The sequence below is a fragment of the Paraburkholderia sp. BCC1886 genome (assembly GCF_900996245.1).
Classification (GTDB): Bacteria; Pseudomonadota; Gammaproteobacteria; order Burkholderiales; family Burkholderiaceae; genus Paraburkholderia.
Map to the genome: position 1 here is coordinate 284,326 of NZ_CAAJGK010000052.1, position 230,686 is coordinate 515,011.

Annotated in this window: 186 protein-coding genes, 2 tRNA genes, 1 pseudogene and 3 riboswitches (2 of these 192 running past the window's edge); of the genes and pseudogenes, 97 read left to right on the plus strand and 92 right to left on the minus strand. The window is 62.7% G+C overall.

Annotated elements, in window-relative coordinates; genetic code table 11:
- Positions 1–226, minus strand: the 5' end (the start) of a protein-coding gene (locus FQ746_RS19460; protein WP_144111263.1) for a patatin-like phospholipase family protein. It extends 656 nt beyond the left edge of the window; the window shows 226 of its 882 coding nt (coding positions 1–226); its start codon is at positions 224–226; the stop codon falls past the left edge of the window.
- 38 nt (positions 227–264) lie between these two features.
- Complete coding sequence (locus FQ746_RS19465) at positions 265–669, minus strand: PaaI family thioesterase (RefSeq protein WP_144111264.1); 405 nt, start codon at positions 667–669, stop codon at positions 265–267.
- Between the two features lie 201 nt (positions 670–870).
- Between FQ746_RS19465 and FQ746_RS19470 the strand changes: the two genes are divergently transcribed.
- Positions 871–946: transfer RNA gene (locus FQ746_RS19470), tRNA-Lys, on the plus strand.
- Positions 947–1,038: 92 nt separating this feature from the next.
- Here the strand turns inward: FQ746_RS19470 and FQ746_RS19475 are convergent.
- The 13 genes from FQ746_RS19475 to FQ746_RS19535 form a co-directional block, all read right to left on the minus strand.
- Positions 1,039–2,685: a glycoside hydrolase family 44 protein gene (locus FQ746_RS19475; RefSeq protein WP_144111265.1), complete on the minus strand. Its 1,647-nt coding sequence runs from the start codon at positions 2,683–2,685 to the stop codon at positions 1,039–1,041.
- Entirely contained in the window at positions 2,669–3,844 is a 1,176-nt protein-coding gene (locus tag FQ746_RS19480) for an alginate O-acetyltransferase AlgX-related protein (protein ID WP_144111266.1), read from the minus strand. The genes FQ746_RS19475 and FQ746_RS19480 overlap by 17 nt, the downstream gene beginning before the upstream one ends.
- A 4-nt stretch (positions 3,845–3,848) precedes the next feature.
- Entirely contained in the window at positions 3,849–5,258 is a 1,410-nt protein-coding gene (locus tag FQ746_RS19485; RefSeq protein WP_144111267.1) for an MBOAT family O-acyltransferase, read from the minus strand.
- Between the two features lie 68 nt (positions 5,259–5,326).
- Entirely contained in the window at positions 5,327–6,025 is a 699-nt protein-coding gene (locus FQ746_RS19490) for an alginate O-acetyltransferase AlgF (protein WP_144111268.1), read from the minus strand.
- A gap of 19 nt (positions 6,026–6,044) precedes the next feature.
- Positions 6,045–6,695 carry an SGNH/GDSL hydrolase family protein gene (locus FQ746_RS19495; protein WP_144111269.1) on the minus strand — a complete coding sequence of 217 codons (651 nt, stop codon included), beginning with the start codon at positions 6,693–6,695 and terminating at the stop codon, positions 6,045–6,047.
- Positions 6,696–6,746: 51 nt separating this feature from the next.
- Positions 6,747–10,769 carry a cellulose biosynthesis protein BcsC gene (locus FQ746_RS19500; RefSeq protein WP_144111270.1) on the minus strand — a complete coding sequence of 1,341 codons (4,023 nt, stop codon included), beginning with the start codon at positions 10,767–10,769 and terminating at the stop codon, positions 6,747–6,749.
- A 13-nt stretch (positions 10,770–10,782) separates the two neighbouring features.
- On the minus strand, positions 10,783–13,182 hold the full coding sequence (bcsB, locus tag FQ746_RS19505) for a cellulose biosynthesis cyclic di-GMP-binding regulatory protein BcsB (RefSeq protein WP_144111271.1): 2,400 nt from the start codon (positions 13,180–13,182) through the stop codon (positions 10,783–10,785).
- A 40-nt stretch (positions 13,183–13,222) separates the two neighbouring features.
- Positions 13,223–15,706: a cellulose biosynthesis cyclic di-GMP-binding regulatory protein BcsB gene (bcsB, locus tag FQ746_RS19510; RefSeq protein WP_144111272.1), complete on the minus strand. Its 2,484-nt coding sequence runs from the start codon at positions 15,704–15,706 to the stop codon at positions 13,223–13,225.
- Positions 15,703–17,955: a UDP-forming cellulose synthase catalytic subunit gene (gene bcsA, locus FQ746_RS19515; protein ID WP_144111273.1), complete on the minus strand. Its 2,253-nt coding sequence runs from the start codon at positions 17,953–17,955 to the stop codon at positions 15,703–15,705. Before bcsA ends, bcsB (FQ746_RS19510) begins: the two co-directional genes overlap by 4 nt.
- Positions 17,956–18,011: 56 nt before the next feature.
- The gene (gene bcsR, locus FQ746_RS19520; protein WP_144111274.1) at positions 18,012–18,614 is read right to left on the minus strand and encodes a BcsR/BcsP family cellulose biosynthesis protein; all 603 of its coding nucleotides are present in this window, start codon (positions 18,612–18,614) and stop codon (positions 18,012–18,014) included.
- Between the two features lie 71 nt (positions 18,615–18,685).
- Complete coding sequence (gene bcsD / locus FQ746_RS19525) at positions 18,686–19,123, minus strand: cellulose biosynthesis protein BcsD (RefSeq protein ID WP_144111275.1); 438 nt, start codon at positions 19,121–19,123, stop codon at positions 18,686–18,688.
- 477 nt (positions 19,124–19,600) lie between these two features.
- The gene (locus FQ746_RS19530) at positions 19,601–20,530 is read right to left on the minus strand and encodes a 3-hydroxyacyl-CoA dehydrogenase (protein ID WP_144111276.1); all 930 of its coding nucleotides are present in this window, start codon (positions 20,528–20,530) and stop codon (positions 19,601–19,603) included.
- Positions 20,531–20,569: 39 nt separating this feature from the next.
- The gene (locus tag FQ746_RS19535) at positions 20,570–21,694 is read right to left on the minus strand and encodes an ATP-NAD kinase family protein (protein WP_144111277.1); all 1,125 of its coding nucleotides are present in this window, start codon (positions 21,692–21,694) and stop codon (positions 20,570–20,572) included.
- A 102-nt stretch (positions 21,695–21,796) separates the two neighbouring features.
- Between FQ746_RS19535 and gcvPA the strand changes: the two genes are divergently transcribed.
- A complete protein-coding gene (gcvPA, locus tag FQ746_RS19540) occupies positions 21,797–23,206 on the plus strand; it encodes an aminomethyl-transferring glycine dehydrogenase subunit GcvPA (RefSeq protein ID WP_144111278.1) in 1,410 nt (469 codons plus the stop codon).
- The gene (gcvPB, locus tag FQ746_RS19545) at positions 23,196–24,764 is read left to right on the plus strand and encodes an aminomethyl-transferring glycine dehydrogenase subunit GcvPB (protein ID WP_144111279.1); all 1,569 of its coding nucleotides are present in this window, start codon (positions 23,196–23,198) and stop codon (positions 24,762–24,764) included. The genes gcvPA and gcvPB overlap by 11 nt, the downstream gene beginning before the upstream one ends.
- Positions 24,765–24,824: 60 nt before the next feature.
- Here the strand turns inward: gcvPB and FQ746_RS19550 are convergent, their stop codons facing one another.
- Complete coding sequence (locus FQ746_RS19550) at positions 24,825–26,234, minus strand: aminotransferase (RefSeq protein WP_144111280.1); 1,410 nt, start codon at positions 26,232–26,234, stop codon at positions 24,825–24,827.
- A gap of 160 nt (positions 26,235–26,394) precedes the next feature.
- Here FQ746_RS19550 and FQ746_RS19555 point away from each other — a divergent pair, with 160 nt between their 5' ends.
- The 8 genes from FQ746_RS19555 to FQ746_RS19590 all read left to right on the plus strand — a co-directional run bounded on the left by FQ746_RS19555 (position 26,395) and on the right by FQ746_RS19590 (position 33,659).
- Positions 26,395–27,852 carry an NAD-dependent succinate-semialdehyde dehydrogenase gene (locus FQ746_RS19555; protein WP_144111281.1) on the plus strand — a complete coding sequence of 486 codons (1,458 nt, stop codon included), beginning with the start codon at positions 26,395–26,397 and terminating at the stop codon, positions 27,850–27,852.
- Between the two features lie 66 nt (positions 27,853–27,918).
- On the plus strand, positions 27,919–28,716 hold the full coding sequence (locus FQ746_RS19560) for an IclR family transcriptional regulator C-terminal domain-containing protein (protein WP_144111282.1): 798 nt from the start codon (positions 27,919–27,921) through the stop codon (positions 28,714–28,716).
- Between the two features lie 172 nt (positions 28,717–28,888).
- Entirely contained in the window at positions 28,889–29,644 is a 756-nt protein-coding gene (locus FQ746_RS19565; protein WP_144111283.1) for an SDR family NAD(P)-dependent oxidoreductase, read from the plus strand.
- Between the two features lie 47 nt (positions 29,645–29,691).
- Complete coding sequence (locus FQ746_RS19570; protein ID WP_144111284.1) at positions 29,692–30,459, plus strand: SDR family NAD(P)-dependent oxidoreductase; 768 nt, start codon at positions 29,692–29,694, stop codon at positions 30,457–30,459.
- Positions 30,460–30,671: 212 nt separating this feature from the next.
- Positions 30,672–31,475 (plus strand): transporter substrate-binding domain-containing protein, encoded by an 804-nt coding sequence (locus tag FQ746_RS19575; protein WP_144111285.1) that lies wholly within the window; start codon positions 30,672–30,674, stop codon positions 31,473–31,475.
- Positions 31,476–31,577: 102 nt separating this feature from the next.
- Positions 31,578–32,252 (plus strand): amino acid ABC transporter permease, encoded by a 675-nt coding sequence (locus FQ746_RS19580; RefSeq protein WP_144111286.1) that lies wholly within the window; start codon positions 31,578–31,580, stop codon positions 32,250–32,252.
- The gene (locus FQ746_RS19585) at positions 32,252–32,998 is read left to right on the plus strand and encodes an amino acid ABC transporter permease (RefSeq protein WP_144111287.1); all 747 of its coding nucleotides are present in this window, start codon (positions 32,252–32,254) and stop codon (positions 32,996–32,998) included. The genes FQ746_RS19580 and FQ746_RS19585 overlap by 1 nt, the downstream gene beginning before the upstream one ends.
- Positions 32,919–33,659: an amino acid ABC transporter ATP-binding protein gene (locus FQ746_RS19590; RefSeq protein WP_144111288.1), complete on the plus strand. Its 741-nt coding sequence runs from the start codon at positions 32,919–32,921 to the stop codon at positions 33,657–33,659. The genes FQ746_RS19585 and FQ746_RS19590 overlap by 80 nt, the downstream gene beginning before the upstream one ends.
- 57 nt (positions 33,660–33,716) lie before the next feature.
- Here the strand turns inward: FQ746_RS19590 and FQ746_RS19595 are convergent, their stop codons facing one another.
- The 3 genes from FQ746_RS19595 to FQ746_RS19605 are packed head-to-tail and all read right to left on the minus strand — an operon-like array spanning position 33,717 to position 36,994.
- Positions 33,717–34,853 carry an NAD(P)/FAD-dependent oxidoreductase gene (locus FQ746_RS19595; RefSeq protein WP_186310775.1) on the minus strand — a complete coding sequence of 379 codons (1,137 nt, stop codon included), beginning with the start codon at positions 34,851–34,853 and terminating at the stop codon, positions 33,717–33,719.
- Positions 34,854–34,890: 37 nt separating this feature from the next.
- Positions 34,891–36,045, minus strand: coding sequence for an NADH:flavin oxidoreductase/NADH oxidase (locus FQ746_RS19600; protein WP_144111290.1), 1,155 nt, complete (start codon positions 36,043–36,045; stop codon positions 34,891–34,893).
- A 7-nt stretch (positions 36,046–36,052) separates the two neighbouring features.
- Complete coding sequence (locus FQ746_RS19605) at positions 36,053–36,994, minus strand: dihydrodipicolinate synthase family protein (protein WP_186310776.1); 942 nt, start codon at positions 36,992–36,994, stop codon at positions 36,053–36,055.
- 419 nt (positions 36,995–37,413) lie between these two features.
- Between FQ746_RS19605 and FQ746_RS19610 the strand changes: the two genes are divergently transcribed.
- The gene (locus FQ746_RS19610; RefSeq protein ID WP_144111292.1) at positions 37,414–38,544 is read left to right on the plus strand and encodes a porin; all 1,131 of its coding nucleotides are present in this window, start codon (positions 37,414–37,416) and stop codon (positions 38,542–38,544) included.
- An 85-nt stretch (positions 38,545–38,629) separates the two neighbouring features.
- Here FQ746_RS19610 and FQ746_RS19615 read toward each other — a convergent pair whose 3' ends face one another.
- The 10 genes from FQ746_RS19615 to FQ746_RS19660 form a co-directional block, all read right to left on the minus strand.
- Positions 38,630–39,823, minus strand: coding sequence for an NAD(P)/FAD-dependent oxidoreductase (locus FQ746_RS19615; RefSeq protein WP_144111293.1), 1,194 nt, complete (start codon positions 39,821–39,823; stop codon positions 38,630–38,632).
- The gene (locus FQ746_RS19620) at positions 39,820–41,538 is read right to left on the minus strand and encodes an FAD-dependent oxidoreductase (protein ID WP_144111294.1); all 1,719 of its coding nucleotides are present in this window, start codon (positions 41,536–41,538) and stop codon (positions 39,820–39,822) included. Before FQ746_RS19620 ends, FQ746_RS19615 begins: the two co-directional genes overlap by 4 nt.
- Positions 41,539–41,590: 52 nt before the next feature.
- Positions 41,591–42,334, minus strand: coding sequence for an SDR family NAD(P)-dependent oxidoreductase (locus FQ746_RS19625; protein WP_144111295.1), 744 nt, complete (start codon positions 42,332–42,334; stop codon positions 41,591–41,593).
- Positions 42,334–43,116, minus strand: coding sequence for an SDR family oxidoreductase (locus tag FQ746_RS19630; RefSeq protein ID WP_144111296.1), 783 nt, complete (start codon positions 43,114–43,116; stop codon positions 42,334–42,336). The genes FQ746_RS19625 and FQ746_RS19630 overlap by 1 nt, the downstream gene beginning before the upstream one ends.
- Before the next feature lie 88 nt (positions 43,117–43,204).
- Complete coding sequence (locus tag FQ746_RS19635) at positions 43,205–44,641, minus strand: diaminopimelate decarboxylase family protein (RefSeq protein WP_144111297.1); 1,437 nt, start codon at positions 44,639–44,641, stop codon at positions 43,205–43,207.
- A gap of 38 nt (positions 44,642–44,679) precedes the next feature.
- Positions 44,680–45,585, minus strand: a complete 906-nt coding sequence (locus tag FQ746_RS19640; RefSeq protein ID WP_144111298.1) for a dihydrodipicolinate synthase family protein — start codon at positions 45,583–45,585, stop codon at positions 44,680–44,682.
- 41 nt (positions 45,586–45,626) lie between these two features.
- On the minus strand, positions 45,627–46,754 hold the full coding sequence (locus tag FQ746_RS19645) for an ABC transporter ATP-binding protein (protein WP_144111299.1): 1,128 nt from the start codon (positions 46,752–46,754) through the stop codon (positions 45,627–45,629).
- 52 nt (positions 46,755–46,806) lie between these two features.
- Positions 46,807–47,637 (minus strand): carbohydrate ABC transporter permease, encoded by an 831-nt coding sequence (locus tag FQ746_RS19650; protein ID WP_144111300.1) that lies wholly within the window; start codon positions 47,635–47,637, stop codon positions 46,807–46,809.
- Positions 47,624–48,550: a carbohydrate ABC transporter permease gene (locus FQ746_RS19655; protein ID WP_144111301.1), complete on the minus strand. Its 927-nt coding sequence runs from the start codon at positions 48,548–48,550 to the stop codon at positions 47,624–47,626. The genes FQ746_RS19650 and FQ746_RS19655 overlap by 14 nt, the downstream gene beginning before the upstream one ends.
- A gap of 116 nt (positions 48,551–48,666) precedes the next feature.
- Entirely contained in the window at positions 48,667–50,031 is a 1,365-nt protein-coding gene (locus FQ746_RS19660) for an ABC transporter substrate-binding protein (RefSeq protein ID WP_144111302.1), read from the minus strand.
- A gap of 295 nt (positions 50,032–50,326) precedes the next feature.
- Here FQ746_RS19660 and FQ746_RS19665 point away from each other — a divergent pair, with 295 nt between their 5' ends.
- Entirely contained in the window at positions 50,327–51,070 is a 744-nt protein-coding gene (locus tag FQ746_RS19665) for a UPF0149 family protein (protein WP_144111303.1), read from the plus strand.
- A 46-nt stretch (positions 51,071–51,116) separates the two neighbouring features.
- On the opposite strand, the gene FQ746_RS19670 is transcribed toward FQ746_RS19665, so the two are convergent.
- From FQ746_RS19670 to cadR, 4 genes are all read right to left on the minus strand, one after another.
- Positions 51,117–52,271: a pyridoxal phosphate-dependent aminotransferase gene (locus FQ746_RS19670; RefSeq protein WP_144111304.1), complete on the minus strand. Its 1,155-nt coding sequence runs from the start codon at positions 52,269–52,271 to the stop codon at positions 51,117–51,119.
- Positions 52,272–52,460: 189 nt separating this feature from the next.
- Positions 52,461–53,873, minus strand: coding sequence for an ATP-dependent RNA helicase DbpA (gene dbpA, locus FQ746_RS19675; protein WP_144111305.1), 1,413 nt, complete (start codon positions 53,871–53,873; stop codon positions 52,461–52,463).
- A 53-nt stretch (positions 53,874–53,926) separates the two neighbouring features.
- Positions 53,927–54,127, minus strand: coding sequence for a hypothetical protein (locus tag FQ746_RS19680; protein WP_095417798.1), 201 nt, complete (start codon positions 54,125–54,127; stop codon positions 53,927–53,929).
- Positions 54,128–54,181: 54 nt separating this feature from the next.
- Positions 54,182–54,613 (minus strand): Cd(II)/Pb(II)-responsive transcriptional regulator, encoded by a 432-nt coding sequence (cadR, locus tag FQ746_RS19685; protein WP_144111306.1) that lies wholly within the window; start codon positions 54,611–54,613, stop codon positions 54,182–54,184.
- Positions 54,614–54,692: 79 nt separating this feature from the next.
- Between cadR and FQ746_RS19690 the strand changes: the two genes are divergently transcribed.
- Positions 54,693–56,993, plus strand: a complete 2,301-nt coding sequence (locus FQ746_RS19690) for a heavy metal translocating P-type ATPase (RefSeq protein ID WP_144111307.1) — start codon at positions 54,693–54,695, stop codon at positions 56,991–56,993.
- Between the two features lie 24 nt (positions 56,994–57,017).
- On the opposite strand, the gene FQ746_RS19695 is transcribed toward FQ746_RS19690, so the two are convergent.
- Positions 57,018–58,082, minus strand: coding sequence for a helix-turn-helix domain-containing protein (locus FQ746_RS19695; protein WP_144111308.1), 1,065 nt, complete (start codon positions 58,080–58,082; stop codon positions 57,018–57,020).
- A gap of 330 nt (positions 58,083–58,412) precedes the next feature.
- Between FQ746_RS19695 and adh the strand changes: the two genes are divergently transcribed.
- Both adh and FQ746_RS19705 read left to right on the plus strand, forming a co-directional pair.
- Complete coding sequence (adh, locus tag FQ746_RS19700; protein WP_144111309.1) at positions 58,413–59,933, plus strand: aldehyde dehydrogenase; 1,521 nt, start codon at positions 58,413–58,415, stop codon at positions 59,931–59,933.
- 72 nt (positions 59,934–60,005) lie between these two features.
- Positions 60,006–60,413, plus strand: a complete 408-nt coding sequence (locus FQ746_RS19705) for a DUF779 domain-containing protein (protein WP_144111310.1) — start codon at positions 60,006–60,008, stop codon at positions 60,411–60,413.
- Here the strand turns inward: FQ746_RS19705 and eutC are convergent.
- The 3 genes from eutC to eat are packed head-to-tail and all read right to left on the minus strand — an operon-like array spanning position 60,410 to position 64,051.
- Entirely contained in the window at positions 60,410–61,213 is an 804-nt protein-coding gene (gene eutC, locus FQ746_RS19710; RefSeq protein ID WP_144111311.1) for an ethanolamine ammonia-lyase subunit EutC, read from the minus strand. The genes FQ746_RS19705 and eutC overlap by 4 nt on opposite strands.
- Complete coding sequence (locus FQ746_RS19715) at positions 61,210–62,604, minus strand: ethanolamine ammonia-lyase subunit EutB (RefSeq protein ID WP_144111312.1); 1,395 nt, start codon at positions 62,602–62,604, stop codon at positions 61,210–61,212. Before FQ746_RS19715 ends, eutC begins: the two co-directional genes overlap by 4 nt.
- 43 nt (positions 62,605–62,647) lie before the next feature.
- Positions 62,648–64,051: an ethanolamine permease gene (eat, locus tag FQ746_RS19720; protein ID WP_144111313.1), complete on the minus strand. Its 1,404-nt coding sequence runs from the start codon at positions 64,049–64,051 to the stop codon at positions 62,648–62,650.
- A gap of 182 nt (positions 64,052–64,233) precedes the next feature.
- On the opposite strand from eat, the gene FQ746_RS19725 reads away from it, so the two are divergent.
- The 5 genes from FQ746_RS19725 to FQ746_RS19745 all read left to right on the plus strand — a co-directional run bounded on the left by FQ746_RS19725 (position 64,234) and on the right by FQ746_RS19745 (position 71,793).
- Positions 64,234–64,716, plus strand: a complete 483-nt coding sequence (locus FQ746_RS19725) for a GyrI-like domain-containing protein (protein ID WP_144111314.1) — start codon at positions 64,234–64,236, stop codon at positions 64,714–64,716.
- Between the two features lie 439 nt (positions 64,717–65,155).
- Positions 65,156–66,610, plus strand: a complete 1,455-nt coding sequence (locus FQ746_RS19730; RefSeq protein ID WP_144111315.1) for a DUF3375 domain-containing protein — start codon at positions 65,156–65,158, stop codon at positions 66,608–66,610.
- 2 nt (positions 66,611–66,612) lie between these two features.
- Positions 66,613–67,254 (plus strand): DUF4194 domain-containing protein, encoded by a 642-nt coding sequence (locus FQ746_RS19735; RefSeq protein WP_409932410.1) that lies wholly within the window; start codon positions 66,613–66,615, stop codon positions 67,252–67,254.
- Entirely contained in the window at positions 67,247–70,621 is a 3,375-nt protein-coding gene (locus FQ746_RS19740; protein ID WP_144111317.1) for an ATP-binding protein, read from the plus strand. Before FQ746_RS19735 ends, FQ746_RS19740 begins: the two co-directional genes overlap by 8 nt.
- Complete coding sequence (locus FQ746_RS19745) at positions 70,618–71,793, plus strand: Wadjet anti-phage system protein JetD domain-containing protein (RefSeq protein ID WP_144111318.1); 1,176 nt, start codon at positions 70,618–70,620, stop codon at positions 71,791–71,793. Before FQ746_RS19740 ends, FQ746_RS19745 begins: the two co-directional genes overlap by 4 nt.
- A 19-nt stretch (positions 71,794–71,812) precedes the next feature.
- Here the strand turns inward: FQ746_RS19745 and FQ746_RS19750 are convergent, their stop codons facing one another.
- The 8 genes and pseudogenes from FQ746_RS19750 to FQ746_RS19785 form a co-directional block, all read right to left on the minus strand.
- Positions 71,813–72,502 carry a hypothetical protein gene (locus FQ746_RS19750; RefSeq protein WP_260854105.1) on the minus strand — a complete coding sequence of 230 codons (690 nt, stop codon included), beginning with the start codon at positions 72,500–72,502 and terminating at the stop codon, positions 71,813–71,815.
- 351 nt (positions 72,503–72,853) lie between these two features.
- Positions 72,854–73,591: a putative type VI secretion system effector gene (locus FQ746_RS19755; RefSeq protein WP_144111319.1), complete on the minus strand. Its 738-nt coding sequence runs from the start codon at positions 73,589–73,591 to the stop codon at positions 72,854–72,856.
- An 18-nt stretch (positions 73,592–73,609) separates the two neighbouring features.
- Positions 73,610–73,932, minus strand: a pseudogene (locus FQ746_RS35605) (IS30 family transposase); the annotation flags it as partial.
- Positions 73,933–74,320: 388 nt separating this feature from the next.
- On the minus strand, positions 74,321–75,058 hold the full coding sequence (locus FQ746_RS19765) for a putative type VI secretion system effector (protein ID WP_144111320.1): 738 nt from the start codon (positions 75,056–75,058) through the stop codon (positions 74,321–74,323).
- On the minus strand, positions 75,055–77,892 hold the full coding sequence (locus FQ746_RS19770; protein ID WP_144111321.1) for a T6SS effector BTH_I2691 family protein: 2,838 nt from the start codon (positions 77,890–77,892) through the stop codon (positions 75,055–75,057). The genes FQ746_RS19765 and FQ746_RS19770 overlap by 4 nt, the downstream gene beginning before the upstream one ends.
- 87 nt (positions 77,893–77,979) lie before the next feature.
- Positions 77,980–78,231, minus strand: a complete 252-nt coding sequence (locus tag FQ746_RS19775) for a PAAR domain-containing protein (RefSeq protein WP_144111322.1) — start codon at positions 78,229–78,231, stop codon at positions 77,980–77,982.
- A gap of 98 nt (positions 78,232–78,329) precedes the next feature.
- Entirely contained in the window at positions 78,330–79,337 is a 1,008-nt protein-coding gene (locus tag FQ746_RS19780; RefSeq protein WP_144111323.1) for a DUF4123 domain-containing protein, read from the minus strand.
- 7 nt (positions 79,338–79,344) lie between these two features.
- Positions 79,345–81,903 (minus strand): type VI secretion system Vgr family protein, encoded by a 2,559-nt coding sequence (locus FQ746_RS19785; RefSeq protein ID WP_144111324.1) that lies wholly within the window; start codon positions 81,901–81,903, stop codon positions 79,345–79,347.
- Positions 81,904–82,583: 680 nt separating this feature from the next.
- Between FQ746_RS19785 and FQ746_RS19790 the strand changes: the two genes are divergently transcribed.
- The gene (locus tag FQ746_RS19790) at positions 82,584–88,520 is read left to right on the plus strand and encodes a DUF3320 domain-containing protein (RefSeq protein WP_144111325.1); all 5,937 of its coding nucleotides are present in this window, start codon (positions 82,584–82,586) and stop codon (positions 88,518–88,520) included.
- A gap of 11 nt (positions 88,521–88,531) precedes the next feature.
- On the opposite strand, the gene FQ746_RS19795 is transcribed toward FQ746_RS19790, so the two are convergent.
- The 4 genes from FQ746_RS19795 to dnaA form a co-directional block, all read right to left on the minus strand.
- A complete protein-coding gene (locus FQ746_RS19795) occupies positions 88,532–89,365 on the minus strand; it encodes a hypothetical protein (RefSeq protein WP_260854107.1) in 834 nt (277 codons plus the stop codon).
- 46 nt (positions 89,366–89,411) lie between these two features.
- Complete coding sequence (gyrB, locus tag FQ746_RS19800) at positions 89,412–91,886, minus strand: DNA topoisomerase (ATP-hydrolyzing) subunit B (RefSeq protein WP_144111326.1); 2,475 nt, start codon at positions 91,884–91,886, stop codon at positions 89,412–89,414.
- 114 nt (positions 91,887–92,000) lie between these two features.
- Complete coding sequence (gene dnaN / locus FQ746_RS19805) at positions 92,001–93,104, minus strand: DNA polymerase III subunit beta (protein ID WP_144111327.1); 1,104 nt, start codon at positions 93,102–93,104, stop codon at positions 92,001–92,003.
- Positions 93,105–93,380: 276 nt separating this feature from the next.
- Complete coding sequence (gene dnaA, locus FQ746_RS19810; protein ID WP_222105890.1) at positions 93,381–94,997, minus strand: chromosomal replication initiator protein DnaA; 1,617 nt, start codon at positions 94,995–94,997, stop codon at positions 93,381–93,383.
- Between the two features lie 384 nt (positions 94,998–95,381).
- Here dnaA and rpmH point away from each other — a divergent pair, with 384 nt between their 5' ends.
- The 4 genes from rpmH (at position 95,382) to yidC (ending at position 98,059) form a co-directional block, all read left to right on the plus strand.
- The gene (gene rpmH, locus FQ746_RS19820) at positions 95,382–95,516 is read left to right on the plus strand and encodes a 50S ribosomal protein L34 (RefSeq protein WP_004198824.1); all 135 of its coding nucleotides are present in this window, start codon (positions 95,382–95,384) and stop codon (positions 95,514–95,516) included.
- 22 nt (positions 95,517–95,538) lie between these two features.
- A complete protein-coding gene (gene rnpA, locus FQ746_RS19825) occupies positions 95,539–96,030 on the plus strand; it encodes a ribonuclease P protein component (protein WP_144111329.1) in 492 nt (163 codons plus the stop codon).
- Positions 96,031–96,127: 97 nt separating this feature from the next.
- On the plus strand, positions 96,128–96,367 hold the full coding sequence (yidD, locus tag FQ746_RS19830; protein WP_144111507.1) for a membrane protein insertion efficiency factor YidD: 240 nt from the start codon (positions 96,128–96,130) through the stop codon (positions 96,365–96,367).
- Between the two features lie 30 nt (positions 96,368–96,397).
- On the plus strand, positions 96,398–98,059 hold the full coding sequence (gene yidC, locus FQ746_RS19835) for a membrane protein insertase YidC (RefSeq protein WP_144111330.1): 1,662 nt from the start codon (positions 96,398–96,400) through the stop codon (positions 98,057–98,059).
- 118 nt (positions 98,060–98,177) lie between these two features.
- Here the strand turns inward: yidC and FQ746_RS19840 are convergent, their stop codons facing one another.
- On the minus strand, positions 98,178–98,588 hold the full coding sequence (locus FQ746_RS19840; protein ID WP_144111331.1) for an XRE family transcriptional regulator: 411 nt from the start codon (positions 98,586–98,588) through the stop codon (positions 98,178–98,180).
- A 345-nt stretch (positions 98,589–98,933) separates the two neighbouring features.
- Here FQ746_RS19840 and mnmE point away from each other — a divergent pair, with 345 nt between their 5' ends.
- The 3 genes from mnmE (at position 98,934) to FQ746_RS19855 (ending at position 101,908) form a co-directional block, all read left to right on the plus strand.
- A complete protein-coding gene (gene mnmE / locus FQ746_RS19845; protein ID WP_144111332.1) occupies positions 98,934–100,328 on the plus strand; it encodes a tRNA uridine-5-carboxymethylaminomethyl(34) synthesis GTPase MnmE in 1,395 nt (464 codons plus the stop codon).
- Positions 100,329–100,467: 139 nt separating this feature from the next.
- Positions 100,468–101,604 carry a tyrosine-type recombinase/integrase gene (locus tag FQ746_RS19850; RefSeq protein WP_144111333.1) on the plus strand — a complete coding sequence of 379 codons (1,137 nt, stop codon included), beginning with the start codon at positions 100,468–100,470 and terminating at the stop codon, positions 101,602–101,604.
- A gap of 124 nt (positions 101,605–101,728) precedes the next feature.
- Positions 101,729–101,908: a hypothetical protein gene (locus tag FQ746_RS19855; protein ID WP_144111334.1), complete on the plus strand. Its 180-nt coding sequence runs from the start codon at positions 101,729–101,731 to the stop codon at positions 101,906–101,908.
- An 85-nt stretch (positions 101,909–101,993) separates the two neighbouring features.
- Here the strand turns inward: FQ746_RS19855 and FQ746_RS19860 are convergent, their stop codons facing one another.
- Positions 101,994–102,365: an ecotin precursor gene (locus FQ746_RS19860; RefSeq protein WP_144111335.1), complete on the minus strand. Its 372-nt coding sequence runs from the start codon at positions 102,363–102,365 to the stop codon at positions 101,994–101,996.
- A 215-nt stretch (positions 102,366–102,580) separates the two neighbouring features.
- On the opposite strand from FQ746_RS19860, the gene FQ746_RS19865 reads away from it, so the two are divergent.
- From FQ746_RS19865 to FQ746_RS19900, 8 genes are all read left to right on the plus strand, one after another.
- Positions 102,581–104,206, plus strand: coding sequence for a methyl-accepting chemotaxis protein (locus FQ746_RS19865; RefSeq protein ID WP_144111336.1), 1,626 nt, complete (start codon positions 102,581–102,583; stop codon positions 104,204–104,206).
- Positions 104,207–104,263: 57 nt separating this feature from the next.
- Entirely contained in the window at positions 104,264–104,776 is a 513-nt protein-coding gene (locus FQ746_RS19870) for a chemotaxis protein CheW (RefSeq protein WP_144111337.1), read from the plus strand.
- Entirely contained in the window at positions 104,773–106,221 is a 1,449-nt protein-coding gene (locus FQ746_RS19875) for a CheR family methyltransferase (protein WP_144111338.1), read from the plus strand. Before FQ746_RS19870 ends, FQ746_RS19875 begins: the two co-directional genes overlap by 4 nt.
- Positions 106,214–106,915, plus strand: a complete 702-nt coding sequence (locus tag FQ746_RS19880; RefSeq protein ID WP_260854108.1) for a chemotaxis protein CheW — start codon at positions 106,214–106,216, stop codon at positions 106,913–106,915. The genes FQ746_RS19875 and FQ746_RS19880 overlap by 8 nt, the downstream gene beginning before the upstream one ends.
- Entirely contained in the window at positions 106,912–109,299 is a 2,388-nt protein-coding gene (locus FQ746_RS19885; RefSeq protein WP_144111340.1) for a hybrid sensor histidine kinase/response regulator, read from the plus strand. The genes FQ746_RS19880 and FQ746_RS19885 overlap by 4 nt, the downstream gene beginning before the upstream one ends.
- A gap of 5 nt (positions 109,300–109,304) precedes the next feature.
- Positions 109,305–110,354, plus strand: coding sequence for a chemotaxis response regulator protein-glutamate methylesterase (locus FQ746_RS19890; RefSeq protein ID WP_144111341.1), 1,050 nt, complete (start codon positions 109,305–109,307; stop codon positions 110,352–110,354).
- 95 nt (positions 110,355–110,449) lie between these two features.
- A complete protein-coding gene (locus FQ746_RS19895) occupies positions 110,450–111,544 on the plus strand; it encodes a diguanylate cyclase (protein ID WP_144111342.1) in 1,095 nt (364 codons plus the stop codon).
- A gap of 131 nt (positions 111,545–111,675) precedes the next feature.
- Positions 111,676–112,101 (plus strand): HIT family protein, encoded by a 426-nt coding sequence (locus tag FQ746_RS19900; RefSeq protein ID WP_144111343.1) that lies wholly within the window; start codon positions 111,676–111,678, stop codon positions 112,099–112,101.
- 178 nt (positions 112,102–112,279) lie between these two features.
- On the opposite strand, the gene FQ746_RS19905 is transcribed toward FQ746_RS19900, so the two are convergent.
- Entirely contained in the window at positions 112,280–112,465 is a 186-nt protein-coding gene (locus FQ746_RS19905) for a hypothetical protein (RefSeq protein WP_144111508.1), read from the minus strand.
- 501 nt (positions 112,466–112,966) lie between these two features.
- On the opposite strand from FQ746_RS19905, the gene sap1 reads away from it, so the two are divergent.
- Complete coding sequence (gene sap1 / locus FQ746_RS19910) at positions 112,967–113,302, plus strand: surface attachment protein Sap1 (protein WP_144111344.1); 336 nt, start codon at positions 112,967–112,969, stop codon at positions 113,300–113,302.
- Positions 113,303–113,512: 210 nt separating this feature from the next.
- Here the strand turns inward: sap1 and FQ746_RS19915 are convergent, their stop codons facing one another.
- From FQ746_RS19915 to FQ746_RS19935, 5 genes are all read right to left on the minus strand, one after another.
- On the minus strand, positions 113,513–115,246 hold the full coding sequence (locus FQ746_RS19915; RefSeq protein WP_144111345.1) for an IlvD/Edd family dehydratase: 1,734 nt from the start codon (positions 115,244–115,246) through the stop codon (positions 113,513–113,515).
- 45 nt (positions 115,247–115,291) lie between these two features.
- Positions 115,292–116,296, minus strand: a complete 1,005-nt coding sequence (araH, locus tag FQ746_RS19920; protein WP_144111346.1) for an L-arabinose ABC transporter permease AraH — start codon at positions 116,294–116,296, stop codon at positions 115,292–115,294.
- 31 nt (positions 116,297–116,327) lie between these two features.
- Entirely contained in the window at positions 116,328–117,863 is a 1,536-nt protein-coding gene (gene araG / locus FQ746_RS19925) for an L-arabinose ABC transporter ATP-binding protein AraG (protein ID WP_144111347.1), read from the minus strand.
- 71 nt (positions 117,864–117,934) lie between these two features.
- A complete protein-coding gene (locus tag FQ746_RS19930) occupies positions 117,935–118,939 on the minus strand; it encodes an arabinose ABC transporter substrate-binding protein (RefSeq protein WP_144111348.1) in 1,005 nt (334 codons plus the stop codon).
- A gap of 124 nt (positions 118,940–119,063) precedes the next feature.
- The gene (locus tag FQ746_RS19935; RefSeq protein ID WP_144111349.1) at positions 119,064–120,521 is read right to left on the minus strand and encodes an aldehyde dehydrogenase family protein; all 1,458 of its coding nucleotides are present in this window, start codon (positions 120,519–120,521) and stop codon (positions 119,064–119,066) included.
- A gap of 206 nt (positions 120,522–120,727) precedes the next feature.
- On the opposite strand from FQ746_RS19935, the gene FQ746_RS19940 reads away from it, so the two are divergent.
- The 6 genes from FQ746_RS19940 to FQ746_RS19965 all read left to right on the plus strand — a co-directional run bounded on the left by FQ746_RS19940 (position 120,728) and on the right by FQ746_RS19965 (position 127,281).
- Positions 120,728–121,705, plus strand: a complete 978-nt coding sequence (locus FQ746_RS19940) for a LysR family transcriptional regulator (RefSeq protein WP_144111350.1) — start codon at positions 120,728–120,730, stop codon at positions 121,703–121,705.
- A 140-nt stretch (positions 121,706–121,845) separates the two neighbouring features.
- A complete protein-coding gene (locus FQ746_RS19945) occupies positions 121,846–122,400 on the plus strand; it encodes a YaeQ family protein (protein WP_144111351.1) in 555 nt (184 codons plus the stop codon).
- 303 nt (positions 122,401–122,703) lie between these two features.
- Complete coding sequence (ada, locus tag FQ746_RS19950; protein WP_144111352.1) at positions 122,704–123,831, plus strand: bifunctional DNA-binding transcriptional regulator/O6-methylguanine-DNA methyltransferase Ada; 1,128 nt, start codon at positions 122,704–122,706, stop codon at positions 123,829–123,831.
- Positions 123,828–124,745 (plus strand): DNA-3-methyladenine glycosylase family protein, encoded by a 918-nt coding sequence (locus FQ746_RS19955; RefSeq protein ID WP_144111353.1) that lies wholly within the window; start codon positions 123,828–123,830, stop codon positions 124,743–124,745. The genes ada and FQ746_RS19955 overlap by 4 nt, the downstream gene beginning before the upstream one ends.
- Before the next feature lie 254 nt (positions 124,746–124,999).
- Positions 125,000–126,616: a glutamate--cysteine ligase gene (gene gshA, locus FQ746_RS19960; RefSeq protein WP_144111354.1), complete on the plus strand. Its 1,617-nt coding sequence runs from the start codon at positions 125,000–125,002 to the stop codon at positions 126,614–126,616.
- Positions 126,617–126,714: 98 nt separating this feature from the next.
- Entirely contained in the window at positions 126,715–127,281 is a 567-nt protein-coding gene (locus FQ746_RS19965) for a hypothetical protein (RefSeq protein WP_144111355.1), read from the plus strand.
- Between the two features lie 27 nt (positions 127,282–127,308).
- Here FQ746_RS19965 and FQ746_RS19970 read toward each other — a convergent pair whose 3' ends face one another.
- The 3 genes from FQ746_RS19970 to FQ746_RS19980 all read right to left on the minus strand — a co-directional run bounded on the left by FQ746_RS19970 (position 127,309) and on the right by FQ746_RS19980 (position 129,815).
- On the minus strand, positions 127,309–128,892 hold the full coding sequence (locus tag FQ746_RS19970; RefSeq protein ID WP_144111356.1) for a DHA2 family efflux MFS transporter permease subunit: 1,584 nt from the start codon (positions 128,890–128,892) through the stop codon (positions 127,309–127,311).
- A gap of 192 nt (positions 128,893–129,084) precedes the next feature.
- Entirely contained in the window at positions 129,085–129,552 is a 468-nt protein-coding gene (locus FQ746_RS19975; RefSeq protein ID WP_144111357.1) for a MarR family winged helix-turn-helix transcriptional regulator, read from the minus strand.
- Entirely contained in the window at positions 129,549–129,815 is a 267-nt protein-coding gene (locus FQ746_RS19980; RefSeq protein ID WP_144111358.1) for a hypothetical protein, read from the minus strand. The genes FQ746_RS19975 and FQ746_RS19980 overlap by 4 nt, the downstream gene beginning before the upstream one ends.
- On the opposite strand from FQ746_RS19980, the gene FQ746_RS19985 reads away from it, so the two are divergent.
- Both FQ746_RS19985 and FQ746_RS19990 read left to right on the plus strand, forming a co-directional pair.
- Complete coding sequence (locus FQ746_RS19985) at positions 129,814–130,188, plus strand: hypothetical protein (RefSeq protein WP_144111359.1); 375 nt, start codon at positions 129,814–129,816, stop codon at positions 130,186–130,188. The genes FQ746_RS19980 and FQ746_RS19985 overlap by 2 nt on opposite strands.
- A 240-nt stretch (positions 130,189–130,428) precedes the next feature.
- Positions 130,429–131,988 carry an efflux transporter outer membrane subunit gene (locus tag FQ746_RS19990; RefSeq protein WP_144111360.1) on the plus strand — a complete coding sequence of 520 codons (1,560 nt, stop codon included), beginning with the start codon at positions 130,429–130,431 and terminating at the stop codon, positions 131,986–131,988.
- A 58-nt stretch (positions 131,989–132,046) separates the two neighbouring features.
- Here the strand turns inward: FQ746_RS19990 and FQ746_RS19995 are convergent, their stop codons facing one another.
- The 8 genes from FQ746_RS19995 to gspG form a co-directional block, all read right to left on the minus strand.
- A complete protein-coding gene (locus FQ746_RS19995) occupies positions 132,047–132,826 on the minus strand; it encodes a type II secretion system protein N (RefSeq protein ID WP_144111361.1) in 780 nt (259 codons plus the stop codon).
- Between the two features lie 22 nt (positions 132,827–132,848).
- Positions 132,849–133,352 (minus strand): type II secretion system protein M, encoded by a 504-nt coding sequence (locus tag FQ746_RS20000; protein ID WP_144111362.1) that lies wholly within the window; start codon positions 133,350–133,352, stop codon positions 132,849–132,851.
- The gene (gene gspL, locus FQ746_RS20005; RefSeq protein ID WP_144111363.1) at positions 133,349–134,788 is read right to left on the minus strand and encodes a type II secretion system protein GspL; all 1,440 of its coding nucleotides are present in this window, start codon (positions 134,786–134,788) and stop codon (positions 133,349–133,351) included. The genes FQ746_RS20000 and gspL overlap by 4 nt, the downstream gene beginning before the upstream one ends.
- Positions 134,789–134,816: 28 nt before the next feature.
- Positions 134,817–135,881, minus strand: a complete 1,065-nt coding sequence (gene gspK / locus FQ746_RS20010; RefSeq protein WP_260854119.1) for a type II secretion system minor pseudopilin GspK — start codon at positions 135,879–135,881, stop codon at positions 134,817–134,819.
- A gap of 624 nt (positions 135,882–136,505) precedes the next feature.
- Complete coding sequence (locus FQ746_RS20015) at positions 136,506–137,183, minus strand: type II secretion system protein J (protein ID WP_144111364.1); 678 nt, start codon at positions 137,181–137,183, stop codon at positions 136,506–136,508.
- Positions 137,161–137,586: a type II secretion system minor pseudopilin GspI gene (gene gspI, locus FQ746_RS20020; protein WP_144111365.1), complete on the minus strand. Its 426-nt coding sequence runs from the start codon at positions 137,584–137,586 to the stop codon at positions 137,161–137,163. The genes FQ746_RS20015 and gspI overlap by 23 nt, the downstream gene beginning before the upstream one ends.
- Position 137,587: 1 nt before the next feature.
- Positions 137,588–138,010 (minus strand): GspH/FimT family pseudopilin, encoded by a 423-nt coding sequence (locus FQ746_RS20025; protein WP_144111510.1) that lies wholly within the window; start codon positions 138,008–138,010, stop codon positions 137,588–137,590.
- A 60-nt stretch (positions 138,011–138,070) separates the two neighbouring features.
- Positions 138,071–138,535, minus strand: a complete 465-nt coding sequence (gene gspG / locus FQ746_RS20030) for a type II secretion system major pseudopilin GspG (protein WP_144111366.1) — start codon at positions 138,533–138,535, stop codon at positions 138,071–138,073.
- 158 nt (positions 138,536–138,693) lie between these two features.
- On the opposite strand from gspG, the gene FQ746_RS20035 reads away from it, so the two are divergent.
- Entirely contained in the window at positions 138,694–139,107 is a 414-nt protein-coding gene (locus FQ746_RS20035) for a type II secretion system protein N (protein ID WP_144111367.1), read from the plus strand.
- 75 nt (positions 139,108–139,182) lie between these two features.
- On the opposite strand, the gene gspF is transcribed toward FQ746_RS20035, so the two are convergent.
- From gspF to gspD, 3 genes are read right to left on the minus strand one after another with little or no spacing between them, the layout of a single operon-like run.
- Positions 139,183–140,400, minus strand: coding sequence for a type II secretion system inner membrane protein GspF (gspF, locus tag FQ746_RS20040; RefSeq protein WP_144111368.1), 1,218 nt, complete (start codon positions 140,398–140,400; stop codon positions 139,183–139,185).
- 4 nt (positions 140,401–140,404) lie between these two features.
- Complete coding sequence (gene gspE / locus FQ746_RS20045) at positions 140,405–141,976, minus strand: type II secretion system ATPase GspE (protein ID WP_144111369.1); 1,572 nt, start codon at positions 141,974–141,976, stop codon at positions 140,405–140,407.
- Positions 141,973–144,303 (minus strand): type II secretion system secretin GspD, encoded by a 2,331-nt coding sequence (gspD, locus tag FQ746_RS20050; protein WP_144111370.1) that lies wholly within the window; start codon positions 144,301–144,303, stop codon positions 141,973–141,975. The genes gspE and gspD overlap by 4 nt, the downstream gene beginning before the upstream one ends.
- Before the next feature lie 523 nt (positions 144,304–144,826).
- Between gspD and FQ746_RS20055 the strand changes: the two genes are divergently transcribed.
- Positions 144,827–145,276 (plus strand): lytic transglycosylase domain-containing protein, encoded by a 450-nt coding sequence (locus FQ746_RS20055; RefSeq protein ID WP_144111371.1) that lies wholly within the window; start codon positions 144,827–144,829, stop codon positions 145,274–145,276.
- A gap of 178 nt (positions 145,277–145,454) precedes the next feature.
- Entirely contained in the window at positions 145,455–146,774 is a 1,320-nt protein-coding gene (locus FQ746_RS20060; RefSeq protein ID WP_144111372.1) for a GTP-binding protein, read from the plus strand.
- A gap of 188 nt (positions 146,775–146,962) precedes the next feature.
- Here the strand turns inward: FQ746_RS20060 and FQ746_RS20065 are convergent, their stop codons facing one another.
- Positions 146,963–147,241 (minus strand): HU family DNA-binding protein, encoded by a 279-nt coding sequence (locus FQ746_RS20065; RefSeq protein WP_144111373.1) that lies wholly within the window; start codon positions 147,239–147,241, stop codon positions 146,963–146,965.
- A gap of 412 nt (positions 147,242–147,653) precedes the next feature.
- On the opposite strand from FQ746_RS20065, the gene mnmC reads away from it, so the two are divergent.
- From mnmC to FQ746_RS20100, 7 genes are all read left to right on the plus strand, one after another.
- Positions 147,654–149,624 carry a bifunctional tRNA (5-methylaminomethyl-2-thiouridine)(34)-methyltransferase MnmD/FAD-dependent 5-carboxymethylaminomethyl-2-thiouridine(34) oxidoreductase MnmC gene (gene mnmC / locus FQ746_RS20070; RefSeq protein ID WP_144111374.1) on the plus strand — a complete coding sequence of 657 codons (1,971 nt, stop codon included), beginning with the start codon at positions 147,654–147,656 and terminating at the stop codon, positions 149,622–149,624.
- Positions 149,625–150,424: 800 nt separating this feature from the next.
- Positions 150,425–151,630 carry a cation:proton antiporter gene (locus FQ746_RS20075; RefSeq protein ID WP_144111375.1) on the plus strand — a complete coding sequence of 402 codons (1,206 nt, stop codon included), beginning with the start codon at positions 150,425–150,427 and terminating at the stop codon, positions 151,628–151,630.
- A gap of 70 nt (positions 151,631–151,700) precedes the next feature.
- Complete coding sequence (locus FQ746_RS20080; RefSeq protein ID WP_144111376.1) at positions 151,701–152,816, plus strand: YbdK family carboxylate-amine ligase; 1,116 nt, start codon at positions 151,701–151,703, stop codon at positions 152,814–152,816.
- Positions 152,817–153,386: 570 nt separating this feature from the next.
- Complete coding sequence (locus FQ746_RS20085) at positions 153,387–154,025, plus strand: MarR family winged helix-turn-helix transcriptional regulator (RefSeq protein ID WP_144111377.1); 639 nt, start codon at positions 153,387–153,389, stop codon at positions 154,023–154,025.
- Between the two features lie 149 nt (positions 154,026–154,174).
- Complete coding sequence (locus tag FQ746_RS20090) at positions 154,175–154,888, plus strand: glutamine amidotransferase (RefSeq protein WP_144111378.1); 714 nt, start codon at positions 154,175–154,177, stop codon at positions 154,886–154,888.
- 100 nt (positions 154,889–154,988) lie between these two features.
- Entirely contained in the window at positions 154,989–156,101 is a 1,113-nt protein-coding gene (locus tag FQ746_RS20095; protein ID WP_144111379.1) for an NADH:flavin oxidoreductase/NADH oxidase, read from the plus strand.
- 248 nt (positions 156,102–156,349) lie between these two features.
- On the plus strand, positions 156,350–156,907 hold the full coding sequence (locus tag FQ746_RS20100) for an SET domain-containing protein (RefSeq protein WP_144111380.1): 558 nt from the start codon (positions 156,350–156,352) through the stop codon (positions 156,905–156,907).
- 69 nt (positions 156,908–156,976) lie between these two features.
- Here the strand turns inward: FQ746_RS20100 and FQ746_RS20105 are convergent, their stop codons facing one another.
- From FQ746_RS20105 to phhA, 4 genes are all read right to left on the minus strand, one after another.
- Positions 156,977–158,479, minus strand: coding sequence for a sensor histidine kinase (locus FQ746_RS20105; RefSeq protein WP_144111381.1), 1,503 nt, complete (start codon positions 158,477–158,479; stop codon positions 156,977–156,979).
- A gap of 136 nt (positions 158,480–158,615) precedes the next feature.
- Positions 158,616–159,302, minus strand: coding sequence for a response regulator transcription factor (locus FQ746_RS20110; RefSeq protein WP_144111382.1), 687 nt, complete (start codon positions 159,300–159,302; stop codon positions 158,616–158,618).
- 318 nt (positions 159,303–159,620) lie between these two features.
- Positions 159,621–159,911 carry a 4a-hydroxytetrahydrobiopterin dehydratase gene (locus tag FQ746_RS20120; RefSeq protein WP_144111383.1) on the minus strand — a complete coding sequence of 97 codons (291 nt, stop codon included), beginning with the start codon at positions 159,909–159,911 and terminating at the stop codon, positions 159,621–159,623.
- An 80-nt stretch (positions 159,912–159,991) separates the two neighbouring features.
- Positions 159,992–160,882 carry a phenylalanine 4-monooxygenase gene (gene phhA, locus FQ746_RS20125; RefSeq protein WP_186310777.1) on the minus strand — a complete coding sequence of 297 codons (891 nt, stop codon included), beginning with the start codon at positions 160,880–160,882 and terminating at the stop codon, positions 159,992–159,994.
- Between the two features lie 146 nt (positions 160,883–161,028).
- Between phhA and FQ746_RS20130 the strand changes: the two genes are divergently transcribed.
- Entirely contained in the window at positions 161,029–161,520 is a 492-nt protein-coding gene (locus FQ746_RS20130; protein ID WP_144111385.1) for an Lrp/AsnC family transcriptional regulator, read from the plus strand.
- Positions 161,521–161,543: 23 nt separating this feature from the next.
- On the opposite strand, the gene FQ746_RS20135 is transcribed toward FQ746_RS20130, so the two are convergent.
- Positions 161,544–162,080, minus strand: a complete 537-nt coding sequence (locus FQ746_RS20135) for a class IV adenylate cyclase (protein ID WP_144111386.1) — start codon at positions 162,078–162,080, stop codon at positions 161,544–161,546.
- 265 nt (positions 162,081–162,345) lie between these two features.
- Positions 162,346–163,245, minus strand: coding sequence for a LysR family transcriptional regulator (locus FQ746_RS20140; protein WP_144111387.1), 900 nt, complete (start codon positions 163,243–163,245; stop codon positions 162,346–162,348).
- A gap of 745 nt (positions 163,246–163,990) precedes the next feature.
- Between FQ746_RS20140 and FQ746_RS20145 the strand changes: the two genes are divergently transcribed.
- The 25 genes from FQ746_RS20145 (at position 163,991) to FQ746_RS20265 (ending at position 192,718) form a co-directional block, all read left to right on the plus strand.
- A complete protein-coding gene (locus tag FQ746_RS20145) occupies positions 163,991–165,697 on the plus strand; it encodes a GMC family oxidoreductase (RefSeq protein ID WP_260854120.1) in 1,707 nt (568 codons plus the stop codon).
- Between the two features lie 249 nt (positions 165,698–165,946).
- On the plus strand, positions 165,947–166,726 hold the full coding sequence (locus FQ746_RS20150) for an ABC transporter ATP-binding protein (RefSeq protein ID WP_144111388.1): 780 nt from the start codon (positions 165,947–165,949) through the stop codon (positions 166,724–166,726).
- Positions 166,723–167,481, plus strand: coding sequence for an ABC transporter ATP-binding protein (locus tag FQ746_RS20155; protein WP_144111389.1), 759 nt, complete (start codon positions 166,723–166,725; stop codon positions 167,479–167,481). Before FQ746_RS20150 ends, FQ746_RS20155 begins: the two co-directional genes overlap by 4 nt.
- Positions 167,482–167,549: 68 nt before the next feature.
- The gene (locus FQ746_RS20160) at positions 167,550–168,764 is read left to right on the plus strand and encodes an ABC transporter substrate-binding protein (RefSeq protein ID WP_144111390.1); all 1,215 of its coding nucleotides are present in this window, start codon (positions 167,550–167,552) and stop codon (positions 168,762–168,764) included.
- 133 nt (positions 168,765–168,897) lie between these two features.
- Positions 168,898–169,782 (plus strand): branched-chain amino acid ABC transporter permease, encoded by an 885-nt coding sequence (locus FQ746_RS20165; RefSeq protein WP_144111391.1) that lies wholly within the window; start codon positions 168,898–168,900, stop codon positions 169,780–169,782.
- Entirely contained in the window at positions 169,782–170,753 is a 972-nt protein-coding gene (locus tag FQ746_RS20170; protein WP_186310778.1) for a branched-chain amino acid ABC transporter permease, read from the plus strand. Before FQ746_RS20165 ends, FQ746_RS20170 begins: the two co-directional genes overlap by 1 nt.
- 458 nt (positions 170,754–171,211) lie before the next feature.
- Positions 171,212–172,378 carry an ABC transporter substrate-binding protein gene (locus FQ746_RS20175; RefSeq protein WP_144111393.1) on the plus strand — a complete coding sequence of 389 codons (1,167 nt, stop codon included), beginning with the start codon at positions 171,212–171,214 and terminating at the stop codon, positions 172,376–172,378.
- A gap of 405 nt (positions 172,379–172,783) precedes the next feature.
- A complete protein-coding gene (locus tag FQ746_RS20180; protein ID WP_144111394.1) occupies positions 172,784–173,944 on the plus strand; it encodes an ABC transporter substrate-binding protein in 1,161 nt (386 codons plus the stop codon).
- Between the two features lie 220 nt (positions 173,945–174,164).
- On the plus strand, positions 174,165–175,220 hold the full coding sequence (locus tag FQ746_RS20185) for a branched-chain amino acid ABC transporter permease (RefSeq protein ID WP_144111395.1): 1,056 nt from the start codon (positions 174,165–174,167) through the stop codon (positions 175,218–175,220).
- A gap of 4 nt (positions 175,221–175,224) precedes the next feature.
- Positions 175,225–177,009 carry an ATP-binding cassette domain-containing protein gene (locus tag FQ746_RS20190; protein ID WP_144111396.1) on the plus strand — a complete coding sequence of 595 codons (1,785 nt, stop codon included), beginning with the start codon at positions 175,225–175,227 and terminating at the stop codon, positions 177,007–177,009.
- Positions 177,009–177,773: an ABC transporter ATP-binding protein gene (locus FQ746_RS20195; protein ID WP_144111397.1), complete on the plus strand. Its 765-nt coding sequence runs from the start codon at positions 177,009–177,011 to the stop codon at positions 177,771–177,773. The genes FQ746_RS20190 and FQ746_RS20195 overlap by 1 nt, the downstream gene beginning before the upstream one ends.
- Before the next feature lie 175 nt (positions 177,774–177,948).
- Entirely contained in the window at positions 177,949–179,907 is a 1,959-nt protein-coding gene (gene mnmG, locus FQ746_RS20200) for a tRNA uridine-5-carboxymethylaminomethyl(34) synthesis enzyme MnmG (RefSeq protein WP_144111398.1), read from the plus strand.
- On the plus strand, positions 179,904–180,587 hold the full coding sequence (gene rsmG / locus FQ746_RS20205) for a 16S rRNA (guanine(527)-N(7))-methyltransferase RsmG (RefSeq protein WP_144111399.1): 684 nt from the start codon (positions 179,904–179,906) through the stop codon (positions 180,585–180,587). Before mnmG ends, rsmG begins: the two co-directional genes overlap by 4 nt.
- A gap of 82 nt (positions 180,588–180,669) precedes the next feature.
- On the plus strand, positions 180,670–181,461 hold the full coding sequence (locus tag FQ746_RS20210; protein WP_144111400.1) for a ParA family protein: 792 nt from the start codon (positions 180,670–180,672) through the stop codon (positions 181,459–181,461).
- Positions 181,462–181,479: 18 nt separating this feature from the next.
- Positions 181,480–182,367 carry a ParB/RepB/Spo0J family partition protein gene (locus FQ746_RS20215; protein WP_144111401.1) on the plus strand — a complete coding sequence of 296 codons (888 nt, stop codon included), beginning with the start codon at positions 181,480–181,482 and terminating at the stop codon, positions 182,365–182,367.
- Between the two features lie 699 nt (positions 182,368–183,066).
- Positions 183,067–183,612 carry an ATP synthase subunit I gene (locus tag FQ746_RS20220; RefSeq protein ID WP_144111402.1) on the plus strand — a complete coding sequence of 182 codons (546 nt, stop codon included), beginning with the start codon at positions 183,067–183,069 and terminating at the stop codon, positions 183,610–183,612.
- Positions 183,613–183,881: 269 nt separating this feature from the next.
- Entirely contained in the window at positions 183,882–184,733 is an 852-nt protein-coding gene (atpB, locus tag FQ746_RS20225; RefSeq protein WP_144111403.1) for a F0F1 ATP synthase subunit A, read from the plus strand.
- Positions 184,734–184,814: 81 nt separating this feature from the next.
- Positions 184,815–185,084, plus strand: coding sequence for a F0F1 ATP synthase subunit C (atpE, locus tag FQ746_RS20230; RefSeq protein WP_007180033.1), 270 nt, complete (start codon positions 184,815–184,817; stop codon positions 185,082–185,084).
- A gap of 138 nt (positions 185,085–185,222) precedes the next feature.
- Complete coding sequence (locus tag FQ746_RS20235) at positions 185,223–185,693, plus strand: F0F1 ATP synthase subunit B (RefSeq protein WP_144111404.1); 471 nt, start codon at positions 185,223–185,225, stop codon at positions 185,691–185,693.
- Positions 185,694–185,695: 2 nt separating this feature from the next.
- The gene (locus tag FQ746_RS20240; RefSeq protein WP_144111405.1) at positions 185,696–186,235 is read left to right on the plus strand and encodes a F0F1 ATP synthase subunit delta; all 540 of its coding nucleotides are present in this window, start codon (positions 185,696–185,698) and stop codon (positions 186,233–186,235) included.
- Positions 186,236–186,295: 60 nt separating this feature from the next.
- A complete protein-coding gene (gene atpA, locus FQ746_RS20245) occupies positions 186,296–187,837 on the plus strand; it encodes a F0F1 ATP synthase subunit alpha (RefSeq protein ID WP_144111406.1) in 1,542 nt (513 codons plus the stop codon).
- Positions 187,838–187,908: 71 nt separating this feature from the next.
- The gene (gene atpG / locus FQ746_RS20250; RefSeq protein WP_144111407.1) at positions 187,909–188,793 is read left to right on the plus strand and encodes a F0F1 ATP synthase subunit gamma; all 885 of its coding nucleotides are present in this window, start codon (positions 187,909–187,911) and stop codon (positions 188,791–188,793) included.
- A gap of 115 nt (positions 188,794–188,908) precedes the next feature.
- On the plus strand, positions 188,909–190,303 hold the full coding sequence (gene atpD / locus FQ746_RS20255; RefSeq protein ID WP_144111408.1) for a F0F1 ATP synthase subunit beta: 1,395 nt from the start codon (positions 188,909–188,911) through the stop codon (positions 190,301–190,303).
- A gap of 71 nt (positions 190,304–190,374) precedes the next feature.
- A complete protein-coding gene (locus tag FQ746_RS20260) occupies positions 190,375–190,794 on the plus strand; it encodes a F0F1 ATP synthase subunit epsilon (protein WP_144111409.1) in 420 nt (139 codons plus the stop codon).
- A 193-nt stretch (positions 190,795–190,987) separates the two neighbouring features.
- Positions 190,988–192,718 (plus strand): AMP-binding protein, encoded by a 1,731-nt coding sequence (locus FQ746_RS20265; protein WP_144111410.1) that lies wholly within the window; start codon positions 190,988–190,990, stop codon positions 192,716–192,718.
- Positions 192,719–193,520: 802 nt separating this feature from the next.
- On the opposite strand, the gene FQ746_RS20270 is transcribed toward FQ746_RS20265, so the two are convergent.
- Positions 193,521–194,324: a transporter substrate-binding domain-containing protein gene (locus FQ746_RS20270; protein WP_144111411.1), complete on the minus strand. Its 804-nt coding sequence runs from the start codon at positions 194,322–194,324 to the stop codon at positions 193,521–193,523.
- 215 nt (positions 194,325–194,539) lie between these two features.
- Here FQ746_RS20270 and hemE point away from each other — a divergent pair, with 215 nt between their 5' ends.
- The 3 genes from hemE (at position 194,540) to FQ746_RS20285 (ending at position 199,923) form a co-directional block, all read left to right on the plus strand.
- Positions 194,540–195,640: a uroporphyrinogen decarboxylase gene (hemE, locus tag FQ746_RS20275; RefSeq protein WP_144111412.1), complete on the plus strand. Its 1,101-nt coding sequence runs from the start codon at positions 194,540–194,542 to the stop codon at positions 195,638–195,640.
- Between the two features lie 419 nt (positions 195,641–196,059).
- Positions 196,060–198,315 carry a primosomal protein N' gene (locus FQ746_RS20280; protein ID WP_186310779.1) on the plus strand — a complete coding sequence of 752 codons (2,256 nt, stop codon included), beginning with the start codon at positions 196,060–196,062 and terminating at the stop codon, positions 198,313–198,315.
- Positions 198,316–198,501: 186 nt separating this feature from the next.
- On the plus strand, positions 198,502–199,923 hold the full coding sequence (locus FQ746_RS20285) for a YeiH family protein (protein WP_144111413.1): 1,422 nt from the start codon (positions 198,502–198,504) through the stop codon (positions 199,921–199,923).
- A gap of 368 nt (positions 199,924–200,291) precedes the next feature.
- On the opposite strand, the gene FQ746_RS34840 is transcribed toward FQ746_RS20285, so the two are convergent.
- On the minus strand, positions 200,292–200,462 hold the full coding sequence (locus tag FQ746_RS34840) for a hypothetical protein (protein ID WP_186310780.1): 171 nt from the start codon (positions 200,460–200,462) through the stop codon (positions 200,292–200,294).
- Between the two features lie 310 nt (positions 200,463–200,772).
- On the opposite strand from FQ746_RS34840, the gene putA reads away from it, so the two are divergent.
- The 4 genes from putA to FQ746_RS20310 all read left to right on the plus strand — a co-directional run bounded on the left by putA (position 200,773) and on the right by FQ746_RS20310 (position 207,067).
- Complete coding sequence (gene putA / locus FQ746_RS20295) at positions 200,773–204,702, plus strand: trifunctional transcriptional regulator/proline dehydrogenase/L-glutamate gamma-semialdehyde dehydrogenase (RefSeq protein WP_144111415.1); 3,930 nt, start codon at positions 200,773–200,775, stop codon at positions 204,700–204,702.
- Positions 204,703–204,787: 85 nt separating this feature from the next.
- Positions 204,788–205,936 (plus strand): branched-chain amino acid ABC transporter substrate-binding protein, encoded by a 1,149-nt coding sequence (locus FQ746_RS20300; RefSeq protein WP_144111416.1) that lies wholly within the window; start codon positions 204,788–204,790, stop codon positions 205,934–205,936.
- A 202-nt stretch (positions 205,937–206,138) separates the two neighbouring features.
- A complete protein-coding gene (locus FQ746_RS20305) occupies positions 206,139–206,438 on the plus strand; it encodes a hypothetical protein (RefSeq protein ID WP_144111417.1) in 300 nt (99 codons plus the stop codon).
- A gap of 8 nt (positions 206,439–206,446) precedes the next feature.
- Positions 206,447–207,067: a hypothetical protein gene (locus tag FQ746_RS20310; RefSeq protein ID WP_144111418.1), complete on the plus strand. Its 621-nt coding sequence runs from the start codon at positions 206,447–206,449 to the stop codon at positions 207,065–207,067.
- Between the two features lie 21 nt (positions 207,068–207,088).
- Here the strand turns inward: FQ746_RS20310 and FQ746_RS20315 are convergent, their stop codons facing one another.
- From FQ746_RS20315 to FQ746_RS20345, 7 genes are all read right to left on the minus strand, one after another.
- Positions 207,089–208,477: an L-serine ammonia-lyase gene (locus FQ746_RS20315; RefSeq protein ID WP_144111419.1), complete on the minus strand. Its 1,389-nt coding sequence runs from the start codon at positions 208,475–208,477 to the stop codon at positions 207,089–207,091.
- A gap of 26 nt (positions 208,478–208,503) precedes the next feature.
- Positions 208,504–209,634 (minus strand): alginate lyase family protein, encoded by a 1,131-nt coding sequence (locus FQ746_RS20320; RefSeq protein ID WP_144111420.1) that lies wholly within the window; start codon positions 209,632–209,634, stop codon positions 208,504–208,506.
- A gap of 114 nt (positions 209,635–209,748) precedes the next feature.
- A complete protein-coding gene (gene gcvP / locus FQ746_RS20325) occupies positions 209,749–212,694 on the minus strand; it encodes an aminomethyl-transferring glycine dehydrogenase (protein ID WP_144111421.1) in 2,946 nt (981 codons plus the stop codon).
- Positions 212,695–212,767: 73 nt separating this feature from the next.
- Positions 212,768–213,148: a glycine cleavage system protein GcvH gene (gcvH, locus tag FQ746_RS20330; protein ID WP_144111422.1), complete on the minus strand. Its 381-nt coding sequence runs from the start codon at positions 213,146–213,148 to the stop codon at positions 212,768–212,770.
- A gap of 109 nt (positions 213,149–213,257) precedes the next feature.
- A complete protein-coding gene (gcvT, locus tag FQ746_RS20335; protein WP_144111423.1) occupies positions 213,258–214,376 on the minus strand; it encodes a glycine cleavage system aminomethyltransferase GcvT in 1,119 nt (372 codons plus the stop codon).
- 79 nt (positions 214,377–214,455) lie between these two features.
- A riboswitch (glycine riboswitch) is annotated at positions 214,456–214,610 on the minus strand.
- 22 nt (positions 214,611–214,632) lie between these two features.
- A riboswitch (glycine riboswitch) is annotated at positions 214,633–214,745 on the minus strand.
- Positions 214,746–214,885: 140 nt separating this feature from the next.
- Positions 214,886–215,236, minus strand: coding sequence for a hypothetical protein (locus FQ746_RS20340; RefSeq protein ID WP_144111424.1), 351 nt, complete (start codon positions 215,234–215,236; stop codon positions 214,886–214,888).
- A 123-nt stretch (positions 215,237–215,359) separates the two neighbouring features.
- On the minus strand, positions 215,360–216,409 hold the full coding sequence (locus FQ746_RS20345; RefSeq protein ID WP_144111425.1) for an oxidoreductase: 1,050 nt from the start codon (positions 216,407–216,409) through the stop codon (positions 215,360–215,362).
- 265 nt (positions 216,410–216,674) lie between these two features.
- Between FQ746_RS20345 and FQ746_RS20350 the strand changes: the two genes are divergently transcribed.
- Entirely contained in the window at positions 216,675–218,786 is a 2,112-nt protein-coding gene (locus tag FQ746_RS20350) for a UvrD-helicase domain-containing protein (protein WP_144111426.1), read from the plus strand.
- Positions 218,787–218,822: 36 nt separating this feature from the next.
- Here the strand turns inward: FQ746_RS20350 and FQ746_RS20355 are convergent, their stop codons facing one another.
- A complete protein-coding gene (locus tag FQ746_RS20355) occupies positions 218,823–219,740 on the minus strand; it encodes a c-type cytochrome (protein WP_144111427.1) in 918 nt (305 codons plus the stop codon).
- Positions 219,741–220,014: 274 nt separating this feature from the next.
- Here FQ746_RS20355 and FQ746_RS20360 point away from each other — a divergent pair.
- The 5 genes from FQ746_RS20360 (at position 220,015) to FQ746_RS20380 (ending at position 224,467) form a co-directional block, all read left to right on the plus strand.
- Positions 220,015–220,090: transfer RNA gene (locus FQ746_RS20360), tRNA-Arg, on the plus strand.
- A 286-nt stretch (positions 220,091–220,376) separates the two neighbouring features.
- Entirely contained in the window at positions 220,377–220,898 is a 522-nt protein-coding gene (locus tag FQ746_RS20365; protein ID WP_144111428.1) for an outer membrane protein, read from the plus strand.
- 45 nt (positions 220,899–220,943) lie between these two features.
- Positions 220,944–221,118, plus strand: a riboswitch (yybP-ykoY riboswitch).
- Between the two features lie 99 nt (positions 221,119–221,217).
- A complete protein-coding gene (locus FQ746_RS20370) occupies positions 221,218–222,228 on the plus strand; it encodes a sodium:calcium antiporter (RefSeq protein WP_144111429.1) in 1,011 nt (336 codons plus the stop codon).
- Positions 222,229–222,528: 300 nt separating this feature from the next.
- Positions 222,529–223,305, plus strand: coding sequence for a hypothetical protein (locus FQ746_RS20375; protein ID WP_144111430.1), 777 nt, complete (start codon positions 222,529–222,531; stop codon positions 223,303–223,305).
- A gap of 178 nt (positions 223,306–223,483) precedes the next feature.
- A complete protein-coding gene (locus FQ746_RS20380; protein ID WP_144111431.1) occupies positions 223,484–224,467 on the plus strand; it encodes a transporter in 984 nt (327 codons plus the stop codon).
- A gap of 6 nt (positions 224,468–224,473) precedes the next feature.
- Here FQ746_RS20380 and FQ746_RS20385 read toward each other — a convergent pair whose 3' ends face one another.
- The 4 genes from FQ746_RS20385 to FQ746_RS20400 form a co-directional block, all read right to left on the minus strand.
- The gene (locus tag FQ746_RS20385; RefSeq protein ID WP_144111432.1) at positions 224,474–224,893 is read right to left on the minus strand and encodes a tetratricopeptide repeat protein; all 420 of its coding nucleotides are present in this window, start codon (positions 224,891–224,893) and stop codon (positions 224,474–224,476) included.
- Positions 224,894–225,131: 238 nt separating this feature from the next.
- Positions 225,132–225,431 carry a flagellar protein FliT gene (locus tag FQ746_RS20390; RefSeq protein ID WP_144111433.1) on the minus strand — a complete coding sequence of 100 codons (300 nt, stop codon included), beginning with the start codon at positions 225,429–225,431 and terminating at the stop codon, positions 225,132–225,134.
- A 27-nt stretch (positions 225,432–225,458) separates the two neighbouring features.
- Positions 225,459–227,282: a flagellar filament capping protein FliD gene (gene fliD / locus FQ746_RS20395; protein ID WP_144111434.1), complete on the minus strand. Its 1,824-nt coding sequence runs from the start codon at positions 227,280–227,282 to the stop codon at positions 225,459–225,461.
- Between the two features lie 186 nt (positions 227,283–227,468).
- Positions 227,469–228,893 carry a flagellin gene (locus FQ746_RS20400; RefSeq protein WP_144111435.1) on the minus strand — a complete coding sequence of 475 codons (1,425 nt, stop codon included), beginning with the start codon at positions 228,891–228,893 and terminating at the stop codon, positions 227,469–227,471.
- A gap of 269 nt (positions 228,894–229,162) precedes the next feature.
- Between FQ746_RS20400 and FQ746_RS20405 the strand changes: the two genes are divergently transcribed.
- Positions 229,163–230,104 carry an aldo/keto reductase gene (locus FQ746_RS20405; RefSeq protein WP_144111436.1) on the plus strand — a complete coding sequence of 314 codons (942 nt, stop codon included), beginning with the start codon at positions 229,163–229,165 and terminating at the stop codon, positions 230,102–230,104.
- A gap of 381 nt (positions 230,105–230,485) precedes the next feature.
- Positions 230,486–230,686, plus strand: the 5' portion of a protein-coding gene (gene rpsU, locus FQ746_RS20410; protein WP_006050883.1) for a 30S ribosomal protein S21. It continues 12 nt past the right edge of the window; 201 of the gene's 213 nt are visible here — the first part of the coding sequence; its start codon is at positions 230,486–230,488; its stop codon lies off the right edge, out of view.

Here is a 230,686-nt window from a genome sequence, read left to right on the forward strand (position 1 = left end):
GGTTGCCCCAATAGGCGTTGCGGGTGTTATGGCGCAGCGCCTCTTCGTAATAGCGCATCACCCATTCGGAATTGCTCGTGTAGAGCATGCACGCGGTGGCCGCGCCCGCCGAAATTCCGGTGATGACGCGCGGACGAATATGCAGCGCCGGTTGCACGACGTCCCAAAACCCCGCCTGCCACCAGCAGCGGTTGCCGCCGCCGGCGAATACGACCTGATCGAACATCCTGTTTTGTTTCCTCTTGGAGCGCTGCCGCCGGCCAGTCAGTTGAGCAGCGCGTAGGTCGTGGTGGCGTGGACGGCCATGTTGCCGGCATCGTCGAATAACTCGACTTCGCCGAATACCAGATTGCGCCCCATGCGCAGCACGCGCGCGGTAATAACCACGTCGCCATTGCGGACGGCGCGCATGAAGCTGATGTTCAGCGAGACGGTGCTCATGGGTTTGAAGCCGCCGAGTGCGGCGGAAATGGCCACGACCATCGCGGTGTCGGCCGCGGCCATGAAAACCTGCCCGCAGATCACGCCGCCGGAATGACGGAGGCCGCCGGCGAACGGCAGGCGCAGTGTCGCGCTCTCTTCGTCGACGCTGACGGGCGTCAGCGCCAGCGAGCGAACCCACGGCGCGAGAATGCGGTCGAGCAATTCGGTGATCTCTTTCTCATCCATGGCGGTTCCCGGTGGAAAGCCGCGACGCTGCGCGCGGCAAAAGTCTCGCGACATGATACCGGGACGTCGGGCGCTATAGCGGGTTCGGTTGACGCGGTAGGCAACTGAAAGCCACCTGACTGAGGACGAGGATATTTTTAAGAAATCTGTTAAAGGGTCTTGGCAAGGTCCCGAATTTCCGTCATAATCTTGCTTCTGTTTGGGGCGTTAGCTCAGCTGGTAGAGCAGCGGACTCTTAATCCGTAGGTCGACAGTTCGAATCTGTCACGCCCCACCAAAGAATGAAAGCAAAAAGCCCGGTCCTTGCGACCGGGCTTTTTGCTTTGCGGCTACGGCGGCGGCCGGTGAAATCCACCATCAACCGCAACTTCAAGGCCTCCCCGCCCCTCGCAAAACAAACATCGTCACGCTCTCCCGCGGCAAGCTAGCCCGCACTCGCCCGCCTGCGTAGTCCACATCCGGCAAGCGCGAAATCGCATTCCCAGCCAGTTGCCAAACCTCCGCCTTACCCCGACCCGCAAAATTCTCGACGACGATCGTCGCATCCGCCGCCTGATCCAGCTGCTTGTTGATCACCACGACCGTCATCGCCCCATCGCGATTACGCAGCGCAGCGAACGACGAAACCCGATCCGGATCACCCTGCGAATCCGCAATACTGGTATCGCCAAACCCCGCCCCCTGCCCGTCGTAATTCCGATAAAGCCTGAACGCCTTATAAACCGGCATCTCCGGACTCAACGCACCCCAGCGCGTCGCAATATCCAGCCCTTCTCGGCCGAAAATTCCCAGTACGTCGGCTTGAGCGGTCGCGCCGTTCATCGTCGTGTCGCCGCCCCAGCTGTATTCCGTTAGCGCGATCGGCGTGCCCGGGTAGTAATACGTATCGACCCACCGCCGCATCATCGGAATCAGGTTCACCACGCTGTTGATCCACGTCGGGTCCCGATACCCGGCGTCCCACAAGTCGCGTGTCGACCGGTTCCGGGCCAGCTCGATAGCCGGGGAATCCGCCGCGGCTGCACCGTTAGACTCGCGAAACTCGCCACCCTGCGGATAGAAATGCAGGCCGAAAACATCGACGGGATGCCCCGCCTGTTTCCATTGCGCGAGCAGCCACGGGACGTAATCCATCCCCCGCGTTTCGCCGCTCCTGTCCGGCGTCCCGCCCTGCCCGCGGGCCGCCATGTACTGCTGATCGAAGCCGCTATACAGATACCCCGTCCAGCCCCACTCTTCCGGCGCGACGACTCGCGCGCCAGGATCGGCCGCTTTCACCGCGCGCGAATACGCGACCACCTTGTTCGCCACTTCGCTCGCATGCGCACCCGCCGGATGAATATCGCGATGGTTGACGTGCCACAGGCTCGGCTCGTTATCCATCATGTAATACCGCACGCCGTCCGTTCCGGTGTCGCGCAACAACTGCCCGACGCGCTCCTGCTGACTCTGCGAATCGTCAGTAATCGACGCATCGTCCGGATCGTTCCTGATGGGCGCACCATCGGGTCCAATCCCGTTGCCGGCGTCGCCCAGATGACTCCCGTCGACGCCCTGCTGCTTCCCATACTTCGCCACCGAAAAACTAACCAGCGGCTTGCGGTCCTTATCGAGCTTCGCGACCCGGCCGATCATCGGAATGGTCAGCATCGACGTCACCTGCGCCTGCGCATTGAGCCGCACGAAACGCTCGCCGTATTGATAAACATCTTTTGAATCGACCGGCACGCTTTCGAAGAACCAGTCCTGCCCGGTGTTGCGCGCATCGATCCGCCAGTTGTAGGCGGACGCACCGTTGCCGCCGGACCGATTGAGCGGCACGCGCAGATCACGCAAGACCTCGGCGGTGGCGAAATTCAGGCCGTAAATCAGCGGGTTGACCGGATGACGGCGAGCGTTGGCATCGACGGTGATGGTCGTCACCAGTGGCGCGCCTGAAGCCACGGCGACGCAACTCATCGCGCCCGCTCCGAGCATTGCCGCCAGCACCGCGTGTCGACTAATTGACCTGAACATGAGCATGTGAAGTTCGTGAGTCCGGCGTGCCGGCGTTCGGCACGACAAGGGTATCGTCCGCCTCGAGCGGCGCCTGCAAATCCCGCTCGTCCAGTTCCCACACGATCAGTTTGGGAGGCGTCTGCGCAAAAGCCGCGCTCGCAAAATACGCGCGCGCCGAGCCGCCGAACTTGCCGCCGTCGCGTGCGAAATTGCCGATGCCCGTGCCGAGCGCCAACGCAAGCTGCGGCACGAAGTCGGACGTCGTCGAATACGACGTGCCGATCGCCGCGATATCGGGCAGGTCGGCATCGCCGAACAGGTCGTCGGCCGATGCCGCGGCTTGAGCCTCGTGAACGTAGTCGCGACGCGTCACGACTTCGGGCGTGGGTTGCCAGGACGGCGGCAATTCTTCGAGTCCGGCAAGACGCACCAGGTCGCCGGGCCGGCGCGCGGCCGGCAGGTCGACCACGCGATAGCCGGGCTTGCTCGACCCGAACGCAATACCCATCGTGCGGATGCGTTGTGCCACGGCCCGCGCCGCCGCACCCGCGCCGTCCTCGGACCAGTGCGTGTCGGTGCGAAAAAACGGGTCGCCCGCGACACCACGCAGCGCTGCACTCACATCCACGACCGGCACGCCCCCGGCGGTGAGGCGTGCGGTCCACTGCCCAAGACGCGCATTGAGCGAAGCCGGACGCTGCAGGCCGCACAGACGTTGCGATTCGATACGCGATTTGTCGGGCACCACGACGACCAGCAACGCAATGCCTCGACGCGCCAGTTCGCGCTGCACGGTTTCAACGGTGACGGCGCGCATCGCAAGATGGCGATCGGCGTCGGCATACACGTTCAGTTCATCGTGCAGGAACAGCCAACCGGGACAGCCCTGCCGCACGCGTGGCCCCAGATCGTGCAACGTGACCCAGCCGAGCGCACGTTGCACCCGCGCGGCATCGGCGGCGATCGGCGTATCGCCCATGCGTTCTGCAAGCGCGCTCGATACGGTGCCGTCCAGAACGCCGGCGCGCGTCACGGCGTGAGGTAACAGCGACTCAGCCGTCGTCGCAAAGCGCACATTGGACACGAAGCCCGCGATCAGAAAAACCATCAGGACGACGGCCGCGATTTTGCCGGCGCGCGTGGCGGGACGTTGAGGCAGCGGTTTGGGATCTTCCATGGCGTCAGAACTGGAAGTAAAGAAAAGGCACCGCACCGCGCGCCGCGATCAACCCGAACGACAGCAGAAAACCCGCCAACGGCCACAGCGCGTCCCATATTCGACGCAGCGTCGTATCGGGCAAGCGCTCCCAGCGCCGCTGCCCGATCGGCAGCAACACGCAGACGACACCGAGCAACGCCGCCAGCGCATGAACCGGACGCAACGACACGGCCACCGCATCGCTCAGGCCGATGCCGTTCAACCCGAACTGGCCACGATACATCGCGAGCGCAGCATGAAAGCCGACTGCGCGAAACAGCGTCCACGCCAGCATCACGAAGACGAGCGTCAACGCGTGCGACAACCACCCAGGCACGCGAGGCAGATCGAATCGCCGCCATAAACGCGCGACCATCAGCGCGAGACCATGCGCGACGCCCCACAACAGAAAATTCCAGCTATCGCCGCCGTGCCACAACCCCGCAATGGCCATCGTCAGCAACAGGTTGCGTGCGGCCTTCCACTCGCCGTGCCGATTGCCGCCCAGCGGAATGTACAGATAGTCGCGTATCCAGCTGGAAAGCGACAGATGCCAGCGACGCCAGAAGTCCTGAATGCTGCTCGCCAGATACGGATGGTTGAAGTTCTCGGGAAAGCGGAAGCCCAGCATCTGCCCGAGACCGATGGCCATCGCGCTATATCCGGCGAAATCGAAGAACAGTTGCAGCGTATAAAACCCGCATCCCAGCCAGGCGTCCGCGAGCGACGGCGTGTGCAACGAGAAGATTGCATCGACCATTGGCGAGAGCGTGTCGGCGACCAGCACCTTCATGCTCATGCCGACCATCAGACGCCGCGCGCCGGCGCTGACACCGTCCCAGTCGACCGTGCGCGACACGAGCTCGCGCTTCACCCACGCATAGCGGATGATCGGCCCGGCGATCAGATGCACGAACATCCCCTGATAGGCGCCATAGCGGATGACGCTGCGATCGGCCGTCACCGTGCCGCGCTGCACGTCGATCAGATAGGAAATGGACTGCAGCACGATGAACGACAGCCCGATCGGCAACGCGACGTGCCGCCACGGAATCGGTCCGGCGTGGCCGAGCGCGAGCGCGTTGTCGAGACTGTCGACGACGATGTTGGCGTACTTGAACCAGCACAGGATCAGCACGTTGACCGCGATGAACACGCCGAGCCACGCCCCGCGCGCGCGCCGGCCCGAGGCGGCGTCGATCACGATGCCGCCGAGCCAGCCCCACACCGTCAGCCCGATGAACAGCAGCAGGAAAACCGGACTCCACCAGCCATAGAAGAACCAGCTGCAAACCAGCAGCGTGCCGTTACGCCAGCGCGCGGGCGACGCCACGTAGAGCGCGAGGAAAGCCGGCAGAAACAGCGTCAGGAATTCGAGGGACGCAAAGACCATGCATCGTTCTCAGTCGAAGGAGAAATCCGGCGCGCCGCGTTCCAGAAGTAGAAGCGGCGCGCAGGCGATCAATGGCTCACCGCGTCGTTCGCCGAGAAAATGCGCGAGTGTCCCGCGCCCGCCGGCACGAGAAACACCGTGTAGCGCTGCCCGGCCACGAGCGTTCCCAGACTCAGCGGCTGGCCGACCGGCTGACCGCCGCAGACCAGTTGCACCGACAACGCCACCGGATTCACCTGCCGCCGTTTGGCCGCCTTCACCGCGACGCCGTCGAGCAGCACGATGTCGCGGCCCGGCACTTTCAGCGTGGGCGTCGCACAACCGGCGTCGAGGTTATAGAACGCCACCGACGCCTTGAGCGCGTTGAAGTCGTCCGGCTTTTCGCGCACGGTCACGGTGGGCAGACCGCCGGCTTTATCCGCGCCATCCAGTGCAACGATGCTGACGAACTCGCCCGGCTGCACCGTCGCGGCAACGTCCTGATGCGCGCCGCCCGCCGTCAGCGTGCCGGCCACCGGCTTGCCCGCGGCAATCGGGAAAAAGCGGCTGGCCGGGTTCGCAGCGTCGAGCGACAGATGCGCTTTCGAGCCCGCCGACGTCACGTCGACCGGGTGCGATGCGCCATTCACGAAACGCACGAACGACGAATCCTCGGCCGGGCCGGTGGGATACAGCGGGATATCGGCAGCCGCGGCCGGTTGCAGGAACACGCCGAAAGCCGCGAGGCCGAGGCACGACAGGAACAGCCGGGAAAGCAGAGGTTTCATTCTGGTAGGTCCGGTCGCGTCACTTCTGCTGGAGGGCGGGCAGCTTCACGAGCGCCTTCATGATGTCCGCGCCCCAGTACTTGTAGCCGGTCGTCGTCAAATGCTGACCGTCGACGGTCGCCCATTCGCCCGGCTTCGAAAACGTCAGCGAGTCGATATACGAGCACGGCGCGACGTTGGTCGCGAGGAACGACGACAGCTGCTTCACGCGCGCAAAGCTCTTCTGATATTTGCCGCCTTCCGTGCCCCAGACCGGTCCGACCCAGACGCAGGTCGTCTTGTTCGCGGCGAGGTCTTGCGTCAGCGCGGTGACCTGCTGCCACGCCCAGGCCTTCGGAAAGTCTTCCTTGCCGTATCCGCCGATGGTGTCGCCTTCGACGATGATCACGAGCTTCGCCTTGTTCGCAGCAATCAGCTGATCGACCGGCTGGGTCTTCGCATTGTGGTCGATGACGATGGGCGACTTGCCGTTACGCTCGGCGCCGCCGCACGTGCCCGGCACGGACTTCACCCAGTCGCCCGGGATGCTGCCGCACACGCTGTAGGTGTGGACCTGCGCACCGGCGGCGATCAACTGGTCCTGCAGGGTGTCGACGAGATAACCGGGTTCGCTCAGATGGCTATCGCCGATCATGAGGATGCTGAGACCAGCAAGAACGGAAACAAGCATGAATCTTCGACTCCTGAAAAAAGATCGATATCCGACCGGCCGCGTGGCGGGTTACTGGTCGCTGTAATGAGACTGATACGGCACGACCGGCAGGGCCAAAGCCTTCGTCTGCGGCGCAAGCGTATAGCGCAGATACAGGCCCGCCGCCCACTGCCGGTAACTCGACGAATTGTTGGCGCCGATCGACGCGCCCCCGGTCATGTGATTCGTAAAACGGTATTCGGCGGTGGCCAGCAGGTTGTATCCGAAGCCGGTCGAAGACTGGCCCGGATGGTTCGCGCCGTCGGCGAGGCCGATGGCCGACGCCGCTGCGACTGCCGCGGACTGTAACCCGGCGCTGGTCGGAAAGTACGGTTCACCCGCCTGGTGAAAATACTGGATACCCGCCGAGCCTTGCAGCTTGTAGGTCCAGCGCTCCGAGCGCTGCGCCCACGTCACCGGCACGCTGAACGCGTAGAAGCGCTGCGGGCTGAAATAGCCGCCGTTGCCGTAGGTGAAGTTGTTCTCGTTGTGCTGATAGAACATGCCGGTCAGGTTCAGGCCCGCAGTGAGCATGCTGTCGCTCGTGCGATGCAGATACCAGTACGTGCCGCCGCCCGCTTCGCCGCCGACGTTAGCCTGCACGTCGTGCCCATCGAGATATTTGCCGGAACCGTAGACATAGGCGCCGTAATCCTGATTGTCGATACCGATCGCGCCATGCACGCCGGTCGAAGTCACGCCGCCCCACGTCAAACCGGTACGCGGATCGCGCGACCCGGCGAACGACGTGACGCTGTCGGTTACCGCGCGACGCGACACGCCGACGTTGAACCAGCTGCCCGGTTGCGCGTCGATGCTGTTCCGGTAGCTCGCGCCGCCGACCACGTTGGTGAATTTGAAGCCGAGCGGCGTCGTGCCGATGTCGGTGCTCCAGTTGCCGATCTCGTAGCCGAGTCCGAGGCCCACGCCGAACGCCGACTGCTTGTCCGGCGCAGCGACGGTGCCCGCCTTCTGCGATGCGGCTGCGATCGGTCCGCCGCCGAACTGGCTCGCGCTATAGACGTCCGAACCGAGCGTCCCGCCCTCGAGTTCGACCGGCGTCGCACGAATGGAGAGCTTGCCGTTACCGACCGGGATCGAGCCTTCGACCGGTTGCTGCACGGTCGTCAACTGGCTCGTGCCGGGTGCGGCGTTGTTCGACGTGACGAACAGGCCGCCCGTGATTTCCGGCGACCGCTGTGCACGCAGATCGCTCAGCTCGCTGCGCATTTCGTCGAGCGTCAGTGAGCCGTCCCGAGGCTCGCTCATCGCAACCGTGTCCTGCTGGGTGGCAAGGCCGCCGACCGGCGTGCCGGCCACGGTCGGCAGCGCGGCGGGAGAGGCGGACGTCGACGAAGCGCGCTCGCGCGCATCGGCAGCCGTCGCGCGGGACGTCGATGCAACCGCCAAGGTCGTTGAGGAACCGGCTGCAAAACCCGGCGCTGCGGACGCGCCCGCAAGCGTCTCGCCAACCGCCTGCCGATTGCGTCGCGCGGCACGCCGCGACCCATCGTCGTCGTGAACGAACGGATTGCCCGCCACGTGAATGTCCTGCGCCTGCACGCCGAGCCGCTTTTCCTTCGCGGCAATCGCGGATTCCAGCAGCGTCTGCGCCTCGCGCGTCTTGCCCTGCATCACGTAGATGCGTGACGCGCCGGCCAGCACGTCGGGATCGTTCGGCGCCTTCGCCACTGCCTGCTTCAACGCGGCGTCGGCGACGCTGCCCTTGCCCGCCTGCACGGCCGCCATCGCGACGCCCAGTTGCAGGCCCGGATTGCCCGGGTCGTTCGCCGCGGCCTTCTGGTAGAGCGACAGCGCCTTGTCGTACTTGCCGTCCGCCGCATACATGCGAGCGAGTGCGGCCAGCGCGAGACTGTCGTTGGGCCGTTTGGCGAGGACCGGCGCGAGCGTGTCGTAAGCTGCGGCGAGATCGCCTTGCTGGCGTTGCTGATCGGCGAGCCGCACGCTGTACAGGTAGTCCAGATTGTCCAGTTGTTCGCGCTGATCCGCGGTCAGCGTCTCGCCGTGCAACTCGCGCATCGCATCCGCGGCCTCGACGTTCTGGCCGGTCTTGAGCAGCACGCCCAGATACGCCAGTTGCACGTCGGGACCGCTGCCCTTCAGACCGTTGGGCATCAGCGCGTGCATCAGACTCATCGCGCGCGGCAGGTTGCCCGCGTCGACATAAGCCTGAGCCAGCGCGCCCACCTTCGACGGGTCCTGACCCGCCGCCGGCTCGAGTCGCGCCAGCATGTTGCGGGCGTCGTCGAGATTGCCTTCCAGCGCCAGATGCGAGGCCTGCGTGACGATCACCTGGAAATCGATCTGCTGCGCGGTCGCCACCATGTTCGGCGTGCGCGACGCGGCCGGGATGCGCGCCATCGTGTCCTGTGCGCGCGTCCAGTCGCCCATCTGCATGGCGAGCAGCGCGCTCGCGTAGAGCGCTTCGGCGTTGTCCGGATTCGCGGCGACGAGCTCGTCGACGAGTTGTCGCGCGTCGTCCGCGCGACCCTGCTTCAGCTCGTAGCGGGCCAGTTCCAGACGAATCCACGCGTTATCGGGATCGACACGATGCGCGTCTTCGAGAATTTTCCGGGCCGCGTCGAGATCGCCGCGCTGCTCGGCGGCATCGGCGCGTCCGGCGGCAACCGTCGCTCTTAACCGGTCCAGCCCGCCGATGCCGGCCTGCTGCTCCGCCGACATCCCGTCGATCCACTTCTGCGCTTCTTCGGCGCGCCCGGTTTGCGCCAGGATGTCGACGAGCCCGCTGACCGCCTCGCGATTGTTCGGGCTCGTGGCCAGCACGTCGCGATACAGCTTTTCGGCGCGCTTCAGGTCGCCTTGCGCCGCATACAGTCGCGCCGATGCATCGCGACCGCCCGGCTCGAGCGGATCGAGCCGCAACGCCTGATCGATCTCGCGTCGCGCCGCCGCAAAGTCGCCCACGTTCTGCGCACCTTCAGCCTGGTTCACCAGCAGCCAGTAGCGTGCGGAATTCAGCGCGGTGCTCCAGTTGGTCCCCGCGCCCGGGCGCGACACCGCGCGCGACAACAGCGTCTGCGCCTGCGCCAGATCGCCCTGCTGCATCCGCACGAGACCCAGTCCGCCCAGCGCATCCGTGTTGTTGGGCTTGTCGCGCAGCACGTCCGTGAAAGACTGCTCGGCCGTGGCGATGTCACCCGCCTTGAACGCGGCGAAGCCGCGCGTCAAACGCGGATCCATCACGGGACCGGTCGCGACGGCCGGACGCGGCGCCGTCATCTGATGGCGGATTTCCTCGTCGGGATGCAGCTTCAGATAGTCCTCGAACCACGCGCGGTTCTTCGGCGTCGGCGTAACCCACGTCAGAACGGAGCGCCAGACTTCGGTCGCTTCGCCGCCGATGTCGGGGCGCGTCGCGAGCTTTTCCAGCAGCGCGATGCCGGCCGCGCGCTGCTGTTCGTCACGCACCATGTGCTCGGCGAGCGGCAGCATGATGTTCGGATCGTTCGGTGTCTCGGCGTTCAGGCGCTCCAGGCCCCGAATCGCCGGATCGACCTGACCGTTCGCATAGCCCAGATAGCTGTAGTACTCGCGCGCCACGTTGCCCTGCGGCGGCTTCCCGCCTAATGCCTTGTCGTACTGCGCCATCGCTGCCGACAGCGCGGCCTGATCGTTCTGGTTGACGGCGTCCTGCGCCATCTGCCGCGCCTTCGCGAAGGTCGACTTGCCCGGCTCGACCGCGAGCCGCAAGTTCTGTTCGAGCAACGGCACGAAGCGGCTGCCGGGCGCGACCGCGCGCAGTTTCGTCAGATACCGGTTCGCCTCGCCGAACTGCTGCTTGCCCACGGCGATCGTGCCCATGCCGTACAACGCTTCGGGCTGGTTCGGGTCGGTCAGCAACAGCTTCGCCCACGACTGCGCAGCCAGATCGGGCTTGTCGTGCGCCTGCCAGTAGCGGCCCTGTTCCAGCAGCATGTTCGACGTCGCATCCTGCGCCCATCCCGGATGGCTCGCCGAGGCGAGCAGCAGTCCGAGAATCCAGACCCGGTTGCGGTTGCGTCTGACTGACATGAACGTTTCCTGATTAAAACGGTTGGGTCGGCTGCGAAGCCCGCAGCCGCGCGAGCGCTTCGGCGTCGCGGCGTGCGCGGCGGCGGCGCAGCACCGCCACGAGGCCCGAAGCGATCAGCACGAGCGCGACGACGGCGAGCGCCTTGACGAGCCACGCGAGCGACACGCCGAACGAAGCCAGCCACCAGTCGAGGCCGCGCCACATGCCGAGATGCCCGACGTAGTAGGTGTGCTCGCTCACGAGCGAATCGACTTCCTTGCCGCGAATTGACACGAGGCTGCCCTGAATCGGCTGCTTGTCGTAGTTCGGCACATCGAGCAGCGCGGCGACGGCGTCCTTCAGTCCGTCGGCCTGATTGCTGGCGACCATCACGACGCTGCGGCCCGCCTGTTTCGGCGATTCGAAGCCGGCCAGCACGGCGCTCACGCCCGGTCCGCTCCACGCGAGCGACAGGCGTGCCGGTTCGGCGTCCAGCCGCGGATTGGCGTGGAACCAGCCCAGCACGCGGCCCGGCAGATCCGACACGGAGAACTGTGCGCTGCGCTCGTACACCGCGGGCAGGTACTGCGCCCAATCCTTGAGCCAGCTCTGGTCGGCGCCCGAGGCGATCACGAGCAGATCCTTGTCGGTAGGCATCGCATCGATGCGCTGACCGCGCAGCACCGTGACGCCACACGCCGGATAGCCGGTCGAATCGCCCATGCGACCCATCACGGCCAGGTAAGCGCTGTATTCCGGCGCGCCCGCATTGGCGCCGAGCACGACGTCCGTGCCGGACAGATCGGCCATGCGCGTGAACGGGAAACCCGCCTGCGCGAAAGCCGCCAGGTTAGGCATCGCCAGATAGTGCGGATACCGCGACAGGTCGATCGTCGATTCGGGATCGATCGCGCCGCGCACGTTGTCGATGATGATGTCGCGGCACTCGCCCTGCTTGATGTAGTCGTACATGTAGCGGAACTGCAGCTGCGTGTTCGGCTGCAGCAGCGCTTCCAGCGGCGCTTCCAGTTTCGCGTCGCGCGGCAGGCTGCTGTCGGGCAGCACTTCCGGCTTCAGCCTGGCGCCGCCTTCGAGGCGTTCGAGCGCGAGCAGCGGGATCGACTTCATGAACTGGTCGTCGACGCTGAACAGCAGCGACGAATTGACCATATACGGCTGCGGCGTGTAGCGGTAATGCAGGTCGATCGGCACGTTCGGTTCGTGCCAGCCGAACAGGTCGGGCGGCACGCGCGTCTTGATACGGATCAGGTCGGGGCTATAGCCGGTCACGTTCAACTGGCGCGCGTCCAGCAGTTCGCCGAACGACTCCGGACGGTCGCTGCGCAGCCAGCGCGGTGCGTCGTAAGGCTGACGCGGCGACAGGTCGGAGAACTTCGTGATCAGCGCGTTCGCACCGGACAGCGTCTGGCTGCCCGTGACGAGCGCATCGGCGGCCTGCTTGAGTTCGCGGCCGTTGCGGCCCATCACCAGCAGCAGCTTGCCGTTCGGATCGTTCGGATTGGCGACGACAGCGAGCGTCGGTCCTTGCAGCGGCGCGCCGGCGAGGTTCGCCTGATCCGCGCTTTCGACGATCACGACCGCATTGCCCTGGGCCGGCACGGTGGCGAGCGACACCGGGAAGTCCGCGCTGCGGTAGCTCGCCAGCGCACCGAACCACGACGACACGGCACCGGCGGCTTCGAGCGCAGCGGCATCGGGATTGCCGGCGAACACGACCGGCAGGTTCAGGCGGCGGATGTCGTGCTCGTCGAAGAACGGTCGCGGCAGACGCGCCAGATCGTCGGCCTGCGTCAGCGGCCGGGTGTCGATGGTCAGCGTGCTGTCGTTGCTGATGTTGGCCCACAGACTCGAATGCAGCGGGTCTTCGCACTGCGTCGTGTAATGGCCGATCAGTTGCAGACGCAGTTTGCTGTTGGACGTGAAGAGGTACGGCGGCAGTTCGATCGTGCGTTGCAGGTTGGTGCCGGACGTGTCTTTCGGCACGGCGATCGAAGCGGCCACCTGATCGTTGATCAGCACGTTGATATGCGACAGGTCGGGCAACAGCGAGGGCGAATACGCATAGCGCAGATTCAGCCGCGCGCCGCTCACCACCTGGTCGTCACGCACGCCGACCGGCAGCGTGTTGCTGCCGTCCACACCACGCAGATTGAGCGCGTATTGCGCGCCCAGTTGCTGCAGCGAATAGGTCACCGTCGAAGTCGCTGCTGACGACGATGCACCCGCGGGCGCGGCGGCGGATGCACTCGCGGGCGCAGCGGCGGCCACGGCGGTCGAAGCCGGCGCCGCTTGTGCCGCTTGCGCCGGTTTTGCCGCGTGGGCCGGTTGCGCCGCATGCGCCGCGGTGGCCGCGAGACAGGTCGCGAGAGCCCCGCCCAGCAGGAGTGCCGGCCAGACCGGCCGCAGAGTCATGCAACGCGCGAGGTGTGCCCGGAGCGGGTCGATCCTTCTTCTAAACATGGGAATTTCTTCTTCCTTCTTCACGTTGCAATGTCTGGGGAACGTCCAGGTCCAGGCGGCGGAGCGCGAGCCGATGCAGGAATACGCCGCCGATCAGCCCGATCAGCAGGATGCTGAGGACCGTCGCGACGAGCAGCAACACGATGTGGCTCGCGAAGAACCACTGGAGCCCGATCCACAGCGGCAAGGAGCCGATGAAATAGCTTTGATCCCGGCTCAGCGTGGTGAGCGCGCCGTCATGCACGATCACGAGGTTGCCGCCGCTGGTGTCGTTGCGGCGCTGGCCGGTCAGGTAGCGGTTGGCCTGCAGCAGGTTCACCACCTCGTCCAGACCGTGCGGCGAGTTACCCGATACGACGACGACGCTGCGACCATGCGCAAGCGGCGACTCGAGGCCTGCGACCATGCCGTCCTGATCGCTGCTGCCGTACAGCGCGGCCGTGTCGACCTCGCGCCGGGCGCTCGTATTGCCGCGCGTCAGGCGTTGCCACCAGCCCGGAATCGCGCCGCTCGACTGCGCTTGCGGGCCGAAGAAACCGCGTGGCATTTCATCGCGCCAGGTTTTCAACAACGGCTGGTTGTCGCCGGACGCCAGCACCAGCAGGTCCTTGTCGCGAAGCGCGTCGGCTTGCGCCGGTTCGCCGACCGTCACGCCGAGCACCGGATAACCGGTCGCCTGGCCCATCGCGCCCATCAGCGTCAGATACGCGGAATAGTCGGCGGCGGACGGCTGCACCGGCAGGATCACCGCCGTGCCCGACAGATCGGCGAGACGGGTGAACGGGAAGCCGGCGTCGCCGAACGCGCGCAGATCCGGCATGGCCGCGTAGCGCGGCAGATGGGAGATGTCGATCGTCGAAGCCGGATCGATCGCGCTCTCGAGCGGGCCGCCCGGCGTGTCCTGCCAGTTGTCCTTCGTCTTGACGGCTTCGTAGCGATAGTCGAAGTGAAGGGTCGTCAACGGCGGCAGCAGGTAGGTCGGGATAGACATCACGGCAGCGCCTTCCGATGCGTCGCCCGGCAGCGGCAAGGTCTGCAGCGGGGTGTTGCCCGCCAGTACCTGAAGCGCCGAATGCGTGGATTCCGGTCGCGCCGTATAGCGGTAACGCAGATTCAACTGCGCCCCGTCGTTGTCGAAACCGAACAGACCCGGCGGCAGATGCAGACCGACATCGATCGCGCCGGGCTGGAAGCCTTGCACCGTGAGCCGCTCGGCCGGCAGCAATTCGCCCAACTGCACCGGGCGGTCGGACGGCAGCCAGTTGGGCGCGTCGTAAGGCTTGCGCGGCGGCGCGGAAACCGGCTTGTCGATGCTGACGAACGGGCCCGACAGCGTCCGCGAACCCAGCACCAGCGTGCGAGCCGCCGCACGCAGTTCTGTCTCGTTGCGGCCGGTGATCAGCAGCAGCTTGCCGTTGGGATCGTGCGGGTTCGGCACGATGGCGAGCGCCGGTCCGGCCGCGCCCGGCACGAAGAGCGCGGACGAGTCCGGCAACTCGCCGCGCAGCGCGAGCACCACCGCGTGACCGTGCGCGGGGATCGCATCGAGTATCGAGCCGGAAATCGCACGGGAAATCGCGGTGAAATGCGCGCCGCGATAACCCGCCTGCGCGCCCAGCCAGGACGTCACGATACCGGCGGATTCGAGACGCTCGGCCCCGGGCACACGCGGCAGCACGACGGGCAGGTCGAGCCGGCGCACGTCGCGCTCGTCGAAGAACGGCGCGGGCAGCGCCGCCAGATCGCCAGCCAGGCCGGCGGGCACGACGGTCAGTTCCAGCGCACTGTTCGGACCGGCCTTGAGCCACAGGTCGGCGCTCTGCGGATCGTTGCCCTGATCGCTCGCCTTGCTGTGCGCGATCAACTCGAGGTTCAGATGGTTGAAGGCCGACAGCGGCGCAAGCGGCAGATCGACTATCAGATGGCGGGCGGTGCGCGAGGCCGGCTGCGGCAACGGAATGGTCGCCGAGACGATGCTGTTGATCAGCACGTTCAGATGCGAGATGGCCGGCAGCAGGGTCGGCGAATAGCTGAAGTCCAGATCGAGCCGCGCGCCGATCACACGCTCGTCGCGGCGCAATCCGAAGTTCATGCCCGCGTAGGCGTCCTGGCCGAGCAAGGTGACGCCCTGCTCGGGATATTGGCGCAGCAGCGGGATGCGGTAGGTGTAGGCGTCGGCATTCGACGCGGCATCGGATGCTGGCGGTGCTGCGGATGCTGCGGATGCTGCGGATGCTGCGGATGCTGCGGACAATGAAGATGCCGCGGATGTTGCGGTGCGTGCTTCGGACGCCGCGGACGCAGTGGACGCAGTGGACGCAGTGGACGTCGCGGACGCCGCGGACGCCGCGGACGCCGCTTCAGGCGCAGCGGCCAGCGCCGTCCCCGCGCCGAGCAACAGACCCGCGCACGCCAGCACGGCGAGCCGACGCCTGCCCGCGAAACGATGCAAAGACAATAGATAGCCGAGACTCACGATTGCCGGTTTCCCAAATCGCCGGCCGGCGCAACCGCCGTACGGCCAAGGCGCCGGCGGCCGCCCTGGAACAGGTGCCGGAACAATTCGATCAGGCCGCGCCAGCCGACCCCTAGCACTTCGGCCAGACTGCGCAGCGGCCGGTCGGTCCGATAGCGGCCCCATTGCGCCATCCAGGTGTCGGCGCGCGAGAACGTCACGCGCATCAGGTCGCGCTCCTGATCGATCGTCAGGGCCGGGAAACTGACGCCTAGCGTGCGTCCGCGGCACACCTGGACTTCAGCGGGAAAAATGCCCTCGTAGTCGTCACGGAACACCGACACCACCACGTGCTCGCCACGCTGCGGCAGCGGCGCATCGTCGGGCAGCGTAAGGCCCAGACCACCCTGCGAATAGTCGCTGGTCCGGCACGGCACATGCCGGCCGTCGGCGAAACGCACGGCGGCGGGTAACTCGATACGCACGCGCGGCGTCAGGCGCAACTGCCGCGATTCGCTCGCTACGCCTGCCGCCGCGCTCAGATTCATGACGTTGTAGATCACCCAGCCGAGGTTGAAGAGAATACTCATCGCCTCGGGCCAGCCGGGGCCGCGAACCAGGGCCACCACGCCGACCGCGAGACCGGCCAGGTTCAGACTCAGCAAGCCGATGTACGGACGCGCCATTGCCCAGTCGAGAAAGGACGTGCGGATCACGCCGCCCTTGGACGTCACGTTGAAGCTTTTGCGGCCGGGGAAAAACACCGCCTGCAGCGCGGGCAGAATCACGTACCAGGCCAGCACGGTTTCGTAGACTTCGCTCCAGAACGAATGGCGGAACGGTCCATGAATGCGCGATGCGCCGATGCTCGAAATCACCAGATGCGGCACCGCATACGCCAGCACCATCAACGCCGATGCGTGAAAGACGTGCGCGCCGAAGAAGAGATAGGTCATCGGCGTGACCAGAAACACGATGCGCGGCACGCCGAAGAAGAAGTGCATGATCGCGCTCAGATAGCACAGGCGCTGCGGCAACGTGAGCCCCGTGACCAGCAGCGGATTGAAGCGGCGGAAAATCTCCGCCATGCCGCGCGCCCAGCGAATACGCTGACCGACGTGCCGTCCCAGACTTTCGGTGGCGAGGCCGGCGGCCTGCGGGATCGCGAGATAGGCCGTGTTGTAGCCTTTCATGCTCATCTTGAGCGCGGTCAACGCATCTTCCGTGACGCTTTCGGTCGCCACCCCGCCCACGTCCTCCAGCGCGGAACGGCGCAGCACCGCGCACGATCCGCAGAAAAACGCGGCGTTCCACAGGTCGTTGCCGTTTTGCAGCACGCCGTAGAACAGGTCGCCTTCGTTAGGCACCTTCCTGAACGTTTCCAGGTTGCGCTCGAATGGATCGGGCGAGTAGAAGACGTGAGGCGTCTGCACCATCGCCATCTTCGGGTCCTTGAGGAACCAGCCCATGCAGATCGACAGGAACGAGCGCGTGGTGACGTGATCGCAATCGAACACGGCGATGTACTCGCCGTGCGTCTTCGCCAGCGCCGCGTTCAGATTGCCCGCCTTCGCAAACGTGTTGTCGGGACGGGTCAGATAATCGACGCCGGCCTCGGCACAGAACGCGCGGAACTCGTCGCGGCGGCCATCGTCGAGCACGTAGACGCGCAGCTTGTCCGCCGGCCAGTCGAGCAGCGTGGCGGCCAGCACCGACTGCCGCACGACGTCGAGCGGCTCGTTGAAGGTGGGAATGTACACATCGACCGTGGGCCAGGTGGACGTGTCGGCGGGTAACTGCACCGGCCGGCGATGCAGCGGCCACAGCGTCTGGAAATAGCTGCACAGCAGCATCACGACCGCATAGCCTTCGGCCAGCAGCAGAAAATAGCCGAAGGTCATGTCGAGCGGGCTCGAAAACGCCAGCGTCTGCGTCACGCGCCAGTACAGGTAGCGCAACGAGACGAAGATCGACAACGCCACCAGCGACACGGTGAGAATCCTGCCGCGCAGACGGCTCAGCAGATAAGCGACCGCCATGCACAGCACGCCGAACATCCATTGCCTCGACAACGCGAGGTTGACGGTCATGGCCGACATGAACAGCAGCGCGGCGAGCAGCGTGACCAGAACGCGCGACCAGCGCGAGAACAATAGCGAGGCGCCGGCTTTGAGCAGCTTGTCGTCCCAGCCGCCTTCGTCGTCACTCTGGCCGGTACCGGGGTGACGTTGCGGATCCAGTCGAACCCGCTTCTGTTTGATCTGTGCCATATAAATTCTCTGCTAACTGGTCCTGAGGCCAGGCCGGACCAGCGGGGCGAAGCCGGTCATGACGGACGACGTGGCGAAGCATCCTGCGTCGGTTGATCCCGCTCGAGAAGGCGTGCGAATACGCTAGTCAAGGCGGCCGGCTGCGGCGCGGCGGACTGCGGTTCGGCGGACTGCGGTTCGGCGGACTGTGAAGCGGCGGACTGCGACGGGGCAGGCTGCGGTTCGGCAGGCTCTGGCGCGGCGGGTGCAACGGGCTGTTCGGGGGTGGTCTGCGCTGCCGGGGAAAGTTCGAGTGGCATCGAGGGTGTGCTCGCGACGCCGGGCACCGGCGCCTGCCCGGCATCGACAGGCGCTGCTTCGGCTATGGCGGCTGCGGGTGTGGATACCTGCGCGGCGTCGGCGGCCTCGGCTGCGTCCGCTACATCGGGTATTTCGGCTACTTCGGGCTCTACAGCGGCCGAGGCTTCTTCATCGGCCACCTCGACCACCCGCGCCCTGTTGGCCTCGGCGAGATATTGCGCAATATCCACGGGCGCGGCGGTGCGGGTCCACCGTCCGCGCAAGCCCTGCACCTGTTCGGTCTGCTCCACTTCCTGGTATTGCGCCGGGTCGCCGCCCACTACCTTGAAGAGATTCGAAATGTCCGATGCACTGCTCATGCGCCAATCCCGCCATATTTGTCTTGTAGTGACGGCGCCGTCCCTGCGCCGGTACGAACTGCTGGTCGTCGTTATTTGCCGAAGAGGAAAACCATCGTTTCCGACGCATCCGCGGCAGCTGCCGAGGTGATCCGTAGTTGCGGATCGGCGCCCAGCCCGTGCATCCATTCTTCGTAGGCCGCTTCGAGAAAAGCACCGGCCCACTGCTGGTTTTCCGCGCCGAACGCCGCGCGAAGCGGCGCGTGGTAATGCGTGAGAACCAGCCAGTCCTGAGCTTCGCGTATCTCGACCCGGCCCCAGGCCAGCTCACTCCAGACCCGGTTCATCACGACCTGCATATCGGCGACCGTAGCCGCGGCAGCGAGACCATGCCGGCGCGCGAACTGGGTACCGGCTCCGCGCACGATCTGCGCGAGCAGCCTGGGTGTCAGATGCTGCGTCAACTCTTGCGCGAACAGCGAGAGGAACTCGCACCACTGCGGTGCCGGCGAAACGGTGCGTTCAGTCATGACTTATCCATGCGCCCGAAACGGCGGCACGTAACTTATCGGCAGAGTTGACGGAATTCTTTAGGAGGTCGACCGGCAGTCCTCGTGGGACGCGGTCTGGCAATCTGCTCGTACAGCGCCTGGGCAAATCGTTATCGCCGGGCGCCGACTTCGCGTTTTCAGGTATTAATCCTGTTAAGGCTCGGCAGTATACGCGAGATAGGCGGGTTCAAAAAACCGGTCGTTGTTTTTCACCACATATCCCGGTGTTTGATTGACCGTTGATTCTTCAGCTTTAAGTTCTGTAATCTGGCTTGCCGGTGGCTGTATTCGCATAATGCGGCAGGATAGTGTTCCAGATTAATGTCTGTTTGAATCCTTATTTTGTCCGATACCACGAAAGAGCGAATTCGCCTTTATCGAAGCTGGCAAACCGATTGGAGCCACAGGATTCGCAGCTTATTAAAGCCGCGATTTAGAGCGAACGAAAGCGAACGATTACGCGCCTTTCCTCCGGTCCCTGATGAGCCCCATCAAGCGTCGATCCCGCCACTGCACTCGCGCGTCCCACTCCTCCAGCGGCAAGTCGGCGCGCCGCGCCGCTTCGACCCGCTCGACCAGTTCCGGCGTCCACGGATCGAACTGCCCGCGCGATGCGCCCATCCGTTCATAGGCTGGCCCCATCTTCTGCGCGTGCGACGCGATTCCACCGCGCGTGTTCAGGTCGACGGTCTCGAAAGGCCCGGTCACCGACCAGCGCAAGCCGACGCCGTCGCGTATCACCCGGTCGATATCCGCTACCGACGCCACGCCGTCCCGCACGAGGCAATACGCTTCGCGCAACACCGCGCCCTGCAACCGGTTGAACACAAAGCCTTCGATCTCACCACCCACGTGCACCGCGCTCATCCCTGCCGCTTCGTATAGCGCCGTCGCGCGAGCCACGGCGGCGGCGTCGGTGAACGGCGCCGGCACGATCTCGATGACCGGAATCAGATACGGCGGATTACCGGGATGCGCGACCAGACAGCGCGCGCGGCCGGGCAACGCGTCGGCGAAGGAAGATGTCGTCAATGCCGACGACGCACTCGCCAGCACCGCAGTAACCGGCGCGTACGCATCGATCTGCGCGAACAGTTCGCGCTTCAGGTCGACGCGCTCGGGTGCGCATTCCTGCACGAGCACGGCATCGCGAACCGTCCCGGCGATTTCATCGAACACCTCGATGCGGGCCAGCAGGCTTTGCGCAGGTTCGTCGAGCAGACCGAACTCGGCCAGATCGGCAAGCCGCGCTGCCACTTCCGGCTTGACAGCCAGCCGGCGCTCCTGCGCCGGGTCATAGAGACGGACTGCGAAACCCGCGCGCGCAAACACGATGCAAAACGCCACGCCAATACTGCCGCCACCGACTATCGCCACCTTTTCCATGAATCCTCCCGATTTCACCATTTCGATTACCACGACTCGTCACGACGTCAGGCGCATCACCATGCTGCGGTTCGCGCCTGTCCGTATGCGCAGCGGCCCGGCGAGCGCACGGTCCATGTCGCCATTGCCGGTATCCACGAACAGCCGGCCGTCGACCAGCGACAGCAGCTTGTGAACGCTCGCCACCACTTCGATACGTTGCCGCGGCACACGCTGCAGTACCCGCGCGCTGATCGGCTGGTTGCCGCGGCCGAACAGGCATCCCTGACGCCCGATCACGCCCACCATGATCGACGCCGACGGCCATTCATCGAGCAAGGCCAACAGCGTGGCCTCGGAGGCATCGGCGGCCGCGAGGCGTCCGTTGACGACCGCATCGACACCGAGCATCGTCCCGCGCACGCCCATGTGTTCGCATAGCGTCGCCATCGTGGTGCCAGGGCCAACGATGTACAGCGTGTCGCGCTGGCATTGCGCCGCCAGTTGACGGCAAGCGGCGTCGATATCGGCTCGACCGCTCCCTGGCATCTGCGCCTTGCTCGATTGCATCCGCGTCCGGTCGACCGGCGCGAGGACGTGGCCGTGCAGTCGGGACGACGACCGATCGGCACGCAATTCCGCCTCGTCGATGTCGAGCAGCTCGACGGGCTGCACGTCGAACGGGCCTTGCATGCATTGCGCGGCGACCTCGCCCGCACGCGCCGCCGTCAGCGCAAATACGCCGGAGTACATCTTGACCCCGCAGGGAATGCCGATCACCGGGAACGCCGTGCCCACGGCGGCGGCGACATCGCGAGCCGTGCCGTCGCCGCCCGCGAACAGGATCAACGTCGCGCCGTGCGCGACGAATGCCCGGCAAGCGGCCGCGGTATCTGCCGGCGCGCTCGGCGAACCTGCCGGCGACGCGACCACGCGGGCCGGCAAGCCAGCCGCCCGGCAGGCGTCCTCACCCATCGCGCCCGCCGCCGTGACCACCTCGAAATCCGCCCGACCGGCCGCCGCGCGCAGTCGCAGCAACGCCGGCAGCGCGCGCTCGCCGGCATTGAACGAGGCTTGGCGGGCGCGCGCCTGCGCGACCGTTTGCGCCCCGTCGCTTCCCTTGAGACCCACAGCGCCGCCCACGCCCGCCAGCGGGTTGATCACTACTCCAATACAGATCGGCACGTCCGTTTCCGGCCTTGCGGCAACAAATTTATGTGGCTATATTGTGCGCCATACAAACAAATGTGCGCAACAGTAAAACTGTGTGCATCACCGGAGTACTGCATGCGTAATCAGCCGCATCCTTTCATGGCGAATTCCGTGGATGCGATCCAGCAGGAGATGCTGGATGCGATCGGCGCGAAGACCATCGCCGAACTGTTCGAACAGATTCCCGCGGACCATCGCACCCGAACGCCAATCGATCTGCCGCCGGCGCTCGCGTCGGAAGCCGCGCTCAGGCGTCATCTGCTCGACACGCTGGGCCAGAACCGTCATTGCGAAGGCGAGTTGAGCTTTCTCGGCGGCGGTTGCTGGCGTCATCACGTGCCCGCCATCTGCGACGAGATCGCGCGGCGCAGCGAATTCCTGACCTCGGTGTGGGGCACGCCCTCATCGGATCAGGGCCGCTATCAGGCATGGTTCGAGTTCTGCAGCCAGTTGGGCGAACTGGTGGATTGCGATCTGGTCGGACTGCCTGTCTACACCTGGGGCTGCGCGGTTGGTCACGCGCTGCGGATGGCTTCGCGGCTGAACGGCCGGCGCCAGGTACTGGTGCCGGAAGCACTCGACCCCGAACGTCTGCAGGTGATTCGCAACTATTGCGAGCCGTCGGAGATGGCGAGTCATCTGAGCATCGTGCCGATGCGTCTCGACCCGGCCACCGGCCGCATCGACTTCGCCGACGCCGCCGCGAAAATCGGCGTAGAGACGGCGGCCGTGTACCTCGAAATGCCGAATTACTTCGGCATCCTCGAAGAGGACGCCGAGCGTCTCGCCGAACTCGCGCATGCGGCGGGCGCGGAGATGATCGTCGGCGTCGACCCGATCTCGCTCGGTCTGCTCGCGCCGCCGCCGGCGTATGGCGCGGACATCGTCGTCGGGACCACGCAGCCGCTCGGCGTGCACATGTATGGCGGCGGCGGCCTCGGCGGCTTCATCGCCACGCGCGACGAAGAGCGCTACGCGCGCGAATATCCGACGCTGCTCGTCAGCATGACCGGCACGACACGCGCGGGAGAAATCGGCTTCGGTCTTTCACTTGCCGAGCAGTCGTCTTATGGCTCACGGGAAGACGGCAAGGACTGGACCGGCAACTCGGTCTATCTCTGGGCGATCGCCAATGCGGTGTATCTGTCCTTGATGGGCCCGCAAGGTTTCGAGGACGTGGGCCAGCTCGTGACCGCGCAGGCGCACTACGCGGCACAACGTCTCGCGACGCTGCCGGGCGTCTCGGTACCGCTGTCGGGCGACTTCTTCAAGGAATTCGTGGTCGACTTCACCGCCAGCGGACGCAGCGTTGCGTCGATCAACGCGGCGTTGCGCGAGCGCGGCATTTTCGGCGGCCACGATCTGTCCGCGGAATTTCCCGCACTCGGCCAGCGCGCACTGTATTGCGTGACCGAACTCCACGAGCAGCGCGATATCGACCGCCTGTACGACACCCTCAGCGAGATTCTCGACCATGACGACTAAGCCGACCAGGCCGGCATTGCGCCGCTATCACGCTGCGGTATGGGACGAACCGGTCGTGATGGAGATGTCGCGCGAAGGACGCCGCGGCGTGCTCTTTCCCACACCGGAGGCAGCCGTGAGCGCCGCCGTCGGCTCGACGGAGCGGCTGATTCCGGCCGCGCTGCGCCGCGCGAAACGTCCCGCGCTGCCGGAGATGTCGGAACCCGACGTGCTGCGTCACTACCTGCATCTATCGCAACAGACGCTCGGCATGATGGGCATTTCGCTGTTCGGTACCTGCACGATGAAGTACAACGCACGAGTGAACGAAGCCATCACGTCGCGCGATGAAGTCGCGGAATTGCATCCGCGTCAGCATCCCGATACGTTGCAAGGCGCGTTGCAGATCATTCATTCGCTCGACCTCGCGCTGCGCGAGTTGTCCGGCATGGACCGGTTCGTGTTTCAACCGGCCGGCGGTGCGGACGCGGCGTACACGCATGCATGCGTGACTCGCGCCTATCACGCGGCGCGCGGCGAGCTCGACACACGCGACGAAATCATCACGACGATCCAGTCGCATCCGTGCAATCCGGCAACGGCCGCGACTGCGGGTTTCAAGGTAATCACGCTCGCGCTCGAAGAAAACGGCTACCCGTCGCTGGAGGCCTTGAAGTCGGCGGTGTCCAGCCGGACCGCCGCGCTGATGGTCAACAATCCCGACGACATGGGCATCTACAACCCGCACATCAAGGAGTGGGTCCGCATCGTTCACGAAGCGGGCGGCCTGTGTTTCTACGATCACGCCAACTTCAACGGCGTGATGAGCCGCATCCGCGCGCGCGAACTCGGTTTCGACGCGTGCATGTTCATGCTGCACAAAACCTTCGGCGGCCCGAAGGGCGGCGGCGGTCCCGCGGTCGGCGCTTACGGCTGCAGCGCGGAGCTGGCGCCGTATCTGCCGGGACCGCTCGTCGTGGACCGCGATGGCGCGTATTCGCTCGACGCCGGGCCGGAAACCAGCATTGGGCGGGTGCGCGAATTCTTCGGCAATCTGCAAACGGTGATCAAGGCGTACGCATGGGTCCGTGCAATGGGCGCAAACGGCATTGCGGCGGCAGCGGATATTTCCGTGCTCGCCAACAACTACATGACGCAGGAACTCCTGAAGATTCGCGGCGTGACCTGCTCGCATCCGCAAGTCGACGCGTGGCGGATGGAAATGACGCGATTCAGTCTCGAGACGCTCGAGCGTGAAACCGGCGTGACCGTGTTCGACGTGCAGAACCGCATGGTCGACTTCGGCGTCGACGCATTCTGGCTCGCGCACGAACCGTGGATCGTGCCGCAACCGTTCACGCCGGAAGCGGGCGAGATGTGGTCGAAGGAAGACATCGACACGTGGATCGCCGTGCTCGCGCAGGTTTGCCACGAGGCTTACACGACACCGGAAATCGTTCGCACCGCGCCGCACAATCATCCGGCGGGCCGGGTGGAGGGCGCGCCGCTGGAAGATCCGTCGCGCTGGGCGATGACGTGGCGCTCGCATCTGAAAAAGCGCGCAAATGCCGCCGGGTGACGCCGGGCGAATACCGGGTCGCCGCACCTTCTCTGCGGTGCGGCGGACCCGGTTACTTCATCAGCCCTTCCAGTGCCCTTCGGCCTTCAACTCGCCGAATACCTGATCGACCGCCTTGCGCGCGCGCTTGACCATCTCGACGATCTCTTCTTCGGAGATGACGAACGGCGGCGAGAATGCAATCGAATCGCCATCGGGCAAGCCGCGCGTGATCAGGCCATTCGCGAGCGCGGCCTTGGCCACCCGCACGCCGACTTTCAACGCAGGATCGAAACGTTGCGCCGGGTTGCGCGCGGCGACGAATTCGACCGCGCCGATCAGACCGAAGCCGCGCACGTCGCCCACCGCCGGATGATCGGCAAAGGCTTCGCGCAAATGCCTGTGCATGATCGCGCCATGCGAGCCGGCTCGCGCGACCAGTTGCTCGTCTTCGATCACTTTCAGATTGGCGAGCGCCGCGGCCGCTGCAATCGGGTGACCGCTATACGTGAAGCCGTGACCGAACACGCCGAGCTTGTCGCTGCCCGCGACGATCGCGCGCCACACCTTCTCCGACACCAGACTCGCCGACAGCGGCACATAAGCCGACGTCACCCCCTTGGCCACCGTGATCAGATCCGGCTTCATGCCCATCGCCTCGGTGCCGAACATCGTGCCGAGCCGTCCGAAACCGCAGATCACCTCATCGGCGATCAGCAGCACGTCGTACTTGTCGAGCACCTTCTGGATGGCCGGGTAGTAGCCTTCGGGCGGCACGATCACACCACCCGCGCCCATTACCGGTTCCATGATCATCGCGCCGACCGTCTCCGGCCCTTCGGCGAGAATCAGTTGCTCGAGGTCGTTGGCGAGTTTCGCAACGAACTCGGCGTCGCTCTGACCCGGTTCGGCTTCCCACAAGCGATGCGGCGCAGTGGTGTGTTTGATGAACGACAGCGGCAGATCGAAGCCGCTATGCAAACCGGGCAAGCCGGTCATGCCGGCGGTCACCACGGTCACGCCGTGATAGCCGCGCCGGCGCGCGATGATCTTCTTCTTCAGCGGCAGACCGCGCGCGTTGTTGTAATACCAGACGAGCTTGACCTGCGTGTCGTTCGCGTCCGAGCCGGAATTGCCGAAGAACACTTTCGACATCGGCACCGGCGACATCTCGATCAGTTTCTGCGCGAGCAGGATAGGCGCGTCCGTCGACATCGACGCGAACGTGTGATAGTAGGGCAGCTTCAACGCCTGCGCGTGAATCGCGTCCGCAATCTCACGGCGGCCATAGCCGATGTTCACGCACCACAAGCCGGCCATCGAATCGATATAGCGCTTGCCCTGATTGTCCTGCAACCACACACCCTCGCCCGACACCATCACGAGCGGTCCATTTCGCTCGTGATCGCCCAGCGCCGTAAACGGATGAAAAAAGAACTGCCGGTCCAGGTTGTTGAGGTCGGGCGCGTGGTCGGCCGCGGGAAAACTCATGACTATCTCCAGGTGGGTAAGCCGATTAACAGCAAGGGAGGGACGGAAAGCGCAAATCCGCGACGCACAATTTGTGCGCATTGCGTCATTTTGGGCGATATGAGAACATAAATCAACGAAACGAAAACCTGTTCGACGCCCAACCAAGGAAATTTCAACGATGCTGACACTCAACGACCCGACCCTGCTCAAACAGGCTCTCTATCTGAATGGCGAATGGATCGACCGGACAGAGGCGGGTTTTATCGAAGTCGTCAATCCGTCGAGCGGTGCCGTCATCGGCAAAGTGCCGAAAGCAAGCCGCGCGATGACCGCCGATGCGATCACCAAAGCGAATAAAGTGCTGCGCGCATGGAGCGCACGCCCTGCGGCAGAACGTTCGCAGATTATCCGTCGCTGGTTCGATCTGATCGTGGCGCATGTCGACGATCTCGCTCGCATCCTGACTGCCGAGCAAGGCAAGCCGCTCGCGGAAGCGCGCGGCGAGATCCTGTATGGCGCCGCTTTCTTCGAGTGGTATGCGGAAGACGCGAAGCGTCTCTACGGTGAGGTGCTGCAAGCGCCGAGCGCCGGCAAACGCATGCTGGTGCTGCGTCAGCCGATCGGCGTGTGCGCAGCCATCACGCCGTGGAATTTTCCGATGGCGATGATCCCGCGCAAGGCCGCGCCCGCGCTCGCCGCCGGTTGCACGATGGTGCTCAAGCCCGCAAGCGCGACGCCTTTTTCGGCGCTTGCGCTGGCCGAACTGGCGCATCGCGCCGGCCTGCCCGCAGGCGTCTTCAGCGTGTTGACGGGCGCCGCATCCGAGGTTGGCGACGAACTCGCGACCCATCCGCTGGTGCGCAAGCTCACCTTCACGGGGTCGACCGAAGTCGGCCGCTCTTTGATGCAGAAAGCGTCGGGCACCATCAAGAAGGTCGCGATGGAACTGGGCGGCAACGCGCCGTTGATCGTGTTCGACGATGCGGATGTCGAGGTCGCCGTGGCCGGCACGATCGCCTCGAAGTTCCGCAATATGGGTCAGACCTGTGTATGCGCGAATCGCATCTACGTGCAGGCGGGCATTCACGACCGCTACGTGGAAGCGTTGACGCGCGCCGTGAATGCACTGAAGGTCGGCGACGGTTTCGGCGCGGACGTGACGCAAGGTCCGCTAATCGACGACGACGCGGTGGCGAAGGTCGAAGAACACGTCGCCGATGCGCTCGCTCAAGGCGCCAAGATCGCGGCAGGCGGCAAGCGCCACGCGCTCGGCCGCTCGTTCTACGAACCGACGGTGCTCACCGGCGTCACCCGCTCGATGAAAGTGGCGATCGAAGAAACCTTCGGACCGGTTGCGCCGATTTTCCGCTTCGATACCGAAGAAGAAGCCGTCACAGCCGCGAATGACACCGAATTCGGTCTGGCCGCCTATTTCTTCACGCGCGACAACGCGCGCGTCTGGCGCGTGAGCGAAGCGCTCGAATGCGGGATCGTCGGGGTGAATACCGGCGCGACCTCCTTCGAAGGCGCACCGTTCGGCGGCGTCAAGGCGTCGGGCGTCGGCCGCGAGGGATCGAAGCACGGCATCGAGGAATTCACCGAACTCAAATATGTGTGCATCGCGGAAGTCTGCTGATAAGATTCGCGTGATGCAGGTTTTTGTGCGCCATGCGCCCACTGCAACTACTTAAAGGGGAAGCATATGGCCGCAATTGAGACGGCTCTGGAGGACGACGACGAGGTACGCGATCGCGACTACGTCGGCTCGTTTGCTCGAGGTCTGGAAGTCATCAAGGTATTCAACCGGCACACGCCACGCCGCACGCTGTCCGAAGTCGCCGAGGCGAGCGGCATGACGCGCGCCACGGTGCGACGCTTTCTGCTCACGCTCGTGCGCGAAGGGTATGCGGAAACCGACGGCAAGTACTTCAACCTGAAACCGAAGATTCTCGAAATCGGTTTTTCGGCGTTGTCGTCCATGAACATCTGGGACATTGCCCAGCCGATCATGAACGCGCTGTCGGCGAACGTGCAGGAGTCGTGTTTCGCCGCCGTGCTCGACGGCGATTCGGTCATCTATGTGGCGCGCGCCACGTCGAACCGCATCATGAACGTTGGCATTTCCATCGGCAGCCGGACGGCCGCGCACTGCGTATCGACGGGGCGCGTGCTGCTCGCCGCGCTGCCGGACGCGGAGTTTCATCAGTATCTGGAAAAGGCCAAGCTGCATAAGTTCACCCCGAACACGGTGACCTCGAAGGTGAAGCTGCGCGAGCTGGTCGAAGAGACCCGTTTGCGCGGCTGGTCCATCGTCGATCAGGAACTCGAAATCAGCCTGCGCTCCATTTCGGTTCCGATCCGCGACCGCGACGGCAAGGTGGTCGCGGCCCTGAATGTCTGCTGTCCGGCCGAACGCGTCACTCCCCAGGACATCAGCACCCGGATTCTTTCGGCCATGCTGGAAGCGTCGAAAGACATCACCCGCGCGCTGCAGGCCTGAGCCCGTAAAACGACTTTGCAGCATCCCAACGGCACGCATTTGCGTGCCGTTTTTTTATGGCTTTTCGGTTCAGCTTATGCCCTTTTTTAATGTCGAGATGTTTACATGGCGAACTTTTGTGCGCTAGTATCGATGGCCATCTCAAAAGAAACCGTCACGGGAGCGATCGTTCATGCAGTCGTCATTGAAGGGTAAGGTCGTACTGGTTACGGGAGGCGGGCGCGGCCTGGGCCACGCTATCGCGACCGCCTTTGCCGAGATTGGCGCGCTCGGCACGGTAGCGGATTTGCCGTCGCCTGCGCGGCTTTCGCCGCCTCCCGGCATGATGGCGCTCGATTGCGACGTCACCTCCGAAGCGAGTGTCGCGGCCTGCGTGGCGGCGACTCTCGAACGCTTCGGCCGGCTCGACGTGGTGATCGCGAACGCCGGCTTGGTGCCCGGATGGCGCACGACAGAGAATCTCGACTTCGACGAATGGGACCGCGTGATGGCCGTCAACGCGCGCGGCGTCGCCATCACACTGGCGAAGGCCGCGCCGGCGCTTGCCGCGACGCAAGGCGCCGTCGTGGTAATGGCATCGATCAACGCTTATGCGGCGCATGGCCAGCAGATGCTGTACACGGCGTCGAAGCACGCGGTACTCGGCATCGTCCGCTCGGCCGCGCGCGATCTCGGCGCGCAAGGCGTGCGCGTCAACGCGCTCGCCCCCGGCCCGATCGCGACCGAAGCGCTGCTCGAACGCGTGCGGCACCGCGCCGCCGCCGGCGGCACGCAAGCCGACGTCGCGCTGCAGGAACTCGCACGCGGCAACGCATTGAACCGCCTCGCCACCGAAGCCGAAGTGGCCAAGGCCGCCCTCTTCCTCGCCTCGGATGCCGCGAGCGGCATCACCGGCGTACTGCTTCCCGTCGACGCCGGCCTGCGCTAAACACGCCGCCGTCCGCTTTCCTCGCTTGACCACTCAGGTTCTCTCTCATGTTCAGTCTGGAAAACAAAACCGTGCTCGTAACGGGCGCGTCCAAAGGGATCGGTGCGGCCATCGCCACCGCGCTCGGCGCCGCGGGCGCCAACGTCGTCGCCCACTACGGCGGCGACCGCGCGGGCGCCGAACAGGCACTCGCCGACGTGCCGTCCGCGCGCAAGCATTTCGTGCAGGCGGACCTGCACGATCTGAGCGCGACCGAAGCCATGTGGGACGCAGCCGTCGCATGGCGCGGCAAGATCGACGTCTACGTGAACAACGCCGCCATCATGTTGTGGCACGGCGGTTTCGAATCGGACGACGCCACCTGGGACTCGGTTTGGGAAGAAACGCTCGCGGTCAACGTGCTCGCGCCGGCCCGCCTGATCCGCCGCGCCGTGCGGCATTTCCTCGAACAACGCGGCGGTGTGCTGGTGACCATTTCGAGTTGGGCCGCGCAACGCGGCGTGACCAATCCCGACACGATTGCCTACGCGGCGTCGAAAGCCGCGGTGCGCTCGATGACGCAAACCGTGGCCCGCGCGCACGCGCGCGACGGTTTGCTCGCCTATATCGTGGCGCCCGGTGTCGTTCGCACGCAAATGTCGGAGGCGTTCGCCGCGACGCAAGGCGGCGAAGACAAAATCACCGCGACGCTTGCCATGGGCGAATGGGTGCCCCCCGACGACATCGGCAATCTGGTCGCTTTCCTTGCGAGCGGAACGGCTCGCCATCTCAGCGGCGCGACGCTCGACGTGAATGGCGCGAGCTACGTGCGCTGATCGAAAGCCAACCGACGATCATTCGTCCGCCAAACGAAAAATTTGAGAACATAAGTGCGCTGCGCGCACATTTTCTTTGACAGCGTATTTTGATGAGAAGACAATTTTTTACGCGGACGGCTCCGGAACGCCTACCGGCCGACTGAAGCACACTGCCGCGTAACCCGGCGACCGCCACCCGATTTCCCACTTGTCCTTCTGGAGAGTTCGCAATGTTTAGAGCAGTATTCCTCGTGCTGGCTGCGGTCGTCGCGACGATGAGCGCACACGTGGCTGAAGCCCGCACGCTCGATCAGATCATTAAAAGCGGCACCATCCGCATCGGCGTGAATCCGAATTTCCCGCCGATGAGCGCGTACAACGCGACCAATCAACTGGCCGGTTTCGACATCGACGTCGGCAACAAGATTGCCAGCACGCTGAACATCAAAGCTGAATTCGTCCCGACCGAAGCGGCGCAGCGCGTACCGTTTCTCGTCTCGGACCGCATCGATATTTCGCTAGGCGCACTGACGCGCTCTGCCGAACGCGCGCAACTGATCGACTTCACGGTGCCGCTGCATACCGAATCGATGTCGGTGCTGACCACCGGCAAGATCAAGGCGACCAAGTGGACGGAGCTGAATTCGCCGACCGTTACGCTCGTCAACATGCGCGGCAACTGGTCGGTCGATTACCTGAAGGACAAGCTGCCGAAGGCGAAGATGCTGCTGGTCGACTCGAATGCGGACACCGTGCGCGCTATCGCACAGGGGCGGGCCGACGCGCTGGTCGAAAATATCGACTTCTTCCAGAGTTTCACGAAGAACTACCCGAACGTGAAATGGCGCACGCTGAACGACCCGATCTTCGTCAACTACGACAGCATTGGCGTCGCGAAGGGCAATGAATCGTTGAAGGACTATCTGAACGTCGTGCTGTACGACCTGCACTCGTCGGGCTTCGTCAACGATAGCTGGCTGAAGGCGTACGGCACGCCGATGCAGAAGCCGATCGTACCCAACCCGTATTTCTGATTGTCGCGAGCCATGGCCGCCCGCGCGCGGTTACGCGAGCGGCCACGTCCTGCATGACCGTGCGTGCCTGCGAAGGCGCGTCGTCGTTTGTACTGGATTGCCATGACCTACACGCTTCAATACGCCGATGTATTGCGTCAGTTGCCGTACCTGGCGACCGGCGCGCTGCTGACGCTCGAGATCGCCTTCGTCTCGTTCGGACTCGGTTGCCTGATCGGTCTCGCCGGCGCGCTCGGCAAACTGCATGGCGGCGCCCTGATTCGCCGCGTGATCGGACTCTACGTGGTCATACTGACGAACACGCCAGCCCTCGTGCAGATCTTCTTTCTCTTCTACGCACTGCCCGACGTCGGCATCACCCTTTCGCCGATGACCGCCGTGCTGATCGGTCTCACGCTGAATTCCGGCGCGTATCTCACGGATATCCTGCGTTCCGGCGTCATCTCGGTACGCACCTCGGAACTCGAGACCGCCGAGACGCTCGGCATGTCGCGTCTGCAAACGGTGCGTTACGTGATCCTGCCGCACGTCGCCAAGACCATCTACGCGCCGCTGTGCAACTTCTTCGTGTGGCTCGTGCTGGGCAGTTCGATCGGTTCGATCTTCGGCGTCGAGGAACTGACCGGTCGCGCGATCAACATCTCCAGCGCCAACATGCGCACCATTGAAACCTTCTCGGTAGTCGCCGCCATGTACGTGGCGCTGACCTTCGTGGCATCGATCGCGCTTGCGCTGACCGGCCGCTACGCCTTCCGTGTCAAAGCGAGGATCTTCTGATGCTCGACCAGATCGTTGCGCAAATCCCGACCTTCTTCACCCGCTTCACATTCGAGTTCCTGCTGGAAGCGATGGGTCGAACGCTTGCCATGACCGTGCTCGGTTGCGGCGTGGGTATCGTGCTCGGCACGCTGATTGCCGTCATCCGCTTTACGAAGAGCCGTTGGCTCGCGCCGCTGCGCGTGCTGCTGACCTTGCTGGTGGAAATATTCCGCCGTATTCCGTTCCTCGTAAACCTGTTCATCGTGATGTTCGCACTGCAGGGTTTCGGGTCGGACGTGTCGCTGTTCACGATCGCCGCGGTCTCCATCTGCATCGTCGCAACGGCGTTTCTGTCCGAGGTGATTCGCGCCGGACTGGAGTCGGTGCCGCGCCAGCAGATCGAAGCGGCCGAAGTGATGAACCTCGGTTTCATGCGCACGCTGTTCCTCGTGCTGTTGCCGCAATCGTGGAAAGTGATCCTGCCGCCCGCCTTCGCGTTCATGGTGATGTTCATCAAGGACACGTCGCTGGCTTCGCAAATGGGCGTGGTCGAACTGACGTTCACCGGCAAGGTACTGATGAACCGCGGCTTCTCGCCCTTTCTCGTGTATGGCGCGGTGCTTGCCGCGTATTTCATTCTGTCCTACCCGTTAAGCCGTCTGGGTGCCTATCTGGAGAATCGCCTTGCCTCACCTCGCAGTCGAAAAGCTCTCAAGCGCGTACGCTCAGCAACAGGTTCTCCGCGACATCACACTCTCGGTTGAACGCGGCGAAGTCATCAGCCTGATCGGGCCGTCGGGGTCGGGCAAGAGCACGTTGTTGCGCACGCTGGTCGGTCTGATGCCGCCCACCGCCGGCCGCGTCGTGCTCGACGACGAACCGCTCGACTACTCGTCGCGTAAAAGCGTGCGGGCCGCGCGCGACAAGATGGCTATCGTGTTCCAGCAATACAACCTGTTCCAGAACATGGACGTGATGCGCAACGTCACGCTGTCGCCGCTGAAGATCAAGAAACGCGCGCGCGATCAGGTGGAAAGCGAAGCCAAAGAGTTGCTACGCCGCGTCGGTCTTGCGGATAAACACCGCAGCTATCCCGACGAACTCTCGGGCGGTCAGCAACAGCGGGTGGCGATTGCGCGCGCTCTGGCGCTCAAGCCGGAGTTGCTGCTGCTCGATGAAATCACCGCCGCGCTCGATCCGGAACTCGTGAACGAAGTGCTCGATACGGTGCGTACGCTGGCGAGCGAAGGCATCACGATGCTGCTCGTGTCGCACGAAATGTCGTTCGTGCGCGAAGTGTCGACGCGAGTGGTGATGATGGACAAAGGCCAGATCGTCGAGATCGGCACGCCGGAGAAGATTTTCGGCAATGCGAGCGAAGCGCGTACGCGCGACTTCGTGGGCAAGATCTTGCGGCATCACTGAAACGGTTGGTTTCGGGCGCCACGGCGTGGCGCCTACGAACCTCGTTCCTGCCTTCCGTCAGGCGCTCGCCAGCAAAAACGGCGAGAGGTCCACGTCGAACGGTGCGGGTTTGCCTTGCACGAGGCTCGCGATAATCTGCGCGATCGCGGGCCCGGCGGTGAAACCCATCCACGGAAAGAAGTTGATGAAGAAGCCGGGCGTGCCCGGCACTTCGCCGAGTATCGGCTTCCAGTCGTCGGTGCCGTTCACGACCGCCGCCCACGTGCGGATCACGGAGAGCGAACCAAGCGCCGGCACTGCGGCGAGCGCGACCGCCATATTCCGTTCGAGCGAGTCCGGGTCGGTAGCCGGATGACCGCGGCCATGCCAGCGCGCGGGCCAGCCACCGCCGATCAGGATCGAGCCGGCCTGGTTCTGCTTGAGTGTGAGCTTGTCGCCGGCCGAGTAGACCAGATGCGGAATCAGCGGCGCGACGCGCTCGGTCACGGCCACCTGAATCGCGAAACCCTGCACGTCGATGCTGATACCGAGTAACGCGGCGATCTTGCCGGCGTCGGCACCGGCCGCGTCGACCACACGCTTCGCGCGAAACACGCGGCCGCCTGCATGCACGTCGAAGCCTTGCGCTGTCCGTTCGATTCGCGTCACGTCAGTATGCCGCTCGAAGGTGACACCCAGCGCGCGGGCCGCGCGTGCATATGCCAGCGTCGCGGCCAGCGGACTCGCCTTGCCTTCGTCGGGACAGAATGCGCCGCCCACGATCGTGTCCGATAGATACGGCGCCAGCGTCCTGACTTCGGCGCGGTCGAGCAAACGGATCTCGAGGCCTTGCGAGCGCTCGACTTCCGCCTTGGCCGCAATCGACGCCATCTGCGAAGCGTCGGTCGCGACCAGCAGGCCGCCTTTCAACGACACTTCGAGATCGGCGTCGAGTTCGCTCGACAAGCCGCGCCATACGCCGATCGAGCGATGCAGCAGACCGATGGTCGGCGCGAACGTCGCGGCCCACTGCGGGCCGCGATTCACGAAGGGGTCGTGCGGAATCTGCGCATGCAGGCTGCCGGCGTTCGAACCGGACGCCTGCGTATTCAACTCGCTGCGCTCGAGCACAAGAACAGCCACGCCGTCGCGAGCGAGATAGTAGGCAGTCGCGCAGCCGGCGAGACCGCCGCCGATCACAATCACATCGTTCATCGGGTCAACAGGTGAGGTGAGAGAGAGATGCCATGCGTTATTTTGCTGCGGCGCCGGCAGGATGGGTCGGGGTTTGCATCGGGGTTTCAATATTACGCCGCGCCAGAAAGAAGGCGATATTCCTCGGCAGCACCTCATGCGCCGCCGGATGCCCCAGCTCACGCGCCGCCCGATACACGAAGTTGGGATCGGCCAGCAACTCCCGCCCCATCGCAATCAGGTCCGCCGAACCTTCGCCGATAATCCGCTCGGCCTGGGCGGCTCCGGTGATCAACCCGACCGCCATCGTAGCAATACCGCTTTCGCGCCGGATTCGCCCGGCAAACGGCACCTGATGCCCCGGCGTTTCCGCTCGGGTAGACCGCGCGACCGGACCACGAATACCGCCCGACGAACAGTCGACCAGATCGATACCGACCGCCTTCAGCCGACCCGCCAGCTCGACTGTTTCATCGAGCGTGACACCGCCGGCGCTTTCATCCACGCAGGACGCGCGGTACCAGACCGGCACCGTATCCGGCACGGCCGCGCGGATCGCCTGCGCCGCCTCCAGCGCAAACCGCGCGCGGTTATCGAAACTGCCACCGTAATGGTCGGTCCGCCGATTCGCGAGCGGCGACAAAAATTCATGCAGCAGGTAGCCATGCGCGCCGTGCAGCTCGATGAAATCGAGCCCCGCCTCGACCGCCCGACGCGCGGCCGCCGCGAACGAAGCGACGATGCGTGCGATACCGGCTGCGTCGAGCGCAGCCGGTATCGGCCAACCCTCCGCATGCGCCAACGCGGACGGTGCGAGCGTCGGCCAGCCGCGCGGCGGAGTCTCGTTCGCGAGCGCTCCGGCGCCATCCCATGGGCTTGCCGAACTGGCTTTGCGCCCGGCATGACCGATCTGCACGCCGAGCGGAATCGCGTGTTCGTGATACAGATCGGCCAGTTGCCGGAACCCGCCGATCTGCGCATCGTTCCACAGCCCGAGACAGCCCTCGCTGATCCGGCCGTCGCGTTCCACGGCGGTCGCCTCGATCACCGCGCCGCCCACGCCGCCGAGCGCAAAGCGCGCGTGATGGGCGAGGTGCCAAGCATTCACGTGACCGTCGAGCGCGCGGTACTGACACATCGGCGACACGACGATCCGGTTGGCGAACGTCGCGCCGCGTGAACTGAACGGCGTAAAAAGGCTGATCTCGCGCATCGTGGACTCAGGCCTTTTTCGCCGCGCACTGCGCGACATACGCGTTGATGTCGTCGAGAATCGCCACGATCTTCGCGCGCCGCTCGACGCCTTCCGCGCCGAGCGCCGAGAACGGCGTCAGCGGCGGGCGCACGTCGCCGACCGGATAACCTTGCGACGCGGCCAACGCTTTCGAATAGCACTGATGCCCGTAAGTCGGGTGACCTTCGGCGATGATGCGGTCGAAGCTGCCGATCATCTTCTGGATGGTTTTCGCCTCTTCCAGTTCGCCTTCGACGAGGGCGTCCCACAGGCGCGTGGACGCTTCCGGAATGTAGTTCGCGTACGGATTCACATAGCCGACCGCGCCGAGCAGGAAGCTTTCCACCGGCCGCTCGCCGGCGAACACGTTCATCACGCCGTCGGTGGCTTCGATCACGTCGTAGACGCGACCCACGTCCATGCTGGCTTCCTTGATGTAGCGAACGTTGTCGAATGCGCGCGTGAGGCGAGCCACCAGTTTCGCCGACATGTCGACGTTGGTCGTGACCGGATTGTTGTACAGCATGATCGGCAGCGACGTCGCTTCGGAAATCGCGCGGTAGTACTCGAAGATTTCGTCTTCGGTCGGGGTGTAGTAGTACGGCGGCACGATCATGTAGCCGTCCACGCCGAGCGCTTCCGCTTCGCGCGTGTAACGCACCGCGTTCGGCGTCGATGCGTTCATCGTCCCGACCAGCACGTCCATGCGTCCCGCCACGTGCTTGACCGTAGTTTCGACGTAACGGGTACGCTCCTCGTCGCTGATCGTCAGGAACTCGCCGGTGGTGCCGAGGATGATCACGCCGGGCGAGCCCGCCTCGATCTGCCAGTCGAGAAAGCGCTTGAGCGCCGCTTCGTCGATCGACTTGCCGTCGGCCGTGAAGGGCGTGACGGTCACGCCATAGCTACCTCGAAAAACTTTACTCACGTATCTCTCCAGATTTTCCATTAAATGTCATGCCGCTATGCGCACAAATGTTGCGCCTTATGCGACGCGATCATGCCGCTTTAGTTAGGCCGCTGTACGCAACAGACTAGCGTCTCTCTGCTTACATCGGTAATAAATGTCGCCCCCACCGCACGTCTCGCTCAAAATCCAGCAAAAAATCGTCAAACCTCAACAATCATTTTTGTTCACATGGCGTCTGAATGTTAGCATGGCGCACGTTTTGTCACAAAGCGCTGACACCGAAAATGTCAACCCGTTTGCGCACCGTGGCGACAGCAGAACGTGCAAAACCACGTGGGCAGGTAGCGCGATCCCGACGATGACTTCGCATCCCTATGTGAAGTAACTGGTTCGTACTACCGATTTCAAGCAGTATCAATTCAGGGGAGTTGTGCGGCATGAGGACGATTAAACGGATCGCAGCGCTGGTGGGCGTTGCAGCAACGGGTTTGGCACACGCGCAAAGCAGCGTGACGCTGTACGGCGTGATCGACGTGGGCCCCACCTATGTCAGCAACGAAGGCGGCGCTCATAACGTCAAGATGGACGACTCGATCGCCTCGGGTAATCGCTGGGGAATGAAAGGCACGGAAGACCTCGGCGGCGGATTGAGCGCGATCTTCGACCTCGAAAACGGCTTCGACGCGCTGAACGGTCAACTCCGTCAGGGTGGCCGCGAATTCGGCCGTCAGGCATGGGTCGGTCTGCAAAATCAGTACGGCTCGATCACGATGGGCCGTCAATACGATCTGATTTACGACTACACCGCCAATTACGCCATGAGCGCCTGGGCGAGCGGCTATGCGACCCACCAGGGCGATCTGGACCGGATGGGCTGGGAGCGGCTCGACAACGTCGTCAAGATCAAGAGCGCGGACTTCAACGGCTTCCAGGGCGGCGCACTGTATTCGTTCGGCAACGTCGCCGGCAGTCTGCATGAAGACAGTTCGTGGTCGTTCGGTGCTCAGTACAACCATGGTTCGTTCTCCACTGGCGCCGTGTATTTGCGGATGAACAACCCGAACGGCTCCAACGCGATCGACCCGTATGCGTCGATGGGTGTCTCCAGCTTCCTCGGCCAGGCCACCGCGACGCGCAACCCGGCCACCGGGCAGGTCACGGATCTGTTTTCCAGCACGCCGATGGCGATCGACAGCCAGAGCGTCCTGACCGTGGGCGCGAGTTACGTGCTGTCGCACGTGACTTACGGACTTGCATATTCGGACGTCTGGTTCAAGGGGTTCGGCCAGACTTCGGTGCTGCGGACATACGACGCTGGCGCGTCATGGCAGGTCACGCCGTCGTTCAGCGCATCGGCGGGCTATTTCTACTCGACTCTCGAAGGGCATCACTACAACGAAGCGAGCCTCGGTTTCGATTACAACTTCTCGAAGAGCACCGACGTCTATCTGCAAGGCTCGTATCTACGCGCTTCGTCCGGCGTCGATGCGGTTCAGGGCTACCTGTTCACGCCGTCGACCACCAGCACGCAAACCAGCGTGCGGCTAGGGCTGCGTCACCGCTTCTGATCTCCTGATGTGACAACGCCGCGCGACTTTGGCGTCGCGCGGCGGGTGGGCTTCGGCAAGTCGAAAAATCAGCGCGCGGCAAAGCTCAACTTGCCGCGAGCGCAGCCTGCCAGTCTTCCTGCAGCAAGCGCATCGGCGAATAAGGTTGCATGTCGACGCCCGGATCGCGACCGCTCATCACGTCCGCCACCAGACGCGCGGTCAACGGCCCGAGCGTATAGCCGGCATCGCCGGGAATCGCCGCGTACAAACCGGGCACGCCGGGCATCTCGCCCAGCACGCCGCGCCCGTCCACTTTCGAATTCAGCCCGGCCCAAGTGCGGATGATCTGCAACGGCGCCAGCGCCGGCACCATGAACTGCGCGAGCGATACATTGCCGATCAGGCTCGCCGGATCCACGACGGGATACTCCGCGCCGGGCGCGAGTTTCGCCGGCCAGCCGCCGCCGATCACGACCTGGCCCGTCGACAACTGCTTGAGCGTGATCGAGCGCTCCGCATGTTGAACCAGATGCAGGATCAACGGCGGCGCCGCCTCGGTGATATTCATATGCAGCGGCTCGGCTTCGACCGGCAGAAACGCGGCGGCGCTCGCCATCAAGGCACGCGCGCCGGGACCGGCCGCCACGACGACTTCACGCGCATCGAGTGGGCCTTGCGAGGTCGCGAGCGAAAAGCCCGGCGTGTTCGCCTGCAAGCGTTCGACCTTGCAGCGGTCCACGATCGTCACGCCCTGGCTCGCCGCCCACGCCCGTATCTGCGCATTGCATTTGAGCGGATTGAGCTTGCCTTCGTTGGCGCACAACTCCGCGCCGAACGCGGCGGGACCGAGATACGGCGCGACGCGCTCGAGATCGGCGCGTTCGAGCAATTCGACCGAGAGCCCGAGCTCACGCTCACGACGGCTCTTGGTGACGAGAAACTCGAACTGCTCCGGCGTCTCGGCGACCATCAGGCCACCGGAGACTTTCATTTCGAAGTCGGCGCCGATCGCGCGCTCGAATTCGCGCCAGTAATCGACCGCTTGGGGATACAGCGGCAACTGCTGTTCGAAGCCGGCGACGCGCTCGGGAAAAAGCCGCATGAAGCGGCTTTGCATCTGCACATGCAGGCTGCCGGCATTGGCGGTCGATGCCGCCGATCCGCCGGCGTCGAGCAACATGACTTCGCGGCCGCGTTGCGCCAGAAAGCCGGCCAGGCAGAGGCCGACGATGCCCGCGCCGATCACCGCAACATCGGTTTTCCGCCGCGCCAGTCCGTCCATAGCGAGGGGGCTCATGAATCGCTACCGTGCCCGCTCAGTTCCGCAATAGTGACCGGCTTGACCGGCACCCGCGGCGCGAAACCCGACATTTCGTCACGCGAGCGGCCGAAGCGTTCGCAGACGATCTCGTCGAGCACCGGCGCGCAATAGCGTCCCTGGCAGCGGCCCATGCCGATGCGCGTGCGGCGCTTGATCGCGCCCGGCGTGCTGAGGCCTTCGTCGAGCGCCGATTCGAGCTGGGCGAAACTCACCTCCTCGCAGCGGCAGATGAGGGTGTCGCCGCAACGTTCGCGCGGCGCGTTCAACGGGCTCGCGTAGATGTTCCATAGCGCACGCTGGAAGCGGCGCTGCTTGCCGAGTTCCTTGACGGCGGCTGTCCTTTCCTCGAGCAGCCCGGCGGAGGGCGGATGGCCGAGCGCGCCAGCTACCGCGGCGCCCACCACCACGCCTTCTGCGAGCGCCGCCTTCGCACCGCCAAGACCCGTGCAATCGCCGAGCGCATACACGCCCGCGATGCTCGTGAGACCCGCGTCGTCGCGACGCGTCACGAGTTGCCGGCGACGCCCGTCGAAGTCGTGCACGCAACCGAGCGCACGCAGGAGTTCGTTGGCCGGCTCGAAGCCGTAGCCGAGGCACACCACATCGACCTCGATCCGTTGCGGCAGCGTCTCGCCCGACACCCTCGCGAGCGTCACGGATAAGCCACCGGCAGTCTTGTCGATCGACTCGATCACGGTGTCGTTGACGATGCGCACGCCATGCCGCTTCACCGTGCGTTGATAACCGAGCCCTTCGGCCACGAGTGACGGCGCGGCCAGTCCCATCGTCAGCAGCGAATCGAGCGAGGCCACACCCGGCGCGGGCGCGGCTTCCACGACCGCCGCGACAGTCGCGCCGCCGCTCAGCAGTTCAGCGGCCAGTTGCAGATTCAGCGGCCCGTTGCCCGCGATCAGCACACGCCGGCCAGGCAAGCGGCGCGACGTGCGCCACAAGGTTTGCGCGGCGCCGGTGGTCATCACGCCGGGCAGCGTCCAGCCAGGCACCTGCCAGCCCCGCTCGTAAGCACCCGTCGCGACGATGCAGGCGCCCGGACGAAAGCGCACGGATTGTCCGCGCACCGTCGCAATGAATTCCTTCGGTTCGAACGCGCCCCACACCAGCGCGTCCTGCACGATCTCGACGCCGGCTTCGCGCGCGGCTGCAATCAGCGCCGCGCCACGGCGATGCTGCGCATCGGCCGGTAACACGCCTTGCTCCGATACGCCGAGCTGCTTGTAATACTGGCCGCCGGCCTGACTACGTTCGTCGAGCACGGTCACGTCGACGCCCGCGCGGCGCGCGAACAGCGCCGCCGACAATCCTCCCGGCCCCGCGCCGATCACGAGTAAGCCGGGCTCGCGCAGTTCGGGTTCGCGCACGCCGGGAAAAGTCCCCGCGCCGCCCGCACCGGCAGTGGCAGACGGCATCTGCAAAGGCCGCGCATGCGCGCCGCGCCGCACGGTAACCGGCTTGACGATTTTCGTCATGCAGGCGCGCCGGTTGGCGACGCCATCCACTTCGACCAGACAGTCCTGGCAAACGCCCATGCCGCAGAAAACGCCGCGCGGCTGGCCGCCCGCCGTGGTCCGGAAATCCTGCACGCCGTGAGCGATCAGCGTCGCCGCCAGCGTCTCGCCGGGTCGTGCCTGAAGCGTGGCGCCTTCGAATTCGACGGGAATGGTTTGGGTCATGATCGATCGGTATGTACGTCGTCGGAAGGCATCGAACTGGCTGGCGCCTGCATCACAGCGACGGCTCCAGGCGGGTGTTCAGCACGAGCTCCGCAACGGTCGCATTGTTGGGCAGCGTCAGCAGGAAGGCGATCGTATCAGCAACTGTTTCCGGACTCAGCCGGTCGGCCACCGGACTCGCGCTGGCAAAGTGAGCGATCAGTTCGGTGTTCACCGCGCCGGGACAGACCGCGGTCGCGCGCACGCCGCTGTCCCAGCCCTCGAAGCGCGCCGCGTGCGTCAGCGCCATCACCGCGTGCTTGGTCATCGAATAGCCGATCGAGTCGGTCGGCCGGTAGCGCTTTCCGTCGGTCGACGCCACGTTGATGACCCGGCCGCGCCCGCTCTTCTTCAACGCGGGCATGGCCGCGCGAATGGTCCGGAACGGGCCTTTCACGTTGACCGCCCACATCTGGTCGAGCGCGATTTCGTCGCCGCGCTCGAAGGTGATTTCGAGCAGGATGCCGGCGTTGTTGACCAGCACGTCGATCTGCCCGAAGCGTTCGAGCGTGGCCGCGACCCAGGTACCCGGCGAGTCGACCTCGAGCGCATCGTAATGCGTGACCAGCACGCGCTGCGAGTCCGCTGCGAGCGCCGGGTCGATCTTCGTGATATCGCGCACACCGAGCGACAACGAATAACCCTCGGCGTAAAGACGCGCCGCGATGGCCGCGCCGATGCCGCGCGTCGCACCCGACAGCATGACGACGCGGCCGGCTCCTGCCGGCGCTTGCGCTTCCCGTTGCGCCTGATTCATCAGAACAGCCCCTGATAGACGCCGCCGTCGTTGACGATGTTCTGCGCCGTCATGAAACCGTTCTGCGCGCTGCACAGAAACGCGATCAGGTCGCCGCATTCCGAAGGATCGGCAAAGCGTCCGGCGGGACAATGACTCAAACGGTTCTCGACGATCGCCTCGAAGGTCGTATTGCCGCGCGCAGCATGACCATGCAGATTGGTGATCAGCGCATCGGTTTCGAACAGACCCGGACACACGCTATTGATCACCACGTTGCGCGAGATCAGCTCGCGCGCCATCGCGGCAATCGCACCGGCGAGCGCCAGACGCGCCGCATGACTCGGCGCGAAGCCGACCTGCGGAAACTTGATGAAGCTCACCGACATGTTGACGATGCGCCCGAAGCCGCGTTCGCTCATACCCGGCACGAGCGCGCGGATCAGCTCCAGCGACGAGTAGAAATGCGCTTCCATCCAGCCGTCCCACGCCTCGCGCGTGAGTGTGCGAAAGTCGTCGGGCACCTGACGGATGCCCGGGTTCGCCACCAGGATATCGACGACGCCCGCCTTCGCCAGCACCTCCGCGCGCCCTTCGGCGCTCCCCAGATCGGCGCTGACGGTCTGCACCTTCACCCCCGTCTCGTCGATGAGTTGCCGCGCCGCCGCCTCGAGCGTGTCCTGCGAGCGCGCAACCAGCGTCAGGTCCACGCCTTCCCGTGCGAGAGAACGCGCCGCCGCCAGTCCCAACCCCTTGCTGCCGCCGCAGATCACTGCGCGGCGCCCTCTGATACCTAAATCCATAGTGTCTCCGCTGACCGGCGCGCGACGCGCCGGCCGAATTGCTGTCGAGCCGCGAATCGGCCCGGCTGTTGCATGTGTCGGTGCAGCCTTACTGCGCTGGCCTTGCGAACGAAGCCGCCAGCAAGCGCGGCGGCACCTTGAAGCGGCCCGCCACGTCGCGCCATTGCTCGCGCACGGTCGTGACCTCGGCGGTGTCGCCCGCGACCAGCACGGTGGCCGGCAGCAGTTGCGCGTTGTAACGCGCTGCGCCCGACTCGGTGTAGCCACCGGCGTCGAGAAACGCCACGAAGTCGCCGCGTTCGAGCGGCGGCATCATCCGGTCCGCGCCGACCTCGTCGGAATTGCACAGCGGGCCGACCAGATCGACGTGATCGATCGCGTCGCGCGCCGTGTCCCTGACCGCCACCGCGTGGTAGTACCAGTCGAGCGCGGACGCCCACGACAGGTGATTCGTCGACAGGTCCAGATTCACCCACTTCTTCGTCGCGCCCTGCTTGATTGCGCCGACCGTGCCGACCGCCACACCCGACGGCCCCGAGATCGCGCGGCCCGGTTCGATGCGCAGTTTCGGCAGCGGCAGATTCAGGCGTTCCGCTTCCTCGCGGATCGCCGCGCCGCACAGACGTCCATAGATGTCCGGCGTCGGCGCGGCGTTGTCGTCGATCTGCGAGCGCGGACCCGTGCCATACCATTTGCCGAAAGTCCAGCCGCCGCCGATATCGATGCAAGGCGGCGTCCAGCCGGTTTGATCGCGCAGGAAACCGGACCAGACGATCATCTCGCGCGCCATGATCGCGAAGTTCTCGGGATCGTTCGACATGCGGCTCAGGTGGAAATGGGTTTCCTTCAACTCGATGTTCGGCATGGCCTGCGCGCGCTTGACGATCTCGACCGTCTGTTCGCGCGTCATGCCCCACTTGGTCGAATCGCTCTGCTCCTTGAGCGTGCCCGGGCCGTGCATCGCGACACCGGTGCGTCCGGCGAGCGGCAGCAGGTCGAGTTTGAGCCGGATCCCGATCGCCACTTTTTTGCCGAGCCGTTTCGATATGACGTCGATGCGGTCGAGTTCGTCCATTGCGTCGATGTTCACGCAGATGCCGTTGGCAATCGCCATCTCGAGCTCTTCGTCCTGCTTGTTCGAGCCGTTCAGCACGAGCTTCTGCGGATCGGTGCCGGCCAGCAGCGCGATATACATTTCGTTCACGCCGAAGCAGTCGCCGCCCGCACCTTCCTGATTGAGAATGTGGCGAATCGCGAGACCGTTGTTCGACTTGTTGGCAAACAGGATTTCGACTTGCGGATAGTGCGCGAGAAAACCGTCGCGAAACGCCCGATAGCGCTCGCGCAATTCATTTTCCGAAATGATGTAGAGCGGCGCGCCGTAGGTTTCGGCGAGCGCCTGCACGTCGCAGCCGTCGACCCACAGATTGCCGTTCGCGCCGATGCCGATGTACTTGCCGTATTGCACGGAGAAACCACAGGGGTTCGCGTCCGTGCCAGGTGCTGCAGTCTGGTGTTGCGTCATGATTCTCTCCTTCGTGATGTCGCTACGCGTGTCCCGCTTTACAGCAGACCTTCCGCCTGCAAGCCCGCGGCGATCGCATCGCACTGGCTCGCCGACAACGCGCGCAGCGGCGCGCGCGGCTTACCGCCACCGGGAATGCCGAGCAGATCCATCGCCGCCTTGGTCGACGGATACAGGGTGCGGCCGTCGCTCGTGAACAGATCGGTAAGACGGCGGCCCGTCGCCTGGAGTCGCGCCGCGAGCAGACGGTCGCCGTCGCGCGCCGCTTCGAAGAGGGTCTGCCCGCCCTCGTCCCACACGTTCGGGAAGCAGTCGATCACGCCATCGGCGCCCAGCTCCACGGCCGGCACGCCGAACACCGACGAAGGCCCGCAGAAGACCCGCAAGGTTTCATTGACGGCGAGAAAGGTGCCGTAGAAGTTATTCCAGTCGCCCGAGCTTTCCTTCACGGCCACCACGCGTTCCAGTTGCGCGAGACGGGCGACCAGTTTTGGCGTGAGGTAATTCACCGCGTTGCCGGGAATGTTGTAGAGCATCACCGGCAAGCCACTGCCTGCGGTCACATCGGCGTAGTGCGCAAAAATCTCGTCGTCGGTCAGCTTGACGAAGTACGGCGGCAGGATCAGCGCGCCATCGCAACCGGCCTGCTCGGCTTGCCGGGTGAGCGCGATCGTGTCTTCCACACCGATCATGCCGGTGCCCGCGATCAGCGTGCCGCGCGAGCCGACCACCGCTTTCGACGCGGCAAAGAGGCGCGCGCGTTCCGCCGCGCTCATCGCCCAGAATTCGCCGGTGCAGCCGCCCACCACCACGCCGGTGGCGCCGAGCGCGAGGTGCCGCTCGATGACGTCGCCCAACTCGCGTTCGTCGATCTTGCCGCTGTCGTCGAACGGGGTCGTGATTGCCGGCATCGCGCCGGTCCAGTTCACACTATCTCGGTTCATTCAGAATCCCGTGGTCATTGCGTGGTCATTGATAACGAATTTCATGCTGCGTCGCGAGTGCGTTTGATCGCGGTGACGTTGAGGTCGTCGCGGTTCAGACGCAGGCCGCTTTGTCGGGAGAACACGTGCACGCGCGAGAGCGTCACGTCGAACGGCACGTCCTGGCCGGCGCGTAGTTCGGCGGCCAGCGGCACGTCGCTCGCAATACGCGTGCAGAGGGTCGCGCCGCCGCAGTCCATCAGCACGATGGATTCGTGGCCGGTCGGCTCGACGACCTTGATGCGCGCGCTCTGGGCGCCACGGCCGAGGACGATGTCTTCGGGACGCAAGCCGATGGCGACCTCGCCCACTGCCTCTGCGCGCAAGGCGGAATGCGGCAGCCGTAGCGACAGGCCGCCGGCGCGCACTGCGAAACCGCTGTCGTCGCGCTGCAGGTCGCCGTCGATCAGCGACATCGCCGGTGTGCCGATGAAGCCCGCGACGAACTGGTTCGCCGGCCGGTAGTAGATTTCGTCGGGCGTGCCGAACTGCTGCAGCACGCCGCCGCTCATCACCGCGATGCGGGTCGACATGGTCATGGCTTCGAGCTGGTCGTGCGTGACGTACACCGTCGTCGTACCGATGCGCCGATGCAACTCGATCAGCTCCGCCCGCATGTGCGCGCGCAGCTTGGCGTCGAGGTTCGACAGCGGTTCGTCGAGCAGAAACACCTTCGGCTTGCGGATCAGCGCGCGGCCGAGCGCCACGCGCTGTTGCTGGCCGCCCGAGAGTTGCTTGGGCTTTCTCGCCAGCAGCGGTTCGAGCTGCAGCAACTGCGCGACGTTGGCCAGCATCCCGGGCCAGTCGCGCTTCGGCACGCCGCGTTTTTTCAGCGGATAAACGATGTTCTCCGCCACGGTCAGATGCGGATACAGCGCATACGACTGGAACACCATCGCGATATCGCGTTTGGCCGGCGGCAATTCGTGCACCTCGTGTCCGCCGATATGAATTGCGCCGCTCGTCGGCTGCTCGAGCCCGGCCAGCATGCGCAGGGTGGTCGTCTTGCCGCAACCCGAAGGCCCGAGCAGGCTGACGAACTCGCCGTCGCGAATATCGAGGTCGAGCGACGGAATGGACACCGTTTCGCCGAAAACCTTGCGTACGTTCTTGAAACTCACTGCTGCCATGGATCTACTCCGGAATGCATGTGTCTTGTGTTGCCGGTCATCGACATTCGACTCAGCCCTTCACGCCGCCCGCACCGAAGCCGCTGGTCAGATAGCGCTGCAGGAAGGCGAAAAAGAACAGCAGTGGCACGCTCATCATCACCGAGGCCGCCATCAGCAACGACCATTCGATGTTGAACGACGACACGAGCATGTTCATGACGCCGGTGGTGAGCGGGCGGGTCTCGTCGGTGTTGACCATGACGAGCGCGTACAGATACTCGTTCCACGCCAGGATGAAGGTGAACAGCGCGGTGGAAATGATGCCGGGCAGCGCTTGCGGCAGGATCACGTCCTTGAACGCTTCGAGCCGGCTCGCGCCGTCGACGAGAGCGGCGGCTTCGAGGTCTTCCGGAATGCCGGCCATGAACGAGCGCAGCAACCACAGCGCGTACGGCAGCGCGAACGTGGTGTACGAAATGACGAGGCTGGTCAGCGTGTTCTCGAGACCGAGCTTCACCATCATCAGATACAGCGGGATGATGAGCACGACCGAGGGCATCAGATACGTGCACAGCACGGCCACGGCGATGGTTTCGCGGCCGCGATACCGGAAGCGCGCGAGGCTGTAGCCGCCGAGGGTCGCCACCGCCATGACGACGATCGTGGTCGCCACGGACAGCACCACCGAGTTCCAGAAGTAGCTCAGAAACGGCGTGTCTTCCAGCAGGCGGCGGTAATGCTCGAAGGTCACGTGTTCGGGCAGCAGCCTGATCGGAAACACGAACAGCTCGCTCTGCGGCTTGATGGACGTGAGCACCATCCAGATGAGCGGGAACACCATCAGGATGACGATGACCCAGGTGACCAGCGACGCCAGCGGGTTGATCTTATCGGCTCGCATCTTGACTCCTCGTGCGTTGCGAACGGTAGAGGTAAGCAGCCATCAGCACAGCCATGACGACCATCATGCCCACCGCCGAGGTGGATGCGGTGCCCATCTGGTTCAACCCGAATGCCTGCTGGTACACCAGCAGCGGCACCGAGCGCGTCTGATTGACCGGACCGCCGCCGGTCATCAGATACAGCAGGTCGAATTCCTTGAAGTCCCAGATGATGCGCAGCAGGATCACCACGCCCAGCACCTCGCGCAGTTGCGGCAAAGTCACGTCGAAGAACCGGCCGATAGGTCCCGCACCGTCCATTCGCGCGGCTTCGTAAAGCGACAGCGGGATGGTCTGCAAGCGCGCCAATACCGCGATCACCACGAACGGGAAGTACTTCCATGTGCCCACCAGCACGATGCTGATCATCGCGTTAGGCATCTGGCCAAGCCAGTTCACGGGCGCGTCGACGATATGCATTTCGAGCAGCACCTGATTCAGCAGACCGTAAAGGTCGTTGAACAGCCAGCGCCACACCAGCACCGCGACGACGGTCGAGACGAAGTAGGGAAACAGCACGAGACTGCGCGCGGCGGAGCGGAACAGGATTTTTTCGTTCAGCAGCAAAGCCATGCCGACGCCGCAGAGAATCTGCAGGATCAGCGTGGCGGTCGTCCAGACGATCGTCACCCAGAGCGAGAACCAGAACGTCGACGAGCCGAGCATGTCGCGGTAGTTCGCGAGACCGACGAAGCTCGATTGCTGGGTCGGCGTGTACACCGAATTCAACGAGAGCCACAGCGCGTAAAGCAGCGGGTACACGATCGTCGCGATCAGCAGCAGCATGGCCGGCGCGACCAGCAGAATGCCGAGCCGGCTATAGGTCGACTCGAGCGAACGGACGCCCATGCTGGGCAAAGAGGCGGTGGCCATGCGTATTTCCGTAACAGGTCCGTGCCTGCCTGAGCGCGGGCAGTGCTGGACAGTGACTGGCTTGGACAAGCGTCCGATGCCGCGCGCTGGTTGCACGCAGCATCGCAGACGCGTTATCAGGCTTTCATCAATGCTTCGAGCTTCTTCGCGGTCGCGCTGACGACCGGCTTCGGCGCCTCGTTGTTGAGCACCACGCGTTGCACCATCTCGGCCAGCACGTTGCTCGCGACGATTTCGTTGGCGCGCCGGTTCGGCTTGTGCGACGGCGATTCGTAGCCGAGGTTGTGTCCGGACGCGGCGGCGGCGGACATCAGCGCCACTTCCTTCGGATATTTCCTGATGATCGGATTGCCCGAGTAGCGCGGGTCCGCGGCGATCGTCTTCAGCACCGGCAGCAGATGCGCCGGGGCGCCGAGCAGTTCGGAGATGTAACCGGCCGGATCGAACAGATATTCCGCGAACAGTTTGGAAGCCGAAATATTTTTGGCCTTCTTTGGAATGAAGATGCAAGGGAAGTCGTTGTAGGTCCAGGGCTGCACCGACTTCGACTGGGTCGGGTACGTTGCACAGGTGACGAAATCGGCGATGGCCGGATTCTGCGTCGCGATGTTGTCGAGCACGCGGCCACCGTAAATGCCGGTTGCCGTCGAACCGGAAACGAAGGCCGTCAGGCTTTCACCCCAGCTATATCCGGTCGCGCCCGGCGGACAGAACTCGCGCATCGACTTGTAGAAGTCGAGGGCGTCGAGGGTCGCCTGGCTGTCGATGCCGACCTGCAGGTCCGGCGTGAACACCTGGCCGCCGGCGCGATGAATGAAGCCCAGCATGATCAGCGAGGTCATGCTGTTCAGGCCGTATGGCAGCGGCGCGCCGTAGATGCGGCCGCCCTGCATTTTCTTGCAGGCGCTGCGCAGTTCGTCCCAGGTTTCAGGCACTTTGTCGACGCCGGCTTTCTGCATCAGGTCGCGGCGGATCCACAGCACGTCCGCGGCGGTATTGGCAAGTCCCGTCGCGCACAGTTTGCCGTCGGCAGTTCTGAAGACGTCGTTGGCGTTCGGGTAGTACTTGTCCACGCCGACTTTTGCGACGACGTCGTCGATCGGTTCAACGAGGCCATCGGCGTAATACGTCTGCGCGGCATAAGACGGCAGGTGCGTGATGATGTCCGGCACCTGATTCGCGGCAAAGGCCGCGGCGAGTTGCGCCGGATAGCCTTCGTCGGACGTGGCTTCGAAGACCACCTTGACGCCCGGATGCGCCGTCATGAAACCGGCGATCTGCGCCTTGTAGGCCTTCAGCTGATCCGGCGCGGCTTGCGTCGACCACCAGCGCAAGGTGATCGGTTCCGCGCCGAACGCGCGGCCGAAAGGCACTCCCGCCACCGTCGCCGTCAGACCCGCCGATGCCGCTAATTTGAGCAGGCGACGCCGTTTTTCCGATTGGACTGCTGTTTCCTGCTTCCGATATCTGTCGACCGCCATACTCGATGATCCCCCGAATTAGTGCGCCTGTCGCACCGATGTTCGTATTTATACATGACTAAAAATCGGGAAACAACGGTTTTCTGGGTTGGAAGCGGCTGCCAAGCTATGCTCTGCAGACTTATACCTATTTATGTTCGCCATGCGCACTTTTATATAATCGATTTCCGGACTCGTGATACAGCCAAATACGCGCAGCGAAGTGCCCAAACATTTCTTGCAAACCAATTTGCCTGGGTCGCACGCGCTATGATCGGAACCCGCAATCCCCGTCCCGAAACACACGACACCCACGATGTCCCGAGCCAAACTCAAACCTGCCGACCTCGACCGCCCGCTCTCCGACGCGGAATTCGAAGAACTCGATACCTTTCTGGTCTCCGACGTGACGTCGGAAGAGACGCTGACCATCGAAGCGCTCGACGGTTATCTGACCGCGCTGGCCATCGGACCAACTACGCTGGCGCCCAATTACTGGCTGCCGCGCGTGTGGGGACCGAGCGAGGCGGACACGCCGGCATTCGATTCCGTCGAAGAGGCGCAGCACATCCTCGGGCTGATCCTGCGGCAGATGAACGGCATCATCGCGAGCATCGAAAGCGATCCGGACGGCTTCGAGCCGGTCTTCGGCTTCGTCGTCACCGACGAACAGGATCGCGAATACATAGATGGCGGCGCATGGGCGATGGGCTTCATGCAAGGGCTCGAGCTGGTGCGGGCCGACTGGCAGCCGCTATTCGACAGCGAGGAGGGGCAGGCGTGGTTGCGACCGCTGCATCTGCTGGGCGCACTGGAACTCACGCCGGAAGAAGAGGCGCTGGTCGAAGCCCCGGAACAGGAGGACGCGCTGACCCGGCAGATTCCGGCCAGCATCGCGGCAATTTTCCGCTACTGGCTGCCGCATCGCGAAGAGGTCGACGAGCAAATGCCGGGCACGATCGAACGCGCCGACCCGAAGGTCGGTCGTAACGATCCGTGTCCGTGTGGAAGCGGCAAGAAATTCAAGAAGTGTTGCGGCGCGGCGGCCACGCTGCACTGAGGTGGCGGCGCCTGTACGGCCCTACGGCCCTATGGCCCGTTGCGCGTCAGATCGCGCACAAACGCCGCGCGCCTTCGATCAGGGTCGCGTCGTCCTTGGAAAAACTCAGGCGGATCAAACCGGAATCCGTGCCGTCGGTATAGAACGCCGACAGCGGAATCGTCGCCACGCGCGCGTCGCGAATCAGGCGCAGCACGAAGTCGCTATCGCTTTCATCGGAGAAGCCGCGAAAGCGCGCGAGCATGAAAAAGCTGCCTTCGCTCGGCAGCAATTCGAAGCGCGAACCGGCCAATGCTTCGGCCAGCAGATCGCGCTTTCTCTGATAGAACGCGGAGAGGCCGAGATAACTGTCGCGATTCGCCAAGGCATCGACGAACGCGTATTGCATCGGCGTATCGGCGGAAAACACCATGAACTGGTGGACCTTGCGAATCTCGTTCATCAATTCGGCCGGCGCGAGACAGTAGCCGATGCGCCATCCGGTCACGTGATACGACTTGCCGAACGACGAGACGATCACGCTGCGCTCCGCGAGTTCGGCGTCGCACGCCATGCTTTGATGTTTTGCGCCGTCGAACACCACGTGTTCGTAGACTTCATCCGCGAGAATCACGATGTCCGTGTTGCGCGTCAGCGCTTTGAGGCGCGCGACGTCGGTTTCGCTGAAAACGGTGGCGGTGGGATTGTGCGGCGTGTTGACGATGATCATGCGGGTCTTCGGCGTGATGGCCGCGGCCACCTCGTCCCAGTTCACCCGAAAATCCGTCAGCGACAGTTTGATGGCGACCGGCGTCGCGCCCTGCAGCCGGACGATCGGCCCATAACTATCGAACGACGGCTCGAAGTAGATCACTTCGTCGCCGGGATGCACGAGCGCGCTGATCGTCGAATACAGCCCTTCGCTTGCGCTGGCAATGACGGTCACTTCGGTAACCGGATCGTAATGCACGCCGTACAGTGTCGCGACCTTGTCGGCGAGCGCTTCGCGCAGTGTGGCGATGCCCGCCATCGGCGCGTACTGGTTGTGGCCGGCGCGCATCGCATCGGCGACACCGTCGACCAGCTTCGGGTCCGGCGCGAAATTCGGTGCGCCTTGCGACAGATTCAACGCGTCGTGCTGTGCCGCCAGTTGGCCGATCACGGTAAAAATCGTCGTGCCCACGTCGGGCAATTTCGAGCGGGCTTGCATGGCGCTCTGCATGAGGCTTCTCCTGACTCCATCCGGTTGGGGGAGATTAGGCATTAGCCAATGAACCGTCACAATCGAATCTTTGTCATGCGCGGCATGCGTTTACGTCATGACGGGTTTCCACGAAGCTCGTGGAAACCCGTCCAGGTATGACGTAATGTGATGCTCGCCTGCTTACGCGGCGAGCCAGACATGCAAGGCTCAGTGCCCGATCAGATCGTCCATCAAGCGGACTTTGACCTTCTTGCCCTTCACCTTGCCGGCGCTGAGCTTGCGCACGGCTTCACGCGCGATGCTGCGCTCCACTGCCACGTAGGTCGACATCTCGGTCACGTTGATCTTGCCGATCTGCGAGCCGGCGAAGCCCGCGTCGCCGGTCAGCGCACCGAGCACGTCGCCCGGCCGGATCTTTTCCTTGCGGCCGCCGAGAATCTGCAGCGTTTCCATCGGCGGCAACAGCGGCTCGTTGCTTTCGGTTTTCAGCTCCGACAGCTTGTGCCATTCGACATCGCGCTTCTGCGCCTGCTCGAGACTGCCGACGCGGCCCATCTCGTTCATGCTGGCGAGGCTCAGCGCCCAGCCTTCCTGATCGGCGCGACCGGTCCGGCCGATGCGGTGCACGTGCACTTCCGGATCCGGCGTCACGTCGACGTTGATCACGGCTTCCAGTTGCGCGATGTCGAGGCCGCGCGCGGCGACGTCGGTGGCCACCAGCACCGAGCAGCTGCGGTTCGCGAACTGGATCAGCACCTGATCGCGTTCGCGCTGATCGAGTTCGCCGTGCAGCGCGAGCGCATGAAATCCTTGCGCGCGCAACACGTCGAGCAGATCGCGGCATTGCTGTTTGGTATTGCAGAACGCCAGCGTGCTCACTGGGCGGTAGTGGTTCAACAATTGGCCGACCGCGTGCAGACGCTCGTTTTCGGTCACTTCATAAAAGCGCTGACGGATTTTCGTGTTGTCGTGCCGCTCGGCGAGCTTCACTTCCTTGGGATTGCGCAGGAACTGCTGGCTCAGCTTGACGATGCCTTCGGGGTACGTCGCCGAGAACAGCAACGTCTGGCGCTCTTTCGGGCATTGACGGACGACGGTTGCGATGTCGTCGAAGAAACCCATGTCGAGCATGCGGTCGGCTTCGTCGAGCACCAGCGTGTTGAGCGACTGCAGCGGCAGGCTGCCGCGCTCGAGGTGATCCATGATGCGCCCGGGCGTGCCGACCACGATATGCGCGCCGTGTTCGAGGCTGGCGGTTTGCGGACGCATCGGCGCGCCGCCGCATAAGGTCAGGACCTTCACGTTTTCTTCGGCGCGCGCGAGGCGGCGGATTTCCTGCGTGACCTGATCGGCGAGTTCGCGCGTCGGGCACAGCACCATCGCCTGCACGGCGAAGTTGCGCACGTCGAGGCGGTTGAGCAGCGCCAGCGAAAACGCGGCGGTTTTGCCGCTGCCGGTTTTCGCCTGGGCGATCAGGTCGTTGCCGGCCAGCGCGATCGGCAGGCTGGCGGCCTGGATCGGCGTCATCTCGAGATAACCGAGCTGCGTCAGATTGGCGAGCGTGGCGGGCGGCAGCGGAAGCTGGCTGAACGACGCGCCGGCTGAGGTGGGTGTGTTCATGTGGGGTGACTCGGTGTCGGCAAATGCGTACTAAGAGCGGGCGGAAAGCCGGATTATTCGGCCATGGGACCGGCGGCAGGCCGGCCTTCGATCTGCTCGTACAGCACCGAGCCGTCGTCGCCGTCGAAACGTTCGACGTAATTGCGCGCACCGCACATCGGGCAACGGAACAGGAGCCCTTGGCCCTCGTTCTTGATGACGACGTCCGACTGTTCCCACTGCGCTTCGCAGGACTGGTTTCTACAGGTAAACACGTTGATTCTCCAACTGGATTCGATGTCGCTCTCGGTCACGACGGATGCGGCGCGTCAGCCCAGATGCGTATGCCGCGCGCGCGTGATGCCGACGTCCATTTCATTGAGGCCCTGCACGATGCCGCAATCTTCCACGGCCTGTTCGCCGTGGCATTGCTCACGCAAAGTCGTGAGTTGCGCTTTCAACTGCATCAGTTCTTCGATACGCGTGTCGACGTGGGCGATGTGCTCGTCGATCAGGGTATTGATGCCGCCGCAGCCTTCCGCCGGCGCGTCCGTCAGACGCAGCAACGCGCGGATTTCGTCGTGCGTCATGTCGAGCGCGCGGCAGTTCCGGATGAAACGCAGGCGTTCGACGTGCTTCGCGGTGTAACTGCGGTAATTGGCTTCGGTGCGCTCCGCTTCGGGCAGAAGACCTTCTTTTTCGTAGAAGCGGATGGTTTCGGTCGTGCAATGGGCGATTTTCGCGAGTTCGCCGATTTTCATGGACCCTCCGGATAGCGGCCTTGACCTTGTAGTGGCTTCAAGGTGTCTACTAGACCACAAATCGTCCCAGGAAGCCACCATGCGTTATCGACAGTCAGCCGCAAGCGCTCGTACGGAATCCGCGAAAGTCTTTACCCGCGGGCATGACGAGGCGAAGTCGGGGTGTTGCGGACATGCGCACGACCATGAGCATCATGGGCACGGCCACGATCACGGTGCAGCAGTTCCGCCCGCGACGCCGTTGCCGCGCTCCGAAGCCGTCGGCGACGACGTGCGCACCGCCATCCGCATCATGCAAATGGATTGTCCGACCGAAGAAGCCTTGATCCGCAAGGCGTTCAGCCGCATGCCGGCCGTGCGCAGCATGGAATTCAACCTGATGCAGCGCGTGCTGACCGTGGTGCACGCGCCCGATGCGCTCGATGCCGTGCTGGCCGCGTTGCGCTCGCTCGATTTCACGCCCGAAGTGGCCAGCGCGGGTGCGCCTACGGTTCCTGAGACGCCCGCCAAACCCTGGTGGCCGGTAGCGCTCGCCGGGATCGTCGCGGCGGGCTCAGAGGCCGCCAGCTGGCTCGGCGCGCCCGGCTGGCTATCCGCGGCACTCGCGCTTCTCGCCATCGCCTCCTGCGGCCTTGGCACCTACCGCAAAGGCTGGCTGGCGATCCGCCATCTCAACCTGAACATCAATGCGTTGATGAGCATTGCCGTCACCGGCGCCCTGCTGCTCGGCCAGTGGCCAGAAGCGGCGATGGTCATGGTGCTGTTCACGGTGGCGGAGCTGATCGAGGCGAAGTCGCTCGACCGGGCGCGCAATGCGATTCAGGCGCTGATGCGTCTCACCCCCGACGAAGCGAGCGTTCAGCAGGCGGATGGCAGATGGCAGCAGGTCGCGCTCGACAGCATTGCGCCCGGCGCGCTGGTGCGGGTCAAGCCGGGCGAGCGGATCGCGCTCGACGGCGAAGTCGCCGCGGGCCGCTCCAGCGTGGATCAGGCGCCGATTACCGGGGAAAGTCTGCCGGTCGAGAAGCAGGCGGGCGACGCGGTGTTCGCCGGCACGATCAACCAGGCCGGCTCGCTGGACTATCGCGTCACCGCCGCGGCCGGCGACACGACACTGGCGCGCATCGTTCGCGCGGTCGAACAGGCGCAGGGCGCGAAAGCGCCAACCCAACGTTTCGTCGATCGCTTCGCCCGGGTTTATACGCCGGTAGTGTTCGTCGTCGCGCTGCTGGTGGCGGTGTTGCCACCGTTGCTGCTGGGCGGCGCCTGGCACGAGTGGGTGTACAAGGCGCTCGTCATGCTGGTGATCGCGTGCCCTTGCGCGCTGGTGATCTCGACGCCGGTCACGATCGTCAGCGGGCTGGCGGCGGCGGCCCGCAAGGGGATTCTGGTCAAGGGCGGCGTCTATCTGGAGCAAGGCCGCAAGCTGACGCGGCTCGCCGTCGATAAAACCGGCACCGTGACGCACGGCAAGCCGGTGCAGACCGGTTTCGATGTGTTTGCCGATGCGGCCGGCGATGCCGACGCCAACATCGCCCAGCGTTACAGGGCACTTGCCGCCGGTCTTGCCGGGCGTTCGGATCATCCGGTTTCGATGGCGATTGCAGACGCGGCGAAGACCGATCGCATCGCCGAACTCCACGTGGATGCGTTCGAAGCACTGGCGGGACGCGGTGTGCGCGGCGACATCGACGGGATCGGGTATTGGCTCGGCAATCAACGGCTCATCGAGGAACGCGGGCTCGGTTCGCCAGCGCTCGAAGCGCGGCTCGACAAGCTGGAGCGCGAGGGCCGCAGCATCGTGATGCTCGCAAACGCCGAACGTGTGCTGGCGCTTTTCGCGGTCGCCGATACGGTGAAGGAGACGAGCCGCGCCGCCATCGCCGAATTGCGGCGCCTCGGCGTGCAGACCACGATGCTGTCCGGCGACAACCCGCACACCGCCGCGGCGATCGCACAGCAGGTCGGGATCGACGACGCACGCGGCAATCAGTTGCCCGAGGACAAACTCGATGCCGTCGCGCAGTGGGCCGAAAGCGGCGTGACGGTCGGCATGGTGGGCGACGGCATCAACGACGCACCCGCTCTCGCGCGCGCCGATATCGGCTTCGCGATGGGCGCAATGGGCACCGACACCGCAATCGAAACCGCCGATGTCGCGCTAATGGACGACGACTTGCGCAAGATCGCGCATTTCATCCGGCTCTCGAAAGCGACGCATGCCGTGCTGGTGCAGAACATCGCGCTCGCGCTGGGGATCAAGAGCGTGTTTCTGGTGCTTACGGTGCTGGGGCTCGGCACGATGTGGATGGCGGTGTTCGCCGATGTCGGGGCAAGCTTGCTGGTCGTCGGTAATGGATTGCGGCTGTTGCGTAAATAGGCGGCGATTCGCGCGGCGGTAGCGCTAATGCTTCAACGACGCTTGCACCGTCAACCGCTCACCGCCAGACGCTGACTTCAACGTATCGGAAGGCCGCACGCCGAACAGCTTGCGGTAATCCGTCGCGAACTGGCTGAGATGCCAGAAACCCCAGGCGGCCGCGACGTCCTGCACGGACCGCGCCGAGGCTGCCGAAGCCGCCGAAGCCGCAATCAGATCGCGCCGCGCGCCGTTCAGCCGGATGGCGCGCAGATAAGTCGCCGGCGCCATCTCCAGCACGTCCTGAAAGCAGTATTGCAACGTGCGGCGGCTGACGTGCAAGCGTTCGCACAACTCCGGCACGCCGACCGCGCGATCGCGGTGGACCAGCACATAGTCGCGTGCGTCCGACACGATCGATTGCCGACGCGCTCGCGCCGGCAACGCCGCAGGCTGCTCCGCCGACAGCGCGCCGACGTCGAACAGCGCCGCGAGCACCGACGCCTGCATATGGTTGCGCGCGACCGAAGACAGCGGCGTGCTACGCGCCGCGCCATCGTCGAGCAACCGGCGCAGCGACGTGCACAGCCGCTGCTTGCGCGCCGCGCCGATCGGCACCACCTGGGCATTCGGCAGGCGCCCGGCCAGTCCGACACGTTCCACGTCCGCCGCGTACCGGCGTAGCACCTCGCCTTTCACCACCACCCCGAAAATCTCGAAACCCGCCGGCGTCAGCAGTTCGAACTCGATGCCGCCGGGCCGGAACGCGAGCGCGTCGCCCGGGATGACCTGCGCATCGATCCGGCCGATACCGCTCGCCGGGGTCGAAAAGGTCGGAATGCCGAACCAGTAAGCGTCTTTCTGAACCTCGCAGGTTTGCCGCAAAGTGTGACTCGTGGTCTCGACGAACAACTGCATGTGATCGAGGCTAAGCTCCGTCAGGCCGCCGACAAAGCGCCCAGCCGTGAGCTGGTCGTAGGTCTGATGCCAGCCGTCGAGGTTACGCGCCTGCTCGTCGGCGTCGTGCGCGACGAGCGTCTGCACGCGGAAACTGGGCCGCGTCGTGAGCGTGGCGCCTGTCGAAGTGCCGCTGGACGTGTCGATCGTCATACGGGTTCTGTGCAAACGGAATAGAACGGAACGGAAGGCAATTCCCATGCCGATTACTTTCAATGCGTAATCGATCCCCTATTCCGTCTACCAATGTCAAGGCCGCCGCGCCCGCTGTTCAGAGGATGAACACCATGCCGCGCACTGTTCACAATCACTACGCTGTACCGAACGCAGGCTGAACACGGCAACGCGGACGACCGGACGCAAGTGCCTGTCGCGTGGTGCACTGCTCACCAGCCCGGTGCATTGGCACACTTCTGGCTCAAGGGACACGCGGCCAGGCAGCCTATTGAGCCGGATATAACCCACCATGTGAGGAGCACACAGATGAATCACGCAGAAATGCAGTTTCTGACCACCGAATTTCCGTACAAAAAACAGTACGCGAACTATATCGGCGGCCAATGGGTGGCGCCCGTAGGCGGCGAGTATTTCGACAACGTCTCGCCGATCACCGGCGAAGCCTTCACCTCCATCCCCCGTTCACGCGAAGCCGATATCGAACTCGCGCTGGACGCCGCCCACAAGGCCAAAGCCGCCTGGGGCAAAACGTCCACCACCGACCGCGCCAACATCCTCAATCGCATTGCCGACCGGATGGAAGCCAACCTGCAACGCATTGCGATTGCCGAAACCATCGACAACGGCAAGCCGCTACGCGAAACAATGGCCGCCGACATCCCGCTCGCAATCGACCATTTCCGCTATTTCGCCGGCGCCGTGCGTGCCCAGGAAGGCGCGCTATCGCAGATCGACGACGACACCGTCGCCTATCACTTCCATGAACCCCTCGGCGTGGTCGGTCAGATCATCCCGTGGAATTTCCCGATTCTGATGGCGGTCTGGAAGCTCGCCCCCGCGCTCGCCGCCGGCAATTGCGTCGTGCTGAAACCCGCCGAGCAAACGCCCGCCTCCATTCTCGTTCTGCTCGAACTGATTCACGATCTGTTGCCGCCCGGCGTGCTGAACGTCGTGAACGGCTTCGGTCTCGAAGCCGGCAAGCCGCTGGCCTCCAACAAACGCATCGCCAAGATCGCCTTCACCGGCGAAACCACCACCGGCCGTCTGATCATGCAGTACGCGAGTCAGAATCTGATTCCCGTGACGCTGGAACTCGGCGGCAAGAGCCCGAACATCTTCTTCGCCGACGTGATGAACGAAGACGACAGTTTCTTCGACAAGGCGCTCGAAGGCTTCACGATGTTCGCGCTGAATCAGGGCGAAGTGTGTACCTGCCCGTCGCGTGTGCTGATCGACGAGAAGATTTACGACCGTTTCATGGAGCGCGCGCTGAAGCGTGTCGCCGCCATCACGCAAGGCCACCCGCTCGACACCAAGACGATGATCGGCGCGCAGGCCTCGCAGGAACAACTGGAAAAGATTCTCTCGTACGTGGATCTCGGCAAACAGGAAGGCGCCGAATGCCTGATCGGCGGTGAACGCAATGCGCTCGACGGCGAACTGAGCAAGGGCTATTACGTGAAGCCGACCGTGTTCCGCGGTCACAACAAGATGCGCATCTTCCAGGAGGAAATCTTCGGACCGGTGGTGTCGGTCACGACGTTCAAGAACGAGGACGAAGCGCTCGAAATCGCCAACGACACGCTCTACGGTCTGGGCGCCGGCGTGTGGACGCGCGACGGCACGCGTGCCTATCGCTTCGGCCGGCAGATTCAGGCGGGCCGCGTGTGGACGAACTGCTACCACGCGTATCCGGCGCATGCGGCTTTCGGCGGCTACAAGCAATCGGGTATCGGCCGGGAAAATCACAAGATGATGCTCGACCATTATCAGCAGACCAAGAACCTGCTGGTCAGCTATAGCGACAAGCCGCTCGGGTTCTTCTAAGCCGGATAGCGCTGTCATTTCCGTTCAAGCGGGCCGCCTCGAGCGGCTCGCTTTTTTTCAGAGAGAACATCGATGGCCGATGAGAAGGAAGTCACCCAGGCCGTACAGCGAGTGATCGCGACGCCTGCCGCGGTCGATCTGATCGACAAGTTGAAGGCCGAACACGGCGAGGTGCTGTTTCACCAGTCCGGCGGTTGCTGCGACGGCAGCGCGCCCATGATGTTTCCACAGTCGGAATTCATGGTCGGTTCGTCGGATGTCAAACTCGGCGAGATTGCCGGCGTGCCGTTTTACATGAGCGAATCGCAGTTCGAATACTGGCAGCACACGCAGCTGATTATCGACGCGGTGCCCGGCAATGGCGGGATGTTTTCGCTGGAACGCCCGAGCGGTTTGCGGTTCCTGACGCGCTCGCGGTTATTCGAGGACCAGGAGAATGCGTGGCTGGATACGCATCCTGTCGAGCGTGTGACGGCTTAGGCGGCCGGTTTCGAATCGTCGCTCACGGCGGGCGGACCGGGTTCATTGGGCGAGCCCGCCAGCAACGCATCGCTGTCGTCTTTCAGGCTGACACCGGTGAGTCCCAGACGTCTCGCATGCGTCAGCAGGTAGTGCAGTTTGTGCGCCGCGTGCGGGTAATCCAGGCCCTCCGGGCGCACGTTGGAAATGCAGTTGCGTTGCGCGTCGCTGCAGCCGAGTTTCGGCGCGTAGGTGAGGTAAATGCCGAGGCTGTCCGGCGAGCTCAAACCCGGTCGCTCGCCGATCAGCATCACCACCAGTTTCGCGCCGAGCAATTCGCCGATTTCATCGCCTAGCGCGACTCGCGCCTGGCGCGCGACCACCACGGGCCCAATGGTCCAGTCCGTGAGTTTCGCGCACACCGCCTGCAGGAGCGGAATGGATTGCTTCGCCGCGGCAAAGGCCGACAGACCATCCGCGATCACGAAGACGATGTCGGGCGATGCGGCCGGGAGTTGCTTCAACGCTGCCCGGCTCTCATCGCTCAGACGCCGGCCCAGATCCGGTCGCCGCAAGTAATGCTCGCGATCAGGCGCGGCGCTCTGTACATCCAGCGTAGCGAAATTCAACGCGTGCAATTGCTCGTGCAACACCGCCGTATCGAGCGGATGATGCACGGCGTCGCGTGCCTGCGCATGCGACAGATTGAACGCAAGTAAAGGCGCGGTAGGCAAGCTGTTGCCCGTGCGGCCCAAAGCAATGCGCGCATTGGTGAACTGCCGCAACGCCTGCCACGGATTTTTTTCCAGGAAGTCCGTCATGCGATGCCCATCCAGTCGTTCGCGCCTTCCAGCAGCGGTTGCTGCAGCGAAGCGCTCAGCAACGTGCCGCGCGAGTCGGTAATCTGCATCGACTCCAGCCACTCTTCGAACTCCGGCGCGCGGCGCAAGCCGAGTACATTGCGCACATACAGCGCGTCGTGGAACGACGTGCTTTGATAATTGAGCATCACGTCGTCCGCGCCCGGAATGCCCATGATGAAATTGATGCCTGCCACACCGAGCAGCGTGAGCAGGTTGTCCATATCATCCTGATCCGCTTCCGCGTGGTTCGTGTAGCAGATATCGCAACCCATCGGCACGCCCAGCAGTTTGCCGCTGAAGTGGTCTTCCAGACCTGCGCGCGTAATCTGCTTGCCGTCGTACAGATACTCCGGCCCGATAAAACCGACCACCGTGTTCACCAGGAACGGATTGAACTGGCGCGCCACCGCATACGCGCGCACTTCGCAGGTTTGCTGATCGACGCCGAAATTCGCATCGGCCGACAATGCGCTGCCCTGACCGGTTTCGAAGTACATCAGATTGTTGCCCACGGTGCCGCGTTTGAGCGACAAGCCCGCTTCATACGCTTCCTGCAGCAACGCGAGCGAAATGCCGAAGCTCGCGTTGGCTTTTTCCGTTCCCGCGATGGATTGGAACACCAGGTCGACCGGCGCGCCTTTCTCGATAGCACTAATCGTATTGGTCACATGCGTCAGCACGCACGATTGCGTCGGTACCTGATAACGCTGGCGGAAGTCGTCGATCATCAGCAGCAAACGCGTGATCGCGGCGAGATTGTCGCCGGCCGGATTGATGCCGATCATCGCGTCGCCGCAACCGTACATCAGTCCGTCGAGCATCGAGGCGGCGATGCCCTGCGCGTCGTCGGTCGGATGATTCGGTTGCAAACGCACCGACATGTGGCCCGGCAAGCCCACCGTATTGCGAAAGCGCGTGACGACCGGCCGTTTGCGCGCCGCCGCGATCAGATCCTGATTGCGCATCAGCTTCGAGACCGCCGCGACCATCTCCGGTGTGAGACCGGGTCCGATACGCGTGAGCGCCTCGGTGTCCGTCGTGCTGCTCAGCAACCAGTTACGAAAGTCGCCGATCGTGAGATGCGCAATCTCCGCGAACGCCTGCGGCGAATGCGTATCGATGACGAGCCGCGTGACTTCGTCGCTCTCGTAGGGAATCACCGCTTCGTTCAGAAACGTGCGCAACGGCACCTGCGCGAGGGCCATCTTGGCCGCGACGCGTTCCTCTTCGCTGGCGGCCGCGATACCGGCTAGCTGATCGCCGGAGCGTTGATTGCTCGCTTTCGCCAGCAAGGTTTTCAGATCGGCGAAGCGATACGTGCGGCTGCCGATGGTTTCGGTGTAACTCATCTTTGCAACTCCATCGCCGCTGCTTACGCAGCGGCTCGAACCGTCATTCTTCGAGCAGGGTATCGGCAGGCGCTGCTTCCCGTTGATGACGCGTCAGCAGGAAGTAGACGTAACCCAGCGCGAGGAAGATCGCAAATACGACGGCCACCAGAAAATTGAAGTACACCATGGTCGCGAGGCAGATGACCGCGGCCACCAGCGCGAACGCCGGAAACACCGGAAACAGCGGCGCGCGAAACGGCCGCTCCATGTTCGGGTCGGAGCGGCGCAGTTTGAACAGCGACAGCATGCTGATGATGTACATCACGATAGCGCCAAAGACCGACATCGTCACGATATTCGCCGTGAGCGTCTGGCCACCGAACTGGATCAGCTCGTCGCTATAGATGGCCGCGATGCCGATTACGCCGCCCGCAATGATCGCCCGATGCGGGGTCTTGAAACGCGGATGCACTTTCGAGAGAAACTCCGGCAGATAGCCCGCGCGAGCCAATGCGAAGATCTGCCGCGAATAACCGAGGATGATGCCGTGAAACGACGCCACCAGTCCGAACAGCCCGAGCCACACCAGCATATGCATCCAGCCGCTATGTTCGCCGACGATGAACTTCATCGCTTGCGGCAACGGGTCGTTGATGTTCGACAGCTTGGTCCAGTCGCCGGCCGCGCCCGCAAACACCATCACGCCGATGGCCAGCACGACTAGCGTGAGAATGCCCGTGACGTAGGCAATCGGAATGGAGCGCTTCGGGTTTTTGGCTTCTTCGGCGGCCATTGCGACGCCTTCGATCGCGAGGAAGAACCAGATGGCGAACGGGATGGCCGCGAACATGCCGTGAAACGAGCCCATGCTGAACGTATCCGCGCCCGACCAGCCGCCTTTGGTGAAATTCGACCACTGGAAGCCGGGTGAGACGACGCCCATGAACACCAGCAACTCGAAGATCGCGAGCAACGTCACGCAGAGCTCGAACGCCGCGGCAATCTGCACGCCGACGATATTCAGCGCCATGAAGATGAGATACGCGCCCATGGCTGCGTGTTTCGGCTCGAGGCCGGGAAACTGCACGTGCAGATACGCGCCGATCGCGAGCGCAATGGCCGGCGGTGCGAACACGAATTCCACCAGCGTGGCCGCGCCCGCCAGATAGCCGCCGGTCGGACCGAACGCGTGGCGGGCGTAGGCGAACGGACCACCCGCATGGGGAATCGACGTGGTGAGTTCCGTGAAGCTGAAAATGAAGGTGGTATACATCGCCGCGATGAAAATCGCCGTGATGACGAAACCGAGCGTGCCCGCGCTGGCCCAGCCGTAGCTCCAGCCGAAATACTCGCCGGATATGACGAGTCCGACTGCGATACCCCATAGCTGCCATGTGCCGAGCGTCTGCTTCAACTCGTGATGGCTGACCTTGCCGACGTGCTGACTGGTGGACTCTGATTTCATCGGACGCTCCTGAAGTAACTGCCGGCATTGCCCCGCGTGGCTTTGCGGCGCACGGACGGGCAGGCTTCAGGCGATGGTAGTGAGCCATAAATCGAAGCGTTATCGAAATTCGGCAATTTTGCGCGTCGGTCGTGATAGTTTCGTTGGCGTTCTTTGACCGTCCCGAAACCAGGAGAGAGGAAATGACCGAGCGTGAAGTCGTGATCCGGCAAGTCGAGCCGATGGCGTTGTTGTCGGTCGAGCATGCCGGCGCGTATTGGCAGATCAATCGCGCCTTTGAAACGTTGACGCACTGGCTCGAGCAACATCGTTTGCTGGCTGCAGAGTTGCGTTTGATCGGGATTTACTACGACGACCCGAGTGTCGTGGAAGAGCGCGCGTTGCGCTCCAGGGCTTGTGTGTTGTTGCCGCATCCCGTGCAGATGTCGGTTACGGTAAGCCCGCCGGTTGCCGTCACGCACGTCGATGGCGGTGAGTATGCGGTTCTGCTTCACCAAGGCCCGTACAGCGATTTGCCGGCGACTTATGAGTGGTTGTATCGAACCTGGTTGCCCGCGTCGGGCCGACAGGGCGCGCAGGCTCCCTCGTTCGAAGAGTATTTGAACAGCCCGATGGATACCGCGCCGGCCGATTTGAAGACCGAGATTTTCTTGCCTCTGGTTTGATGCCTGTTCGTTTGTGCAGCGAGCTTCGGCATTGCTTCTCTGGTTTTTAAAGTCTTCGTATATGTATACGTAGTAATAGTTAACAAGCATCGCGCCTTGCTGTGGATAACCGGAAACTTCACTGGCGGATCAATGCGTTGCGGAATCGATAACCCTGCGCGGCCGACGCTGACAGATGCAGGGAGCCAGGGACAACTTCCGGCGACCTGGTTGATGACCGACATTTATCAAGGTTTCGCCCACAGCGTGTCCGATGATTTGTACAACGGTTGTCCAGAGGAGGGTGTGGATAAGTTGCTTGAGGCGGGCAGGTCCCGCCGTGCTTTCGCACTGCTCCAAGATGTAGCCCGTCCGCGGTTCGACATGCCGCGCGCGGGTGCTGTCACGCGAGAATTGTGGACTATCATTTCCCTCCCGGCCGTCAACATCCTTTCTCGCAATGATTTTCGACTACGCCACGCTCGAGCTATTGCGTCAGAACCACCCTGCCTGGCGCTTGCTGCGTGCGGAACACGCGCCGCTCGTCGCGAGCTTCCTGCACCGCATCTTCACCGCGCCCAACGTACGGGTGATGGGAGGAGCCGATCTCGCCGAAGCGCTCGAAGACGATTTGTACGCCTTACGTGAGCAACTCGGCCCGAATGCCTTCCCCAAAGCCGCATCCGATTATCTGAACGACTGGGCTGCCAACGATAAAAGCTGGCTGCGCAAATTCTATGGCGCCGATTCGGACGAGCCGCAATTCGACCTGACGCCTGCGACCGAAAAAGCCATCGCGTGGCTCGGCACGTTGACCGAACGCAGTTTCATCGGTACGGAATCGCGTTTGCTCACGCTTTTCGAACTGCTCAAGCAGATGAGCGAAGGCAGTGAACGTGACCCCGAAGCGCGTCTCGTCGAACTGCATAAACGCCGTGCCGACATCGATGCGGAAATCGCGCGCGTCGAATCCGGCGACATCTCGATTCTCGACGACACCGCGCTGAAAGACCGCTTCCAGCAATTCACCGCCATTGCGCGCGAACTGCTGACCGACTTTCGCGAGGTCGAACACAACTTCCGCAATCTCGACCGCCGGGTGCGGGAGCGCATTGCGCTGTGGGACGGCGCCAAGGGCGCCCTGCTGGAAGAGATCATCGGCGAGCGCGACACGATTGCCGATTCGGATCAAGGGCGCAGCTTCCGTGCCTTCTGGGACTTTTTGATGTCGAGCAGCCGCCAGGAGGAACTGACGACCCTGCTCGACCGGGTGTTGGCGCTCTCGCCGATCGCCGAGCTGGAACCCGACGTTCGCACACGGCGCGTGCATTACGACTGGCTCGAAGCGGGCGAGCACACGCAGCGCACCGTCGCGTTTCTCTCGCAACAACTCCGACGCTTTCTCGACGATCAGGCGTGGCTCGAGAATCGTCGCATCATGGACATCCTGCGCGGCGTCGAAGCCAAGGCACTCGCCGTGCGAGACGTCCCGCCGCCAGGCGAAATGATGACGATCGACGACACGGCGGCCGAAATCGAATTGCCGATGGAGCGGCCGCTTTACGTGCCAGGCGTCAAACCGCGCATCGTGTCGAGCGCACTCGAGGCCGGTGACGTCGACATCGACGCGGCCGCGCTTTATTCGCAAGTCGTAGTCGACAAAGCCAGGCTCGCCTGGCATATCGACCGCGTTCTGCAGGACCGTTCGCAAGTCACACTGCGCGAACTCTGCGACATCCAACCACTGGAACAGGGCCTGGCCGAACTGGTAGCCTACCTTCAGCTAGCAAGTGAAGCGTTCACCACCGTCGTAGACGAGCAGGCCAGCGAAACAATCTCGTGGCACAGCGCTGAAGCAAACGGCGAATCCCCTACCCGGCAGGCCACACTGCCGCGCGTCATTTTCGTGAGATGAGAATGCTGGAAACAGAACAGGACGCCACGCCGTCCACGCACGATTTGTCGAGTCTGCTCATCCCCTTGCTCAAAGGCGTGATCTACAGGGAGTCGGATACGGCGCTTTGGGGCGCGCTGCTCGATCTGCAAGCCCGCGTCCGCGACTACGTCATCGTACTGAATCTCGAGCTGGTGCTGGACGAAGCCGAAGGCTACGCGTTCCTGCGTTCCCGCACGGCGCACGACGAGGAAACGCCCGCGTTACCAAGACTGATGGCGAGACGCCCACTGTCGTTCCCGGTCAGCCTGCTACTGGCCTTGCTGCGCAAGAAGCTTGCGGAGTCCGATGCCAGCGGCGCCGATACCCGCCTCATTCTTTCGCGCGAGCAGATCGTCGACGCGATCCGGGTCTTCATGCCAGCGGGCAGCAACGAAGCGAAGCTGGCCGATCAGATCGACACGCATATCAACAAGATTGTCGATCTCGGCTTCATGCGCAAACTCAAACCTGCTGCGGGACAACGCGACGGAAAAGCCGGCGTATTCGAAGTGCAGCGTATTCTGAAGGCGTTTGTCGACGCACAATGGCTCGCGGATTTCGACGCGCGGCTCGGCGCTTATCGCCAGCAGCTCGGCGGCGCAGCGGAGGGCGGCAATGACTGACATGCACATCCCCGCACTCGACTTCGTCGGTGACGACACGCTGTCCGGTTTCCGTCTGCATCAACTCGAAGTCTTCAACTGGGGCACGTTCGACGGCCGCATCTGGACGCTCAAGCCCGATGGAAAAAATGCGTTGCTGACCGGCGACATCGGCTCCGGCAAGTCGACGCTCGTGGACGCCGTCACGACCCTGCTAGTGCCCGCGCATCGTATCGCTTACAACAAAGCGGCCGGCGCCGAGAACAAGGAGCGCTCGTTGCGCTCTTACGTGCTCGGCCATTACAAGTCCGAACGCAACGAAACCAGCGGCGCGGCGAAGGCCGTTGCCTTGCGCGATCACAACAGCTATTCAGTGATTCTGGGTCGCTTCCACAATGCCGGCTACGACCAGACCATTACGCTCGCCCAGGTGTTCTGGATGAAAGAACCGCATGGGCAACCCGCGCGACTGTTCGTCGGTGCGGAACGCGCGTTGTCGATCGCGGAGGATTTCGCCGGCTTCGGCCCGGACATCGCCAACCTTCGGAAAAAACTTCGGTCAGGCGGGGCCGAGCTGTTCGATAGCTTTGCGCATTACGGCGCGTGGTTCAGGCGCCGGTTCGGGATCGAGAACGATCAGGCTCTGGAGTTATTCCATCAGACCGTGTCGATGAAATCGGTCGGCAACCTGACTGATTTCGTCCGCAGCCACATGCTCGAACCGTTCGACGTCGGGCCACGTGTCACCGCGCTGATCGGGCACTTCGACGACCTGAACCGTGCGCATGAAGCCGTGCTGAAGGCCAAGCGTCAGATGGCGCGGCTCGGCCCGCTCGTCGAAGATTGCGAGCGGCATGCGCTGCTCGTTTCGCAAGTCGACGATTTCCGCGCTAGCCGTGATGCGCTCCGATCGTATGCCGCCGAGTTGAAACTGGGCTTACTCGATAAGCGTATCGAGAATCTTGCCGCCGAGTGGGAGCGGCAAAACGCGCATGTTGGACGGCTCGAGACTGCTCGTACGGCTCAAAGAGTCCAGGAAGCCGAGTTGCGGCGCAATATCGCCGATAACGGTGGAGACCGGCTCGAGCGGCTCGGAGCGGAGATCGAGTCGAAAGACCGCGAGTGCATCGAGCGTAAGCAGAAAGCACAGCGCTATGAGGGGCTCGCGAAGATTGTCGGCGAAACGCTGGCACAGGACGAAAACGGTTTTCTGGCACTCCGCCGACGTTTGCCCGAACTGACCGAGCAGGCTCAGTCGGACGACGCGGGATTGCAGAACGAGCTAACCGAACAGAGTGTCGACTTTCACACCGGCAAAAAAGAGCATGAAGCGCTGCTGGCCGAGATCGAGAGCCTGAAGAGCCGGCGCAGCAATATTCCGGCGGAACAGATCGCGATGCGCACCGCGCTGTGCACTGCGCTCGGTCTGCCCGAAGCCAGCCTGAGCTTTGCAGGCGAGTTGCTGCAAGTGCGGGAAAGCGAGCAGGATTGGGAAGGCGCCGCCGAACGTCTGCTGCGAACCTTCGGCCTGTCGTTACTCGTCGCCGATGAGCACTATGCCGCTGTCACCGAGTGGGTCGATCGAACGCATCTCAAGGGGCGGCTGGTTTATTTTCGGGTCCGTCCGTCGGCAAGACGCGATCGGACCGAATTGCACCGCGATTCGCTGGCTCGCAAGATTTCCGTCAAACCGGATTCGCCGTTTTACGAGTGGCTGGAGCAGGAGGTGGCGCATCGCTTCGACGTGGCGTGCTGCGACACTCGCGAACAATTCCGGCGCGAGATGCGCGCCATCACGCGAACCGGACAGATCAAGGCGCCGGGCGAGCGTCATGAAAAGGACGATCGTCACCGGCTGGATGATCGCCGACGCTATGTGCTCGGTTGGACCAACACCGCAAAGATCGAAGCGCTGGAAGCGCAGTCAACGCAGCTTGCCGCGCATCTGGGCAATCTCGGCGCACGGATAGGCGGGATTCACGCGCAGCAGCTTGCACTGAAGGAACGTCTCAACGCGCTTTCGTTGCTGACCGAACAGGGTGATTATCGTGCGCTCGACTGGCGCTCGCTCGCCGCGGAGGTCGCCGGGTTACGAGACGAGAAAGCAGGTCTCGAATCCGCTTCCGATTTGCTCCAGCAATTGACCGGGCGGCTGAATCAGATGAGTGCCGCGCTCGCCGAAACGGAAAAGAAGCTCGACGAACATAAGGCCGATCGCACTCGTACCGAAGAGCGACAAAGTATCACCGGCGATCTGCATGCCCAGACTCGCACGATCCTCGACGACGCGACCTACAGTATTCACGCAGCCTGTTTTCCGCGTCTCCAGACGCTTTGGCCCGAGGTGCTCGGCAAACATCAGTTAACCGTCGAATCGTGTGACAACCGTGAAAGCGATCTGCGCAGGTGGCTGCAGGAGAATATCGACGCTGAAGAGAAGAAAGTCGCGCGCCAACGCGACAAGATCATCGATGCGATGCGTGGATATCGCGAGGCGTTCCCGCTCGAGACTCAAGAGGTCGATGTCGCCATTGATGCCGCCGACGAGTATCGCGCGATGCTTGCCACGCTGGAAGCCGACGATCTGCCGCGTTTCGAAGCGCGCTTCAAGGACCTCCTTAACGAGAACACCATTCGCGAGGTCGCTAATTTTCAGTCCCAACTGGCTCGGGAACGCGAGACGATACGTGAGCGTATCGACGTGATCAACCAGTCGTTGACGAAGATCGACTACAACTCGGGGCGCTATATCGTGCTCGAAGCCCAGTTGAGTCAGGACGCCGAGATTCGTGACTTCCAGAGCGACCTGCGGTCGTGTACCGAAGGCACGCTCACAGGCTCCGACGATGTGCAGTACTCGGAGGCCAAGTTTCTTCAGGTCAAACTGATCATCGAGCGGTTTCGCGGACGCGAAGGGCTGACCGAGCAGGATCGACGCTGGTCGGTCAAGGTCACGGACGTCCGTAACTGGTTCACCTTCGCGGCGAGCGAGCGGTGGCGTCACGACGACAGCGAACACGAGCACTATTCGGATTCGGGCGGTAAGTCCGGCGGTCAAAAAGAGAAACTTGCCTATACGATTCTGGCCGCGAGCCTTGCGTACCAGTTCGGTCTCGAATGGGGGGCCGTGCGTTCGCGTTCGTTCCGTTTCGTGGTGATCGACGAGGCGTTCGGGCGAGGCTCCGATGAATCGGCGCGCTATGGCTTGCAGTTGTTTGCGCAACTGAATCTGCAATTGCTGATTGTCACGCCATTGCAGAAGATTTATATCATCGAGCCGTTTGTCAGCAGCGTGGGTTTTGTCGATAACAAGGAAGGGCGGCATTCGCGCTTGCGCAATCTTTCGATCGAAGCGTATCGGGAAGAGAAAGGCAGGAGTGAGTCGTGAGCTGGACGACACCGGATGAACTGCGCGCACAGGTGAACCGGCTTTGGGAACGTGGCGAATTGCTCGGTAATCTCGCATTGGAATCGAGTTCGTTTCCAAAGCGGCTTGTGCTGAAAGGACCGACCTCCATGGAAATCGCGGAACGTTTCGACGAAGTACGCGAGTGGAGCGGCTCGCTGCGGGGCATGCCCCATTGCCGGGTGGAAATGCGCGAGTTCCGGCATCGGGTTTTTGGTGCGAATGCGCTTCCCAATGAGGCGTGGGTGGATAGCTTCGATGAGGCGGTCGCGCTAATCGGGAAGCAACGCGATGCGGCGAGATTCGCCGCGCTGCTGAGCATGACGAATGCGCGCGAGCCACGGCTGGTTCCATGGCTCGCGAGAAAACCGCTGCGAGCGCTCGAATTGGCGGGGATATGGGAACGTATGCTCGATGTTTGCGCGTGGATAGAGCGGCATCCACGTCCTAACGTTTATTTACGGCAGATCGATATTGCCGATGTGCATACCAAGTTCATCGAAAGCCAGCGGAGCGTACTGGCGGAATTGTTCGAGTTGATTTTGCCCGGCGAAGCGGTCGATGCCGAGCGCTCTGGTTCAAGCCAGTTCTCGCTGCGGTATGGGTTCAGGGATAAACCGCTGCGAATACGGTTTCGCATGCTGGACGCCAGCAAGGCGCTATTTCAGCCGGGGACGACGGAACAGGATATTACGTTGGATGCCGTGAGTTTTGCGCGACTCGATCCTGATGTTAGTCGCGTGTTCATCACGGAAAATGAGGTCAACTTCCTGGCGTTTCCCGCGGTCGCAGACAGCATGGTCGTATTCGGTGCCGGTTATGGGTTCGAGATGCTGGCTGGGGCATCGTGGCTTGTCGAGCGGCGGGTTTTTTACTGGGGAGATATCGATACGCATGGGTTCGCGATTCTCGATCAGTTGCGTGGCCTGCTCGGGCATGTCGAGTCGTTTCTGATGGATCGGGAAACGCTGATGGCGTTTGCTTCTTTATGGGATCGCGAGGAGAAGCAGACGGTGCGGGATTTGCCCCGGCTTACGCAGGCCGAACGGGCGCTTTACGACGATTTGAGGGATAACCGGTTGCGCGCGAATATAAGGTTGGAGCAGGAACGGGTTGGGTTTGGGTGGGTGGAGCGGGCGTTGGGAAGGGGGTGAGAGGGTGTTTCGCTTCTGCTCACTCGGCGACCACTACCGGCTTGTCGCGGTCTTTTTCAAGCGTTTTTGGCAAGACTATATACATGAGGAATACACGGGCAAGCAGGCCGGCGGACCACAAGGACATGGGCATGCCCAACACCGCGAGGAAAAACAGCAGTCCGTTCGTCCCGAAGCTCGATGAAAGCAGGCGGGCGCCTATCAGGCTGAATGGCGCAACGCCATAAGCGAAATAAACATAGATTTTCGGAAATGGCGAACGCTCTTTCAACAGGCGCTCGCAGAGTGCCGTCCCGGCTTGCATCCTGTAGGTAAAGTGCGTTTCCTCTTCGTCGAATGCCTTTTTTACGAACGGTGTCCGGTTGATCAGGTGCTTGACTGTCCCCGTGGATATAACTCCCCAATAGAGCGTCAGTAAGGTGCCTCCCAGCAGTGCTATGGACTGCACCATTAGTGGAAGCGGCGCAAATATGAAATAGCAGAAGTAAGCAAAAATGCCGAAGAAATAATAAAGGGAGAACATCGAGGTTGTCAGAATCACACCGCATACCCACATCAAGTTCGATCGGCGGTAGAGCAGTGCGACGATGAATGGAATGGAAAAGCAGACCAAGGTCACGAATACGCCGATTTTCCATGGCCATCCGGATACCGCGAGGTCCTCGGTATAGGCTGCATAAGAAACGCCAGCACCCAGTCCGGGAAGCAACAGGTTCAGGGGGGGCGGTTCTTTTTGCCATTGCCCATACTGCGTCGTTCTGGCGCTTCATTGATGTGGCTTGTGGCTGGTCGCTTGGGACGGCGATCAGTATAAAACCAGACTGGGCCACGATTTATGTGGCGTCGATATTTGAATAGGGCTAGGACACGAATATTGCACTTGATTAGAAGCAATTGTTGGTACGTGTTTCATCGCGACCCTGACTACGTTGTTGTTTCGTCATGCGCGAATCGAGGTCGAGCGACGATGAGGGTAAGAGCGATCCTGGCTGCAGCGAGAAACGAAGAAGGCGCGCCCGAACAGGTATACGGATTGACCAGGAATCACTCCATGGCTTCCTCAGTATCGGAAGTAAAGAACGCCTAAGGCGCCGGGGTCATTCGCCGTTTTGCTTTTCCTGGTGATGGCCGGCAGATCGATGTTCCTGACGTCGCTCCAGCCGAAGCCGCGAAAGATACCCTCGGCGAGTTCGACAAAACCCATGAATTTGCGTGACATCCGGAAAGCAATCAGGCCCGATATCACCATCACGCAAGAGCCGCCTATAAGCCACACTATGACCAGATTTGCCCAGTTATGCAGCGGGTCGAAGAAAGCTATCGAACCGGTCAGAATGTACATAAACAGAAGAAGGGGCAAACAGCTTTTCAACCATAGCTTCAACGACATTTTGTAGTGCGCGGATCTGCCGCGACTGCAATGCGGATGCAGTGCGACAATTTGATCGCTGATCCGTCGTATGCCATATCCCTGCCAATGGTCACCCCACTGCTCGGCAACGACTTCCACTTCGTCATCTTCGTTGAAAACGGACTGCCAGACCCATGCCTTGATGGGCTTACCATCGAGATCGAATTCGAGTAAGTCAGCTTCCTCGGTCGTATCCATTGCCATGCCACCCAGGCCGACAGAAATGCCGCCCAACCCGGCTAGCCCCGCAGCAATGGCGGTTGCTTCCATTTTCTTTCGATCGGCATCGGTAAAGAAAAAGTCCTGGCTGCGTCTCGAGCGACGAAGATGGGTTATGCGTCCCCGCAGCAAATTTGTAGATGCTTTCGATTCTGTTTCGGTAAGCATTGCGTCATCCGGTTATCGGAACAGGCGCAGCAGCCCGTTGATGTTCTCGCACATACCGCGTTGCCAGGGGCTATGCGGGTCACAGAAATACACCTTGATACCAGTTGTCTCGGCCAGCTTCCTGTGTAGCGCCATTTCCTTGCCCTGATCGTAGGTCAGCGTCTTCAGCAACTGCGGACCAGCGGTGCAAACGCCGCGCTGTAAGCCTTCAGCGCAGCCTCAGCAGTGCTATCTTCCATCTTCACCAGCATCACGAACAGCGTGCTGCGATTGATCAGTGTGCCCACTGCTGAACGGTTGCCCGCCCCCTTGATCAGATCGCCCTCCCAATGTCCGGCTATAGCAGCGGAAATGCTCGAATCATCCTCGAAGCGGATCAAAAGTGTATGGTGGGTATTGTCAGATACGAGATCGGAGGTGCCGGTCCTATCAGACACATGGACGAAAAGATCGACACCTTTACAACGATCAATCCGACACGACATGGCCAGCGGAAACTGTTGGTTTTTTCGCTCGTTAAGGACAAGAAGTGGTCCGATGAATTTACGGAAGAGATAACTTCACACGTGGGCGCGAGTGCCGAATGACGATACAGCTAGCCTGTCGTACGCGATCACTGGCAGCAGAAGGACTAGCAGTGACAGGACGACTTGCAGGGCGACGAACCTGGCCCTCCGTGGGCTTGAATTATGCAATTTTGTTTGTCCATCCCCGACAGTCCATTGCCTTTTAGTATCGAAAGTAAAGAACGCCTAACACCCCAGGATCACTCGATGTCTTGTTTTTCTTGGTGATGGCCGGTAGATCGATGTTCTTGACGTCACTCCAGCCGAAGCCTTGGAAAATGCCCTCTGCGAGGCTCACAAAGCCCATAAACTTGCGGGACATCCGGAAGCCGATGACACCCAAAATTGCCAGGAGTCCAGCCCCTCCCAAAACCCACATCTGAAAGATACCCATCCAGTTGTGCAGCGATTCAAAAAAAGCGATGCCGCCGGTTAAGACATACATAAACAACAGGAGAGGCAAGCAGACTTTTAACCATATTCTCAGACTGACTTTGTAGTGGGCATATCGACCTCTGCAACAGTGGGGATGTAAAGCGACAATTTTGTCGTCAATTCGCCGTATGCCGTATCCCTGCCAATGGTCGCCCCACTGCTCGGCGACGACTTGCACTTCGTCGTTTTCGTTGAAGACAGACTCCCACACCCAAGCCTTGACCGGCTTTCCCTCCAGATCGAATTCAAGTAAGTCGGCTTCCTCAGTGGTATCCATTGCCATTCCGCTGAGACCAACAGCAATACCACCTAGCCCAGCTAGTCCTGCAGCAATTGCCGTTGCGCCCATTTTATTCCGGTCTGTCTCCGTGAAGAAAAAATCCTGATTACGGCGTGCTTTGCGTAAATTGGTGATCCGTCCGCGCAGTAACTGCGTAGGCGATGCTGCTGTTATTTCGTTTTTCATTCCGAACCCTCAGTTGCCTCTAGCCCTACGCCTTTAAGCGCCTTCTCGAACTCTTCGTGCTGTTTACCGGCCTCCCATGGAGGACTATTTGGAGACTTGCCAAACGTACACTTCTCAAACCAAGTCTGCAAATCGTTATCGGAGAAGTACCAGATCAGAACCTGGATCAGTGTTATTACCACAGCTACTTCCCACCCGGCCATGAAGAGAGCAACCCGTCCTAGCATTAGCAACGCGCCGCGTTCACCGACTGTGACGACTACTTCGCCAGCCGCAACGCCGACTGCTTCCCTACCTGCAGCGTTAGCCGCGGCCGCTCGAGCCGCTGCAGTCGTACCTTCCTCCGCGGCAGTAGCGAGACTGCCAGATCTTGCTGCTGCCCCCGCTAGTCCTGCGTTAGTCTTGCCTAACCACGCGACTCCACGCCCCCCGGTCAATCGGGCAATCATGGGCGCACTCGATGATAGAGCGGTCAGAAGGTTGGCGGCGGAGCCGGCAAATCCTAAAGCGCTCTTGACGAAGTACAGCGCGGCCATGCCGCCTTTGCCGTTTCCAGCCTGTTCTGCACCTTTCCTCGCATCAAAAAACGCACCAATCGCAGCAGATGCGCCGCCAAAATAACCCGTAATAGCCTTTAGATTAGCGACCGTCTGAGCCGCATCCTTTGCCATTGCTGCCATCGCTTTGCTCGATGCCTGGAGACAGGCGGACGAAGCTGAAAAGCCGCTCGCAACAAGCATTGCGTAGTCTTCTCCGTTTTTATCGACCTTGGCCAGGCTCGCACCGAAGCAGAACAGTTCGATGATCGCCAGCGTGCCGCCGATACGGATACCTGTGGCCGCCTCCGCCCCTTCGCTTGTTAGCCTGACTGCATTCCACTTCGCGCGAAGCACCAGACCTTTCTCGTCCGATGCGAGAGTCTCGAGTGTCTGCGCGTAAGCGTCGGCGGCTTTAACGCCTTTGGCGCGCAGCGCTTTATAGCCACTCTCCAACTTCGCGCGTAGTTTTGGCTCAACGTTCGCCGACTCTTTAATCAGGCCCAGCGTATCCGTCCTGCTTATACCGATTCGCAGCATCAACGCACCCCGAATCAGGTACGCCCCCGCGCAGTCGCTGACTTTGCCCATCCCTGTCCACTTAAAAAGTGCATTGGCGATCGTAATGCTAAGCCGGTCGACATGAAGGTTTTTTGCCGCTCGCTCCGTAGCAGAGACCGCATACTCATGCTCCTTGACTTCTCCCATCTTCTCGCGAAATTCGACAAACGTTTTGAGCTTTTCAAGAGGCTTTGCGATCTTCTCGAGAATTTCAGCAACCTCTTCCGCGTGGGTCGCTTTATAGGTCGTCGCGCTAGCGAGCAATTCCTTGATCTCTATCTTCGGCTGTTTCTGGTTGAACGCGAAAGCGCGCCACACAAGACTGGTCGGCTGGGTCGGGTCCATATTGTTGACGAGGTCGACCACGACCTGCGCTCCCTTGTCTTCCGAGGGCAAGCCGTTGATGGCCTCGTTGACCACCCCTTCAAATGCTTTGCCATTAGCGACGTCGTCTTCGTGATAATCATGCAGGGTCGCAAGCAACAGTGGGGCTTTTAGCCATGCGGCGACATCCGCAGTGCGGCTCGCCTGCACCTGGTCGACAGTGGTCTGCATCGAACTGAACGATGACTGGAATTTCTTGAATTTCGATGGATTGAGTTTTTCATAATATTTCGGCCACTCTTCCTCGCCGATTTTTTTGGCCTCTGTGGGGCTAATCTTGCCAGCCTCTTCGATTCGCTTTTGCGACGCCGCTTCCTGCTCATCGGTTGGAATAGTAACGATGCCGTCCATCGCACCTGGGGAGTTAATCATGCCTTCCCAGCCAGCCTGTAGCGCCGAACGCCACCGGCTCTTCGATGAGACGGCGCCGTTTTTAACCGCGATTTCCGCCGCGTCGATCGACCGCAAGGCATCAATTTCCTTCGGAAGCTCTTGCACGTAGCGCATCATCATGACAGCGGCGTCATTCCGATAGCCGTTAAGTTCGTGTACGTTTCCGATCCCATCCCATAACGCCAGCAACATAGGAGGATGGTGTTTGCCGCCGCTTTTCTCGCCCACGTCGCCCATCAGTTTCACAAGCGCAGCACTCGCTGAGGATGGAGTCGCCTGACGTACATGCAGTGGATAACGCGTCGCTTCATGCTTCAATATCTGCGCATTGAAGCTTCCATCCGGATTGCTGACTCGCTGTTTCGGTAGTTGGAGCAGCTTCGGATCAAAGCCGGGCATGTATTCAATGACATCATCGATACTTTGCTCCGTTGCGACGGAAGCGTGCTCGTCTGCTGCACCCGTAATCCACTTCGCGGGTTCGATGCGTTGCATCCGTTTCTTGCGAAGTGCGGCGTCACCTGCATACAGTTTGAAGATGTCTTTGTGCCATCCGTATTCGGAGAAAGCGATATAAACATCGCCGCATTTCTCCGGGTGTTCAATTGCGATGATGTCCATCGCTACTGCGATACTTTTTTGCGCGCACGCCGGATGAGTCACGGGCGCAGTCGGCAGAGGCAGCGTCTGCTTCCAGAGCCGTCCGTCCTCGGTCACCTTGTAGGCTTCCCAATAGTTACCGCCGCGCGCGCCCTTTACGTAGAACAGATATAGCCAGCCCTCACGTAAGGTACGCAAACCGTAATGATGCGAAGATAGTGCAACATCCGTCACACTTTTACCGCTGATGCCACCCGGTAGCTTGGCGTTGACTGTCTGCGGCAATACGGCGTACCTCACCGGCAGAATCGGCAAACCTGTCTTTTCGCAGTTACCGCATTTTTGTTCGGTTGTCGCCATGATAATTTTTTGTATTCGATTGTTGAACGCGTTGCCGATCAATATCTCGCGTAAGCTGTCCTATCCCATGACGCTTCGCTTCGATATCTATACGAGACTAGTTATCAGCTTGCATCCGCATGTGGCCGTATCACCGTGTCGCGCAACGGGTGTGCCGTTGTCGGTCATGGACGAATCGCCGTCGACAATGACATTGGGTTTAACGTCAGCGTGCTTTGGACAAGACACTTCATCGCCCTTTCGAGCAACGAAGCGGCCGCCAAAAGACATAGTTTTCGATGCGGTAATGACTTTGCCACCGTGATCGGTATCGTCATCCAGGCGAATGAGATTCATCATGAACCGAATTCCTTGTCTGCCGTAAGCTGCGCTGCGACGGGATTCAATCGCGCTTAAAAAATCAAGTCTGCAATGACGCTTAAATGGATGCTCGTCGCTCATCTTGTGGTAACGGCAAGCGACTTTTCATTCGCCCAGTCTCCGCGACGAATCTCTTCGATCTCGTCCTTGCCTAACTCGCCGACTGCCGCAGTATAGAAATCATCCGGATTCATCTGACGGAGCGCCCGCTGCACTTTGGGATGGCGGTCGAATTGCGGGTGCCATGCTAAAGAATGACCGATGAAAGCAACTTTGTCGTCGCGGTCAACCAACCCATACTGATCCGCGCGCGCCGCGCTCGCCACCGCAGCTTCGACGTCATGCGGTTCGGGTTGTCTTCCTGTGTTCAGCATGTGTATCCCAAGTGCGCGATTGATCAGTCCGTGGCGGTGAATCGATCTCCATTGCTCCCCCGTCAACCCAAGGCTCGATGCTGCTCGGGTCTTGTTCGTGTAAATGCAGGGTCTGGCGCACGCATCAATTGCGTGCCACGCGCTCACCGGTCCCAACAACGCCTGCCGCTGCTCCGATAACAACATTGGCCACAAAAGACCGAGTGCGCGCGAGTCATAGAACCGCAATGCGCATTGCCGACCCCGATCGTCCGTCTGCAAAACATGTTGCGACCAGTGCGCGGCGACGGCGTCGGCCGGACTCGAAGTCGCCAGCCATCCGCCGATACGCTGTCCCAGTCCTTGGGCGACGGATTCCGGGTGCCGGTCTTCAAATGCAAGTCGTACACTTTCTGCCAGCCATTCCATGCCAACTGACGTACCGAGATCAAGTTGAACCAGATATGGACGATGCTCGTCGGGGTACGCCTCGTGTGCAACGGTAACGACGGCGTGCGGCAAATCCGCTACCGCTGTCGTTTCTTCGAGACTTTCTGGTAAGCCAGCCCGGCTTGGGTCGATGACGACTAGACAATTCAGTTCAGGACGTTGACGGAAGTAAGCCTTCAGGTTGCTCATCATCCGATCGACGCCGGACTCTTCGGCCGCGGAATCTGTCCGAACCGGTTCCTCGCGTGGAGCGCTTGCGTTGCGATAGTTCAACGATTCCATGTTTACCTCAATCCAGAACAACACTCGACGCGCTGTCTGCCGACGCCGCCGCGGTCTTCCAGGAACAGCCTTTCACCGCGCTGGTAAGCGGCGACGGAATGCGCATCGATGCCGGACCTGGCTTATCCCACGCAGCACATTTTTCAAGGATTTTCCCGGGCGTGCCGTTCTCAATACCGTCTGCGGTAATCCTGATGTACGAGCCGGCTGCGCCTATCCAGATTTCCTTGTCGGCCGATAGAACCAGCTTGCCCTCCGTGCTGGTAATCGTGAGGTCCTTGAGCGCCGCCAGTGTCATCTCGTCGCTCTGCGCCTTGATCTCGATTTTTCCTTTCGCCGCGAATAGCTTCATGCCTGCGTTCTGCACGAACAGACTGATCTTCTCCGACACACTCGCGATCAGCGACTTGCCTGTCGCGATGTGCGTACTTTGTCCGCTGACCATGTTGACATGCTGATTCGCGGTAATCTGCATCGAATCCTGGGTCGACAAGCCAAGCCCCGCGGGACTTGCCACCAGCATGATCGGCGTAGAAAAGCCATTTGCATTGCCGGTGCCCCCGCCTGCGGTATGTCCGCCTGATCCGCTGCTACCGGAGGTGGTGTACTGCGTTGCATCGGTGAACTTCTTCAAGGCGTTCTGGCCGTCTTCGAGGCTTTCGGCCTGGTTCGCAGCGCTCGCCTCCGACAACATCTCGACCACGCTTTCCGCGCTGACGAGTTGTTTGTTGGCCTGACTCACGTCGAGCGGTTGATTGACCGCCGCAGAATAGGTCGACACATAGAGGCCTTGACCAGCCCGAATCGCACCGTATGCATCTGACTTGAGGTCGAAGCCGCTGCCGAGGAATGCGCCCCGATCGTTGCTGGTGTGCTGGACGAGATAGCCAAGGTGCAATTGAGAGTTCGCGCTACTGCTGTACAACTGCACGCGGTTCTGGCCGGTCGCGTCGTCCATGACCATCTGGTTGTAGCCAGTCCCGCCATATTCCTTCGAACGATATCCGGACAGTAGACCATTGGAGTGCCACTGCGGCTTCGCAGTGCCGTTATAGAGCCTCGAGATGACTACTGGCCGGTCGCAATCGCCACCTATATGGTCGACCAGGACCTCTTCGCCGACGCGCGGCATATGCACGCCCCCGTAACCACTGCCTGTGTCCGCCTGCGCAGTGCGCACCCAGCACGATGCCTGTTCATCGCCGCTATTCAAACGGTCCCAGATGAACTGAACCTTGATGCGATTGAGCTCATCGGTGTAGACCTCCTCGCCGCTCGGGCCGACGACCATGGCCGATTCGAGGTGTGTCTCCGGTTTCCTGTGCTCGAACGGACTGCGATAGGGAACCGTGGTTCGCTGAGCCTCGACCTGGACTCGATAAAATCCGTCCGATCCGTCTGCATGCGACACGTTGAACGTAGTCGCGCCCGTGTGACTCGTACGTACCTGAGCGAGGGTCGCTTGCAAGCTGTGCGGAAAGCCGGAGACAGGTCCGCCGATAGGCACGTTGTTTTCGATTACCCAAGCGGTTTCGATCGCGACAAATTCCTTTTCAGCGGCCGGGTCGCGGTCGTGGTCGGGATGACCGCTTAGCGTGAAGCGCAGTCCGGCGTCGATGCCACGCAAACCTCCCTCTCCGTGAAACCGCTTCGCGCGCGATTCCCATTCTTCCATTCGAAATTTGGACAACTGGTCGCCCCGATCCTGTTTCGGATAGGTATAAGCCCCCGTGTACTCATAAACCTCCGCTTGGTCCGGTAAGTCGCCCTGATTCGGCATTGTTGGCACGTTCGTGCCTTTGGGATTGAACTGGGTAGACGGACTTTTGTAATCGAATGTGCGGGTAGTGAGAGTGGTGCTTTGTAGCGTGCGTGTGCCTGACCACTGCGTCAGCGCATCGGTCTCGCTGCTCGTCCCGGCGCGGTAAAACGTGACCGTTTCCGGGGACATGGTTTTGGCTGTTTCCAGCCGATCGGTGATGACCAGCGTATGGGACTTTCCGTCCTGGGCCTGATGCCATAAGCCAAATAGACCTTCCGACTCCAGGAGCCGATGGACGAAATTCCAATCGTCTTCATCTTGACGACAATAAGATCGCGAAGGAAGCGGCTGGGACAACGCGAACTGAAACATTCCCTGCGCCTGAGGGTGCGTATTGAATACGTCAGTAACGATTTCGTCGGCGCTTTTGTCCTGCCAGATACGCTGATCGCGACGAAATTTCAGGAAGTACATCCATGACGCGAAGCCCAGTTGGTAACTCGTCATGCCGCTATCTGAACCCAGACGTCGCGCGGTATGCACATAGCCGTTGTGCGGCAGATACGTTTTGTCCGCTTGCTGGATCCACAGCGTGATCGGTTGGGCAATGAGTTTTTTTAGTTCAATGCTGCCCGACATCGATGCTACGTCGAGTGTGAATTCAAAATGCCTGCCGATGCGCGAACGGCCAAGTACACGCTGAGGTACCAGCGTGTTTTCCCCTAGCGGCGTATCAAGTTTAAGCAAGCGGTCCTGCTGCATTAATCCGCTTGCGAGGCCGCTTACCCCTTCTTGCGTGCTCATCGCGAGTCCTCTGGTTTTCCGCTTTCTTTTTTCGTTTGCGTCAAAACGATGGCAAATTCTGTCGGGTCCATTGACAGCACACTGCGGTTGGCCGTCCCTGGCGATCTGGTTCTAATCCAGTGCGTGAGGTGCATGATTTGATTAGCTTGGACAACCCGTCGGCGATGCCCCGCAATATCGACTTAGACGCGCATAAACGATCGTTGGTTATGCCCTGGCGCTTCCGATTCTACCTTCTCGGATAATACAAAAAGTAAGACGATTGTCGCAATCAAATCGAAAAAATGAATTGTTAAACCGGTATATTTTTCAGTTTTTGAATTGCCGATCGATTTTCGGTAATATTTCTATCTGCGATATGCAGTATATCTATTGTCCGCTGCTCGCATCACCGGCTGTATGCGTTACGCATTAACGGCACTTTTGGGCGATTCGTCGTAATTGCCAGAATTGAGTCGTGAGAATTCGCGACGTGTATCGGGAGATTGTTCACATCCCATTGTCAGGAATTAATTTGAGAAATTTCCGGCAACCGCTAGGGGCGGAGACAGAATAAACTGCCTGCGAAAAGGTCGGCAGTAAGAGCGAAGCGCAATCAATAGCGTGGTTCAGCTTGGTTGATATCACCAACAATGAAGGCGACTGGGTCGAACCCAGCACGAATAATAAGGACCGGGGCGATGACACAAGAACTAACAGACGACGTTCAGAATCGGGTGGCAGAAGCTGATTTTAAACTTTCCGTTCAGGTCATTGCCGACCTGACCATCGGTTACGCAGCGATCCAGAACAACGTTCCTCTCATCCGGGAAATCCTGTTCTCCAACGAGGGTGACACGACGCTCCTCGATGTCGAACTGGTCGTCAAATGTATCCCGGATTTTGCCGAGAGCGCCCGCTTCCGTTTCGAAGAATTGGCGCCCGGGGAAATCCGGCGGCTTGCGCCTGTCGACCTCCGGCCGGATCACCATTATCTAAGCCAACTCGATGAGTCGGTGCGTTCCGTCATCACGGCGAACCTGCGGGCCGAGGAAGTCGAACTCGTCACCGCAACCCACAACATCGATGTACTCGCCTACGACCAGTGGGCGGGCACGCGGTCTTTGCCCGAGCTTTTAGCAGCGTTTTGCATGCCCAATTCCCGGGTCGTGGACAGGCTACTTGCTCGCGCCTCTGGACTGCTGCGCCAGACGTCGGCCGACCTGTCCATGGATGGTTATCAGTCCAGGAATCGCGAGAAGGTGTGGAAACAGGTTTCCGCCATCTACAGCACGATCGTCGCCGAAGACATTCAGTATTCGAACCCGCCGGCATCTTTCGGAAATGACGGTCAAAAAATCCGGACGCCGGAGCGCATTCTGGATGGCAAGCTCGCGACCTGTCTGGACCTCGCTATGTTGTTTGCGTCGTGCCTCGAACAGGCCGGCCTGCATCCCGTCGTGCTGTTCAAGGAGGGCCATGCGTGGATTGGCGTCTGGCTGATCGATGCCAGTTTCCCGACTGCATTGGTGGACGACGTTCAGGCGGTGCGTAAGCGGGTCAAGTCCGGCGAGTTCATGGTCTTCGAGACCACCGGCGTAGCGGGCGGTCAGAAGCCCTCGCTTCGCTGGGCCTGCACTCGTGGCGAGGAACATCTCAACGACGAGGCGACGTTCGCGTATGTTGTCGATATCCGGCGCGCCCGCGAAGTGCAGATTCGCCCGCTCCCATCGCGTTCATCGCATGTCGATGAGCAGACCGTTGCGATCGCCAAAGCCGGGACATCTGTCGTCGAGGACGTGCCGCAGTTGCCGCCGTTGGACCCGGTCGTCATACCGCTACGCGACGACGCAACACCCGACACACCGGAGGGACGGCTCGCGAAGTGGAAGAGCAAGTTGCTCGACTTGACGCTTCGGAACAAGCTGCTGAACTTCAAGCCGACTAAAACCACGCTGCGCGTCATTTGCCCTGACCCGGGCGCACTGGAAGACCGGCTTGCGGACGGCAACGAATTCCGGGTCCGTGCAAAGCCGAAGATGATGTCCGGCCTGGACGGTCGCGACGCCAATGTCTACGCGGTCCGAAACGGAACGCAGGCTACCGATGACCTGGCGGCCACCGCACTTGTGCGGAATGAAATCGTCACGGACATCGAAGACGAGGCGCTCGAAGGTCGACTCCTCGAAATATTCCGTGCGGCGAGTACGGGAATGGAAGAAGGTGGCGCCAATACGTTGTTTCTGGCGTTCGGGATGCTGGAATGGCAGGAGAGCAAGGACGCCGAATCCAGCCATCTAGCGCCAATTCTGCTGATCCCCGTGACGTTGTCCCGGCAGTCGGTGCGCAACGGCTTCCGTCTGACTCGCCACGACGACGACGCACTTGTTAACCCGACCTTGCTGCAAAAGCTTCAGCAGGATTTCAGCCTGAAGCTACCGTCGTTCGATGTCTTGCCCACCGACGACCGCGGTATCGACGTCGATCAGATTTTTCAGACCTTCCGTCTGCATGTTGGCGAGTTGAAGGGCTGGGAAGTCAAGGAGCAGGTTCATCTGGGTATTTTCTCGTTCACGAAGTACCTGATGTGGAAGGACCTCCGCGACCGCCAGAAGCAGCTTCAGGAAAACAGTGTCGTTGCTCATCTGGTCAACCATCCGGGCAAGGCTTTCGCCGACAGCGCTACAAGTTTCGAACCCAGCACCCTGGATGAGAAGTTCCGGCCTCAAGATCTGTTCACGCCGATGTTGTCGGACTCGTCACAGTTGCGTGCGGTTTGCGTCGCTGCCGAAGGGCAGAATCTCGTCATCGAAGGGCCACCGGGAACGGGTAAGAGTCAGACGATCTCGAACCTGATTGCTCATCTTCTCGCCACCGGGAAGACCGTGCTGTTCGTCTCGGAGAAAATGGCGGCGCTCGAAGTCGTGCATCGCAGGCTTAGCCGTCTCGGACTCGGACCGTTCTGTCTCGAACTACATTCGTCCAAGGCAAAAAAGGCCGATGTTCTGAAACAACTGGGGGTTGCACTGGATGCCGCAGGCGACCGCACAGTGAAGGACTGGGAGCGGGAATCCGAACGTCTGCTGGCACTTCGCGGGGACCTGAATGGAGTCGCACGTGCGTTGCATCGCGTCTATGCGAACGACCTGACCGTTTACGAGGCGATCGGAACCAGTTTGCAACACGCGGATATGCGGCCCGCTACCATGTCGTGGGCCGATGCCGATGCACACGACCGCGCCCAGCTCGAGGCACTGCGTGAGACCTGCCGTCAAATGGGTGCGCTGGCCGGTCAGTTGAGCGGATTACAGAACCATCCTTTGGCTGGCATCCAGAAGACCGAATGGACGCCGTCGTGGCAGCAACAGTTTCTCGACGCAGTCGCAGCGCTCGAAAGCCACATCAGAAAACTGGCCGAGTCCGCCTCGAGCCTGCTGAGCCAGCTAGGACTTCCCAGCGTTTCATTTTCGCTGAATGGACTTGGCAAATTCGATGTTCTGGCCGACGTGCTTTCTGCCGCGCCGACTATCCCTGTCGAGGTGGCCCGGTCAGCGCACGACGAGTCCACGCGAAACCGGCTCGCGAATCTCCGGCAGCATGGCGTGGCGCGCAATCTGGCGTGGGAGCCGTTGCGCGAACACTATGTGGACGAAATCGCCACACTGAACGCTTCCGAGCTGAAGTTGCAATGGACCGCCGCGACCAGTACCTGGTGGCCGAAGAGCCTGATTGAGAAACGCGCAGTAACGGCACGATTGCGTCCGTATAGGCAGGACCAGCGCCGGCCACACAACGAGGACGTGCCAGGCGTTCTTGGCGCATTGACGACGGTGAATGCCGAGGACAAGGTGATCGAGTCCATGTCGCACGATGCGTCGCATCTGCTGCAGGAAGGCTTCACCGCGTCGAAGACGGACTGGAACTCCGTAGAGTCCGTCGAGCGGTGGGCGACGTCGTTCGCAGACGCAGTTACGTCGATCGCAGGTCACGACCTCGACTTGCTCCAGACGCTGCGTGGGAAGCTGCAGCTATTCGTTGCCGACAACCGGAGCATGCTGAAGGCAGATATGCCGCTTGGCGCGAGTGTGTTGTCATACCGTGATCGCTATCGGGATGTTGTTACGCAACTCCGCCTGGTCATCGAGCTGGGTCATTGTCAAGCCGACCTCGGACTCGACCCCACCGCCGCCGGCGTGATTCCCCGGCTATCGAGCCTGCTTCAAGGATGGCAAGCCACTTCCCGACAGTTGCAACCGTGGTGCCTGTGGAGGAAATCTCGCGCCCTTGCAATCGATAGCGGTTTGCAGGGGATCGTGGATGCACTGGAGGCCGGTGAGGCGCCATTGTCGAATGTCGCGACATTCTTTGAATACAGCTACCAAAGTTGGTGGCTTCGCAAAGCGATCGACCGGGAGCCCGTGCTCTGCAACTTCTCGAGCGCCGAGCATGATCGCAAGATTGCCGAGTTCAAGGAGGCTGACGAACGGTTCCAGAAGCTGACGCAGCAATATATCGCTGCGAAGCTTGCGGGACAGGTTCCGGCGAGCGGTGAGGTCATGCCCGGTGCCGACTCCGAGCTTGGAAAGCTACGCCGTGAATTGCAGAAGCAGCGAAAGCACATGCCGATCAGGCAACTGGTTCAAAACCTGCCGAGTCTAATGACCCGGCTGAAACCCTGTCTGCTGATGTCACCGCTGTCGGTCGCCCAGTATCTGGATGCATCGCATGCGCAGTTCGACGTGGTCATATTCGACGAGGCCTCACAGATTCCGGTGTGGGATGCCGTCGGCGCCATTGCTCGTGGCAAACAGCTGGTTTGCGTCGGCGATCCGAAGCAGTTGCCGCCAACCAGTTTCTTTGCCCGATCGGATGACTCCGCGGATGGAGTGGACAGTGACGATGTTCAGGATCTGGAGAGCATCCTGGATGAATGCCTTAGTATCGGGCTGCCTGAACTGCGCTTGAACTGGCACTACCGGAGCAAGCATGAAGGGCTGATTACGTTTAGCAATGTCACGTACTACGACAACGAGCTGGTTACGTTCCCGTCGCCCGTGACAAACGACCAGAGTGTGCATTTCGAGCGTGTGCAGGGCGTCTACGACCGAGGCGGCTCCCGAACCAATCGGGCGGAAGCCGATGCGATCGTCAAGGCAATCGAACGGCATTATCTCGATTCAGCGAAGCGACATCTGACGCTTGGTGTGGTCACTTTCAACCAGGCGCAGCAAAGCCTGATTGAGCGAATGCTGGACGAGCGCCGGCGCGTGTCGCAGCAGCTGGATCAGGCGATTGCGCAGACCGCACAGGAGCCGCTGTTCATCAAGAACCTGGAAAACGTGCAGGGGGATGAACGCGACATCATCTTCTTCTCAGTGACCTATGGTCCGGATGCGTCGGGGAAGGTCAGTCTTAATTTCGGGCCATTGAATCTGGAAGGGGGCCATCGGCGTCTCAACGTGGCCGTATCGCGTGCGCGTGTCGGTGTAGTAATTTTCAGCACGCTGCTGCCCGAGCAGATTGATCTGTCGCGTGTGCGGGCCGCCGGCGTGCGCGACCTGAAGAACTATCTGGAGTTTGCGATTCGAGGTCCGCGTGCGCTGGTCGAGCAAAGTATGCCGACCGGACGTGAACCCGATAGTCCGTTCGAACGGCAAGTGATTTCCGTCCTTCGGGAGAAAGGGTGGACGGTTCATCCACAGGTGGGCGTCTCCGGATACCGGATCGACATTGGCGTCGTCGATCCGCGTGCGCCCGGACGGTATCTGCTGGGCGTCGAATGCGATGGCGCGATGTACCACTCGGGCGCAACGGCTCGCGACCGTGACAGGCTCCGTCAGCATGTGCTGGAAGGGCTCGGCTGGAAGCTGCATCGGATCTGGTCCACGGACTGGTGGCTTAATCCGGAAGAACCGATGCGGAAACTTTTGGCACGGCTTGAGGATTTAATGGCGGTCGTGCCTGAGGTGGAGACAGCGGTTTCCGAAGTAGCTGAGGAAGAGTCGCATACTATGTATGCGGCATCTGAGCCGGTCGGGGAATCGGTTGTTGAGGCGGATGTTGAGGCGACCGCGCCTACTACACAGTTGCGGGAATATAGACTTGTCAGCCTGGATAAAGGCAGTCCGGATCTCTTCTACGAAAGCCGGTCGATATCGACTCTGGTCGGTCAATTACTCGAGGTCATCGAAACCGAAGGACCGGTTTCGCAGGCAATCTTGTTCAGGCGGGTAACGCAAGCTTGGGGGTTGTCGAGAGTGGGTAGTCGTATCGAGGCTCATTTGTGTGGATTGGTGCCGAAAGACGTGACGCGTACGATGGATGGCAACATGACTTTTTATTGGCCGGAGCGGATAAAACCGGATGCGTGGGATGGATTTCGCGTTCCGGCGAGTAGCCCGGAAACGCGTCGTGCTATCAACGAGATTAGTCTTGAAGAACTCGGGAATACGGCCGTGTTTGTTCTGGTCCAGCAAGGGGGAACGTCGCTGGATGGAATTTCAAAAGCGGTTTGCCGGTTGCAGGGGCTTACGCGGACGAGCGCTGAAGCCGGAGCGCGAGTGTCGCGGGCACTAGGACATGGGCGGGTGCAACAGGTGGTGAAGTTGGAGAATGGGGCAGCTTACTTGCGGAAATGAGGTGCTGAGTTTCAGCCACTGACTCCCAAAATCCATCCTTCGAAGCGAGCCAAATCAAATTCCATCCGCATTAACTCCGGATGCAATGCGCCTTTTAGCCGCCCTTCCTCATCCGCGATTCTCAGCCAATCCGCAATAGTGTACGCATCATACTGATCGTCAGTCATCCCATCGGGCCGCACACGCCCGACTCTCAACAAGGACGGATAAGCCTCTAAGATGGCAGAGCGGCCCGGCTCGATCTCCCAGCCATCGAATGGCCAGAAGTGAATCTTCTCCCCGAGCTGACGATGCAGATAAAGCAGCCAAGGTAATCCCGAATGGGTCGACTTCGCGACTGCGCCTTGAACATCGAAATGGAATACGGACTTGGCTCTGCATCGTTCTTCAGCAATGCGCCGCCACTTCGAATTGCCTTGCCGTTCACTGCCATTTCCGACTAAGCCATCCCGAATGAAATCGACATACACGCTGTCTTCATCCGTAGGCCAGTGCTGTTGGAAATCTTCAAGAAACGCGTACCAGTCCGGAGCTAACCGATGAGCCTCGAAGTACTGACGCGGGAAAGAAAAGCTGTGGTCGATGCCGACAATTGTCGGGATATCTTCGCTAAGTAGCTCGGCAAGCCATAACGCTATACCGCGCCGACTCCAGTATTTGCGCGCACCAGGCGGTGGGGGAACTTCAACTGGCGGCTCGCCTGCGGTTCCTGCGAGATAGACCCGCAGTCCCTTCAGACTGTCATTGGGCGTCTGTGCGCCCGAATAGTCGATACCAACGTATCGACTGAAAGCAGCAGGCATGGGTATGAATTTAAAACCGGAAGTCTCGACTCGAGCCTGCATGGAAACAGGCTCGGGTGGGCGAATCACTTGAGAGCCTCAACCCCCCTCAAACATCAATATTCCCCGCCCGCAGTGCATTCGACTCGATAAACGCTCTCCGCGGCTCCACATCATCCCCCATGAGGGTCGTGAAAATCCCATCTGCCGCAATCGCATCCTCGATCTGCACACGCAGCAACCGGCGCACGGTCGGATCCATGGTCGTTTCCCAAAGCTGCTCGGGATTCATCTCTCCAAGCCCCTTATACCGTTGCTTGGAAACATTGCGCTCGGCATCGGCCAGCAACCATTTCATTGCGCTCTTGAAGTCGGTAACCGCCATACTCCGTTCACCGCGCTTGATCACGGCCGCAGCGCCAATCAATCCCTTAAACGTATTAGCCGTATTGATCAGCTGTTGATAATCGGCAGTCAACTGGAAATCCTGATCCAGCACCGAGATCTTCTGATTCCCGTGATGCGTCCGTGCAACCCGCAACGAGCGCAATTCACGAACAGGGTCATACATCGTCGTCACTCGAACTTCGGGCTTCAACGGATCGTCCCGAAGCTTCGCTTCCAGCGCGCGGGCCGACGCGTCAGCCGTTTCCTCGGTCGAAAGATCGACGACGATCCCATCCATCACGGCCTCGAGCGCGCCCGCGTCATACAACCGGCTCAACCGGTTCACGACACCTTGCGCCAACAAATAAGCCCGAGCCAATTCGCCGAGCGCGTCGCCAGTAATCGGCGTAGCCCCTTCCGACGGCACCAGTTCAGAACCTTGCAGCGCCAGCTTCAGAATATGAGCATTAACTTCGGCCTCATCCTTCAGATACCGCTCGTCCTTCCCGGCCTTGATCTTGAACAACGGCGGCTGCGCGATATAGATATACCCACGCTCGATCATGTCCGGCATCTGACGATAGAAGAACGTCAACAGCAGTGTCCGGATATGCGCGCCGTCCACGTCGGCATCGGTCATGATGATAATGCGGTGATAACGCAGCTTATCGAGGTTGTAATCCTCTTTGCCAATGCCGCAACCCAAAGCCGTAATCAGCGTAACGATCTGCTCCGAAGAAAGCAGCTTGTCGTAACGCGCCTTCTCCACATTCAGCACCTTGCCGCGCAGCGGCAAAATGGCCTGAAACTTCCGATCGCGTCCCTGCTTGGCCGAGCCACCTGCCGAGTCGCCCTCGACGATATAAATCTCGGACTTCGCCGGATCTTTTTCCTGGCAATCCGCCAGTTTCCCAGGCAGACCGACGCCATCCAGTACGCCCTTGCGGCGCGTCATTTCCCGCGCCTTGCGTGCCGCATCGCGCGCACGCGCTGCATCGACAATCTTGCTGCAGATAATCTTCGCGTCGTTCGGCGTTTCCAGCAGAAACTCTTCGAGTGCCTTGGCGACCACGTCTTCCACCGGCGCGCGCACTTCCGACGACACCAGCTTGTCCTTGGTCTGCGCGCTGAACTTCGGCTCCGGCACCTTCACCGACAACACGCATGAAAGCCCTTCGCGCATATCGTCGCCGGCCGTCTCGACCTTCGCCTTCTTCGCGACATCGTGATCGGTAATGTACTTGTTCAACACGCGCGTCATGGCCGCCCGCAAGCCGGTCAAATGCGAACCGCCATCGCGCTGCGGAATGTTATTCGTGAAGCACAATACGTTTTCGTTGTAACTGTCGTTCCACTGCATCGCGACTTCGACGGCAATGCCGTCCTTCTCGCCGCTCACGTGGAAAATGTTCGGGTGCAATACCGCCTTGTTCTTGTTGATGTACTCGACAAAGCCCTTCACACCGCCAACGAACGCAAAATCTTCTTCTTTCCCGCTGCGCAAATCGTGCAAACGAATGCGCACGCCGTTATTCAAAAACGACAGCTCGCGAATGCGCTTGGCCAGAATGTCGTAGTGATATTCGACATTGCCGAAAATCGTCTCGTCGGCCATGAAGTGCACTTCGGTGCCGCGATTTTCGGTGTCACCCACGACCGGAATCGGCGAGACGGCCACGCCGTCGATCTCTTCGATCACACGGTTCTGCGGCACGCCACGATGGAACTCCATGAAGTGCTTCTTGCCGTCACGGCGCACCACGAGACGCAGCCACGACGACAGCGCGTTCACGCACGACACGCCCACGCCGTGCAAACCGCCGGACACCTTATAGCTGTTCTGGTCGAACTTGCCGCCGGCGTGCAGTTCGGTCATCACGATTTCAGCGGCGCTGCGCTTCGGATCGTGTTTGTCGTCCATCTTCAGGCCGGTTGGCACGCCGCGGCCGTTGTCGGTGATGGAGATGGAGTTGTCGGCGTGAATGGTGACCTGGATGTCGTTACAGTACCCGGCCAACGCTTCGTCGATCGAGTTGTCGAGCACTTCGAACACGAGGTGATGCAGGCCGGTGCCGTCCGATGTATCGCCGATATACATCCCGGGACGCTTGCGCACTGCCTCCAGACCCTCGAGGATCTGGATGGACGAGGCGCCGTAGCCGCTATTGTCGGGTTGCGAATTGTTCGTTTCAGTCATGGATTTTTTCCGGTTCTGCGTTGCTGCAAGGTTGCTGCTCGGGACTTTTCAAAACACCATAAAAACGCCAAAGGGGCGCTGCGCCCCTTGGTGTGTTCTTCAGTGTTGAACGCGTTAGATGCGCATCGGCATCACGACGTATTTGAATTCGTCGTTCTCGGGAATCGTGATCAACGCGCTGGAGCTGGCGTCGCCCAGGCTCACTTGCAACGTGTCGACCTTCAGGTTCGCGAGCACGTCGAGCAGATACGTGACGTTGAACCCGATATCGACGCTGTCGCCGCTGTACGCGATTTCCAGTTCTTCCTGCGCTTCTTCCTGGTCGGCGTTGGTCGACATGATCTTCAACTGACCCGGCTCGATAATGCAGCGCACGCCCTTGAATTTGTCCGACGTCAGAATGGCGGCACGTTGCAGCGAGCGCTGCAGTTCTTCACGGCCGATCAGGAATTGATTCTTGTGCGACTTCGGAATCACGCGCTGGAAGTCGGGGAATTTGCCTTCCACCAGCTTCGACACCAGTTCGACCTGGCCGAACGTGAACTTGACCTGCGTGGGTGCGATGTCGATTTTCAGCGTGTCGTCGATGTCTTCCAGCAAACGCTGCAATTCGAGAATCGTCTTACGCGGAATGATGACTTCCTGACGTGCAAACGAGCCTTCGATTTTCATCGACGAAAACGCCAGACGGTGACCGTCGGTGGCGACGGCCATCAGCTGGTCGCCGTCCACCACCAGCAGCATGCCGTTCAGGTAATAACGGATGTCCTGCTGCGCCATGGAGAAGTGCACCATGCCGAGCAACTGGCGGAACGTTTTTTGGGGAACCACGAGGTTCGCGCCGAAGTCTTTAGCTTGGGCGACGGTCGGGAACTCGTCTGCCGCCAGCGTTTGCAACGCAAAACGGCTCTTGCCGGACTGTACCGTCAGGCGCTTGTCGTTCAGGGTGAGCGTGACCTGCCCGTCGGGCATGGCGCGCAGAATGTCGAGGAGCTTTCTTGCCGCCACCGTGGTGGCCACCGAGTCGCCACCCACGCCGAAATCGGCACGCGTGGTGATCTGCAACTCCAGGTCGGTCGACAGGAACGACACGTCCGGGCCGTTCTTGGTAATCAGCAAATTGGCGAGGATCGGCAACGTATGGCGGCGTTCGACGATGCCGCTCACGGTTTGCAGCGGCCTGAGGAGGTTATCGCGTTCGGTCTTGACCAGTTGCATAGAGTTCCTTCGTTGATATGACGGCCTGCGCGCCTTGCTTGCCCGTTGATTTGCCAGCTTGCCGGTCAGTTTGCCGGCCGCTTCGAGGCCAACTTGCCGCCCGACCTTCCCGCGCGCAGCCGCGACTCCCCGTCGGCGCCACGCAGCGCTCGTCACGGCGTGAATCCGCCCCGACCGCCGGGCGGTTAAACCTGTATTGTGCCTGAAAACAGAAGCGCTCCCCTAAATTGGGGGCGTGTTCCGAAATAAACAGGTCGATTTTTCCTTTCCGGCCGTCTAGCCCTTCAGGGTTTGCTCCAACACGTGCAATTCGTGGTTCAGTTGCGCGTCGGTGCTGCGCTCGGCGGCAATTTTGCGCACGGCGTGCAGCACCGTGGTGTGATCGCGTCCGCCGAACAATTCGCCGATCTCCGGCAAGCTTTTTTGCGTGAGCTCTTTGGCCAGATACATCGCAATCTGCCGCGGCCGCGCGATGTTTGCCGGACGCTTCTTCGAATACATGTCCGCAACCTTGATGCTGTAAAAATCAGCGACGGTCTTCTGGATGTTTTCCACCGAAATCTGCCGGTTCTGCACCGTCAGCAGGTCTTTCAGCGCTTCTTTCGTCACTTCGATCGAAATCTCGCGGCCGTGAAACTTGGAATACGCGAGGATCTTGCGCAGCGCGCCTTCCAGTTCACGCACGTTCGAGCGCAGATGCTTGGCCACGAAAAACGCGACGTCTTCGTTCAGGCTGACGAATTCCGACTGCGCCTTGCGCATCAGAATGGCCACGCGCATCTCCAGCTCGGGCGGCTCGATCGCCACGGTCAGGCCGGAGTCGAAGCGCGAGATCAGGCGATCGTCGATACCGGAAATTTCCTTCGGATACGTGTCGCTGGTAATGATCACCTGCGCCTTGTTCGCGACCAGCGCCTCGAACGCGTAGAAGAACTCTTCCTGCGTACGCGACTTGCCGGAGAAAAACTGAATATCGTCGATCAGCAGCAGGTCGAGCGAGTGGTAATACCGCTTGAAGTCGTCGAACGCCTTGCGCTGATAGGCCTTCACCACGTCGGACACATATTGTTCCGCGTGAATGTAGCGGATCCGCGCGCCGGCTTTGTCCATCAGAAGCTGATTGCCGATGGCGTGAATCAGGTGGGTCTTGCCCAGGCCCACGCCGCCATACAGAAACAGCGGGTTGTACGAGATGCCGGGGTTGTCCGCGACCTGGATGGCCGCGGCGCGCGCCAGCTGGTTGGCCTTACCGGTCACGAAATTGTCGAAGGTCAGCACCGGGTTGAGCTTCGAACGTTCGTACATGGAGTCGTTCTCGCCGTTGCCGTTCGAGCTCGCGCTCTGGCCCGGACGCCACGTGCGGCGGGCCGCGGCGGCTTCGTTCGCGTCGAGGCTCGGCAGATCGAGATCGGCCGAGTCTTCGGCGGCGGCCGCCGCGGCGCGGGCGTTCGCGTTGGCCTGCTGCGCCGCGCTCACGCCGTTGGCGCGCGCAGCGTGCGCCGCCTGCACGGCGCCGACCGCTGCATCCACGGCGGCGCCCCCGTTGTTCGAACCGCCATGGCCGCCATTCGCCCCCATCGCCGAGCCCGGACCCGCCACTGGACGAGACGGCGCCGGCGACGATGCGGCCGGCGCGCGCATCCCCGCTTTTGGGTCGAGCACGAACTGCACGTCGACCGGGGCTTGCCAGAAATCGCGAGCCATGTCGGCGATGCGGCCGGAAAACTGGCTCTTCACCCAGTCGAGCTTGAAGCGGTTCGGCGCGGCGATGCTCAGCGTGTTCGCCGCGGCGTCGAAGGCAACCGGAGCCAACGGTTTGATCCACGTCACGTACTGCTGAGGCGTCAGCTCGCGCTCCAGCAAGGCGGAACAGTGTTGCCAGAAATCGTTCATCAAATTGCTGTGGTTATGGTGTGCACGGCGGGTCGCCGCTGCCCTTGTCGCGTGTATGCAACAAGGCCCTGAGCAGCCAGGCGCAATGGCTCCAGGCGCTTGTGCCACAAGGGTTTGCGGGGCAAGCGAGCCGGAGCGGCGTGCAGGGTTTTCGGGAAGTAAGGCGAGATTCTAACGCCAAATTCACGACGAGCGGGAGTTATCCACAGGGACCGATCAACCCTCGCGGCGAAGCCGGCGCGTCGCCCGGACCGGCTAAAGTATTGACGCCCAACAGAAAACCGGTTTAAATAGCGGGTTCCGCGAAAACCAATTCAGTAGACCTCCGGCCATTGCGCTTTCAGCGATGATCGCGCGGTTATTTTTCGATCAAGTGAGAGCAACATGAAACGTACTTATCAACCTTCCGTTACCCGTCGCAAGCGCACCCACGGCTTTCGCGTTCGCATGAAGACCGCCGGTGGCCGCAAGGTCATCAACGCACGTCGCGCGAAGGGTCGCAAGCGTCTGGCCATCTAAGGCTGGCAGCGGATTGCGCGCTATGACCGGCGCCCGCGGCGAAGCGGGAACGGCTCCGTTGCCAACGCGCTTGCAAACCCAGTTGCAAACCCAGTCCCGAGCGCCCGCCGCCTTCCCCAAAGCCGCAAGGCTACTGAAAACGGATGAATTTTCATCCGTTTTTCGTTTGCGCCCGTGGCGCCGCACCGCACACTTCGTGGTGTACGGCCGGCCCACCGGCAACGAGGCGCGCCTTGGGCTGGTGATCGGCAAGAAGTATGCGCCGCGCGCCGCGACGCGAAATCTGGTCCGGCGTATCGCGCGTGAAGCCTTCCGGCTGCGTCGCGCGGAATTCGGCGGATGGGACGTGTTGCTGCGCCTGCATACGCGCATCGACAAGAAGGCGTTTCCCAGCGCGTCTTCGCCGCCGTTGCGCACGTTGTTCCGCAGTGAGATAGAAGCGCTGCTCGACAAGGCCGCGCGCGAAGTCATCCGTCGCGAGGCGCCGCCCGCGGACGCGCCCAAGACGGAATGACGCTCCCGTGACCGCTCTGACCGCCCGCCTTGCAGCCCTGCTGCGCGGGCGTCGCCCGGTACTCCACGATGCGCGGCGCCGTCCGGCCGCCACTGCCATGCAAACGGTACAAACGGTCCTCATCGGTCTATTGCGTTTCTACAAGCTAGCCGTCAGCCCGCTGCTCGGCGACCGGTGCCGTTTTTACCCTTCCTGTTCTGATTACGCGCGCGAAGCAATCCAGTATCATGGCGCCGCGCGCGGGACTTATCTCGCCGCCAGGCGTATTTGCCGCTGTCACCCGTTTTCCGCGGGCGGCATCGATCTCGTCCCGCCTCCCACTTCTGATAAGCGCTGACGCGCCGGTTCATCGACACTGAGACAACGCATGGATATCAAACGCACCGTCCTATGGGTCATCTTCTTCATGTCAGCGGTCATGCTGTTCGACAACTGGCAACGCGACCATGGACGCCCGTCGATGTTCTTCCCGGGCACCACGCCGACCAGCACGGTCGGTAGCGCCGCCCCCGGAACCACGACGCCGGGAACCCAACCCGCCGATCTGCCCGCCACCAACGCAGCCGCTCCGGGCAATGCACCGGCCGCCGCGCAGGCGCAACTCATCAAATTCAGCACGGACGTCTACAGCGGCGAAATCGACACGCGCGGCGGCACGCTGTCGAAGCTGTCGCTCGTCAAGCAAGGCGACGGCAAGCAGCCCGATCTGGTCATCACGCTGTTCGATCACACCGCGACGCATACGTATCTGGCGCGCACGGGTCTGCTCGGTGGCGATTTCCCGAATCACAACGATATCTACACGCCGGTGGCGGACCAGCCGCGTGACCTGCCGGCGGACGCCAAGTCGTTCCAGCTCAGCTTCGAGTCGCCGGTCAAGGGTGGCGTGAAGGTCGTCAAGACCTACACGTTCACGCGCGGCAGCTATGTGATCGGCGTGGATACCAAGATTCAGAACGTCGGCACCGCGCCGGTGACGCCGTCCGTCTATATGGAACTGGTACGAGACGACCAGCCGGTGGAAACGCCGCGCTTCTCGCACACGTTCATCGGACCGGCTGTTTATACGGACCAGCATCACTTCCAGAAGATGACGTTCGGCGACATCGACAAGAACAAGGAAGACTTCGCGAATTCGGCCAACAACGGCTGGATTGCGATGGTGCAGCATTACTTCGCGTCCGCCTGGATTCCGCAGCAAGGCGCGAAGCGTGACATTTACGTCGAGAAGATCGATCCGGCGCTGTACCGCGTCGGCGTGAAGCAACCGGTGCCGACCATCGCGCCGGGACAGTCGGCCGACGTGTCGGCGCGCCTGTTCGCCGGTCCTGAAGAAGAGCGCATGCTCGAAGGCATCGCGCCGGGTCTGGAACTGGTGAAGGACTACGGCTGGGTGACGATCATCGCGAAGCCGCTGTTCTGGGTGCTCGAGAAGATTCACAGCTATGTCGGTAACTGGGGCTGGTCGATCGTGCTGGTCACGCTGCTCATCAAAGCCGTGTTCTTCCCGCTGTCGGCCGCCAGCTACAAGTCGATGGCGCGCATGAAGGCCATCACGCCGCGCATGCAGGCGCTGCGCGAACGCTTCAAGGGCGATCCGCAGAAGATGAACTCGGCGCTGATGGAGTTGTACAAGACCGAGAAGGTCAATCCGTTCGGCGGCTGTCTGCCGGTCGTGATCCAGATTCCGGTGTTCATCTCGCTGTACTGGGTGCTGCTGTCGTCGGTGGAAATGCGCGGCGCGCCGTGGATTCTCTGGATTCACGATCTGTCGCAACAGGACCCGTTCTTCATTCTGCCGGTGCTGATGGCCGTGTCGATGTTCCTGCAAACGCGCCTGAACCCGACGCCGCCGGACCCGGTGCAAGCCAAGATGATGATGTTCATGCCGATCGCGTTCTCGGTCATGTTCTTCTTCTTCCCGGCCGGTCTGGTGCTGTACTACGTGGTCAACAACGTGTTGTCGATCGCCCAGCAGTACTACATCACGCGGATGATGGGTCAGTCGAAGAAAGCCAAGGCTGTCTGACCTGAGCCTGAACCGCCGGCCTTCATGCGGCCGGTCGTAAAAAAGCCGCCCGGTGGGAAACCACCGGGCGGCTTTGTTTTATGGGTAATACGCCGCAGCCGGAGGCGCGGCGCGCCGGTTATTCTTCGTCGGGATGCTCTTCGCCCCAGAACCGGTCGATCATTTCCTCGACCAGATAGCGGTCTTTCGGCATGAGCGATCCGATTTTGGACGCGAGGTGAATGAGTTCGGGTGTCGGCGGATACAGTTCGCCGCGCGCCATGGGCTTCGCATTCGAGCCCGGCGGCGGTCCGTAGTGCAGCCAATGCTCCTTCACGTTCAACCACTCCGCCAACGTGCGCAGTTTGTCGGGCTTCGGAATCGTCGTGCCCGTCAGCCACTTGTGCGCCGTTTGCGGCGTGACCGGGCGTTCGCCGTGGTAACGGAGATTGAATTGTTCGGCAAGCTTGGTCCCGCCGCGAATTCTCAGCGGCTCGAGCAGGTCCTTCAACCGTTTGGCGAAGGCGGCTTTTTCTTTGTCGGTCGGCATGGGGTGGATTGTGCAATTCACATTCCACCCAGTTGACAACTGGTCAGGCTATGGTTTAGCGCGTTGAAGATTTGTTTAGCTTGTAATTCCCGCCACGCCAAGCATTTCGCGGAATTTGATTTTTATCATGATTTCCTTATCTAGCGTGGCTTTTGGGAAATTTCCGATCCTAGTCAGTCTTAATTGTTCTTAGGAAAGACAGTTCCAATCCTAGCTTGAGTAGGATAAATCCTACCGGCCGGGTTTTCGGTGTTACAAGCCGGCCGTCGATAGCGCCCGCGTTACAATCCTTCGCGCCGCATCGACCTGGCGGCGCCCTTCCCTTCTCCGATTCTCTACGCGTCCATGCTCACCACCGATTCCGATCCGATCGTCGCCATTGCCACCGCGCCCGGTCGAGGCGGCATCGGCGTCGTGCGGATTTCGTTCGGGCGAGCGGGCGCGGCGGCGGCCGAACCGTTGATGCAGGCGCTCACCGGCCAGACACTCGCGGCACGCCACGCCAGCTACGTGCCGTTTCAGGACGCGGCGGGCAGCGCGCTCGACCGCGGCATCGCCCTGTATTTCCCCGCGCCGCACTCCTATACCGGTGAGCACGTGCTCGAACTCCAAGGCCACGGCGGACCGGTCGTGCTGCAGCTGGTACTTCAGCGTTGCATCGAAGCGGGCCGCGCGATCGGCTTGCGGCTCGCAGAGCCTGGCGAATTCACGCGCCGTGCGTTTCTGAACGACAAGCTCGATCTGGCTCAGGCCGAAGCCGTCGCCGATCTGATCGAAGCCAGCACCGAGGCGGCTGCCCGCTCGGCAGGCCGCTCGCTCGACGGCGCGTTTTCGCGCGACATCCATGCGCTCGTCGAGGACGTGATTACGCTGCGCATGCTGGTCGAGGCGACGCTCGACTTCCCCGAAGAGGAAATCGACTTCCTCGAAGCCGCCGACGCGCACGGCAAGCTCGCGCGAATCCGCGAACGCCTCGCTCATGTGCTGGGCGAAGCGCGGCAGGGCGCGTTGCTGCGCGAAGGTTTGTCCGTGGTGCTAGCCGGACAGCCGAACGTGGGCAAATCGTCGTTGCTGAATGCGCTGGCCGGCGCCGAACTGGCCATCGTCACGCCGATCGCCGGCACGACGCGCGACAAGGTCGCGCAAACCATCCAGATCGAAGGTATTCCGCTGCATATCATCGACACCGCCGGACTGCGCGATACCGACGACGAAGTCGAGAAGATCGGCATCGCCCGTACGTGGAGCGAAATCGAGCGCGCCGACGTCGTGCTGCATCTGCTCGACGCCCGCACAGGCATGACGGCCGAAGACGAAACGATTGCCGGGCGTTTTCCCCTTGGCGTGCCGGTGGTGCGAGTGGTCAACAAGACGGACCTGACCGCGCTCGCGCCAGCAGTGCAGCAACTGGACGCTGCGGCCGATCTCAGCGAAGTGCGCCTCTCGGCGAAGCAGGGCGATGGGGTTGCGTTGCTACGCGGCGAGTTGCTGCGCATCGCCGGCTGGCAGGCGGGCGCGGAAAGCGTTTATCTGGCTCGCGAGCGGCATCTGATCGCGTTGCGTGCAGCCGAAGAGCATCTGGCGACCGCGGCCGCGCATGCCGATCAGAATTCGCAGGCGCTCGATCTGTTTGCCGAAGAACTGCGGCTTGCACAGGACCAACTCAATTCGATCACTGGAGAATTCAGTTCGGACGATCTTCTAGGAGTGATTTTCAGCAGGTTTTGTATCGGGAAGTGACGCCGGGCTACGAGGCAAGCTAGTAGGGATTACGGCTCGGAGTATCGCGCTACTGACTACCGAAAAAGCACTAAAGGTTTGGTACACAGCCACCCGGCAGAGTAGAATCCGGCGACACCGCTTCCCCCACCGCCGCAGCATGCCTAAACTCGCTACGCCCCTCACCGAATCGCAAGTCCGCGCGCTCACCCCACGCGGCACGCGCTATTCCGTTGCCGATGGCCAAGGCCTGATCATCGAAGTGATGACCACCGGCACCAAGGTCTGGCGGTTCCGCTATTCGTTGAACGGCAAGCGGCAGCCGCTCGCCACGATCGGCGACTACCGGATGATCTCGCTGCGCGTCGCGCGGGCCAAAGCGCAAAAGTACGCGGCGCTGGTGGCGCAAGGTATCTCACCGGTCGCCACCGCGCGTCGCGACCGCGGCGCCGACAGCAACGCGGATGTTTTGCGCGAAGCCGCCGAGCTTTATCTCTCGACAGAAATGGCGGGCAAGTCGGATGAGTATCGCCGCACCACCCGACGCGCGCTCGACAAGGACGTGCTGCCGGCAATCGGCAACAAGCCGGTCAGGTCGGTGACGGCGCAGGACATCGTCGGAATATGCGAGCGCATCAACAACCGCGGCGCGCCAAAAATGGCGCTGCACACACGCAACGTGGTCAAGCGTCTCTACGAGTATCTGATTGCCCGGCAACTCGCGACCGACAATCCCGCTGAAGTCGTCCCGGCGCGCTCCCTCGCGACCGTTCACAGCCGCACGCGCGTTATGTCGGGCAACGAGATCGGCACGATGCTGCGCGCTATCGACGTATCGAGCATTCGCCGGCCGCTCAAGCTTGCCTTGCATCTGCGCGTGCTGACGATGGCGCGCAAGTCGGACCTGGTCGAAGCGACCTGGTCGGAGTTCGACTTGAACGAAGCGCAATGGACGATTCCTGCAACGCGGCTGAACGCGGAGCACGACCAGATCGTTTCGCTATCGCGTCAGGCCATCGCGATACTGCAGGAGCTGTTCGATGCCAAAGCCGACGGCCAGCGCTATGTCTTTCCAAGCGTACGGGGCGACGATCGGCCGATAGCCAGAAGCACGTTGAATCAGGCCGTGAAAGCGCTAGGCGTCGATGTCGAGCACTTCGTGCTGCACGATTTCCGGCGTACGGCAGCAGCCCATCTGCCACAAAAACCGGCTGGCTCGAGCGATGCGAACACGCAACGCGAGTTCCAGCAATGCTGGGCAGACTTCATAGAAACTCAGACGAATAGCGCGCGTTAGTCAACGCGAACGACGCACCAATCGGCAGACCAATACATCGATTTGTCGCTGAATAAAACCCGCCCTTGGAGCGTCATCCTTCGCCTACACTGAGGCATGGCTCTAACTCCACGCGGAGGCTCCCATGTCCGAACCATTGTTGGCCTATCTGCTTGGACCCGCCGTCATGCTGGTGGTGGGTGCAACGATCTGGGCGGCCGCCCGCTATCACCAGAAGCACCATCCCCATCCCGATTCCAAACCGCCCCGACTCGAGCGCTGGCTCGATACGCATTACGCGGAGTGGCTGCATCACCGGCACTGACCGGCCGCGTTCTCACCCTTGCTCCGCACAGCACGAATAAAAAGGCCGTCGCACTTTGCGACGGCCTTCGTTCGACTGGCGGAAATCAGTAACCCTGCTGCGGCTCGGGCTCCGAGTAACCCGAGTAGCCATATTGTCCTTGCGGCGGAGGCGGCGGCGCACCGCAAGCGACGTACGCGCGCTGGTACTGGTCATAGCAGGCGCCCGGCGGCGGCCCGCCATACCCCGGTTGCTGCTGATACGCCGGCTGCGCGTAGACAGGTTGCGCATAAACCGGCTGGGCATACACCGGTTGTGCGTACACGGGGGCCGGCGCCAGCGCCGAACTTACCACTGCACCCAGCACCGCGCCGCCGATCAACGCGCCGACCACATCGCCGCCATTGCCATGCGCGGACGCTTGCCCCGCCACGCTCAAGCTCCCCACCATCACCAATGCCACTGCAATCTTTTTCACGTTTCTCTCCGGCCTGTTAGGCATGCAACGGATTGTGGAGGTCGCCGACAGAAATAGATGCTGCAAGTGGTAACCGCCCATTACGGTTGTAACCTCGCGCAAGCTGGCACTCCCACGTTTTTCGTTCGACTCAAAGATTGCCCTGATCAATGTAAAATTCGCCGCACAACCCGTCAGATCAATCCGACAGCGTCAAAAAAGTAAGGGGTGTGCGAGTGAAACAATGGACCATCCGCCAACGGATCCTGTGCAGCTTCGGGATCGTGCTCATCGTGATGCTGTCGTCTGCGGTCGTCACCTTCGAGCAACTCGGCGGCATCGATCACAACGCGAAGAGCCAGCAGCAGGACTCCATGCCGGGCCTTTACTACGCCACCGCAATGCGCGCCGCGTGGTTCGAGAACTACTCGGTCACGCAGCGGCTCATCTACGTGGACGCGGATCCCGCCTCCATCAAACGCGACACGACCCGACTGCAGGAAACCCAGGACACGCTGCAAAAGCTCGTCAACGACTACGGCGCGACGCTCTTTCGCGACGTCGACCGTGAGCTGTTCACCAATTTCCGCCAGCAGCAGACCCAATACCTGCCGATCCAGACCTCGCTGCTGAACACGCTGCCGAGCTCGAAGGAAGACGCCGCGCGCGTGTTCAACACGCAGCTCACGCCGGTTTGGGAAACCGGCCGGCTGTCCATCCGCAAGCTGGTCGACAACAACAAGGCCTACGCCGACGAGGCCGCGCAAAACATCCGCAGTTCGGTCGAGACCACGCGCGTCGCGCTGCTCGTCATGCTGCTGATCGCCGCGATCGTCGCCGTGGCCGCCGGCTACTGGTTGCTGCGCGCCGTCACCACGCCGATGGCCAAGGTGCTGCAGGTCGTCGACGTGATGCGCACGGGCGACCTGACGCAGCGCCTGCAACTGAATCGCGCGGATGAGATCGGCGCGCTCGAGTCGGGCTTCAACCGCATGACCGATGAAATCACCGCGCTGGTCGGCCAGGCGCAAAAATCGGCGGTGCAGGTCACCACGTCGGTGACGGAAATCGCTGCGACTTCGCGCGAGCAGCAAGCCACCGCGAACGAAACCGCCGCGACCACCACCGAGATCGGCGCGACTTCGCGGGAGATTTTCGCGACCTCGCGCGACCTGCTGCGCACCATGAACGAAGTGTCGGAAGTTGCAGGCCAGTCGGCGGCGCTCGCCGGCACCGGCCACGCGGGACTCGCGCGCATGGAAGAAACGATGCGCCTCGTCATGGAAGCCGCCGGCTCGGTCAATGCCAAGCTGGCGATCCTCAACGAGAAGGCCAGCAACATCAATCAGGTCGTCGCCACGATCACGAAAGTGGCCGATCAGACTAACCTGCTGTCGCTGAATGCCGCGATCGAAGCGGAGAAAGCCGGCGAATACGGCCGCGGTTTCGCGGTGGTGGCCACCGAAATCCGCCGTCTCGCCGATCAGACCGCCGTCGCCACCTACGACATCGAGCAGATGGTGAAGGAAATCCAGTCGGCGGTCGCCGCCGGCGTGATGGGGATGGACAAGTTCTCCGAGGAAGTGCGCCGCGGCATGCTCGACGTGCAGAACGTCGGCGGCCATCTCACGCAGATCATCCAGCAGGTGCAGCAACTCGCGCCGCGCTTCTCGATGGTCAACGAAGGCATGCAGACGCAGGCCACCGGCGCCGAGCAGATCACCCAGGCGCTCACGCAGCTTTCCGAGGCCGCGCAGCAGACGGCGGAATCGCTGCGCCAGTCGACGCAGGCCATCGACGATCTGACGCATGTGGCGAACAGTTTGCGCACCGGCGTGTCGCGCTTCAAGGTGCTGGCCTGACGCGCCGCGCCAGGTTCGCCCGCGCCCTCCGCCCAGCCCAAGCTCAAGCTCCCGCCGATGCTCTTCATCCTGTTCACCCTCGATAGCGAACGCTACGTGATCGACGCGACGCAGGTGGAGCGTCTGATGCCGCTTTCGCCCGAGTCGCCGCCCAAGGCGATCCCCGGCGCGCCGGCATGGGTCGCGGGCGTGCTCGAACACGAAGGCGCGCCGGTGCCGGTCATCGACCTGCCCGCGCTCGCGCTCGGCCGTCCCGCTGCCCAGTTGATGTCCACGCGCGTGGCACTGGTGCGCTATCCGCTCGCGAGCGATGGGGGCAATGGCGGCCGCGATGGCATGGGCAATGGCATGCGCAGCGGCGTGCGCCTGCTCGCGCTGCTGCTGGAAGGCGCGACGCGCACCATCCGTCTGAATGCGGATTCGTTCCACGACGCCGGCATCGATCTGCCCGCGACCCGCTATCTCGGCCCGGTCGCGAGCGACGCCGGCACCCTCGTCCAGTGGATTCGCGTCGAGCATCTGCTGCCCGACGACGTCAAGGCGTTGCTGTTCGCCGAGGCGGGCGCATGAACGCGCATCACGACAACGCGCCTTTGTACCGGCGCTTCGCCGACCTGCTGCATCGGACCATGGGACTCGACGCGGCGTCGCTGGGCCATAGCGCGATCGAACGCGCGGTCGATCAGCGCGCCGCGGCCTGGCGCGCCGACGGTCACGACGATGCGCCGCTCGCCGCATACTGGGAAGCGACTCAGGCGTCGCCCGCGATGGTGCAGGCGCTGGTCGAGACGGTGGTGGTGCCGGAAACCTGGTTCTTCCGCGATGCCGATGCGTTCAAGGCGCTGGCGCGGCTTGCACGGGTCACGGCTGCGCGGCGCGGCGGTTCGCTGCCGCTGCGCATTCTCAGCTTGCCCTGCTCGAGCGGCGAAGAGCCGTACACGATCGCGATGACTCTGTTCGACGCGGGTTTCGCGGCGACGGAGTTCCGCATCGACGCGATGGATATCAGCGAGCGCTCGCTGGCGCTCGCCCGCCGGGCGATTTATGGCCGTAACTCGTTTCGCGGCAACGCGCTGGCGTTTCGCGACGCGCACTTCGCCCGCGTAGAAGCAGGCTGGCGACTCGCGCCGCGTATCGTCGATGCGGTGCGCTTCTCGCGTGCGAACCTGATGCAACTCGATGCGTCCGCGCTCGGCGTGTACGACTTCGTGTTCTGCCGCAACGTGCTGATCTACTTCGACCGCGAGGCGCAGCATGCTGCGTTGCAGGCGCTCGAAAGCGTGCTGGCCGAAGACGGCACGCTGTTCGTCGGGCCATCCGAAACCGGGCTGCTGGTGCGCCACGGCCTGCAATCCGCGAAGATTCCGCTGGCGTTCGCGTTTTATCGCGCGGCGTCAGTCGATGCGAATCGGGAGACGCCGCCTCACCTTTCGCCTACCGCGCCGCTGGCGAACGCGGCGGCGTCGGCCATGACACGCTGGCCCCAATCAACGCTGGCGCCCGTGCAGGTGTTTTCCGCGCAGCCTTTCGCGTGGCCGGATGCGGTTGCGCGCGCACCGCTCGACCGCGCAACGGCCGCGGCCGAGCCGATGATCGCCGATACAGCGCGGCCTGCCTCCCGCACGGCACCGACCGCACCAACGCCCGGAGCGTCGTCCGCCACACCGACGGACGCACCAACCGCCGCACCGACCAACGCCGCGCGCGACACGCTACAAGCTGCGCAAGCGCTCGCCGATGCCGGCCGTCTCGCGGAAGCCGCAACCGCACTCACCGCCTACCTCGAACGCCACGCACCGCACGCCGACGCGTTCTATCTGCTCGGCGTGCTCGCCGATGCTCACGGCGAGACGAACCTCGCGCGCGGTCACTACCGCAAGGCGCTTTACCTCGATCCGCAGCATGGCGAAGCGCTCGCGCATCTGGCGACGCTGCTCGAACTCGAAGGCGACCGCGCCGGTGCGCGCCTGTTGCTGCAACGCGCGTCGCGCGCGCAGGGAGCGTCCCGTGGTTGAAGAACGCGCGCCGGACTTCGACGATTGCTGGAACCGCATCGGCGTGCGCGGCGACTCGTCGTGCGAGCGTCTGACCGAGTATGTCCGCTGCCTGAACTGCCCGGTGTTCGAAACGGCGGCGGCCCGCCTGCTGGACCGCCCGGTGTCGCAGATCGATCTCACGCACCCTGAACTGCGCGCGCCCGCACTCGTTCCCACACGTCGCAGCGACGCGCAAGGCGAGAGCGAATCGTTCCTTGTATTCCGGATCGGCGATGCGTGGCTCGCGCTGCCTACACCGATCTTCAAACGCATCGTGCAGACGCGGCCGGTTCATAGCCTGCCGCACCGCCAGCATCGCGCGGTACTGGGCGTGGTGAACGTGCAGGGCGATCTGCTGGTGTGCGTGTCGCTCGCGCTGCTGCTCGGCTTCGAACCCGGCGCTAGCGCGGCGCGGGACAAGCAGGACGAGCGGGCGCGTCACGAGCTGCCGCGTTTGCTGGTGGTGTCGCGCGCCGACGAACACGCGGCCTTTCCCGTCGATCAGGTCGACGGCGTGCATCGCATCGCGCTGGACACGTTCCAGCCGCCGCCCGCCACGCTGTCGCAAGCGGCCGCCGCGCATACCCGCGCGGTCGCGTCGTGGCGCGACATGAGTCTCGGCCTGCTCGACGCCGACGCGCTCTTCGACACCTTGAACCGGAGTCTCGGATGACGGACGACCCGCGCCGCCCGTCGCTGATCGACCTGTTCCGCGAGGAAGCCCGCACCCAGGCGCGCGTGCTGAACGACGGCCTGCTCACGCTCGACCGCTCGCCGCGCGACGCCGCCGCGCTCGAAGCGTGCATGCGCGCCGCGCATTCGCTGAAGGGCGCGGCGCGAATCGTCGGCGTGCCGGTCGGCGTCGAACTCGCGCATGCGATGGAGGATTGTTTCGTCGCCGCGCAGGAAGGCCGTGCGCTGCTCGACGGCGTGTGGATCGACGCGTTGCTGCGCGGCGTGGACATCGTGGAGCGCATCGGCAACGAGGAAGATGCCGAGGCGAGCGAAGCGGTGAGTGCTTGCGTCGCGTCGTTGCAGGCGCATATGGCGGGCGTGGCGCCGCATGGGGCGGTGTCGCGGCGCGATGCGGGGGCCATGCCGATGGAGATCGCCGTCCCGCAGCGCACGGTCGACGTGGCGGAGACGGCCCCGGAAGCGCCAGGCGGCGTGGCGGACGAAGCGGTCCGCATGCTTGTAGAGCCGGTCGTGAACAGCGCCGTACCGGTGCCGATGCTCGATGCCGCCGCACAAACTCCTGCACCAGCCGCCCAGCAAGCCCCCCACACCGCCACCGACCCCGCCCGCATGCTGCGCGTGCGCGCGGACAACCTCGACCGGCTACTGTCCTTGTCCGGCGAATCGCTGGTCGAGTCGCGCTGGCTCAAACCCTTCGCGCAGTCGATGCTGCGGGTCAAACGCGTGCAACGCGACAGCACCCGCGCGCTCGACCAGTTGCACGAAAGCCTCGCCGACCTGAAACTCGATCCGCGCGCGCAAGCCGCACTCGAAGAACTACGCCGGCTCGCCGGCGAATCGCAGCATCTGCTCGCCGAGCGTCTCGCCGATCTGGAAAGCTTCGATCGCCGCTCGACGCATCTGTCGCAACAACTGTACGACGCGGCGCTGCAATGCCGGATGCGCCCGTTCGGCGACGGCACCGGCGGCCTCGCGCGGATGGTGCGCGACGTCGCGCGCTCGCTCGGCAAGACGGTGCACTGGCACCTGGTCGGCGAATCGACGCAGGTGGACCGCGATATTCTCGATCTGCTCGAAGCGCCGCTCGGCCACCTGCTACGCAACGCGCTCGATCACGGTATCGAAGCGCCGGCCGTGCGGCTCGCGCGCGGCAAGCCGGCCGACGGCACGCTCACGCTCGACGCGCGCCACACCGCCGGCTCCCTGCTGATCACCGTCACCGACGACGGCGCGGGCATCGATCTGGATGCCCTACGCGGGTCGATCGTGCGCAAGAAGCTCGCGAGCCCGGAAACGGCCGCGCGTCTGTCCGAAGCCGAACTGCTCGAATTCCTGTTTCTGCCCGGCTTCTCGCTGCGCGACCAGGTGACCGACGTGTCCGGCCGCGGCGTCGGGCTCGACGCGGTTCACGACGTCGTCAAGCGCGTGCGCGGTACCGTGCGCATCACGCACGAGCCGGGCTTCGGCACGCGCGTGCAACTGCAGTTGCCGCTGACGCTGTCGGTCATCCGCAGCCTGCTGGTGGAAGTCGCCGGCGAACCGTACGCGGTGCCGCTCGCGCACGTGAACCGCACGCTGCACGTGAGCCGCGCGGAGATCGAACTGCTCGAAGGCCATCAGCACATCGGCTTCGACGGGCGCCGCATCGGCATCGTTACCGCGCATCAGATTCTCGACACCGCGGCGTCCGCGAACGAGGCCGAACTGGTCAGCCTGATCGTGATCGGCGAAGGCGAAGGGACTTACGGCGTGGTGGTCGACCGTTTTCTCGGCGAGCGGATGCTGGTGGTGCAGCCGCTCGATCCGCGGCTGGGCAAGATCCGCAATATCTCCGCCGGCGCGTTGATGGAGAACGGCGACCCCGTGCTGATCGCCGATGTCGACGACTGGTTGCGCTCGGTCGAACGGCTGGTGGCCGGCGGCGATCTGCAACACGCGCAACCGGGCGCCGCGCTCGCCAGCCGTCGCAGCACGCGGCGCGTGCTGGTGGTCGACGACTCGCTCACGGTCCGCGAACTCGAGCGCAAACTGCTGGCCACGCGAGGTTACGACGTGACCATCGCGGTCGACGGCATGGATGGCTGGAATGCGGTGCGCGGCGAGCGCTTCGACCTCGTCATCACCGATATCGACATGCCGCGCATGGACGGCATCGAACTCGTCACGCTCATCAAGCGCGACCCGCAGTTGCACTCGCTGCCGGTGATGATCGTCTCGTACAAGGATCGCGAAGAAGACCGCCGCGCGGGTCTCGACGCGGGCGCGGATTACTATCTGGCAAAAGGCAGTTTCCATGACGAAGCGCTGCTCGACGCCGTGCGCGATCTGATCGGCGAAGCTTACGGCGCAACCCACGGGTGACACGAATGAAGATCGGAATCGTCAACGACATGCCGCTCGCCGTCGAAGCGCTGCGCCGCGCGCTCGCGGCGCGCCACGATTACGACGTGCTGTGGGTCGCGCAGGACGGCGTGCAGGCGGTGGATTTCTGCGCCGCGCAGCGACCCGACATCGTGCTGATGGACCTCGTGATGCCGAACGTCGACGGCATCGAGGCGACCCGCCGCATCATGGCGCGCGCGCCGTGCGCGATCCTGATCGTCACCGTCGACGTGGGCGCCAACGCCTGGCGCGTGTACGAAGCGATGGGCGCGGGCGCGCTCGACGCCGTCGACACGCCGTCGCTGAGCGGCCCCGACGCGCACCGGAGCATCGCCACGTTGCTCGCGAAAATCGACCGGATTGCCGCGCTGGTCAAGGAGCGCAATGCGCCCACGCCGGCGGCCGCGCCTCAGCCCGGCGCGACGAACCGCGACACGCCGCTGGTAGCGATCGGCGCATCCGCCGGCGGACCGGCGGCGCTGGCCACCCTGCTCGCCGCGTTGCCCAAGGATTTCGCGGCGGCAGTCGTAATCGTGCAACACGTCGATGCCGCATTTGCCGCCGGCATGGCCGACTGGCTGAACCAGCAGTCGGCGTTGCCGGTGCGGATCGCGAAGGAAAACGACCGGCCGCAGGCGGGACTCGTGCTGCTGGCGGCCACCGACGACCACCTGCATCTGAAGTTGCCCAACGTGCTCGGCTACACACCCGTGCCGACGGAAACGCCCTACCGGCCTTCTGTCGATGTGTTCTTTCATAGTGTCGTGGCACGCTGGCCGGGCCGCGCGATCGGCGTGCTGCTGACCGGCATGGGACGCGACGGCGCGATCGGGTTGAAGGCGATGCGCACCAAGGGCTATCGCACGATCGCGCAGGACGAGGCGACGAGCGCCGTGTACGGCATGCCGAAGGCGGCTGCCGCGCTCGATGCGGCGGTATCGATCCTGCCGCTACCGGCGATTGCTCCGGCATTAGTGACGGCATTAGTGACGGCATTAGTGACGGCGGTAGGCACGGCAGTAAGCACGCGTTAGCGACGCTGCTCCAACCGGTCTGCCTGCTTGCCTGCCGCCTGCGCCTCACCTGAGCCTGCTTCACTTTTTCGACTGCTTTTCATCTGACGAACACCATGGACACTCGCAACCCGCCTCAGACCGCCGCCGCGCCCAATCTCGCCGATGCCGACGCGAACCGGCAGGCGCCCACGCTGCCGGTGGACGACGCGCTGGTGCGCATCCTCGGCAATCCGCCGGCCGCCCAGTGTCCGATCATGGTGTTGCTGGTCGACGATCAGGCGATCATCGCCGAAGCCGTGCGGCAGGCGCTGGAAGGCGAACCGGGCATCGACTTCCACTATTGCGCGTCTCCGGAAGACGCGGTGCGCTGCGCCGAAGAAACCCGTCCCACGGTCATCCTGCAAGACCTCGTGCTGCCCGGTACGGACGGCCTCACACTGGTGCGGCAATACCGGGAGCATCCGCTCACCCGCGATATTCCGATCATCGTGCTGTCGACCAAGGAAGAGCCGCTCGTCAAAAGCGCGGCGTTCGCGGCGGGCGCCAACGACTATCTGGTCAAACTGCCGGACCGTATCGAGCTGATCGCGCGAATCCGCTACCACTCGCGTTCGTATCTGAACCTGCTGCAACGCGACGAGGCGTATCAGGCGCTGCGTCATTCGCAGCAGCAACTGCTCGCGACCAATCTGGAATTGCAGCGGCTCACGCATTCGGACGGGCTCACGGGTCTGTCGAACCGCCGTTATCTCGATCAGTATCTGGCAGCCGAATGGCGCCGCGGCGTACGCGACAAGACCGGCTTGGGCTTCCTGATGATCGACGTCGATAACTTCAAGGCCTACAACGATACCTACGGCCACGTGGCCGGCGACGAAGTGCTCAAACGCGTCGGCCACACCGTCGAGTCCTGTCTCGGACGCTCGCCCGACCTCGCGGCGCGCTTCGGCGGCGAGGAATTCGCGGTGGTGCTGCCGGGCGCCTCCAGCGGCGGCTTGCGCTTGATCGCCGAGAAGATCCGCCTCGCCATCGAAGACCTGGGCATTACGCACACCGGCTCGGCGAGCGGCGTCGTGACGGTCAGCATCGGCGCGGCGATGCAGGTGCCGACGCTTGCGGAAGCGGTGACCACGCTGGTGGAAGCCGCCGACGTCGGTTTGTATCGCGCCAAACGCGACGGCAGAAATCAGGTGGCGATGAGCGCTTGAACATCGGCGCGGCCACGTCCAAGCATCCTCAGCGCGCCGATGCGTTCGCTGTAACAGATGTGCGAGACAATGGCGCCACCTGACCGGCACGACAGTCTCCCATTCGTGTTCGCAAACTGAGAGGAAGCGCGATGAACTACGACGACAGCAATCCCTTCGCGAGGATTCTGCGTGGTGAACTCCCCTGCATCAAAGTGGCGGAAACCAGCTCCGCGCTGGCTTTCATGGATCTGATGCCGCAGGCCGACGGGCATCTGCTCGTCATCCCGAAAGAAAAGGCGGCGCAGATCTTCGAGTTGTCGGATGCGTCGACGGTGGCCTGCATGCGGATGACGCAGAAGCTGGCGATTGCAGTGCGCGCGGCGTTGCGCCCGGATGGCGTGTTCATCGGTCAGTTCAACGGCAGTGCGGCAGGGCAGACCGTGCCGCATGTGCACTTTCACGTGATTCCGCGCTGGCAGGGGCAGGACCTGCGAATGCATGCGCGCGACGTCGCCGACGCCGCCACGCTCGAAGCGCTGGCCAAGCGGATTCGCGATCATTGGCGCGCGGATTAACGGCTGGCGGGCTCGTGATGCTTTGACGGTCACGCGCCGTAACATCTGTAAAAGCCTTCGAAACCAGCGCAGCGCGCAATGTGGCTAGACTGGCGCTGCCTTGTCCCAACAAGGCATTGAGTGTGGATCTCTTTTCAGCCTGCCGAACCGGCAGGCTTTTTTCTTTCCGTTCGTCTTTCTATTCCCGATCCCGCGGGCGGCGCAGCGGATGCCGCCAGTCGATGCCGTGCCGGCGTGCTTTGAGATGCGCCGGCCGCAAGCCATGAAGATGACGATGTTCCTGCCACAATTCATCGGAGAAAAGAAAGGCGACGATTAACAGCGGAATCGCCAGAAACAGGCCCAGGATTATCTGTTCGATCACGGCAGCCTCCTCGCGCAAGCAGTGATTTTCATTGTAGTCGCCAGCGGTTATCACGTTCTCTCGAATCACCCCGAGTGAAACCGCTTGCGCCATCCTCAAACAAGCCTGGCATCGTTTCTCTTCTGCATTTACACCGTTATTTCGCCCTTCCTCTCAGGTCAGTTGAATGACTTTGTGTGCAACGCACCAAGTGGCTGAATTAATTGTATTAAGTCGCTTAATTGGCACCTGGCGTTTACGTGAATATCGACCGCAAAGCTTTACCGGTTAGAGCGCTGTACCCTGCCCCTTTGATTTCTAATAGTTTTAATGTGATCCGTTCAAACTACTGCTCAAGGTTTAAGCAGGTCGACATTAACATGCGGCAATTCGTCACTGTTGCGACCGCACACAAGATGTGCTTGTTGTTCTACCGCATTCTCCTAAAGTGCAAGTTGCGGGTTGAATCTTAATCTTAAATAGATAGCTAACCTGAGTAATCGACCCGCACCGGAGGATCACATGAAAACGCGAATCGCACTGGTTTTTGCCCTTGTGGGTCTGGCCGCTGTCACTGCTCAGGCTCAAGACGTCGTCAAGCCGCAGCAAACCATCCAGTTCAAGGCCAACAGCTACGGCTGTCTATCGAAAGATAAGCTCGATGCCGCCGATCAACACGCTCAAGCCGGCGAGCAGCAGAAAATGCAGGAATTTTTCTCCGGTTATCAATGCGTGTCGACTCCCGAAAATTCGAGTTTCCGCGTGGTGCGCGTAGTCGGCCACGACGTCGAATTCGTGAATTCGGGCAATAGCGATACCCAAGGCCTTTGGGCAAACGACCGTTTTATCAAGCAGTAATCCGATAAATCGCTCGTTGGTCGAGTCAATCAGATTGACGGCGCGGCGGATTAATCCGCCGCGCCGCTTCTGTGTGATCGCTGTGTGATCGCTGCGTGGACCTGAGAGACATCGATAATTAAAAAAGCCGATGCGGCCATGTGGTCGCATCGGCAATACGCCTTCTCGCGGCGCAGGAACCCGGTTAAAGCTTAAACTGCGCGCCGCCCGTCAGTGCGAATCGCGCGGCACTGCTGCGCCGCTCGATCCGACCAGAAAGTCCAGATCCGCACCCTGATCCGCCTGCAACACGTGTTCGACATACAGCTTGTAGTAACCGCGCGTGGGCGGTGCCGGCGGTTGCCACGCGGAGCGACGGCGCGCGAGTTCTTCGTCGCTGACATCCAGATGCAGACGGCGCGCTTCGACATCGAGTTCGATCATGTCGCCGGTCTGCACGAAGGCGAGCGGGCCGCCCGCCGCCGCCTCGGGCGACACATGCAACACCACCGCGCCATAGGCCGTGCCGCTCATGCGGCCGTCGGAAATGCGCACCATGTCCGTAATGCCTTTTTGCAGGACCTTTTTGGGCAGCGGCATGTTGCCCACCTCAGCGAAGCCCGGATAACCTTTCGGCCCCGCACCCTTGAGCACCATCACGCAATGCTCGTCGATATCGAGCGACTCGTCGTCGACCTTCGCGTGCAATTCTTCGATCGTCTCGAACACCACCGCGCGTCCGCGATGCTTGAGCAAACTCGCGGTCGCGGCCGACGGTTTGATGACCGCGCCATTCGGCGCGAGATTGCCCTTGAGGACCGCAATGCCCGCCTTCGGTTTGAACGGCTCGGCAAACGTCGTGATGACCTTCTCGTCGTGATTCGGCGCGTTGCGCACGTTGTCCCACAGGGTCCGGCCGTTCACGGTGAGCGCTTCCTTATGCAACAACCCCTGTTCGCCGAGTTGCTTCAGCACCGCCGGCAAACCGCCCGCGTAGTAAAAATCTTCCATCAGATATTCGCCGGACGGCTGCAGATTGACGAGGCAGGGCACGTTGGAGCCAAGCTCCCAGTCTTCCAGCGTCAACTCCACGCCAATGCGCTTGGCCAGCGCAATCAGATGCACCACCGCGTTGGTCGAGCCGCCAATCGCCGCATTCGTGCGGATCGCGTTTTCGAACGCCTGGCGCGTGAGAATCTTGTCCATCGTCAGGTCCTCGCGAACCATGTCGACGATGCGCCGTCCCGCCAGATGCGCGAGCACCTGACGCCGGGCATCCACCGCGGGAATCGCCGCGTTGTGCGGCAGACCCATGCCGAGCGATTCGACCATCGACGCCATCGTGGAAGCCGTGCCCATCGTCATGCAATGGCCGCGCGAGCGGTTCATGCACGACTCGGCTTCGGTGAATTCCTCCTGAGTCATCGTGCCGGCGCGCACTTCCTCCGACATCTGCCAGACGCCGGTACCCGAGCCGATATGCTTGCCGCGAAACCGGCCGTTCAGCATCGGTCCGCCAGAGACCGCCAGCGCTGGCAGATTGCACGACGCCGCGCCCATCAGCAGCGCCGGCGTGGTCTTGTCGCAACCCACCAGCAGAATTACGCCGTCCATCGGATTGCCGCGGATCGATTCCTCCACGTCCATCGACGCGAGGTTGCGAAACAGCATGGCGGTCGGCCGCAAATTCGTCTCGCCGAGCGACATCACCGGAAACTCGAGCGGCAAGCCGCCGGCCTCGTGCACGCCTTTCTTCACGTACTCGGCCAACTCGCGAAAATGCGCATTGCACGGCGTCAGTTCCGACCACGTATTGCAGATGCCGATGACCGGGCGGCCGTCGAATTCGTCGTGCGGAATGCCCTGGTTTTTCATCCACGAGCGATGCAGAAAACCGTCGCGGTCCTTGAGGCCGAACCACGCCTGGCTGCGCAGCGGCTTTTTAGTCTGGTTGGAATCAGCCATTGAATCTCCTGTTGGCAAGCTTAGAGAGTGCGGGGCGCTTACGAGTCAATGCACGCGCTTGCTGCGGCGGAACTGGTCGAACAGCACCGCGAGCAACAGAATCCCGCCACGAATCAGATATTGATAGAAAGTCGGCACGTTCATCAGGCTCATGGCGTCCTGCACCGAGCCCATGATCAGCACGCCGACCAGCACGCCGGAAATCGTCGCGACGCCGCCCGTCAGCGAGACGCCGCCGAGCACGCACGCGGAGATCACGCCGAGTTCGAGTCCAACCGAGGTCTTCGGGTCGCCCAGACTCATCCGCGACGCAAGCATCACGCCCGCGAAACCGGTGACGAGCCCTTGCAGCACGAAGACGGTGATCTTGATGCGCGTGACCGGCAGGCCGGCGAGCAGGGCCGCTTCGCTATTGCCGCCCACGGCCAGCACGTTCTTGCCGAACACGGTTTTCTTCAGCAGGAAACCGAACAGCACGAAGCCGACGATGTTGCTCCAGATGGGATACGAAATGCCGAGGAACGCGCCGCCGCCCAGATCGAAAAAGCGCTCTTCGGAGATCATCACCGCGTCGCCGCTCGACGTGATGTAGGCGAGACCGCGCACGACTTCCATCATTGCGAGCGTGACGATCAGCGAGTTGATCTTGTAGCGCGCCACCAGCACGCCGTTGACGAGTCCGACCGCGCCGCCGGCCAGCACGCCCGCCGCGATGCCGAGCGTCACGCTATGGGTCGCGGTGATCAGCGTGGATGCCACGACGCCCGCGAACGCGACGATCGACGCGACCGACAGATCCACTTCGCCGAGCGCCAGCACGAACATCATGGTCACGGAAATCGAGCCGATCAACGTGACCGAGAGCAGCAAACCCTGGATGTTTCGCGAGCTCAGAAAATCCGGCACGGTGAACGACAGTGCCACGAACAGAATCACGAACACCATCACGATGCCGGACTTGTTGATCAGATCCCACGTACGCGCGGCCCGCGCGCTCAGGCCCGCGGAAGCGACGGCGGGCGTCGAGGATTCGGTTGAAGGTGTTTGCATGGTGTTAGTCCGTTCTCAAAGCCATGGTTTTTCAGCGGGGCAGCGCGAGCTTGATCAGCGCGTCGGGCGTCGCCTGCGCCTTGGGCAGGTTGCCGACGATGCGGCCTTCTTTCATCACGATCACGCGATCCGCGACGCCGATCACTTCGGCCAGGTCGCTCGATACGACGACGACCGTGCGGCCCGCTTCGGCAAGTCCATACAGCAGGCCGTAGATTTCGCTGCGCGCACCGACGTCGATGCCGCGCGTGGGCTCGTCCATCAGGAACACGTCGATCTCCTCGGCGAGCCAGCGCGACAGAATCACCTTCTGCTGGTTGCCGCCGGACAGCGTGCCGATTGGCGTGTCGCCGTTGCGCGTCTTGATGGCGAGCTTGCCGATGAACTCTTTCGCGGTCTGCGCTTCCTTGCGGCGGTCGAGCACGTTGAAGCGGCTAAAATGCCGCCGGCAACTGATGTTCAGGTTGTCCGACACCGACGCGATGGAGACGATGCCTTCCTGTTTGCGGTCTTCTGGACACAGCGCGAGACCCGCGCGCACCGCATCGCGCGGTGTCGCGAAGCGCACCCGCTTGCCCTTCAGCGTGATCTCGCCGGATACGGGTTTGACGGCGCCGTAAATGAGCTTCATCAACTCGGAACGCCCTGCGCCCACCAGCCCGAAAAAGCCGACGATCTCGCCTTGGCGCGCCGCAAACGACGCCGGTTCGCGCAGTCCCAAACCCATCAGATCCTTCACCTCGAGTTGCACGTCGCCGAGTGCGCGCGAGCGATAGCCGTACACATCGGCGATCGAGCGGCCCACCATGCAACTGATCAGCCGGTCGCGATCGAGTCCGGTGCCGGCCTCGAAGGTGTCGATATGGCGGCCGTCGCGAAACACCGTAACGCGATCGCACAGCTCGTAGACTTCGTCCATCCGGTGCGTGACATAGACGATCGCGCGACCCTCGGCCTTCAGCGCGCGAATGATGCGAAAGAGCTGGGTGGTTTCGCGCGAGGACAGCGAACTCGTCGGCTCGTCGAACGCGATCACGCGCGCGTCGCGCATCAGCGCCTTGCCGATTTCGATCATCTGGCGCTGACCGATCGACAGATTTTTCACCTGTTGCGACGGGTCGATTTTTTCGCCGAGCCGGTCGAGTTCGCGCACGGCGCGCGCGACCAGCGCTTTCTCGTCGAGCACGCCGAAGCGGTTGGGCAGCGCGCCGAGCATCAGGTTTTCGGCGACCGTCAACTCGGGCACCAGATGCAGTTCCTGATAGATGATCGCGACGCCTGCCGCGATCGCCGCTTTGGTGGACGTGAACTGCTGGGGCACGCCGTCGATGGACAGGCTGCCCGCGGCCGCCTGATTCACGCCGGACAGCACCTTGAGCAGCGTCGACTTGCCCGCGCCGTTCTCGCCCATCAAGCCGTGCACTTCGCCGCGCCGCACGTCGAGCGACACCTGGTCGAGCGCGAGCACGCCGGGAAAGCGCACGGTAATGCCATCAAGTTGCAGATACGGTTCCTGTGCGTCGACGGCTGTCGCGTCGGAATGGGACTTGGTTTGGAAGGACGTCATCGAACGAAACACCTCGGGCAGCGTGAGACCGGTAAGCAGCGAGCCGCGTGCGCGGCTCGCCGGAAGAACCCTCAAATACCGAGTTCTTTGCGCACGTCCTGCCAGTTGCCGCGCACCATCAGCTTGCCGGTGGTCTGCGTATCGGCAGGCGGCTGCTTGCCGTCCTTGATCCAGTCGACGAGGTTTTCGGTGCTCTCCTTGCCGTGATTGGTCGAGCTCACCGCGATCGTGCCGTAGAAGCCGGTCGGTTCCTTCTTCTGGAACTCGGCGAACGCTTCGCCCGCGCCGTTGATGCCCACGCCGATCACGTCGGCCGACGGAATATGCAACTGCTCGGTCGCGCGCACCCCGCCGAGCACGCTCTCTTCGTTCAACGCGAAGATCACCCACTTCTTGATGGCCGGATGTTGCGCCAGCACCGGCGATGAAGCGTTGAAGCCGCCTTCGTCGTCGGTGGTCTTTTGCGGCGCGTCGAAGATGTTCTCCTTCTTGAAGCCGCCGGCGAGCAGCGATTGCGTCGCGCCGTCGGTGCGCAGTTTCGCGGTCGGCAATTCGTAATTCGTGATGCGCAGTGCGCCGACTTCTTCGGGCCTCCAGCCGCGCCGTTTCATTTCATCCGAGATCGCCTGACCCACCTGATTGCCGATCTTGAACGCCGACATGCCCAGATGCGGCACGTTCGGCAACGGCTTGCCGGTCGAGTCGACCAGTTGATCGTCGACGGTGACGAACTTCATGTTGTAGCGCTTCGCGCGCGCCTGGATCGCCGGTCCGAGGCGCACGTCGGGCGCGCAGATCACGAAGCCTTTGGCGCCTTGCGCGCCGAGGTTGTCGATCGCGGCCAGCACTTTCTCGCCGTCCGGCGTGCCGATGTTGACGACCGCGAAGCCGTCCTTCTGGCCCAGCGCGCTCGCGGCTTTCTGTTCGTTGATGAACCAGGCCTGCTCCGGCATCTTCACGAGGAAGCCGACTTTGAGCGGCTGGTCTGCGTGCGCGGCGAGTTGCAGCCCGAAGGGCGCGGCGAGGGCGGCGGCGGCCATCGCCGAAAGGGTCAAGCGACGAAGTTTGCGGGTCATGTCTGTCTCCTGAAGTTGGAACGCTGCGTTGATGTGTTTTATGGGCAGCGGGGGTTCACGACTCCCGGCGTGATCAGCCGGGGCGTGGATTCGGGGTGGCGAACTCGGGCTTTGTCATCGCGGATCAGCCTGCGGCGTAGGCCGTTTTCGTGGTGGTCCAGAAGCTTGCGTCGGAGAGGCCGTAGGCGGACGCCTTGCGGCCGTCAGCCGACGCGTGATGCTGCTCCAGCGCGGTAGTCGGCAGATTGATCGCGACGTGGCCGCACTGCGCGTGACGCCGGAAGTGCCGCGCGTGCGCGAGCGAGCGCGTGAAAAGGCCGGCGCACAGACCAGAAGCGTTGTCGTTGGCAAGATGGAGCGCGTGCTCGTAGTCGTCGGCACGCAGTACGACCGCAATGGGACCGAATATCGCTTCGCGGGCAATGCGATGTTCCGGTTCGGCGATAAACAGCGCGGGCTCGAAGAAATAACCGCGCGTGGCCCGCTCCAGTGGCAGGCCGCCTTGCAGCAACGCCGCGCCTTCGGCCTGACCGGTGCGCACGTAATCGAGCGTGCGCGCGAGTTGGGTCGCTTCGGCGAGCGGGCCGATGTCGGTGGTGGGTTTCAGCGCGTGATCCACGCGCAGCATCGTCAGCTTCGCTCGCAGCGCATCGACGAACGGCTCGAAGGCGTCGCGCTCGACGATCAGGCGGGAGGTCGCCATGTGACGCTGGCCGGCGCCGCTATAGGCGCTGCTCGACGCGGCATCGACGGCGCCGGCAAGATCGGCATCGGCCAGCACGACGAACGGATGATTGCCGCCCATTTCCAGTTGCAGGCGCACTTGCCGGGCGGCAGCGACCTGCAGCACGCGTGTCCCGGTTTCGCCGGAGCCGCTCAGGCTGATCGCGGCAACCAACGGATGCGCGACGATGCGCGCGCCCACTTGCCGGCCGCTGCCCATCACGAGGTTGAAGACACCGGCGGGCAGTCCCGCGCGGGCGATGATCGACGTCAGTGCCGCCGCACAAGCGGGCGCGGATTCGGCCGGCTTGAAGACGACGGTGTTGCCGTGCGCGAGCGCGGCGCCGATTTTCGTCGCGGCATGCAGGAACGGCGCGCTCCACGGCGCGATGATGCCGACGACGCCGAGCGGCTCGCGCGTCGTGTCGATATCGATCGACGCGCCGGCGCGCGCGGCCGTCGTCGCGTCCGCCGGCGGCTGCCATGCGGCAGTAGCGCTGCGCTTGAAAATCTGCCCGGCGCGGGTGGTTTCCGCCAGGGCTTCGGCCTGCGTCCTGCCGATCTCGCGCGCAAGCAGACGGCTGAGTTCGTCGCGGCGCGCGAGCATCTCGCTGCCGATCGTATCGAGCGCGTCGGCGCGGCGTTGCGGCGCGCTCAGCGCCCATTCGCGGAAGGCGGCGGCGGCGGCTTCGATGGCCGTGTCGGCTTGACGCGCATCGGCGCGCACGTATTCGCCGAGCGGATGATCCAGGTCCGATGGATCGAGCGACACGCCGGTCGTCGCGCCCGTTTCCCAGCCGCCGTTGATGTAGTGGCGAAACGGACTGGCGACGAGTGGAACGAGCGGATCGCGATTCATCGAGGGGCGGGAGGTTGACGAAAGTAGAGGGGAAGCTCGGAAAAGTCCACGAATGGTATGAGCCGGTCCAATAACTTTCCAATCCCTTTTTGAGCCATCCCGATATCAAATCGGGTATGGCATGATGACGCGGTCAGCGCACCGGACGGCCGGTACGCAGCACGCCCGCCAATAGACGGCTTCGAGCCGCACGATGGAGACAGGCCATGACGCGTAGCTATTCGAACTGGTTCGTGCGGGCGCGTCTGAAGACGCGCCAGTTGCTGCTGCTGGCGGCGATGGAAGAGGAGGGTAACGTCCGCCGCGCCGCCGACGTGCTCGGCATGACGCAGCCTGCCGCGTCGCGTTTGCTCAAGGAACTCGAAGACATGCTGGAGGTGAGTCTGTTCGACCGGACTCCCCACGGCATGCACGCCACGCTGTACGGCGAGGTGATGATCCGCCACGCGCGCATGGTGCTGTCGAACCTGAGCCACGCGCACGACGAGATCTCGGCGCTGCGCTCGGGGCTCGCCGGACAGGTGCGCATCGGCGTGATTGCGGCGGCCGCCGCGACGATGGTGCCGCGCGCGGTGGCGAGCGTGAAGGAGCGCTATCCGCAGATGCAGATCTGGGTAGAAGTCGAAACCTCCGACGTGATGCTGCCGAGACTCGCCGAAGGCGAGCTCGACATCATGGTGGGCCGCGTGCTGGAACGACAGAACCAGTTCAAGACCGAAGTCCGCTACGAACCTCTGGCCGACGAGCCGCTGTGCGTGGTCGCGCGGCCCGGGCATCCGCTGGAAAGCGAGAGCGGGCTGACCTTGCGCGGTATCGTCAATGCGGGCTGGGTGTTGCATCCGCCGGGCAGTGTGCTGCGGCATCGCTTCGATCTGATGTTTTCGCAGATCGGTCTGAATCCGCCGCAGAACGTCGTGAATACCAACAATTTCCTCGCGATTTCGAGCCTGCTCGTGCAGAGCGACATGCTCGCGGTGCTGCCCGACGAAGTGGCGCGGCAGTATCAGCAGTACGGCGTGTTGAGCCGGGTGCCGATCGATTTGCCGTGTCGCATGGATACATTCGGTATCATCACGCGCCAGTCGCACCTGTTGTCGCCGGCGGCGTCCGTCGTACTCGACGCGCTGCGTGCGGCCGCGGGCGAGGTCTACGGCAGCTCGTTCGAGCCGGCTGTGGCGCGATAAATGCTCCTCCTGATGTCATGGTCGCCGGTCAACGGCGCGGGAGGGCCACGATGTACCCCAATCACGGAAAACGGCAACGCGCCGTCGACGATTCTTTTTCTGTTCGCTCCGGTGGAGCGAGCGTCTGGTTCAGTAACGGCATGGCTATCAAATCGACGATTTACAAGGCGGAACTGCAGATCGCCAACATGGACCGGCACTATTACGCCGACCACGCCCTGACGATCGCCCGCCATCCCTCGGAAACCGACGAACGGATGATGGTCCGGGTCGCGGCGTTCGCGCTGTTCGCGCAGGAGCGCCTGGAATTCTGCAAAGGTTTGTCGGATGTCGACGAACCGGACTTGTGGGCGAAAGACCTCACTGGTGCGATCGAAACCTGGATCGAGGTGGGTCAGCCCGACGAACGGCGCATCGCCAAGGCGAGCGGCCGCTCCAACGACGTCGTGGTGATCGCGTATGGCGGCCGCACGTCGGATATCTGGTGGCAGGGTGTGAAGAACAAGGTCGAGCGCCTGCGCAACGTGACGGTGTGGACGCTCGGCGAAGAAGTGGCGGCGTCGCTCAGTTCGCTTGCGCAGCGGACCATGCGGCTGCAATGCACGGTACAGGACGGCGAAGCGTGGCTCGGCAGCGCGGACGCCGATGCGGTGAAGATCGACTGGACGGTGCTGAAGGCGCCGTCGAACGGCTGAACTCGGCGCCTGCAAAAGTTGGGGACGAAAAAAAGCCCGCTCTATGTGGAGCGGGCTGAATCCATATCAGGAGGAGACATGGAGGAGACAGTTCCTAATATACACATGGGGTTGGTGCGACGCAATAACTTTTTAAGGGAAAACCCGGTATCGCGCCAAATTGTCGCAGTCTACGGTGCAATCGGCGCCGGACGGAGCTTTCCGGCTCTGCGCGCAGTCGAATGACAGAGCAAGAACTGGAGCGTCGTGCGTCGCCAGACTACGTACATTGGTGAGCACCGACAACGCTTCCCGGACCCCATCATGACCCGCACCGATCAGCTCGATTCCGCCACCCGCTGGGCTTCCGACGACGACCGCTGGCAAGCCGTCACGCGCCGCGACCCGCAAGCCGACGGCGAGTTTTTCTTCGCGGTGAAGACCACCGGCGTGTTCTGCCGTCCGTCGTGCGCGTCGCGCCAGCCGAACCGGCAGAACGTGCTTTTCTTCACCGATGTCGATGCCGCGCGCCAAGCCGGTTTTCGCGATTGCAAGCGCTGCCAGCCCGGCGGTCTGCCGCGCGAACTGACGATCGTCGAGCGCGCGTGTGCGGCGCTGGACTCCGATCCGCAACAGCGACTCACGCTCGCGCAGTTGAGCGACGCCGTGCACGTCAGTCCGTTCCATCTGCAGCGGCTGTTCAAGCGCGTCGTTGGCGTGTCGCCCCGTCAATATCAGGCCGCGCGGCGTGGCGCAGCGTTGCGCGGGGCGCTGCAAAGCGGCGCGGATGTGACCAGCGCCACGCTCGATGCCGGTTTCGGCTCGCCTTCGCGCATGTACGAAAGCGCGGCGGCCGAACTCGGCATGGCGCCCTCCGCCTTTCGCCGCAAGGGCGCCGGGCTCAGCGTGCGTTATACGACGGCCTCGACGTCGCTCGGCTACGTGCTGATCGCGGCGACCGACAAAGGCATCTGCAAGATCGCTTTCGGCGACGACACCGCGTTGCTGGTCGACGAACTGCGCGACGAGTTCGCCAACGCCGATCTGCGGGACGACGCCGCACCGCTTGCGCCGTTCCTCGCGCAGATCGACGCCTATCTGCGCGGCACGCGTCACGCCTTCGATCTGCCGCTCGATGTGTCGACCACCGTGTTCCGGCAACGCGTATGGGACGCGCTACAGCGCATCCCATACGGCGAGACCCGCAGCTATTCGCAGATCGCCGACGCGGTGGGCGCGCCGCGCGCCGTTCGCGCGGTCGCGAGCGCCTGCGCGACGAATCCGGTGGCGCTGGCGATTCCGTGTCATCGGGTCGTGCAGAAGGGCGGGGCGCTCGCCGGCTATCGCTGGGGCTTGCCGCGCAAAGCCGCGTTGCTGGAGAACGAAGCGCAGCACGAGCGCGACGTCGCTACTTCCGAAGAGCCAACCTCCAGCCTGGATCACGCTGCGTGAGCCCATCCCAGCCTTCCGCCATCCTCGAACTGCCGTTCAAGGCGCCCTTCGACTGGCCGCGCCTGCTGCGCTTCTTCGGCGGACGCGCGACACCCGGCGTCGAAGCGGTGACGGACGGCGCGTACCGTCGCGCAATCGAGTGGCTCGGCGACAGCGGCACGCTGAGCGTCAGCCTGCATCCGCGCAAGCGCTGCCTGGTCGCGACGATCGAAGGCAACGTGAGCCGTCACGCCGATGCGCTCGCCGCGCCGATCGCGCGCATGTTCGACCTTCACGCGGAACCGCGCAAGATCGCCGCGGTACTCGCCGCCGACCCGTGGCTCGCACCGCTCGTCGAGCACGCGCCGGGCTTGCGGGTGCCGGGCGCGTGGTCGGGCTTCGAACTGGTGGTGCGCGCGATCGTCGGCCAGCAGGTGAGCGTGAAAGCCGCGACGACCATCATCGGACGTCTCGTCCAGCGCGCCGGCGAGCGCATCGCAGGGCATCCGCACGAGCACACCGCGTGGCGTTTTCCGACGCCGGCCGCGCTCGCCGCGGTCGATCTCGCGAAGATCGGCATGCCGGGCAAACGCGTGGCGGCCTTGCAGGGCTTCGCGCAGGCGGTCGCGTCGGGCGACGTGCCGCTCGACAGCGCTGTCGCCGACGCGCAGTACCTGCGCGCCGCGTTGCTCGCGCTACCCGGCATCGGCCCATGGACCGTCGAATACGTCGCGATGCGCGCATGGCGCGATGCCGATGCCTGGCCGGGCTCGGACCTGGTGCTGATGCAGTCCATCGCCGCGCGCGACCCGTTGCTCGTGCGGCCTGCGCAACAACGCAGCCGGACCGACGCGTGGCGGCCGTGGCGTGCCTACGCGGCCATGCATTTGTGGAACGAAGTGGCCGACCGCGCCGGCGCCGCACGCGGCGGTTGAGCGGTTGCGAAAGAGGGCGAAAGAAGAGGGCGAAAAAAGAGGGCAAAAAAAGAGGGCAAAAGACAGGGTAAACCGCCACCCGGCCACGGCCGGGTTCAAGCAGGCAGGGCCTGCCGGGGCGACCTCAAGCAGCGGCCCTGACGAGATGTTAAAGTGCCCGCTACTGAAAATTCCGCCGAACGTTGTCAACCGCGCCATGCTGCCGACGAGCAGTGAAGCGGCACATGGCGGCCGACAACGCCCGACTCGCATCAATGCCAAACACCACACCTTCCCGCACGACCGACGTGTTCTTACACCGCCTGTCCGTGCTGACTTCCGGCCCACAGCGCGACGCGCTGATCCGCGGCCTGCGCGGCATCGAAAAGGAAAGCCTGCGCGTGACGCAGGACGGCAAGCTCGCCACGACACCGCATCCGCGTGCGCTCGGTTCGGCGCTTACGCATCCGTCGCTCACGACCGACTACTCCGAAGCACTGCTCGAACTGATCACGCCCGCCGAAAGCGACGTCGCGATCACGCTCGATAAACTCGACACGCTGCATCGCTTCGTCTACGCCGTACTCGGCGACGAGATCTTGTGGAACAACTCGATGCCCGCGTTGCTGCCCGACGCCGACGACGCGATTCCGATCGCCGACTACGGTTCGTCGAACATCGGCAAGCTGAAGTACGTGTACCGCATCGGGCTCGCGCTGCGTTATGGACGCACCATGCAGTGCATCGCGGGCATCCACTACAACTATTCGCTGAACGAAGAAGTCTGGCGGGCGTTGCAGGCGGATCAGCAATCCACCGCCAGCGCGGTCGACTTCCAGTCCGAACGTTATCTCGCGCTCATCCGCAATTTCCGTCGCACCAACTGGCTGCTGATGTATCTGTTCGGCGCCTCGCCGGCGCTGGATCGCCGGTTTCTCCGCGAACGCGCGCATACGCTCGACACCTTCGACGCCGACACCCTGTACCGCCCGTACGCCACGAGCCTGCGCATGAGCGACCTCGGCTACTCGAACACCACCGCGCAGGCCGCGCTGCACGCCGACTACGACACCTTGCCCGGTTACCTCGACGCGCTCGCCAAGGCGGTGAGCCAGCCGTATCCCGCGTACGAGGCGATCGGCACGCAACGCGACGGCGAGTGGGTGCAGATCAACACCAACGTGCTGCAGATCGAAAACGAGTTCTACTCGACGATCCGCCCGAAGCGCGTCACGCATCCGGGCGAGCGTCCGCTGCATGCGCTGGCCGCGCGCGGCGTTCAATACGTCGAAGTGCGCTGCATGGATATCGATCCGTTCGAACCCAGCGGGATCTCGCTCGAAACGTCACGCTTTCTCGATGCCTACCTGCTGGTCTGCGCGCTCGACGACAGCGCGCCGTTACCGCCGCCCGCCTACGCCGAAGCCAACCAGAATTTTGGCCGCGTCACGATGGAAGGGCGCAAGCCGGGCCTCACGTTGACGCGCGACGGCGAGACGGTCGCGATGACCGATTGGGCCGAAGCACTGCTCGCGAAGATCGAAGCAGCCGCAGTTGCGCTCGACAAGCTGCAAGGCGGCGACGAGCACGCGCGCTCGGTGGCGATTCAACGCGCGAAACTCGCGGATGTATCGTTGACGCCTTCGGCGCGTGTGCTCAAAACCATGCGTGAGAACCAGCAGAGTTTTCTGGATTTCGGCCTGCAGCAAAGCGAGGCGCACGCTGCCTATTTCCGCGGCCGTCCGCTGGACGAAGCCACCACGAGAGAATTCACCGGCCTGGCCGCGCAGTCGCTGGCCGAGCAAAGCAAGCTGGAAAAGGAAGAAGTGGGCTCGTTCGACGCCTTCGTGGCCGCCTACCGCGCCTTCACGCTGAACCGGTTCAGTATCTGACACGAAGCCGCCTGTCGCAAAGAGAGCGGCCCGCGTATGAAACGCGAGGCCGACTACGCGGTCCAAACCGCACGCGCTTTAGCGAAAGAGGTTTCGACATGAACAGACTCAATCCAATCGCCGCGTGGTCCGCGGCCGCCTTCGCCGCCATCGCAGCCGTCGCTGTCACGGCGGGCTGCTCGACCCAGGGGCAGGTCGATCCCGACGTCATGCAGATCGCCACCACGCCGCTCACCTGTTCGAGCAAGGCGGAATGCGACGTGTGGTGGCAGCGCGCCCAGACATGGGTGACGGACCATTCCAAATACAAGGTCGACTCCGTCACCGACACGCTGATTCAAACCGCCGGTCCCGACGGCGGCAAGCGTGCGCTGGCGTACCAGATCACGCGTGCGCCGAATCCCGATGGCACCGCCACGATTGGCTTCGCTGCGCATTGCGACGGGTCGATGGGCTGCAAGCCCAATCCATGGGAAGCGGGCGCGGATTTCAAGCAGTTCGTGCGCAGCGGTGCGGCTTCGTCGCCGGGCGCTGGTGCCAGCGCTGGTGCGCCAACCGCTCCGGCGGCGCCGTCGCCGCAGCCCGCTGCCGCAGCGCATCCGGAAACCTCGCAAGGCGGCGGGCAATCCATTCCCGCCGCGAACGGCGAAGCGGTCACTCAATAACGTCGCAATATAACGTCGCCAGCGGGGTCAATGCCCCATCGAGGGCCCCGCGCCTTTGCGCGGCCTGGTGATCCACACCAGCAGCGCCAGCACGATGAACGCCGCGCACGAAATCCGGAAAAAGTCGTTGGTCGCCATCATGTAGGCCTGCGCCGTTACGACCTGGTTCAACTGCGCAGTAATGCCGTCGCCGCTCAGCCCGAGGCTCGCCAGGGAGTTCGTGTAGGCCGTCGTATTGGCCGCGTAGACGTTCACCGAGTCGGTCAGCATCGCGTGATGGTAGATCGTGTCGTTCTCCCAATACGTGGTGCTGATCGCCGTACCGATCGCCCCGGACAAGGTGCGGAAAAAGTTCGACAGACCGGACGCGCTGGCCAGCCGTTCGTCGGATACGCTCGACAGCGTGATGGTGGTCATCGGCACGAAGAAGCAGGCCACGCCGATCCCTTGCACGAGCCGCGGCCAGATCACATGGTTGAACGGCACATCGAGCGTGAAGGTCGAGTTCCACAGCGACACGAACGCGAACACGACGAACGCGAAACTGGCCACGACGCGCAGGTTCAACCGGTGCATGTTCTTGCCGATCATCGGCGAGAGAACCAGCGCGAGCAGGCCGACCGGCGCCGTCGCAAGTCCCGCGATGCCGGCCGTGTAGCCCATCACGGTCTGTAGCCAGAGCGGGAAGATGACCACCGAGCCGAAGAAGGCCATGAAGCCGAACGACACGATCAGCACGCCCAGCGCAAAGTTGCGGTCCTTGAAGAGCGAGAGATCGACAATCGGCTGACTATCCGTCATTTCCCACACGAGCAGGAACGCAATGGACACCACCGCGACGACCGCGAGCGCGACGATGAAGGTCGAGTTGAACCAGTCGCGATCCTTGCCGAGGTCGAGCATCATCTGCAGACAGGAGACGCCGATCACCAGCAGGGCGAGGCCGACGGCGTCGATGCGCTGGCGCGTCGTCTTCGTCTCGCGGCCGCGCAGCAGCACGAACGCGATGGCGGCCGAGAACAGCCCGATCGGCACGTTGATATAGAAAATCCATGGCCACGTGTAGTGATCGGTGATGTAGCCGCCCATCACGGGTCCGAAGATCGGCGCGCAGATCACCGTCATCGCCCATAGGCCGAGCGCGAGGCCACGCTTTTCCGGGGGATAGGAACGCATTAGGATGGTTTGCGACAGCGGCACCATCGGGCCGGAGACGAGTCCTTGCAGCAGCCGGAACGCGATCAGCGATTCGAAGTTATGCGCGAAGCCGCAAAGCGCCGAGGCAATCGAAAACAGCAGCACAGACAGCGTGAAGAGCCGCACTTCGCCGACGCGTCGCGCGAGCCAGCCGGTCAGCGGCACGGCAATCGCCGATGCCACCGAATACGACGAAATCACCCAGGTGCCCTGACTGGTCGCCACGCCCAGGCTGCCGGAGATGGTCGGCACGGCCACGTTCGCGATCGACGTGTCGAGCACCTCCATGAACGTGCCGAGCGCGAGACCGACCGTAAGCAGGGCCAGCGCGCCGCCTTTGAGCGGCGCCGGCTCCGCCGCGGGCGGAGCGAGTGGCGCGGGGGTCGATTCGGCGGCAGGCGCGGTTGCTTCCATGTGCTTATCCTCAAATGTTAAATGCTTGTCGCGGCAGGCTTATCGCGCGGTCGACCTGGCCTGCTTGTATGCCCGGTCATCCTCTGCCCAGACAGAGATTCTCATGCGGCTAGCGCGTTGTTCGAGCGCTTTCTAGTTTGTATTCGGCAATTCGGGGGGCGATTCGGGTGCGTTTCGGGGACAATTCGGCGGCTAGTCGCCGCCCGCACCATCCGACCCGTTCGCAATGAACCGGCCGAGCAGATTCATCAACGCCGCGTGGTCTTCTGCGGAAAAACCCCGCAGTTGCTCGTTGAGCACCTCCGCGCCCAGCGCCGGCAGTCGTCGCGCGGCATCCTGGCCCTGCTGCGTCAGCTCAAGCTTCACCATCCGTCGATCTTCGTCGCTCCGCGTGCGCGCCACGAAGCCTTTCTTTTCGAGCCGGTCGAGCAGCCGCGTCATCGATCCGCTGTCATACGACATCACGCGGGACAGCTCGAAGGGCGTGTTGGCGCGACACGCCGACAACATCAGGATCACGCCGATCTGTTGAGCCGTCAGCCCGAGCGGTTTGACCGCGCGATCGGTGCGCTCGACCAGCACGTTTCGCGCTTTGGTCAGGTAGTAGCCGAGACTCGTTTCGAGCTGGATCTCGTCTGCGTTGTAGGGTCCGTCGATCATCGTGTAGTCGGTACTTCCGCAAAAACCAATGGATTTTCGCCTTCGAACGGGTGAATCAAATGCACATCTGCTTCTTTGCTATCCACTAAAAAACAACACGCGCACCGCAAACCAGGCAAAGTATCTTGAAATTTCATTGCATAGTCAATATTATTGCAGGCAACGAGTTTCGCGCGATTCCGCGCCACCCGAGACCATGTTCTGACCGATTGTCTGCACACCGCCTGAATCTCCAGCGCGCCGTGCAATAAAGGATTTCCCATGCTGTACCTCAAAAACACGCTCGGCGGCCTCGGCCGCTCGCTCACCGATTCCGCAATTGGCACCTTCCAGGGACCGCACCGCTGGTGGAAATTGGCTCTGCTCGCGGTACTGTTCGTCCTGCCCGGCGGATCGGTGGCAATTGCCGTGTTCGCGTGGTTCGAGCATCGTCGCGCACGCAAAGGCGCCCTGGCCGCCGCGCAGAAAAAGACTGCAGTAGCTCTGATCGCCAGCACGCCCGACAAGGCCGTCGCCAACTTCGCGAATGCCAACCCCAGCGCCCCCGCCGGCGCATGTCAGTCACGCGGCGCCGCATGCCGCGCGGCGGCCGGCAAACAGGCCCGTCAGCCGGGCTCGACCGATTCACGCATCTGATCCCACGCCCCTTGGCGGAAGACTGCGACGCGGCGTGGCTCCCCACGCGCATCGCAGTCGGTAACGACGCGTAACCTTCGTGGCGCCTCAGGTAACACAGCTTTCTTCCCCCTCCATTACGCTTTCAGTTTCCCGCAACCGCGCGGGTCCATGCGCTAACATGCCGGCAGACCTACGATCTCGCCCGGCCTGGGCTGCCGCCTCGCAGCGGCCCCGCGGCGTCCTGAAGGAATCCATTGCATGCAGTCTGTTCGAATCGCGCGCGCGCGGAGACTTGCGCCTCGCGCCCTGACTCTGGCGATCACCACCGCGTGTACTACCGCGTGCGTGACCGCATGTATGACCCTCGCCGGTTGCGCGGTCGGCCCCAACTATCAGCGACCCGCCGCGAGCATCCCCGCTTCGTATAAGGAAGCCGCGCCGGGCTGGAAAGTCGCCCAACCCGCGGATCGGGAAGACCGGGGCGACTGGTGGAACATCTACCAGGACCCGCAACTCGACGCGCTGCAGAACAAGCTGAATACCGCGAACCAGACCGTCGCCCAGTACGCGGCCGCCTATCGGCAGGCACGCGCGCTGGTCGGCGAGGCGCGGGCAGCGTATTTCCCGACCGTCGGCATCTCGGCGGCGGCCACGCGATCGGGCAACGGCAATTCGTCGGGCGGCAACGGGACGACGTCGACGAGCCGCTCCGGCATCAGCAATAGTTTCAACCTCGGCCTGGATGCGAGCTGGGAACCCGATCTGTGGGGCTCGGTCACGCGCTCGGTGAATGCGCAGAAAGCCGGTCAGCAGGGTGCTGCCGCCGATCTGGCGAACGCGCGGCTGTCGGCCCAGGCCACGCTCGCGCAAACCTGGTTTTCGCTGCGCGCGCTCGACTCCACCCAGAAGCTGCTCGACGACACCGTCGCGGCCTACCAGCGCTCGCTGCAACTCACGCAAAACCAGTATGCGGTGGGTGTCGCGGCGCGCTCGGACGTGATTCAGGCGCAGACGCAACTGCAATCGGCGCAGGCGTCGGCTATCGACAACGGCGTGCAGCGCGCTCAGGACGAGCACGCCATCGCCGTGCTGGTCGGCGAACCGGCTTCGACGTTCTCGATTCCGCCCAGTCCGCTCACCGCCACGCCGCCCACGGTGCCGGCGCAGATGCCCTCCGCACTACTCGAGCGGCGGCCCGACATCGCCTCGGCGGAACGCAAGGCCGCGGCGGCCAACGAGCAGATCGGCGTCGCGATCGCCGCATTCTTTCCGTCGCTGACCTTGTCGGCGTCGGGTGGCTTCGAAAACTCGGTGTTCTCGCAACTGCTCACCGCGCCGTCACGCTTCTGGACGCTCGGCCCGCAACTCGCCGCGACTCTGTTCGACGCGGGCTTGCGTCAGGCGCAGACCGAAGCAGCGCGCGCCACCTACGACGAAAACGTCGCCACCTATCGTCAAACGGTGCTGACCGCGTTCCAGGACGTCGAAGACAATCTCGCGTCGCAGCGCATCCTTGCGCAGGAGATCGTCGTGCAGCAGCAGGCAGTCGATTCGGCGCGCCAGGCGCTCGACATCGTCACGAACGAGTACAAGGCCGGCACGGTGCCTTTTCTCAACGTGTTGACCGCGCAGACCACCGCGTTCACCGCGCAGCAGAAGCTGGAAAACATCGCCGGCCAGCGGATGGTCTCGTCGGTGGGTCTGGTGAAGGCGCTGGGTGGCGGCTGGGACGCGTCTCAAATGAATCGCGAGACGGGTGACGTCGCCGCGCCGGTTGCACGAAACGACGCGCCGTCGGCGCAGGCGACGAGTAACTAGGCGACCGGGAGCCTGTGTCCCGGCTCCCGACTTTGAACCCGCTCGCTAGCCGCGGGTTTCAATGCACGAAAGTCAGCGCCACCGTATCCGGCCCGCTCGGCCGTCCGAGCAGATTCAGCAGGCCGGCCAGGTTATCGCGCGCTTGCGGATCGGCGCTCGCGGTGCCGTGAAACGACATGGAGGCCGGTGACACCGTACCGGTCCCGTTCAACCGCAGCGGGCCCTTGAAGGTCGACAGATCCAGCGCGGAAGTGACCCCCTGCGCCTGAAACAGCAGCCGGTACGAGCCCAGCGGTTTGACGAGCGAGACCCGCGAACTGACATCGTTCAGCGTCACGGTCATCTGGCCGAACGCTTCGCGGTTGAAGCTGCGCCAGTCCGACCACGACAGCCGCACGTCGCCCTGCAAGTCGAGCGTATTGAACGGCGCGCCCAGCCCGCTCAGCAGCGACGCCGGCACCGCGATCGCACCCGCCGATACCGTCGCGCCACGCGGCGTGGCGTCGAGGGTAATCGGCTGCGGCATGGCTTCGCTATGCAGCATCGTCATGCGGACGCGTCCGGTGAACAGCGGCCAGAAAGCCGTGCGCCATTCGATGCGACCGGGCAGCAGCGTCGCCGCGCTCATGTCCGAGCCCGCGGCCAGCATCAGCGTGGCCGAACCGTGCCAGAGCGAGCCGGCCGGATCGACCAGATTCACGTGACCGCGCGTGTGTTTCGCGAATTGTGGCGTAATCCAGGCCGCCGGCAGCAAGGCCACCATCACCACCGCCGCCGACACCACCGCGACGATCAGCCAGGGCAGCGCGGCGCGTGCGCGCCGCATCCAGTAAGTCATGCGAGATCCTGTAGCGGCGCGCTCATTTCGCGGTGGACGGCTGCAACGACGCCGTCAGATCCACCTGGCCGTCTTCCTTCAGCGCGCTCAGATGCGCCTCGGCCACCTGCACCTTGAACTGCTTGCGGGCGTCGTCGACCCACGCGGTCCAGGCAGGGAACGACGCGTTCTTCATCTGGATCTGCACCGCGTTACCGATGACCTGCACCTGAGTCGCGGCCAGCCCGTGATCGCCGAGCGACGCCGTGAGCGCGTCCTTGAGCGCGGCGCCGGTCGGCGCGACGCCTTGCGAGGCCGCCGACAACTGACGTGCCTCGTTGGACTCCGCGGTCATCTGCGCCAACTGCCGCTGCAAGCCCGGCAGCGATTCCCGCAGATGCGTGCGGCCTTCCTGCGCCGGCGCCCACAACACCGTCCACGCGATGATCAGCGCCAGTGCGCCGCCGCCCCACGTCAGCAGCATCTTTTCGCGCTCGGTGCGCTGGTCCCAGAATCCGGCCCATGTTTGAGCGAGTTGAGCTTTCATTGTCCGTTCCTGATGGTCCACTTGCCGGTGTTGCTGTCGATCGCGCCGCTCAAGCCGTTACGCGCGAGACGCTGGGCGAAGCCGGCATCCAGTTTGACTTCCGGCTTGAAGGTCACGTCGAGTCGCCGGTCGTGATAGTCGAGCGCCGCAATGCCGTTGACGGGCACCGGCGGCAGCGAGCGCGCGAGACCGTCGGCGAGCGACAGGAAGTCGTCCGGCGACAACTCGCCCGCCGCGACCCGCAACTGCTGCAACTGGCGCGACATCTGGTCGGGCGCATCCAGCACGACCGTCGTCTTCGGGAAGGTGTTGAGCAGCAGTTCCGTCATCTGCGTGTTGATCGCGTCGCGTTGGCGCGCGAGCATGATCCACTGCACGTTCGCGCCGATGATCGCGATGACCAGCGCGCCCACCGCCAGCATGACCGGCAGACGCAAGCGCCGCAGCGTCGCGCGGTCGAGGCGCCACGGTTGCGACGCGAACTCGAACTGGCACAGGTCGAAACGGCATTCGAGCGCGCGGCGCGCGAGCTGTTCGAAGGGCAGCGGGCTCGCGCCGTGTACATGAGCGGCGAGCCGGGCCGGGCTGGTCGTGCCGAGGCTCGGCTCGTTGCCGGGCACTTCGGTCAGCATGTAGAGCGAGACGGACGCCGCACCGCCCAACGCGGCGAGCGTGGAATTCACGGCGCTGGCCGGCACGGCCAGGCCTTCGCCCTGCACGCCGCGGGCGATCGCCAGTTCGACGCGCGGCACGCCGCTCGTGTCTTGCGGGCGCTCGACCGCGCCTTCCAGCAGCATGGCGGGTGCGGTTTGCACGACGGCGCCGAGCACGGCGGCCACCATCGGCACGATTGCGGCCACGCCGGGCGCGACGACCGGTGCAATGCCGGGCAACGACGTCGCGACTGTCGCCGGGCCTGCCGCGCCGGCCAGCGCGGGCTCACCGGCGTTGACGGTCTCGGCGACTTCGGCGGGCGTATCGGGCGACAGCGCCTGCGTTTGCGGCAGACAACGCGTGACCGGCACTGCGCGCAGGCTGCGATGGCCGGCCTGCGCGAACGCTTCGCAGATGAAGCGGAACCAGCCGCGATCGACGATGGCGAGCAACTGCCGGCCGCCTGCGAGCGCTTGCGGATCGACGGCGATGTGGCAGGTTTGCGGGTCCTGGATCAGCTGATCCTCGACGATATTGGGGAGCGCCTGGCGCAGCCGCGGGCCTCGTAGCGGCGGCAGTTTGGCCGGCATCATCAGCAGGTCGCGCGCGGCGACCATCAGCACCGTGGACGACGCGCGCGGCAGCAGCGCGAGCGCCGAACGGCCGGCGCGCTGGGTGCGGCCCGACTTGTCGAGCAGCACGAAGGGCAGCTCCGGCAGTTGCCATTCCTGCGATGGCACCGCCGGATCACGCGGCGGAAGTAGGACGATCAGCGTGCTCAAAGGCCACTCTCTTTGGGAAAGGCGTTGTTCATAGTTGGTCTTGGACTCGCACGATACGCGTAGTGTGAGTCAATGCGTCGCGATAGACGAGGGTGGTGCGATCCACTTCGGCGCGTTCGTGCTCGACCCGGCCGTGGATCAGGAAGTAGTTCGTGGTGACGTCCATTTCGCTCGGGTCGATTGCCACCTGCTGGACGCCGGAGCCGGTCAATGCCAGCTGGACGTCGCCGACGTTATGGAAGAACACGGTGGTGCGGCTCGCCACGAAGGATTGCGCGGACGACAGGCTCATACCGGGCACGATGGCCGCGATGACTTCGGCCGATGCCGTGTTCATGTTGAGCGCCGTGGTGGTCGGCAGGACGGTGACGAACGGGCGCAGGCGCGCGACCATTTCCGGGGTATAGCCGGGGACGTCGAGGAGCGAGTCGACGCTGATCATTTGCAGGGGGGCGTGCGCTGCGCGGTCGTCGCCGTCTTCGATACCGGGGTTGTTGCTGAAGCCGCCGCCGGTGCCGCCGCCCTGGATGGGTTGCGAGGTGGCGGCTGTTGTCGTGCTGGTCGTGCTGGTTGTTGTCGTCGTGGTGCTGGTCTGGAAGCGGGTGGCCGATTGCGCGAGACTGGCGCGCAGTTGCACGGCGGTGGTTTGCGCCAGTTGGCTGTTGACGCCGAGCGAGACCAGGAGGCGCTGGTAGGCGCCGATCTGCGAGATGTTCAGTTGCAGGACGCCTGGCGCGGGGCTCAGGATCAGGTTGCGCAGGTTGAATTTGGATTGGGCGTCTTCTATCGAGCCTGACAGGTAGGTGGCGGCGCCTTCCTGGGCGCGGACTTCGCCGATCTGGCCGAGGAAATCGGAGAGACGGGTTTTGGCGATGGGGACGCCCCAGAGGCCGCCCAGATAGGTGATGCCCGCCGAGGTGTCGCCTTCGGAGCGGAGGATCAGGCGGGTCCAGTCTAGCGCTCCGCGGGAGACCCATTGGGCCTGGGAGAGGAGGCGCTGGTTTTCTATTCTTCGGATTTGGACTTGCTGGCGCCAGAGCATGCCGGAGACCAGGATTGCCGATAGGGCTACGACTAATAGGGCGCTGATTATGGCTACGCCTCGTTGGTCTGGCTTTTTGGCCTTTCCTTGTTGTGTTAGTGGTCTATTGGCGTTCCCCCTGTGCGGGGGGGCACCTACTTTTCTTTGCCGCCGCAAAGAAAAGTAGGCAAAAGAAAGCGGGCTCAAACCGCTAACCATTAAGCGGGAACCGTGGCCTTTCCTTGGTAGTGGTGCATCTGGAATCCGTGTCATCGCACACTCCACGACAGTGACACAGCAGTCATCCTTCCCGACTCGCGCTTCGCGCTCGCCGGAAAGGTATGCATGCCGGCCGTCGGCTTCGCCTCGGCCAGGGAACGACCAGCCACCCCGCCGGTTATGCCCCTCGGCGCGCGCAGCGCCGCCGGAGCTGATGAGTGCTTTGTCACGAACATCGAATGTGCGAGGGCACGGATTCCAGATGCACCACTACCAAAGAAATGCCGCGGTTCCCGCTTAAGAATTAGCGGTGTGAGCCGCTTTCTTTTGCCTACTTTTCTTTGCGGCGGCAAAGAAAAGTAGGTGCCCCCCCGCACAGGGGGAACGCTAATAGACCGAGAGCAAAACAAGGAAAGGCACCACCACAAAAGCACCACAAAAAAACCGCGTCGCGGAGACAAAAAGCCAGCCATCACCTCACTCCCCGACAAGAAAAACCCGAGTCACGTTGCGCGCCAACCCCCTCGCCCCCACACTCACCTCGACCCCGGTAACAGACCGCGGCAACGGCGCATTCCCCAACTGGGGAACCTTAAGATTATTAACGTTCTCGGTAATCGCCTTCTGCACATCCTTCATCTGCGAGGTCCATCCCACCTTGGGCACATACAGCCGGGCAGAAATGGAAACCACCCCACCCATCAACGGCACCGCCGTCCACCCATCCCCCTCACCACCGCGCAGCGCCGCCCGCAATTCACCCACGTTCCCCAACGGCGGCGACGCATACCGGATCACCCGTCCATCGGACACCCGATACCGCACCACCTGCAATCGCGGTGCCGTCCCCGGTAAAGACAGCTCCCGCACGATCTGCAACATCCCGCCAGCAATCGATATCGCCGCCTGCTCCGACTCATCGTCGGAAGCCGCCTGCCGCGCATCGATCCGCATCTGATCGAACACCTGCGCAAACACGCGCTCCTCTTCCATCGCGTTCGTAATGGTCTGCCGCCCGCGAATAATCTGGTCGAGCCCCCGCCAGGACAACACCGCAATCACCGCCAGAATCGCAATCGCGACCAGCAGCTCGATCAGCGTGAAACCACGCACACCATCGCGGTGGCGACGCTCAGAGCGAACGGTTGTTTTCATTCGCGACCACCGTCACCATCTGCGCCAGATTGCCGGAACGCCCCGGCGTCGTCACCATCACTTCCACTCGCCGGAACACAGGATTCGGCGTGGACGTCACATGCTCCGTACAGATCAACTGCAAATTGCCCTGCGAACAGTCGAAGCTCGACGAGCCAATGTCCGGCCACGCGCGCGCCAGATGCAAGCGCGCCAACGTATTGTCCGCGCTCCATCCCGCCAGCAGGCGCTGATGCAAATCGGCCTCGCCGCTCGCCAGACTCCCCACCGCACGCAACGACGCAGCCAGCGCAATCGCAATGATCGCCAGCGCCACCAGCACCTCGATCATCGTAAAACCCTGCTGCGACGCGCGTTTCGCGCCGACACCCGCACGGGCTCCCGCGCTTGCCACACCCTGCATCTCAATGCACCTCATAACGACCGCTGCCCGTGCCGACAATGGTCGCGCTTCCCACCGACGAAAACAGCGTGACCCGCACCGGCACGTCGATCGCCTCGGTGCCGAATACCATGCGGCTCGGATGCGTATCCGAACCCGGATAGCTGATCGTCACCCCCGTCACACCGCCTTCCCATCTGCGCGCGCCGAGCAGGTCGTCGCGCAACGGACGCCAGCCGTCTTCGGTATGCATATCGAAACGGAAGCCGCCCTCGAACGGCTGCCATGCAATGGGCCGTGCGCGCACCTGCGCTTCGTCGCCCGCCGACTCGAACAGCAACGCGAGACGCTGCGCCTCCTCGTTCAGATCGGTGCGGGGATTGCGCGTCATCGTGAGCGTGGTGACCGAGATCAGAATGCCGACGATCACCAGCACCACCATCATTTCGAGCAGCGTAAAACCCGCTGCCCGCGCGGCCCCGCGTCGGCGCACGTGCTTCACGCCTTACTGCCAGGATCCGACGTCGGCGTCGTTGCCTTCGCCGCCGGCTTTGCCATCGGCGCCGTAACTGAACACGTCGATGTCGCCATGCACACCCGGATTCAGATACTGATAGCCATTGCCCCACGGATCGTTCGGCAGACGCTCGAGGTAACCGCCGTCTTTCCAGTTGCCCGGCACCGGGTCCGTCGCCGGCTTTTCGATCAGCGCGCGCAGGCCTTGCTCCTGCGTCGGATAGCGGCCGTTATCCAGCCGGTAAAGTTTGAGCGCCTGCATCACCGTGCCGATGTCCTGCTTGGCGGCGACGCGTCGCGCCTCGTCCGGCCGGCTCATGATCTTCGGCACGATCAGCGCGGCGAGAATCCCCAGAATCGCGATCACGACCATGACTTCGATCAGCGTAAAGCCGCGCTGAAGACGGCTCTTCGGCCTCGCGATCTCAGTACGGCGAATGGTCGACACTTGCATAGCTTGCTACCTCTTTTCAGGTGAAATTTTCGATCGGCCGTTGGCGCGTTCCGGCAGACAGGTTGCCATTGAACACGTTCGGGCGGTCATTTTAATGTCATGCAGTTGAAGGGCTTCAACCCAACGCAATTTTCACAATAGTCCGTACAATACGGCGCATGAACGCCATCCAAATCCGCCTTCTGTCGCTCGCGCTCTTCGCCGTTTTTTGCGCGACGCTGACCTACTGGGTCATCACTCTTTCCGCGCTGTCGGGCGCACCGTTGCCGGCCGCAGCCGCGCATGCGCAGGTGTCGACCGACCAGGCCGCCACGCTGTTCGGCGGTCAACTCACCCGCAGCGCGAACCAGGACGTGCATCTGTTCGGTATCCTCGCTTTGAGCGGTGGCGCGGCGGCCATCGTCAGCGTCGGCGGTGAACCGCCGCATGCGGTCTCGCTCGGCAGCGCGCTCATGCAAGGCGCCAAACTCTCCGAAGTCCGCCCCCGCTCCATCATCATCGACCGCAACGGCGCGCATTCCGAAGTCTTTCTGCCCGCCAATCCCGCCGGTCCCACGATCTACGTGCGCTAAAGCAAAACCGGCTGCGGCGCGGCTCGCTTCGAGCGAGCGCCGCAAGCCGCGCTACTCGCCCAACTGCCGACCCAACTACTGCACCAGGTTGTTCAACTCGATGATCGGCAGCATCACCGCCAGCACGATCACCAGCACCACGCCCCCCATCGCCAGAATCAGCAACGGCTCGAGCAGGCTCGTCAGGAACATCGTGCGCCGCTCCAGTTCGCGTGCTTCGCCATCGGCCGCACGATCGAGCATCGTGGTCACGTCGCCCGTCGCTTCGCCCGAACGGATCAAATGAACCAGCACCGGCGGAAACGTCCTGGTGTTGCCGAGCGCGCGCGACAGCGACGTGCCTTCGCGCACCCGCACGATCGCGTCGTCGATGTTCTCGCGCATCGCCTTGTTGCTGAGCGTCTCGGCGGCGGCCTGCAGCGCGCGCAGAATCGGCACGCCTGCTGCGGTGAGAATGCCGAGCGTGCTGGCAAAGCGCACCGTGTTATAGCCGCGCACGAGCTTGCCGAGTAGCGGGGCGGTCAGGAGCCAGCGATCGAACGCGAGACGCGGGCCGGGTTGCCGCAGAATCGAGCGCACCAGGTACGCGATCACGACCACGCCGATCAGCACGGCCCACCACCAGTTCCGCACGAAAGCGGAGAGCGCCATCATCATCACGGTCAGAATCGGCAGTTGCTGCTTGGAACTGGCGAACACGTTGACCACTTGCGGCACGACATAACTCAAAAGAAACGTGACGATGCCGAACGCGATGAGCGTGACGATGCCCGGGTACGTGAACGCGAGCACGATCTTCTGCTTGAGCGCGTTGCGTTGCTCGATGTAGTCGGCAAGCCGCGAGAGCACGAGGCCGAGCTTGCCGGTATGTTCACCGGCGGCCACCAGCGCGCGATAAATCTCGGGGAAATCGCGGGGATGCTGCGTCAGCGCATTCGCGAGCGAATGGCCGCCGAGCACTTCCGCACGAATCGACGCCATCAGTTCGCGAATGTAGTCGCGCTCCGATTGCTCGGTCAGCACCGCGAGCGCTTCGTCGAGCGGCAAGCCGGCAATCAGCAGACTGGCCAGTTGTCGCGTCAGAATGGCCTGCTCGCGTTGCGACAGACGACGGCCGAGCGACAAACGCTGATTGCGTTCGCCGCGCGTCCGCGTCGCCGCGGGTTCGACGACGAGCGGCGTCAGTCCCTGCGAGCGCAGGTTGGTGCGCGCGCCGCGCGCGCTGTCCGCGTCGAGCACGCCTTTTTGCGCCTTGCCCGCCGCATCGATGGCTTCGAAACGAAATGCCGGCATTCGCTTACGCTCCGCCCGTCACACGTATCACTTCTTCGAGCGAGGTGAGTCCGGAGGCCAGCCAGCGATCCGAATCTTCCCGCAATGTGCGCATGCCCTGCGCGCGGCCCGACGTGAGAATCTCCGCGTCGGAAGCGTTGCGATGGACAAGGGCACGGATCTCGTCGTCGATCAGCAGCAGTTCGTACACCCCGCGCCGTCCCGCATAACCGGAATGGCCGCAACGCTCGCAGCCGACCGGATGCCAGCGCACGCTGCCGTCTTCTTCGACACGCTCTTCGCGGCACACCGGACACAGCCGGCGCACCAGCCGCTGCGCCAGCACGCCGAGCAGCGACGACGCGAGCAGGTACGGCTCGACGCCCATGTCGGTCAGACGCGTGACGGCCGAAGCGGCGTCGTTGGTATGCAGCGTGGCCAGCACGAGGTGACCCGTCAGCGACGCCTGCACCGCGATCTGCGCGGTTTCGAGGTCGCGGATTTCACCGATCATGATGATGTCCGGGTCCTGCCGCAGAATCGAGCGCAGCGCCCGCGCGAAGCTCATGCCGATCCGCTCGTTGACCTGCGTCTGGCCGATGCCGGAGAGGTCGTATTCGATCGGGTCTTCCACCGTCATGATGTTGGTGGTGGCGGTTTCGAGCCGCGACATCGACGCGTACAGCGTGGTCGTCTTGCCCGAGCCGGTCGGACCGGTCACCAGCACGATGCCGTGCGGTTTGCCGATCAGCTTGTCGAATTTGACGAGCGTGTCCGGCGCCATGCCGAGTGCTTCGAGGTTCAGCCGCGAAGCGTCTTTTTCCAGCAGACGCAGCACCGCACGTTCGCCGTGACCGGTGGGCAGCGTCGACACGCGCACGTCGACCGGCCGGCCGCCGACGCGCAGCGTGATGCGGCCGTCCTGCGGCAAACGCTTCTCGGCGATATCGAGCTGCGCCATGATCTTGATGCGCGAAATCAGCGCGCCGTGCAGCGCTTTCTTCGGCCGCACGACGTCGCGCAGCGTGCCGTCGACACGAAAACGCACCACCGACGACGTTTCGAACGGTTCGATGTGAATGTCCGATGCCTGTTCGCGCGCGGCTTGCGTGAGCAGCGCATTGATCATGCGGATGATCGGCGCGTCGTCTTCCGACTCGAGCAGATCCTCGACCTCGGGAATGTCCTGCATCAGACGCGACAGATCGACTTCGCCTTCCACTTCGCCGACCACTTGCGCCGCGCTGCCGTCCTGGCGCGCATAGGCCTGGTTGATCGCCTGCGACAACTCGTCGGCCGGCAGACGCACGACCGACAGCGCACCGAAGTTGCGGGCGATTTCCGCCAGCGCCGCGTCGCTGGTGCGTTCGCTGATCCACACTTCGAGGCTGTCGGCGTGCTGCTGCGCGACCAGGATCTGGCCGGTGCGGGCAAAGCCGTACGGAATCAGACGCGCGGCGACGGCGGACGGCGCAGCGCGTTCCACGGTTTCCCCGGCGACCGAGCCGGCAGCCGAGCCGGCAGCCGGTCCCGCGGCCGATGCGGACGCGCCGCGGCCCGCAGAGGAGGGCGACGGCGGCGTGTAAGGCGTGTTCACGGCTGCACTCCGGGAGACGCCGTAGTCGGCGTGACCGTCACCGGATTAGCCTGCGACGGCACCGGGTAAGCCTGCACCGGATCGGTTTGCACCGCGCCACCGTTGGCAGCGGGCGCCGGTACGCGGTACGCGGGCGGCGTTGCCTGCTGACGGCGCATCCTGTCGAGATCGAACAGGTTCATCGCGGGCGATCCACCCTGGCTCGGGCCGAGCGGCATCGGCGGCATGACCGGGTCGTCGTTGTCCTTGATCAGGTTGTTGTCCGACTTGTACGAACCCTGCACGCCCTGGATGTAGTCGTAACGGTTCGCCGTCACGGCCTGCGCGGTCGCACGATCGGTGATGATGACCGGGCGCAGGAACACCATCAGGTTGGTCTTGTCGCGCGTTTTCTGTTCCGACCGGAACAGCTGGCCGATCCACGGAATGTCGCCGAGCAGCGGCACCTTGCTGTTGCTGACCTGATAGTTGTCCTGCATCAGGCCGCCCAGCACGATGATCTCGCCGTTGTCGGCCAGCACGGTCGACTGGATCGAGCGCTTGGTGAATTCGGGGCCGGCCGGGTTGGTCGTTGCGTTGGTCGTGCCGTTCACGATCGCCGAGTCTTCCGTATACAACTGCAGCTTGAGAATGCCGCCTTCGGTGATCTGCGGCTTGACGTGCAGCGTCAGGCCGACGTCGACGCGGTCGTACGTGTTGAACGCCGCGCTGGTCGTGCCGCTCGTGAGGTTCGAGTAGGAGCCCGTCTGGATCGGCACGTTGGTACCGACCACGATCTTGGCTTCTTCGTTGTCGAGCGTGATGAGGTTAGGCGTGGACAGCACGTTCGCGTCGGCGGTCTGCGAGAGCGCCTGCAGCAAGGCGCCGAGCCCCTGCACGCCGAACACGTTGTGAACCCAGCCGACGTTCAGGCCTTGCTGGAGACCGGCGGCGGCAGTGGCCAGACCGCCGGTCGCCGCATTTGCGGCGGCCGTCGCCGTCAGGTTGATGATGCTGTTGCTCGAACCGGTGGACAGGTTCGTGCCGGCAATCAGCGAATTGTTCGCGACCTGCCACTGAATGCCCAGATTGGCGTTCGTGTTGGAGTTCAGTTCGACGATCAGCGCTTCGAGATAAACCTGCGCGCGGCGCGCGTCCAGCTGGTCGATCACGGCCCGCAGGTTGCGGTACACGGCGTCCGGCGCGGTGATGATCAGCGAATTGGTCGCGGCGTCGGCCTGGATCATGCCGCCGCCCTGGCTGTCGTCGCTCTTGTCCTTGTCGCCGCCGAGGAAGTCGCTGTTATTGCCGCCCGAACCGGAGGAGCCGTTGCTGCCGCCCATCGGCGACGCGCTCGAACTGCTGTTCAGACCGCCCGACGGCAACGGTGGGGTGCCCGACGTGCCGGTCGAATTGCCGCCTGAACTGCCGCCGTTCTGATTGAACGAATTCGCTCCGCTCGTGCTGCCCGACGAGCCGCTGTCGCCGCCCTTGCCCATCATGCCGCGCAGCGTCTTCGCAAGACGCGTAGCGTCCGCGTTGCGCAGCGGCACCACGTGTATGTTGCCGGGCATCGTGGTGGGGGCGTCGAGTTGCTTCGCCAGTTCCTTCGCTGCGGCGAGACGGCCGCCGTTCGATGCGCGGATCAGCAGCGCATTGATGCGCGGATCGGCCGTGACGGACACCTTGAGCGTCGCGTCGGTGCTGCCGATCGCGCCAGGGTCCAGCATCTTGTTCATTTGCGTGGCGATGTCGAGCGCGTTCGCGTTCTTCAACTGCACGACCGCGACCGACTGGCCGGCTGCCGTGTCCACGCCCGCGATGATTTGCGCGATGCGCCGGACGTTGTCGGCGTAATCGGTGACGACGATCGTATTGTTGGCCGGGTACGCGGCCACGGTATTGTTCGGCGAGATGAGCGGGCGCAGCACCGGCAGCAGATTATTGGCCGACTCGTTCCTGAGCACGAACACCTGCGTGACGATCTGGTCGCCGCGCGCCACCGGCGCATTGCCGACGTAGGTGGGCACGCCCTGCAGCTTGGCGTCGGCTTCCGGCACGACTTTCAGTACGCCGTGATCCTGCACCAGCGCGAAACCCTGCATGCGCAAGGCCGACTGCAACGTCTTCAGCGCCTGATCCTCGGGTACCGAATTTTCCGATACGAGATTCAACTGACCTTTGACGCGGGGGTCGACGATGATGGTCTTGCCCGTCGCCGCGCCAATCGCCTTGGCCACCTGGTCGATGTCGGCGTTGACGAAATTGAGTGTCACCTGTGCCTGTGCTGTCTGCGCGGTGATCAATCCAGCCACCAGCAGCGCCGTTGCGACTCGACGCAAAGCCATACGATTTCTTCTCATGGAATAAGGTTTCGATGCCGGCAGCGCGAGCTGCCGACGGTCATGCCGTGCGGACATTGGAGCGAGCCGCCTTGGTGGTCCGTCGGCTGGCTATGCGGGGGGACATCGCCCCGGAAGCTGGCCACCCGCCGTCCGAAAAAAATGAACAGTAACAGTTTTTCATGTCGGATTTGTCACAAAACAAACGGGCCAGAGCGATTCCTCCACGAGCGGCAGCCTTCGTCAACCGATTGAAAGCTGGAGGCGAGGCGTGCCGGATCGTGCGCTACGCCGCAGAACGACCGGTTTTTTCACGCGACTATGACATCCGGCCGGCTTGACGCTCGCAAGTCTGCCGGTATGATACGAGCCGATCGCCTCGCCGGTGGCCGGTTGGCGGCACGGGTTTTCCCCGATGTCCGGCAAACGCCCAGCCTGCGTGCTCCCGCGGCCTGCTTCGGCTGAAATATGGCCGGCGCCAAGCCTTCCCGCCCCTTACGCTTGCCCCTTTGCTTAGGCCTATTGACCGATGAATCGCCGCCTTGTCACCGTCGCTGCTGGTTTGACGCTGCTGTTTGCAGCAGGGTCCGCGCGCGCCGACTGCTTCGACGAGGCCGCGAAATATCAGAAGGTCAATCCGCTGATCCTGCGCGCCATTGCCTGGCAGGAGTCGCATAACCGGCCGGACGCGACCCACAAGAACGCCAACGGCTCGACCGACTACGGCGTGATGCAGATCAACTCGATTCATCTTCCGACGCTCGCCCAGTACGGCATTTCTCAGGGCACGCTGATGGAGCCTTGCAAGAACGTCTATATTGCCGCCTGGCACCTGCGCCGCCAGATGAACAAATACGGCAACACCTGGCAGGCCGTCGGCGCTTATCACTCGGAAACGCCGGCCCTGCGGGACAAGTACGCGCAGCAGATTGCCGCGATTCTGCGCAAGTGGAATCTGATGCCGGCCGTCGTGCGCTGAGTTGCCGGTGGCTGGCGGTTTCCGATCCGCCGGCTGCGTCGTTCTCTCTCCCGCCACGCGGCGACCCCCCGTTTGATGCACAATGCGGCTTCGTGCTGCCGCTGGCGCCTGCCGTGCAAGGCCAGACAGGTTTCGCGCCACGGCACGCCTTCCACTCCTCTAGCTTTTCCGTACTGCGATGAACCAGCCGCTATTGCCCGTCACCGTGCTCTCCGGTTTTCTGGGCGCCGGCAAGACCACGCTCCTGAACCATATCCTCGCGAATCGCGCCGGTCTGCGGGTCGCCGTGATCGTCAACGATCTGGCCGCCGTCAATATCGACGCGACCCTCGTGCGCGATGCCGCCGCGCTGTCGCATGTCGAGGAGCAACTGGTCGAACTGTCCAACGGCTGCATCTGCTGCACGCTGCGCGACGATCTGCTGATCGAAATCAAACGGCTCGCCGGTGAAAAGCGTTTCGACGCGATTCTGATCGAGTCGACGGGCGTCGCGGAGCCCATGCCGATTGCCGAAACCTTCACGTTCGTCGATGACGACGGCGCGTCGCTGTCCGATGTCGCGCAACTCGACACGATGGTGACGGTGGTCGACGCGTTCAACTTCCTGCGCGATTACGGTTCGGCCGACGCGCTCGCCGAGCGCGGCATTGCCGCGAGCGAAGAGGACGACCGCACGCTGGTTGAATTGCTGATCGAGCAGATCGAATTTTGCGATGTGCTGGTGGTGAACAAGGCCGATCTGGTCAGCGCCGACCAACTGACGCGCCTGCAGCGCATTCTCGCGCGCATCAACCCGCGTGCGGTGCAGGTGGTGAGCCGCTTCGGCGAAGTGCCGCTCGGTGAAGTGCTGAACACCGGCCGGTTCGATTTCGACGAGGCTGCAAGTGCGCCGGGCTGGCTCGCATCGCTGAATCACGAGCATGACCAAGATCACGATCATCACGGCGAAGCGGACGAATTCGGCATCGGCAACTTTATCTATCGCGCGCGCCGGCCGTTTCACCCGGAGCGTCTCTGGGCGCTGCTGCATCAGGAGTGGAAAGGCGTGTTGCGCAGCAAAGGCTTCTTCTGGCTCGCGACGCGTAACGATACTGCCGGTTCGCTGTCGCAAGCGGGCGGTGCATGCCGGCATGGTCCGGCCGGCATGTGGTGGGCGGCGCAACCGCGCAGCGAATGGCCGGACGGCGACGACGAACTGGCCGCCGAAATCGCCGCCGACTGGTTCGGCGAACCCGATGACATGAGCATCGGCGACCGGCGGCAGGAACTGGTGATGATCGGCGTGAATATCGACGCGACCGAATGGCAGTGGAAATTCGACGCGTGTCTGCTGACCGACGACGAGTACGCGCTGGGGCCCCAAGGCTGGCAGCAATTCTCGGATCCGTTCCCGGACTGGGACTTCGATGACGAAGATCATGATCATCATGGCCACGACCACGATCATGACCACGACCACGGCCACGGCCACGGTGAAATCCTGCATCGTCACGACTGAACTGCGGCGCCGGTTCCGGCTGACGCCGCCGCCAATCGCGGACGAAAACGCGGACGAAATCGCGGACGAAAACGCGGACGAAAACGCGGACGAAATCGCGGACGAAATCGCGGACGAAATCGCGGACGAAAACGCGGACGAAAAAAAACCCGCCGTTGGCGGGTGTCAACTGCCTGGCACCGATGTGCCTAGCGCTTGTTGACCGAATCCTTGAACGCCTTACCGGCCGTGAACTTGACGGTCTTGGCGGCCGGGATCTTGATAGTTTCACCGGTCTTGGGGTTACGACCCGTACGTGCTGCGCGCTTGCCCGAACCAAAGCTGCCGAAGCCAATCAACTGGACCGCATCACCCTTCGACACAGACTTCTTGATCACTTCAAGCAACGTGTCCAGCGTTTCACCGGTTTGAGCCTTGCTGGCGCCCGTCTGTCCTGCGACAGCGTCGATCAGTTCCTGTTTGTTCATTAAGGTTCCTTTCTGAGTTTAGGTTGACACGAACAGCGCGAACGCGCCGATTATACGTACGCGGACAACGCCGTCGAGCAGCGACGGCTCCGGATCCCCTCCAGACAATCTCACGGTGCGGTTGACCGCCCATGGCCGCGCTGCCGCTCCCTTGGCGGCGCTTGCTATGATAGCGCAGCGCAAACCCAATCAGGACAAGGGTTTCGAAGAATTAAGCAGGCTGCGGCCGGGAGCGCGGGGAAACCCTTGCTTTTCTTCGTTCCGGGACCCCCTTTTGGGCTGAAACCCAGTATGGACGGGGCTTGGCGTTGGTTTTTGCCAACGCCGGCGCGCCATTTTCGCCGCCTGGCTCGCAGCGCATGCCGGGGGTAACGTCTGAACCGCTTTTGTCGAGCGTCCAACTCCACCGCGCATGACCGATCCGCTGATCCCGGCCGTCCTCGCTTTCCGCGACAACGGCACGCCTTATTCGCCGCTCTACAACGACATCTATCACAGCGCCGTCGGCAGTCTCGAGCAGGCGCAATACGTTTTTCTGCGCGGCAATGCGCTGCCCGGGCGCTGGCAGGGCCGGCGTGTTTTCACCGTGCTCGAGACCGGCTTCGGCATGGGTATCAATTTTCTGATGACGTGGGCCGCCTGGCGTGCCGATCCGGAACGCTGCGCACGTCTGCATTTCGTTTCGACCGAAAAGCATCCGTTTACTCAGGCCGATCTGCGCAGCGTCTGTGCGAAGACCATTCCGGACCCGGAAATCGCCAGCCTGGCGGCGATGCTCGCCGATGCCTGGCCGATGCTCGTGCCGGGTTCGCACCGGCTCGAATTCGACGGCGGCCAGGTCACGCTGACGCTGATCTTCGGCGACGCCGCCGCCACGCTGCCGGTGCTTCGACTCCGGGCCGACGCGTTCTATCTAGACGGTTTCGCACCCGCTAGGAATCCGGATATCTGGTCGCCGGCCATCTTCAAGTCGCTGGCCCGACTGGCGGGGGAAGAGGCCACTTTCTCCACCTACAGCAGCGCAGGCGAGATCAAGCGGGCGCTGCTCCAGAATGGCTTTGTGTACCAAAAAATCGACGGCTTCGGCTGGAAGCGGGCGATGCTGGCCGGTCACTTTTCGCCGCGCTGGCGAGTGCGCCGCTACGAGCCGCCGGCGCCGTTGGCGGTGGATGAAAGGCACGCGATCGTCATCGGTACCGGGCTTGCCGGCTGCGCCGCGATCGAGCGGCTGACGGCACGCGGCTGGCGCGTCACCTCGCTGGAGCGACACGCTGCTGTGGCTCGCGGCGCGTCGGGCAATCCGGCCGGCGTATTCCATCCTCTAATTTCCCGCGACGACAGCGTCGCGTCGCGCATCACTCGCGCGGGCTTTCTTTACGCGCTCCGGCGCTGGGAGGCACTCGAGCGTCTCGACGGCGGCAAGCGCCTGCGCAGCGACGCAGGCCTGCTGCAAATCGCTTCCGACGATGCCGAAGCCCATGCAATACGCGAGGCCATCGAGCGATTCGGCTACCCGTCCGGCTACGTGCATGCCGTCGATGCGGGCGAAGCGCAACGCCTGGCCGGCACGCCGCTCGCCCGCGGCGGCTCGTTTTTCCCACACGGCGGCTGGGTCGACCCCGCCGCGCTCTGCGCGTCGCAATGCGCGGCGGCGGGCGATCTGTTGACTCGCCGATTCGACGCCGAAGTGGGCCGACTCGAGCGGATCGACAACCAGTGGTCCGTTTTCGACACAGCCGGACAGTTGCTCGGGCGAGCACCGGTGGTCATCGTCGCGAGCGCGCACGAGGCCGCGCGTCTCGCCAGCTTGCGTTATGCGCCCACCCGCAGCATCCGCGGGCAGTTGAGCCTGCTGCCGCCGGGCTCGGTCGCGCCGCTCGCGCTGCCCGTTATCGGCGATGGCTACGCGGTGCCGCTCGCCGACGGCGTCACCCTAACCGGTGCGACCTACGAACTCGACGATCCCGATGCGACGCTGCGCCCGGATGGCCATCGCGAAAACATCGAACGCGTGATAGCGATGCTGCCTGGTTTCCAACGCAACCTGGATTCCGCCCACATTGCGAATCTGGACGGACGCGTGGCGTTTCGCTGCGTGACCAGCGACCGCATGCCGATGATCGGCCAGCTTGCCGACGAGACCGCGGCCGCCCGGGACGCACAGCGTCTGCGCGGCGCCTGGCCGCTCGATCTGACACGCAGCGAAGGGCTGTATGGCGCTTTCGCCTATGGCTCGCGCGGGCTCGTGTGGGCCACGCTCGGCGCCGAACTGCTCGCCTCGCAGATCGAAGGCGAGCCGTGGCCTCTCACCCAGGATCTGGCCGAAGACATCGATCCCGCGCGCTTCCTGATTCGGGCATTGCGACAAGGAACGGTGAGCTGACGCGCTATCGTCACTTATCCACCGCACTGTGTGGATAACCTCGTTGTTTACTGGCGCAACTCATGTGGAACCGCTGTGGACGTAAACGGGGTAACTCTTGCGCCGTGAAAAATCGCCAAAAGTTACCCTCGACTACCCGCTGCTTCCGCACATTCCGTGCATCCGGTTATGCGGTTGGCAAACCGATGATTCATTTAGGTAAATCGGGGTTATCCACAGAAATCGAGTCAGCTTGTTAACTGTTACTACGTATACATACGGTAAACCTGTAAACAGAAAGACCGCGGTGATCTGGAAGCAGCAGCAAGAACTCGTCACGTTTAAAACCCGCGGCAAATCGCCCCCTTAAGCAAAGCCCTCGACCAAACCGTCAATCACCGCAAAAAGGTCGCTTTTTCCGCAACTCGTGAAGATAACGTACGTTTTTACCGTTTTGCCAGCAGGTTCATGTCTTTTCGGTCGAGCCTGAAAAAGCTATGGCACAATCGCCGTTCTTTTTCCGCGTGGTGCCTGCCTCTCACGGCACACGCAGCAACGGAACGGTGCCGGCCAATCAGAATCTGAGTCAAACACGCCGGCTTCTTCACCGTGCCGTGCCGGATGCCACGCCGCACGCCTGAATGCGCCCGGCGCCGAGCGGCTGCGGCGCGTACCGATCATCCGATCGTAGACAACTCGCAACGCCTGTCACGCGAAGCGATCGCGACAGTGAGCGCCCATCGCGCTCACTCGGCCGCCGGTGTGCGCCGGCTCGCGTCCGTTCGTCTGTCTGCTGTTGCGGCAAAGGAGAGCTCATCACGATGAATTCGGCGTTTTCGTTTTTCCCCGCGTGGCCGCTCGCCCCCGACGCCATTTTTTGGGCGGGTCTGGCTTTGCTTGCCGCCGGTTTGTGCGGCGAATTGTGTTATCGCGCGTGGCGTCTGCCGCGCATTTCCGGTTATGCCGTTATCGGGCTGATTGCCGGCGCGGCCGGCTTCGGCGTAATCGACGCCAATTCCGCCGGCGCTGCGCGCCCTTTGCTCGACGTCGCACTCGGTCTGCTGCTATTCGAACTGGGCAGCCGCCTCGACTTGCGCTGGATTCGCCGTAACCCATGGCTGATTCTTTCCAGCATCGCAGAAGCCACACTCACTTTCGTGCTGGTTCTGCCGGTTCTGCTGTTCCTGCACGTTCCGTTGATGGTGGCCACGGTGCTCGCCGCCATCGCGATGGCCACCTCGCCCGCCATGGTGATTCAGCTCAAAACCGAATTGCGCGCGGAAGGCCAGGTCACCCAACGTCTGTTGACGCTGACCGCGTTGAACAGCATGTACGCGGTCGTTATCGAAAAACTCGTGTCGAGCTGGCTGCATCAGGAAATCTACGGCAACGTTTTCGCGACCATCCTGCAGCCGCTGTATCTGCTGGTCGGCTCGCTCGTTCTGGCTTATCTGCTCGCTCGCACCTGTACGTTGTTCTACCGTCGCCTGAACATGCACGACGAGCACTCGTTCGTCGCGCTATTCGGTCTCGTGCTGCTGGCCATTGCGGTCGCGCATCTGTTCAAGCTGTCGACGATTCTCGCGCTGCTCGCCGCCGGCATCATCGTTAAAAATCACGAGGCGCGTCCGCAGTTGTGGCCTCAGCATTTCGGCACGGCCGGCTGGCTGCTCACCGTAATTCTGTTCGTGCTGACGCTGACGTCGTTCGAATGGAAAGACATTGCGCTCGGCGGGGTGGCCGCACTGGGTCTGATCGTTGCGCGTCTGGTGGCGAAACTCGTCGGCGTGCTCGCCTTCGCGAGGCCAAGCGGGTTGAACTGGAAGCAGGGGCTCGCGCTCGGGCTATCGCTTTCACCCATGTCGGCACTCGCGTATCTGCTGGTCGACGATACCTACAACCTTTATCCGAATTTCGATCCGCAACTGCGCGCGATCGTCATGTGTTCGATCGTCGTGCTGCAGATTCTCGGGCCGTGGCTCGTGTATCGCAGCCTCGCGTTGGTGAACGAACGGCGCGAAGAGTAATTCCAATTTATAAGCTTCAAACACGGCCGGGTATCTGACACCTCCCGGCCGTTCAGACTCAGGGGACGCCATGTCACTCGAACCCTTCATCGATTCGAAGCCGTTTACTTTCGGCGTCGAACTCGAGATGCAGATCGTCAACACGCACGATTACGATTTGACCAAGGCCGGCTCGGATCTGCTGCGCCTGATCAAGGACGAAAAGATTCCCGGCAACATCACGCCGGAAATCACCGAAAGCATGATCGAGCTGTCGACCGGCATCTGCACGACGCACGAACAGGCCGTCGCCGATCTGCGCACGATTCGCGACACGCTGGTGTCCGCGGCCGACCGGCTGAACGTCGGTCTGTGCGGCGGCGGCACGCATGCGTTCCAGCAATGGAGCGACCGGCAGATCGTCGATACACCGCGTTTTCAGTATCTTTCCGAGCTGTACGGCTATCTCGCCAAGCAGTTCACGGTGTTCGGCCAGCACGTGCATATCGGTTGTCCGGATCCGAACAGTGCGCTGTATCTGCTGCATTCCATGTCGCGCTTCATTCCGCATTTCATCGCGCTGTCGGCGTCGTCGCCATTCGTGCAGGGCGTGGACACCGGTTTTCATTCGGCACGTCTGAATTCGGTGTTCGCATTTCCGCTGTCTGGCCGCGCACCGTTCGTGTTGACATGGGACAGCTTCGAGGAATATTTCTCGAAGATGGTCCACACGGGTGTGGTCAACAGCATGAAGGATTTTTACTGGGACATCCGGCCAAAGCCGGGCTTCGGCACGATCGAAGTACGGGTGATGGATACGCCGCTATCGGTGGATCGCGCGGCAGCGATTGCCTGCTACATTCAAACGCTCGCGCGGCATCTGTTGCTCGACAAGCCGATCACCCCGCAGGAAGACGACTATCTCGTCTACACGTTCAACCGCTTCGAGGCGTGCCGTTTCGGTTTGGCCGGCACCTGTATCAATCCGCAGACGGGGGAACGCAAAACGATTTCCGAAGACATTCTGGAAACGCTGGACCGGATCGCACCGCATGCCGAGGCGCTGGGCTCGGGCAATGCACTCGCGGAAATCGGCGCGATTGCGCGTGGTCAGGTCAACGACGCAACCTGGTTGCGCGGTGTATTCGATCAGGAAAAGTCCTTGCACGAAGCAGTGCGGCAACAATGTCTGCAATGGAGAGCGTGAGCCGGGTCATTCCGTTTGAAGTTGATTCGTAAGAAAACCCGCCATCGAGCGGGTTTTTTTTCGTAATCAAATTTATCCTTTCTTCGCAATTCTTTTCAATTCATTTCCAGATCGCGTCGCTCAAGCTTTTTTATAAAGATGACGTATACAACGTAGTAGTAGTTAACAAGCACCGCATCTACCTGTGAACAACGGGATATTTCCCTGCAAAGTCAATGTGCTACGTAAACCATAAGCAAGTAGATCGAGCCGATATTGCAGGCTTGCGGAAAGGATAACTTTTGAACTCGCGATGGAGTCGGCGGACTTATCAAGATTCGATGCACAAGTCGTCCCCCTGTTTTCCCCGGGTTATCCACAGCTTGCATTGGATAACTTAGCTGTGCGATTCGCAGCTCTCGCATAGAATGTCGTTTTCGCCGCTTGGGCTGCTGGAGCGGTAAATTTTTGAGATAGTTGAATCGTCTCGTCTGCTGTAGGGCGGGGCTACCCCACACAGGCTACGGTCGAGTCTGGCGAACAGTTCGCCGGCAAGGCACGCAGGCTATCAATACACACGAATTGAAGATTATGAGCGAAGGCGTATACGGTGAACTGGCAAGTGGGCGCGTGACTCACAGCCTATTGCGATTGAGTACGGCCATGCGGAGCCAGGCTTGGGACTGGGCGGAAGGCGCCGGTCTCACGCCGACCCAGGGCGAAATCCTGGTGTTGCTGATGCAGCGCAAAGGCCCGATGCGTCTAGGCGAAATCGCGCGCGAAACAGCGTTGACCGCAGCGACCACCAGCGACGCGGTCAGCACGCTGGAAACCAAGGGTCTGGTCGAAAAACGCCGTGCCCTCGACGACGGCCGTGCACTCGCGGTACGCCTGACGGCTCGCGGCCGGACTGCTGCGAAGCGTGCCGTGCAATGGCCGGATTTTCTGGCCAAGGCAGTCGGCGCATTGCGCGACGACGAACAGGCAGTGTTCTACCGCACGCTGCTCAAGACCGTGCATCACCTCGAAGCCGAGGGCACGATTCCGCCGCACCGGATGTGTCTGAGCTGCACGCATTTCGAGCCGAGCAAGAATCCGAAGAAGACGCCGCATCAATGCGCGCTGCTCGGGCTGAAGATGCTGGACACCGACGTGCGTCTCGACTGCTCGGTGTACGAAATCGCCGACCTCACCACCCAGAAGAAGACCTGGAAGATCTTCGCGCAGTAAGGCGCGATCTTCGGGACAATCCGCTACACTGCCAAGCCGGCTGCGGTCTGCGGGAGTCGAAACGTTCACGCCGTTCGACACCGGCGGCCCGCTGCCCGGAGCGCCGCGTAGCGGCACGTCTTTAGTCAACCTGAAGGTGGAACAGGGCGATGAATCGCGAAGTTCTGGCCATTCGCCACGTGCACTTCGAAGATCTGGGCAGTCTGGAGCTCGTCCTTGGCGAGCGTGGACGCCCGGTTCGCTATCTCGACGTTGGCTTCGCGCGCATCGAGGCACCGGACCCGCTCGCCGCGTCTTTGCTGGTGGTGCTCGGCGGCCCGATCAGCGCCTCTGACGATGCGCATTATCCGCATCTGACGCCGCTGCTGGCAATGCTCGAAAAGCGTATCGCGGCAGGCTTGCCGACGCTCGGCATCTGCCTCGGCGCACAACTCATCGCGCGAGCGCTTGGCGCGCGCGTCTATGCCGCGGGCCATACGGAACTCGGCTGGACTCCGCTCACGCTGACCGACGCCGGTCGCGTCTCGCCGCTGCGTCATGTGGACGGCGCACTCACTTCGATGCTGCACTGGCACGGCGATACCTTCGATCTTCCCGATAACGCCACGCGCCTCGCTTCCACCCCCGCCTGCGAAAATCAGGCATTCGCGTGGGGCCAGCATGTGCTCGGCTTGCAATGTCATCCGGAGATTCGCGCGGACCGCTTCGAGCCCTGGCTGATCGGTAACGCAGGCGAGATCGCAGGGCATGGCATCGACGCACGGCAGTTGCGGGCGCAGACCGCGCAGTTCGCGCCGACGCTGGAAACCGCCGCGTGCCGCATGTTCGGCGAGTGGCTCGATCAGGTCGAGCCGACCGCCTGAAGCGGCGCGTTCCGGCAGGCAGTCACGAGCAGCACACTACGAGCAGCAAGCGGCTCGCGGTGCTATGCTCGACCGCTCTCCTGTTTCGACTGGAACTCCCATGAGCGCGCTCTTCTCTTCGCTCACGCTGCGTAGCGTGACGCTTCCCAATCGTATCGTCGTGTCGCCGATGTGCCAGTATTCCGCCGATCGCGGCGAGGCGACCGAATGGCATCTGATTCATCTCGGCAGTCTGGCTTTATCCGGAGCGAGCTTGCTGTGTATCGAGGCGACGGCGGTCGAACCCGACGGCCGAATCACCCCCGGCGATCTCGGTCTGTGGGACGACGCCACCGAAGCGGCACTCGTGCCGGTGCTGGCCGCAATCCGCAAGCACTCGTCTATCAAGGTCGCCATGCAGTTGGGGCATGCCGGGCGCAAGGCGTCGAGTCACGCGCCCTGGGATGGCGGTCAGCTGATTCCAGTGGCGCAAGGTGGCTGGCTGCCGCATGCGCCGTCGTCGCTGCCGCATAAAGCAGGTGAAGAGCCGCCGTTGGCGCTCGATACCGCCGGCCTCAACCGTCTTCGCGAAGCCTTCGCCGCGTCCGCACGCCGCGCCGCACGACTCGGTCTCGATGCACTCGAAGTGCATGCCGCGCACGGTTATCTGCTGCATCAATTTCTCTCGCCGATCGCGAATCAACGTAACGACGAATACGGTGGCTCGCTCGAGAATCGCATGCGTTTTCCGCTGGAGATTTTCGACATCGTGCGTGCCGCGTTTCCGGCCGACAAGCCGGTCGGCGTGCGTGTGTCGGCGACCGATTGGGTCGACGGCGGCTGGACCCTCGAAGAGACCATCGCATTCGCGCAGGAACTGAAGAAACGCGGCTGCGACTGGATCGATGTGTCGTCCGGCGGTGTGTCGCCGTTGCAGAAGATTCCGCTCGAACCGGGTTATCAGATTCCGTTCGCCAAAGCAGTCAGGCAGGCGACGGGATTGACCACCATCGGTGTCGGTCTGATCACCGACCCGTTGCATGCCGAGCAACTGATCGAAGCGGGCGACGCCGATCTGATCGCGCTGGCTCGCGCGCTGCTGTATAACCCGCGCTGGCCGTGGCACGCCGCTGCTCAGTTGGGTGCGACGGTCGAAGCACCGCCGCAGTACTGGCGTTCGCAACCGCGCGAACAGAAGGCGTTGTTCGGCGACATCTCGTTTGGTCAACGTTAGGCCGACGACCCGGCACGAGCGGCATGCGCGCGCAGTCTCGATGACGGTTGAACGAAGCCGCTCCGAGCGTGTAGGATGCCGGATGTGTGACGCGTGAGCGTCACGAGTCGACGCGGCGCTCGCAGGGCGCCGCGTTTGCTATCCGCGTCGGAAAAGCAGCGCGTGAGACGCGGCGGCCAGCGCGGCTGCCAGCGCGGCGGCCAGCGCGGCCGGAACTTCACCCACCGTTCTTCACAAGGATTCATTCAATGAGTTCACGCAGGATCGCCGTGCGCCGCTCGGGTGTGCACGGCAAAGGCGTGTTTGCCAATGAGCCGATCGCGGCGGGCGAACGGTTGATCGAATACAAGGGTGAGCGCATCTCCTGGAAAGAAGCATTGCGTCGTCATCCGCACGATCCGGCCGAACCCAATCACACGTTTTATTTCGCGCTCGATAGCGGCAAGGTGATCGACGGCAAGGTGGACGGCAACAGCGCCCGCTGGATCAATCACTCGTGCGCGCCGAATTGCGAAGCCGAAGAAATCGACGGGCATGTGTACGTGCATGCGTTGCGCGATATCGCCGAAGGCGACGAGCTGTTTTATGACTACGGGCTCGTCATCGATGCGCGGCAGACCAAAAAGCTGAAGCAGGAATACGAATGCCGCTGCGGCGCACGCAAGTGCCGCGGCACGATGCTGGCGCCGCCGGAGAAAGAGAAGGGCGCGGCTAAAACGGCGAAGACGGCGAAGTCCGCAAAGTCTGCGAAGGCGTCGAAGAAGGCCAGGCCTGAGAAGGAAGAAAAGAAGTCGAAGAAAAAATGAGGCGCCGGTCGCCGGTCGTTCGGAAGCTGTTCCATCTAACGGCCGGCTATCTGGCGAGGCTTTGAAGAATTACACATCCATCGGCGCCGAGAGCGCCGTTTTTTTCGCCGGCCGTCGCTCTTCGACAGACGGAGCAGGCTTTACGCTCGCCGGCATCAACGGCACGCGAACGATAAAGCGCGCTCCACCCTCCGGCGCGTCTTCGTAATGCACGCTGCCATGATGCAGCACCATGATGTCGTGCACGATCGCGAGACCGAGACCCGCACCGCTATCCACGCCGCTATCGCTCTGACCGTCGCCGCGAAAGAAACGCTTGAACAGATCGGACTGCTGCTTGTGCGGGACGCCCGCACCGTTGTCTTCCACAGCGATCTCGGCCATGCGTTGTTCGCCGATCAGCGCTTGCGACACCGTCACCGTAATGCGGCCGCCGTCGACGCGCGAAGGCGGCACGTACTTGAGGGCGTTATCCAGCAGATTGGCGATCACCTCGTGCAGCAGAACAGGATTGCCGCGTGCCATGAGCGGATGATCGTTGGTCGGATCGTCGAGACGCTGGAAGCCCAGATCGATATGGAATGTCAGCGCGCGCGGCACCCATTCGGCGCCGGTATCGAATGCGAGCGCGGCCATATCCACGTTGACGAAACGGGCTGCCTGTTCGCCCGGCTCGGCGCGTGCGAGCGAGAGCAACTGATTCGATAGCCGCACGGCGCGATCCGCCGCGGCGCGTAACTCGCGCACGGCGACCAGCGCCTGTTGCGGATCGCGCGCGACCGCAGCCTGTTCGGCGTGCAGCTTCACCGCGGTAAGCGGCGTGCGCAACTGATGCGCGGCGTCGGCGATGAATTTGCGTTGCCCGTCGAGTGCCGTTTTCAGCCGGTCGAGCAGCGCGTTCAGTGCGCCGGTGAGCGGGCGGATTTCGACCGGCACATAAGTCTCGTCGACCGGTTCGAGCGACGTGTGGGTTTGCCGGTTCAGCGAGTCGGCGAGGTCCGTCAGCGGATTGAGCTGCTGATTGACGACGCGCCACACGATCACCCAGCCGGCCAGCAGCAACAGCAGCAACGGCATCATGATCGCGACCAGAAATTCGGCGGCAATCTGGAACCGGTGATGCACCGGCTGTCCGACCTCGATGACGATCGGATTGCCGACCGGTTGATCCACGCGAACCTGCGCGACCCGCACCGTCACGCCTTCGTGCTGCGCTTCGAACACGTACGCGTAGTGCATCCGGCGCACGCTGGTGCCTTGCAGCGGAAGGTTGCGGTCGCCGGCAATTTCCGTCTCGCCATTGCTGATGCGAAAGACCAGCTGTTCGACCGGGTCCGAGAACATGGCCTGAGCGAGCGGCGTCACCGCTGCCTTGGCGTTCGGCCCAGCAATCTGAACCTGCTTGGAGATGGCCGTCGCCATGTCGGCAAGCGAACGGTCGACCACGTGCTGGGTGTATTGCCACGCCAGCCAGTAGGCGATCAGCCCGCTCATCAGTGCGAGCAGCGAGAGGGGAGCGGCGAGGCGCCGCAACAGCGTGCGGCGCAGACTATTGGCGGCCAGCTGGGGCATGATCGAACGCGCGGAAAGTGGCGGCGACGAGCACCGCGAAAATGTGCCGGTGGCCGGCGAACTACGCGTCACGCGCGTGTTGCCGGCCCGGCGTCGTCAGGCCGCCACCGAAAACGGTGGGCGGCCGTTGCGACGATTATGCGGCCTGACGGATTTCCTGCAATAGATAACCGAAGCCGCGCACCGTGACGATTTCGACACGGCAGGCTTCCAGCTTTTTGCGCACCCGGTGCACGTAGACTTCGATCGCGGTGTCGCCGAGATCGCCGCCGAAGTGCGTCAGATGGTCTTGCAGTTGCGCTTTGCTGACCACACGGCCGTGACGCAGCAGCAGCATTTCCAGCACCGCGAATTCGCGCGGCGACAGTTCGAGCGGCTTGTCGTCGTTGAAGATGCGACGGTCGACGCCCGACAGGCGGACTCCGCCCAGCGACACTTCCGGACGCGGCATATCGCCGTGCGGACCGCTGCGGCGCATCACGGCGCGAATGCGCGCTTCGAGTTCGGTGGGTTCGAACGGCTTCAACATGTAGTCGTCGGCGCCGGAATTCAGACCTTGCACGCGGTCGTTCAATTCGTCGCGCGCGGTGAGGATGATGACCGGCGTGTGGCGATTGCTCTGACGGAAGCGTGCAAGCAAGGTCATGCCGTCGATGCCCGGCAGACCCAGGTCGAGAATCACCAGCTCGTGGCGATTTTGCGTGAGAGCCTGCTCGGCGAAAATGCCGTCGTGAACCATGTCGACGGTGAAGCCGGCTTGTTCGAGGCTGCTTTGGATGCCGCGCGCGATGGGGCGGTCATCTTCGATCAGAAGGAGTCGCATGGAGTTCGCTCAAGTACGAGGGTTAGGCGTTGGGCAAGCGGTTCGCCGGGGCGCCTCTTAACCTTGGAGCGGCGACGAACGTCTTACCGTGCGAGGAGGCGGGCGCTCACCTCGCCGGATGCGTGCTGATTGTACAGCGTCGGCCGCACCTCTCGCCGGATCGTTTGGACCCTATTGCCGGGCCGATTCCCGAATCTTACGTGCACCTTAAGAATGGCCTGTAGAACTGAAGGTTTGGCCGGTAGCTGGCCTGCAACGGGCTTTCATTCAGGGCCATTTGCCCGACGCAGCCGGGCCGGCCGATATTTTTTGCCTGTATTACCCGGTAATACTGTCGATGAAGCGGGCGAGTTCGATGTCCCGTTCCGTGAGGCCATTGGCTTCGTGCGTGGACAGGACGATCTCGACCTTGTTGTAGACGTTCGACCATTCCGGATGGTGATCCATCTGCTGGGCTTTGATGGCGACCCGCGTCATGAAGCCGAACGCTTCGTTGAAGTCGGCGAAGCTGAGCTTGCGCTGGATTGCGTCGCGACCTTCGACGGTTTGCCAGCCGTCGAGTTGCGCGAGCTGTTGGGTGCGTGCTTCGGAACCGAGTGCCTGAATCATGATGCGACCTCCTATGCTGGGCGAACTCGCCGGCAGGCGAGATGCATGAGTTTTCATGGATATCGCGTGGAGGTCGGGCCTCAGACGTCGCCGTCGTTCAGCCAACCTTCCTGCGAGCCTTGGGTTAGGACACGATCGCTGGGGCTCAGTTCGCCGGCGGCGTAAGCAGGCTCGGCCTGGAGTCTCGCCAGCAGCGCCGCGAAGTCGGTCTGCGCGACGTCGAAGAGTTGGTCGAAGTCGTCGATCACGAAGTAGGTTTTCTGGAACGTGTCGATGCGATAGCGCGTGCGCATCACGCGTTCCAGGTCGAAGCCGACGCGATTGGGCGCCGCGCTTTGCTGGCTGTAGAGGGTTTCGCCTTTGCTCGATACGATGCCCGCGCCATAAATCTTGACGCCGTTCGGGCTGCCCGGATCGCGGATCAGACCGAATTCCACCGTGTACCAGTAAAGCCGCGCGAGCAGCGGCAGCGCACCCGCGTCGCTGGCGGCGAGCGCCGCGCGGCCGTACGCATGCATGTAGTCGGCGAAGACAGGGTCGATCAGCAAAGGCACATGACCGAACAGATCGTGAAAACAGTCGGGTTCCTGCAGATAGTCGAGCTGATCCGGCCGGCGCATCCACCAGGTCACCGGAAAGCGGCGATTCGCCAGATGTTCGAAGAACACGCGATCCGGCACGAGCCCCGGCACTGCGACGATGGTCCAGCCGGTTGCCGGCGTGAGCTTCGCGTTGATCTCGGCGAACACGGGAACGCGCCGGGCCGACATGCCGATGCGCTCGACGCCGGCCAGAAACGCGTCGCATACGCGGCCTTCGAGCAGTGCGGTCTGGCGCGCGTAAAGCTGCTGCCAGACGGCGTGATCGACGGCGCCGTAGCGGTGAAGCGGTTGATCGATCGTGAAATCGGCACGCGGCTCGATTCCGGCGTCGAACGGCTCTTTTAATCGGGCGGGGTTCGCATGATTCATGGTGCTGCGCTCTATGAAGATGGCAAGGGTCAGTGGCCATGCAAGTGTAGAGCGGCAGACGTGCGGCAAGGTCGCAAGATGATTAGTATTTCGGGAGTATATGCAATAATCGTGCATATAAACCCCATTCTATGCGGAATCAGATCATGCTCGAACTGGATCACTTCGATCTCGCGCTGCTGGACGTTTTGCAGCGCTTCGGCCGTGCGACTCATCAGCAACTGGCCGAGCAGGTGCCGCTATCGCCGTCGCAGATTGGGCGGCGTCTGCAGCGGCTCGAACAGGTGGGCGTCGTGGATGGTTATCGGGTCGTGCTGCGCCCGGAGAAGCTGGGGCTTGGCGTGACGGCATTCACCAGTTTGAAGTTGAAGCATCACGGCGACTCCATCATCGAACAGTTTCAGCAGCAGATCGACGTGCTCTCCGAAGTGCTCGAGTGTCATGCCGTGGTCGGCGATGCCGATTATCTGCTGCGGATCGTTGCACCCGACTTGAACTACCTGTCCACGTTCGTGATGAAGAAGCTGATGCGCGTGCCCGGCGTGGACAGCGTGCGCTCGAATATCGTGCTCACCACGTTCAAGCGCAACGGGCCGCTGCCGCTGGCGCATCTGTCGCCGGGCGCTGCGGGCGTCTGAATGCGCGAGGGCTGTCGCCGTCGTTATGCGCCCGGCTGTGCCGTGCCGTTCGAGCTGAGCAGATCGACATAGGCGAGCGCCACCAGGTCCGCTTCCGACACGCCTAACGTCTGGAACATCGCCTGGGCTTCGGCGTGGCCGTCTTCTTCGGTGTCGTCCTGCGCGAGCACGACTTCCAGTTCGACGAAGTCGCCCAGACCGTCGACCCGATCCAGATGAATGCGCGTGCGCCCGGTGAGATAGACATGGCGCTCTTTCGTGACGATGCCGCGGGTGGTCAGTGCGGTGGCTAGCAACGCGTGCATGGCGTCGGGATTGGTGACGGGACTGCGCGTGTAGTACGACGCCTTCGGGCCGTCGCGATCGTCGCGTTGATAGAAGATCAGCTCGGCTGGCGTGCCGTCGTCGAACTGGCGCAGCTTCAGGCGGCCGCGTGGCACGTCGTAGAAAAAGTCCTGCTGGCGGAAGATCAGCGGCGCATCCGGTGCGAGTTTCGCCGCGCGTTCACGCAGTTGCTCGAATTGCTGGGCGCGGGCTTTGATTTCGATGTTGCGTGCCATGTCAGGCTCCTGTGGACGGACGGTGAGGTAGGCGGCTTTTCGGAATGGCCGGGGCGAAGCCGCCAGGAAGGACGAAAAAGGCGGGACAGAAGACGAATCGGATGGGTGCGCGTGGACGCGGGTTGGCGCGAAGAACGCTCAATCTAGCAAAACTGCGTGACGCTGTCCTTTCAGCCGGCCGGCTGCACCGGGGTGACGGAGGCTGTGCGCCCGGTTTCGACTGACATGAGGGCAGCTGATATTGCGGGGCCGCGATCTGCTGGGATTATCTGGCCCACTGGGCTTCGATCAGTTTCGTGGCGGCGGCGATAGTCGGTTCGTCCTTGCGTTCGGCGAGCATGACGAGGCTGAGTCGAGTCGGGACCGTGACGTCGTCGACGATGGTCAGCGCGTGCGCGTGGGCTTCGGCGATGGCGATTGCGTCGCGCGCGAGCGAGAGGCCGACGCCGGATTTGACGAGGTCGAGCATCGATTGCTCCTGATCGACTTCGGCGACCTTGAGCGGCGTGGCGCCGGCGGCGCTAAAGCATTGCGTCAGCAGACGGTTGTGTGCCGAGTCGGGTGGTGTCCAGATCCACGGCAGGGTGGCGAGTGAGCGCCAGTCGCGGGCGCCTTTCACGCGTTCTTTCCAGCCGGCGGGCGCCAGCACGCGGTATTGGAAGTGGGTGAGCGTGATGGCGTGGAAGGTGGTTGCGTCGCGCGCGTTGCTGTCGGACGGCAGGCCGATGTAGTAGCCGATGTCGAGTTGGCCGGAGCGGACCTGATCGAGGACCCAGCCTGACATGCCGTGGCGGAGGGCGGTTTCGATGCGCGGAGAGGTTTCGACGAGTTGTTTGAGGAAGCCGCCGAGGCGCAGGAAGGTCGGATCGAGGATGGTGCCGATGCGCAGGTGTCCGCGGACTTCATGACGGAGGGCGGCCGCCGCGCGGTGGACGTCGTTGGCGGCTTCGAGCGCGCGTTCCGCATTTGGGAGAAGCGCCTGGCCGTCGCGGGTGAGGGTCAGGCCGTGGGAAGTGCGGGTGAAGAGGGTGATGCCTAGGGCGGCTTGCAGGTTTTTTATCTGCAGGCTGACTGCGGGTTGGGTTAGGTGAAGGTGGTGGGCTGCACGGGTCAGGTTGCCCTCGCGGGCTACTGTGGTGAAGGCTTTTAAGAGTGTCAGGTCCATGAGGGGTGATATTAGCGCGGCTTATATTCGGGTTGATGAATTTTCATTGGATTTGGGAGGAGGGTTGGATTTACGCTTGCAGCGGGCTTTTTTTTTCGTTGCACTGGCTTTTTGGCCTCTCCTTGCTTTGTTAGTGGTCTATTAGCGTTCCCCCTGTGCGGGGGGGCACCTACTTTTCTTTGCCGCCGCAAAGAAAAGTAGGCAAAAGAAAGCGGCTCACACCGCTAATTCTTAAGCGGGAACCCCAGCATTTCATTGGTAGTGGTGCATCTGGAATCCGGTCCCCCGCGCATTACGCGCCCGTGACAAAGCACTCATCAGCTCCCACTCCGCACTGCGTGCGTCGCGGATGGGAACACCACGGAAAGCGAAAAACCGAGGGGCTAGAACGACCCGGGGGCGCGCGAAGCGCCGCCGGAAGAATGACTGCCTTGTCACTGAGGTGGAATGTGCGGGAGCACGGATTCCAGATGCACCACTACCAAAGACCTCGCGCGGTTGCCGCTTAAGAGTTAGCGGTTTGAGCCCGCTTTCTTTTGCCTACTTTTCTTTGCGGCGGCAAAGAAAAGTAGGTGCCCCCCCGCACAGGGGGAACGCTAATAGACCACTAACAAAGCAAGGAGAGGCCAAAGAAGCCAGTGCAACGAAAAAAACCAGCCAGTACAACGAAAAAAAACCAGCCAGTGCAACGATAAAAGCCCAGTGCAACGAACAAACCAAACCCTCAGTCAGGAGACGAAAAAAAATGCCCCCCTCACCCCGCCTGGAAGGCACCTTCGACTACATCATCGTTGGCGCCGGCACGGCCGGCTGCGTCCTCGCCAACCGCCTCTCCGAGGACCCCGAAATAAAAGTCCTCCTGCTGGAAGCCGGCGGCAAAGACGACTACCACTGGATCCACGTCCCCGTGGGCTACCTCTACTGCATCGGCAACCCCCGCACCGACTGGCTCTACAAAACCCAATCCGAAGCAGGCCTCAACGGCCGCACACTCTCCTATCCGCGCGGCCGGGTCCTCGGCGGCAGCTCGTCGATCAACGGCATGATCTACATGCGCGGCCAGCGCGAAGACTACGACGAATGGGCCCGCGTCACCGGTGACGCCGCCTGGTCCTGGAACTCGGTCCTCCCCATCTTCAAACGCAGCGAAGACCATCACGCAGGCGCGTCCGAATCGCACGGCGCCGGCGGCCCGTGGCGCGTCGAGAAACAACGCCTCAAATGGAAAATCCTCGAAGAGTTCTCGCGCGCCGCGCAGGAAACCGGCATCCCCGCGTCGAATGACTTCAATCGCGGCGACAACTCCGGCGTCGGCTACTTCGACGTCAACCAGAAACGCGGCATCCGCTGGAACGCCTCCAAAGCCTTCCTCCGCCCCGCGCTCCAACGCCCGAATCTCACCGTCATCACCGGCGCGCACACCCAACGCGTCGTCTTCGAAGGACGCCGCTGCACCGGCGTCGAATACCGCGGCGACAACACCGACTACCTCGCCCGCGCCCGCTGCGAAGTCATCCTCAGTTCGGGCGCCGTCAACTCGCCGCAATTGCTCGAGTTGTCAGGCATCGGCAACGGCGCACGTCTGCAAAACCTCGGTATCGACGTCGTCAAGGACCTGCGCGGCGTCGGCGAAAATCTCCAGGATCATCTGCAGTTGCGAATGGCCTACAAGGTCGATGGCGTGCGCACACTCAATACGGCGTCCGCGCACTGGTGGGGCAAGCTGATGATCGGCCTGCAATACGTGCTGTTCCAGAGCGGTCCCATGTCGATGTCGCCGTCGCAACTCGGCGCGTTCGCCAGGTCCGATCCCGACGATCGCTCGCTCACGCGCCCCGATCTCGAATACCACGTGCAGCCGCTTTCGCTCGATCGCTTCGGCGAGCCGCTGCATCGCTTCAATGCCTTCACGGCGTCGGTCTGTCAGTTGCGGCCGACCTCCCGCGGCAGCGTGCATATCGTGTCGGCCGATGCCGCGGCCGCACCGGCGATCGCGCCGAATTATCTGTCCACCGACTACGACCGCCACGTCGCCGCCAACGCGCTGCGACTCACGCGCCGGATCGCCGCCGCGCCCGCGCTCGCACGCTATCGTCCGCAGGAAATCCTGCCGGGCATCCAGTTCCAGACGGAAGCGGAACTCCAGCAGGCCGCCGGCGAAGTCGGCACGACCATCTTTCACCCGGTCGGCACCTGTCGCATGGGAACGAGCGACGACCCCGGCGCAGTCGTCGACAACCGGCTGCGCGTAATCGGTGTAGACGGCCTGCGCGTGGTCGACGCGTCCGTCATGCCGACCATCACGTCGGGCAACACCAACTCGCCGACGCTGATGATCGCGGAACGCGCGAGCGACATGATCCGCGAAGATCGCCGCGCGCGTGGAATCGCGACCACATCCGCAACCGCAACCCCGGGCGTCGGCGCGGCGCCTTCGGTGACCGTCTCGTGACTTTCCGTCAATGAAGGCCGGCATCGCGCCCCGATGCCGACCAGACAATCCACTAAGTGCAAATCCCGATGATTGCGCTGCATCATTGGCGCGACAATGACCGCCAGGTTGCGTGCGACGCCATGGACTACCGTCCGGATTGGTGCAGCACGTCAAACGCGTGGCACGGGGTGCCGGCGTCATAAAAAGTCGCGCGGCAAGTCGCGCGGAAGATCGTAGTGCTTCGCCTTACTCCGTATGGAAGGGAACATGATTCTCGGCGATACGATTCTCGAAACGCGCGGCCTCACCCGTGAGTTCAAAGGCTTTGTCGCCGTCAATGGAGTCAATCTGCGCGTGCGGCGCGGCTCGATCCATGCGCTCATCGGTCCGAACGGCGCCGGCAAGACCACCTGCTTCAATCTGCTCACCAAATTTCTCGAGCCCACCGCGGGCCAGATCGTCTTCAATGGCATGGACATCACGCGCGAGCGGCCGGCGCAAATCGCGCGGCGCGGCATCATCCGCTCGTTCCAGATTTCTGCTGTGTTCCCGCATCTGACGGCATTGCAGAACGTGCGTATCGGTCTGCAGCGCTCGCTCGGCACTGCGTTCCATTTCTGGAAGAGCGAACGCACGCTGCGCCGCCTCGACGACCGCGCAATGGATCTGCTCACTCAGGTCGGCCTCAGCGATTTCGCCGACGTGGAAACCGTCGAGCTGTCGTATGGCCGCAAACGTGCGCTGGAAATTGCGACCACGCTCGCGATGGAACCGGAGTTGATGCTGCTCGACGAGCCGACCCAGGGCATGGGTCACGAAGACGTCGACCGTGTCACCGCACTCATCAAGAAAGTTTCGGCGGGCCGCACCATCCTGATGGTCGAACACAACATGAACGTGATTGCCGGAATCTCCGACACGATCACCGTCCTGCAGCGCGGTGAAGTACTGGCCGAAGGCGCGTACGCCGACGTGTCCAAAAACCCGCTCGTCATGCAGGCCTACATGGGCAGCGCCGACGCGGCGCTGGCCGGAGCCCACGCATGAACACGCTAGCCGAACGCGAAGGCGTCGAAGCGAGCGGCGCCGCGACCGGTGTGCCCGCACTGGAGATTGCGGGCCTGCAGGCGTGGTACGGGGAATCGCATATCCTGCATGGCGTCGACCTGACGGTGAACCGCGGCGAAGTGGTCACGCTGCTCGGCCGCAACGGCGCGGGCCGCACGACGACGCTGCGCGCGATCATGGGACTGACCGGGCGGCGCAGCGGCTCGATCCGCATTGCCGGACGTGAGACGATCGACATGGCGACGCATCGCATCGCGCATTGCGGCATCGGCTACTGCCCGGAGGAGCGCGGCATTTTTTCGAGCCTGTCGTGCGAGGAGAACCTGCTGTTGCCGCCGCCGGTCGGCGACAAGGCGCACATGATGTCGCTCGACGAGATCTACTCGATGTTCCCCAATCTGCACGAACGCCGCATGAGTCAGGGCACGCGCCTGTCCGGCGGCGAACAGCAGATGCTGGCGGTCGCGCGCATTCTGCGGACCGGTGCAAGCCTGCTGCTGCTCGACGAAATCTCCGAAGGCCTCGCGCCGGTGATCGTGCAGGCGCTGGCTCGCATGATCATGACCTTGAAGCAGCGCGGCTATACGGTCGTGATGGTCGAACAGAATTTCCGTTTCGCGGCGCCGCTCGCCGATCGCTTCTACGTGATGGAGCACGGTGGAATCGTCGAGCACTTCGGGGCCGGCGAGCTCGAAAGCAAGATGCCGGTGCTGCACGAATTGCTGGGCGTGTAACGGGATCGAAGAAACCACGCCTTTGCCGTTTTGCCTCTAGAACCACAAACGAAGAATCAGGAGACAGCATGAAAAAGAACTCGCTCGCGCGGCTCGCCACATTTGTATTCACACTCGCCGCAGGCGCAGCATTCACGACCGGCTCGGCGCAGGCAGCCGACGACGCCGTGAAGATCGGCTTCATCACCGACATGTCCGGCCTGTACGCCGACATCGACGGGCAAGGCGGCCTCGAAGCCATCCGCATGGCAGTGGCGGACTTCGGCGGCAAGGTCAACGGCAAGCCGATCACCGTGGTCTACGCGGACCATCAGAACAAAGCCGACATCGCCGCGTCCCGCGCGCGCGAATGGTTCGATCGCGATGGCGTGGACATGCTGATCGGCGGCACCAACTCGGCGACCGGTCTGTCGATGAACACCGTGGCCGGTGAAAAGCACAAGGTGTACATCAGCATCGGCGCGGGCGCCGACAACCTGACCAACGAGCAATGCACGCCGTACACCATTCACTATGCGTACGACACGACCGCGCTCGCCAAGGGCACCGGTTCGGCGGTGACCAAACAGGGCGGCAAGACCTGGTACTTCCTGACGGCCGACTACGCTTTCGGCAAGGCGCTAGAAAAGAACACGTCGGACGTGGTGAAGGCGAACGGCGGTCAGGTGCTCGGTTCGGTGCGTCATCCGCTGTCGGCGTCGGACTTCTCGTCGTTCCTGTTGCAGGCGCAGTCGTCGAAAGCGCAGGTGCTCGGTCTCGCCAATGCGGGCGGCGACACGATCAACTCGATCAAGGCCGCCAAGGAATTCGGCATTACCAAGACGATGAAGCTCGCCGCGCTGCTGGTGTTCATCGATGATATTCACAGCCTGGGTCTGGAGACCACGCAAGGACTCGTGCTGACGGATAGCTGGTACTGGAACAAGGACGCGACGACACGCAAGTGGGCCGAGCGCTACTTCGACAAGACGAAGAAGATGCCCTCGAGCCTGCAGGCCGCCGACTATTCCGCGACGACGAACTATCTGAAAGCGGTGCAGGCGGTCGGCTCGACCGACTCCGACAAGGTCATGGCGCAGCTCAAGAAAACGAAGATCGACGACTTCTACGCGAAGGGTTACGTGCGGCAGGACGGCAGCATGATCCACGACATGTACCTGATGCAGGTGAAGACGCCGGCCGAGTCGAAAGAGCCGTGGGACTACTACAAGATCACCGCGACGATCCCCGGCGAGCAGGCCTTCACGACCAAGGCGGAAACGCGCTGCGCGTTGTGGAAATAAGCGCGTTCTGAAAGCGTGCAAGGGCGCCTCCCAGAGCAGCAACCTGCATCGGGAAGGCGCCCTGTCGTGACCGCATTCACGGGTCTCACGGATTTCACGCTCGCAATGGCTTAGCAAAGCAATCAAGGCTTCAATGGAAATCTTTGGCATTCCGCTCCCGGCGATGCTGAGCCAGCTGCTGCTGGGTCTCGTGAACGGCTCGTTCTACGCGATTCTGAGCCTCGGTCTGGCGGTTATCTTCGGCTTGCTCAACGTGATCAACTTCGCGCACGGGGCGTTGTTCATGCTCGGCGCGATGCTCGCGTGGATGGGCCTGTCGTATTTCGGCCTGCCGTACTGGGTGATGCTGGTGCTCGCGCCGCTGATCGTCGGCGTGTTCGGCATGGCGATCGAACGCTCGATGCTGCGCTGGCTCTACAAGCTCGATCATCTGTATGGACTGTTGCTGACCTTCGGGCTGACGCTCGTGGTGGAAGGCGTGTTCCGCTCCGTCTACGGTTCGTCGGGGCAGCCGTACGACGTGCCGTCGGCGCTCTCCGGCGCGACCGATCTCGGCTTCATGTTCCTGCCGAACTATCGCGCCTGGGTGGTGGTCGCGTCGCTGGTGGTGTGCTTCGCGACGTGGTTCGTGATCGAGAAGACGCGGCTGGGCGCCTACCTGCGTGCCGGCACGGAAAACCCGAAGCTGGTCGAAGCCTTCGGCATCAATGTCCCGCTGATGATCACGCTCACCTACGGTTTCGGCGTCGCGCTGGCGGCATTCGCCGGCGTGCTGGCCGCGCCGGTCATTCAGGTGTCGCCGTTGATGGGCCAGCCGATGATCATCACCGTATTCGCGGTCGTGGTGATCGGCGGCATGGGTTCGATCATGGGCTCGATTCTCACCGGCTTGCTGCTCGGCGTGATCGAGGGGCTGACGCGGGTGTTCTATCCGGAAGCCTCGGCCACCGTCGTCTTCGTGATCATGGCGCTCGTGCTGCTGGTGCGACCGGCGGGTCTTTTCGGCAAGGAAAAATGATGCAGAGAAAAGTGCTCTACGGTCTGCTGCTGATCGTGCTTCTCGCGGTGCCCGCACTCGGCATCTATCCGCTGTTCGTGATGAAGGTGCTGTGCTTCGCGTTGTTCGCGGCGGCCTTCAATCTGCTGATCGGCTACACGGGACTGCTGTCGTTCGGTCATGCGATGTTTCTCGCGTCCGCGGGTTACGTGACCGGCTACGGTATCCAGACGCTCGGCTTTTCTCCCGAGCTCGGTGTGCTGGCCGGCACGGCGGCGGCGACGGTGCTCGGCGTGATCGTCGGTATGTTCGCGATCCGCCGGCAGGGCATCTACTTCGCGATGGTGACGCTCGCGCTCGCGCAGATGGTCTACTTCGTGTTTCTGCAGGCGCCGTTCACGCACGGCGAAGACGGTCTGCAAGGCGTCCCGCGCGGCAAGCTGTTCGGCATGCTGGACCTGTCGTCGGATCTGACGCTGTACTTCGTCGTGCTGGCCGTGATGGTGCTGGCGTTTCTGCTGATCGTGCGGATCGTCCATTCGCCGTTCGGCCAGGTGCTGGTCGCCATCAAGGAAAACGAGCCGCGCGCGGTGTCGCTCGGGTACGATACGGACCGGTTCAAGCTGCTGGCCTTCGTGCTGTCGGCGGGGCTGGCCGGACTGGCCGGTTCGCTGAAGGTGCTCGTGCAAGGTTTCGAAACGCTGAGCGATGCGTACTGGACCATGTCCGGCCTCGTCATTCTGATGACGCTGGTCGGCGGCATGGGCACGTTGTTCGGACCGCTGCTCGGTGCGGCACTGATCGTCGCGCTCGAAGACCGGCTCGGCGATATCGGCGGGGCGCTGGCCACGTCGACGGGAGTGGAGTGGTTCCGCTCACTGGGCGAGTCGGTGACGATCGTGACGGGGCTCATCTTCATCGCCTGCGTGATGGCGTTCCGGCGTGGAATCGTCGGCGAGATCGTGGCGAAAGTCCGGCCGTTGCGGGCTTGAATGGCACGCTGCGGCAGGCTCCGGCTTACGGCCAGCTTGCCCCAAACCAGTGCCGCAGTGCACCACTAGGGTAATTGCTAGTTGTGGCACGTTGGGTGCTGGTTTAATCTTCATGCAGTTCTGATTCACCCCGAATTTTGCAGGTGGAGAACGAGGAGACAATGAGGCACTAAGTGCCCAGGCGAAAGCGCTGTTGGATTGATATCCAACAGCGCTTTTTTTATTGCATTTTTATTCCGCTTCATTCGATTTCCTTCCATTTTTTCCCTAATTCGGTGCGTGTCTTTTATTCGCCGGATCAACCGTTAAAGACACCGCTCACACCCTGCAAAATGCTTGCGGCGCGGGGCTTTCGTCCGCTACACTCGCATTCACCGACCGTTGGGTCGGGATTTGAATCCACGTAATTAGCGGGTGGGTTCGACGGGAATAAATAACGGGGTGGGGAGAGGAGCGGGATGAAGTCGGCATTACGTTGTATTAGCGCAGCGGTAATCATCGCGGGAATGAATGCGGCATTGAGCAGTGCAGCATTGGCGGACGTGAAAATCGGCGTAACGGTATCGGCAACCGGTCCGGCTGCGTCGCTCGGCATTCCGGAGAAAAACACGATCGCGCTGCTACCCAAAGAAGTGGCGGGTCAGAAAATCGACTACATCGTGCTCGACGACGCGACGGATTCGACTCAGGCCGTCAAGAACGCCCGCAAGCTGACCAGCGAAGATCACGTCGATGCGTTGATCGGTTCCACGGTCGTGCCGAACTCGCTCGCCATGATCGACGTCGCCGCCGAAACCACTACGCCCATGATCTCGATGGCCGCCGCGGCAAGCATCGTCGAGCCGATGGACGCGAAGCGCGCGTGGGTCTTCAAGACGCCGCAGAACGACATTCTGATGGCCACCGCGATCGCCCAGCACATGGCTAATCACGGCGTCAAAACCGTGGCGTTCATCGGTTTCTCGGACGCTTATGGCGAGAGCTGGTTCAAGGAGTTCGGCAAGGCCGCGGATCTCGCGAAAATCAAGATCGTCGCGAATGAACGCTTTGCCCGTAACGACACGTCGGTCACGGGCCAGGTGTTGAAGCTGATGTCGCAGAATCCGGACGCGGTGCTGATCGCCGGCGCCGGCACGCCGGCCGCATTGCCGCAGAAAACGCTCAAGGAGCGTGGCTACAAGGGCAAGTACTACCAGACGCACGGCATCGCCAATAACGACTTCCTGCGCGTGTGCGGCAAGGATTGCGAAGGCACGTTCCTGCCGGCCGGCCCGCTGCTGGTCGCCGACCAGTTGCCGGACTCGAACCCGGTCAAGAAGGCCTCGCTCGCGTACAAGCACGCGTATGAAGGCGCGTATGGCGCAGGCTCGGTGTCGACGTTCGGCGGCCATGCATGGGACGCCGGCCTGCTGCTGCAACACGCAATTCCGCTCGCATTGAAGAAGGCTCAACCCGGCACGCCTGCGTTTCGCGAAGCATTGCGCGCCGCACTCGAAAGCACGAAAGACTTGCCCGCGTCGCACGGCATTTTCAACATGAGCGCAAACGACCACTCTGGCCTCGACCAGCGGGCGCGCGTGATGGTGGAAATCGCCGGCGGCAAGTGGAAGCTTTCCGCCGACTGAGCCGGAGTCGCCACGCTACGGGAATCCACTAAAAAGACGCGTGCGGTTGACGCGTCTTTTTTATCGCCCGCGCGGCGCAGGGTGAGAAAGCAGAGAACTGTGGCGCGGCGGATTCAGGACAAACCCGCATTCGGGCGACCGTCTATTGACCGCGAATCGGGCAGAACGCAATACTACTAACATGTTAGTGGTTTATCGGAGAGCGGAGCGACGAGCCGCCGTGAAGATTCGCAGCAGGGAGAGTGGGAGCAGGGAGTAGGGAGCAGGTGACAACAAAGCGGTCAGGGCCTCGATGCCGAGCAGGGAAAACCATGCTTGGCACGCCTGTACCCGATAACTAGATTCAGACACCCGGTCCATGAACCGGATTACAGATACACGCTTCGCAGCGTTTGGAGACTTGTAATGACAAAGACAAAGCAATGGGTGCGCACCGGCATCGCAATGGCGATGATGTGCGGCGCGGGCGCCGCGTTGGCGCAGGTGAAAATCGGCGTGACGTTGTCGACCACGGGACCGGCCGCCTCGCTCGGCATTCCGGAGAAGAACACCATCGCGCTGCTGCCGAAGGAGATCGGCGGCAAGACCGTGCAGTACATCGTCCTCGACGACGCGTCGGACACCGGCAAGGCCGTGCAGAACACGCGCAAGCTGATCGACGAAGATCACGTCGACGCGATCATCGGTTCGACCGTCACGCCGAATGCGCTGGCGATGCTCGACCCGGCCGCCGAAGGCAAAACGCCGATGATCTCGCTGGCCGCTTCGGCCACGATCATCGCGCCGATGGATGCGAAGCGCGCATGGGCATTCAAGCCGCCACAAAACGACAGCCTGATGGCCGACGCGATCGCCGACTACATGGAACATCACGGCGTGAAGACGGTGGCCTTCATCGGGTTCGCGGACGCTTACGGCGACGGCTGGAACAACGTCTTCACGGCGGCGGCCGCCGCGCACAATCTGAAGATCGTGTCGAACGAGCGCTTTAACCGCACCGACGCTTCGGTAACCGGGCAGGTGTTGAAGACGATGGGCGCGAATCCCGACGCCGTGCTGATCGCGGGTGCGGGCACGCCGTCGGCGCTGCCGGCCAAGACGCTCAAGGAGCGCGGCTACAAGGGCAAGGTCTATCAGACGCACGGCGTCGCCAACAACGATTTCCTGCGCGTGTGCGGCAAGGATTGCGAAGGCGAACTGCTGCCGGCCGGCCCGATCCTCGTGGCCGACCAGCTGCCCGATTCGAATCCGGTGAAGAAGTCGTCGCTCGCCTATAAAACCGCGTACGAGAAGGCCTATGGCGCGGGTTCGGTGGCGACCTTCGGCGGTCATGCATGGGATGCAGGCCAGATGCTGCAGCGGGCCATCCCCGAAGCGCTGAAGACGGCGCAACCGGGCACGGAAGCGTTTCGCGTAGCACTGCGCGGCGCGCTCGAGAGCATCAAGGAACTGCCGGTGTCGCACGGCATCATGAACACCACGACGACCGACCACAACGGCCTCGACAAGCGCGCACGGGTGATCGTGCAGATCGTCGACGGCAAGTGGAAACTGCAGAACGACTAAGCATAAAAAGCGGTACGCGCCTCTCGCGCTTTATGCGGCAGCCCATGCCGCATTGCCATTCTGGTGGATGACAATGGCAACGACCGCCGCGCCGGTTCATCGGCGCGGCGGTCGCCTTTTCTGATTGTGCAGGTCGGTGGCTGGCCGCGGGTCGGGCGCCACGACTGTTTCCCCGTTTTCGATTTCGACGCTTCATTTCGACGTTTCAAGCAGAGGAAGTATGGATCTATCAATTGCGGCGATCCTCGCGCAGGACGGCATCACGACCGGCGCGATCTACGCGCTGCTCGCGCTCGCGCTGGTGTTGGTGTTCTCCGTGACGCGGGTGATTTTTATCCCGCAGGGAGAATTCGTTTCGTACGGCGCGCTCACGCTCGCCGCATTGCAGACGCAGAAGTTTCCGGCCACCTGCTGGCTGTTGATGGCGATGGGCGCGGCCTGTTTCGTCGTCGAAGTGGCGGGGCTGGTGCGGCATGCCGAGCGACGCCGCCATCTGGCGCGCACGCTGGCGCTGCTGGTTGGCAAATATCTACTGTTCCCGGTCGCGGTGTATGCGCTGACGCAGGGTGTCTTCCTGCACCCGTTGCCGATGATCGTGCAGATCGCGCTGACGCTGCTGATCGTGATTCCGATGGGACCGTTCGTGTATCGGCTCGCGTACGAGCCGATTGCGGAAGCCAGCACGCTGTTGCTGCTGATCGTGGCGGTGGCGGTGCACTTCGCGATGGTCGGCCTCGGTCTGGTGATGTTCGGTGCCGAAGGCTCGCGAACCACCGCGTTCTCCGACGCGAGCTACACCGTCGGCAGCCTGACGATCTCCGGGCAGAGTCTGTGGGTGGTCGGCACGGCCGTCGTGCTGATCGGCGCGCTGTACCTGTATTTCGATCGGTCCATCTCGGGTAAAGCGTTGCGCGCGACCTCGGTGAACCGGCTCGGCGCGCGGCTCGTCGGGATCGGCACGACCCAGGCGGGGCGCCTCGCATTCACGCTCGCAGCCGGCCTCGGCGCGCTGTGTGGCGTGCTCGTCGCACCGTTGACCACCATCTACTACGACTCGGGCTTCCTGATCGGTCTGAAGGGTTTCGTGGGCGCGATCATCGGCGGTCTGGTCAGCTATCCGCTGGCGGCGGCCGGGTCGATTCTCGTCGGCGTGCTGGAGTCGTATTCGTCCTTCTGGGCAAGCTCGTATAAGGAAGTGATCGTGTTCACGTTGATCATCCCGGTGCTGCTCTGGCGCAGTCTGGCCAGCCCGCACAGCGACGAAGACGAGGAGTGACACGATGAAACGGATCATGCAAAACAAGTTCTTCTGGTTGTTCCTCGTGGTGCTGTTCGCGCTGCCGGTGTTGCCGCAGCCGATTCACGTGCCCGAGTACTGGGTCACGCTGCTCAACTACATCGGCCTCTATGCGATCGTCGCGATCGGCCTCGTGCTGCTCACGGGGATCGGTGGAATGACGAGCTTCGGGCAAGCGGCGTTCGTCGGGATCGGCGCGTATGCGACGGCGTATCTGACGACGACCTATGGCGTGTCGCCGTGGCTCGCGCTGATCGCGGGCGTGGTGGTGACGGCGCTGATCGCGCTGATGCTCGGTCTGGTCACCATGCGGCTGTCCGGCCACTTTCTGCCGCTCGGCACGATTGCCTGGGGACTCGCGCTGTTCTATCTGTTCGGCAATCTGGACATGCTCGGCAAGTACGACGGCATCAACGGTATTCCGGTGCTGAATGTTTTTGGCATCAACCTGGAGTCCGGCCGCCATATCTATTACCTGATCTGGGTGGTGGTGCTGGGTGCGGTCGTGTCTGTTCAGAATCTGCTTAATAGCCGGCCGGGCCGGGCGATCCGGGCTTTGCGCGGTGGCGGCATGATGGCCGAGGCAATGGGCGTGAACACGGCGTGGATGCGCGTGGTGATCTTCGTCTACGCCGCGGTGCTGGCGTCGGTGTCGGGCTTTCTGTATGCCCATCTGCAACGCGCGGTGAATCCGACGCCGTTCGGCTTGAATCATGGCATCGAGTTCCTGTTCATGGCCGTAGTGGGCGGGGTGTCGCATGTCTGGGGCGCGGTCCTGGGCGCGGCGATCCTGACGATCCTGCAGGATTATCTGCAGACGCTGCTGCCGAAGTTGCTCGGCGAAAACGGCAACTTCGAAGTGATCGTGTTCGGCATTTTGATGGTGCTGTTGCTCCAGTACGCGCGGCAGGGTGTGTGGCCGTTCGTTGCGCGGTTTTTCCCGAAGGGTCCGCGCGCCCATGTTTCGGACGACGCCGAGCCCTTGCCGCAACGCAGCAAGCCGACTGCCGGTGAAGCGCTGCTGGTGGTGAACAAGGCACGCAAGCAATTCGGCGGGCTGGTCGCGGTGAACAATGTCAGCTTCGAAGTGAAGGCGGGACAGATCATCGGTCTGATCGGCCCGAATGGCGCCGGCAAATCGACGACGTTCAACCTGGTGACGGGCGTTCTGCAAGCTACCAGCGGTGAGATTACCTTCCGCGGCGAGCGGATCGACTCGCTGAATTCACGTGAAATCGTCAAGCGCGGGATCGGCCGGACTTTCCAGCACGTCAAACTGCTGCCCGGCATGACCGTGCTGGAGAACGTGGCAATTGGCGCGCATCTGCGTGGGCACGCCGGCGTCTGGCGCAGTGTCGCGCGTCTGAACGGCACCGAGGAAGCTCGTCTGATGGCCGAGGCGGCACGGCAGATTCGCCGCGTCGGCCTCGAGCAGCATATGCACGATGAAGCGGGCAGTCTGGCGCTGGGCCAGCAACGGATTCTGGAAATCGCGCGCGCGCTGTGCTGCGATCCCACGTTGCTGCTGCTCGATGAGCCGGCCGCAGGCCTGCGCTACCAGGAAAAGCTGCAACTGGCTGACTTGCTGCGCAGGTTGAAGGCGGAAGGGATGAGCGTCCTGCTGGTCGAGCACGATATGGACTTCGTGATGAATCTGACCGACCGGCTGGTGGTGATGGAGTTTGGCACGCGAATCGCAGAAGGCTTGCCGCAGGAAGTGCAGCAGGATCCGGCGGTGCTCGAAGCGTATCTGGGCGGAGTGGAGTGATGGAAAACACGTTGAATACGGCGGCGCCGATTCTCGACGTCGCGGGCCTGTCGGTCCGTTACGGCAAGGTGGAAGCGCTGCATGGCGCGGCGATCAAAGTGCGGCCCGGCCAGATTGTTTCGGTGATCGGCCCGAACGGCGCGGGGAAATCCACGCTGCTGAACGCGATCATGGGCGCGTTGCCGACTACGGGCCATGCGAAGGGCGCGGTGCTTTATCAAGGGGAAGACGTCAGCGCGGTGCCAGTCGAGAAGCGTGTAGCGCGTGGCATGTGTCTGGTGCCGGAAAAGCGCGAGTTGTTCGCTTCGATGACAGTCGAGGACAATCTGGTGCTGGGTGCGTATCGGCGCAAGCGGGCAGGAGAGCGGAATTTTCTGGATCAGCTGGAACCGGTGTTTACGCTGTTTCCGCGGTTGAAAGAACGTCGCAAACAGGCCTCGGGAACGTTGTCTGGCGGTGAGCGGCAGATGCTGGCGGTCGGCCGTGCGTTGATGGGTAAGCCAGACCTGTTGATGCTCGACGAGCCGAGTTTGGGATTGGCGCCGCTCATCGTGAAGGAAATTTTTCACATCATCAGCGCACTGCGGCAGACTGGGGTGGCGACGCTGCTGATCGAGCAGAACGCGCGGGCGGCGTTGCAAATCTCGGATTATGGCTATGTGCTGGAAACTGGTGAGCTGGCTCTGGAAGGTCCTGCAGCTGATCTCGCACAAAATCCGCGTGTGATTGAAACGTATCTCGGGTTAGCCAAAAAGGTCGCCTAGCGGTAAGCCCGTTGGGTGGTTCCTCGCAGAATGAAGCGGTGTGTTTCACGTGAAACACACCGTTTTTTTGTTAACCACGCCTTTGCCGCGAATTCGGGTCTAAACCGAACCCGTTATAATTCGGCCAATCCATTTTCTTTAGAGGCTCACGCGATGCTCATGCGTGAGATCCGCGATGCTTTTTCCCACAGAATTTGACGTCATCGTCGTCGGCGGCGGTCACGCCGGTACCGAAGCCGCACTGGCGTCGGCGCGCATGGGTAACACCACGCTGCTACTGACGCACAACATCGAAACGCTAGGCCAGATGAGCTGCAATCCGTCGATCGGCGGGATTGGCAAAGGCCATCTGGTCAAGGAAGTCGATGCGCTTGGCGGAGCAATGGCGGCCGCCACCGACGAGGGCGGAATCCAGTTCCGCATTCTCAACTCGTCGAAAGGGCCCGCCGTGCGGGCAACGCGAGCGCAAGCCGATCGTCTGCTGTACAAGCAGGCAATCCGGTATCGGCTGGAAAATCAGCCGAATCTATGGCTGTTTCAGCAGGCTGTCGACGATCTGATGGTGGAAGGGGATCGCGTCGTGGGCGCAGTGACGCAGGTGGGAATTCGCTTCCGCTCGCGCGCTGTCGTCTTGACGGCAGGGACGTTCCTCGACGGCAAGATTCACGTAGGTCTGAACAACTACACGGGTGGACGGGCGGGTGACCCGGCTTCGGTGTCGCTTTCGGCGCGTCTGAAGGAATTGAAGCTGCCACAAGGGCGTCTGAAGACCGGAACGCCGCCGCGTATCGACGGCCGGACGATCGACTTTTCGAAGCTGGAAGAACAGCCGGGCGATCTCGATCCGGTGCCGGTTTTCTCGTTTCTCGGGCGCGTCGAGCAGCATCCGCGGCAGGTTCCGTGCTGGGTCACGCATACGAATGAGCGGACGCACGACATCATTCGCGGCGGGCTCGACCGGTCGCCAATGTATACCGGCGTGATCGAAGGGGTGGGGCCGCGGTATTGCCCGTCGATCGAAGACAAGATTCATCGCTTCGCTTCGAAAGAATCGCATCAGATTTTTCTCGAACCGGAAGGTCTGACGACCAACGAGTTTTATCCCAATGGGATTTCCACTAGCTTGCCGTTCGACGTGCAGCTCGAACTCGTTCGCTCAATGCGCGGATTGGAGCACGCGCATATTCTGCGTCCGGGCTATGCGATCGAGTACGACTACTTCGATCCGCGTGGGCTAAAGGCTTCGCTGGAAACAAAGGTTATCGGCGGGCTGTTCTTCGCCGGGCAGATTAACGGAACGACTGGCTATGAAGAAGCTGCCGCGCAAGGTCTGCTGGCGGGGATCAACGCCGGCTTGCAAGTGCAGGGCAAAGAAGCATGGTGCCCGCGGCGCGATCAAGCCTACCTTGGCGTGCTCGTCGACGATCTCGTTACGCGGGGCGTATCCGAACCGTATCGGATGTTTACGAGCCGGGCGGAATATCGTTTAAGCCTCCGGGAAGACAACGCCGACATGCGCCTGACCGAGATCGGTCGCGAGCTTGGTGTTGTGGACGACGTCCGGTGGGATGCGTTCAGCCGCAAACGCGACGCTGTTTCACGTGAAACAGAACGCTTGCGGACCTCGTGGGTAAACCCCAAAACCTTGCCGGCCGATGAAGCCACGGTTTTGCTCGGCAAACAGATCGACCACGAATATAGCCTCGCGGACCTTCTCCGTCGTCCGGGCGTGACCTATGACGGCGTGTGCGGTTTGAAGGGCGGCGAGTGCGCGGCGCCGGGTATTCTCGCGGACGATCCGGTACTGCTGGCTCAGATCAAGGAACAGATCGAGATCGGCATCAAGTATCAAGGCTACATCGACCGTCAGGCCGGCGAAATCGAACGTAACGGAGCGCACGAAGGCACTCGCCTGCCAGAAGGACTGGACTACGCCGAGGTGAGGGGGCTGTCGTTCGAAGCGCGCCAGAAGTTGACGCAGTTCCGTCCGGAAACCATCGGTCAGGCGTCGCGCATCTCCGGCATTACGCCGGCGGCCATCTCGCTGCTAATGGTTCACCTTAAGCGCGGCTTGGGCCGTCGCGGCGCCAAACCCGCTGAGCCGGGCGCGGATTCGAAGCCGGTGACGCAATGACCGTGGGGCAGAAGGGGGCAGCGGCGAATCCGCTGGCGCCGGTGCTCGAGCAGGGCGTCGGTGAGTTGGGTCTCGATCTGAACGCCGCGCAACTCGGCAAACTGCTCGACTACGTTGCTCTGCTGGCCAAGTGGAACGCCGTCTACAACCTCACGGCGATTCGCGATCCGCGGCAGATGCTGATCCAGCATATTCTGGATTCGCTTTCCATCGTGCCGCATCTCGCAGCTCAAGGTTCGTCATCGGTACTCGACGTCGGTTCCGGCGGCGGTCTGCCGGGTATCGTGCTCGCTATCGTTCTGCCCGAGTGGACGGTGACGGTGAACGACATCGTTCACAAGAAGACGGCGTTTCAGGCGCAGGCGAAAGCTGAACTGGGCCTTGCGAATCTCTCCGTGGTGACCGGGCGCGTCGAGACATTGCGGCCAGGCGTCGAAGTGCCGGGTAAATTCGATGCGATCGTCTCACGCGCATTCGCAGAACTCGCGGATTTCGTTACACTGGCCCGTCATCTGGTTGCGGAGCAGGGTGCGATCTGGGCGATGAAGGGTATTCGCCCCGAAGGTGAGATCGAGCGTTTGCCGGCCAGCGCCCACGTGGAACAGATCATCCGGTTGAACGTGCCGGCGCTCGACGCCGAACGGCATCTGATCAAGGTGCGCGTGGATTCAGCCGATTAATACCGCTCGATGCGCCAGCGCAGTCGCAACAGATTCGACAAGCTCAATTCACTCATACAAGCAGCAAAGGGACACACCAACGATGGCAAAAATCTTCTGCGTTGCGAACCAGAAAGGCGGCGTCGGTAAAACGACTACCGCAGTCAATCTGGCCGCGAGTCTGGCAGCGCAGGGACAGCGTGTCCTTCTCATCGATCTCGATCCCCAAGGCAATGCCACGATGGGCAGCGGCGTCGACAAGGCCGCTTGCGTCAATACGGTCTACGAGGTGCTGGTGGATGGCGTCTCGGTAGCCGATGCGCGTGTGCGGCCCGCGGCTGTCGGCTATGACGTATTGCCCGCCAATCGCGAACTGGCGGGTGCCGAAGTCGAACTGGTGAGCGTGCAGAGTCGCGAGCGCCAGCTAAGAGTCGCACTCGCGGCCGTCGAGGGCGATTACGACTTCGTGCTGATCGACTGTCCGCCGGCCTTGTCCCTGTTGACGCTCAATGGGCTCTGCGCCGCGCACGGCGTGGTGATCCCGATGCAGTGCGAGTACTTCGCGCTGGAAGGGCTCTCGGACCTCGTCAACACGATCAAGCAGGTGCATGCCAACCTGAACCGCGATCTCAAGGTCATCGGCCTGCTGCGCGTGATGTTCGATCCGCGTATCACGCTCCAACAGCAGGTGTCGGATCAGCTCAAGGAGCATTTCGGCGACAAGGTTTTCGATGCGGTGATTCCGCGCAACGTGCGTCTGGCCGAGGCGCCCAGCTATGGTTTGCCGGGCGTGGTATTCGACCGGGCTTCACGTGGTGCTCAGGCCTACGTGCAGTTCGGTGTGGAAATGATTGAACGGGTGCGCGCGCTGAACGACGCGCCGCAGGCATCTTAAGCGGATCGGGGAAGCACGATGAATGCAGTGGCAAGAAAGAAAGGTTTGGGCCGGGGACTCGAAGCGTTGCTCGGCGGCAGTGCGGATATCTCCGAAGCGGTGAAGATCGAAGGGGCGCCCAACGTGTTGCCGCTCGGCAAACTGCAGGCCGGCAAGTACCAGCCTCGCACGCGGATGGACGAAGGCGCGTTGCAGGAATTGGCGGCCAGCATCCGCGCACAGGGTTTGATGCAACCCATCCTCGTACGACCGGTATCGGCGGATAAGTACGAGATCATCGCCGGCGAGCGCCGCTTTCGTGCGGCACGCCTCGCCGGTTTGACCGAGGTGCCGGTGCTGGTGAAGGATGTGCCGGACCAGGCTGCGGCGGCCATGGCGCTGATCGAGAACATTCAGCGCGAAGATCTGAATCCGCTGGAAGAGGCGCAGGGTATCCAGCGATTGCTCGACGAATTCAATTTCACGCACGAACAGGCGGCCGAGTCGGTTGGCCGCTCGCGCAGTGCGGTGTCGAATCTCTTGCGGCTGCTCAACCTGGCGTCGCCCGTGCAAACCATGTTGCTGGCCGGCGATCTCGATATGGGACACGCTCGCGCCTTGCTCGCCGTGGACGCTGCGACGCAGATCACCTTGGCCAATCAGGTGGTCAACAAGCGCATGTCCGTGCGTGAGACCGAGAAGCTGGTCAGCGCGACCACCAAGGCGGCGCCGGCCGTGAAGGCGCGGGCCAATCCGGACGGCGGTCGCGATACCCGTCGGCTGGAGGAGGAGTTGTCCGATCTGCTCGCGTCGACTGTCAAGATCAAGCTGGGTCGACGGGGACGCGGTCAGGTGCTGGTGGATTTTGGCGATCTGGATGCGCTGGAAGGCATTCTGGTGCGTTTGCGAGGCAATGCGACCGCTTGACGCACCCACCCATGCGGAGGAGGGCGCTGGCCCGACTGATGTGGTTTCAGATGGCTTTCAAGCGGTTCGGCAAGGGATGCAGGCGGGCAAGTGTTAAAAGGATTTATGCGCGTGGCGGCGAACCCTTGCAAGCTACGCGTGAGCCATCTAAACCTGGCTTGTCCGCGGGTCTTCAAAGCTCTCCAGAACGTTAACGATAATCAGGATTCCCGAGGTAATTCGCCCTCGTTCCGATGGGATCCAGCAGACCGCGCGCGCAGCTTCGTCCTGACTTTTGGAAGTCGTAGTCACACGCACGCGGCTTTTTAGCCGGAATAGGGTGCGCGACTCTCTTGCTCAAGCGCCGGATTCCGCGCCTCGCCACCCGACATCGGCATGAGCGATACCGACGATCGAAGCCCTCCGTTGCAATTTCGGGAGCTCCGCCGCAGCAGTCTCGACTGCGAAAAATCAGTGCCCGGAAGCGCCGGTTTCAGCATCGCATTTTGACATCTCCGAAGCGCCTTACATTTACCGTGCGTCCCGCGCTGGGAACGCCGCTTGCGGCGCCGGACGGCGGTTTTCCCTTAGGTTATTGAACGGCCTAAAGTCTTGAATTGCCTGCAACTATCGCTTACAATCGCCCGGATTTAATTGCATGGCAAACCCGTAAGCGCAGCGTAAGCTCGCTGGCTGGGCCAGGACTTTCGGAACACTGCGATGGCGGTCAAAGCGTCGAATCAAGCGCCGAATAATCGACGCGACGAACACCCCGCTGAACGCAATGCTTCCGCTGCGTCCACCGGTTCGCCCGTCATGAACGACGATACGTGGGAAGCCGAGCAACAAGACAACAATATCGTTCCGCTCACGCGGGCTGAAGCTGAAAAGCTGTTTGGTCCGAAGGTGAGTCGTCCATCGCGCGTTACGCCGTTCAAGGTCGTAGTAGCGCAAATGGTCTTGTCCCTGGGTGCTACGCTGGTGTGGTGGCTGTTCGATAAGCCGCCGGGCGCTGCTGCGCTGTCCGCGTTTCTGGGTGGAGCGATTTGCTGGGTGCCGGGCGCGTTATTCGCGGCACGACTTAGAACACTGAGCGGCGCCGAAACGGTCATGAGCTGGGTGGTCGGCGAAGCGCTCAAGATGGGGACAACGATCGCGATGTTTGTAGTCATCGCCTTCTGGTATCACGACGTACGCTGGGTGCCGCTGCTCGTGACTTACCTCGTTACGCTCAAGACGTACTGGATCGCCATGATATGGCGCTAAGGTAGCCTGCGCACGAAGTCAGACGGACCTTGCGCAATGAGCGGCCGGTAGCAACGCCGGTAGCAACAGAAGCAAGACGCGGCAAACAGAAGCAACCGCAGTACAGCGACCGCAGTACAGCAACGCAGCAAAAAAATTCAGGCTGGCGCGAAGCGCCGGCGACAAGTGTGTGGGTCTGACCTGACTCGCACCCGGCGCGTTCCCGCAATACAGTATTGCGGCGGGAGCGGCCTCAGACGATTTTCGACAATTTGGGTGGCTTTAACGATATGGCAGCTAGCGAAGGCACGCGCGCAATGGATCCGTCCGAGTACATCGCGCACCACTTGCAGAACTTTTCCACCGGGCACCAGACGTCGATTTTCGACATTCATGTCTGGAATCTGGACACCCTTTTCTGGTCGATCGTTTGCGGTCTGGCCACCATCTTCATTCTGCATCTCGCTGCCCGCAAGGCGACGTCCGGCGTGCCGGGCCGTTTCCAGTGCGCGATCGAAATGCTGGTCGAAATGGTCGAAGATCAATCGAAGTCGATGATCCACGGCTCGCGCACCTTCATCGCCCCGCTCGCCCTGACCGTGTTCGTCTGGGTCGCGCTCATGAACTCGCTCGACTTCATCCCCGTCGACCTGCCGGGCCATGTCATCGACTGGCTGGGTCTGTCGCAAGTCATCCCGCACCATCGCATCGTGCCGACCGCCGACCTGAACGGCACGCTCGGCATCGCCCTCGGTGTGTTCGCGCTGATGATCTACTACAACTTCAAGATCAAGGGCGTCGGCGGCTTCGTTCACGAACTGCTGTCCGCTCCGTTCGGCGCGCATCCGCTGCTGTGGATCCCGAACCTTGCACTGAACATCATCGAGTTCGTCGCGAAGACGGTCTCGCTCGGCATGCGGCTGTTCGGCAACATGTACGCGGGCGAACTGTTGTTCCTGCTGATTGCCCTGCTCGGCAGCATCTGGAGCTTCGGCGCGGACACGACGGTGCTTGGCTTCATCGGCCACGTGATCGCCGGCAGCGTGTGGGCTATTTTCCACATCCTGATCGTTCTGCTGCAGGCGTTCATTTTCATGATGCTGACGCTGGTGTATCTCGGCCAGGCACACGACACGCACTAACCGGCGCCGTCGTAAAAAGAATCGTAGTTTTTAAATCCCAGTTCCAACCAGTTCTAAAAGACTTTTCACAAAGGAGTGATCATGCAAGCTTTCATCGCCAACATCCAGGGTCTGACCGCCATCGGTATCGGCATCATCATCGGCCTGGGTGCAATCGGCGCCTGTATCGGTATCGGCCTGATGGGCGGCAAGTACATCGAAGCATGTGCTCGTCAGCCTGAATTGATGAACCCGCTGCAAACCAAGATGTTCCTGCTGGCTGGTCTGATCGATGCGGCTTTCCTGATTGGCGTTGGTGTGGCAATGCTGTTTGCGTTCGCGAACCCGCTGCTGTCGAAGCTGGCAGGCTGAGGTTCCTCGGAAGTTTGCGCCTGAGCTGTCACTAGCGAAGGCGCAGGGCGGAACGGGCACTCGGGCGCTGATCGAATACAGAATCGATGAGCGCCTTGCCGTTTCACTTTCCGAACTAGCAACGTTTAAGGAAACACCGTGAATCTCAACGCAACCCTGTTTGCGCAAATGGTCGTGTTCCTGATCCTCGCGTGGTTCACGATGAAGTTCGTGTGGCCGCCGCTGATCAACGCCCTCGACGAGCGCTCAAAGAAGATTGCTGACGGTTTGTCTGCCGCTGAGAAGGGCAAGCAGGAGCTCGAAGCGGCGCATAAGCGCGTCGACCAGGAACTCGCTCAGGCACGCAACGACGGTCAGCAACGTATTGCCGACGCGGAAAAGCGCGCCGTGGCAATCGCCGACGAAATCAAGGCTCAAGCCCAGGCTGAAGCCGCTCGCATCATCGCGCAAGCGAAGGCCGACGCGGACCAGCAGGTCGTGAAGGCGCGCGAAACGCTGCGCGGCGAAGTCGCCGCACTGGCTGTGAAGGGCGCTGAACAGATCCTGAAGCGCGAAGTCGACCAGGCGGCGCATGCCGACCTGCTGAATCAACTGAAAGCCGAGCTCTGATCATGGCCGAACTTGCAACCATCGCCCGTCCGTACGCAGAAGCGCTGTTTGGCGTGGCCGAAGCTGGTGACATCGCCGCCTGGTCCACGCTCGTGCAGGAGCTGGCACAGGTTGCGCGTCTGCCCGAAGTGCTGTCGATCGCCTCGAGCCCGAAAGTAAGCCGCGCCCAGGTCAGCGAACTGCTGCTGGCCGCGGTCAAGTCGCCGCTCAAGGACGACGCGCAGGCGAAGAATCTGGTGCAAATGCTGGTGGACAACCACCGTCTGCAATTGCTGCCGGAAATCGCCGCGCAGTTCGAAGAGCTGAAAAACGCCCGTGAAGGGGCGGCCGATGTGCTGATCGTCAGCGCATTCCCGCTCGAAGGCGCGCAGTTGAACGACGTCGTCGCAAATCTGGAACGCAAGTTCAAGCGCAAGCTGAAGCCGACGGTCGAAGTCGATCCGTCGTTGATCGGCGGCGTGCGCGTGACAGTGGGCGACGAAGTGCTCGATACCTCGGTCCGCGCGCGGCTTGCCAGCATGCAAACGGCTCTGACGGCCTGAAGCGCTGCGTAAGCGCTGAAGCGGCTGGCACGCAACAGAATTGACTATCAGGAGCGAACAATGCAACTCAATCCCTCTGAGATCAGTGAGCTGATCAAGAGCCGGATCCAGGGCCTCGAAGCGAACGCAGACGTTCGCAACCAGGGCACCGTGATCTCTGTGACCGACGGTATCGTGCGTATTCACGGCCTGTCGGAAGTGATGCAGGGCGAAATGCTCGAATTCCCGGGCAACACCTTCGGTCTCGCGCTGAACCTCGAGCGCGACTCGGTCGGCGCGGTGATTCTGGGTGAGTACGAACACATTTCCGAAGGCGACATCGTCAAGACGACGGGTCGTATTCTGGAAGTGCCGGTGGGTCCGGAACTGCTCGGCCGCGTGGTCGATGCTCTCGGCAACCCGATCGACGGCAAGGGTCCGGTCAACGCAACGAAGACCGACGCTATCGAGAAGATCGCCCCGGGCGTGATCTGGCGTAAGTCGGTGTCGGAGCCGGTGCAAACCGGCCTGAAGTCGATCGATGCCATGGTGCCCGTCGGCCGTGGCCAGCGCGAGCTGATCATCGGCGACCGCCAGTGCGGCAAGACGGCAGTCGCTGTCGACGCGATCATCAACCAGAAGGGCAAGAACCTCTTCTGCATCTACGTTGCGATCGGCCAGAAGGCTTCGTCGATCATGAACGTAGTGCGCAAGCTGGAAGAAACCGGCGCGCTGGAATACACGATCGTCGTGGCCGCTTCGGCTTCGGAATCGGCTGCGATGCAATACCTCGCACCGTACGCCGGTTGCACGATGGGCGAATACTTCCGCGACCGCGGTCAGGACGCGCTGATCGTTTATGACGATCTGACCAAGCAGGCCTGGGCATACCGCCAGATCTCGCTGCTGCTGCGCCGTCCGCCGGGCCGCGAAGCGTATCCGGGCGACGTGTTCTATCTGCACTCGCGTTTGCTGGAACGTGCTGCTCGCGTCTCGGAAGAGTACGTCGAGAAGTTCACGAACGGCGAAGTCAAGGGTAAGAGCGGTTCGCTGACGGCACTGCCGGTCATCGAAACGCAAGCCGGCGACGTGACCGCTTTCGTTCCGACGAACGTGATCTCGATTACCGACGGCCAGATCTTCCTGGAAACCGACCTTTTCAACGCAGGTATCCGCCCGGCTATCAACGCCGGCGTGTCGGTGTCGCGCGTCGGCGGTGCGGCTCAGACGAAGATCGTCAAGAAGCTGTCGGGCGGTATCCGTACCGACCTCGCGCAGTACCGTGAACTGGCTGCGTTCGCGCAGTTCGCCTCGGACCTCGACGAAGCCACCCGCAAGCAACTGGAGCGCGGTCGCCGCGTGACGGAACTGCTGAAGCAGCCGCAATATCAGCCGCTGCAGGTGTGGGAGCTCGGCGTGTCGCTGTTCGCTGCGAACAACGGCTACCTCGACGATCTGGAAGTCGCGCAAGTGCTGCCGTTCGAAAAGGGCTTGCGTGACCATCTGAAGGCGAGCCACGCTGACCTGGTCAAGCGCATCGAAGACACGAAGGAACTCTCGAAGGACGACGAAGGCCTGCTGCACACGGCCGTCAAAGACTTCAAGAAGTCCGGCGCTTATTGATCCGCGAAGACCTTGAAGCGGCGCGGGCCACAGGCAACTGAACCCGCGCGGCTTCGATCAAGGAGCAAGCAATGGCTGGAATGAAGGAAATTCGCGGCAAGATCAAGAGCGTGCAAAACACGCGCAAGATCACGAAAGCGATGGAGATGGTGGCGGCATCGAAGATGCGCCGCGCTCAGGAGCGCATGCGCGCTGCTCGCCCGTACGCCGACAAGGTCCGCGATATCGCTGCGCACATGAGCCGTGCCAACCCGGAGTATCGTCACCCGTTCATGGTGTCGAACGAAGGCGCGAAGACGGCCGGCATCATCCTCGTGACGACCGACAAGGGTCTGTGCGGCGGGATGAACACCAACGTGTTGCGTGCGTCGCTGCAGAAGTTCAAGGAACTGGAAGGCCAGGGCAAGACGATCGAAGCAACGGCGATCGGCAGCAAGGGTCTCGGTTTCCTGAATCGTCTGCGCGCGAAAGTGGTGTCGAACGTCGTGCATCTGGGCGACACGCCGCATCTGGAAAAGCTGATCGGCGCGGTCAAGGTGCAACTCGACCTGTACTCGGAAGGCAAGGTCTCGGCGGTGTACCTGGCGTACACGCGCTTCGTCAACACGATGAAGCAGGAGCCGGTGATCGAGCAACTGCTGCCGCTGTCGGCAGAACAGTTCGAGCGCACGGAAGAAGACGGCACGACGCCGACCTCGCAGTGGGACTACATCTACGAGCCGGATGCCCAGGCGGTGGTGGACGAACTGCTGGTGCGTTATGTGGAAGCGTTGGTCTATCAGGCCGTCGCGGAAAACATGGCGTCGGAACAGTCGGCACGGATGGTCGCGATGAAGGCCGCTTCGGACAACGCGAAGACGGTCATCAACGAACTGCAGCTCGTGTACAACAAAAGCCGTCAGGCCGCGATCACGAAAGAACTGTCGGAAATCGTCGGCGGTGCGGCGGCTGTCTGACCTCGACGGTCGAACAAGCCGCTTCGAGTGCGCCTTCGTGGCGCACCCGACCAGGCGATTCCATCGAAATTGCGCCTTTGCGCGAGTGAAGAATTGAGTATCTAAAGGAAAAGCGATGAGTACAACTGCTTTGGTAGAAGGCAAGATCGTACAGTGCATCGGCGCGGTGATCGACGTGGAATTCCCGCGTTCGGACATGCCGAAGATTTACGACGCGCTCATTCTCGAAGGTTCGGAGCTGACGCTCGAAGTCCAGCAACAGCTGGGCGACGGCGTGGTCCGCACCATCTGTCTGGGTGCATCGGACGGTCTGCGCCGCGGCACGATGGTGAAGAACACCGGCAAACCGATCAGCGTGCCGGTCGGCAAGCCGACGCTCGGCCGGATCATGGACGTGCTGGGCCGCCCGATCGACGAAGCCGGTCCGATCAACTCGGACGTGACGCGCGGTATTCACCAGAAGGCGCCGGCGTTCGACGAACTGTCGCCGTCGACGGAACTGCTCGAAACCGGCATCAAGGTGATCGACCTGATCTGCCCGTTCGCGAAGGGCGGCAAGGTGGGGCTGTTCGGTGGCGCCGGTGTGGGCAAGACCGTGAACATGATGGAACTGATCAACAACATCGCTAAAGAGCACGGTGGTTATTCCGTGTTCGCCGGTGTTGGCGAGCGTACCCGCGAAGGGAACGACTTCTATCACGAAATGAAGGACTCGAACGTTCTCGACAAGGTCGCGCTGGTGTACGGCCAGATGAACGAGCCGCCGGGCAACCGTCTACGAGTCGCGCTGACCGGTCTGACAATGGCCGAGCACTTCCGTGACGAAGGTCTGGACGTGCTGTTCTTCGTCGACAACATCTACCGTTTCACGCTGGCGGGCACGGAAGTGTCGGCACTGCTCGGCCGTATGCCGTCGGCAGTGGGCTATCAGCCGACGCTGGCTGAAGAAATGGGCAAGCTGCAAGAGCGTATTACGTCGACCAAGACCGGCTCGATCACCTCGGTGCAAGCCGTGTACGTCCCTGCGGATGACTTGACCGACCCGTCGCCGGCAACCACCTTCGGTCACCTGGACGCAACCGTCGTGCTGTCGCGTGACATCGCTTCGCTGGGTATCTACCCGGCGGTCGATCCGCTCGATTCGACCTCGCGTCAGATCGACCCGAACGTGATTGGCGAAGAGCACTACTCGATCACGCGCGGCGTGCAGCAAACGCTGCAGCGCTACAAGGAACTGCGCGACATCATCGCGATTCTGGGCATGGACGAACTGGCGCCGGAAGACAAGCTCGCCGTGGCGCGCGCTCGTAAGATCCAGCGTTTCCTGTCGCAGCCGTTCCACGTCGCTGAAGTGTTCACGGGCTCGCCGGGCAAGTACGTGCCGCTGAAGGAAACGATTCGTGGCTTCAAGATGATCGTCGAAGGCGAATGCGACCACTTGCCGGAACAGGCGTTCTACATGGTCGGCACGATCGACGAAGCCTTCGAAAAGGCCAAGAAGATCCAGTAAAGGTTGGGGTGTAACCAAGCGGGCGCCGTGCAAGCGGCGCCTCTTATACGCTCAACCAGGAGTCGACACTTATGGCAACTATCAAGGTAGACGTCGTCAGCGCGGAAGAGCAGATCTTCTCGGGCCAGGCGAAGTTCGTCGCGCTGCCGGGCGAAGCAGGTGAACTCGGCATTTTGCCGGGCCACACGCCGCTCATCACGCGCATCCGTCCGGGCGCAGTGCGCATCGAAGCGGAAAACGGCGAAGAAGAGTTCGTGTTCGTCGCCGGCGGCATTCTCGAAATTCAGCCGGGTGCTGTGACGGTTCTCGCCGACACCGCGATCCGCGGTAAGGATCTCGACGAGGCCAAAGCCGAAGAAGCACGCAAGCGTGCGGAAGAGGCGCTGCAGAACACCGGTTCGAACCTCGAATACGCAACCGCGCAAGCGGAACTCGCGTATGCGACGGCTCAGCTGGCTGCAATCCAGCGTCTGCGCAAGCTGCGTAGTTAAACGAAGCTTCACGTATCAGAGAGAAAGCAGCTTTCATAAGCTGCTTTTTTTTCACCTTATGCTTTCCGTATACGGAAGGTCTTTCACGCGCTGCGGGTAAGACTTGATGCCGGACAGGCATAAGCCGATGGCACAATCGGTTTCAAATTCATTTCAATACAAGGCGAGCATCGGCTCACCGGAGACAAACATCATGGCAACGCACGAGTCAGCCGACGGTCCACTTATCGAGCCCAAAGACGGGCTGTCGTATGTTCGTGGATCCACCGCGAGTCCATTGAGCGAGGCAACGGTCGGCCAGTTCCTGCGGGATACCGCCAGGCTGTTCCCCGAGCGGCCGGCCGTGGTGTTTCGCGAGCAGCGCATCCGCTGGACATGGCAGGAGTTCACTCACGAAGTCGACGTGATGGCGGCCGGGTTGCTCGCGCTCGGCATCGGGAAGAGCGATCGCGTTGGTATCTGGTCGCCTAACCGTGTCGAGTGGATCCTTACGCAATTCGCCACCGCGCGCATAGGCGCCGTCCTCGTCAATATCAATCCCGCTTACCGGCTCGCCGAACTCGAGTATGCGTTGAACAAGGTGGGCTGCAAGGCGATCATCGCGGCCGAACGCTTCAAGAGCTCGATGTATCTGGAGATGCTGCAGGACCTTGCCCCCGAACTCGCGACACAAGCACCCGGTGAGTTGCGCGCGGCCCGTTTGCCCGACTTGCGCTACGTGATCCGCATGTGCGACACGGAAACGCCGGGCATGTTGAGCTTTTCCGATCTGATCGAGCGCGGCCGCGCCACGCTCGACGTGGCGCGGCTCGATGCAATCGGCGAGACGCTGTCGTGCCACGAGCCGATCAACATCCAGTTCACCAGCGGCACGACGGGCAATCCGAAGGGCGCGACGCTCACGCACAGCAACGTCGTCAACAACGCGCGTTATATCGCAATGGCCATGCGCTTGAGCGAACAGGACGGCCTGTGCATTCCGGTTCCGCTTTATCACTGCTTCGGGATGGTGCTGTCGGTGCTGGCGTGCGTGTCGGTGGGCGCGAAAATGGTCTTCCCCGGCGAGGGCTTCGACCCGGCCACGACCCTCGCCGCGGTGTCCGAGGAGGCCTGCACGGCGCTTAACGGCGTGCCGACGATGTTCATCTCGGAACTCGACCATCCGGACTTCTCGACGTATGACTTCTCGCATTTGCGCACCGGCATCATGGCCGGATCGCCGTGCCCGATCGAGACGATGAAAAAAGTCGTCTCGACGATGCATCTGGACGAGATCACCATCGCTTATGGCATGACGGAGACTAGCCCGGTGTCGTTCCAAAGTTCCACCAGCGATCCGCTCGACAAGCGCACGACGACCGTCGGCCGCATTCAGCCGCACCTCGAAGTGAAGATCGTCGACCCGCTCGGCGTCATCGTGCCGGTCGGCGAAACCGGCGAGCTTTGCACGCGCGGTTATTCGGTGATGCAAGGCTATTGGGGCGACGAAGCGAAGACGCGCGAAGCCATCGTTGACGGCTGGATGCACACCGGCGATCTGGCGACGCTCGATGCCGAGGGGTACTGCAATATCGTCGGCCGGTTGAAGGACATGCTCATACGTGGCGGCGAGAACATTTATCCGCGCGAGATCGAGGAATTTCTGTTCCGCCATCCGAAGATTCAAAGCGTTCAGGTCTTCGGCGTGCCGGATGCGAAGTATGGCGAAGAGGTGTGCGCGTGGATCGTATTGCGCTTGGGCGAACACGCCACGGCGGAGGAGGTCCAGCAGTTCTGCCACGGCCAGATCGCGCACTACAAGGTGCCGAAATACATCCGTTTCGTCGATGAGTTGCCGATGACGGTGACCGGCAAGGTGCAGAAATTCATCATGCGCGACCGCATGATCAGCGAGTTGAATGTGCGCGAGGACAGGACCGCTTGAGAAGGTAATGAAGAAGACAATAAAAACGCGAGCGGGGTGAAATCTCACCAGGCTCGCGCTTTCAAGCATTGGGAAACCCGTTCGCGCAGAGCAAAAATTCAGCGCGCAAACGTTTGACCAGACGAAAAAAAAGCGGGCCTGGAGCCCGCTAAAAACCACACGCTACGGGGTTAGCGCGAGGAGACCAAAGGTAGAACCGAGAGACGACCACCCTGCGTCGACTACGACCCCAGCAGGGATGCCCCTTTACAGGGCTTCGGCATACGCCGACCGGCAAGTGCATCGTATCCGCTCACACCACACACCCAGCCACATCCGTGTTGAAACCGTTGAGGCATTGTGGGCGAATAAACCGGGCAACGCGGTAACAAAGTGTTTCAGGTTGTAACGCCCGCCGGATAAGGCGCTCCGGGTCATCTTGCCAAATTTTCACGTTTTAAACGAAGTTTTTACCGATGACTCGGGCGCAAGTTCATACGCCCGATTGATGCTATTCAGGACGCATATTGCCGCGCAATTTCTTCAGTCGATTTCGCATGAAATCGTTGCATACGCATCTTTTGCCCTGGTTCGGTGACACGAGGTGGCTGTTACAGGCGGCTACTTCATCAGACCTGAAAGACCGGTTCGGGATGCAATGTATGCATGTTGCGGTGCCCCAAACCGGTCCTGCGGCAAGGCGGATCAAAGGGGCAGTTCTGCAACGCACATTTCTCTGAAACCGTTTAAATGCCTACCAGCCACCCCTATGACGGTTACACGAATCCGTCAGATCCACGGCCTTCCCTCTCTTGTTCAGCGACTACTTCAACCACTTATCCGAGATCGCCTGATATTCGCCTGTGGCGCGAGCGAGGTGCAGCCATTGGTCGACATACTGCTGGAACGCCACGTCGCCGCGCGGCAGCAACCAGGCCTTTTCTCCATATTGAAACGGCTTGTCCGGATGGACCGAACACAACCCTGGATTCAACTTTTGCTGCAGCAAAGTCTCCGACGCGTCGGTGACCATGACGTCCGCTTTGCCCGCCAGAATCTGCTTGAAGATCGTAACGTTGTCCGGATAAACGGTAAGGTTGGCGTGCCCGAAATACTGCTTGGCGAACCGCTCGTTCGTGCCGCCCGGATTCACGATTACCCGCGTGGAAGGCTGATCGATTTGCGCGACCGTCTGATATTTATCCACGTCCCCGCAACGGACGATCGGCGTTTTTCCGTCGATCATGTACGCCTGGGTGAAGAACGCGTGCTTTTGGCGCTCGAGCGTGGGGGACACCCCGCCTACGCCGACATCGCATTTCGCGACGAAGTCGTTCATCAAATTCGACCAGGACGTCTTCACGTATTCCGTCTTCACACCCAGCGATTTGGCGAGCGACTCGGTCATGTCGATGTCGATGCCTTCGAACGTGCCATCCGCCTTATAGAACGAGTACGGCTTGTAGTCACCGGTCGTGCAGGCCCTCAGCGTACCGCGCGCGAGAATCTCGTCGAGCCGCGAAGCGCCCGCGGCAGCGGCCACGCCGCTGGCTTGTGCGTGAGCCACGCCCGTGTGCATAAAAACACCGGCCAGAACGCCGATCAGCGCGAATACGATTTTCTTCATGAGGTCTCCTTGGGTCGTGTCGTTGTAGGGTCAGGCCGACGGATCATAGCCCGCCCGGCTCCGCTTGAACATTAGCCGTTCAGCCAGGGTACGGCGCCCCGAACCACCGCCAGCCGAACCCGATCCGACCGGTCGCAACAGTTATTGCCCATATCGGGGGCGATGGCCGTGGCCGCGTCCGGTAAAATGCCGCTTTGCCTTGAGTCGTACGCAACGTGGCCCATAAACTCCTGAACGACACTTTCCTGCGCGCGCTGCTGCGCCAGCCGACCGAATACACGCCTGTCTGGCTGATGCGTCAGGCCGGTCGTTATCTGCCGGAGTACAACGCCACACGCAGTCGTGCCGGCAGTTTTCTCGGCCTGGCCAAAAACCCGGCGTACGCCACCGAAGTTACGCTGCAACCGCTCGAACGTTATCCGCTCGACGCAGCCATCCTGTTTTCCGACATTCTCACGGTGCCCGACGCAATGGGCCTCGGCCTCGAGTTCGTCACCGGCGAAGGCCCGCGTTTCGCGCGGCCCGTGCGCACGGAAGACGACGTGGCCCGTCTCGCGGTGCCGGATATCGACGCGACGCTGCGCTACGTGACCGACGCCGTGCGCGAAATCCGTACGGCGCTGACCGACGCACAAGGCCGTCAACGCGTGCCCCTCATCGGTTTTTCGGGCAGCCCGTGGACGCTCGCGTGTTACATGGTCGAAGGCAGTGGCTCGGCCGACTTCCGCACGGTCAAATCCATGCTTTACGCGCGCCCCGACCTGATGCACCGCATTCTCGACGTCAACGCGCGTTCGGTCGCGGCCTACCTGAATGCGCAGATCGAAGCCGGCGCGCAAGCGGTGATGATTTTCGACACTTGGGGCGGCGCACTGGCGGACGGCATTTACCAGCGGTTCTCGCTTCACTACATCCAGCAGGTCGTCAGCCAGTTGAAACGCGACCACGACGGCGAGAAAGTGCCCGTCATCACGTTCACGAAGGGTGGCGGTCTGTGGCTGGATCAAATCGCCGATATCGGCGTCGATGCGGTCGGTCTCGACTGGACCGTGAATCTGGCCAATGCCCGCGAGCGCGTTGGTAACAAGGTCGCGCTGCAGGGCAATATCGACCCGTCCGTCCTGTTCGCTCCGCCGTCGGTCATCCGGGCGGAAGCGCGCGCGGTGCTCGACAGTTTCGGCAACTATCCGGGGCACGTTTTCAATCTTGGTCACGGCATCTCGCAGTTTACGCCGCCGGAGAATGTCGTTGAACTCGTCGACGAAGTGCATCGCCACAGCCGTGCCATTCGCAGCGGCACGCGTGCACCGGCATGATGCTGTAATCCTTGCCGTTTTTGCTGCGATGCCGCGAAGTGGGCTCTTGGTCTAAGGATAAATTTCCCGCCCCGGGGCCGTCCATTGGCCCTCTCGCAGATGTCAAGACTTGACTTATGCACATTTATCACGCTGCGGCGCGGTAGAAGCTTTCGTCCTGCACGGACCCTTGCACATTGCCGGCACATTTGATCCGGGCCTTATCTGGCAAGGCTTTGGCGGGACCAGGCGGGAATGTGCGGAACCCCACAGAAGGCCGCTGCGACGCGGTTTCCGGCGCTTCGAAGCGAAGTTCTCAACAAAGTTATCCACAGGCCAGCGGACCGATTGCAATTGTTCAGCGGAATCCAAAACTTAGCGCGAAAGTTGAGGTTTTACTTTAACTTCGACGTGACGAATTCCCCTGCACGGAAACCGGCGTGAGCGAAGTGTTCGTCCGCGTCGCGCTGGATCATCCGCTGCCGACCCTGTTCGACTATCGCTACGACGCGTCCGCGCCCGTCGCGCCGGGCAGCATGGTCAGCGTGCCGTTTGGCAAGCGGCACGTGGTTGGCCTCGTGTGCGAAGTCACGGATCACACCGAAGTCCCCGCCGATCGTCTGCGCGACGTGAGCGATGTGTGCTCGGCCTGTCCGCCGCTGTCGGAACATTGGCTGGGCCTGGCCGCATTCGCCGCGGACTACTACCAGCGCGGTCTCGGCGAAGTGGCGTTGCCCGCGCTGCCGCAGGCTCTGCGCGATGCTTCTCGCTGGTCGCGGCTTTTCGCGCCGGAAGCGCGCTACCGGCTCACGCCGGAAGGACGCGCGGCCTTGCCCGACAGGTTGCCGGTCCGCGCCAGCGCGCTGCGCAAACTGGCACAAGCGCTGGTCGAAGCGGATTTCCTGCTGGCTGCCGACGCCCGCGCGCTCCACCCCAAAGCCATCGCCACTCTGGACGGCTGGCAGTCGGACGGCTGGGTCGCCCTCGAACTGATCGAAGCCGCCGCGGTCTTGCCCGCAACGTCGGCAGCGTCGGGCGCCGACCTCCCTTCGCCCAGGCTGCCGACCCTGACCGACGAACAGGCGACCGCCGTCGAAGCAATCCGCGATGCCGACGGTTTCGCGCCGTTTCTGCTGCACGGCGTGACCGGCAGCGGCAAAACCGAGGTCTATCTGCGCGCGCTGGCCGAGATTCTGGCCGCGAAGCCCGACGCGCAGGCGCTCGTGCTCGTGCCGGAAATCAATCTCACGCCGCAGTTCGAGTCCGCCTTCCGCGCCCGCTTCTCGGCGCTGGAAGGCACGGCGATCGTTACGCTGCACAGCGGCCTCGCGGAAGGCGAGCGCGCCCGCAACTGGTTCGCCGCGCACACCGGCCGCGCCCGCATCGTGCTCGGTACGCGCCTCGCGGTGCTAGCCTCGTTGCCGAATCTCGCGATCATCGTGGTCGATGAAGAGCATGACCCGGCCTACAAGCAGCAGGAAGGCTTGCGCTATTCGGCCCGCGACCTGGCCATCTATCGCGCCAAGCAACTGGCCTTGCCGGTCGTCCTGGGTTCGGCGACGCCATCGCTGGAAAGCTGGTGGCAGGCCGACCAGGGGCGCTACCGACGCCTCACGCTGACGCGCCGCGCGGTGGCCGAAGCCGTGCTGCCGAGCGTCCGCCTGATCGACCTGGAAGAGGAGCGCCGCCGCGGGCGCGCCTCGGTGGAGGGCCTGTCCGGCCCGTTGATCGCCGCGCTGAAAACGCGTCTGGAGCGTGGCGAGCAGAGCCTCGTTTTTCTGAACCGCCGCGGCTACGCACCGCAACTCGCTTGCGACGCCTGCGGCTGGGTGGCGGGCTGTCCGCGGTGCAGCGCCTACGTCGTCCTGCACAAGCCCGAGCGCGCGCTACGCTGCCATCACTGCGGCTGGGAGGCGCGTATTCCGCGCTCGTGCCCGGACTGCGGCAACGTGGATATCGCGCCGATGGGACGCGGCACGCAGCGCGTCGAAGAGACGCTCGCGAGCGCGGTGCCCGGCGCCCGCATTCTGCGCATCGACGCCGACAGCACGCGCCGCAAGGGCAGCGCGCAGGCGCTTTTCTCGGACGTTCATGCCGGCGAAGTCGACATCCTGGTCGGCACGCAGATGATCGCGAAAGGGCACGACTTCCAGCGCGTGTCGCTGGTCGGTGTGCTGAACGCCGACACCGCGTTGTTCTCGCACGACTTCCGGGCGAGTGAGCGTCTGTTCGCACAACTGATGCAGGTGAGCGGCCGCGCGGGCCGTGGCGGGTTGCCGGGCGAGGTGCTGGTGCAGACGCGTTATCCGCGCCACGCGCTGTATCACGCCTTGGCGCGCCACGATTACGTCGGCTTCGCGAATTCGACGCTGGCCGAGCGGCGCGATGCGCACCTGCCGCCATTCGTCTATCAGGCGTTGCTGCGCGCCGAAGGCCGAACGCTCGAAGCCGCGCTGGCCTTCCTGCAACAGGCCGCCGCCGGCCTAACGGGCATTCCGGCCGCCGAACGCGTGACCGTCTACGACGCCGTACCGCTCACGATAGTCAAGGTGATGCACGTGCACCGCGCGCAACTGCTGATCGAAAGCGCGTCGCGCGGCGCGCTGCAAGCCACCCTCCGTGCGTGGCAGCCGGTATTGCGCAGCCTCAAGGGCGTCTTGCGCTGGAATCTCGAAGTCGATCCTCTCGATATCTGACGCGCTCGCCGGTCGCTCCGGTCGTCCCACTCGCCGCCGCGCGTTACTTCTTTGTCTCATATCCATAGAGCGAATGGTCGTTTCGTTTTGCGCAATAGCTGGCCTATATTTCGGCAAATCGGCGCAATTTCAGGCACAACTCCAACATTCCGCGCCGACGCAATTCAACTTCCTCGGGGCATGGCGATGAGCAATACCAATACAACGCTGGAAAGCGGCCGGGCGCCGGCGAACCCGCAAACCGCGCGTGGCGGCGGGCTCTTTTCCACTGAAGACTGGTGGGCCGTCTGGGTCGGGCTGCTGGCGATCGTGGTCGCGTGGGCGCTGTTCGCGTCCGGCAGCAGCATCAAGTGGCTGGCGGTGGCGCCCGCCAAATGGTCGAGCGTGGCGCAGGCCGCGCACGATATCGGCCAGCATCTGCCTAACTACGTCGCGCTGTTCGTCGCGTTCGCGGTGGTGTTCGGCGTGAGCCTCGCTGCGCTCGGGCAGCGAATCGGCGCGTTTCTCGGCTCGTTCCTGATTCTCTTCGTCGCCTCCGCGGTGATCTTCACGATCGGCGCGTGGACCAGGGCATCGACCTATAACCTCGAACCGCCGCTCGTCGCGCTGGCGCTCGGTCTGATCGTCTCGAACGTGTTCACGTTGCCCAGCTGGTTCTCGGCGGGTCTGCGCGTCGAGTTTTATATCAAGGTGGGAATCGTGCTGCTCGGCGCGACCTTGCCGTTCACGCTGCTGGTGTGGGCGGGTCCGGTCGCGCTCGGCCAGGCGACCATCGTGTCGCTCGCCACGTTCTTCGTGATCTTCTTCGCCGCCAAGGCGTTCGGTCTGGACCATCGCTTCGCCGCCGTGCTGGGCGTCGGCGGCGCGGTTTGCGGCGTCTCGGCGGCCATCGCCATTGCCGGCGCCGTGCGCGCGAAGCGCGAACAGGCGTCGGTGGCCATCACGCTGGTCGTGCTGTGGGCGATCGTGATGATCTTCGTGCTGCCGTTCGCGTCCCGTTCGCTGGGCTTGTCGACCGGCGTGGCGGGCGCCTGGATCGGCACGTCGGAATTCGCCGACGCTGCCGGTATCGCCGCGGCGCAGGCGTACGGCGATCTCGCTAGTCACGCGGGCGGCGCGATTGCCGGTGCGCCGGAAGCATCGGTACAGGCCTTCACGCTGATGAAAGTGGTCGGCCGCGATATCTGGATCGGCATCTGGGCTTTCGTGCTGGCGATCGTCGCGACGACGCGCTGGGAAACCCAGGAAAGCGGCGTCAAGGCGCGCGTGGATGCGCGCGAAATCTGGGCGCGCTTCCCGAAATTCGTGATTGGTTTCGTGATCGCGTCGGCGCTCGTCACGTGGATTGCCAGCCACTATTCGCTGGCCGATTACCGCAAGGTGGTGACACCCGATTTCGTCGCGCCGATCACTGCATTGCGCGTCTGGGCGTTCACGTTCTGTTTCCTGAGCATCGGGCTGACCACGCGTTTGCGTTCGCTCTCGTCCACCGGATGGAAGCCGTTCCTCGCGTTCACGGTGGGCGTGGTGGTCAATATCGCGATTGGCTACGCGCTGTCGGCGCACCTGTTCGCGCCGTACTGGAACAGCTTCGGGCAGGGTTCGTAATGGGCTGGGCTGTCCGTCGCCGCGCGAGGCAGCCGGACGCCGCGGCCGTTCAGGCCGCGCGGAGCACTCAGGTGACTGCGGTAACCTGCCCCACGCCGGAAGCATCCCACTCGCCGCGCTGCGCAGACTGCGCGCATCGCGTCGAGAATCGGGATTCGCTGGAGCAGGCGATTCCAGGGCTGGTGGTGTTCAGTTCCGGATTCGGCGCGAGCGTGGCGGACAGCCGGCTATGCCGGCTGCACGACCAACTCGTTTCGCCCGATGACGCCTGCGCGCGTTTCGCACCCGTACAGCGCCACTAACGCATCTCCTCAGGCGCGCCGCCTCAGGCTCGCCGCCTCAGGCTCGCCTCCCCCGCCTTCCCCGCCTCACTCGTTCACTGCGGCCCTCGCATCGCCCGTCGATGCCCGCGAGGCCGCGCGCGGCCGTCCTTCTTCGGGCGGGCGCCGGTTCGCCCCAATCGTGGCGCCGCGGATGAACAGCACCGCGCAGGCCGCGCACATCGCCCAAATGCCCAGTACCACCAGCCACTTTTCCATGTCCTGTCCTCGAACCCCGTACCGTTTTATATGCATGCCGCAAAGGCCGCATGTCGTTGATGTGTGTTAACGGCGCGTGGTATGAACTCATAAGGGTAAAGACGAAAAGAATCACGCCAGGGAAAATACGGATCGCAACCAGCGCGCCGAACTGTCCGGGTCTATCCGCCTCAAACGCCCGTGCCATGGCGCTTTCCATTGGGTGCAACCGGCTCTCTGGAATGGTTGCACCTTTTTTTTGGGAAGCGTACGATTCGCCAACTTTTTAGTCTTTTCACCGGCATATCGTCTGGTATCCCAAGAAGGAAACATGGCTAGCACCACCCTTGGCGTCAAGGTCGACGACCTCCTGCGTTCCCGGCTGAAAGATGCCGCGACCCGTCTCGAACGCACTCCGCACTGGCTGATCAAGCAGGCGATTTTTGCGTACCTCGAAAAGATCGAGCACGGGCAGTTGCCGCCCGAGTTGTCGGGTGTCACCGGCTCGGCGGATCTGGCCGACGGCACGTCGGTCGAGCACGAGGAAGATGGTGCGTCGCATCCGTTCCTCGATTTCGCGCAGAACGTGCAGCCGCAATCGGTGTTGCGCGCGGCGATCACCGCCGCGTATCGCCGGCCCGAACCGGAATGCGTGCCGTTCCTGCTGGGTCAGGCGCGCTTGCCGGCCAATCTCGCGGGCGACGTGCAAGCCATGGCGGGCAAACTGGTCGGCACCCTGCGCGGCAAGAGCCGGGGCGGCGGTGTAGAAGGGTTGATCCACGAATTCTCGCTGTCGAGCCAGGAAGGCGTGGCGCTGATGTGTCTGGCCGAAGCGCTGCTGCGTATTCCCGACCGCGCCACGCGCGACGCGCTGATCCGCGACAAGATCAGCAAGGGCGACTGGAAATCGCATATGGGTCAGGCGCCGTCGATGTTCGTCAACGCCGCGACCTGGGGCTTGATGATCACCGGCAAGCTGGTCACGACCAATAGCGAAACGAATCTGTCCTCGGCGCTCACGCGTCTGATCGGCAAAGGCGGTGAGCCGCTGATCCGCAAGGGCGTGGACATGGCCATGCGTCTGATGGGCGAACAGTTCGTCACCGGCGAGAACATCTCCGAGGCGCTCGCCAATAGCCGCAAATACGAAGCGCGGGGCTTCCGCTACTCGTACGACATGCTCGGCGAAGCGGCGACCACCGAGGCCGACGCACAGCGCTACTACGCGTCGTACGAGCAGGCGATCCACGCCATCGGCAAGGCGGCCGGCGGCCGCGGCATCTACGAAGGCCCGGGTATCTCCATCAAGCTGTCGGCGCTGCACGCGCGCTACTCGCGCTCGCAGCAGGAACGCACGATGAGCGAACTGCTGCCGCGCGTGCGCTCGCTCGCGATCCTCGCGCGCCGCTACGACATCGGCCTGAACATCGACGCCGAAGAAGCCGACCGCCTCGAAATCTCGCTCGATCTGCTCGAAGCACTGTGTTTCGATCCGGAACTGGCCGGCTGGAACGGCATCGGCTTCGTGGTGCAGGCGTACCAGAAGCGGTGCCCGTTCGTGATCGACTACCTGATCGATCTGGCGCGCCGCAGCCGTCACCGCATCATGGTCCGCCTCGTGAAGGGCGCGTACTGGGATACCGAAATCAAGCGTGCGCAAGTGGACGGACTCGAAGGCTATCCGGTCTACACGCGCAAGATCTACACGGACGTGTCGTACGTCGCCTGCGCGAAGAAACTGCTCGCCGCGCCGGATGCCGTCTATCCGCAGTTCGCCACGCACAACGCGCACACGCTGTCGGCCATCTATCACCTCGCCGGCAACAACTACTACCCCGGCCAGTACGAGTTCCAGTGTCTGCACGGCATGGGCGAGCCGCTGTACGAAGAGGTCACCGGACGCGGCAAACTGAACCGTCCGTGCCGCGTCTATGCACCGGTCGGCACGCACGAAACGTTGCTCGCGTATCTGGTGCGTCGTCTGCTGGAAAACGGCGCGAACACTTCGTTCGTGAACCGCATCGCCGATGAAAGCGTCGCCATCGACGACCTGATCGCCGACCCGGTCGACGAAGCATCGAAGATCGTGCCGCTCGGCGCGCCGCACGCGAAGATTCCGCTGCCGCGCAATCTGTTCGGCAGCGAGCGTCTCAATTCGATGGGCCTCGATCTGTCGAACGAGCACCGGCTGGCGTCGCTGTCGTCGGCGCTGCTGGCGAGTGCGCATCATCCGTGGCGCGCCACGCCGATGCTCGAGACCAACGAAACCACTGCGGGCGTCGCGAAGGACGTGCGCAATCCGGCGGATCATCGCGACCTCGTGGGTACCGTGGTGGAAGCCACCGCCGAAGACGTGAGCGCAGCGCTCGCGCATGCAGTCGCCGCTGCGCCGATCTGGCAAGCCACGCCGGTCGACGCACGGGCCGATTGCCTCGCCCGCGCCGCCGATCTGCTCGAAGCGCAGATGCACACGCTGATGGGACTGGTCGTGCGCGAAGCCGGCAAGTCGCTGGCGAACGCGGTCGCGGAAATCCGCGAAGCAATCGACTTCCTGCGCTATTACTCGACGCAAATCCGCAACGAGTTTTCCAACGATACGCATCGCCCGCTCGGGCCCGTGGTGTGTATCAGCCCATGGAATTTCCCGCTGGCGATTTTCATGGGCCAGGTGGCCGCCGCATTGGCCGCGGGCAACACCGTGCTCGCCAAGCCCGCCGAACAGACTCCGCTGATCGCCGCACAGGCCGTGCGCATTCTGCGCGAAGCCGGCGTGCCGGCCGGCGCCGTGCAACTGCTGCCGGGCGACGGCGAAACGGTGGGCGCGGCGCTGGTCGGCGATTCGCGCACCCGTGCTGTCATGTTCACCGGTTCGACCGAAGTCGCGCGTCTGATCAACCGGACGCTGTCGGGTCGCCTCGATCCGGATGGCAAGCCGATTCCGCTGATCGCCGAAACCGGCGGCCAGAACGCGATGATCGTCGACTCGTCGGCGCTTGCCGAACAGGTCGTCGCCGACGTGCTGCAGTCGTCGTTCGATTCCGCCGGTCAACGGTGTTCGGCGTTGCGCGTTCTTTGTCTGCAGGACGACGTCGCGGACCGCACGCTCGAGATGCTGACGGGTGCGATGCGCGAACTCGCGGTGGGCAATCCCGACCGGCTGTCGATCGACGTGGGTCCGGTGATCGACCTCGACGCGAAACGCGGCATCGACGCGCACATCGCCGCGATGCGCGACAGGGGTCGCAAGGTCGAGCAGCTGGCGATGCCCGAGGGCGGCGCGCAAGGCACCTTCGTACCGCCGACGCTGATCGAGCTCGACAGCATCGACGAGCTGAAGCGCGAGGTGTTCGGTCCGGTGCTGCACGTGGTGCGTTATCGCCGCAGCCAGCTCGACAAATTGCTCGAGCAGATCCGCACGACGGGTTACGGCCTGACGCTCGGCATCCATACGCGAATCGACGAAACGATCGCGCATGTGATCAGCCGCGCGCACGTCGGCAATATTTATGTGAACCGCAACGTGATCGGCGCGGTGGTGGGGGTTCAACCGTTCGGCGGCGAAGGTCTGTCGGGAACGGGGCCGAAAGCGGGCGGCGCGTTGTATCTGCAACGCCTGCTGGCCACGCGGCCGGCCGGGTTGCCGAAGTCGCTCGCGCAGTCGCTGATCGCCGAGGTACCGCAAGCCGGCAAAAACAGCGACAATCCGTCCGCCGCGCTGACCGCTCTGCGCGACTGGCTGATCGCCGAGCAGCAGCCGGTGCTGGCAGCGCGCTGCGACGGTTATCTGTCGCATGTACCGGCGGGCGCGACGGCGGTATTGTCCGGTCCCACCGGTGAGCGCAACACCTACACGCTGGGCGCGCGCGGCACCGTGCTGTGCATTGCGGCGACCGCCAGCGGGGCGCGCGTGCAATTGGCCGCGGCGCTCGCAACGGGCAATCACGCGTTGTTCGAAGGCGCAGCCGGCGAGCAGCTGGTGGCGCAATTGCCCGCGGCGCTTGCGTCGCATGCGAGCGTGAAGAAGAGCGCGGATGCGTCGTTCGACGCGGTGCTGTTCGAAGGCGACAGCGACGAGCTGCTGACGCTGGTGAAGGAAGTGGCCAAGCGGGCGGGCCCGATCGTCTCGGTCCAGGGCGTCGCGGCGCGCGCACTGGAAAGCGGCGAGGAAGACTACACGCTCGAGCGTCTGCTGACGGAACGCTCGGTCAGTGTCAATACCGCGGCGGCAGGCGGTAATGCGAATTTGATGACGATCGGCTGAGCGAACCTCACCGGTCCTCAATAAATCGGAAGCGGTACGGCGACCCCGAAACCGCTCCATCCACACCTGGTACCAAGGAGAAGCTATGCAATACAAGATGAAACAGCTGGCAGGCGCAGCGATGGTTGCGGCGATGTCGCTGGCGGGGACGGCTCATGCGCAATCGACCGAAGACGTGAAGATCGGCTTCGCCGGTCCGATGACGGGCGCACAGGCTCATTACGGCAAGGACTTTCAGAACGGCATTACGTTGGCGGTGGAAGACATGAACGCGACCAAGCCGGTGATCGGCGGCAAGTCGGTTCGCTTCGTGCTGGATTCGGCCGATGACCAGGCTGACCCGCGCACCGGTACGACCGTCGCGCAAAAGCTGGTGGACGACGGCATCAAGGGCATGCTCGGCCACTTCAACTCGGGCACCACGATCCCGGCTTCGCGTATCTACGCGAACGCGGGCATCCCCGAAATCGCGATGGCAACGGCGCCGGAATACACGCAGCAAGGTTTCAAGACGACCTTCCGCATGATGACGTCCGACACGCAGCAAGGTTCGGTCGCCGGCACGTTCGCGGTGAAGACGCTGGGCATGAAGAAGATCGTGATCGTCGACGACCGTACGGCTTACGGCCAGGGTCTCGCGGATCAGTTCGAGAAGGCTGCGAAGGCTGCGGGCGGCAAGATCGTCGATCGTGAGTTTACGAACGACAAGGCCGTCGACTTCAAGTCGATCCTGACCAAGCTGAAGGGAACCAACCCGGATCTGGTGTACTACGGCGGCGCGGATTCGCAAGCGGCGCCGATGGTCAAGCAGATGAAGCAACTGGGCATCAAAGCCCCGCTGATGGGCGGCGAAATGGTTCACACGCCGACCTTCATCCAGCTCGCGGGCGATGCCGCGAACGGCACGGTGGCCTCGCTCGCCGGCCTGCCGCTGGAAGAAATGCCGGGCGGCAAGGACTACGTCGCGAAGTACAAGAAGCGTTTCAACGAAGACGTGCAAACGTACTCGCCGTACGCGTACGACGGCGCGATGGCCATGTTCACGGCAATGAAGAAGGCGAACTCGACCGATCCGGCCAAGTACCTGCCGTTGCTCGCGAAGACCTCGATGCCGGCAGTGACGGCAGCGAACCTCGCCTACGACGGCCAGGGCGATCTGAAGAACGGCGGCATCACGCTGTACAAGGTGGTCGACGGCAAGTGGACGACGCTGCAAAGCGTGGGCGGCAAGTAAGCCGCGCTGGCTGTTTGCTTCGAGCCTGGAGAACCCCGCTTTGGCGGGGTTTTTTTATGGGGTGTGCAATTAAGGCCGTTGCCCTGTTAGCCATTCGTCCAGGGTTCTCTTGAAAAACATTTGATCGACAATTTCCTCGCGCGTTTTGCCGTTGAAACACGCAAATTGTATACGAGACATTTCGTATGAATGGGAGGTACAATTGCCGACAGATGACCAGTACGAACAGGCGAAGCGCACCGTCACCCGCGCGCTGAGATCCGGGAAGTTCGAGCACGAAGCTCGCCGACGCATCGAGGTTAAAAATCTTTTGTCGACGGGGGAAGTCACCCCGAGCTTCGTCGAACAACTCGTGGCAAGAAGCAACAGCACGCAATATCGCTCGTCGCCTCACCACTTCGTTCCCTCGCTCGACGTTCATATCGTCAAGTCCTCCGACTGGTACGTGAAGTTCTACTTCATCGGCGAGCCGGACACCGTGTTTATTAGCGTCCACCAGTGAGTGAAGCAATGAAGATGAAACTCTATGAAGAAGGCGATCGCAGCAGGGCGGTCTGCCACCATTGCAAACAACTGGTGGGCACGACTTTCGCGCGGCGCACCGTTCCGTTTAGCGACGGCCACGGCGAAGTGAAGAACATTCTCGCGGGCGTGTGCAACATCTGCGATCACGTTGTCACGGTCCCGGCGCAGTCCACGCCCGCCATTCGTGAAGCGAGGCAAAAAGAGGTGAAACCGATCGAGGCGCAATTGCCGGCCATTTATCTGGATGTGCTCGATCTCGCCGCTTATCAGGTCGACAGCGCGAGTTCGACCGAATTTCGCAAGGTTCTCATGACGCTGTATTTGCACCGGTTTGCGTTGGGCGAATATCCGCGTGCCTGGTTGCTCAGCGCACATCGCTCGGCGCTCGAGCGTTTCGGCGAGCATCGGGGTATCGCGCGGCGGCGCCTGTCGATGAAGGTGACGCCGCGCATTGCCGAAGACCTGAAAATGCTGATGGCTGAAACGGCGCTCAGCCAGACCGAAGTGATCAAGTCGGTGATCTATCAAATCCAGAGCGACATCATCGAGTCGCACAAGCCCGCTCTGATGAAAGAGCTCGGCACCTTGTCCGTTATCTACGCGTAGGCCGCAAGCCCCACCTGTCGCTCAACACTCGACAATATTCACCGCCAGCCCGCCGCGCGACGTTTCCTTGTATTTGGTCTTCATATCCGCGCCGGTTTCACGCATCGTCTTGATTACCGAATCGAGCGACACGTAGTGGCTGCCGTCGCCGCGCAGCGCCATGCGCGCCGCGTTCACGGCCTTGACCGACGCCATCGCATTGCGCTCGATACACGGAATCTGCACCATCCCGCCGACCGGGTCGCAGGTCAGCCCGAGGTTGTGCTCCATGCCGATTTCCGCGGCGTTCTCGACCTGTCTCGGCGAGCCGCCCATCACGGCGGCGAGCGCCCCCGCCGCCATCGAGCACGCCACGCCCACTTCTCCCTGGCAACCCACCTCCGCGCCCGAAATCGACGCGTTGAGTTTGTACAGAATGCCAATGGCGGCCGCGGTCATCAGAAAGTCGATCACGCCTTGCTGGTTCGAGCCCGGCATGAAGCGCGTGTAGTAATGCAGCACGGCTGGAATGATGCCGGCCGCGCCATTGGTCGGCGCGGTGACCACGCGGCCGCCCGCGGCGTTTTCCTCGTTCACGGCGATTGCATACAGGTTGATCCAGTCGACCATCGAGAGCGGATCGCGCAGCGCGAGTTCGGGATTGCCGGAGAGCGAGCGATACAACTGCGGCGCGCGGCGCTTCACCTGAAACGGGCCGGGCAAATGACCATCGGCATCCGGGTTGCCGATGCCGCAGCCGCGCGCGACACACGACTGCATCACGTCCCAGATTTTCAGCAGGCCCGCGCGCGTCTCGTCTTCGGTGTGCCAGACGCGCTCGTTTTCCCACATCAACTGGGCAATGCTTTTGCCGGTCGATTCGCACAGCGCAAGCAACTCGTTGCCGCTGCGAAAAGAATGCGGGAGTTGATCGACGGCGCTCAGCACTTTCGTGTTCGGCGCACCTGCGGTCACCACGAAGCCGCCGCCCACCGACAGATATGTCGACTCGCGTAGCAGGCCGCCTTGCGCGTCGAACGCACGCAGCTTCAAACCGTTCGGATGCTCGGGCAGCGCCTGGCGATAGAACGAGATGTGTTCCTTCTGCACGAACGGCACGTCGTGCGTGCCGAGCAGCGCGAGCTTGCGCGATACTCGCACGGCTTCGAGACGCTCGGCGATCGTATCGGGATCGACGGTGTCGGGCGCGTCGCCCAAAAGACCCAGCATCACGCCGCGATCGGTACCGTGCCCCTTGCCGGTCGCGCCGAGCGAACCGTACAGATCCACTTTCACCGACGCGCACGCGTCGAGCAGTCCATCGCGTTCGAGCCCTTGTGCGAACATCAGCGCCGCGCGCATCGGTCCGACCGTATGCGAACTGGACGGCCCGATGCCGATTTTGAAAAGGTCGAACACGCTAACTGCCATTGACTGCTCCTGCCGTAAAAAAGGGTTTAGCGCGCCGGCAGCGGCAAACACACGGCGAGCCACGCGGGCGGCGTCGGTGCGAGCTTCAGCGCGATCGGCGTATAGCGTCCGTCCAGACGCGCCGCCAGGTGAAACAGTTCTGTCGCGTTCTTCGGCTCCCACTGGCCCGTATAACCCGGCAAGCCGGCCTTGCGACGTTTGGCATCGAACGGAACGCTCGAATGCACGAATTCATCATGGGTCTTGCTACCGGCCGCATACGGCGCGAGCCAGTTGAGCGCGACTTGCAGCGTCGCACCGTCGGCGCCTTTTTCCGCGAGCCAGTTGCGGTTGTGGCGGCGCGCGGACAGCGCGGCAGTGACGAGCGGCTGCAGGTCGTAGGTGACGTAATGCAGCGCATCGCGCTCGCTGAAATCGACGGTCGAACCGTCCGGCTCGATGTTGTCGCCAACATGTTCGACGAACAGACGCTGCGCCGCGTTGATCATCTTGCGGTTGTCCAGCGTGAACGCGGCCATGGCGATCAGCTTGATGCGATGACTCTGCCAATTGTTACGGAACGTGCCTTTCAGCGGCCGCGGCTGCGTGTCGATCTGCTGGATGTAGCCGGTCGCCAGCTTCGTCAGAAAGGCCATCGACGCGTTGCGGGTTTTGACCGGCAGCGCGCTCGCCGTCATGTCGTACGCGAGAATCAGGCCTTCGAAACGCGTTTCGTCGATTGGATTGAAACTGGGCTGATACGTCGTGACCCACGCGTATAGCAAACGATCCACCAGCTTGAGATACCGGTCGTCGCTGGTGGCGCGCCACGCGAGCGCGGCGTCGCGCAGCAGATCGAGATCTTTTTCTGCTTCGACGCTCTGGTCGTAAATCCCTTCATGCGGCAAGGTGCCTTCGGTGTGGAGCTTCGCCAGCGCATGCGGCTGGTCGTTCAGATGAGCCTGCACGTTGCCGACGAGTGCCTTGACGCCGGGATCGGCGTTGGTGCGCTCGCTGGTCTGCAACGCGGGCGCCGCACAGAAATTCATCGCGGCCTGCGCGGCGCGCAGCGGCAGCAGGACGGCTGCGCCGGCCAGCATCGCTACGCCGGCACGGCGCCATGTTGAGACTTGCCTGACTTCGATCCGGCTGTGCATCGATCGCACCTTTCGCGCCATGCGAAACTCCTCGTTAGGCTGATTCGGTGTGTGATGTTAGCCGTTTGCGGGCGCTTGCAACAGAACTGAACCGGCAGACCCGACCGCAGGCGCGCGCCTGCGGTCACTGTCGCCTTACTCGTAATCGGCCACCGGCACGCACGAGCAGAACAGATTGCGGTCGCCATACACGTTGTCCGCACGACCCACCGGCGGCCAGTACTTTTTCGCGATCAACGTCGGCAACGGATAGGCGGCGGTTTCGCGCGCATAGGCATGCTTCCAGTCGTTCGCGATGACCACGGCAGCGGTATGCGGCGCGTGCTTGAGCGGATTGTCCTCGCGGTCCGAGCGGCCTTCTTCCACTGCGCGGATTTCGTCGCGAATCGCGATCATCGCTTCGATGAAGCGGTCGAGTTCCTCTTTCGATTCCGATTCGGTCGGCTCGACCATCAGCGTGCCCGGCACCGGGAAGCTCATCGTCGGCGCATGGAAGCCGTAGTCGGCGAGACGCTTGGCGACGTCGTCGACGGTAATGCCGCTCGTGTCCTTGATAGGACGTAGGTCGAGAATGCACTCGTGCGCGACCAGTCCGCCCGGGCCCGAATACAGCACCGGATAATGCGGCGCCAGTTTATTCGCGACGTAGTTCGCGTTGAGAATCGCGGTTTCGGTCGCAGCGGTCAGGTTCTTCGCACCCATCATCGCGATATACATCCACGAGATCGGCAGGATCGACGCGGAGCCGTAAGGCGCGCCCGATACCGCGCCGATGCCGTTCGGCGTGCGCTCGTAGCCCGACGAGATCTGGTTCGGCAGGAACTGCGCGAGATGCGCGCCCACCGCGACCGGACCGACGCCCGGTCCGCCGCCGCCGTGCGGAATGCAGAAGGTCTTGTGCAGATTCAGGTGCGAGACGTCGCCGCCGAACTGGCCCGGCGCGGTCAGACCGACCATCGCGTTCATGTTCGCGCCGTCGACGTACACCTGGCCGCCGTGCGCATGCACGATCTCGCAGATTTCGCGCACGTTCTGCTCGAACACGCCGTGCGTGGACGGATACGTGATCATGATTGCCGCGAGCTTGCCGGCGTGCTGTTCGGCTTTCTTCTTCAGGTCGTCGATATCGACATTGCCTTGCGCGTCGCAGGCCACCACGACCACCTGCATACCGGCCATTTGCGCCGATGCCGGGTTCGTGCCGTGCGCCGAAGCGGGAATCAGGCAGACATTGCGATGCGCTTCGCCGCGCGACGCGTGGTAAGCGTGAATGATCAGCAGGCCCGCATACTCGCCTTGCGAGCCGGCATTCGGTTGCAACGACACGGCCGCGTAACCGGTGGCCGCGACCAGCATCGCTTCGAGCTGGTCGATCATTTCACGGTAGCCGACCGTTTGTTCGGCCGGCGCGAACGGATGAATCTGGCCGAACTCGGGCCACGTGACCGGCAGCATTTCCGAGGTCGCGTTCAGCTTCATCGTGCACGAGCCGAGCGGGATCATCGAGCGGTCGAGCGCGAGGTCCTTGTCCGACAGGCTGCGCAGATAGCGCAGCATTTCCGTCTCCGAATGATGACGGTTGAACACGTGGTGCGTGAGGTACGCGCTGGTGCGTTCGAGCGCGGCCGGCACCGAGGCTGTCTGCGCTGCTGCGAGCGCGGCGTCGAGCGCGTCGACTTGCGGCACATCGGCCGCGGCGGTCACGCCGGCAGCTTGCGCGAACACCGCGAGCAGATCGGCCAGATCGCGGCGCGACGTGGTTTCGTCGATGGACAGGCCCACTTGCGTGTCGCTCACGCGGCGCAGGTTGATGCGCTTCCCGCGTGCGGCGTCGTGCAGCGCCGCCGTGCGCGCGCCGCTGTCGAACGTGAGCGTATCGAAGAAGGTTTCGTTGACGAGCTTGTAGCCCAGTTGCTGCGCGCCTTCGGCGAGCAACGCGGCGATGCGGTTCACGCGCAGCGCGATGGTCTTCAGACCGTGCGGGCCGTGATACACCGCGTACATGCTGGCCATGATCGCGAGCAGCGCTTGCGCGGTGCACACGTTCGACGTCGCTTTCTCGCGGCGGATGTGCTGTTCGCGCGTTTGCAGCGCGAGACGCAGCGCCGGGTTGCCTTGTGCGTCGACCGTCACGCCGACCAGACGGCCCGGCATCTGCCGCTTGAATTCGTCGCGCACGGCGAGGTAAGCCGCGTGCGGGCCGCCGAAGCCGACCGGCACGCCGAACCGCTGCGTATTGCCGACGGCGACGTCCGCGCCCCATTCGCCGGGCGGCGTGAGCACCGTGAGCGCCAGCAGGTCGGCTGCGGCCACCACGTGACCACCGGCGGCATGCACGGCATCGGCGAGCGCGCGGTAGTCACGCACGTCGCCGTTCACGCCCGGGTATTGCAGCAGCACGCCGAACGCGTTGGCGGTGGCCGCTTCCGCGGCCGGGCCGACTTTCACTTCGATACCGACCGGCGTGGCGCGCGTCTTCACGACTTCGATGGTTTGCGGCAGCACGTCGTCGGCCACGAAGAACACATTCGACTTCGGCTTGCCGACGCGTTGCAGCAGCGTCATCGCTTCGGCGGCCGCCGTGGCTTCGTCGAGCAGCGACGCGTTCGAGATGGCAAGGCCAGTCAGGTCGACGATCATCTGCTGGAAATTCAGCAGCGCTTCCAGTCGGCCTTGCGAGATTTCCGGCTGATACGGCGTGTACGCGGTGTACCACGCCGGATTTTCCAGCACGTTGCGCAGGATCACCGTCGGGGTGTGCGCGTTGTAGTAGCCCTGCCCGATATACGAGCGGAACACCTGGTTCTTGTCCGCGAGTTCGCGCAGCGCGGCGAGCGCTTCGGCTTCGCTCTTCGGTTGCGCGAAGGGGCCGAGCGGCAGCGTTTCGGTGCGGCGGATCGCCTTCGGGATGACGGCGTCGATCAGCGCGGCGCGCGAAGCGAAGCCGAGGGCATCGAGCATCGCGTGCTGGTCGGCCGAATCCGGGCCGATATGCCGTTCGGCGAAGGCGTCGTGCACTTCGAGCGCGGCGAGCGAGAGAGGAGTGCGGTTCATCAGACGATCCGGGTGTTCGAGCTTCATGGGGTGTTCCTGGCGGTGCGGCGCGCCATGCCTGACGGCCGCCGCACCTGACGGTTTAACGTAAAGGCGAGACTCAGGCGCCGACCGACTTCGCGTACGCGTCGGCGTCGATCAGACGATCCTGCGCGGCGTCGGCCGCCGGCTTGATCTTGAATAGCCAGTTGTCGTACGGCGCGCTGTTCACGCCGTCCGGCGTGTCGGACACGGCCGAGTTCGCTTCGATGATTTCGCCGGAAACCGGCGCGTAGATATCGGAGGCGGCCTTCACCGATTCGATGACGGCGACGGTGTCGCCGGCGCTGACGGTTTTGCCCAGTTCCTGGACTTCGAAGAAGACGATGTCGCCGAGCGCTTCCTGCGCGTGGTCGGTGATGCCGACGGTGAGCGTACCGTCTGCTTCAGTGCGGACCCACTCGTGCGATTCGGTGTATTTCAGATCGGCCGGGATGCTCATCGGATGCTCCTATGCGGTGTGATTCGGTATGGATTCAGATTCATGAAGAGAGGCCGCCGCCCGGACACTGTCGGACCTGCCCGAAGCGGCGACGCACGCGGCGGCTTGCTTAAACGGCGAGCACTTTGCCATTGCGCACGAACGGCAGTTTTACCACGCTTGCGGGAAGGTTTTTGTCACGAATCCGAACCTGCACGGTGTCGCCCGGTTGCACGCCGGCCGGCACGCGCGCAAAGGCGATCGATTCCTGCATGGTGGGCGAAAATGTGCCGCTGGTGATCTCGCCGTCGCCGTGCGGCGTGACGACTGTCTGGTGAGCACGCAGCACGCCTGCGGCACGGCCGTTCTCTTTCAGCAGGATGAGACCGACGAACGCGGACTTCGAACCATCCGCTTCCAGCCGGCCCCGGCCGATGAAGTCGCGCGGCGCCTTGAGGTCGACCGTCCAGGCGAGGCCCGCGTCGAGCGGCGACACGTCGTCGTCCATGTCCTGACCGTACAGGTTCATACCGGCTTCGAGGCGCAGCGTGTCGCGCGCGCCGAGACCGGCGGGGCGCACGCCTTGCGCCTGCAGCGCGTTCCAGAGCGCTACGACGTGGTCTGCGGGGACGATGATCTCGAAGCCGTCTTCGCCGGTGTAACCGGTGCGGGCGACGGTGAGTTCGCCGAACGGCGTGGCTTCGATGCGGGTGGCGTTGAAGGGCTTCAGTGCTTCCGATGCGGCGCGCGCGGCCGGCACCGTTTGCCAGACTTTTTCACGGGCGTTCGGACCTTGCACCGCGACAATCGCGACATCGCGGCGCGGCGTGATGGTCAGACCGAAACCGCCTTCGGCGTTGAGCTGGCCGAACCACGCAATGTCCTTGTCGGCGGTGCCCGCGTTCACCACCACACGGAAATGATCTTCGCCGAAGTAATAGACGATCAGGTCGTCGATCACGCCGCCATTCGGGTTCAACAGACAGGAGTAGAGCGCACGGCCCGGGGTTTGCAACTTCGCGACGTTGTTGGCCAGCGCGTATTCGAAGAAAGCGCGCACGCGCTCGCCGGTGAAGTCGACTACGCACATGTGCGAGACGTCGAACATGCCGGCGTCGGTGCGTACCGCGCGATGTTCGTCGATTTGCGAGCCGTAGTTGACAGGCATGTCCCAGCCGCCGAAGTCGACCATGCGGGCATCGAGCGCACGATGGGTGGCGTTGAGCGGGGTGTGTTTGAGTTCAGTCATGGGGCCTCGGGCATCTCGCGAAACAAAAAAGGCCATGCGGCGCTACGCCTCGCGGCATTTGCCTGCGAGCGTGGTTCTGCATGGCCCCTCTGTCCTCGATACCTGAGAGATTGCGCCGCCGCCGCTCGTGCTGACGAGTGACGGTGAAGCGCGCGCCCCTTCGGTGGGCAGCCTGCCAAAGTCCGTGGATGGGGACTATGCGAATGGCTACTGCCGCTCTCCAGAGTGCGAAAAACCGTGGCCGTGAGGCGGGTTCTTCGACGCGGTCGGTCCTTTTGCCTGAGAGTTTGCGGGTGTGCCCCTTCGGCGGCGCGGCCTGCGACATGAATGAAATTGTCAGCGGCCAGCACGCTCTCCCGACGCGTGCGGCGAATGTACGCGAGGGCTGGAGCCTTGTCAAATAAAGGCCTGCGAGGGGCGCGGGGCTTGACCAAGCGGTTTCGCACCTGTCAAAAAAAAGCGCGGGACGAGTGCCCGCGCTGCGTTGCAACGGATGAGACAGCGAACGTTTATTCGCCGACTGCGTGCGCTGCGTTGTCCAGTTCCTGATTCAACACGCGCTGTTCTTCGCCGGACAACCCGCCGCCGTGCTGGCTGGCCATGTCGTGCGCTTCGCGGCGAATCACATCCAGACGGTGATGCAGCGCGTCGCCTTGCGGCGGCGGGTAATAGCCCTGGTTCACATGGTTGTCGATGCGATGGCCGAGGTTGTCGAGCCGGCCGTCGACCTGGTGCAGACGCTGATCGGCAATCTGTTGCGGATTCGGACGCGGGGCGGCCGCGGGCGGCGGTGCCACGACGCAGGCGGCGAGTGAACCGAGCAGGGCGCATGCGGCTAACGCATGAAGGGTACGGGGCATGGATTCTCCGGAAGTCGTTGTCGTTCGATGCTGCTACCCGGTAGCAACGGCTGACGACGGCTTCACGCTGACCCAACCCGCGCGCCTTTTTGTAACGTCATGTTTCCTTTCACTTTTAGAAGCTTAACGAACCCGTTCGAAAGGCAGGCGCAGACCTTCGTCCGAACTGCGCGCGGCGAGTTCGACGATCGTCATCACGTCGACGGCGTCCTGGGCGCTGACCGGGAATTTCACGCCGGTCTGGATCGTATCGGCCAGCGCGATATAAAAGCCGGCGTAATCGCCGTCGCGCGTCGGCAGGCTTTTCTCGACTTCCTGTTCGCCTTCCAGCACGCGCAGCAGGCCCGCCGCGTTGCCGCCGCCGAAGCCGGCCTCGCCGGGACGCAAGCCCGCCTTCAACTGATCTTCCTGCGTGTCGAGTCCGTGTTTCACGTAGCTGCCGCTCGTGCCGTGAATCGCGAAGCGCGGCGCGACCAATGCGGTCAATGCGCTGGCGTGAAGCACGACTTCGGACTCGCCGTAACCAAGCTGGATGTGTACGTAGTCCGGTGCGCCGGCCTGATCGCGATGCGTGCGCACCGTGGCCGACACCGTTTGCGGCACGCCGAACAGGGCCAGCGCCTGATCGATCAGATGCGGGCCGAGGTCGAACAGCAAGCCGCCGCCGCGCGCAGCCTCTTCGCGCCAGCGCGGACGCACCACCGGCCGGAACCGGTCGAAGTGAGATTCGTATTGCGTGATGCGCCCGAGCGTCTGATTAGCGAGGAGATCGCGCACGGTCATGAAGTCGCCGTCCCAGCGACGGTTGTGGAACGGCACGAAGTGACGGCTGCGCGCGAGGGCGATGTTCATCAACGTGCGCGCGTCGGCCGCGCTCAGCGTGACCGGTTTGTCGACCACGACGTGCTTGCCCGCTTCCAGTGTGCGGCGCGCGAGGTCGAAGTGCGTGTCGTTCGGCGTTGCGATGACGATGCAGTCGATTTCGGGCAGCGCCAGTAAGCCGTCGAGGTCGGCGACCCGTTTCGCGTGCGGATAGTCGGCACGCGCGCGATCCGGTTGACCGGTCGCGATGGCCGCGACTTTGGCGCGGCCGCAGTGTTCGATGACGGGCGCGTGGAAGGTGGCACCCGCAAAACCGTAACCCATCAAACCGATGTTCAGCGATGTGGACATGTGACTTCCCTGCGAAAACATGGAGAGCGGCGCGCCGCCGGATGACCGGTGCGGCGGCGCGTGACACCGCGATTGTGGCATGCGACGCCGCGATGGACGCTCGCCGGGCGACGCGAGCGGCGGGTTTTTCGCGCGGGTCGCCCGGCGCCCCTTCCGTGTTAACATCGCTCCTCTCGCGCGGCCGCGCCGCGCAGCTTGCCCCTTGGGCCTTCGCGCCGGCATTGCCCGCCGCAGCGCCCTCAACCGCGTTATCCATCCAGACACGATGTCCGCAGGCCTGAACCCCGCTCAAAGTGAAGCGGTCCGTTATCTCGACGGTCCGTGTCTCGTGCTCGCCGGTGCAGGCAGTGGCAAGACACGCGTGATCACGCAGAAAATCGCGCATCTGATCGAGGTCAAAGGCTTCGAGCCGCGCCACATCGCCGCCGTCACCTTCACGAACAAGGCCGCCGCCGAAATGCGCGAGCGCGTGGGCAAACTGCTCGAAGGCAAGACGCTCACCACGCCCGGCAAGGAAGGCCGCAAAGTTCCCGTCAACCAGTTGACGGTGTGTACCTTCCACTCGCTCGGCGTGCAGATTCTGCGGCAGGAAGCGGAACACGTCGGCCTCAAACCGCAGTTCTCGATCATGGACTCCGACGACTGCTTCGGCATGATCCAGGAACAGGTCGGCTCGACGGACAAGGGCTTCATCCGCAAGATCCAGTCGATCATTTCGTTGTGGAAAAACGGCCTGATCATGCCGGAAGAAGCCATCGCGATTGCGGCGAACGAGGACGAGCAGCAGGCCGCGATCGTCTATCGCAACTACGTGGCGACGCTGCACGCCTACCAGGCCGTGGATTTCGACGATCTGATCCGCCTGCCCGCCGAACTCTTCGCGAAGAACGAGCAGGTGCGCGAGCGCTGGCAGAACAAGCTGCGTTATCTGCTGATCGACGAGTACCAGGACACCAACGCCTGCCAGTACGCTCTGGTGAAGCTGCTGGCCGGACCGCGCGCCGCGTTCACCGCGGTGGGCGACGACGATCAGGCGATTTACGGCTGGCGTGGCGCAACGCTCGAAAATCTCGGCCAGCTCAGCAAGGATTTCCCGAAGCTGCATCTGATCAAGCTCGAGCAGAATTACCGGTCGACGGTGCGCATCCTGACCGCGGCCAACAACGTGATCGCCAACAACCCGAAGCTGTTCGAGAAGAAGCTGTGGTCCGAACACGGGATGGGCGACACGATCACCGTCACGCCCTGCAACGACGAAGAACACGAGGCCGAGTCGGTCGTGTTCCGCCTGTCGGCGCACAAGTTCGAGCGGCGCACGAATTTCCGCGACTACGCAATCCTGTATCGCGGCAATTTCCAGGCGCGCATTTTCGAGCAGGTGTTGCGGCGCGAGCGGATTCCCTATGTGCTGTCGGGCGGCCAGTCGTTCTTCGACAAGGCCGAGATCAAGGACATCTGCGCGTATCTGCGGCTCATCGCCAACGCTAACGACGACCCTGCGTTTATCCGCGCGATCACGACGCCGCGGCGCGGCGTCGGCAATACGACGCTCGAAGCGCTCGGATCGTTCGCGGGACAGGCCAAGGTGTCGCTATTCGAAGCGGTCTACATGGGCGGTATCGAGGCGCGTTTGTCGCCGCGTCAGATCGAACCGATGCGCGTGTTTTGCGACTTCATGCAACGCCTGACCGATCGCGCCGAGAAAGACGCGGCCGGCACGCTGCTCGACGAACTGATGGACGCAATCCATTACGAAGCCTACCTGTACGACGCGTTCGACGAGCGCCAGGCGCAGTCGAAATGGCAGAACGTGCTCGAGTTCATGGAGTGGCTGAAACGCAAGGGCACGAAGGCAGAACCGGCGAGTGCGAGTTCAGGTGCCGGCGCCGAAAACGCCGAAGCGACCGGCTACGATACCGCCGACGGTTTCGGCGATACCGGCAAGAGCCTGCTCGGCCTGATTCAAACCGTGGCGCTGATGTCGATGCTCGAAGGCCGCGAAGAAGATCCGGACGCGGTGCGGCTGTCGACGGTGCATGCGTCGAAGGGGCTGGAGTATCCGCACGTGTTTCTGGTGGGCGTCGAGGAAGGCATCATGCCGCACCGTGGCGGCCCCGACGACGAGCCGATCGACGACGCGCGTATCGAGGAAGAGCGGCGCCTGATGTACGTCGCGATCACGAGGGCGCAGCGCAGTCTGCATCTGAACTGGTGCAAGAAACGCAAGCGCGCTCGCGAGACGGTGGTGTGCGAGCCCTCGCGGTTCATCCCCGAAATGCTGCTGGACGATGCGCCGCCGCCCACGCCCGAAGAAGCGCCGATGTCGCCGAAAGACCGGCTGGCGAGTTTGAAAGCGCTGTTGCAGAAGCCTTCCTGAGCGTCGCGTCGGTTGGGCTGCCTGCCGGGCGCAGCTTTATTTCACCGCGCTGACCATGTAATCGACGGCGGCCTTCACGTCAGCGTCGGAAGCATTCGAGCCGCCCTTGGCCGGCATCGCGCCCTTGCCGTGCAACGCATAGTTGTAGACCGTTTCCATCGGATCTTTCAGACGCGGCGCCCACGCATCCTTGTCGCCGAACTTCGGTGCGTTCAGCACGCCCGCTGCGTGACACGCCTGGCAAACCTGCTGATACAACGCCTTGCCGGCCTGCGAAGCGTCCGCGCTTTGCGCGGCGCCGGCGGCAGGCGCGGCGGCTTGCGGCACGCTCGCCATGGCGGCCATGGCCGCTGCGGCCTGGGTGGCGGTGGCGTTGGTTGCATCCGCGCCGCTTGCGGGTGCTGCGCCGGCCGCCGCGCCCGAAGCCGGCGTTGCGGCCGCCGCGCCTGCTGCGGGTTGGACGGGTTCGGGGAAACTTGCGCCGGAATTGTTCGCCATATAGGCGACGGCCCGGGCAATTTCGAAGTCGCTGTAATCGTCCGGGCTGGTGCCGCCGCGTGCGGGCATCGCGCCCTTGCCGGCGAGCGCCGTGTGCCACAGGGTGTCGAAGCCTTGCGCGATGCGCGGCGCCCAGTCGGCGGTATTGGTGAATTTCGGTGCGCCAGCCACCCCGGCGGCGTGACAGGCCGAGCAAACCGCCTTGTACACCTCTTCACCGGATTTGAAAACGCGCGGCGCGTTCGCGTCGCGAATGTCGACCTGGGCGAACGGCTTGATGCGTGCGTTGACCTGGGCTTCGGAGAGACTGTCGGTGCCGGCGCCCGTGCGGGTCGAGTTGTCGACGTAGACGGCCAGCAGAACGATGATGACGATCGGCACAGCGAACCCGGCGATGATGGCGGCGACGAGCTGTGCGGGGGTTTTGATCGGGGCTCCGTGTGGTGCTTCGCTCATGCTTGTCTCGTCTCCGTAGATATGTGAGCGGTACAGCGTGACGGCAACTTCTTATTCTGAGATCAGCCACGGACGATTATAGACGCAAGGTTTCGGCGGGAGCGAGCGGCACGGCGGGCTATTCGGCAGGCGTTTACCCGCATCGGCGGGGCCGTTCGCGGGGCGTTGGACGTGGGTCTTCGGGCCGCCCGGTGGACGGTTCGGCGGAAACCGGGTATTCTTGCGCTCTTGCTTCGGCGCCGCGTCCTTTGGGTCGCGGCGCTTTCGTGATGAAGCGCCCGTAGCTCAATGGATAGAGTACTGCCCTCCGAAGGCAGGGGTTGCTGGTTCGATCCCAGCCGGGCGCACCAAGAAGGCATTCGCAAGTAAAGGGCTTACGCATCGTGGCGTAGGCCTTTTTTATTGCCCGCAAAAAACAGCCACCTTCTTCACAAACTCCAACATTTTCCCCTTTTTCAATAAGCAGATTCCACGCTCCCTGTTTGCGGAAATCTCTTATCCCGTAGCGCTATCCGGTTAATTAGCATGCATGCACTATGCGTAATGAATCAAGCAGAACCAAAGCATAGTCATTCCCGATTTCGATATTTTTTTATCGGAGTCCCATGTCTATTTATCGTTTAGCGCCAGCAGGTCATGTTTAAAATAACGCAGCTGATTTTAACCGCATCCCTAGTTTTACTCTCCCACCTATCCTTCGCTCAAACCGCCGATTCACCGTCGAGCGTGAGCCAGTTCGCCGGTCCTTATATCGGCCTCAAATTCGGCGTCAACCATTCCAGCGCTTCCGGCACGACCGACCGTGCGGCTCACAACACGGTCTTTCCCGGCGTCACCGCGGGTTATAACTTCGACGTCGGCCGCGCGGTCTTGGGTGCCGAGGCCTTCGGCGATTTTCATCACGGTTCCGTGACGTCGAAAGACGCCGGCGTCGACCTCAGATTCGGCATGCCGTTCGACAGTCTGATGCCTTTTATCCGGCTCGGCTTTACCGGAGACGATCCCGACACGCGAGTGCATTGGGGCCTCGGCGTCGAGTACAAGCTAACCCGGCATATCAGCGCAGTCGGCGAGTGGACCGCCGATACGAGCCGTCACGACGGCACGCGGCGGCGCAACGACAGCTTCACCCTGGCCGCGCAGTATCACTTCAATTAAGTTGCCCCGTGCAATCTTGTTGAAAGCCGCCCGAGCCGATAGAATCCACCGGTCATTGGGGAGTAGCCTTCCTTCAGCCTTTGAAGGAGAGCGCGTCAACATACTTGGTCTGCGGACCATGGCGCGCTCGACCGGGTCGGTTTGGCGAGACCATTGACGTACTGCTTCGTTCTGGTCGGACGGGTGGCGGTGCGTCATGGTTCGTCATTTACGTCCGACCGCGGAGTTGCCCTGTGCGATCTTGTCTGTCCTCGTCTGTTCGTTCGTTTGATCTCAACTGTCCGTCATCGCGCAATGTCCCTTCTGCAGCGAGCGTCGCATGACCGGTCTTCTGTTCGAACTCGCCATCATGCTGGTCGTCATTCTCGTGGCGGCCGAGCTTTTCACCAATGCACTCGAGCATCTCGGCGAACGTCTGAAAATCTCGGAAGGCGTGACCGGATCGCTGTTCGCCGCGGTCGGCACGGCTTTGCCGGAGACGCTCGTGCCGTTGCTGGCGATAGCCGGCGGCACGACCGATAACGCGGTCAACCAGGAGATCGGTGTCGGCGCCATTCTCGGTGCGCCGCTGATGCTCTCCACGCTGTCCACCTTCCTGATGACCCTCGCGATCCTCGGCTCACGCGGCGCGTCCGGCTGGGTCGCGCCGGAACGCACGGGCTTCACGCGGGACCTCAACTATTTCCTGTGCGCGTTCGTGCTCGCCGCGGTCGCGATGTACGTGCCGCACGAACAGAAGATCGTGCGGGCACTGTTCAGCGCGGCGCTCGTCGGCGTGTATGTGATCTACGTGGTGATGACTTTCCGCGCGTCGAGTCAGCTGGTCGATGCCGGTCATGGCACGGAGGCGCCCGGTGCCATGTTGCTGTCGCGACTCGGCATCCCGACCAACCTCGTGACGATCGGCGTGCAACTGCTGCTTGCGGTCGCGTTGCTCGTGTGGGGCGCGGAGGGTTTCATCCACGGTGTGAAGGGCGTGTCCGCGGCGGTCGGCGTGTCGCCGTTGCTGCTGTCGTTGCTGATCATCCCGATTGCGACCGAACTGCCGGAGAAGGTCAACAGCATTCTATGGATCCGGCGTGGCAAGGACACGCTTGCGTTCGGCAACATTACCGGTGCGATGGTGTTTCAGGGCACCTTGCTGCCGGCCATCGGCATTCTGCTGACACCGTGGACGCCGCGTATCGAAGTGGTCACGGGCATCGTCATCACGCTTGCCGCCGCTGCGTGGCTTCGAATCAACGTGCGTGAGCGAGGTGTACCGGTGTGGTCGCTGCTGGTGTGCGGTGTCCTGTACGCCACGTATCTTGCGGTAACGCTGAGTCGCTGAGCTGTTCGGTCGACGCCCTGAGCACCGGCCAGGGCGCACGAATTCCGCGTGAAAGTCGGCTGAATAGGGTATTAGCTTTATTCAGCCGAACTATCGATCGTGTTACAAATTTCTGTCTGTTATTTCTGTAAACGGCTGCTAGTATTTCCAGACGTTGCGCCCGCCCTTCGTTAATCCAAAACGAATCACTCGTCATAAAAACGGTTTTAGCCTTGTTTGCTCGATGCAAAGAGATTGCGTTCGCCTATAAGAAATGCCATCTACGAGGTGCTTATGGATTATCGAGGCGTAGTGGGGCCCATGGCTTTATCCGCTGCGGCGGTCATGTCGATTGTGCCTTCTCCAGCTAGCGCGCAGGCATCCGCCGACGAAGCCAACAAGACCAATAACCCGCTCAATCCCGCGGCTTCGTTCAATATCCAGAACTACTACACACCCAGCGTCTTCGGCGCGAGTGCTCATACGAACGACTTCCTGCTGCGTCCCACTCTTCCGGTCGGCCCCAATGCGCTGATCGGCGTGCCGGAGATTTTCCGCGTGACGGTGCCGATCAGCACGCGACCATCGCCAGGCGGCGGCTACGACACGGGTCTCGGCGACCTGAATCTGTTCGACATCCTCCTGCTATCGCAAGGCAGCATGCAGATAGGCGTGGGACCGCTAGTCACGCTGCCCACCGCTACCGACCCGAGCCTCGGCACCGGCAAGTGGCAGGCCGGCCTCGCGGCGGTGGCGGTCAGCGCGACGCGGGCGCGACTCATCGGTGCACTCGTGCAGTGGCAGCACTCGTTCGCCGGGCAAACCAGTCGTCCCACCACACAGTCGCTGACGGCACAACCGTTCGGCATCTTCAATCTGCCCGGAGGCTGGTATATCCGCTCGACCGGCACATGGACCTTCGATCTGCAGCACGGCAGCTACTACCTTCCAGTCGGCCTCGGTGCTGGAAAAGCGTGGAAAGGCGGATCGACCATTTACAACGCGTTTATCGAACCGCAGTACTCCGTTGCGCACTCGGGCGCGGGCGTGCCGAAGTTCACGATTTTCGCGGGCCTGAACATGACCTTCGGCAAATAGGACCCGGCGCGATGGCTGGCCCGCGACACGTTGTCTTTTTCTGACAATGGCTTGCTTCTGATCAAAGAACTGTCAGTCGCTCACGCTATATAAATCGCGCACTCACCGTGCATCGCGGTGAAGCTACGCGACTAAACAGGACGCCAATAAGTCACCCTAACTATTTACGAGGATGATGATGAGTCACCCCAATCGCTTCTTCGTCGGCAGGCTGTTTGCCGGTGCGCGCGTCGCTACGTGTGTTTCCACGCTGGTCGCGACGCTTGGCGTTGCCCTCCCGCTCGCGGCGTCCGCGACCGAAGGCGGCATCGGCCGGCCGATTACCGGCATGCAGGTCACACCCTACGGCGGCGTGGTGCCGCCCACCAGCGACTGGATCATTTCGGTCGCCACGATCTATTACGAGGGTTCGCTCGGCGCGAGCAAATCGATTCCGATTGCCGGGCAGGTGACGGCGGGCGTCGACGTGACCGCTGTCTATTCCATCGTCAACGCGGTGAAGACGTGGGGCATCACGCTAGGCGGCTGGAACTTCGCGTCGTCGTTCGGCGTGCCGTTGCAGTACACCGATATCTCGTCGTTTCATGGCCGCTTGCCGAACGACAACGCGACGCAGTTCGCCGACCTGTTCTTCACACCGGTGATAGCCGGTTATCACCTGACCAAAACCGATCACGTTGCATTCAGCGTGCAGATCTATGCGCCGACCGGCGCCTACAGCACGGCGCGGCTTGCGAACGCCGGCCAGAACACGTGGACTTTCACGCCGACGGTGTCGTACACGAAGCTGTTGCCGAAGCAGGACGTCGAGCTATCGCTGAACTATGGCGTCGAGTTCTACACGCCGAACAACGACACGCACTATCACAACGCGCCGCTCAGCGTGCTCGATCTGCTGGCGCTCAAGCGCTTTGGCAACGGCTGGGGTGTCGGCGTGGTCGGCGGCTATATTCAGCAACTCGGCCACGATAGCGGCGGCCTGGCGGAGATCACCGGTGGCAACCAGGGACATTCGGTGGGCGCCGGGCCGATGATCACCTGGTCGGGCAAGGTGCAAAAGACGCCGGTGTCGGCGTCGCTGCGCTGGGTCAACGAATTCAACGTGAGCAACCGGCCGAAGGGCAATGCGGTGCTGCTGTCGGTCAGTGCGACTTTCCAGTGACCGCATTCAGCCGGCGAGAGTAGACAGGCGCTCCACCAGCTTGTCGATGAGAGAGCCCGCCAGTTCGCGTTGACGCGCGGCTTCCACCATCAATTGCGCGGCTTCGGTTTCGCCGGCCTGGCACAGCGCATCGATATAGCTGAGCCAGTACTGCGCGTCGTTCGGCCGCGCGCCCACGGCAATCTCGAAGTGAGAAATCGCGGCTTCGGGTCGACGACGCAGAATCGACAGCGCGCCCAGGTTGTAATGCGCGTCGACATGCTGCGGACTCGCGTCGAGGATGATGCGATAGAGCTTCTCCGCCTCATCCAGAAAACCGTTCTGATGCTCGGCAATCGCGCTTGCGAGGACGGTCTGAATATCCTGCTCGAATTGTTCCTCTGGCGTGAGGACGGGGTGGTCAAGCGGCGCCGGCGCAGAAGTCATGTTGGTTCGAAGGCAGGGTGGACGATGGAAAAATTATGGCGCTTTCGTGTCCGATGTGAAGCGGCAAGCTGGGCGGGAATATCGTTGCTGTTCTCAGGATGAGCGGCAGGCTGCGGCATGGGATGGCAAGGCACGTTCATCGAAAGAAAAATGCCCGCAACGAGGCGGGCACGAGTCGAGCGAATGCGCCGTTTATCCGGCGCGTTTTAGTTATGGTTGTTCGATGGGTTCGAGTTTTTCAGAACCGCGCGACGCGGTGGTATTCACTGGTCACCGACGCGCGATGCATCGCCTTGAAGTAGCCGGCTTCCAGTTCCGATTTGCCTTCGGCCGCGAGTGCGAGCACGGCCGCGTCGATCTGGCGGACGCGTTGCACGACGGCGCGCGTCGCTTCGTCCGCGTCGGCGCTGAGCGACATCAGCAGCGGCGAGCGCTGTTGCGTCAGACGGGCGGCTTCGGTCCAGTCGGACTGGCGGGCTGCGTGTTCGATCGCCTCTGAAAGCGCGAGCAGCGTGTCGGCGATGGCGTTCGATGTCATGTCGGCTTTCCTCTTTATCGTCTTCGATCAGCTCTTGCCGTCGGCCAGCGCGCCTGCGCTGTTGGTGCCGCCGAACAACTGCGTGAGGTACTGCGAGTTGTTGTTCATCGTCGCCATCAGCGTGTTGAGCGCGGTGAACTGTGCGTTGTACTTGTCCGTCAGCTGGGTCGTGTAATCGGCAAGGGTGGTTTGCTGCGCGGCGATGCTGGTGAGATCGGCGTTGATCGTCGTGGTTTCGGTATCCATGATGCCGCCCGTCGCCGTGAAACCCGTGATGGCGTTATTCATCAGCTCACCGATGCCGTTGGTCGAGTTGAACACGGAGGCCACGGTAGCGGGCGAGTTGGCGAGCGCCGAGTTCAACGTGTCGGAGTCGGCGGTCAACGTACCGTCGTCGTTCAGCGTGATGCCGATCGACGCCAGCGTGTTGGTCGTGTTGCCGCTCTTCACCCCGCCGGCCACGATGCTCGCCAGCGAATTCTGAATGGTGTTGAGCATCGAGTCGCCGAGCAGCGGGCCGCCTTGCGAGCCCGCCGACTGCGTACTGTCGAACGACGTGAGCGTGCCCATCGTCGTGACCAGCGTGTTGTACAGGCTGACGAAATTGTTGATCGCCGTGGCTTGCGAGGTCGTGTCCGAGGCAATCGTCAACGTCTGCGAGTTGCCGGTGGTCGTGCCGCTCGACGACGTGGTGCCGAGCGCGGCGGCGGTCAGATTCAACGTCACGCCGGCAATCGCCGTCGTCGACGAGTTGGTCGAGCTGCTGACCTGCGTGCCGTCCACGGTGAAGAGCGCGTCCTGCGCGGCTTGCGTCTGGGTCCAGGAGCTGCCGCCGGTCGAGGTCACGGTCGACGAGCCGGTCATGCTGCCGAGGCTCGTCAGACCTTGGTCACCCGTGACGCCGCTGGTGGCCACGGTGATCGCGCCCGAGCTGCCGGTGGACGATTTCAGCACGAGCTGGTCGCCACTGGAAGTGGACACGACCGACGCCGTGACGCCCGGATTGTTGCTCGCGGCATTGATGGCCGCGGCGATACCGCTCACGGTGTTGTTGCTGCTGTCGATGGTGAGGTTCATCGACGCGCCGCCGGCGGTCACGGTCATCGTGCCGGTGCCGAGCGCCTGCGTCGACGTGAAGCTGTTGGACGTCAGCACGGGTGAGGTCGTCACGCCGAGGGCGGACAGTCCAGAGTCGCTCGACGACACGCTGATGGTGTTGGCCGCGCCGGTCGACGCCGAGCGCAGCACCAGATGCGCGCCGTCCGTGCCGGTCACGACGGTTGCCGTGACACCGGGGTTGCCGCTCGCGGAGTTGATCGCCGAGGCGATGCCGGCAAGCGTGTTGTTCGTCGAGTTGATGGCGACGGCGACCGACTTGCCGCCGAGCGAGACGTTCAGCGTGCCGGTGCCGACAGCCGTCGAGGCGCCGAAGGCGGCCGACGAAAGCGTCTGCGCCGCCGCGGTCTGCTGCACGGCGATCGTATAGGTGCCGGCCACTGCGCCGACGCCGGCGGTTGCGGTCAGACCCGAGCCGCTCGCGGTCGCGGTGAAGGTGGACAGCGTCGAGCCGTCCGACAGACCGCTCACGCTGGTTTGCAGCGCTTCGAGCGCGGCCTTCAGCGTGCCGATCGCGGAAATCTTGGTGTTGTCCGCAGTGGTTTGCGCGGTGAGCGCGGCCGTCTGCCCCGCCGTCTTCGAGTTGACCAGCGCCGTGACCAGCGATGAGACATCCAGCGATGAGTTGCCGGTCGATCCGCTGATGATCGACTGTGCGGCTTCTGCGAGCGCGGCACTGGTGCTCGCGGTCGTGGAGGTGGCTGCAGTGGATGATGCCGTCGAGACGGTTGACATGGAGCGGCTCCGTGCGTCGGTGAGTCGATGAGTCGATGAGTCGGTGAAACCCGAGGCGTGACCTCGAGGGTGTTCAGAATGCAGTACGGGAGGCTCAGCCTCCCTGTGAATCTCGAGCTTGTTGCCTACGCGGCAGGCTGGCTTGTTCGTCTGCCGGCGCGCCGCGTAGTGTTACTGCACCGAAGCTTATTGCAGGAGCTTCAGAACTTGTTGCGGCAGCGAGTTTGCCTGAGCCAGCACCGAGATACCAGCTTGTTGCAGCACTTGCGCCTTGCTCAGGTTAGCCGTTTCCTGTGCGAAGTCGGCGTCCTGGATTTGCGATTGAGCTTGCGACAGATCGGTCGACTGGGCTTGCTGCGTCGTCGAAATCGCGGTGAAGCGGTTTTGCGCGGCGCCGAGGCTTGCCTGGATGTTGTTGACGGTCGTCAGTGCGTCGTCGATCGATTCGATGGCCGACGTGGCGCCTGCCAGCGTGCTGACATCGGTCTGGTCGACGGTTTGCGTCGTCGCGGTCGATGCAGCCGTCCACGACGTTTGCGTGACCGCGCCGAGCGTCATCGTGCCGGCCGTGGTGCCGGACGGTGCCGTGTAGCCGAGGCCCGTCGTGACCGCTTTGCTGGAAGCCGACAACTGGTTGCCGCTCTGATCCCAGAAGGTGTAGCCCTTGTTGCCGTCCGACTTCACGGTGATCGACGTGATGGCGGTCGACGAACCGGTGGTCGTTGCATCGATACCCGTCGTCGGGTCGATGTTCAGGCCGGTGATCGTGCCGAGCGTCGTGTTGGCCGTGTATGCGGTGGCTGCGTTGTCGGTGTCGATCGCGGCCATTTCGGTCGTGGCATCGAGTGCGCCGGCCGTGTTGATCGACAGCGAGCCGTCGGTCGTGCTCTTGGTCAACAGCGGCGTCGTCGTCGACGTCGGGTCGAACGACAGTGCGTTGCCGTTCTGATCGGTGAACGTAAAGCCGCCTGCGCCATCCGACACGGCGTTCAGTTGCGTGACTTCGTTACCCGTCGACGTGCCCGCATTCCAGGCTGCGCCGGTCGAGTCGAGCGAAACGGACAACGATGCGACCGTTGCGCCGGCTTGCACTGCGCCGCCGCCGAGGGAAGCTGCCGACACGCTTTGCGCCAGGTTCAGGCTGATGTTCTGGCCGACGTTCGCGCCGACCTGGAACGACACCGTACCTGCCGAGCCGTCCAGAATGTTCTTGCCGTTGTATTGCGTTTGCGAAGCGATACGGTTCACTTCGGAGATTTGCTGCGTCACTTCCTGTTGCAGTGCTGCGCGGTTGTCGTCCGTCAGGCCGCCGCTCGAAGCTTGCACCGCCAGTTGGCGAATCCGTTGCAGGCTCGACGTGATCTGGCTCAGGCCGCTGGTCGCCGTCTGGATCATCGAGACGCCGTCGTTCGCGTTCGAGACACCTTGATTCAGGCCGTTGATCTGGGTTTGCATGCCGGTCGCGATGGCGAGGCCAGCTGCATCGTCGGCCGCGCTGTTGATGCGCTTGCCCGACGACAGGCGGGTGATGGCTTGCGAGAGGGCGCTTTGCGAGCCACTGAGGTTTTGCTGTGCAACCAGCGAGTTGATATTGCTATTGATTCCGAGCATGGAAAATCTCCTAAAGAAGCCCTTGAGCCCAATACGCCACGTTGGCATCGGCGGAAGCACTCGTTCATTGCTGGCCGCCTCAGTGAAGGTTGACGGCCCCTCTAAAAAAAACTTGAGGGGCTTTGTTTGAGTGCGACCGAATGGCATTACCGGAGATTTATGCTGCCGCAGGCCTGAAAGCCGCTTGTAGTCTGGGATGGCGTATGCGCTGCAGCTAATGGAAAGTCGGCGTATTCTGTTTTTCCCCTGTGTTAAACCGTGGAGAAATTATGCAGAAGCGCCGTATTGGACGTTCCGATATACAGGTCACGCCGTTGGTGTTCGGCGGCAATGTTTTCGGCTGGACCGCCGATGAAGCGACCTCGTTTTCGATCCTGGACGCGTTCGTCGACGCGGGTCTCGATTTCATCGATACCGCCGATGTGTATTCCGCATGGGTGCCCGGCAACCAGGGTGGCGAGTCGGAAACCATCATCGGCAAGTGGCTGAAGAAAAGCGGCAAGCGCGACAAGGTCGTCCTCGCGACCAAGGTATCGAAGCTGCCGCAGCGCAAGGGCTTATCTGCAACGAATATCCAGGCGGCGGTGGAAGATTCGCTGCGGCGTCTGCAAACCGACTACATCGACGTTTATTTTTCGCACGACGACGATACCGCGACGCCGTTGACCGAGACGCTCGGCGCATACCAGAAGCTGATCGAGGCGGGCAAGGTGCGGATAATCGGCGCGTCGAACTACAGTGGCGCGCGCGTCGAGGAAGCGCTGGCGGTGTCGCGTCAGCATGGCTTGCCGGAGTACCAGTTGCTGCAGCCGGAATACAACCTGTACGACCGCGCGCCGTACGAAGCCGATACGGAACCGGTGGCGCTCGCGAATCATCTGGGCGTGGTGGTGTATTACAGCCTTGCAAGCGGCTTTCTGTCGGGCAAATACCGCTCGAAGGCCGATCTGGCCGACAAGGCGCGGGGAAGCCGCGTAGAGAAGTATCTGAATCCGCGCGGCCTGGCCATTCTCGACGCGCTCGAACAGGTTGCCGGGCGGCATGGCAGCACGTCGGCGACGGTCGCACTGGCCTGGCTGATCGCGCGGCCGAGCGTGACGGCGCCGATCGCCAGCGCGACGTCGGTCGAGCAGTTGAAAAGCCTTGCCGCCGCAGTCCAGTTGGTGCTGACAGGTGACGACATTCGCGAGCTGAACGAGGCAAGCGCCTGACTTTGTTTGCTACCTGGCGCGATCGCTAAACCCCTGGTAGGATGGAGAGTTTCCTGATATGATCGGGAGTGAATTGAGATCTTTGCCTGGCTCGTCAACGCTTTTGCATTGATGGAAGGTTGGCGAAACGGCAGCAGGCGGGGCTTTGGCTTGACGTCTGTCCGCGTTCCGCGGTGAACTCCCCACCTCTCTTTTCCGGCCTCCGTGGCCGCTTTGCCTCTCGTTTCATTTCTGGTTTGGCTGGGTTTTCCTCCTGTTTTATTCGGGTTGACCTACGTTTGCCTGTTACTGGCCAGAGATCGAAACGACCGGAGGGCCGGCGCGTGAGCGGCTTCCCCGCCACGCAATTAACCCGTATCAAGTGATTGAGTTAGGAATTACATGACGACGATTCTTCTGAAGGAAAACGAGCCGTTCGAAGTGGCGATTCGCCGCTTTCGTCGTGCAATCGAAAAGAATGGCCTGATCGCAGAACTGCGTGAGCGTCAATCGTACGAAAAGCCGACCACGGCGCGTAAGCGTAAGAAGGCTGCTGCAGTGAAGCGTCTGCACAAGCGTCTGCGCAGCCAGATGCTGCCGAAA

Coding starts and splice junctions, on each gene's coding strand:
- FQ746_RS20095 (WP_144111379.1), top strand. CDS start 154,989: ATGAGCGCGCTCTTCTCTTCGCTCACGCTGCGTAGCGTGACGCTTCCC.
- FQ746_RS19885 (WP_144111340.1), top strand. CDS start 106,912: ATGACGGACGACCCGCGCCGCCCGTCGCTGATCGACCTGTTCCGCGAG.
- FQ746_RS19770 (WP_144111321.1), bottom strand. CDS start 77,892: ATGGCGACAACCGAACAAAAATGCGGTAACTGCGAAAAGACAGGTTTG.
- FQ746_RS20190 (WP_144111396.1), top strand. CDS start 175,225: ATGAAACGGATCATGCAAAACAAGTTCTTCTGGTTGTTCCTCGTGGTG.
- FQ746_RS19990 (WP_144111360.1), top strand. CDS start 130,429: ATGCAGTCTGTTCGAATCGCGCGCGCGCGGAGACTTGCGCCTCGCGCC.
- FQ746_RS19945 (WP_144111351.1), top strand. CDS start 121,846: ATGGCTATCAAATCGACGATTTACAAGGCGGAACTGCAGATCGCCAAC.
- dnaA (WP_222105890.1), bottom strand. CDS start 94,997: ATGAACGATTTCTGGCAACACTGTTCCGCCTTGCTGGAGCGCGAGCTG.
- FQ746_RS19965 (WP_144111355.1), top strand. CDS start 126,715: ATGAACAGACTCAATCCAATCGCCGCGTGGTCCGCGGCCGCCTTCGCC.
- sap1 (WP_144111344.1), top strand. CDS start 112,967: ATGAAAACGCGAATCGCACTGGTTTTTGCCCTTGTGGGTCTGGCCGCT.
- FQ746_RS19765 (WP_144111320.1), bottom strand. CDS start 75,058: ATGAAAAACGAAATAACAGCAGCATCGCCTACGCAGTTACTGCGCGGA.
- FQ746_RS20150 (WP_144111388.1), top strand. CDS start 165,947: ATGATTCTCGGCGATACGATTCTCGAAACGCGCGGCCTCACCCGTGAG.
- eat (WP_144111313.1), bottom strand. CDS start 64,051: ATGAAATCAGAGTCCACCAGTCAGCACGTCGGCAAGGTCAGCCATCAC.
- FQ746_RS19475 (WP_144111265.1), bottom strand. CDS start 2,685: ATGTTCAGGTCAATTAGTCGACACGCGGTGCTGGCGGCAATGCTCGGA.
- FQ746_RS20380 (WP_144111431.1), top strand. CDS start 223,484: ATGAGTCACCCCAATCGCTTCTTCGTCGGCAGGCTGTTTGCCGGTGCG.
- FQ746_RS20025 (WP_144111510.1), bottom strand. CDS start 138,010: ATGATGGTGGTGCTGGTGATCGTCGGCATTCTGATCTCGGTCACCACG.
- FQ746_RS19465 (WP_144111264.1), bottom strand. CDS start 669: ATGGATGAGAAAGAGATCACCGAATTGCTCGACCGCATTCTCGCGCCG.
- FQ746_RS20080 (WP_144111376.1), top strand. CDS start 151,701: ATGTCACTCGAACCCTTCATCGATTCGAAGCCGTTTACTTTCGGCGTC.
- FQ746_RS19870 (WP_144111337.1), top strand. CDS start 104,264: ATGCTCTTCATCCTGTTCACCCTCGATAGCGAACGCTACGTGATCGAC.
- FQ746_RS20340 (WP_144111424.1), bottom strand. CDS start 215,236: ATGCCCCGTACCCTTCATGCGTTAGCCGCATGCGCCCTGCTCGGTTCA.
- FQ746_RS19580 (WP_144111286.1), top strand. CDS start 31,578: ATGACCTACACGCTTCAATACGCCGATGTATTGCGTCAGTTGCCGTAC.
- FQ746_RS19645 (WP_144111299.1), bottom strand. CDS start 46,754: ATGGCAGCAGTGAGTTTCAAGAACGTACGCAAGGTTTTCGGCGAAACG.
- FQ746_RS19855 (WP_144111334.1), top strand. CDS start 101,729: ATGTCCGAACCATTGTTGGCCTATCTGCTTGGACCCGCCGTCATGCTG.
- FQ746_RS20320 (WP_144111420.1), bottom strand. CDS start 209,634: ATGGCGCGAAAGGTGCGATCGATGCACAGCCGGATCGAAGTCAGGCAA.
- FQ746_RS20350 (WP_144111426.1), top strand. CDS start 216,675: ATGTCCGCAGGCCTGAACCCCGCTCAAAGTGAAGCGGTCCGTTATCTC.
- FQ746_RS20220 (WP_144111402.1), top strand. CDS start 183,067: ATGGCGGTCAAAGCGTCGAATCAAGCGCCGAATAATCGACGCGACGAA.
- FQ746_RS20185 (WP_144111395.1), top strand. CDS start 174,165: ATGGATCTATCAATTGCGGCGATCCTCGCGCAGGACGGCATCACGACC.
- FQ746_RS19570 (WP_144111284.1), top strand. CDS start 29,692: ATGTTCAGTCTGGAAAACAAAACCGTGCTCGTAACGGGCGCGTCCAAA.
- FQ746_RS20265 (WP_144111410.1), top strand. CDS start 190,988: ATGGCAACGCACGAGTCAGCCGACGGTCCACTTATCGAGCCCAAAGAC.
- FQ746_RS20035 (WP_144111367.1), top strand. CDS start 138,694: ATGAACGCCATCCAAATCCGCCTTCTGTCGCTCGCGCTCTTCGCCGTT.
- FQ746_RS20180 (WP_144111394.1), top strand. CDS start 172,784: ATGACAAAGACAAAGCAATGGGTGCGCACCGGCATCGCAATGGCGATG.
- FQ746_RS19610 (WP_144111292.1), top strand. CDS start 37,414: ATGAGGACGATTAAACGGATCGCAGCGCTGGTGGGCGTTGCAGCAACG.
- FQ746_RS20065 (WP_144111373.1), bottom strand. CDS start 147,241: ATGAACAAACAGGAACTGATCGACGCTGTCGCAGGACAGACGGGCGCC.
- FQ746_RS19875 (WP_144111338.1), top strand. CDS start 104,773: ATGAACGCGCATCACGACAACGCGCCTTTGTACCGGCGCTTCGCCGAC.
- FQ746_RS20400 (WP_144111435.1), bottom strand. CDS start 228,893: ATGCTCGGAATCAATAGCAATATCAACTCGCTGGTTGCACAGCAAAAC.
- FQ746_RS19980 (WP_144111358.1), bottom strand. CDS start 129,815: ATGGGAAATCCTTTATTGCACGGCGCGCTGGAGATTCAGGCGGTGTGC.
- FQ746_RS20365 (WP_144111428.1), top strand. CDS start 220,377: ATGTTTAAAATAACGCAGCTGATTTTAACCGCATCCCTAGTTTTACTC.
- gcvP (WP_144111421.1), bottom strand. CDS start 212,694: ATGAAGCTCGAACACCCGGATCGTCTGATGAACCGCACTCCTCTCTCG.
- FQ746_RS19575 (WP_144111285.1), top strand. CDS start 30,672: ATGTTTAGAGCAGTATTCCTCGTGCTGGCTGCGGTCGTCGCGACGATG.
- FQ746_RS19890 (WP_144111341.1), top strand. CDS start 109,305: ATGAAGATCGGAATCGTCAACGACATGCCGCTCGCCGTCGAAGCGCTG.
- mnmG (WP_144111398.1), top strand. CDS start 177,949: ATGCTTTTTCCCACAGAATTTGACGTCATCGTCGTCGGCGGCGGTCAC.
- FQ746_RS19915 (WP_144111345.1), bottom strand. CDS start 115,246: ATGGCTGATTCCAACCAGACTAAAAAGCCGCTGCGCAGCCAGGCGTGG.
- FQ746_RS19560 (WP_144111282.1), top strand. CDS start 27,919: ATGGCCGCAATTGAGACGGCTCTGGAGGACGACGACGAGGTACGCGAT.
- ada (WP_144111352.1), top strand. CDS start 122,704: ATGACCCGCACCGATCAGCTCGATTCCGCCACCCGCTGGGCTTCCGAC.
- atpG (WP_144111407.1), top strand. CDS start 187,909: ATGGCTGGAATGAAGGAAATTCGCGGCAAGATCAAGAGCGTGCAAAAC.
- putA (WP_144111415.1), top strand. CDS start 200,773: ATGGCTAGCACCACCCTTGGCGTCAAGGTCGACGACCTCCTGCGTTCC.
- FQ746_RS20140 (WP_144111387.1), bottom strand. CDS start 163,245: ATGGACCTGACACTCTTAAAAGCCTTCACCACAGTAGCCCGCGAGGGC.
- FQ746_RS20100 (WP_144111380.1), top strand. CDS start 156,350: ATGAGTTCACGCAGGATCGCCGTGCGCCGCTCGGGTGTGCACGGCAAA.
- FQ746_RS19735 (WP_409932410.1), top strand. CDS start 66,613: ATGCTGGAAACAGAACAGGACGCCACGCCGTCCACGCACGATTTGTCG.
- FQ746_RS19485 (WP_144111267.1), bottom strand. CDS start 5,258: ATGGTCTTTGCGTCCCTCGAATTCCTGACGCTGTTTCTGCCGGCTTTC.
- eutC (WP_144111311.1), bottom strand. CDS start 61,213: ATGACGGACTTCCTGGAAAAAAATCCGTGGCAGGCGTTGCGGCAGTTC.
- FQ746_RS19795 (WP_260854107.1), bottom strand. CDS start 89,365: ATGCAGGCTCGAGTCGAGACTTCCGGTTTTAAATTCATACCCATGCCT.
- FQ746_RS20155 (WP_144111389.1), top strand. CDS start 166,723: ATGAACACGCTAGCCGAACGCGAAGGCGTCGAAGCGAGCGGCGCCGCG.
- FQ746_RS19655 (WP_144111301.1), bottom strand. CDS start 48,550: ATGGCCACCGCCTCTTTGCCCAGCATGGGCGTCCGTTCGCTCGAGTCG.
- gspG (WP_144111366.1), bottom strand. CDS start 138,535: ATGCAAGTGTCGACCATTCGCCGTACTGAGATCGCGAGGCCGAAGAGC.
- adh (WP_144111309.1), top strand. CDS start 58,413: ATGAATCACGCAGAAATGCAGTTTCTGACCACCGAATTTCCGTACAAA.
- gspD (WP_144111370.1), bottom strand. CDS start 144,303: ATGGCTTTGCGTCGAGTCGCAACGGCGCTGCTGGTGGCTGGATTGATC.
- FQ746_RS19895 (WP_144111342.1), top strand. CDS start 110,450: ATGGACACTCGCAACCCGCCTCAGACCGCCGCCGCGCCCAATCTCGCC.
- FQ746_RS20075 (WP_144111375.1), top strand. CDS start 150,425: ATGAATTCGGCGTTTTCGTTTTTCCCCGCGTGGCCGCTCGCCCCCGAC.
- FQ746_RS19585 (WP_144111287.1), top strand. CDS start 32,252: ATGCTCGACCAGATCGTTGCGCAAATCCCGACCTTCTTCACCCGCTTC.
- FQ746_RS19715 (WP_144111312.1), bottom strand. CDS start 62,604: ATGAGTTACACCGAAACCATCGGCAGCCGCACGTATCGCTTCGCCGAT.
- FQ746_RS20145 (WP_260854120.1), top strand. CDS start 163,991: ATGCCCCCCTCACCCCGCCTGGAAGGCACCTTCGACTACATCATCGTT.
- FQ746_RS20090 (WP_144111378.1), top strand. CDS start 154,175: ATGAATCGCGAAGTTCTGGCCATTCGCCACGTGCACTTCGAAGATCTG.
- rnpA (WP_144111329.1), top strand. CDS start 95,539: ATGACCGGCGCCCGCGGCGAAGCGGGAACGGCTCCGTTGCCAACGCGC.
- FQ746_RS19490 (WP_144111268.1), bottom strand. CDS start 6,025: ATGAAACCTCTGCTTTCCCGGCTGTTCCTGTCGTGCCTCGGCCTCGCG.
- FQ746_RS19775 (WP_144111322.1), bottom strand. CDS start 78,231: ATGATGAATCTCATTCGCCTGGATGACGATACCGATCACGGTGGCAAA.
- bcsA (WP_144111273.1), bottom strand. CDS start 17,955: ATGGCACAGATCAAACAGAAGCGGGTTCGACTGGATCCGCAACGTCAC.
- FQ746_RS20015 (WP_144111364.1), bottom strand. CDS start 137,183: ATGAAAACAACCGTTCGCTCTGAGCGTCGCCACCGCGATGGTGTGCGT.
- FQ746_RS19970 (WP_144111356.1), bottom strand. CDS start 128,892: ATGGAAGCAACCGCGCCTGCCGCCGAATCGACCCCCGCGCCACTCGCT.
- cadR (WP_144111306.1), bottom strand. CDS start 54,613: ATGAAAATCGGCGAACTCGCGAAAATCGCCCATTGCACGACCGAAACC.
- FQ746_RS20240 (WP_144111405.1), top strand. CDS start 185,696: ATGGCCGAACTTGCAACCATCGCCCGTCCGTACGCAGAAGCGCTGTTT.
- gshA (WP_144111354.1), top strand. CDS start 125,000: ATGCCAAACACCACACCTTCCCGCACGACCGACGTGTTCTTACACCGC.
- gspF (WP_144111368.1), bottom strand. CDS start 140,400: ATGCCGGCATTTCGTTTCGAAGCCATCGATGCGGCGGGCAAGGCGCAA.
- FQ746_RS20405 (WP_144111436.1), top strand. CDS start 229,163: ATGCAGAAGCGCCGTATTGGACGTTCCGATATACAGGTCACGCCGTTG.
- atpE (WP_007180033.1), top strand. CDS start 184,815: ATGCAAGCTTTCATCGCCAACATCCAGGGTCTGACCGCCATCGGTATC.
- FQ746_RS19780 (WP_144111323.1), bottom strand. CDS start 79,337: ATGGAATCGTTGAACTATCGCAACGCAAGCGCTCCACGCGAGGAACCG.
- FQ746_RS19480 (WP_144111266.1), bottom strand. CDS start 3,844: ATGGAAGATCCCAAACCGCTGCCTCAACGTCCCGCCACGCGCGCCGGC.
- FQ746_RS19690 (WP_144111307.1), top strand. CDS start 54,693: ATGCGTTATCGACAGTCAGCCGCAAGCGCTCGTACGGAATCCGCGAAA.
- FQ746_RS20120 (WP_144111383.1), bottom strand. CDS start 159,911: ATGATTCAGGCACTCGGTTCCGAAGCACGCACCCAACAGCTCGCGCAA.
- atpA (WP_144111406.1), top strand. CDS start 186,296: ATGCAACTCAATCCCTCTGAGATCAGTGAGCTGATCAAGAGCCGGATC.
- FQ746_RS19635 (WP_144111297.1), bottom strand. CDS start 44,641: ATGACGCAACACCAGACTGCAGCACCTGGCACGGACGCGAACCCCTGT.
- FQ746_RS19555 (WP_144111281.1), top strand. CDS start 26,395: ATGCTGACACTCAACGACCCGACCCTGCTCAAACAGGCTCTCTATCTG.
- FQ746_RS20130 (WP_144111385.1), top strand. CDS start 161,029: ATGCTCGAACTGGATCACTTCGATCTCGCGCTGCTGGACGTTTTGCAG.
- FQ746_RS20060 (WP_144111372.1), top strand. CDS start 145,455: ATGAACCAGCCGCTATTGCCCGTCACCGTGCTCTCCGGTTTTCTGGGC.
- araG (WP_144111347.1), bottom strand. CDS start 117,863: ATGACGTCCTTCCAAACCAAGTCCCATTCCGACGCGACAGCCGTCGAC.
- atpD (WP_144111408.1), top strand. CDS start 188,909: ATGAGTACAACTGCTTTGGTAGAAGGCAAGATCGTACAGTGCATCGGC.
- gyrB (WP_144111326.1), bottom strand. CDS start 91,886: ATGACTGAAACGAACAATTCGCAACCCGACAATAGCGGCTACGGCGCC.
- FQ746_RS19595 (WP_186310775.1), bottom strand. CDS start 34,853: ATGAACGATGTGATTGTGATCGGCGGCGGTCTCGCCGGCTGCGCGACT.
- FQ746_RS19940 (WP_144111350.1), top strand. CDS start 120,728: ATGACGCGTAGCTATTCGAACTGGTTCGTGCGGGCGCGTCTGAAGACG.
- FQ746_RS19670 (WP_144111304.1), bottom strand. CDS start 52,271: ATGCAGAGCGCCATGCAAGCCCGCTCGAAATTGCCCGACGTGGGCACG.
- FQ746_RS20370 (WP_144111429.1), top strand. CDS start 221,218: ATGACCGGTCTTCTGTTCGAACTCGCCATCATGCTGGTCGTCATTCTC.
- FQ746_RS19755 (WP_144111319.1), bottom strand. CDS start 73,591: ATGCTTACCGAAACAGAATCGAAAGCATCTACAAATTTGCTGCGGGGA.
- rpmH (WP_004198824.1), top strand. CDS start 95,382: ATGAAACGTACTTATCAACCTTCCGTTACCCGTCGCAAGCGCACCCAC.
- FQ746_RS20355 (WP_144111427.1), bottom strand. CDS start 219,740: ATGAGCGAAGCACCACACGGAGCCCCGATCAAAACCCCCGCACAGCTC.
- FQ746_RS20055 (WP_144111371.1), top strand. CDS start 144,827: ATGAATCGCCGCCTTGTCACCGTCGCTGCTGGTTTGACGCTGCTGTTT.
- atpB (WP_144111403.1), top strand. CDS start 183,882: ATGGCAGCTAGCGAAGGCACGCGCGCAATGGATCCGTCCGAGTACATC.
- FQ746_RS19730 (WP_144111315.1), top strand. CDS start 65,156: ATGATTTTCGACTACGCCACGCTCGAGCTATTGCGTCAGAACCACCCT.
- FQ746_RS19725 (WP_144111314.1), top strand. CDS start 64,234: ATGACCGAGCGTGAAGTCGTGATCCGGCAAGTCGAGCCGATGGCGTTG.
- gcvH (WP_144111422.1), bottom strand. CDS start 213,148: ATGAGCATCCCGGCCGATCTGAAATACACCGAATCGCACGAGTGGGTC.
- FQ746_RS19630 (WP_144111296.1), bottom strand. CDS start 43,116: ATGGATTTAGGTATCAGAGGGCGCCGCGCAGTGATCTGCGGCGGCAGC.
- bcsD (WP_144111275.1), bottom strand. CDS start 19,123: ATGACTGAACGCACCGTTTCGCCGGCACCGCAGTGGTGCGAGTTCCTC.
- FQ746_RS19495 (WP_144111269.1), bottom strand. CDS start 6,695: ATGCTTGTTTCCGTTCTTGCTGGTCTCAGCATCCTCATGATCGGCGAT.
- gcvT (WP_144111423.1), bottom strand. CDS start 214,376: ATGACTGAACTCAAACACACCCCGCTCAACGCCACCCATCGTGCGCTC.
- FQ746_RS19565 (WP_144111283.1), top strand. CDS start 28,889: ATGCAGTCGTCATTGAAGGGTAAGGTCGTACTGGTTACGGGAGGCGGG.
- FQ746_RS19790 (WP_144111325.1), top strand. CDS start 82,584: ATGACACAAGAACTAACAGACGACGTTCAGAATCGGGTGGCAGAAGCT.
- FQ746_RS20110 (WP_144111382.1), bottom strand. CDS start 159,302: ATGCGACTCCTTCTGATCGAAGATGACCGCCCCATCGCGCGCGGCATC.
- FQ746_RS19665 (WP_144111303.1), top strand. CDS start 50,327: ATGTCCCGAGCCAAACTCAAACCTGCCGACCTCGACCGCCCGCTCTCC.
- yidC (WP_144111330.1), top strand. CDS start 96,398: ATGGATATCAAACGCACCGTCCTATGGGTCATCTTCTTCATGTCAGCG.
- FQ746_RS19660 (WP_144111302.1), bottom strand. CDS start 50,031: ATGGCGGTCGACAGATATCGGAAGCAGGAAACAGCAGTCCAATCGGAA.
- FQ746_RS19620 (WP_144111294.1), bottom strand. CDS start 41,538: ATGACCCAAACCATTCCCGTCGAATTCGAAGGCGCCACGCTTCAGGCA.
- FQ746_RS19600 (WP_144111290.1), bottom strand. CDS start 36,045: ATGCGCGAGATCAGCCTTTTTACGCCGTTCAGTTCACGCGGCGCGACG.
- gspI (WP_144111365.1), bottom strand. CDS start 137,586: ATGCAGGGTGTGGCAAGCGCGGGAGCCCGTGCGGGTGTCGGCGCGAAA.
- FQ746_RS19615 (WP_144111293.1), bottom strand. CDS start 39,823: ATGAGCCCCCTCGCTATGGACGGACTGGCGCGGCGGAAAACCGATGTT.
- FQ746_RS19695 (WP_144111308.1), bottom strand. CDS start 58,082: ATGACGATCGACACGTCCAGCGGCACTTCGACAGGCGCCACGCTCACG.
- dbpA (WP_144111305.1), bottom strand. CDS start 53,873: ATGAACACACCCACCTCAGCCGGCGCGTCGTTCAGCCAGCTTCCGCTG.
- FQ746_RS20000 (WP_144111362.1), bottom strand. CDS start 133,352: ATGAAAGCTCAACTCGCTCAAACATGGGCCGGATTCTGGGACCAGCGC.
- FQ746_RS19995 (WP_144111361.1), bottom strand. CDS start 132,826: ATGACTTACTGGATGCGGCGCGCACGCGCCGCGCTGCCCTGGCTGATC.
- araH (WP_144111346.1), bottom strand. CDS start 116,296: ATGCAAACACCTTCAACCGAATCCTCGACGCCCGCCGTCGCTTCCGCG.
- FQ746_RS20385 (WP_144111432.1), bottom strand. CDS start 224,893: ATGACTTCTGCGCCGGCGCCGCTTGACCACCCCGTCCTCACGCCAGAG.
- FQ746_RS20085 (WP_144111377.1), top strand. CDS start 153,387: ATGAGCGAAGGCGTATACGGTGAACTGGCAAGTGGGCGCGTGACTCAC.
- FQ746_RS20375 (WP_144111430.1), top strand. CDS start 222,529: ATGGCTTTATCCGCTGCGGCGGTCATGTCGATTGTGCCTTCTCCAGCT.
- FQ746_RS20260 (WP_144111409.1), top strand. CDS start 190,375: ATGGCAACTATCAAGGTAGACGTCGTCAGCGCGGAAGAGCAGATCTTC.
- FQ746_RS19785 (WP_144111324.1), bottom strand. CDS start 81,903: ATGAGCACGCAAGAAGGGGTAAGCGGCCTCGCAAGCGGATTAATGCAG.
- FQ746_RS19740 (WP_144111317.1), top strand. CDS start 67,247: ATGACTGACATGCACATCCCCGCACTCGACTTCGTCGGTGACGACACG.
- dnaN (WP_144111327.1), bottom strand. CDS start 93,104: ATGCAACTGGTCAAGACCGAACGCGATAACCTCCTCAGGCCGCTGCAA.
- FQ746_RS20195 (WP_144111397.1), top strand. CDS start 177,009: ATGGAAAACACGTTGAATACGGCGGCGCCGATTCTCGACGTCGCGGGC.
- FQ746_RS19985 (WP_144111359.1), top strand. CDS start 129,814: ATGCTGTACCTCAAAAACACGCTCGGCGGCCTCGGCCGCTCGCTCACC.
- FQ746_RS20310 (WP_144111418.1), top strand. CDS start 206,447: ATGAAGATGAAACTCTATGAAGAAGGCGATCGCAGCAGGGCGGTCTGC.
- FQ746_RS20105 (WP_144111381.1), bottom strand. CDS start 158,479: ATGCCCCAGCTGGCCGCCAATAGTCTGCGCCGCACGCTGTTGCGGCGC.
- gcvPB (WP_144111279.1), top strand. CDS start 23,196: ATGACGACTAAGCCGACCAGGCCGGCATTGCGCCGCTATCACGCTGCG.
- FQ746_RS20210 (WP_144111400.1), top strand. CDS start 180,670: ATGGCAAAAATCTTCTGCGTTGCGAACCAGAAAGGCGGCGTCGGTAAA.
- FQ746_RS34840 (WP_186310780.1), bottom strand. CDS start 200,462: ATGGAAAAGTGGCTGGTGGTACTGGGCATTTGGGCGATGTGCGCGGCC.
- FQ746_RS19935 (WP_144111349.1), bottom strand. CDS start 120,521: ATGAATCGCGATCCGCTCGTTCCACTCGTCGCCAGTCCGTTTCGCCAC.
- FQ746_RS20160 (WP_144111390.1), top strand. CDS start 167,550: ATGAAAAAGAACTCGCTCGCGCGGCTCGCCACATTTGTATTCACACTC.
- FQ746_RS19550 (WP_144111280.1), bottom strand. CDS start 26,234: ATGAGTTTTCCCGCGGCCGACCACGCGCCCGACCTCAACAACCTGGAC.
- FQ746_RS20300 (WP_144111416.1), top strand. CDS start 204,788: ATGCAATACAAGATGAAACAGCTGGCAGGCGCAGCGATGGTTGCGGCG.
- FQ746_RS20285 (WP_144111413.1), top strand. CDS start 198,502: ATGAGCAATACCAATACAACGCTGGAAAGCGGCCGGGCGCCGGCGAAC.
- FQ746_RS19840 (WP_144111331.1), bottom strand. CDS start 98,588: ATGCCGACCGACAAAGAAAAAGCCGCCTTCGCCAAACGGTTGAAGGAC.
- FQ746_RS20345 (WP_144111425.1), bottom strand. CDS start 216,409: ATGTCCACATCGCTGAACATCGGTTTGATGGGTTACGGTTTTGCGGGT.
- FQ746_RS19930 (WP_144111348.1), bottom strand. CDS start 118,939: ATGACCCGCAAACTTCGTCGCTTGACCCTTTCGGCGATGGCCGCCGCC.
- FQ746_RS20390 (WP_144111433.1), bottom strand. CDS start 225,431: ATGACATCGAACGCCATCGCCGACACGCTGCTCGCGCTTTCAGAGGCG.
- bcsR (WP_144111274.1), bottom strand. CDS start 18,614: ATGAGCAGTGCATCGGACATTTCGAATCTCTTCAAGGTAGTGGGCGGC.
- FQ746_RS20170 (WP_186310778.1), top strand. CDS start 169,782: ATGCAGAGAAAAGTGCTCTACGGTCTGCTGCTGATCGTGCTTCTCGCG.
- FQ746_RS19900 (WP_144111343.1), top strand. CDS start 111,676: ATGAACTACGACGACAGCAATCCCTTCGCGAGGATTCTGCGTGGTGAA.
- gcvPA (WP_144111278.1), top strand. CDS start 21,797: ATGCGTAATCAGCCGCATCCTTTCATGGCGAATTCCGTGGATGCGATC.
- fliD (WP_144111434.1), bottom strand. CDS start 227,282: ATGTCAACCGTCTCGACGGCATCATCCACTGCAGCCACCTCCACGACC.
- FQ746_RS19650 (WP_144111300.1), bottom strand. CDS start 47,637: ATGCGAGCCGATAAGATCAACCCGCTGGCGTCGCTGGTCACCTGGGTC.
- FQ746_RS20175 (WP_144111393.1), top strand. CDS start 171,212: ATGAAGTCGGCATTACGTTGTATTAGCGCAGCGGTAATCATCGCGGGA.
- FQ746_RS19530 (WP_144111276.1), bottom strand. CDS start 20,530: ATGGAAAAGGTGGCGATAGTCGGTGGCGGCAGTATTGGCGTGGCGTTT.
- FQ746_RS19705 (WP_144111310.1), top strand. CDS start 60,006: ATGGCCGATGAGAAGGAAGTCACCCAGGCCGTACAGCGAGTGATCGCG.
- FQ746_RS20135 (WP_144111386.1), bottom strand. CDS start 162,080: ATGGCACGCAACATCGAAATCAAAGCCCGCGCCCAGCAATTCGAGCAA.
- FQ746_RS19500 (WP_144111270.1), bottom strand. CDS start 10,769: ATGTCAGTCAGACGCAACCGCAACCGGGTCTGGATTCTCGGACTGCTG.
- mnmC (WP_144111374.1), top strand. CDS start 147,654: ATGACCGATCCGCTGATCCCGGCCGTCCTCGCTTTCCGCGACAACGGC.
- rsmG (WP_144111399.1), top strand. CDS start 179,904: ATGACCGTGGGGCAGAAGGGGGCAGCGGCGAATCCGCTGGCGCCGGTG.
- FQ746_RS19975 (WP_144111357.1), bottom strand. CDS start 129,552: ATGATCGACGGACCCTACAACGCAGACGAGATCCAGCTCGAAACGAGT.
- yidD (WP_144111507.1), top strand. CDS start 96,128: ATGCAAACGGTACAAACGGTCCTCATCGGTCTATTGCGTTTCTACAAG.
- bcsB (WP_144111271.1), bottom strand. CDS start 13,182: ATGACTCTGCGGCCGGTCTGGCCGGCACTCCTGCTGGGCGGGGCTCTC.
- FQ746_RS20165 (WP_144111391.1), top strand. CDS start 168,898: ATGGAAATCTTTGGCATTCCGCTCCCGGCGATGCTGAGCCAGCTGCTG.
- FQ746_RS19625 (WP_144111295.1), bottom strand. CDS start 42,334: ATGAATCAGGCGCAACGGGAAGCGCAAGCGCCGGCAGGAGCCGGCCGC.
- phhA (WP_186310777.1), bottom strand. CDS start 160,882: ATGAATCATGCGAACCCCGCCCGATTAAAAGAGCCGTTCGACGCCGGA.
- FQ746_RS19850 (WP_144111333.1), top strand. CDS start 100,468: ATGCCTAAACTCGCTACGCCCCTCACCGAATCGCAAGTCCGCGCGCTC.
- FQ746_RS20315 (WP_144111419.1), bottom strand. CDS start 208,477: ATGGCAGTTAGCGTGTTCGACCTTTTCAAAATCGGCATCGGGCCGTCC.
- FQ746_RS20270 (WP_144111411.1), bottom strand. CDS start 194,324: ATGAAGAAAATCGTATTCGCGCTGATCGGCGTTCTGGCCGGTGTTTTT.
- FQ746_RS19640 (WP_144111298.1), bottom strand. CDS start 45,585: ATGAACCGAGATAGTGTGAACTGGACCGGCGCGATGCCGGCAATCACG.
- FQ746_RS20215 (WP_144111401.1), top strand. CDS start 181,480: ATGAATGCAGTGGCAAGAAAGAAAGGTTTGGGCCGGGGACTCGAAGCG.
- mnmE (WP_144111332.1), top strand. CDS start 98,934: ATGCTCACCACCGATTCCGATCCGATCGTCGCCATTGCCACCGCGCCC.